210 protein-coding genes and 1 tRNA gene (2 of these 211 cut by a window edge) are annotated in these 230,686 nt (G+C 56.9%); 106 read left to right on the top strand and 105 right to left on the bottom strand.

Translation table 11 applies throughout. From position 1 onward, the window contains the following. The 3 genes in view from M8010_RS02025 to M8010_RS02015 are tightly spaced (at most 22 nt apart) and all read right to left on the bottom strand, a layout consistent with a single transcriptional unit that may run on beyond the window. On the bottom strand, positions 1–1,296 hold the 5' portion of the coding sequence (locus M8010_RS02025; protein WP_250087440.1) for an efflux RND transporter permease subunit. It extends 1,854 nt beyond the left edge of the window; only the first 1,296 of its 3,150 coding nucleotides appear in the window; its start codon is at positions 1,294–1,296; its stop codon lies off the left edge, out of view. A 3-nt stretch (positions 1,297–1,299) separates the two neighbouring features. Then, entirely contained in the window at positions 1,300–2,394 is a 1,095-nt protein-coding gene (locus M8010_RS02020; protein ID WP_250087438.1) for an efflux RND transporter periplasmic adaptor subunit, read from the bottom strand. A gap of 22 nt (positions 2,395–2,416) precedes the next feature. Beyond that, a complete protein-coding gene (locus M8010_RS02015) occupies positions 2,417–2,977 on the bottom strand; it encodes a DUF3833 domain-containing protein (RefSeq protein ID WP_250087436.1) in 561 nt (186 codons plus the stop codon). 245 nt (positions 2,978–3,222) lie between these two features. Here M8010_RS02015 and M8010_RS02010 point away from each other — a divergent pair, with 245 nt between their 5' ends. Further along, a complete protein-coding gene (locus M8010_RS02010; RefSeq protein ID WP_250087434.1) occupies positions 3,223–5,043 on the top strand; it encodes an acyl-CoA dehydrogenase C-terminal domain-containing protein in 1,821 nt (606 codons plus the stop codon). Between the two features lie 72 nt (positions 5,044–5,115). Here the strand turns inward: M8010_RS02010 and M8010_RS02005 are convergent, their stop codons facing one another. From M8010_RS02005 to rpmH, 8 genes are all read right to left on the bottom strand, one after another. Continuing rightward, positions 5,116–6,171 (bottom strand): cytochrome-c peroxidase, encoded by a 1,056-nt coding sequence (locus tag M8010_RS02005; protein ID WP_284047932.1) that lies wholly within the window; start codon positions 6,169–6,171, stop codon positions 5,116–5,118. A gap of 149 nt (positions 6,172–6,320) precedes the next feature. After that, the gene (locus M8010_RS02000; RefSeq protein ID WP_250087426.1) at positions 6,321–8,669 is read right to left on the bottom strand and encodes a bifunctional diguanylate cyclase/phosphodiesterase; all 2,349 of its coding nucleotides are present in this window, start codon (positions 8,667–8,669) and stop codon (positions 6,321–6,323) included. A gap of 24 nt (positions 8,670–8,693) precedes the next feature. After that, positions 8,694–9,503: a tetratricopeptide repeat protein gene (locus tag M8010_RS01995; RefSeq protein WP_250090092.1), complete on the bottom strand. Its 810-nt coding sequence runs from the start codon at positions 9,501–9,503 to the stop codon at positions 8,694–8,696. A 111-nt stretch (positions 9,504–9,614) separates the two neighbouring features. Further along, positions 9,615–10,982 carry a tRNA uridine-5-carboxymethylaminomethyl(34) synthesis GTPase MnmE gene (mnmE, locus tag M8010_RS01990; RefSeq protein WP_250087424.1) on the bottom strand — a complete coding sequence of 456 codons (1,368 nt, stop codon included), beginning with the start codon at positions 10,980–10,982 and terminating at the stop codon, positions 9,615–9,617. Between the two features lie 75 nt (positions 10,983–11,057). After that, a complete protein-coding gene (yidC, locus tag M8010_RS01985; protein WP_250087422.1) occupies positions 11,058–12,770 on the bottom strand; it encodes a membrane protein insertase YidC in 1,713 nt (570 codons plus the stop codon). A gap of 4 nt (positions 12,771–12,774) precedes the next feature. Next, positions 12,775–13,071 (bottom strand): membrane protein insertion efficiency factor YidD, encoded by a 297-nt coding sequence (gene yidD, locus M8010_RS01980; RefSeq protein WP_250087420.1) that lies wholly within the window; start codon positions 13,069–13,071, stop codon positions 12,775–12,777. Beyond that, positions 13,071–13,478 (bottom strand): ribonuclease P protein component, encoded by a 408-nt coding sequence (rnpA, locus tag M8010_RS01975; RefSeq protein WP_250087418.1) that lies wholly within the window; start codon positions 13,476–13,478, stop codon positions 13,071–13,073. Before rnpA ends, yidD begins: the two co-directional genes overlap by 1 nt. Positions 13,479–13,493: 15 nt before the next feature. Next, positions 13,494–13,628 (bottom strand): 50S ribosomal protein L34, encoded by a 135-nt coding sequence (rpmH, locus tag M8010_RS01970; RefSeq protein WP_008172542.1) that lies wholly within the window; start codon positions 13,626–13,628, stop codon positions 13,494–13,496. 641 nt (positions 13,629–14,269) lie between these two features. Between rpmH and dnaA the strand changes: the two genes are divergently transcribed. From dnaA to gyrB, 5 genes are all read left to right on the top strand, one after another. Then, a complete protein-coding gene (gene dnaA / locus M8010_RS01965; protein ID WP_250087417.1) occupies positions 14,270–15,718 on the top strand; it encodes a chromosomal replication initiator protein DnaA in 1,449 nt (482 codons plus the stop codon). 57 nt (positions 15,719–15,775) lie between these two features. Further along, a complete protein-coding gene (gene dnaN, locus M8010_RS01960) occupies positions 15,776–16,879 on the top strand; it encodes a DNA polymerase III subunit beta (protein ID WP_250087415.1) in 1,104 nt (367 codons plus the stop codon). 32 nt (positions 16,880–16,911) lie between these two features. Then, positions 16,912–18,183: an ABC1 kinase family protein gene (locus tag M8010_RS01955; RefSeq protein WP_250087412.1), complete on the top strand. Its 1,272-nt coding sequence runs from the start codon at positions 16,912–16,914 to the stop codon at positions 18,181–18,183. 99 nt (positions 18,184–18,282) lie between these two features. Beyond that, the gene (gene recF, locus M8010_RS01950) at positions 18,283–19,410 is read left to right on the top strand and encodes a DNA replication/repair protein RecF (protein ID WP_250087402.1); all 1,128 of its coding nucleotides are present in this window, start codon (positions 18,283–18,285) and stop codon (positions 19,408–19,410) included. Between the two features lie 83 nt (positions 19,411–19,493). Beyond that, the gene (gyrB, locus tag M8010_RS01945; RefSeq protein WP_250087401.1) at positions 19,494–21,908 is read left to right on the top strand and encodes a DNA topoisomerase (ATP-hydrolyzing) subunit B; all 2,415 of its coding nucleotides are present in this window, start codon (positions 19,494–19,496) and stop codon (positions 21,906–21,908) included. A gap of 117 nt (positions 21,909–22,025) precedes the next feature. Here the strand turns inward: gyrB and M8010_RS01940 are convergent, their stop codons facing one another. Further along, entirely contained in the window at positions 22,026–22,796 is a 771-nt protein-coding gene (locus tag M8010_RS01940) for a VC0807 family protein (protein ID WP_250087393.1), read from the bottom strand. Between the two features lie 230 nt (positions 22,797–23,026). Between M8010_RS01940 and M8010_RS01935 the strand changes: the two genes are divergently transcribed. Beyond that, positions 23,027–23,767, top strand: a complete 741-nt coding sequence (locus tag M8010_RS01935) for a ParA family protein (RefSeq protein WP_250087391.1) — start codon at positions 23,027–23,029, stop codon at positions 23,765–23,767. A 109-nt stretch (positions 23,768–23,876) separates the two neighbouring features. Here M8010_RS01935 and gabT read toward each other — a convergent pair whose 3' ends face one another. Both gabT and M8010_RS01925 read right to left on the bottom strand, forming a co-directional pair. Beyond that, complete coding sequence (gene gabT / locus M8010_RS01930) at positions 23,877–25,151, bottom strand: 4-aminobutyrate--2-oxoglutarate transaminase (protein ID WP_250087383.1); 1,275 nt, start codon at positions 25,149–25,151, stop codon at positions 23,877–23,879. An 81-nt stretch (positions 25,152–25,232) separates the two neighbouring features. Beyond that, a complete protein-coding gene (locus M8010_RS01925; protein ID WP_250090091.1) occupies positions 25,233–26,978 on the bottom strand; it encodes an ABC transporter transmembrane domain-containing protein in 1,746 nt (581 codons plus the stop codon). 251 nt (positions 26,979–27,229) lie between these two features. On the opposite strand from M8010_RS01925, the gene M8010_RS01920 reads away from it, so the two are divergent. The 4 genes from M8010_RS01920 (at position 27,230) to M8010_RS20080 (ending at position 30,877) form a co-directional block, all read left to right on the top strand. Beyond that, positions 27,230–29,038, top strand: a complete 1,809-nt coding sequence (locus M8010_RS01920; protein WP_250087381.1) for an ABCB family ABC transporter ATP-binding protein/permease — start codon at positions 27,230–27,232, stop codon at positions 29,036–29,038. A 97-nt stretch (positions 29,039–29,135) separates the two neighbouring features. Beyond that, positions 29,136–29,921: an SDR family NAD(P)-dependent oxidoreductase gene (locus M8010_RS01915; RefSeq protein ID WP_250087379.1), complete on the top strand. Its 786-nt coding sequence runs from the start codon at positions 29,136–29,138 to the stop codon at positions 29,919–29,921. 63 nt (positions 29,922–29,984) lie between these two features. Further along, positions 29,985–30,425 carry a DUF4864 domain-containing protein gene (locus M8010_RS01910; protein WP_250087373.1) on the top strand — a complete coding sequence of 147 codons (441 nt, stop codon included), beginning with the start codon at positions 29,985–29,987 and terminating at the stop codon, positions 30,423–30,425. 20 nt (positions 30,426–30,445) lie between these two features. Then, on the top strand, positions 30,446–30,877 hold the full coding sequence (locus M8010_RS20080) for an FAD-binding protein (protein WP_502846198.1): 432 nt from the start codon (positions 30,446–30,448) through the stop codon (positions 30,875–30,877). A gap of 15 nt (positions 30,878–30,892) precedes the next feature. Here the strand turns inward: M8010_RS20080 and M8010_RS01905 are convergent. The 7 genes from M8010_RS01905 to def form a co-directional block, all read right to left on the bottom strand. Continuing rightward, positions 30,893–30,969 (bottom strand) — tRNA-Pro (locus M8010_RS01905). Positions 30,970–31,031: 62 nt separating this feature from the next. Continuing rightward, the gene (glyS, locus tag M8010_RS01900) at positions 31,032–33,113 is read right to left on the bottom strand and encodes a glycine--tRNA ligase subunit beta (RefSeq protein ID WP_250087371.1); all 2,082 of its coding nucleotides are present in this window, start codon (positions 33,111–33,113) and stop codon (positions 31,032–31,034) included. 2 nt (positions 33,114–33,115) lie between these two features. After that, a complete protein-coding gene (glyQ, locus tag M8010_RS01895; protein ID WP_250090089.1) occupies positions 33,116–34,108 on the bottom strand; it encodes a glycine--tRNA ligase subunit alpha in 993 nt (330 codons plus the stop codon). Between the two features lie 154 nt (positions 34,109–34,262). Beyond that, entirely contained in the window at positions 34,263–35,666 is a 1,404-nt protein-coding gene (gene trkA / locus M8010_RS01890) for a Trk system potassium transporter TrkA (protein WP_250087369.1), read from the bottom strand. Then, on the bottom strand, positions 35,663–36,964 hold the full coding sequence (gene rsmB / locus M8010_RS01885; protein ID WP_250087367.1) for a 16S rRNA (cytosine(967)-C(5))-methyltransferase RsmB: 1,302 nt from the start codon (positions 36,962–36,964) through the stop codon (positions 35,663–35,665). The genes trkA and rsmB overlap by 4 nt, the downstream gene beginning before the upstream one ends. Further along, the gene (gene fmt / locus M8010_RS01880; protein ID WP_250087365.1) at positions 36,965–37,900 is read right to left on the bottom strand and encodes a methionyl-tRNA formyltransferase; all 936 of its coding nucleotides are present in this window, start codon (positions 37,898–37,900) and stop codon (positions 36,965–36,967) included. It lies immediately after the preceding gene. A 78-nt stretch (positions 37,901–37,978) separates the two neighbouring features. Continuing rightward, the gene (gene def / locus M8010_RS01875) at positions 37,979–38,482 is read right to left on the bottom strand and encodes a peptide deformylase (RefSeq protein WP_250087363.1); all 504 of its coding nucleotides are present in this window, start codon (positions 38,480–38,482) and stop codon (positions 37,979–37,981) included. Between the two features lie 374 nt (positions 38,483–38,856). Here def and M8010_RS01870 point away from each other — a divergent pair, with 374 nt between their 5' ends. From M8010_RS01870 to M8010_RS01835, 8 genes are all read left to right on the top strand, one after another. Continuing rightward, on the top strand, positions 38,857–39,873 hold the full coding sequence (locus M8010_RS01870) for a LysM peptidoglycan-binding domain-containing protein (protein ID WP_250087361.1): 1,017 nt from the start codon (positions 38,857–38,859) through the stop codon (positions 39,871–39,873). A gap of 148 nt (positions 39,874–40,021) precedes the next feature. Beyond that, the gene (gene dprA, locus M8010_RS01865) at positions 40,022–41,197 is read left to right on the top strand and encodes a DNA-processing protein DprA (protein ID WP_250087359.1); all 1,176 of its coding nucleotides are present in this window, start codon (positions 40,022–40,024) and stop codon (positions 41,195–41,197) included. A 25-nt stretch (positions 41,198–41,222) separates the two neighbouring features. Continuing rightward, positions 41,223–41,798, top strand: a complete 576-nt coding sequence (gene tsaC / locus M8010_RS01860) for an L-threonylcarbamoyladenylate synthase type 1 TsaC (protein WP_250090088.1) — start codon at positions 41,223–41,225, stop codon at positions 41,796–41,798. Between the two features lie 8 nt (positions 41,799–41,806). Next, positions 41,807–42,733 carry an oxygen-dependent coproporphyrinogen oxidase gene (gene hemF, locus M8010_RS01855; protein WP_250087357.1) on the top strand — a complete coding sequence of 309 codons (927 nt, stop codon included), beginning with the start codon at positions 41,807–41,809 and terminating at the stop codon, positions 42,731–42,733. Beyond that, on the top strand, positions 42,726–43,553 hold the full coding sequence (gene aroE / locus M8010_RS01850; RefSeq protein WP_250087356.1) for a shikimate dehydrogenase: 828 nt from the start codon (positions 42,726–42,728) through the stop codon (positions 43,551–43,553). Before hemF ends, aroE begins: the two co-directional genes overlap by 8 nt. A gap of 73 nt (positions 43,554–43,626) precedes the next feature. Then, complete coding sequence (locus M8010_RS01845; RefSeq protein ID WP_250087353.1) at positions 43,627–44,400, top strand: motility protein A; 774 nt, start codon at positions 43,627–43,629, stop codon at positions 44,398–44,400. 3 nt (positions 44,401–44,403) lie between these two features. Next, positions 44,404–45,237 carry a flagellar motor protein MotB gene (locus M8010_RS01840; protein ID WP_250087344.1) on the top strand — a complete coding sequence of 278 codons (834 nt, stop codon included), beginning with the start codon at positions 44,404–44,406 and terminating at the stop codon, positions 45,235–45,237. 136 nt (positions 45,238–45,373) lie between these two features. Continuing rightward, entirely contained in the window at positions 45,374–45,691 is a 318-nt protein-coding gene (locus M8010_RS01835) for a PA4642 family protein (RefSeq protein ID WP_250087342.1), read from the top strand. Between the two features lie 31 nt (positions 45,692–45,722). Here the strand turns inward: M8010_RS01835 and M8010_RS01830 are convergent, their stop codons facing one another. From M8010_RS01830 to M8010_RS01810, 5 genes are all read right to left on the bottom strand, one after another. Beyond that, the gene (locus M8010_RS01830; RefSeq protein WP_250087336.1) at positions 45,723–46,178 is read right to left on the bottom strand and encodes an Hsp20/alpha crystallin family protein; all 456 of its coding nucleotides are present in this window, start codon (positions 46,176–46,178) and stop codon (positions 45,723–45,725) included. A gap of 131 nt (positions 46,179–46,309) precedes the next feature. After that, positions 46,310–47,917, bottom strand: coding sequence for an alkaline phosphatase family protein (locus M8010_RS01825; RefSeq protein WP_250087333.1), 1,608 nt, complete (start codon positions 47,915–47,917; stop codon positions 46,310–46,312). After that, positions 47,823–50,027 (bottom strand): glucans biosynthesis glucosyltransferase MdoH, encoded by a 2,205-nt coding sequence (gene mdoH / locus M8010_RS01820; protein WP_250087331.1) that lies wholly within the window; start codon positions 50,025–50,027, stop codon positions 47,823–47,825. Before mdoH ends, M8010_RS01825 begins: the two co-directional genes overlap by 95 nt. After that, positions 50,017–50,274, bottom strand: a complete 258-nt coding sequence (locus tag M8010_RS01815) for a hypothetical protein (protein WP_250087329.1) — start codon at positions 50,272–50,274, stop codon at positions 50,017–50,019. Before M8010_RS01815 ends, mdoH begins: the two co-directional genes overlap by 11 nt. Positions 50,275–50,350: 76 nt before the next feature. Beyond that, positions 50,351–50,887: a gamma carbonic anhydrase family protein gene (locus M8010_RS01810; RefSeq protein ID WP_250087319.1), complete on the bottom strand. Its 537-nt coding sequence runs from the start codon at positions 50,885–50,887 to the stop codon at positions 50,351–50,353. 207 nt (positions 50,888–51,094) lie between these two features. Between M8010_RS01810 and prlC the strand changes: the two genes are divergently transcribed. Next, positions 51,095–53,140, top strand: a complete 2,046-nt coding sequence (prlC, locus tag M8010_RS01805) for an oligopeptidase A (RefSeq protein ID WP_250087309.1) — start codon at positions 51,095–51,097, stop codon at positions 53,138–53,140. 76 nt (positions 53,141–53,216) lie between these two features. Next, positions 53,217–53,471, top strand: coding sequence for a YheV family putative zinc ribbon protein (locus tag M8010_RS01800; protein WP_027830297.1), 255 nt, complete (start codon positions 53,217–53,219; stop codon positions 53,469–53,471). 356 nt (positions 53,472–53,827) lie between these two features. Here the strand turns inward: M8010_RS01800 and M8010_RS01795 are convergent, their stop codons facing one another. From M8010_RS01795 to M8010_RS01755, 9 genes are all read right to left on the bottom strand, one after another. Beyond that, complete coding sequence (locus M8010_RS01795; protein WP_250087307.1) at positions 53,828–55,150, bottom strand: Na+/H+ antiporter family protein; 1,323 nt, start codon at positions 55,148–55,150, stop codon at positions 53,828–53,830. Positions 55,151–55,261: 111 nt separating this feature from the next. Next, a complete protein-coding gene (locus M8010_RS01790; RefSeq protein ID WP_250087301.1) occupies positions 55,262–55,492 on the bottom strand; it encodes a DUF1653 domain-containing protein in 231 nt (76 codons plus the stop codon). 70 nt (positions 55,493–55,562) lie between these two features. Beyond that, positions 55,563–55,949, bottom strand: a complete 387-nt coding sequence (locus M8010_RS01785) for a DoxX family protein (protein WP_250087299.1) — start codon at positions 55,947–55,949, stop codon at positions 55,563–55,565. A 66-nt stretch (positions 55,950–56,015) separates the two neighbouring features. Further along, positions 56,016–56,453, bottom strand: coding sequence for a group I truncated hemoglobin (locus M8010_RS01780; RefSeq protein WP_250087297.1), 438 nt, complete (start codon positions 56,451–56,453; stop codon positions 56,016–56,018). Between the two features lie 16 nt (positions 56,454–56,469). Next, positions 56,470–57,351 carry a DUF3034 family protein gene (locus M8010_RS01775; protein ID WP_250087289.1) on the bottom strand — a complete coding sequence of 294 codons (882 nt, stop codon included), beginning with the start codon at positions 57,349–57,351 and terminating at the stop codon, positions 56,470–56,472. Continuing rightward, a complete protein-coding gene (locus M8010_RS01770; RefSeq protein ID WP_250087287.1) occupies positions 57,348–59,723 on the bottom strand; it encodes a putative bifunctional diguanylate cyclase/phosphodiesterase in 2,376 nt (791 codons plus the stop codon). The genes M8010_RS01775 and M8010_RS01770 overlap by 4 nt, the downstream gene beginning before the upstream one ends. After that, the gene (locus tag M8010_RS01765; protein WP_250087284.1) at positions 59,723–60,370 is read right to left on the bottom strand and encodes a methylamine utilization protein; all 648 of its coding nucleotides are present in this window, start codon (positions 60,368–60,370) and stop codon (positions 59,723–59,725) included. Before M8010_RS01765 ends, M8010_RS01770 begins: the two co-directional genes overlap by 1 nt. 31 nt (positions 60,371–60,401) lie before the next feature. Continuing rightward, the gene (locus M8010_RS01760) at positions 60,402–61,049 is read right to left on the bottom strand and encodes a hypothetical protein (RefSeq protein ID WP_250087283.1); all 648 of its coding nucleotides are present in this window, start codon (positions 61,047–61,049) and stop codon (positions 60,402–60,404) included. A gap of 202 nt (positions 61,050–61,251) precedes the next feature. After that, positions 61,252–62,523, bottom strand: coding sequence for an MATE family efflux transporter (locus M8010_RS01755; protein ID WP_250087282.1), 1,272 nt, complete (start codon positions 62,521–62,523; stop codon positions 61,252–61,254). Positions 62,524–62,786: 263 nt separating this feature from the next. On the opposite strand from M8010_RS01755, the gene coxB reads away from it, so the two are divergent. The 3 genes from coxB to M8010_RS01740 all read left to right on the top strand — a co-directional run bounded on the left by coxB (position 62,787) and on the right by M8010_RS01740 (position 66,538). After that, complete coding sequence (gene coxB, locus M8010_RS01750) at positions 62,787–63,911, top strand: cytochrome c oxidase subunit II (protein ID WP_250087280.1); 1,125 nt, start codon at positions 62,787–62,789, stop codon at positions 63,909–63,911. Between the two features lie 103 nt (positions 63,912–64,014). After that, positions 64,015–65,601: a cytochrome c oxidase subunit I gene (gene ctaD, locus M8010_RS01745; protein WP_250087261.1), complete on the top strand. Its 1,587-nt coding sequence runs from the start codon at positions 64,015–64,017 to the stop codon at positions 65,599–65,601. A 49-nt stretch (positions 65,602–65,650) separates the two neighbouring features. Further along, entirely contained in the window at positions 65,651–66,538 is an 888-nt protein-coding gene (locus M8010_RS01740) for a cytochrome c oxidase subunit 3 (protein ID WP_250087260.1), read from the top strand. Positions 66,539–66,557: 19 nt separating this feature from the next. On the opposite strand, the gene M8010_RS01735 is transcribed toward M8010_RS01740, so the two are convergent. Then, complete coding sequence (locus M8010_RS01735; protein WP_137436566.1) at positions 66,558–66,761, bottom strand: twin transmembrane helix small protein; 204 nt, start codon at positions 66,759–66,761, stop codon at positions 66,558–66,560. 50 nt (positions 66,762–66,811) lie between these two features. Here M8010_RS01735 and M8010_RS01730 point away from each other — a divergent pair, with 50 nt between their 5' ends. The 6 genes from M8010_RS01730 to hrpB all read left to right on the top strand — a co-directional run bounded on the left by M8010_RS01730 (position 66,812) and on the right by hrpB (position 73,749). After that, a complete protein-coding gene (locus M8010_RS01730; protein WP_250087257.1) occupies positions 66,812–67,552 on the top strand; it encodes an SURF1 family protein in 741 nt (246 codons plus the stop codon). Next, the gene (locus M8010_RS01725; RefSeq protein ID WP_250087256.1) at positions 67,539–68,183 is read left to right on the top strand and encodes a redox-active disulfide-containing membrane protein; all 645 of its coding nucleotides are present in this window, start codon (positions 67,539–67,541) and stop codon (positions 68,181–68,183) included. Before M8010_RS01730 ends, M8010_RS01725 begins: the two co-directional genes overlap by 14 nt. Before the next feature lie 63 nt (positions 68,184–68,246). Next, the gene (locus M8010_RS01720) at positions 68,247–69,311 is read left to right on the top strand and encodes a COX15/CtaA family protein (protein WP_250090086.1); all 1,065 of its coding nucleotides are present in this window, start codon (positions 68,247–68,249) and stop codon (positions 69,309–69,311) included. Beyond that, on the top strand, positions 69,308–70,231 hold the full coding sequence (gene cyoE, locus M8010_RS01715; RefSeq protein ID WP_250087254.1) for a heme o synthase: 924 nt from the start codon (positions 69,308–69,310) through the stop codon (positions 70,229–70,231). The genes M8010_RS01720 and cyoE overlap by 4 nt, the downstream gene beginning before the upstream one ends. A 22-nt stretch (positions 70,232–70,253) precedes the next feature. After that, positions 70,254–70,922, top strand: coding sequence for an SCO family protein (locus tag M8010_RS01710; protein WP_250087245.1), 669 nt, complete (start codon positions 70,254–70,256; stop codon positions 70,920–70,922). Positions 70,923–71,271: 349 nt separating this feature from the next. Continuing rightward, positions 71,272–73,749: an ATP-dependent helicase HrpB gene (gene hrpB / locus M8010_RS01705; RefSeq protein WP_250087242.1), complete on the top strand. Its 2,478-nt coding sequence runs from the start codon at positions 71,272–71,274 to the stop codon at positions 73,747–73,749. Here hrpB and M8010_RS01700 read toward each other — a convergent pair. After that, positions 73,703–74,554: an eIF2B alpha/beta/delta subunit family protein gene (locus M8010_RS01700; RefSeq protein ID WP_250087240.1), complete on the bottom strand. Its 852-nt coding sequence runs from the start codon at positions 74,552–74,554 to the stop codon at positions 73,703–73,705. The genes hrpB and M8010_RS01700 overlap by 47 nt on opposite strands. A 64-nt stretch (positions 74,555–74,618) precedes the next feature. Next, positions 74,619–74,987, bottom strand: coding sequence for a DUF6746 family protein (locus tag M8010_RS01695; protein ID WP_250087238.1), 369 nt, complete (start codon positions 74,985–74,987; stop codon positions 74,619–74,621). 578 nt (positions 74,988–75,565) lie between these two features. Between M8010_RS01695 and M8010_RS01690 the strand changes: the two genes are divergently transcribed. Continuing rightward, entirely contained in the window at positions 75,566–76,384 is an 819-nt protein-coding gene (locus M8010_RS01690; protein ID WP_250087229.1) for an ATP-grasp domain-containing protein, read from the top strand. A 165-nt stretch (positions 76,385–76,549) separates the two neighbouring features. Next, on the top strand, positions 76,550–77,725 hold the full coding sequence (locus tag M8010_RS01685; RefSeq protein WP_250087227.1) for a type III PLP-dependent enzyme: 1,176 nt from the start codon (positions 76,550–76,552) through the stop codon (positions 77,723–77,725). 134 nt (positions 77,726–77,859) lie between these two features. On the opposite strand, the gene M8010_RS01680 is transcribed toward M8010_RS01685, so the two are convergent. From M8010_RS01680 to M8010_RS01665, 4 genes are read right to left on the bottom strand one after another with little or no spacing between them, the layout of a single operon-like run. Then, on the bottom strand, positions 77,860–79,062 hold the full coding sequence (locus M8010_RS01680) for an MFS transporter (protein WP_250087224.1): 1,203 nt from the start codon (positions 79,060–79,062) through the stop codon (positions 77,860–77,862). An 11-nt stretch (positions 79,063–79,073) separates the two neighbouring features. Next, complete coding sequence (locus M8010_RS01675; protein WP_036207743.1) at positions 79,074–79,469, bottom strand: ectoine synthase; 396 nt, start codon at positions 79,467–79,469, stop codon at positions 79,074–79,076. Between the two features lie 50 nt (positions 79,470–79,519). Beyond that, complete coding sequence (locus M8010_RS01670) at positions 79,520–80,947, bottom strand: GTPase/DUF3482 domain-containing protein (RefSeq protein ID WP_250087223.1); 1,428 nt, start codon at positions 80,945–80,947, stop codon at positions 79,520–79,522. After that, positions 80,944–82,353 (bottom strand): DUF2868 domain-containing protein, encoded by a 1,410-nt coding sequence (locus tag M8010_RS01665; protein ID WP_250087213.1) that lies wholly within the window; start codon positions 82,351–82,353, stop codon positions 80,944–80,946. The genes M8010_RS01670 and M8010_RS01665 overlap by 4 nt, the downstream gene beginning before the upstream one ends. An 83-nt stretch (positions 82,354–82,436) precedes the next feature. On the opposite strand from M8010_RS01665, the gene M8010_RS01660 reads away from it, so the two are divergent. Continuing rightward, complete coding sequence (locus tag M8010_RS01660) at positions 82,437–82,796, top strand: DUF6164 family protein (protein ID WP_250087211.1); 360 nt, start codon at positions 82,437–82,439, stop codon at positions 82,794–82,796. On the opposite strand, the gene M8010_RS01655 is transcribed toward M8010_RS01660, so the two are convergent. Next, entirely contained in the window at positions 82,793–83,710 is a 918-nt protein-coding gene (locus M8010_RS01655; RefSeq protein WP_250087208.1) for an alpha/beta hydrolase, read from the bottom strand. The genes M8010_RS01660 and M8010_RS01655 overlap by 4 nt on opposite strands. 344 nt (positions 83,711–84,054) lie before the next feature. On the opposite strand from M8010_RS01655, the gene M8010_RS01650 reads away from it, so the two are divergent. The 8 genes from M8010_RS01650 (at position 84,055) to M8010_RS01615 (ending at position 96,715) form a co-directional block, all read left to right on the top strand. Continuing rightward, a complete protein-coding gene (locus tag M8010_RS01650; protein ID WP_250087206.1) occupies positions 84,055–86,163 on the top strand; it encodes a 3-hydroxybutyrate oligomer hydrolase family protein in 2,109 nt (702 codons plus the stop codon). Positions 86,164–86,310: 147 nt separating this feature from the next. Beyond that, positions 86,311–87,723 (top strand): sigma 54-interacting transcriptional regulator, encoded by a 1,413-nt coding sequence (locus M8010_RS01645; protein ID WP_250090084.1) that lies wholly within the window; start codon positions 86,311–86,313, stop codon positions 87,721–87,723. A 328-nt stretch (positions 87,724–88,051) separates the two neighbouring features. Beyond that, positions 88,052–89,104, top strand: coding sequence for a TRAP transporter substrate-binding protein (locus M8010_RS01640; protein ID WP_250087197.1), 1,053 nt, complete (start codon positions 88,052–88,054; stop codon positions 89,102–89,104). A 117-nt stretch (positions 89,105–89,221) separates the two neighbouring features. After that, positions 89,222–89,860, top strand: coding sequence for a TRAP transporter small permease subunit (locus M8010_RS01635; protein WP_250087189.1), 639 nt, complete (start codon positions 89,222–89,224; stop codon positions 89,858–89,860). Next, positions 89,860–91,224, top strand: a complete 1,365-nt coding sequence (locus M8010_RS01630; protein WP_250087181.1) for a TRAP transporter large permease — start codon at positions 89,860–89,862, stop codon at positions 91,222–91,224. Before M8010_RS01635 ends, M8010_RS01630 begins: the two co-directional genes overlap by 1 nt. Positions 91,225–91,237: 13 nt before the next feature. Beyond that, positions 91,238–92,017 (top strand): 3-hydroxybutyrate dehydrogenase, encoded by a 780-nt coding sequence (locus M8010_RS01625; RefSeq protein WP_250087173.1) that lies wholly within the window; start codon positions 91,238–91,240, stop codon positions 92,015–92,017. A gap of 16 nt (positions 92,018–92,033) precedes the next feature. Continuing rightward, entirely contained in the window at positions 92,034–94,025 is a 1,992-nt protein-coding gene (locus tag M8010_RS01620) for an acetoacetate--CoA ligase (protein WP_250087171.1), read from the top strand. 446 nt (positions 94,026–94,471) lie between these two features. Next, a complete protein-coding gene (locus M8010_RS01615; protein WP_250087169.1) occupies positions 94,472–96,715 on the top strand; it encodes an NADP-dependent isocitrate dehydrogenase in 2,244 nt (747 codons plus the stop codon). 100 nt (positions 96,716–96,815) lie between these two features. Here the strand turns inward: M8010_RS01615 and M8010_RS20010 are convergent, their stop codons facing one another. Further along, the gene (locus tag M8010_RS20010) at positions 96,816–98,882 is read right to left on the bottom strand and encodes a putative bifunctional diguanylate cyclase/phosphodiesterase (RefSeq protein ID WP_250087166.1); all 2,067 of its coding nucleotides are present in this window, start codon (positions 98,880–98,882) and stop codon (positions 96,816–96,818) included. Between the two features lie 246 nt (positions 98,883–99,128). Between M8010_RS20010 and M8010_RS01605 the strand changes: the two genes are divergently transcribed. Together M8010_RS01605 and M8010_RS01600 are read left to right on the top strand one after the other, a co-directional pair. Next, complete coding sequence (locus tag M8010_RS01605; protein WP_250087164.1) at positions 99,129–100,703, top strand: sensor domain-containing diguanylate cyclase; 1,575 nt, start codon at positions 99,129–99,131, stop codon at positions 100,701–100,703. A gap of 27 nt (positions 100,704–100,730) precedes the next feature. Beyond that, a complete protein-coding gene (locus tag M8010_RS01600) occupies positions 100,731–102,017 on the top strand; it encodes a serine hydrolase domain-containing protein (RefSeq protein ID WP_250087162.1) in 1,287 nt (428 codons plus the stop codon). 21 nt (positions 102,018–102,038) lie between these two features. Here M8010_RS01600 and M8010_RS01595 read toward each other — a convergent pair whose 3' ends face one another. Next, positions 102,039–102,383: a hypothetical protein gene (locus M8010_RS01595; RefSeq protein WP_250087161.1), complete on the bottom strand. Its 345-nt coding sequence runs from the start codon at positions 102,381–102,383 to the stop codon at positions 102,039–102,041. Between the two features lie 229 nt (positions 102,384–102,612). On the opposite strand from M8010_RS01595, the gene M8010_RS01590 reads away from it, so the two are divergent. Further along, a complete protein-coding gene (locus tag M8010_RS01590) occupies positions 102,613–102,867 on the top strand; it encodes a hypothetical protein (RefSeq protein ID WP_250087159.1) in 255 nt (84 codons plus the stop codon). On the opposite strand, the gene M8010_RS01585 is transcribed toward M8010_RS01590, so the two are convergent. Further along, entirely contained in the window at positions 102,861–103,871 is a 1,011-nt protein-coding gene (locus M8010_RS01585; protein ID WP_250087157.1) for an LPS-assembly lipoprotein LptE, read from the bottom strand. The two genes, M8010_RS01590 and M8010_RS01585, sit on opposite strands and share 7 nt — an antisense overlap. A gap of 180 nt (positions 103,872–104,051) precedes the next feature. Here M8010_RS01585 and M8010_RS01580 point away from each other — a divergent pair, with 180 nt between their 5' ends. The 3 genes from M8010_RS01580 to M8010_RS01570 are packed head-to-tail and all read left to right on the top strand — an operon-like array spanning position 104,052 to position 108,583. Continuing rightward, positions 104,052–107,531 (top strand): response regulator, encoded by a 3,480-nt coding sequence (locus M8010_RS01580; RefSeq protein WP_250087155.1) that lies wholly within the window; start codon positions 104,052–104,054, stop codon positions 107,529–107,531. A 40-nt stretch (positions 107,532–107,571) separates the two neighbouring features. Continuing rightward, positions 107,572–108,123 (top strand): hypothetical protein, encoded by a 552-nt coding sequence (locus M8010_RS01575; RefSeq protein WP_250087154.1) that lies wholly within the window; start codon positions 107,572–107,574, stop codon positions 108,121–108,123. Positions 108,124–108,169: 46 nt separating this feature from the next. Next, positions 108,170–108,583, top strand: coding sequence for a response regulator (locus M8010_RS01570; RefSeq protein WP_250087152.1), 414 nt, complete (start codon positions 108,170–108,172; stop codon positions 108,581–108,583). A gap of 23 nt (positions 108,584–108,606) precedes the next feature. Here M8010_RS01570 and M8010_RS01565 read toward each other — a convergent pair whose 3' ends face one another. Continuing rightward, a complete protein-coding gene (locus M8010_RS01565; RefSeq protein WP_250087150.1) occupies positions 108,607–108,876 on the bottom strand; it encodes a hypothetical protein in 270 nt (89 codons plus the stop codon). A 121-nt stretch (positions 108,877–108,997) separates the two neighbouring features. Then, positions 108,998–109,234, bottom strand: a complete 237-nt coding sequence (locus M8010_RS01560) for a hypothetical protein (protein WP_250087148.1) — start codon at positions 109,232–109,234, stop codon at positions 108,998–109,000. Positions 109,235–109,510: 276 nt separating this feature from the next. Here M8010_RS01560 and M8010_RS01555 point away from each other — a divergent pair, with 276 nt between their 5' ends. Beyond that, positions 109,511–109,750, top strand: a complete 240-nt coding sequence (locus tag M8010_RS01555) for a hypothetical protein (protein ID WP_250087146.1) — start codon at positions 109,511–109,513, stop codon at positions 109,748–109,750. Here M8010_RS01555 and M8010_RS01550 read toward each other — a convergent pair. Continuing rightward, the gene (locus tag M8010_RS01550) at positions 109,739–110,251 is read right to left on the bottom strand and encodes a 3'-5' exonuclease (protein WP_250090082.1); all 513 of its coding nucleotides are present in this window, start codon (positions 110,249–110,251) and stop codon (positions 109,739–109,741) included. The genes M8010_RS01555 and M8010_RS01550 overlap by 12 nt on opposite strands. Positions 110,252–110,423: 172 nt before the next feature. On the opposite strand from M8010_RS01550, the gene queC reads away from it, so the two are divergent. Both queC and queE read left to right on the top strand, forming a co-directional pair. Then, entirely contained in the window at positions 110,424–111,089 is a 666-nt protein-coding gene (gene queC / locus M8010_RS01545) for a 7-cyano-7-deazaguanine synthase QueC (RefSeq protein WP_250087144.1), read from the top strand. Then, complete coding sequence (gene queE, locus M8010_RS01540; RefSeq protein WP_250087140.1) at positions 111,089–111,745, top strand: 7-carboxy-7-deazaguanine synthase; 657 nt, start codon at positions 111,089–111,091, stop codon at positions 111,743–111,745. The genes queC and queE overlap by 1 nt, the downstream gene beginning before the upstream one ends. Positions 111,746–111,749: 4 nt before the next feature. Here queE and M8010_RS01535 read toward each other — a convergent pair whose 3' ends face one another. The 3 genes from M8010_RS01535 to M8010_RS01525 form a co-directional block, all read right to left on the bottom strand. Beyond that, positions 111,750–112,814: an AraC family transcriptional regulator gene (locus tag M8010_RS01535; protein WP_250087138.1), complete on the bottom strand. Its 1,065-nt coding sequence runs from the start codon at positions 112,812–112,814 to the stop codon at positions 111,750–111,752. Between the two features lie 179 nt (positions 112,815–112,993). Beyond that, the gene (locus M8010_RS01530; RefSeq protein ID WP_250087135.1) at positions 112,994–114,760 is read right to left on the bottom strand and encodes an ExeM/NucH family extracellular endonuclease; all 1,767 of its coding nucleotides are present in this window, start codon (positions 114,758–114,760) and stop codon (positions 112,994–112,996) included. Positions 114,761–114,772: 12 nt separating this feature from the next. After that, positions 114,773–115,678, bottom strand: a complete 906-nt coding sequence (locus M8010_RS01525; protein ID WP_250087134.1) for a helix-turn-helix transcriptional regulator — start codon at positions 115,676–115,678, stop codon at positions 114,773–114,775. Between the two features lie 305 nt (positions 115,679–115,983). Here M8010_RS01525 and M8010_RS01520 point away from each other — a divergent pair, with 305 nt between their 5' ends. The 7 genes from M8010_RS01520 (at position 115,984) to M8010_RS01490 (ending at position 123,622) form a co-directional block, all read left to right on the top strand. Then, positions 115,984–117,270, top strand: a complete 1,287-nt coding sequence (locus tag M8010_RS01520; RefSeq protein ID WP_250087133.1) for an MFS transporter — start codon at positions 115,984–115,986, stop codon at positions 117,268–117,270. Positions 117,271–117,434: 164 nt separating this feature from the next. Next, the gene (slyA, locus tag M8010_RS01515; protein ID WP_250087131.1) at positions 117,435–117,860 is read left to right on the top strand and encodes a transcriptional regulator SlyA; all 426 of its coding nucleotides are present in this window, start codon (positions 117,435–117,437) and stop codon (positions 117,858–117,860) included. A 30-nt stretch (positions 117,861–117,890) separates the two neighbouring features. Further along, the gene (locus tag M8010_RS01510) at positions 117,891–119,282 is read left to right on the top strand and encodes an MDR family MFS transporter (RefSeq protein WP_250090080.1); all 1,392 of its coding nucleotides are present in this window, start codon (positions 117,891–117,893) and stop codon (positions 119,280–119,282) included. A gap of 230 nt (positions 119,283–119,512) precedes the next feature. Beyond that, positions 119,513–120,082: a TMEM165/GDT1 family protein gene (locus M8010_RS01505; protein ID WP_250087129.1), complete on the top strand. Its 570-nt coding sequence runs from the start codon at positions 119,513–119,515 to the stop codon at positions 120,080–120,082. Positions 120,083–120,129: 47 nt separating this feature from the next. Then, a complete protein-coding gene (locus tag M8010_RS01500) occupies positions 120,130–121,197 on the top strand; it encodes a L,D-transpeptidase family protein (RefSeq protein ID WP_250090078.1) in 1,068 nt (355 codons plus the stop codon). 137 nt (positions 121,198–121,334) lie between these two features. Beyond that, positions 121,335–122,816, top strand: coding sequence for an NfeD family protein (locus tag M8010_RS01495; protein WP_250087127.1), 1,482 nt, complete (start codon positions 121,335–121,337; stop codon positions 122,814–122,816). After that, on the top strand, positions 122,813–123,622 hold the full coding sequence (locus M8010_RS01490) for a slipin family protein (protein ID WP_250087125.1): 810 nt from the start codon (positions 122,813–122,815) through the stop codon (positions 123,620–123,622). Before M8010_RS01495 ends, M8010_RS01490 begins: the two co-directional genes overlap by 4 nt. A gap of 63 nt (positions 123,623–123,685) precedes the next feature. On the opposite strand, the gene M8010_RS01485 is transcribed toward M8010_RS01490, so the two are convergent. The 5 genes from M8010_RS01485 to M8010_RS01465 all read right to left on the bottom strand — a co-directional run bounded on the left by M8010_RS01485 (position 123,686) and on the right by M8010_RS01465 (position 128,573). Then, complete coding sequence (locus M8010_RS01485) at positions 123,686–123,967, bottom strand: Lpp/OprI family alanine-zipper lipoprotein (protein ID WP_250087123.1); 282 nt, start codon at positions 123,965–123,967, stop codon at positions 123,686–123,688. A 229-nt stretch (positions 123,968–124,196) separates the two neighbouring features. Continuing rightward, positions 124,197–124,703, bottom strand: coding sequence for a L,D-transpeptidase family protein (locus M8010_RS01480; RefSeq protein ID WP_502846197.1), 507 nt, complete (start codon positions 124,701–124,703; stop codon positions 124,197–124,199). A 155-nt stretch (positions 124,704–124,858) separates the two neighbouring features. After that, the gene (locus M8010_RS01475; RefSeq protein WP_250087119.1) at positions 124,859–126,574 is read right to left on the bottom strand and encodes a potassium/proton antiporter; all 1,716 of its coding nucleotides are present in this window, start codon (positions 126,572–126,574) and stop codon (positions 124,859–124,861) included. A 51-nt stretch (positions 126,575–126,625) separates the two neighbouring features. After that, positions 126,626–127,936 carry an NAD(P)/FAD-dependent oxidoreductase gene (locus M8010_RS01470; protein ID WP_250087117.1) on the bottom strand — a complete coding sequence of 437 codons (1,311 nt, stop codon included), beginning with the start codon at positions 127,934–127,936 and terminating at the stop codon, positions 126,626–126,628. Between the two features lie 31 nt (positions 127,937–127,967). Continuing rightward, positions 127,968–128,573, bottom strand: coding sequence for a TetR/AcrR family transcriptional regulator (locus tag M8010_RS01465; RefSeq protein ID WP_250087116.1), 606 nt, complete (start codon positions 128,571–128,573; stop codon positions 127,968–127,970). Positions 128,574–128,697: 124 nt separating this feature from the next. On the opposite strand from M8010_RS01465, the gene M8010_RS01460 reads away from it, so the two are divergent. Next, a complete protein-coding gene (locus M8010_RS01460) occupies positions 128,698–129,252 on the top strand; it encodes a carboxymuconolactone decarboxylase family protein (protein WP_250087113.1) in 555 nt (184 codons plus the stop codon). Between the two features lie 32 nt (positions 129,253–129,284). Here M8010_RS01460 and M8010_RS01455 read toward each other — a convergent pair whose 3' ends face one another. Both M8010_RS01455 and M8010_RS01450 read right to left on the bottom strand, forming a co-directional pair. Continuing rightward, on the bottom strand, positions 129,285–131,387 hold the full coding sequence (locus M8010_RS01455; protein ID WP_250087111.1) for a NosR/NirI family protein: 2,103 nt from the start codon (positions 131,385–131,387) through the stop codon (positions 129,285–129,287). A 138-nt stretch (positions 131,388–131,525) separates the two neighbouring features. After that, positions 131,526–132,263, bottom strand: a complete 738-nt coding sequence (locus tag M8010_RS01450; protein ID WP_250087110.1) for a spermidine synthase — start codon at positions 132,261–132,263, stop codon at positions 131,526–131,528. A gap of 92 nt (positions 132,264–132,355) precedes the next feature. Here M8010_RS01450 and M8010_RS01445 point away from each other — a divergent pair, with 92 nt between their 5' ends. Then, a complete protein-coding gene (locus M8010_RS01445) occupies positions 132,356–133,204 on the top strand; it encodes a putative RNA methyltransferase (RefSeq protein WP_250087107.1) in 849 nt (282 codons plus the stop codon). On the opposite strand, the gene M8010_RS01440 is transcribed toward M8010_RS01445, so the two are convergent. Further along, the gene (locus M8010_RS01440) at positions 133,201–133,635 is read right to left on the bottom strand and encodes an ankyrin repeat domain-containing protein (protein ID WP_250087104.1); all 435 of its coding nucleotides are present in this window, start codon (positions 133,633–133,635) and stop codon (positions 133,201–133,203) included. The genes M8010_RS01445 and M8010_RS01440 overlap by 4 nt on opposite strands. Before the next feature lie 112 nt (positions 133,636–133,747). On the opposite strand from M8010_RS01440, the gene M8010_RS01435 reads away from it, so the two are divergent. Beyond that, entirely contained in the window at positions 133,748–134,371 is a 624-nt protein-coding gene (locus M8010_RS01435) for a YbhB/YbcL family Raf kinase inhibitor-like protein (protein WP_250087101.1), read from the top strand. A 49-nt stretch (positions 134,372–134,420) separates the two neighbouring features. Then, the gene (locus M8010_RS01430) at positions 134,421–135,080 is read left to right on the top strand and encodes a TVP38/TMEM64 family protein (protein WP_250090077.1); all 660 of its coding nucleotides are present in this window, start codon (positions 134,421–134,423) and stop codon (positions 135,078–135,080) included. Here M8010_RS01430 and M8010_RS20075 read toward each other — a convergent pair. Further along, positions 135,039–135,290: a TonB-dependent receptor plug domain-containing protein gene (locus M8010_RS20075; RefSeq protein ID WP_502846187.1), complete on the bottom strand. Its 252-nt coding sequence runs from the start codon at positions 135,288–135,290 to the stop codon at positions 135,039–135,041. The two genes, M8010_RS01430 and M8010_RS20075, sit on opposite strands and share 42 nt — an antisense overlap. 497 nt (positions 135,291–135,787) lie before the next feature. Here M8010_RS20075 and M8010_RS01420 point away from each other — a divergent pair, with 497 nt between their 5' ends. Continuing rightward, a complete protein-coding gene (locus M8010_RS01420) occupies positions 135,788–136,615 on the top strand; it encodes a DUF547 domain-containing protein (RefSeq protein WP_250087100.1) in 828 nt (275 codons plus the stop codon). Between the two features lie 69 nt (positions 136,616–136,684). Here M8010_RS01420 and M8010_RS01415 read toward each other — a convergent pair whose 3' ends face one another. Further along, complete coding sequence (locus M8010_RS01415; RefSeq protein WP_250087098.1) at positions 136,685–136,843, bottom strand: hypothetical protein; 159 nt, start codon at positions 136,841–136,843, stop codon at positions 136,685–136,687. 230 nt (positions 136,844–137,073) lie between these two features. Between M8010_RS01415 and M8010_RS01410 the strand changes: the two genes are divergently transcribed. Genes M8010_RS01410 through M8010_RS01395 form a run of 4 tightly spaced genes read left to right on the top strand, consistent with a single transcriptional unit; the run spans position 137,074 to position 140,217 of the window. Next, complete coding sequence (locus tag M8010_RS01410) at positions 137,074–138,030, top strand: sulfurtransferase (RefSeq protein WP_250087096.1); 957 nt, start codon at positions 137,074–137,076, stop codon at positions 138,028–138,030. A gap of 17 nt (positions 138,031–138,047) precedes the next feature. Next, on the top strand, positions 138,048–139,262 hold the full coding sequence (locus M8010_RS01405) for a YeeE/YedE family protein (protein ID WP_250087094.1): 1,215 nt from the start codon (positions 138,048–138,050) through the stop codon (positions 139,260–139,262). A 14-nt stretch (positions 139,263–139,276) separates the two neighbouring features. Then, positions 139,277–139,471 carry a hypothetical protein gene (locus M8010_RS01400; RefSeq protein WP_250087092.1) on the top strand — a complete coding sequence of 65 codons (195 nt, stop codon included), beginning with the start codon at positions 139,277–139,279 and terminating at the stop codon, positions 139,469–139,471. Positions 139,472–139,518: 47 nt separating this feature from the next. After that, positions 139,519–140,217 carry an SDR family NAD(P)-dependent oxidoreductase gene (locus tag M8010_RS01395; RefSeq protein ID WP_250087090.1) on the top strand — a complete coding sequence of 233 codons (699 nt, stop codon included), beginning with the start codon at positions 139,519–139,521 and terminating at the stop codon, positions 140,215–140,217. 119 nt (positions 140,218–140,336) lie between these two features. On the opposite strand, the gene M8010_RS01390 is transcribed toward M8010_RS01395, so the two are convergent. Then, positions 140,337–141,560 (bottom strand): ADP-ribosylglycohydrolase family protein, encoded by a 1,224-nt coding sequence (locus tag M8010_RS01390; RefSeq protein WP_250087088.1) that lies wholly within the window; start codon positions 141,558–141,560, stop codon positions 140,337–140,339. 51 nt (positions 141,561–141,611) lie between these two features. Then, a complete protein-coding gene (locus M8010_RS01385; protein ID WP_250087086.1) occupies positions 141,612–143,198 on the bottom strand; it encodes an FMN-binding glutamate synthase family protein in 1,587 nt (528 codons plus the stop codon). 199 nt (positions 143,199–143,397) lie between these two features. Between M8010_RS01385 and M8010_RS01380 the strand changes: the two genes are divergently transcribed. Together M8010_RS01380 and M8010_RS01375 are read left to right on the top strand one after the other, a co-directional pair. Beyond that, positions 143,398–143,580 (top strand): hypothetical protein, encoded by a 183-nt coding sequence (locus tag M8010_RS01380; RefSeq protein ID WP_250087084.1) that lies wholly within the window; start codon positions 143,398–143,400, stop codon positions 143,578–143,580. Beyond that, positions 143,567–143,908 (top strand): hypothetical protein, encoded by a 342-nt coding sequence (locus tag M8010_RS01375; RefSeq protein WP_250087082.1) that lies wholly within the window; start codon positions 143,567–143,569, stop codon positions 143,906–143,908. The genes M8010_RS01380 and M8010_RS01375 overlap by 14 nt, the downstream gene beginning before the upstream one ends. A gap of 195 nt (positions 143,909–144,103) precedes the next feature. Here M8010_RS01375 and M8010_RS01370 read toward each other — a convergent pair whose 3' ends face one another. Beyond that, positions 144,104–144,241: a hypothetical protein gene (locus M8010_RS01370; protein ID WP_250087080.1), complete on the bottom strand. Its 138-nt coding sequence runs from the start codon at positions 144,239–144,241 to the stop codon at positions 144,104–144,106. Positions 144,242–144,339: 98 nt separating this feature from the next. Here M8010_RS01370 and M8010_RS01365 point away from each other — a divergent pair, with 98 nt between their 5' ends. The 6 genes from M8010_RS01365 to M8010_RS01340 all read left to right on the top strand — a co-directional run bounded on the left by M8010_RS01365 (position 144,340) and on the right by M8010_RS01340 (position 153,158). Further along, positions 144,340–146,358 (top strand): oleate hydratase, encoded by a 2,019-nt coding sequence (locus M8010_RS01365; protein WP_250087079.1) that lies wholly within the window; start codon positions 144,340–144,342, stop codon positions 146,356–146,358. Between the two features lie 243 nt (positions 146,359–146,601). Beyond that, on the top strand, positions 146,602–149,028 hold the full coding sequence (locus M8010_RS01360) for an amylase (protein ID WP_250087077.1): 2,427 nt from the start codon (positions 146,602–146,604) through the stop codon (positions 149,026–149,028). 61 nt (positions 149,029–149,089) lie between these two features. Further along, the gene (locus M8010_RS01355) at positions 149,090–149,374 is read left to right on the top strand and encodes a hypothetical protein (protein ID WP_250087076.1); all 285 of its coding nucleotides are present in this window, start codon (positions 149,090–149,092) and stop codon (positions 149,372–149,374) included. Between the two features lie 144 nt (positions 149,375–149,518). After that, on the top strand, positions 149,519–150,082 hold the full coding sequence (locus M8010_RS01350; protein ID WP_250087074.1) for a DinB family protein: 564 nt from the start codon (positions 149,519–149,521) through the stop codon (positions 150,080–150,082). A 52-nt stretch (positions 150,083–150,134) separates the two neighbouring features. After that, positions 150,135–150,779, top strand: a complete 645-nt coding sequence (locus tag M8010_RS01345) for a c-type cytochrome (RefSeq protein ID WP_250087072.1) — start codon at positions 150,135–150,137, stop codon at positions 150,777–150,779. Positions 150,780–151,010: 231 nt separating this feature from the next. Then, complete coding sequence (locus M8010_RS01340; protein ID WP_250087070.1) at positions 151,011–153,158, top strand: putative bifunctional diguanylate cyclase/phosphodiesterase; 2,148 nt, start codon at positions 151,011–151,013, stop codon at positions 153,156–153,158. Here the strand turns inward: M8010_RS01340 and M8010_RS01335 are convergent. Then, the gene (locus tag M8010_RS01335) at positions 153,128–153,883 is read right to left on the bottom strand and encodes a YiiX/YebB-like N1pC/P60 family cysteine hydrolase (protein WP_250087068.1); all 756 of its coding nucleotides are present in this window, start codon (positions 153,881–153,883) and stop codon (positions 153,128–153,130) included. The two genes, M8010_RS01340 and M8010_RS01335, sit on opposite strands and share 31 nt — an antisense overlap. A gap of 163 nt (positions 153,884–154,046) precedes the next feature. Between M8010_RS01335 and M8010_RS01330 the strand changes: the two genes are divergently transcribed. Next, positions 154,047–154,991 carry a DUF3179 domain-containing protein gene (locus tag M8010_RS01330; protein WP_250087066.1) on the top strand — a complete coding sequence of 315 codons (945 nt, stop codon included), beginning with the start codon at positions 154,047–154,049 and terminating at the stop codon, positions 154,989–154,991. A gap of 26 nt (positions 154,992–155,017) precedes the next feature. Here M8010_RS01330 and M8010_RS01325 read toward each other — a convergent pair whose 3' ends face one another. Together M8010_RS01325 and M8010_RS01320 are read right to left on the bottom strand one after the other, a co-directional pair. After that, positions 155,018–155,278 carry a zf-HC2 domain-containing protein gene (locus tag M8010_RS01325; RefSeq protein WP_250087064.1) on the bottom strand — a complete coding sequence of 87 codons (261 nt, stop codon included), beginning with the start codon at positions 155,276–155,278 and terminating at the stop codon, positions 155,018–155,020. Continuing rightward, positions 155,272–155,892 (bottom strand): RNA polymerase sigma factor, encoded by a 621-nt coding sequence (locus tag M8010_RS01320; RefSeq protein ID WP_250087062.1) that lies wholly within the window; start codon positions 155,890–155,892, stop codon positions 155,272–155,274. Before M8010_RS01320 ends, M8010_RS01325 begins: the two co-directional genes overlap by 7 nt. 221 nt (positions 155,893–156,113) lie before the next feature. Between M8010_RS01320 and M8010_RS01315 the strand changes: the two genes are divergently transcribed. The 8 genes from M8010_RS01315 (at position 156,114) to M8010_RS01280 (ending at position 166,759) form a co-directional block, all read left to right on the top strand. After that, positions 156,114–158,303, top strand: a complete 2,190-nt coding sequence (locus M8010_RS01315) for a dihydrolipoyl dehydrogenase family protein (RefSeq protein ID WP_250087061.1) — start codon at positions 156,114–156,116, stop codon at positions 158,301–158,303. A gap of 86 nt (positions 158,304–158,389) precedes the next feature. Then, on the top strand, positions 158,390–159,352 hold the full coding sequence (locus M8010_RS01310; protein ID WP_250087058.1) for a radical SAM protein: 963 nt from the start codon (positions 158,390–158,392) through the stop codon (positions 159,350–159,352). A 419-nt stretch (positions 159,353–159,771) separates the two neighbouring features. Continuing rightward, positions 159,772–161,175 (top strand): sodium:solute symporter family transporter, encoded by a 1,404-nt coding sequence (locus tag M8010_RS01305; RefSeq protein WP_250087056.1) that lies wholly within the window; start codon positions 159,772–159,774, stop codon positions 161,173–161,175. Between the two features lie 8 nt (positions 161,176–161,183). Continuing rightward, the gene (locus tag M8010_RS01300) at positions 161,184–162,134 is read left to right on the top strand and encodes a metallophosphoesterase family protein (protein WP_250087055.1); all 951 of its coding nucleotides are present in this window, start codon (positions 161,184–161,186) and stop codon (positions 162,132–162,134) included. 149 nt (positions 162,135–162,283) lie between these two features. Then, on the top strand, positions 162,284–162,799 hold the full coding sequence (gene ectA, locus M8010_RS01295) for a diaminobutyrate acetyltransferase (RefSeq protein WP_250087052.1): 516 nt from the start codon (positions 162,284–162,286) through the stop codon (positions 162,797–162,799). A 131-nt stretch (positions 162,800–162,930) separates the two neighbouring features. After that, positions 162,931–164,199, top strand: coding sequence for a diaminobutyrate--2-oxoglutarate transaminase (gene ectB, locus M8010_RS01290; RefSeq protein WP_250087050.1), 1,269 nt, complete (start codon positions 162,931–162,933; stop codon positions 164,197–164,199). A 51-nt stretch (positions 164,200–164,250) separates the two neighbouring features. Further along, positions 164,251–165,693, top strand: coding sequence for an aspartate kinase (locus tag M8010_RS01285; RefSeq protein WP_250087048.1), 1,443 nt, complete (start codon positions 164,251–164,253; stop codon positions 165,691–165,693). Between the two features lie 67 nt (positions 165,694–165,760). Then, the gene (locus M8010_RS01280; protein ID WP_250087047.1) at positions 165,761–166,759 is read left to right on the top strand and encodes a sigma-70 family RNA polymerase sigma factor; all 999 of its coding nucleotides are present in this window, start codon (positions 165,761–165,763) and stop codon (positions 166,757–166,759) included. Positions 166,760–166,810: 51 nt separating this feature from the next. Here M8010_RS01280 and M8010_RS01275 read toward each other — a convergent pair whose 3' ends face one another. The 5 genes from M8010_RS01275 to pdxH all read right to left on the bottom strand — a co-directional run bounded on the left by M8010_RS01275 (position 166,811) and on the right by pdxH (position 169,631). After that, positions 166,811–167,263 (bottom strand): DUF3429 domain-containing protein, encoded by a 453-nt coding sequence (locus M8010_RS01275; RefSeq protein WP_250087043.1) that lies wholly within the window; start codon positions 167,261–167,263, stop codon positions 166,811–166,813. After that, positions 167,260–167,565, bottom strand: coding sequence for a DUF6482 family protein (locus tag M8010_RS01270; RefSeq protein WP_250087041.1), 306 nt, complete (start codon positions 167,563–167,565; stop codon positions 167,260–167,262). The genes M8010_RS01275 and M8010_RS01270 overlap by 4 nt, the downstream gene beginning before the upstream one ends. Positions 167,566–167,675: 110 nt before the next feature. Then, positions 167,676–168,263 (bottom strand): DNA-3-methyladenine glycosylase I, encoded by a 588-nt coding sequence (locus M8010_RS01265; RefSeq protein WP_250087039.1) that lies wholly within the window; start codon positions 168,261–168,263, stop codon positions 167,676–167,678. Between the two features lie 2 nt (positions 168,264–168,265). Continuing rightward, positions 168,266–169,015 carry a 4'-phosphopantetheinyl transferase family protein gene (locus tag M8010_RS01260; RefSeq protein ID WP_250087038.1) on the bottom strand — a complete coding sequence of 250 codons (750 nt, stop codon included), beginning with the start codon at positions 169,013–169,015 and terminating at the stop codon, positions 168,266–168,268. Then, positions 168,996–169,631: a pyridoxamine 5'-phosphate oxidase gene (pdxH, locus tag M8010_RS01255; protein WP_250087036.1), complete on the bottom strand. Its 636-nt coding sequence runs from the start codon at positions 169,629–169,631 to the stop codon at positions 168,996–168,998. The genes M8010_RS01260 and pdxH overlap by 20 nt, the downstream gene beginning before the upstream one ends. Before the next feature lie 203 nt (positions 169,632–169,834). Here pdxH and M8010_RS01250 point away from each other — a divergent pair, with 203 nt between their 5' ends. Then, positions 169,835–172,738 carry a DUF748 domain-containing protein gene (locus M8010_RS01250; RefSeq protein ID WP_250087034.1) on the top strand — a complete coding sequence of 968 codons (2,904 nt, stop codon included), beginning with the start codon at positions 169,835–169,837 and terminating at the stop codon, positions 172,736–172,738. A gap of 11 nt (positions 172,739–172,749) precedes the next feature. Here M8010_RS01250 and M8010_RS01245 read toward each other — a convergent pair whose 3' ends face one another. Beyond that, positions 172,750–173,544, bottom strand: coding sequence for a substrate-binding periplasmic protein (locus M8010_RS01245; RefSeq protein WP_250087032.1), 795 nt, complete (start codon positions 173,542–173,544; stop codon positions 172,750–172,752). 124 nt (positions 173,545–173,668) lie between these two features. Between M8010_RS01245 and yfbR the strand changes: the two genes are divergently transcribed. Continuing rightward, complete coding sequence (yfbR, locus tag M8010_RS01240) at positions 173,669–174,268, top strand: 5'-deoxynucleotidase (RefSeq protein ID WP_250087031.1); 600 nt, start codon at positions 173,669–173,671, stop codon at positions 174,266–174,268. A gap of 28 nt (positions 174,269–174,296) precedes the next feature. On the opposite strand, the gene M8010_RS01235 is transcribed toward yfbR, so the two are convergent. Continuing rightward, complete coding sequence (locus M8010_RS01235) at positions 174,297–175,331, bottom strand: SPFH domain-containing protein (RefSeq protein WP_250087029.1); 1,035 nt, start codon at positions 175,329–175,331, stop codon at positions 174,297–174,299. A gap of 2 nt (positions 175,332–175,333) precedes the next feature. Continuing rightward, on the bottom strand, positions 175,334–175,792 hold the full coding sequence (locus tag M8010_RS01230) for an NfeD family protein (RefSeq protein ID WP_250087026.1): 459 nt from the start codon (positions 175,790–175,792) through the stop codon (positions 175,334–175,336). Positions 175,793–175,970: 178 nt separating this feature from the next. Here M8010_RS01230 and M8010_RS01225 point away from each other — a divergent pair, with 178 nt between their 5' ends. Both M8010_RS01225 and M8010_RS01220 read left to right on the top strand, forming a co-directional pair. Continuing rightward, the gene (locus M8010_RS01225) at positions 175,971–176,786 is read left to right on the top strand and encodes an SDR family NAD(P)-dependent oxidoreductase (RefSeq protein WP_250087024.1); all 816 of its coding nucleotides are present in this window, start codon (positions 175,971–175,973) and stop codon (positions 176,784–176,786) included. 134 nt (positions 176,787–176,920) lie between these two features. Beyond that, a complete protein-coding gene (locus M8010_RS01220; protein ID WP_250087022.1) occupies positions 176,921–178,021 on the top strand; it encodes a GGDEF domain-containing protein in 1,101 nt (366 codons plus the stop codon). A 71-nt stretch (positions 178,022–178,092) separates the two neighbouring features. Here M8010_RS01220 and M8010_RS01215 read toward each other — a convergent pair whose 3' ends face one another. Further along, a complete protein-coding gene (locus M8010_RS01215) occupies positions 178,093–178,983 on the bottom strand; it encodes a metal-dependent hydrolase (RefSeq protein ID WP_250087020.1) in 891 nt (296 codons plus the stop codon). A gap of 229 nt (positions 178,984–179,212) precedes the next feature. On the opposite strand from M8010_RS01215, the gene M8010_RS01210 reads away from it, so the two are divergent. Both M8010_RS01210 and M8010_RS01205 read left to right on the top strand, forming a co-directional pair. Next, positions 179,213–180,319, top strand: a complete 1,107-nt coding sequence (locus M8010_RS01210) for a helix-turn-helix transcriptional regulator (RefSeq protein ID WP_250087018.1) — start codon at positions 179,213–179,215, stop codon at positions 180,317–180,319. A 380-nt stretch (positions 180,320–180,699) separates the two neighbouring features. Further along, on the top strand, positions 180,700–181,107 hold the full coding sequence (locus M8010_RS01205) for an NINE protein (protein ID WP_250087016.1): 408 nt from the start codon (positions 180,700–180,702) through the stop codon (positions 181,105–181,107). A 3-nt stretch (positions 181,108–181,110) separates the two neighbouring features. Here the strand turns inward: M8010_RS01205 and M8010_RS01200 are convergent, their stop codons facing one another. Next, entirely contained in the window at positions 181,111–182,478 is a 1,368-nt protein-coding gene (locus tag M8010_RS01200) for a WS/DGAT/MGAT family O-acyltransferase (RefSeq protein ID WP_250087014.1), read from the bottom strand. A gap of 208 nt (positions 182,479–182,686) precedes the next feature. On the opposite strand from M8010_RS01200, the gene M8010_RS01195 reads away from it, so the two are divergent. Both M8010_RS01195 and M8010_RS01190 read left to right on the top strand, forming a co-directional pair. After that, entirely contained in the window at positions 182,687–183,769 is a 1,083-nt protein-coding gene (locus tag M8010_RS01195) for an efflux RND transporter periplasmic adaptor subunit (RefSeq protein WP_250087012.1), read from the top strand. Further along, positions 183,769–186,924: an efflux RND transporter permease subunit gene (locus M8010_RS01190; RefSeq protein WP_250087009.1), complete on the top strand. Its 3,156-nt coding sequence runs from the start codon at positions 183,769–183,771 to the stop codon at positions 186,922–186,924. Before M8010_RS01195 ends, M8010_RS01190 begins: the two co-directional genes overlap by 1 nt. 156 nt (positions 186,925–187,080) lie before the next feature. Here the strand turns inward: M8010_RS01190 and nirD are convergent, their stop codons facing one another. The 9 genes from nirD to M8010_RS01145 all read right to left on the bottom strand — a co-directional run bounded on the left by nirD (position 187,081) and on the right by M8010_RS01145 (position 197,642). Next, the gene (gene nirD, locus M8010_RS01185; RefSeq protein ID WP_250087008.1) at positions 187,081–187,449 is read right to left on the bottom strand and encodes a nitrite reductase small subunit NirD; all 369 of its coding nucleotides are present in this window, start codon (positions 187,447–187,449) and stop codon (positions 187,081–187,083) included. A gap of 198 nt (positions 187,450–187,647) precedes the next feature. Next, a complete protein-coding gene (gene nirB, locus M8010_RS01180; protein ID WP_250087006.1) occupies positions 187,648–190,161 on the bottom strand; it encodes a nitrite reductase large subunit NirB in 2,514 nt (837 codons plus the stop codon). A 29-nt stretch (positions 190,162–190,190) separates the two neighbouring features. After that, positions 190,191–191,420 carry an NAD(P)/FAD-dependent oxidoreductase gene (locus tag M8010_RS01175; protein WP_250087005.1) on the bottom strand — a complete coding sequence of 410 codons (1,230 nt, stop codon included), beginning with the start codon at positions 191,418–191,420 and terminating at the stop codon, positions 190,191–190,193. A 305-nt stretch (positions 191,421–191,725) separates the two neighbouring features. Further along, the gene (locus M8010_RS01170; protein ID WP_250090076.1) at positions 191,726–192,595 is read right to left on the bottom strand and encodes an ABC transporter ATP-binding protein; all 870 of its coding nucleotides are present in this window, start codon (positions 192,593–192,595) and stop codon (positions 191,726–191,728) included. 180 nt (positions 192,596–192,775) lie between these two features. Next, complete coding sequence (locus M8010_RS01165) at positions 192,776–193,771, bottom strand: ABC transporter permease (RefSeq protein WP_250087003.1); 996 nt, start codon at positions 193,769–193,771, stop codon at positions 192,776–192,778. A 24-nt stretch (positions 193,772–193,795) separates the two neighbouring features. After that, positions 193,796–195,151 carry a CmpA/NrtA family ABC transporter substrate-binding protein gene (locus M8010_RS01160; protein WP_250087001.1) on the bottom strand — a complete coding sequence of 452 codons (1,356 nt, stop codon included), beginning with the start codon at positions 195,149–195,151 and terminating at the stop codon, positions 193,796–193,798. 203 nt (positions 195,152–195,354) lie between these two features. Next, positions 195,355–196,611 (bottom strand): CmpA/NrtA family ABC transporter substrate-binding protein, encoded by a 1,257-nt coding sequence (locus M8010_RS01155; RefSeq protein WP_250086999.1) that lies wholly within the window; start codon positions 196,609–196,611, stop codon positions 195,355–195,357. Between the two features lie 2 nt (positions 196,612–196,613). Then, positions 196,614–197,240, bottom strand: coding sequence for an ANTAR domain-containing response regulator (locus M8010_RS01150; protein WP_250086997.1), 627 nt, complete (start codon positions 197,238–197,240; stop codon positions 196,614–196,616). 39 nt (positions 197,241–197,279) lie between these two features. Beyond that, on the bottom strand, positions 197,280–197,642 hold the full coding sequence (locus tag M8010_RS01145) for a hypothetical protein (RefSeq protein ID WP_250090159.1): 363 nt from the start codon (positions 197,640–197,642) through the stop codon (positions 197,280–197,282). Between the two features lie 22 nt (positions 197,643–197,664). Between M8010_RS01145 and M8010_RS01140 the strand changes: the two genes are divergently transcribed. Next, a complete protein-coding gene (locus M8010_RS01140; protein ID WP_250090074.1) occupies positions 197,665–200,343 on the top strand; it encodes a nitrate reductase in 2,679 nt (892 codons plus the stop codon). Here M8010_RS01140 and M8010_RS01135 read toward each other — a convergent pair. Next, positions 200,323–201,024 carry a hypothetical protein gene (locus M8010_RS01135; RefSeq protein ID WP_250086995.1) on the bottom strand — a complete coding sequence of 234 codons (702 nt, stop codon included), beginning with the start codon at positions 201,022–201,024 and terminating at the stop codon, positions 200,323–200,325. The two genes, M8010_RS01140 and M8010_RS01135, sit on opposite strands and share 21 nt — an antisense overlap. Before the next feature lie 413 nt (positions 201,025–201,437). On the opposite strand from M8010_RS01135, the gene M8010_RS01130 reads away from it, so the two are divergent. From M8010_RS01130 to M8010_RS01120, 3 genes are all read left to right on the top strand, one after another. Further along, positions 201,438–202,058, top strand: coding sequence for a type IV toxin-antitoxin system AbiEi family antitoxin domain-containing protein (locus M8010_RS01130; RefSeq protein WP_250086992.1), 621 nt, complete (start codon positions 201,438–201,440; stop codon positions 202,056–202,058). Between the two features lie 194 nt (positions 202,059–202,252). Next, on the top strand, positions 202,253–202,801 hold the full coding sequence (locus M8010_RS01125; RefSeq protein ID WP_250086990.1) for a nucleotidyl transferase AbiEii/AbiGii toxin family protein: 549 nt from the start codon (positions 202,253–202,255) through the stop codon (positions 202,799–202,801). A 69-nt stretch (positions 202,802–202,870) separates the two neighbouring features. Next, entirely contained in the window at positions 202,871–203,140 is a 270-nt protein-coding gene (locus M8010_RS01120) for a hypothetical protein (protein WP_250086989.1), read from the top strand. A gap of 21 nt (positions 203,141–203,161) precedes the next feature. On the opposite strand, the gene M8010_RS01115 is transcribed toward M8010_RS01120, so the two are convergent. From M8010_RS01115 to M8010_RS01090, 6 genes are all read right to left on the bottom strand, one after another. Beyond that, positions 203,162–203,599, bottom strand: a complete 438-nt coding sequence (locus M8010_RS01115) for a hypothetical protein (protein ID WP_250086988.1) — start codon at positions 203,597–203,599, stop codon at positions 203,162–203,164. 300 nt (positions 203,600–203,899) lie between these two features. Beyond that, on the bottom strand, positions 203,900–204,418 hold the full coding sequence (locus M8010_RS01110; RefSeq protein WP_250086986.1) for an Hcp family type VI secretion system effector: 519 nt from the start codon (positions 204,416–204,418) through the stop codon (positions 203,900–203,902). 198 nt (positions 204,419–204,616) lie between these two features. Further along, a complete protein-coding gene (locus tag M8010_RS01105; protein ID WP_250086984.1) occupies positions 204,617–205,390 on the bottom strand; it encodes an energy transducer TonB in 774 nt (257 codons plus the stop codon). Further along, positions 205,390–205,800: an ExbD/TolR family protein gene (locus M8010_RS01100; RefSeq protein WP_250086982.1), complete on the bottom strand. Its 411-nt coding sequence runs from the start codon at positions 205,798–205,800 to the stop codon at positions 205,390–205,392. Before M8010_RS01100 ends, M8010_RS01105 begins: the two co-directional genes overlap by 1 nt. After that, positions 205,797–206,198: an ExbD/TolR family protein gene (locus tag M8010_RS01095; protein ID WP_250086980.1), complete on the bottom strand. Its 402-nt coding sequence runs from the start codon at positions 206,196–206,198 to the stop codon at positions 205,797–205,799. The genes M8010_RS01100 and M8010_RS01095 overlap by 4 nt, the downstream gene beginning before the upstream one ends. Beyond that, complete coding sequence (locus M8010_RS01090) at positions 206,185–206,982, bottom strand: MotA/TolQ/ExbB proton channel family protein (RefSeq protein ID WP_250086977.1); 798 nt, start codon at positions 206,980–206,982, stop codon at positions 206,185–206,187. Before M8010_RS01090 ends, M8010_RS01095 begins: the two co-directional genes overlap by 14 nt. Positions 206,983–207,209: 227 nt before the next feature. On the opposite strand from M8010_RS01090, the gene M8010_RS01085 reads away from it, so the two are divergent. Then, entirely contained in the window at positions 207,210–209,552 is a 2,343-nt protein-coding gene (locus M8010_RS01085) for a sensor domain-containing diguanylate cyclase (protein WP_349666079.1), read from the top strand. Positions 209,553–209,558: 6 nt separating this feature from the next. Here M8010_RS01085 and M8010_RS01080 read toward each other — a convergent pair whose 3' ends face one another. Further along, on the bottom strand, positions 209,559–210,323 hold the full coding sequence (locus M8010_RS01080) for a sulfite exporter TauE/SafE family protein (protein ID WP_250086974.1): 765 nt from the start codon (positions 210,321–210,323) through the stop codon (positions 209,559–209,561). A gap of 15 nt (positions 210,324–210,338) precedes the next feature. Further along, positions 210,339–211,457, bottom strand: a complete 1,119-nt coding sequence (locus M8010_RS01075) for a lysozyme family protein (RefSeq protein ID WP_250086972.1) — start codon at positions 211,455–211,457, stop codon at positions 210,339–210,341. A 52-nt stretch (positions 211,458–211,509) separates the two neighbouring features. Between M8010_RS01075 and M8010_RS01070 the strand changes: the two genes are divergently transcribed. Both M8010_RS01070 and M8010_RS01065 read left to right on the top strand, forming a co-directional pair. After that, positions 211,510–212,997 carry an amidase gene (locus M8010_RS01070; protein WP_250086971.1) on the top strand — a complete coding sequence of 496 codons (1,488 nt, stop codon included), beginning with the start codon at positions 211,510–211,512 and terminating at the stop codon, positions 212,995–212,997. A 147-nt stretch (positions 212,998–213,144) separates the two neighbouring features. Continuing rightward, positions 213,145–213,777, top strand: a complete 633-nt coding sequence (locus M8010_RS01065; protein WP_250086970.1) for a hypothetical protein — start codon at positions 213,145–213,147, stop codon at positions 213,775–213,777. A 59-nt stretch (positions 213,778–213,836) separates the two neighbouring features. On the opposite strand, the gene M8010_RS01060 is transcribed toward M8010_RS01065, so the two are convergent. The 4 genes from M8010_RS01060 to M8010_RS01045 form a co-directional block, all read right to left on the bottom strand. After that, on the bottom strand, positions 213,837–214,961 hold the full coding sequence (locus M8010_RS01060) for a HupE/UreJ family protein (RefSeq protein WP_250086968.1): 1,125 nt from the start codon (positions 214,959–214,961) through the stop codon (positions 213,837–213,839). Beyond that, the gene (locus M8010_RS01055; RefSeq protein ID WP_250086966.1) at positions 214,958–216,052 is read right to left on the bottom strand and encodes a tetratricopeptide repeat protein; all 1,095 of its coding nucleotides are present in this window, start codon (positions 216,050–216,052) and stop codon (positions 214,958–214,960) included. Before M8010_RS01055 ends, M8010_RS01060 begins: the two co-directional genes overlap by 4 nt. 94 nt (positions 216,053–216,146) lie before the next feature. Then, the gene (locus M8010_RS01050) at positions 216,147–216,389 is read right to left on the bottom strand and encodes a hypothetical protein (protein WP_250086964.1); all 243 of its coding nucleotides are present in this window, start codon (positions 216,387–216,389) and stop codon (positions 216,147–216,149) included. Positions 216,390–216,401: 12 nt separating this feature from the next. Further along, entirely contained in the window at positions 216,402–217,871 is a 1,470-nt protein-coding gene (locus tag M8010_RS01045) for a DUF4331 domain-containing protein (RefSeq protein ID WP_250086962.1), read from the bottom strand. 171 nt (positions 217,872–218,042) lie between these two features. Between M8010_RS01045 and M8010_RS01040 the strand changes: the two genes are divergently transcribed. Next, a complete protein-coding gene (locus M8010_RS01040) occupies positions 218,043–218,600 on the top strand; it encodes a sigma-70 family RNA polymerase sigma factor (RefSeq protein ID WP_250086959.1) in 558 nt (185 codons plus the stop codon). Beyond that, positions 218,597–219,304, top strand: coding sequence for an anti-sigma factor (locus M8010_RS01035; RefSeq protein ID WP_250086957.1), 708 nt, complete (start codon positions 218,597–218,599; stop codon positions 219,302–219,304). Before M8010_RS01040 ends, M8010_RS01035 begins: the two co-directional genes overlap by 4 nt. A 15-nt stretch (positions 219,305–219,319) precedes the next feature. Here M8010_RS01035 and M8010_RS01030 read toward each other — a convergent pair whose 3' ends face one another. After that, a complete protein-coding gene (locus M8010_RS01030; protein WP_250086955.1) occupies positions 219,320–220,741 on the bottom strand; it encodes an HDOD domain-containing protein in 1,422 nt (473 codons plus the stop codon). A gap of 202 nt (positions 220,742–220,943) precedes the next feature. On the opposite strand from M8010_RS01030, the gene M8010_RS01025 reads away from it, so the two are divergent. The 3 genes from M8010_RS01025 (at position 220,944) to M8010_RS01015 (ending at position 223,589) form a co-directional block, all read left to right on the top strand. After that, a complete protein-coding gene (locus tag M8010_RS01025; protein ID WP_250086954.1) occupies positions 220,944–221,951 on the top strand; it encodes a methionine ABC transporter ATP-binding protein in 1,008 nt (335 codons plus the stop codon). Further along, positions 221,951–222,628, top strand: coding sequence for a methionine ABC transporter permease (locus M8010_RS01020; RefSeq protein ID WP_250086953.1), 678 nt, complete (start codon positions 221,951–221,953; stop codon positions 222,626–222,628). Before M8010_RS01025 ends, M8010_RS01020 begins: the two co-directional genes overlap by 1 nt. Positions 222,629–222,806: 178 nt before the next feature. Next, the gene (locus M8010_RS01015; RefSeq protein ID WP_250086951.1) at positions 222,807–223,589 is read left to right on the top strand and encodes a MetQ/NlpA family ABC transporter substrate-binding protein; all 783 of its coding nucleotides are present in this window, start codon (positions 222,807–222,809) and stop codon (positions 223,587–223,589) included. A gap of 102 nt (positions 223,590–223,691) precedes the next feature. On the opposite strand, the gene M8010_RS01010 is transcribed toward M8010_RS01015, so the two are convergent. Both M8010_RS01010 and M8010_RS01005 read right to left on the bottom strand, forming a co-directional pair. Then, entirely contained in the window at positions 223,692–224,345 is a 654-nt protein-coding gene (locus M8010_RS01010) for a peroxiredoxin (RefSeq protein ID WP_250086949.1), read from the bottom strand. Between the two features lie 137 nt (positions 224,346–224,482). Next, positions 224,483–225,844: an alanine/glycine:cation symporter family protein gene (locus M8010_RS01005; protein ID WP_250086947.1), complete on the bottom strand. Its 1,362-nt coding sequence runs from the start codon at positions 225,842–225,844 to the stop codon at positions 224,483–224,485. Between the two features lie 231 nt (positions 225,845–226,075). On the opposite strand from M8010_RS01005, the gene M8010_RS01000 reads away from it, so the two are divergent. The 3 genes from M8010_RS01000 (at position 226,076) to fghA (ending at position 228,400) form a co-directional block, all read left to right on the top strand. Next, positions 226,076–226,987: an alpha/beta fold hydrolase gene (locus M8010_RS01000; protein WP_250086945.1), complete on the top strand. Its 912-nt coding sequence runs from the start codon at positions 226,076–226,078 to the stop codon at positions 226,985–226,987. Positions 226,988–227,107: 120 nt separating this feature from the next. After that, on the top strand, positions 227,108–227,530 hold the full coding sequence (locus M8010_RS00995; protein WP_250086943.1) for a CBS domain-containing protein: 423 nt from the start codon (positions 227,108–227,110) through the stop codon (positions 227,528–227,530). A 24-nt stretch (positions 227,531–227,554) separates the two neighbouring features. Further along, positions 227,555–228,400: an S-formylglutathione hydrolase gene (gene fghA / locus M8010_RS00990; RefSeq protein ID WP_250086941.1), complete on the top strand. Its 846-nt coding sequence runs from the start codon at positions 227,555–227,557 to the stop codon at positions 228,398–228,400. Positions 228,401–228,410: 10 nt separating this feature from the next. Here fghA and M8010_RS00985 read toward each other — a convergent pair whose 3' ends face one another. Together M8010_RS00985 and M8010_RS00980 are read right to left on the bottom strand one after the other, a co-directional pair. Further along, entirely contained in the window at positions 228,411–229,532 is a 1,122-nt protein-coding gene (locus M8010_RS00985) for an HD-GYP domain-containing protein (RefSeq protein ID WP_250086939.1), read from the bottom strand. Between the two features lie 97 nt (positions 229,533–229,629). Further along, positions 229,630–230,686: the final stretch of an EAL domain-containing protein gene (locus M8010_RS00980; RefSeq protein ID WP_250086938.1), read on the bottom strand. It continues 1,817 nt past the right edge of the window; only the last 1,057 of its 2,874 coding nucleotides appear in the window; the start codon falls outside the window, past its right edge; the stop codon is at positions 229,630–229,632.

The raw sequence follows: 230,686 nt of genomic DNA, 5'->3' as shown, positions 1-230,686 counted from the left end.
AAACGCCACCTGCCGCGCACCACGATAGGCCGCCAGCAGGGGCGGTTCACCGTCGTCAATACGTCGCTGGATGTTCTCCAGCATTACGATGGCATCATCCACCACCAGGCCGATGGCAAGAATCACCGCCAACAGGGTCAACACGTTAATGGAAAAGCCAAGCGCACCAAGGCCTATAAACGCACCAATCACGGCTACTGGTATGGTCACCGCCGGAATCAGCGTCGCCCGCCACGAACGCAGGAACATGAAGATAACAAGAATAACCAGTGACACCGCAATAGCCAGGGTGACAATCACTTCCTTGATCGAGGCGCGGATAAAGATGGACTCGTCGTAGCTTTCAGCGATGCTGATTTCCGGGGGAAGAGTGTCGCGAATCTTGTCCAGTTCTGCCCGCACCAGGTCGGACACTGCCACCGTATTGGATTTCGACTGGCGAATGACGCCCATACCGATCGCGGTCTGGCCGTTGGCCCGCAGGCGACTGGTGTCGGACTCCACCCCCATCTGCACATTGGCAACCTCCCCCAGGCGCAGCAGGTCATTTCCATCGCGGCGAATGACCAGATTGCGGAATTCCTCCACTTCCGACAAGCGTCCCTGGGCCCGCACGGTAAAGTCCCGCGTCGAGGATTCCACCGAACCGGCCGGCAACTCCACGTTGTTCGATCGCAGCGCCTGCTCCACCTCGGCAACGGTAATGTCACGTGCAGCCAGCCGCTCCCGGTCCAGCCACACCCTGATAGCGTAGCGACGCTCACCGCCAATACGTACATCGGCCACACCATCAAGCACTGAAAGCCGGTCTGCCAGTACCCGGTCTGCAAAATCACTGAGTTCAGCGCTATCCCAGACGTCACTGCGCAGGGTAATCCACATCATCGGGCGGGCATCGGAATCAGCCTTACGAACCACAGACGGGTCCGCTTCTTCGGGCAAATCATTAGCCACCCGGGCAACGGCATCCCGGACATCGTTGGCGGCGATATCAACATTGCGTGACGTGTTGAATTCGATAGAGGTGCGGGATTCTCCCTGCTCCGTACTCGACTCGATGGAGCGGATACCTTCTATGCCGCTGATGGCCCCCTCGATCACCTGGGTAATCTGGGTGTCGACCACTTCCGCTGCCGCGCCGGTATAATCGGTGGAAATAGAGACCACCGGCGGGTCGATATCCGGGTACTCGCGCACTGGCAGGCCGCGCAGCGCCGCCAGACCAAAAACCAGAATCAGCAGGCTTATTACGGTGGCAAAAACCGGCCGTTTGATGGAGATGTCCGAGAGGATCATGGATCAGGACTCCCGGGAACTGACAAAGCGGTTTTCAGGAATCGCTTTGTCGTCATCCACCACATCAATGCGGTCGCCACTGCTGAGCCGATCCTGACCGGTAACAATCACCCGGTCTTCCTGCGATAGTCCTTCAGAGACTTCTACCCAGCCCGGGGATCTGGAGCCCAGAGCAATGGAGATCCGACGGGCGATACCGTCCTCGGCAACGAAGACGTATTTGTCAGCACCCCGAATCATGACCGCTTGCTCAGGAATGACCAGTGCTTCGCGCTCCCGCAGTGTCAGGTTGGCAGACATGAACTGCCCGGGACGCAATTTGCCGTCAGGGTTGTCGATGACCGCTCGCACAGGAAGTGTCCGGCTGAGTTCGTTGATCCGCGTTCCCAGCTCCACCAATTCACCCTGGAAACCTTCATCAGGATAGGCGGGCGAAAAACCACGAACCATCTGCCCTATCTGTATCTGGCCAAGAAAGCGCTCCGGTATGGAAAAGCCCAGCTCCATGCGATCCGTTGAATCGAGGGACGTTACCGAGGTTCCGGAGCTGAGGTAGGTGCCGAGGCTGATATCGCTGAGACCAATCACACCTTCGAAAGGTGCTTCAATACGGTGGTTGTCGAGCCGGGTCCGGGCAGACTCTCGCTGGGCCTCGGCCACATTCATGGCCGTACGAAGCTCATCCACCTGGGACTGGGAAATGCTGTTGTTGGTCTGCAGGCGCTGTGCCCGTTCATATTGACGGCGGGCATCCGCCAGAGTGGCTTCTGCAACCTGAAGATCAGCCCTGGCCTGGCGATCATCGAGGCGCAACAACAACTGGCCCCGACTGACCCGCTTGCCGCTATCGAGGTTCATTTCCACCACACGGCCGCTGACTTCCGTGGTCAATTCAACCTGCTCAAGGGCCCGCAGGTTCCCCACGGCGTTGACAGAATCCCGCACCGTCTCCATACCCGGGCTGACCGCATTGACCTTACTGGCCGGTCTTTCCGACTGTGCACTCTCGGTTTCCTTCCCGGCGAGGTACTGCCAGGAGAAAGCACCTCCGACTGCAAGCGCTACAAGTACCAGGGCGATCAGCCATTGCTTAACCATATTTGTCTCGTTCAGTGTGTTGTTACTTCTTGCTGATCACCAGCACAATTTCGCCCACTTCGATTCCCCATTTACTCATGGTGGTCTGGTTAATCAGAGTGTCGGGTGTGATCAGATACATCCAGTCATCCATGCGGACATCTATAGTGCCATCATCGTATGGCACCCGCAGGACATAATTCATATTTATGGCGTTACCCTGCCATCGCATGGTGCCTGGCTCCACGACGTCTCCGGCGTCGGCATGCAAGGCACCATTGTCCGGTGTCAGCGTCCACACCCGGGTCTGCACCTCGCCGTCATCAAACCGGAAGACTTCGTCCAGCGTTCCAACACCATTACCGTCCCAACTCGCGGAGATATCCGCATCAAAGGTACGAATTACTTCGCCAGAGAAATTCTTGACCACACCCCGGGCGGAAAGTTCGCCAGTGAAGAATTCCTGGGGCGTCAGTACCGGCTCACGATCCTGATAGTCTTCCAATGCTGGCCCGGCGCAGCCAACAAGAAAGGATATGGATAACAATAACCACAGATAACGGGGCAGACCAGTGATGGCCTTCAATCCGGCGGAACTTTGCATGACTTTTACACTCTCGGGACATTTCGGAATCAATAGACAGCACCTGAAATACGCCGGAATCACTGTTATCGATCATTGCCGAAACCATCCATGGCCGGTTTAGTCATTTCAGCCAATTGTCCTTTCTGACACCAGCAGTAGAGATTATCGTCAATGGCAGATTCCGGGCAATGCCGTAAAACATTACCTAAAGAAAGGCTGCCGGCCTTAACCAACACTGTAAAAAGAACCACAGAGGTATTGTCATGCCGGTTTACAAGGCGCCTCTGCGCGACATGAAATTCCTGCTCAACGAGGTTTTTGATTACCCCGGGCACTATACCCGGCTCAACAGTGGCGAAAATGCCACCCCCGATATCGTCGACGCCATACTCAACGAGTGCGGCCGGTTCTGTGAGGAGGTGCTGAGTCCGCTTTACCAGAGCGGTGACGAGGAAGGCTGTAAACTGGAGAACGGAGAGGTAACAACCCCAAAAGGTTATCCCGAGGCCTACCGGCAATACGCCCAGGGCGGGTGGCAGGGGCTCTCCGCTCCGGAGGAATACGGGGGTCAGGGTCTGCCTGCCTCCATGGGTCTTTTGAAACAGGAAATGATGGGCACAGCTAACTGGCCTTTCTCCATGTATCCCGGCCTCTCCATAGGCGCCATGAATACCATCTTTCTGCATGGCAGCGAGGACCAGAAACAAATCTATCTGTTACCGCTGACCGAGGGCCGCTGGGGTGGCACCATGTGCCTGACCGAACCCCAGTGTGGTACTGATCTGGGGCAGGTAAAGACCAAAGCGGAACCTCAGACCGATGGCAGCTATAAGCTGTCTGGCACCAAGATTTTCATTTCTTCCGGTGATCACGACCTGACCGAAAATATTGTTCATATCGTGCTGGGCCGTTTGCCCGACGCCCCCAAGGGTACGCGGGGTATCAGCCTGTTTATCGTGCCCAAATTCCTGCCGGACGAACATGGCGGCGTTGGCCAGCGCAACGGCGTTACCTGCGGCAGCCTGGAAAAGAAAATGGGTATCAAGGCCTCTGCTACCTGTGTATTGAATTTCGACGATGCCACAGGCTTTCTGATCGGCCCGGAAAATGAAGGGCTGAACTGCATGTTTACCTTTATGAATACCGCCCGTATTGGTACTGCGATTCAGGGTGTCGGGCCTGCGGAACTGTCTTACCAGTGGGCACTGGACTACGCTAAAGAGCGGCGATCCATGCGGGCATTGTCTGGTAAAAAGGAACCGGAACAGGTAGCGGACGCCCTGATTCACCACGCCGATGTACGACGTATGCTGCTGACCCAGAAAGCCATTGCCGAAGGTGGCCGCGCGATGCTGTATTACGCCGCTCGCCTGGCGGATCATATGGTCGAAGGCCATACTACCGGCGATGACAAGAAAGCCGACCGCTACGATGACAGGCTGGGCTTTCTCACGCCGATACTGAAAGGGTTTCTGACCGAATTGGGTAACGAGGCTGCCAACCTGGGCGTACAGGTATTCGGCGGCCATGGTTACATCCGCGAACACGGCATGGAGCAGATCGTCAGGGATACCCGCATTGCTACACTTTACGAGGGCACAACCGGTATCCAGGCACTGGACCTGCTGGGCCGCAAGGTATTGATCATGACCCGGGGCGGAGCTGTAAGAGAGTTCACTCTGAGGATTGCCAACTTTGCCCGCAAACAACTGGCCAACAAAACTGTACGGCCATTCGCGGTAGAGCTGCTTAAACTCACGGCCCAATGGAACCTGCTCACCGTTCGTCTGATGCTGGCAGCCCGTACGGATCGCGATATGGTCAGCTCCGCCGCCAATGATTTCCTGATGTACAGTGGCTACGTCACCATGGCTTACATGTGGGCACGGATGGCCGCCGTTGCCTCCGACAAACTGGACCACGGCGGAGCCGATTCCGCCGACTTCTACCGCGCCAAGCTGGCCACCGCAGAATTCTACTACGAGCGATTGTTGCCGCGAGCCCTAGCCCATGCCACCAGCATGCTCAGCCCGAGCAAGAACCTGATGCAGCTGGATGCAAAGGATATGAACTTTATTGGCTGACTTTGTTTCAATACCCGCAACAACAAAAAGGGGAGCCAAGACTGGCTCCCCTTTTTGTAATGACCGGATAACTTACTTGAGCGAAGTCATAGGGTCCGGTTTTGGTGTGGAGTCAGTGCTTGGTGGCAATTCCGGATAACGAATTTCCGGAACCTGACCGGTAAGCGTTTTCAGGAAAGCCACAATTGAGTCCACATCGGCCTCATTCAGTTCGGCACCCAGCTGAGAAGTACCCATTACAGCCACCGCTTCTTCAAGGCTCCAGACGGCGCCGGAATGGAAATATGGTGCTGTCAGTTCAATATTTCTCAATGGTGCGGCACGGAATACGTATTCATCTGACGCTGTGTTAGTGACAGCAAAGCGGCCCTTGTCACCGGTGGGCAGAATTTCACCGCCAGGCCTGGCGACCAGACCAAACGGATAGTATTCCTGACCACCAAAGTTCACCCCGCCATGACATGAAGCGCAACCCTTGTCCATAAACAGGGCCAGGCCTTCTTTTTCTTTATCATTCAGGGCCGAATTATTACCCCTGAGGAAGTCGTCAAAGGGGGCATGCGGAGTAATAAGGGTTGCTTCAAAGGCTTCGATGGCTACAGCCATATTGTCAAAGCTTACCGGTTCATCCTCGCCGGGGAATGCATCCTCAAACGCTGCCACATACTCGGGCATACTGCTGAGCGTATCGACAACCCGCTCGGGTGTGCTGCTCATTTCCACGCCAGCCTGAACCGGACCCTTTGCCTGCTCGGCCAGGTCTGCCGCACGGCCATCCCAGAACTGGGCAGCGTTAAAAACTGCATTAAAGACCGTTGGCGAGTTCCTTGGCCCTTTTTGCCAGCCATGGCCAATGGAGGTAGGCAGGTAGTCATGGCCGCCCATTCCAACGTTATGACAGGTGTTACAGCTGATGAGGTGACTCGAGGACAAGCGCGGTTCAAAGAACAGCATTTTTCCCAACTCGATTTTTGACTGCGTCATTTCATTGCCGTCAATTTCCGGCGGATACTGAGGAACTGTACCGAACATGTCATTTGCCCGTTCCCTCAGCTCGCTTGCTACTGTGATACCTGATACAAGCCCGAGGCTTGTAGCCAGTACCAAGCCGGTTATTACTCTCACCATTGTGTTTCTCCCTGCATTACGCCGATATACCCGGGGTTTGTGTTAACTAAACGTAACATAGGGTTCAGGGGAAAAAAGCTCGAAATCAGGAAACCGGATTCTAATTTGATGTCCATCAAATTTGGTCTCAGACAGGCTGCAATCAGCCGTTATAACAGCGCTTCTGGCATGCCGAAGTAGTCACCTTGAGAAAAGTCGATGCCCAGTTCGCGAACCCGCTCCTGAACAGCATCATTGTGAACGAATTCTGCGACCGTCCGAATGTTCAGGCTGCGGGCAAACTGGACAATGCCACTGGTCACAAGAAACGCGGTGTAGTCTTCATGCAGATTGCAGATCAGGCTGCCGTCGATTTTTATGTAATCAACATTCAGGCTCAACAGGTGAGCAAAATTGGAGTAGCCGGTACCAAAATCATCAATGGCAATGTGACAGCCGAAAGGCTTTACCTGCTCGATAAAATGGTGGATTTCATCGTAGTTGGTAATACCGTCCGACTCCAGAATCTCGAATATCACCCGGTTACCAATGCCGTAATGGTCCAGTGCCTCCAGTATTTTGCTCACTGTTTCCGGATCAGCAATATCGCCATATGAGAGGTTGATGGAAAACTCCTCGTTCCGGTCAGAAAAACGGGCGAAACACTTTTCAATCATCAACACTGTGATTCTGCGGTTCAGTCGCAACCGGTCGGCAATTTTCACAAACTGGCCGGCACCGACCAAACGACCATCCAGCTCGACCATCCGCACCAGACACTCATACTTGGTCACACGCTGTTGTTCATTGTCGTAAATTGGCTGGAACCAGGGCACCAGACGGTCGTCGTCAATAGCCGCTTTCAAACGGTTAGCCCAGTAAAGATTGGCCTCGTAATTCTCTTCAACTCCGACAGCGGGATCGTAAAGCAGGTGATGACGGTTCTGTTCTCGGGCCTGCAGCACGGCTACCTTGGCCTGGCTGACCAGTTGGTCGGCGGAATCTCCACTCTTCCGGTCTCGTCGCACGGCCATTCCGATAGTGACGTCCAGCGTCAACGGCTGCTGCTGCCAGTATATCCGCTCTCCGTTAACCAGCTGGCGTAGTTGAGCGGCCAACTCGTGGATGGGTTGCGCCTCCAGACACGGGGCGAGGATCGCAAATTCGTCGCCCGGTAGCCGGTAAACCCTGAGCTGATCCCGATCCTTCTCATTATTGAAATCAGTCAGACGCGTTGCAATTGATAACAATACCTGGTCGCCACAGTCATTACCGAACAGGCTGTTAATCTCGTTAAAACGGTCCAGATTGATTATCAACAGCGAAATATCATCACGGGTCTGCAGATCCCGTAACAGGCGGACCCGATTGGGCAATCCGGTGAGCTCATCGGTATAGGAGGCCTGCAGCTCCCGGATTAGCTGGATAATCCGGTACAACAGGTACAGGCTCAGAAGCAGCATGGCTGAAACCGTACCCACCAGAATGCGCTGGTTGGTCTGCTCCATGGGCCTCAGGACTGCGTTGATTTCATCCACTGGTACTCCGGCGCCGTACACCATGCCGCCGGCGGTAGCTGCGTAATAAAGTTCGTAGTCATCTTCTCCCACCGTTAGCTTGCGGGTAGCAAGGGCCTTGGGTCCGAAACGTGCTCCGGTATCACCAGCCAGTTCGAGTGCCAGAATGGCATCAATCAGTGCCTGTTCTTCGCGGGTATCCTCACCCTTGCTGAGGCTTGAGAGATTGCGGTTATTGCGGTCGTTGAGGAACGTAAAGCTGTGCTCTGTGACGGTGATTCGGCTGACAACATCAATGATCTGATCTGCTGTCCAGGCGGTCGTTGCCATACCCAGCAGATTATTCTGCCGGTCATACATCGGGCTTGCGAGAGTCAGTACCGCCCGTTCCGTGTTGAGATCGTAGTATATCGGTGACCAGTAGACCTCACCCGCGTTATCCGGAGACGGTGTCCACTTCGGCCCGAGGGTGCGACTGAACCAGAGGGCATTGCGAAAATTCCTGAGACGGCCTTCAACATCGAGCCGCTCCAGCCCCGGCTCACCCGAATTCAGAATGAAGTAGGGCATATAACCGGTATCCGGCTCTGACATAACACCGGGTTCGAACCATAAGCCGCCTCCGGCAGCTCCCTCGAAATCCCGCAGATGATCTTTCAGAGAGTTTTCGAGCCGGTTCCGTAGCGCAGACTCGTTGATCTCCGGATTACCGCCCTGTGCTATCGAATGAAAGCTTTCTCCAACATTTGCCAGAGTCTTGGTATAGCTCGCCAATGCCGACTGACGCGCATTGATACGCATCAAGCCCGCACTGACGACTTCATGAATCTGCTGACGCCGGAGCTCGGAAAGGGCATCCCGGGAATAATTGAGATTCAGGCGGGACAGCAGCAACATACCGGCCACAAACACCAGTATCAGTAGGCCCAGCAACCACATGACGGACTGCCGGGAGGAGGGGTTCTTCCAGTATGTCGGGCGGCGGGGATATTGTCCCGGCATGAATGGATATCCTTCGGCGGAGAATCAGATACCGTCGGCGGGTGTTTGTTCCCGGTAACGCTTTAGAGCCATGCGGGCTTCCTCATGCCCCAGGCTGGCGGCCTTGTCATACCAGTATACGGCCTGCTCCGGATTTTGCCCGACTCCGCGGCCAGACGCATACATCTGGCCCAGAAGGTAGGATGCCTTGCCCGACACGGGGGCCGCTTTCTGCGCCCATTTGAAGGCACTGGCGTAGTCTTCAAAGGCGTGGGCAATCAATGCCATATTAGCCTGGGATCGCGGATCACCATTCTCGGCAAATTCACGACAGGCCTCCCTGGCCGCACTGTAATTGCGGATGCTGGTTAACAGGTAACAGTCACTGGCGTCCTGTTCGTGCTCTTTTTCTGGCTCTTCGGCGGATTTACTACTGTCCGAGCCAACGACCGTCGATGGAGCTTCCTTCTGCTGTTCCCTTTCCACCCGCTCGGAAAAGGCTTTCACCTCGGCTGGGCAAGAGTAGGAATATCCGGCTCGATAACGGATAAGTTTCTCTTCTGTTGCTGGCTCTTCGGCATAATTCTCAGCAATAACCTGACAGCGGCGATCTCGTTCATCCGCTATTTGCCGGAGTAATGTTTCACGGTCAGTGTCGTCACCATGCGCTTTCAGGTAATCGGTGAGCGGGTCAATGTAGGGCTGATCAAAAAGAGCCTGACGCTGTCTCTCGTAGGGTTCTTCGTCAGGCCCGGTGATGATCGCCTTCACCGCATTCCCTGTCCGGGACACAACTTCCGACGATGCTTTCGACAAACGCTCACCGTCGATGCCTGCGCACCCCGACAGCAACATGATGGTCAAAACAGAAAAGTACCAACGATACATCGAAACCTTGTGGCCGTTTTCGGCACCGGATCGTCCAGTTTCAAATGGAACAGCACTACATCAAAGGTTTCCCTGTGCTTATTTACCAATACAAAAGCTGCTGAAGATCTTACCAAGCAACTCATCTGGTGTCATTGCACCGGTAATTTCTCCAAGGGCGTCCTGGGCTGTCCGCAGATCCTCTGCGAGCAACTCGCCCGCGCCAAAGCCCTGTAGCTGTTCTTCACCCTGCCGCAGCAATGCCTGCGCCCGTTCCAGGGCATCCAGATGACGCCGTCGGGCAATAAAGCCACCCTCCGTAGTACTGGCAAATCCCATACACTGTTTCAGGTGACTCCGCAGAACCTCCAGTCCCTCGGAGGATCTGGCAGCAATACGAATGACCGGTGCCGATTCCCCACCCGTTTGTTCGATACCCACGGGTTCTCCAGTCAGGTCCACCTTGTTACGGATCACGGTGAGGGGAGCACCTTGCGGTAGCTGATCAATAAAATCCGGCCATAATCGGTGGGGCTCGGTATCCGGCGTGGTGGTGGCATCTACCATCAGTAGAATACGGTCGGCCTGACGGATTTCCTCCCATGCCCTGGCAATGCCGATCTGTTCCACTTCATCAGGACTGTCACGCAGGCCAGCGGTGTCGATAATGTGAAGAGGCATGCCATCGATATGAATGTGTTCCCGAAGAACATCACGGGTTGTGCCCTCTACGGCCGTTACAATAGCGGCTTCTCGCCCTGCCAGCGCATTCAGCAGGCTGGATTTTCCGGCATTGGGGCGTCCGGCAATAACCACTTTCATACCATCCCTGAGTATCGTTCCTTGCTGGGCTTCCGCCAGGATAATGCCAAGATCCCGAATGATGTCCTGAAGATCGTTGGCGACCTTGCCATCGGCGAGGAAATCTATTTCTTCCTCAGGAAAGTCAATCGCCGCTTCAACGTAAATACGCAGGTGGGTAACGGCCTCTACCAGAGCATCTATCCGGCGGGAAAACACGCCCTGTAACGACCGGACTGCGCAGCGCGCAGCCTGTTCAGAACTGCTCTCGATCAGATCAGCAATAGCTTCGGCCTGGGTCAGGTCGAGCTTGTCATTAAGAAAAGCCCGTTCGGAGAACTCTCCTGGTCGTGCCAGGCGAGCCCCCAGTTCACAGACGGTTCGCAATAACAGGTCCAGGATAACGGTACCGCCGTGCCCCTGAAGCTCAAATACATCTTCGCCGGTAAACGAGTGGGGATTGGGGAAAAACAGACCGATGCCTTCGTCGATCAATTCGCCGTTGGTGTCCCGAAACGGGCCATAGTGGGCATACCGTGGCCTGGGTTCAAAGCCCAGCATTCGGCGGGCAATTGTGCCTGCGTCCGGGCCGGACACGCGCACGATACCGACGCCGGACTGGCCCGGTGCTGTGGCAATGGCGGCAATGGTATCGGTGGTAAACATCTTGACAGTTTCCTGAAACAGCAGAGGCTCCCGGAAGGAGCCTCTGTGATTACTGGTTCCGGTTATTGCATCCGGTCAGCTTTTCTTGGCAGCCATCTCCGCTTCAATCTTGCGGGTAATATACCATTGCTGACTGATGGACAGGATGTTGTTGACCAACCAGTACAGTACCAGACCTGCCGGGAACCACAGGAAGAATACCGTGAAGATAAGTGGCATCATCTTCATGATTTTGGCTTGCATGGGGTCCGGTGGTGTCGGGTTCAGGCTCATCTGCAACATCATACTGGCACCCATCAGGATCGGCAGAATGAAATACGGATCCATCACTGACAGGTCGTGAATCCAGAGCATAAAGGGCGCATGACGCAACTGCACACTTTCGAACAGAACCCAGTACAGGGAAATGAACACTGGCATCTGTACCAGTATCGGCAGGCAGCCACCCAGGGGGTTTATCTTTTCCCGTTTGTACAACGCCATCATTTCCTGGGACATGCGCTGACGATCATCGCCATAGAGTTCTTTCAGCCTCGTGAGCTGCGGGGCAACCGCGCGCATTCTAGCCATGGAGCGGTAGCTGGTGGCCGAGAGCTTGAAGAACACAGCCTTGACCAGAACCGTCAACAGAATGATGGCAACACCCCAGTTGCCTACCAGGCCATGGAACCAGTCCAGGATGAGAAACAGCGGTAGCGCGATAAAGAACAGGAATCCGAAATCAACGGTGCGGTCGAGATTGGGAGCTACGTTTTCCAAACGCTCAATGATCTTGGGGCCGACGTAGGCACGGGCAGAGACTTCAGCCGTTTGTCCTGGTTCCACTTTGGTAGCCGGGTAGACAAACCCCATGACATGAAGCGGCCCCCGCTGTGTGGACTGGAACTGTGCGGGTTGATCCCGTTCAGGTACCCAGGCGGCCAGAAAGTAATGCTGGAGGAATGCCAGCCAGCCATTAGTGACTGACTGGTTAACAGGTTCTTCAGTCAGGTCATCAAAATCGTATTTCTCGTAAGGGTCTTCCGGGGTGCTGACAACCATGCCCAGAAACGCCCTGATGCCCAGGCTGTTCTGCGCTGTTGGATCCGGAGCCTGATCCCTGACGATCTTACCTGTCATGTTGGCCTGCCAGACATCTTCGGATTGGTTATCGATCAGATAACGTACATCGATCTCGTAGCTGCCGCGACTGAATTGGTACTGTTTGGTGACTTCCACATTGTTATTGGTGGAATAGGTCAGGTTGACGGTCAGCGACTCTTCGCCTTCCTGCAGCTCGTATTGGTTTGCTGAGACGTCGTATACCGGAGCGCTGCCGTTACGCTTGCTATCGATACCATCGCGGCCAATCAGACCACTTTCCATGATGTAAGTGCGTTTGTTGGTATTCGTCAGGATCTTCAAAGACTCTTTGCTGTCCAGGGAACGGTCATACTGGAGCAGGGAACTTTCTATCAGGTTGCCGCCTACCCGATCTATTTTCAGCTCGTAAACATCAGTACGGATAGTAATGAGTTGGTTACTGACATCGACGGAACCATTTTCGGAGGCACCAATTGCCTGACTGTCACCTTCTGGTGTGGTGAACTCTTCAGCCGAAGCTTCAGTCCCGCTAGCTGATTCATCCGGAAGAGTCATGTTATCGCTGTCACCCGATGACGCAGCGGAACTGGTCTGTTCGGCAACCTGTTGTGTCTGCGGCTGGTGATAGTCTTCGTTCCAGGCAAGAACCATCATGTAACTGACAATGGCCAGGCCGGCAAATAATGCAATGCGTTGAATATCCATAAACTTACTGTTTGGTCTGGTTAGTGTTATGGGTTTGGCTGGCCGGCCCGCAACAAGTGGTGGAGGAGTTTACCTCGCTGCAGACTTCAGTGCCCGGAACGGGATCATACCCGCCTTTTGCCCACGGATGACACCTCAGAAGACGTTTCATCGCAAGAAAAAGGCCTTTTATTGCGCCATGGGCGGTGATGGCTTCGATCGCATACTGGGAACAAGTTGGGTAGTGACGGCAGTGGCTGGCCATCAGGGGGCTGATTGCGTACTGGTAGACTCGGATGGGCAGGAGCAACAATTTGCGCATTAACCCGTTCCTTTGCCGGTACCGGATTGTTCCGATGTTGAGGGTATCTGGAGCTGGCGGTTTTTCTTTCTGAGACGTGACCAGAGCTCCATCACGGTAACATTAAGCGTCGCATTATCAAGGTCAGCCAACCCACGCCGCCCGAGAACGACAATGTCCAGAGCAGGGAAGTCTGGTTGGTGCCTGAAGGTTTCTCGAATCCTGCGTTTGACACGATTGCGCTGTACCGCGAGCTTCAGATTCTTCTTCGAAAATACTAAACCGATCCTGGCGTGTCCCAGTGTATTGGGTGTCGCCAGGATCAGAAAATTCCGGTGCGGAACCCTGATTTGAACGTCATCGAAGACTTTGCCGTAATCACTTGGCTTCAGGAGCCGCGACGATTTTGGAAAGGTCAAAGCCTTCATCCGGCGATCAATATCTTACGCAGACAGACGGGCACGGCCCTTGGCACGACGACGGGAGATAACCTTGCGGCCGTTAGCAGTTGCCATGCGGGCACGGAAACCGTGAACGCGCTTACGCTTCAGTACGCTGGGTTGAAACGTTCTTTTCATGGTGTCGATCTCACATTACGGGTATTGGAAATTCAATGATTGACTGGAAAATGATCAGCCAAAACAGGAGCGGCATTCTATGCAATGTGGCAGCGGAATTCAATGCTTATCAGCTTTATGATGCACTTATCCGGATTCAGGTTCCGCCAGGTTGTCGTGTAATAAATTCAGTAGGTCTTTTTTAATCTCTTTAAGGATTATTATTACTGTTATTAGGCAGGCCATTTTCTGTGGATAACGGCAGAAATAGCTTTGTAAATAGCTAATTGAGGCATTTACAAGGCGGTTGACAAGTGCCATTGAGGTCTGTGGATAAGCAAAGCAGGAAATGTGGGTAAGATGATGGGTCGGGATTCAGGCGATTTATCCACTGTTGGTTTGTGGTTTTTGCACAGGGTTCGGGGCCAGTTGCAAACATCAGGCTGTGGGTAACTTCAAAGCTTTAATTTTCTGTACACAAGGCTGTAGGTAAGTCTGTAAAAAACTGAAAAATAACGATTTAAATTTCCACAGGCTGTTTATTAAATGCGTTTGACCCTTTCACTTGTGGGGTGCGCAGGTTAGAATCCTTGGTCATCTCTTTCGTCGGGTCATGGAGATCCGTTACGAGTAATTTCTGAGGCATCGGAGGCAAGACTGTCGTGCCGAACAATATCTGGCATCAGTGTCTGGAAGTACTCCGGGACGAGTTTCCCGCTCAGCAATTCAACACCTGGCTCAGGCCCTTGCAGTCTGATCACCGCGAGGGTCAGTTGATGCTGTTTGCGCCAAACCGGTTCGTGATGGACTGGGTTAACGAAAAATACCTCAGACGAATCGAAGAAGTATTGAAAGACCTTCACGGGGGCCAGGCTCCGCTGGTGAACATGAAGGTGGGCTCGGCGCCCAGAGCGGCGGAACTGGTAGTTCGCTCCGAGGCTGCAGTGAACGGGGTGGCGTCTGAACAGGAAGGCTCCAGTACGGTAACAGAGGAAGAAAAGGGAATTGCTGCGACGGCAAACCCCCGATCGGCGAAAGCAAGAGGTGGGGACAGTCGCCGTTCCGTGCAGGTGGAAGGGGATATAAAGCACCAGAGCTTTCTCAATGAGGGCTTTACGTTCGATACCTTTGTGGAGGGCAAATCAAACCAGCTGGCCAGGGCTGCGTCCATGCAGGTTGCGGAAAATCCCGGTGGTGCCTATAACCCTCTGTTTCTTTATGGTGGGGTTGGTCTTGGTAAAACCCACCTTATGCACGCTATTGGTAATGACATCGTGCGTCGTAATCCCAGGGCAAAGGTCGCTTACCTGCGCTCGGAGCGTTTTGTGGCAGATATGGTCAAGGCGCTTCAGCTTAACGCGATTAATGAATTCAAGCGATATTACCGTTCTGTGGATGCCCTGCTGATTGATGATATCCAGTTTTTTGCCCGCAAAGAACGATCCCAGGAAGAATTTTTCCATACTTTCAACGCGTTACTTGAGGGTGGGCAGCAAGTCATTGTTACCTGTGATCGCTTCCCGAAAGAAATTGTGGATATGGAGGAGCGGCTGAAGTCACGATTCGGCTGGGGCCTCACGGTGATGGTCGAGCCCCCGGAACTGGAAACCCGGGTAGCGATCCTGATGAAAAAGGCCGAGCAGGTAAACGTAAAACTCAGTAGCGAAGCGGCTTTTTTTATTGCCCAGAAAATACGTTCGAATGTTCGAGAGCTTGAAGGGGCGCTTCGTTTGGTGATAGCGAATGCTCACTTCACTGGTTCGGAAATCACTCCGCCGTTTATTCGCGAAAGCCTCAAGGACTTGCTGGCGCTGCATGAAAAGCAGGTCAGTATCGACAACATTCAGCGCACGGTGGCGGAATACTACAAGATCAAGGTATCCGATCTGTTGTCGAAACGACGCACCCGTACGATCACCCGGCCACGGCAGGTCGCTATGTCACTTTCAAAAGAATTGACCAATCACAGCCTGCCGGAGATTGGTGATGCGTTTGGTGGCCGTGATCACACAACGGTACTCCATGCCTGTAAAAAGATTGTGGAACTCCAGGAGACAGATCCGGGTATCCGCGAAGATTATCAGAACTTTATGCGGTTGCTTACTACCTGATCGGTACTGAGAACAACCAATAAACATTCACCTTCCAATAAAAGAATGCTGAGTGCCATGAAACTGACGATCAGCCGAGAATCCCTGCTCATCCCGCTGCAATCCATTGCCGGGGTAGTGGAACGAAAACAGACGATGCCGGTGCTTTCCAATGTTTTATTGGTGGCGGAAGAGAATTCCCTGACTCTTACCGGCACCAACATGGAAGTAGAACTTGTGGGCCGGGTTTCGCCGGTGCATGTGGACCAGCCTGGGCGCATTACGGTTCCGGCGCGGAAGCTGTCCGACATCTGCCGTGCGCTGGGTGAGGAATCCCCCATTGAGCTGGGACTGGAAGGCGATCGGCTTCATTTGCGGTGTGGCGCCAGCCATTTCACCCTGTCGACGTTACCTGCGGAGCATTTCCCCAATGTAGAGGACGAGGCGGAAAGCTTCCGGCTTGAGCTACCACAGAAAGAACTCAGCCGGATGTTCGATGCAACGGCCTTTGCCATGGCGCAACAGGATGTCCGTTACTATCTCAATGGCCTGTTACTGGAAGTGGATAAGGATCACGTTCGTACAGTCGCGACGGATGGTCACCGCCTTGCCATGGCGCATTTCGATCTGCCAACAGGCTGTCCTGAACCACGTCAGGTGATTGTGCCCCGTAAGGGTGTACTTGAGCTGTCGCGGCTGCTGGATGATGTTGATACGCCGGTGACCCTGGTGATAGGCGATAACCATCTGCGCGCCACCGTGGGAGCCTATACGTTTACGTCCAAGCTGATCGAAGGCAAGTTTCCCGACTACAACCGGGTTATTCCCCGCGGTGGAGACAAGGTGGTATTGGCGGACCGCGCTACGCTCAAAAACACCCTTCAGCGTGCCGGTATCCTCTCTCATGAAAACATTCGGGGTGTGCGGTTGAATCTTGCTCCCAATGAGTTGCAGGTGTTTGCCAACAACCCGGACCAGGAACAGGCGGAAGACGCATTGCCTGTGGAGTATCAGGGTGAATCACTACAGATCGGTTTTAATGTAGGCTACCTGGTCGATGTGATGAACGCGCTGGAGGAAGACCAGGTAAAAATTACTCTGGCCAACCCCAATAGTAGCGCATTGATAGAAGCTCAGAATGACAACCGTTGCCTGTATGTTGTCATGCCCATGCGGCTGTAACAGGCAATGTTTTCGGGATAAGGATGAGAATCATGGGAAAGGTGACGAACGGCGTTAAGGGAGCATTCCGGATTGGCCAGACAATGTCTGTACTCGGGCGCGCTGGCGTGAGCTGGGTTCGTGGCGATCGTCCGCCTGCACCGCGACTGCTCAGGCAAACGTTTGAGTCGCTTGGAGCGACCTACATCAAGTTGGGTCAGTTTATTGCCAGCTCGCCCACGTTCTTTCCAAAAGAATACGTGGAGGAGTTCCAATACTGCCTGGACCGTACCCCAAACTTGCCCTTCAGCGTGATCAGAAAGATCATCAGGGATGAGCTGGGGCGACCCATCGAAGAGGTGTATTCCGATATTGATCCGGTGGCACTGGCATCTGCATCCATAGCGCAGGTTCACGCTGCGAAGCTGGTTACCGGGGAAGATGTGGTGATCAAGGTGCAGAAGCCGGGGGTGGAAAACATCCTGCTTACGGATCTGAACTTTCTGTACGTATCTGCCAGGATACTTGAAACGCTGGCTCCAAAGCTTTCCTGGACGTCGTTGTCCGGCATCGTTGAGGAAATTCAACGCACCATGATGGAGGAGTGTGACTTCATCAAGGAAGCAAATAACCTGAAGGTTTTCCGGGAGTTTCTGCTGAATACACATAACGATGACGCGACTGTTCCGGCTGTGTATGAAAGCTGCAGTACCCGCCGGATTCTTACTATGGAGCGGTTTCACGGGGTTCCGCTGACAGACCTGGAAAGCATTCGGGGTTACGCGCGGGATCCTGAACGGACGCTGATTACAGCCATGAACACCTGGTTTTCGAGCCTCACCCAGTGTGAATTTTTCCACGCGGATGTTCATGCGGGTAATCTGATGGTGCTCAAGGACGGGCGCGTTGGCTTTATCGATTTCGGTATTGTGGGCCGGATTCGGCCGGACACATGGCAGGCGGTCAGCGACTTTATTTCCTCGGTCATGGTTGGAAACTTTGATGGTATGGCGGATGCGATGATCCGTATTGGTATTACCCATCAAAAGGTTCAGGCCAGCGAACTGGCAAACGACCTTCGTCGTTTGTACCAGCAGATGGATAAGATGGTTCCAGACGAGAGCCCCTATCAGCCGGATCAGGCTGAAGACGACGTAAACAATATTCTGATGGATATGGTTCGTATTGGCGAAGGCCACGGACTTCATTTTCCACGGGAGTTTGCGTTGTTGCTGAAGCAGTTCCTCTACTTCGACCGTTACGTTCACATACTGGCGCCAGAGATGGATGTGTTTATGGACGAGCGGCTGACCATGCTGCATTGATCGCCTTCATCCCTAAGGTTTTGTACACTGGGGCAGCGTTGCCGATAGGCACGCTGCCCTTTTTTGTTCCGTCTTCAGGCTGATTACTTATTGTGACTTATGGCGCTCGTTAAACTGCAAACGGAATACTTCCGTAATCTCGCATCAGCGCCGATCAGCTTCTCTCCCTCGATTAATCTTATATTCGGCGAAAATGGCAGTGGCAAAAGCAGTGTGCTGGAGGCCATTGGTTACCTGGGGCTTGGACGATCATTCCGCGTTAGTCGACATCAGGCAGTCGTCAGCCATGGTCAGCAGAAGCTGACAGTATTTGGTGGCCTTGATACAGGAATGTCCGAAAAGCGAGTGGCATCACCTGAGGGTGAGCTTAGCCATCGTGTTGGGATTTCGCGGGACGTTTTGGCGAAAGAGACGACACTACGTGTTGATGGAGAGGCAGTGCGGAATTTGTCGTCGTTGGCGTTGCATCTACCGGTGTCGGTTATCGACCCGGGGGTGTTTGATATAGTAGCCGGCGGCCCCGGTAAGCGGCGGCAATTTCTGGACTGGGCAGTGTTCCACGTGGAACCATCATTTGCTTCAATCTGGCAACAGTGCCAAAGAGTCACATCGCAGCGGAATCAAATCCTCAGAACTGGTAGAATAGACGATGCCCTGATGAAAGTCTGGGACTCCCAGTATACGGAGTTGTCAGAGCGTCTGACTGAAGCACGTAAAGAAACCTTCGATCTGTTTACCAGGGCCTTTAATAGCTTGCTTGGAGAGATTGAAGCGCCTTGGGTATACGGGCTCAAGCTTGATTTCTATGCTGGCTGGGACTCATCTCGATCCCTGGTTGATGTGTTGAAATCCCATCGGGAACAGGAACGCAAAATGGGACATACGTTGTATGGACCCAACCGCGCCGACATACGGTTGCGTTTTCAGGGCCGACCGGTGTCAGAAACCTTTTCCAGGGGGCAACAAAAAACGCTGGTTATTCTAATGAAGATTGCTCAGGGCATGGTACTGAGCAATCTGGGGAAACAGGTTACCTTTCTGCTGGATGATATCAATGCAGAACTGGATGTGGGGCATCGGGCGATGCTTGCTCAGAAGCTCTACGAATTACGATGCCAGGTTTTTCTGACATCGATAGAGCCACCTCAACCCGAAGAGCTTTGGCAGAACACCATGCCGGAATACAGATTGTTCCACGTGGAACATGGAAAATTGACGGAAGAATAGAACAAGGCCCGGATGACCCATCTTCATTCCTCTGTGTAGAGGCAATGGGTTCAGGCCGGGAAATCACCTTCAGGAGTGCCCTAATGAGCGAATCGAACTACAATTCCTCCAGTATCAAGGTATTGAAAGGACTGGACGCGGTGCGGAAACGGCCCGGTATGTATATTGGCGATACCGATGACGGTACCGGCCTGCACCACATGGTTTTCGAGTTGGTGGATAACTCCATTGATGAAGCGCTCGCAGGGCACTGCTCTGAAATCGGAGTGATCATTCATCCAGACGAATCAGTTACCGTCAAAGATAATGGCCGGGGTATTCCTGTTGATCTTCACGAGGGGGAAGGTGTATCCGCCGCTGAAGTCATCATGACCGTTCTCCATGCCGGGGGTAAGTTCGACGACAACAGCTATAAGGTTTCTGGTGGTCTGCACGGTGTTGGCGTCTCTGTTGTAAACGCCCTGTCCTCTTCGCTTACGCTGACCATCCGTCGTGACGGCAAGGTATATGAGCAGGTCTACAATGGCGGCGTGCCGAAGGCGCCCCTTGGTGTCGTGGGTGATACCGATGCCAGTGGTACCAAGGTTCACTTCATTCCTTCTCCTGACACCTTCACCAGTATCGAATTCCATTGGGATATCCTGGCAAAACGACTGCGGGAACTGGCTTTTCTGAATAGCGGCGTGCGTATCCGCCTGCAGGACGAACGTTCCGGAAAAGAAGAAGTTTTTGAATATGAAGGTGGTTTACGGGCATTTGTTGAGCACCTGAACGCTAACAAGACGCCAATCAACCGGGTATTCCACTTCATCAAGCAGCGCGAAGACGGCATTGCGGTAGAAGTTGCCATGCAGTGGAACGATGCCTTCCAGGAGAACATCTACACGTTCACCAACAATATCCCTCAGCGTGATGGCGGTACTCACCTGGCAGGCTTCCGCGCTGCCCTGACCCGCTCACTGAACAACTATATTGAACATGAGGGGTTGGGCAAGAAGGCAAAGGTCAGTACGTCTGGCGATGACGCCCGGGAAGGCCTGACCGCCATTATCAGTGTGAAAGTTCCGGACCCCAAGTTCTCCTCGCAGACCAAGGACAAACTGGTCTCGTCCGAGGTAAAAACTGCGGTGGAGCAGGAGTTGTACCAGTCATTTGCAGATTTCCTGCAAGAGCAGCCTAATGAAGCGAAGCTGATCGTCAACAAGATGATTGAAGCTGCCCGAGCTCGCGAAGCTGCCCGCAAGGCCAGGGACATGACCCGTCGCAAGGGCGCTCTGGACATCGCCGGTTTGCCAGGAAAACTGGCGGATTGTCAGGAAAAAGACCCGGCGTTGTCCGAACTGTTTATTGTGGAGGGTGATTCTGCGGGCGGCAGCGCCAAACAGGGTCGTGATCGCAAAACCCAGGCTATTCTGCCGCTTAAAGGCAAGATCCTGAACGTGGAGAAAGCACGGTTCGACAAGATGCTGTCTTCCGCCGAGGTAGGCACACTGATCACCGCACTAGGTTGTGGTATCGGCCGCGAAGAATTCAATCCTGAGAAGCTTCGCTACCATTCCCTGATCATCATGACCGATGCCGATGTGGATGGCTCCCACATTCGCACTCTGCTGCTCACCTTCCTGTTCCGGCAAATGCGGGAAATTATCGAGCGTGGTCATGTGTTCATTGCGATGCCTCCGCTTTACAAGGTAAAGCGGGGTAAGCAGGAGCAGTACCTGAAGGATGAGAAAGCCAAGGAAGCCTATCTGACCCAGACGGCGCTGGAAGGTGCCCAGCTTTATGTCAATCCGGACGCGCCGGCCATCAAGGATTCTGCGCTGGAAACAATGGTCAAGGACTACCAGGCGGTGATGGCGATGATTGATCGTCTGTCCCGGGCCTATCCTGCGAAAGTACTTCAACAGATGCTGGATAACATAACCCTGAAGCCGGAAGATCTGAAGGAAGAAGAATCGGTAGCCCGTTGGGTTGCGCGCCTGGGTGATGGCCTGCAACTGGATACCCGCACAGGCACCAAATACACCTTCTCCGTGGAAAAGGATACCGAGCGCAATCTCTACCTGCCGAAGGTAGTGATTTATGTACATGGTATTCCCCATAACCACGTTTTCAGCCACGACTTCTTCGAGTCGTCCTCTTATGGCGCTATCGCGCGGATGGGCGAAACTCTGGACGGCCTGGTGGAAGAGGGAGCCTATATTCAGCGTGGTGAGCGCAAGCAGACGGTGTTGTCCTTCGCAGGCGCTTTGGAGTGGTTGATGAAGGAGGCCCAGCGCGGGCTGAACATCCAGCGCTACAAGGGCCTGGGTGAGATGAACCCGGAACAGCTTTGGGAAACCACCATGGACCCCGAAACGCGTCGAATGATGAAAGTGACCATTGAGGACGCCATCGCAGCGGACCAGATCTTCACGACACTGATGGGTGATGATGTGGAGCCGCGCCGGTTGTTTATCCAGAACAATGCTCTGGAAGTGACCAATCTGGATATCTGACACTATGGTGTGACGGTATCAGGACAGCTCCTAGAGAGTGCCAGGGGCACAAAAAAGGCGACCATTTGGTCGCCTTTTTTATTTAAAATCAATAACCTGATGACAAAATTCTGTTTGTTATGGGTCTTGCCGACTGGACCCCGAATCCGATGATTCACTATTCTCATGCTTTGCCGCCAGGTGGGGCGCCATGACCTCCTCCAGAGTGTAACCAGTGAGCCGGCGAATGGAGCGCCACAGATAATAGAAAATGGCGATCATCATGATCATCGATGGAATGGCAATCATCGGGTAACTGACCAGTGTCATTCGTCCCAGCTCTTCGTTGAAGGCTTGCGTGCCGGAAGCACTGGTGACAATCCATTTGGCCAGAACGAAGTTCATAATCGATGAGAACAGGAAGGTCAGACTGAAGAAGTAGCTTGCCTTCAGCAGCCGGGATTCGAACTCTGCCTCGCTCCCCCTTTCCTTCAGAACCGCCTGGATTTTTTCCACATCCAGTACCGTCGGGTTGTACAGCAGGGTTTTAACCAGCGGGTACCTGGTACGGGTCGAGATCAGTACCGCGATACCAATCACTGCGGGAACGGCGGCTTCTTTGATTGCCAACCAGCCGGCATCCAGCTCCATCAGGCCGATACCACCGGTAAGGCCGACACTGATGACGCCCAGCACGGCGATAAAATTGTATTTACGGTACCGTACCAGCTCGAACAGGCCCCAGCCCAGAGGGAAAGCGAGACCGATTACCAGGGCCATCACACTGCCCAGGTACTCATCACCGCTCAGTTTCATAAGAATAACTGAGGGAATGATGATGCTGACAAGAAGGTCTACCCAGGGCCTGGGTTTATGGGACGGTCTTGGTCGGATTTCCTGGGGGGTCATAAATCAGCCTGATGGTTCGGGAAAGTGATGCTGTCAGAAACCCAGCATACCGAAAAAATCTCCACGCAGTATACGATGAAACCACCGTTTATCGTAGGCAGAACGCAATGGTCGGGGAGTGAAATCCGGTATATGGTAGTTCGTGTGTCGGTGTCATGTAATTGCAACACTCGCATAAGTGGAATCGGTTAAGCTACAAGCCATTTTTCCGCCAGGCTTCAGGAGGGAGCATGAAGATTATTGCGTTCTACAGTCTCAAAGGCGGTGTGGGTAAAACCGCAGCGGCTGTGAACATCGCCTATCTGGCCAGTCAGGCCGGTATCTCCACACTGTTATGGGACCTGGACCCCCAGGGGGCAGCAAGCTGGTATCTGGCCGGTACCGACGAGATCAAAGGCCGGAAACTGGCCGCGCTGATGGACGGCAAAACTCCGATAGGCAAGTTTATTCGCGACAGTGCCTACCCCAACCTGGACTTCGTTCCTGCCCACAATAGCTTTCGCAACCTTGATGTGCGACTGGATAAGGACGACAGCAACAATACGCTCAAGAACTGGCTGGCGCCGCTTTCAGAGGAAACCAGCCTGGTGGTGCTGGACTGTCCACCGTCAATGTCGCGCTTATCGGAGCAGGTGCTGAAAACGGCAGACGGCGTATTTGTGCCGGTGGTACCCACCTGGCTTGCACTTAACAGCTGGCACCAGCTTCAGGACTTCGCCAGGGACAAGAAGCTCAAACCCGGCCGCCTGCATCCGTTCTTCTCGATGGTGGACCGGCGCAAAAACCTCCATCGGGAGATGGTAATCAACCGGAAAGAGCATCTTGAAGGGGGGCTGAATGCCATCATCCCCAATGCCAGTGTTGTGGAGAAAATGGGCGAAAGTGGCCAGCCTGTCGAGTTGATGGATCGGTCGTCCGCCGCTGCGGATGCCTATCGCCGGTTATGGAAGGAAATCCGCAAGCTGCTCTAGCGAGTGGCAAGGAGTTTTTCTAACCCAAAAAAAACGCTGGTCAGCAAGGAACTGACCAGCGCTTAGGAAGGCAGTAGCAGGACGATCAAACGCCCTGCGTGTAGGTCATTCAGCCAACCTCTTTCAGGGCCTGTTCCACAATACCCAGACCTTCCTCGAGAACGTCGTCCTCAATGGTGACCGGCATCAGGAAGCGGATAGTATTGCCATACATGCCACAACTGAGCAGGATCAAGCCGTTTTCCTTGGCTTTTTTGGTCACGGCCGCGGCAAAGTCTGCCCTTGGCTCCTTGCTGGTCTTGTCTGTGACCAGCTCAATAGCGGCCATGGGCCCCAGGTTACGCACGTTATCCACATGGGGGAACTGCTCCTGCCACTGGTCAAAACGCTTGCGCAGCTTGTCACCCAGGCGCTGGCTCTTGCCCAGAATGTCCTCTTCCTTGAACACATCAAATACTGCCAGTGCTGCTGCACAGGCGGTGGGGCTACCGGTATAGGTGCCACCCAGGGAATTCGGGCCGGAAGAGTCCATCACCTTGTCGGTGCCAACAATGGCGGAAATGGGCATACCATCAGCCATGCTTTTGGCCATGGTCATGATATCCGGCTCAACGCCACTGTGTTCAATGGCAAACATCTTGCCTGTCCGCCCGAAGCCGCTCTGGACTTCGTCCGCAATCATCAGGATGCCATTTTCATCGCAGATCTTGCGAATCTCTTTCAGGAAGCTGGCTGGTGCCGCGTAAAAACCGCCCTCACCCAGTACCGGCTCGATCACAATAGCGGCGGTATCCTGAGCCGGAGAGTCTGCTTTCATGGCCATCTTCAGACCACGAAGCGCTTCATCTTCACTGACACCGTGATAAGGTACGGGATAGGGTGCGCGGAATACGGTGCCCGGCATGGGCCCGAAATCGGTCTGGTAGGGTGCAGCCTTACCGTTCATGGCCATGGTGTAGAATGTACGGCCGTGATAACCGCCGTCAAAGCAGATAACGTTGGTTTTGCCGGTTGCCGCCCGGGCAATCTTCATGGCATTTTCCAGTGCCTCTGCGCCGGAGTTGGCAAGCATGACCTTGGCGTTGCCCTTGACGGGAACGACCTCACTAAGCTTCTGTGCCAGCTTCACATAGCCCTCATAGGGCATGACGGTCTGGCAGGTGTGCATCAGCTTATCCAGCTGCGCTTTCACTGCCTCGACCACTTTAGGGTGACGATGGCCGATATTCAATACACCAATGCCGCCGGCGAAGTCGATCATACGCTTGCCATCCGCATCCCAGAGTTCGGCATTGGTCGCATGGTCGGCAAACTGCTCGTTGGGGCTGGCAGCACCGGCCGCGACATAACGTTCTTTGAGTGCCTGCAATTCTTTGTTCGTCACTTTGCCTCTCCTCGAATTCGGTTTAGACCTGTCAGCATACACGAAATGACCGTGAGGTTTGAGAACCCGGCATTGATGTTTCTACGTATCACGCCCCGGATTGTCTTCGCGGAACTGTAGTTCTGCCAGTCGACGGTACAACGCATTGCGTTCGACAAGCTCGTCGTGTTTACCGATATCCTGAACAATCCCCGCCTCCAGCACAATAATACGATCGGCGTGCCTCACGGTGGCCAGACGGTGCGCAATCACCAGTGTTGTGCGGTTTGACATCAAGCCCGGCATTGCCTGTTGAATCAGGTGTTCACTCTCCGCATCCAGAGCACTGGTTGCCTCATCCAGTAACAGTATAGGTGCATCCGCGAGCAATGCCCTTGCAATCGCCAGCCGTTGTTTCTGGCCGCCGGATAGCCCCAGGCCGGTATCTCCCAGGGGTGTTTCATAACCTTGGGGCAGTTTACGAATGAATTCATCAGCATGGGCAATGCGTGCGGCCTGAACCATGGCCTCATCACTGGCATCCGGGCGAGCGTAGCGAATATTATCGGCGATGGTGCCGTGAAACAGTGCCGGATTCTGGGGCACCAGCGCAAAGCATCGTCGCAGCTCATCGAGCGCTACCTGGCGGCTGTCGGTATCATCGATAAGAATCTGCCCCGTATCCGGGTCATAAAACCGCAGCAGCAGGTCGAACAGCGTGGACTTGCCTGCTCCGGAAGGACCGACCAGAGCCACTGTTTCGCCGGCATGAATTCTCAGTGAAAGGTCCTTCAAAACCTGGATATCGGGACGGGAGGGGTAGGAAAAGCTCAGGTTGTTGATCTCGATATCCCCGGCAATCGTTTCCGGCATTACTTCAGCAGCGTTTGTCTCCATGTGAATGTCACTTGGCGTCTGCAACAACTCGAAGATCCGCGCCGCCGCCCCGGCGGCTCGTTGCAACTCACCAATCACCTCGCTGATGGCGCCTGCCGCCAGTCCCACCAGCAGGCTGTAGAACACGAACGCCGCCAGTTCCCCCGGGCTGGTACGCCCGGAAATAACATCCAGCCCGCCAATCCATATCACCACACCGATGGCACCCATCACCAAGGTAATCGCGATGGTGGTCAACCAGGCCCGTTGCCGAATCCTCACCCGCGCAATATCGAAGGCATTCTCAGCAACACGGGCGAAGAACCGGCGGTCATGGGGCTGGTGATTGAATGCCTGCACGGTCTTGATCTGGGTAAGGTTTTCCCCCACATAACTGCCCACTTCTGCTACCCGGTCCTGGCTGAGCCTCGAGAGGTTTCTCACCCGGCGCCCATAAACCAGAATAGGAACAATCACCAACGGAAAGCCGAGAATAATAATGCTGGCGAGTTTGGCATTGGTGACGAACAGCAGTATCAGCCCGCCGATCAGCATCAGCGTATTGCGCAGGGCAATGGATACGGTGGAACCAATCACGGACTGCAGCACAGTGGTGTCCGCTGTAAACCGAGACTGAATCTCCAGGCTCCGGTTTTTCTCGTAAAAGCCGGGGTGAAGGTCAATCAGGTGGTTGAACACCTGCTTGCGAATATCTGCGACTACCCGTTCCCCGATCCAGGACACCAGATAAAAACGGGCAAAGGAGCCAATGGCGAGCCCGATCACCAATACGAAAAACAGCCCCACGGCTTTGGATAACATGGCCGGCGATTGGGTTGCCAGCCCCTGGTCGACCAGAATCCGTAACCCCTGACCAAGTCCAAGTGTGATGCCAGCCGTAAATACCAGAGCGACAAGGGCACCGGCAACGGCTCTTTTGTAAGGGCTGATGAAATCGACGGCCAGTTTCAGTGCCTTGCGGTGACGGGTGTTAATGATATGCCTCCTGCATGCGGGGTACTGTAGACTTTGACATCTTACGATTTTTACTCGTAACAAGACCTATCATACATTGGGGCAGAGCACACCTGGGTGGTAGGGTCTTCCGGGACCGTCAAAAGCCATGGATGGCTTTTGTCGAGCGTACAGGGACGTATTTACAGCGTGTCCCGGAAGACCCTACCACCCACGCGCGCTCCCCAACCTTGGAGTTATTCTCGACAGTGAGAGCCTACGCCGATAACGACTACCCTGCGGACCATAAACCGGACTGGAAAGTTATCTCCGGTCTCTGGCCATATCTGGCGGAATTCCGTGGTCGCGTTGCTCTGGCGCTGGGGTTTCTGGTGATTTCCAAGCTGGCGACGGTCGCCACACCGGTCGCCCTGAAGTATATCGTTGACTACCTGGACGAGAACCGTGGCGGCGAGGCGCTGTTATGGATTCCGGTGCTTCTGGTCGTCGCCTATGGCCTGCTTCGTTTTGGCAGCACCCTGTTCAGTGAGTTGCGGGATGCGGTATTTGCCCGGGTAGCCGAACGGGCCATGCGGCGGGTGTCGCTGCGGGTTTTTGAGCATCTGCATAACCGGGAACTGGCGTTCCACCTGGACCGTAAAACCGGTGGCCTGGCCCGGGATATCGAACGGGGCACCAATGGCATCAGTTTTCTCCTGCGTTTTACCCTGTTCAACATCGTGCCCACGCTGCTGGAGATTCTGTTGGTGGCCGGCATCCTGTTCGTGGTGTTCAACGTGGGCTACGTATTGGCCATTCTTGTGGCGGTGATTGTCTACGTGGTGTTTTCAATAAAAGTCACCGAATGGCGTACCAGGTTCGTGCGGGAGGCCAATGCTCGGGATAACCAGTCCAATTCACGGGCGGTGGACAGCCTGCTGAACTACGAGACGGTCAAGTATTTCAATAATGAGCGTTTCGAGGCGAAGCTCTATGACAAGGACCTGGATGACTGGGAGAAAGCCCGCCTGAAAAACCGTCTGTCACTCGCAGCATTAAACTCCGGACAGGCCTTTATCATTGGCCTGGCGATGATTGCCATTATGGTTATGGCGGTGCGGGAAGTGGCCAGTGGTGAAATCACCCTGGGTGATTTCACCATGATCAACGCCTATCTGTTGCAGCTGTTTATTCCCCTGAACGCCCTGGGCTTTGTCTATCGGGAAATTCGCCAGGCACTGGTCAATGTGGAGCGGCTATTCGGACTACTCGGTGACGAACCAGCCATAGAGGATGCTCCCGATGCCAAAGCTCTGGTTGTGGATAAAGGCGAGGTCCGTTTCGACCATGTCCACTTCGCCTATCGCCAGGATCGCCGGATTCTGAGGGACGTCAGTTTTTCCATACCGGCCGGACACACTGTCGCCGTGGTGGGTGCCAGCGGCGCCGGCAAGTCTACCCTCGCCCGCCTGCTGTTCCGGTTTTACGATGTGGACCAGGGCAGTATTGCCATTGACGGCCAGGATGTTCGCACCGTCACCCAGGACAGCCTGCGCGCAGCGATCGGTGTGGTGCCCCAGGACACAGTGCTATTTAACGATACGCTCTACCGCAATCTCGCCTATGGCAGGCCGGAGGCCACCGAAGAGGAAGTCTATCGGGCAGCTCGCATGGCCCACCTGGACGCCTTTATCCAGAGCCTGCCGGATGGATACGATACCCAGGTCGGCGAGCGCGGCCTGAAGCTCTCTGGCGGCGAGAAACAACGGGTAGCCATTGCCCGGGTGATCCTCAAGAATCCTCCGGTGCTCATTCTGGACGAAGCCACGTCCTCGCTGGACTCCTTGTCTGAACAGGCAATTCTGGGGGCGCTGAAGGAAGTCAGCCGCCAGCGCACGTCGCTGGTTATCGCCCACCGCCTGTCCACGATCCGGGATGCGGATACCATCCTGGTGATGGACGAAGGCCATATTATCGAGAGCGGCAACCACGCCACGTTGCTGTCCCTGGGTGGCCATTACGCCCATCTCTGGGCGCAGCAACATCGAAGCGGAGACGGTCAAGACAGGGAAGACTGACCCGTTGATTCAATCCTGATGCTTCGTGACGACGTATCTGACCTGTGTAGACCTATAGAAAACGCCTGGCCACCTCAGACCGAACGGGAGCATTAATATGTGGATACTGATCACCGGAGCTGGCTCTGGCATTGGCAGGGCACTCGCCCTGGAACTATCGAAACAGGGCAATAACCTGATCCTTGCCGGCCGTACCGGTTCAAAACTCGAACATGTCGCCGGGGAAATTCGCAGCGATTCGCCGACATCTCGGGTTGTGACTCTGACCGTGGATTTTGCCGACCCGGCCAGCACCCGTAGTCTGGCTGACAGAGTGTGTGAGACAGTCGACCATCTGTCGGCGTTTATCTACTGTGCGGGTGCTGGTGAGCCGGCCGCGGACTTTGCCAGCCTGGACCTGATCGATTTCCAGGAAGCCCTGGCCGTAAACGTGTCGGCGCCCATGTTGCTGACCCAGTCCCTGCTACCTGTTCTGAACGGTCGGGATCCGGCATCAAGGGTTGTCATGATCGGTGCCGGTATGGACAAACACGCACAACCGGGTACCGGCAGTTACGGTGTCAGCAAGATGGCGTTGAGAAGGCTGGTGCAACAGCTCGCTGTAGAATTCGGGACAATGCGGCATGGGCCGGTGATCAGCCTGTTCCAGCCAGGGCTGGTCGATACCCCCGGCATCAGGGACCATATCGATAAGGCCGCAGAACTGAATCTTCCCCATGCCCAGTGGCTGGGTGAAAGGCTAGCCGAAGGCGAGTGCCTGACTGCCGAGCAGGCGGCCAGCGCCCTGGCGTTTGTTCTCGTTCAGACTGCCGAGAGCGACTTTAACGGCGCCGTGTTCAGCGGCCCGGAGCTGGTGGATTCGCTTTCCTTTGCAGGCAGTTAATGAATCCGCGCTGTGTTGACATTCGTATTGATTAAAATATGATCAATATAGGGGGATGTTGTCATGGGCCACACGCGCACGAGTGTCGGTAGAAAAAGCGTGGTGATCCTGCTGGCTATTCTGGCAGTGGTACTACTCTGGTCATCCCACCCCCTGGCCGGCGACAAGGACGAAGAGATCCAGGACACCATACTTCGCCAGATCGAAGCTTTCGCCAATGATGACGAGGAACAGGCCTGGGCTTACGCATCTGAAGGCATCAAGCGCAGATTCGGATCGTCCGGGGTTTTCTTTGATATGGTCCGTCAGGCTTACCCCGCGGTTCACAGCGCGACCGCCATTGAGTTCCTTGAGCGCGTACCCCACAGCGATTTCGACATCCAGGTAGTGAAACTCCAGGGCCCGGACGGCAAACGGTGGGATGCCTATTATCGAATGGTGCAGATGGACGGCAACTGGAAAATTGCCGGTGTCCGACTGCAAGAGGCTGATATTGGCATCTAGAGCTATTCCTCTGAACTAGACTGTATCGACGAACTGGACTACGCCAGTCGCAGTGGCGCAGCGGTGATTCCCTACGGCGGCGGCTCCAGTCCCGTGCGGCTCACATTGAGGGTGGCGTTTATGGTCCGGCCCTTGAGGACGGGCTGAGGCCCCACGGTTATACTCTGCGGCATTTTCCCCAGTCTTTCGAGTTCTCGACCCTGGGAGGCTGGATTGCCACCCGCTCCGGCGGTTCGGTTCAGGCTGTCAGGGAGCAAAAGCCGGATCAGGGCCAGGCCGGCGACTGGCGCCAGCAGTTTATCCGCGCTCCATATATGCGGGATGCCCTGATTCGGCCAGGCTATGACCGCCAGAGGCCGGATTTGTTTGCGGACGTATTGAGGTCTGCCAAGAAAACACTGGATTCCGGGGGTGTTGATATAAGGGTTATTGAAACAACAGCAGGTTATTAACAGGCGGGAAAGGAATGGTCGGCGTGGCAGGATTCGAACCTGCGACCCCTTCGTCCCGAACGAAGTGCGCTACCAAGCTGCGCCACACGCCGATCAACGGCCGGTATTATACGGATTGGCTGGTTTTTTACCAGCCCCCGTACAAATTTCACTGTCAGCCAGCGGTGGGCAGGACCGAGATGTCGGCTACCCGCAGGAACAGGTTCCTTAGCTGGTTGAGCATGGCCAGGCGGTTGTTGCGCACGGCCTCGTCGTCGGCCATGACCATAACTTCGTCGAAGAAGTTATCCACCGGCTCGCGCAGGCTGGCCAGGGAGCTCAGTGCTGTGGCGTAATCGCCCTTCTCGAATAGTGGCAGTACTTTGTCGGCCTGCTGGCGGATCTTTTCCGCCAGGGCTTTTTCGGCGCTGTCCTGCAGCAGATCGCTGTCGATGCTTTCACCAATGCTGTCACCGCCCTGCTTGGTGAGGATGTTGGACACCCGCTTGTTGGCACCGGCCAGGGCCAGGGCCTCCGGCAGCTGACGGAAGGCTTCCACGGCTTTTACCCGGCGGTCGAAATCCAGCGGGCGCGTGGGACGACGGGCGTGCACGGCCAGGTAGACTTCGGGGCTGATGCCCTGCTCTTCGTAGTGGGCGCGGAAGCGCTCCAGCATGTAATCCACCACCGTGTCGGCGACATTGGGTTCGGTGATACTGCTGTGTTCTTCTTCTGCCCACTCGCAGAGCGTCTGCAGATCCAGCGGCAGCTCCCGCTCGATAATAATGCGCAGTACGCCCAGGGACGCCCGGCGCAGGCCGAAGGGATCGCGGGTGCCGGACGGTGGCTGGTTGATGCCGAACAGCCCCACCAGGGAATCGATGCGGTCGGCAATCGCCACCGCGCAGCCAGTAAGGGTCGCAGGCAGGTCGTCGCCGGCGAAACGTGGCATGTACTGTTCGTTCAGGGCGCTGGCCACGTCTTCGTTTTCACCGTCATTGGCAGCATAGTACCGGCCCATAATGCCTTGCAGGTCGGTAAACTCCAGCACCATTTCGGTGACCAGATCGGTCTTGGCCAGCATGGCGGCGCGCTCGGCCAGCAGCGGATCGGTGCCGATGGCGTCGGCGATTTTCTTTGCCAGCGAGGCAACCCGCACGGACTTGTCGTAGATGCTACCCAGCTTGTCCTGGAAAACGATCGGTTTGAGCTGGTCGATTCGGTCTTCCAGCCTGGTCTTGCGGTCCGTGTCGTAGAAAAAAGCGGCGTCGGACAGGCGCGGGCGGATCACCTTCTCGTTACCGGAGATCACCTGTTGCGGATCCTTGCTTTCCAGATTGGCAACGGTGATGAACAGTGGCAGCATCTTGCCGTCGGCGGAGACCACGTGGAAATACTTCTGGTGTTCCTTCATGGAGGAAATCAGTGCTTCGGCGGGGACGTCCAGGAAGCGGTCCTCGAAGCGCCCCATCAGCGGCACCGGCCATTCGTTCAGGGCGGTAACTTCGTCCAGCAGGTCTTCATCAATCACCGCCTGGCCGCCGGCTTCGTTTCTGGCAATCGCCACGACGCCGTCGCGGATCTGCTCGCGGCGCTCTGCAAAGTCGGCGATGACATAACCTTCCTGACGCAACACCACTTCGTAGTCGCAGGGTTTGGGAACAATCAGCGACTTGGGGCAGTGGAAACGGTGGCCACGGGTCTTGTTGCCCGGTGTCAGCCCCATGATCGGGGTTTCAATCACCTTGCTGCCGAACAGCATGATGGCCCAGTGTACTGGCCTCACGAATTCGGTACGGTGCGCGCCCCAGCGCATACGCTTGGGGATGGGCAGCGCTGCCAGGGACTGGTCCACCAGTTCCGGCATCAGTTCCACGGTGGGCCGGCCTTTTTCGATGGTGCGATAGACAACCCAGGCGCCCTTGTCAGTTTCCAGGGTGTCGAGCTGGTCCGGGGTGACGCCCAGGGAAGTGGCAAAACCGGTCAGCGCGCGGGTGGGGTTACCGGAATCGTCAAAGGCGGCTTTCACCGCCGGGCCGCGTTTTTCCACCGGCTTGTCCGGCTGAGCATCTTCCAGGCCACGTACTCGCACGGCAAGCCGGCGTGGCGCTGCAAAGGCTTCTACCTTGCCGAAGTTGATACCGGCCTCTTCCAGGCCTCTGGTAATACCGCGGGAAAAAGCGTCAGACAGCGGCTTGAGGGCCTTTGGGGGCAGTTCTTCGGTGCCCAGTTCGACCAGAAAATCCTGTGTTGCCATGATTATGCGTTCCCCTGTTCCTGCTGAGCTTTTTTCGCTTTCTTACCCTTCTTGCCTTTTGCATCGGCGGCCTCGACTTGTGCCAGGACTTCCTTGCGCAGCGCGTCGGGCGCCAGCGGGAAGCCGAGCTTGCGGCGGCTGTCGAAGTAGGCCTGGGCAACAGACCGGGCGAGGGTGCGAACCCGCAGGATGAACCGCTGGCGCTCGGTTACCGAAATGGCATGCCGCGCGTCCAGCAGGTTGAAAGTGTGGGAGGCCTTGAGAACCTGCTCGTAGGCAGGCAGGGCCAGGCCGGCTTTGATCAGGCGCGCGCTCTCACGTTCGTGAACATCGAAGCTATGAAACAGAAATTCGGTGTCTGCATGTTCGAAGTTGTAGGTGGACATCTCCACCTCCTGCTGGTGGAACACGTCGCCGTAGGTCACCACGCCGTCCGGGCCTTCGGTCCACACCAGGTCGTAGACACTGTCCACGCCCTGCAGGTACATGGCGATGCGCTCCAGCCCGTAGGTAAGTTCACCGGTCACCGGGTAGCATTCCAGGCCGCCCACCTGCTGGAAGTAGGTAAACTGGGTCACTTCCATGCCGTTAAGCCAGATTTCCCAGCCCAGGCCCCAGGCGCCCAGGGTGGGTGATTCCCAGTTGTCTTCCACAAAGCGGATATCGTGTACCAGCGGGTCCAGACCCAGTGCCTTCAGCGAGTCAAGATACAGTTCCTGGATGTTGTCCGGGGATGGTTTCAGCACCACCTGGAACTGGTAATAGTGCTGCAGCCGGTTGGGGTTTTCCCCGTAACGGCCGTCAGTGGGGCGTCGGCTGGGCTGAACATAGGCAGCGTTCCAGGTTTCCGGGCCAATGGAGCGCAGGAAGGTGGCAGGGTGGAAAGTGCCGGCCCCTACTTCCATGTCCAGTGGCTGAAGTACTACGCAGCCGTGCCGCGCCCAGAAATTCTGCAGGGCGAGGATCAGGCCCTGGAAAGTTTTGATATCCGGCATATTTTCGGAAGTTGCCTTGTCTGTCACGACGTTTGCCTGCTGGTCAGTCTGTGTGTGGCGCCCGGGCATTTGGCCGGAGCACTCTTGAAAAAAGGGGCATTATACGCCTGCCAATCGCGTATTTCTAAGTCAGCTTCACTGGTCTGATTTTGCGCTAGAAGAAGGTCAGCCCCACCTGGAAGAGTTTCTCAACATCCCTCACCCGGGTTTTGTCCACCAGGAACAGCACCACGTGGTCGTCCGGCTGCACCCGCAGGTGGTCGTGGGCAATGAGCACTTCGTTGTGGCGAACAATAGCGCCGATGGTGGTACCTTCCGGCAGGTTGATCTCATCAAGCCGTTTCCCCACTACCTTGGAGGAACGATGGTCGCCATGGGCAATAGCCTCGATGGCCTCGGCAGCGCCTCTGCGCAGTGAGTGAACGTTTACTACGTCACCGCGGCGCACATGCGTGAGCAGGCTGCCGATAGTGGTTTGTTGGGGCGAAATGGCCACATCGATATCGCCGCCCTGGATCAGGTCCACGTAATCGGGGTTGTTGATCAGGGTCAGTACCTTGCGCGCGCCCAGGCGTTTGGCCAGTAGCGAGGCCATGATGTTGGCTTCGTCATCGTTGGTGACGGCGCAGAACACATCGGTATTCTCGATGTTTTCTTCCAGCAGAATGTCTTTGTTGGCGGCATCCCCCTCCAGCACCACAGTCTTTCGAAGACTTTCCGACAGCATCACGCAGCGTTCATGGTCCCGTTCCAGCAACTTCACCTGGTAGCGTGATTCCAGGGTGTGGGCCAGGCGCTGGCCAATGTTGCCACCCCCACAGATGAAAATGCGTTTGTAAGCCTTTTCCAATGGCTGCAGCTCGCTCATTACCGAGCGGATGTGGTCGGAGGCGGCGATAAAGAACACCTCGTCGCCGTCCTCAATCACCGTGTCGCCCTTGGGCATGATAGCCCGGTCTTTCCTGAATATGGCAGCTACCCGGGTTTCAATCTTGGGCATGTGGGCGCGCAGATACGACAACTCGTGCCCCACCAGCGGCCCGCCTTGCGTGGCGCGAATGGCGACCAGCTGGATCAGGCCTTTGGAGAACTCCAGTACCTGCAGGGCGCCCGGGTATTCGATCAGCCGCGTGATGTGTTTGGTGACCAGGTGTTCCGGGCTAATCAGAACATCGATGGGAAAGCCACGCAGGCTGTCCAGGTCTTTTTTCTGCTCGCGCTGATAAAACAGCTCTGGTTTCGCCAGGTAGGCATTGGCCCTGACACGGCAGATGGTTGTCGGTGTCTTATACATCAGCTTCGCCACCTGACAGGCCACCATGTTGACCTCGTCGCTGTTGGTGACGGCTATCAGCATGTCGCCATCTTCTGCGCCGGCTTGTCTCAGCACCGTCGGGAACGATGCCTTGCCCTGAACCGTACGAATATCGAGGCGATCCTGAAGCTCCCGCAGGCGCGCACCGTTGCTGTCGATCACAGTGATGTCATTGGCTTCGTTGGCAAGATTTTCTGCCAGGGTTCCACCCACCTGGCCGGCGCCGAGAATCAGGATTTTCATGGTTCAGGTTTCTCCAGCACGGCGTAAAAGAATCCATCGTGGCTTTCGGCAGCAGGCAGAAGCTGGCGACCGGTTTCCATGTCACGGCCCCATAACACGTCCGGCTCTATCAGAACGGCATCATTTTGCTGCTTCAGGAACCGACGGATTATACGGTGATTTTCCTGCGGGAACACGGAACAGGTCGCATACACCAGGCGACCTCCCGGAGCGAGCACCTGCCACATGGCCTCCAGAAGGCCCAGTTGGATGCTGGCCAGGGGCACAATGTCTGATTCCCTGCGCAGTAATTTGATGTCCGGATGCCGGCGAATCACCCCGGTGGCGCTGCAGGGGACATCCAGGAGAATGCGGTCAAACGGCCGCTGATCCCACCATTGGTCAATATCTGCTGCATCCGCCTGCTTCAGGGTGGCGATGAGGTCCAGCCGGTCCAGATTTTCCTGCACACGGGGTAATCGATCGGTGGACTCGTCAATGGCGACCACTTCGTCCAGCGCTGCGCAACTTTCCAGAATAGCGCAGGTTTTGCCTCCCGGTGCCGCGCAGGCATCCAGCACCCGTTGGCCAGGGGCCAGATCCATCAGGGTGGTGCACAGCTGGGCCGCCTCATCCTGAACACTGACAGCGCCGTCGGCAAACCAGGGCAGGCGGTCCACCGGCACGGGCGCGACAAGCTGAATACCATAAGGTGCGAACAGGGTGGCGGCGGCTTCGATACCGGCGTCTGCCAGGTGCTGAAGGTAGCCGTTACGGCTGAACCGGCGGGCATTTACCCGCAGGGTCATGGGCGCTTGGGCGTTGTTTGCGTCCAGTATGGCCTGCCAATCGTGGGGCCAGTTATGGCGAAGCTTTTCCAGCATCCAGTGGGGGTGGCTGAAGCGTGCGACGTCGTCAGGCCAGGCAGGTTCCCCTTCCCGTTCCGCTGCTCGCAGTACGCCATTCGTGAGCCCGGTCAGGTGGGGTTTGTTCAGGGCGCGGCAGGCTTCCACGGTTTCGTTCAGTACTGCGTAGGGGGCCTGCTGGCTGAAGCGAAGCTGGAACAGAGCCACCAGCAACAGGTGGTGCACAATCCGGTCCGGCTTACGCAGTGGTTTTTTCAGGCGGGCCTGCAATTCGGCATCAAGGCGGTGAAACCAACGGCAGCTGCCATAACACAGGGCCTGGAGTTGCGGGCGCTCGTTATCCGCAACTTCATTCAGGGCCCGGGGCAGGCACTGGGTCAGTGATTGGCCATTTTCCACCGCTTGCAGAACCCCGGCGGCCACGGACCGCACTGGCTGGCCCCGATCATTCATTCAATGCAGCTCCTGCCCGGGCATCAGTATTTCCTTGCCGCCATTGATCAGGTCGTCGGCTGACTGCGGGCGCGAGCCAGCCAGTTGCAACCGGGTGATCCTCAGGGACTCCAAGCCACAGGCAACATCGATGCCCTTCCGGCTGCGGCGGATCACCGTACCGGGGTGTTTGTCACTGGTATCGTCAAGTATTTCGGCCTGATGAATGCGGATGCGCAGGTCGTCCAGATCGGTGAAGGTGCCTGGCCATGGGTTGAAGGCACGAATCATGCGGCCAATGGCGGGGGCGTCCAGGGTCCAGTCTATATGGCCTTCTTCCTTGCTGAGCTTGCTGGCGTAACAGGCTCTGGCTTCGTCCTGTGCTTCGCCGCGGAGCTCGCCCTTTTCCAGGTGTTCCAGTGCCTTGACGATGGCTTCGCCGCCCATATCGGCCAGACGGTCATGAAGGCTGCCGCCGGTATCCTCTTCGGTGATCGGTGTAATGGCTTTCAGCAACATCTCGCCGGTGTCGAGGCCCGCGTTCATCTGCATGATGGTGATGCCAGTCTCACGGTCTCCGGCGGCAATGGCTCGCTGAATCGGTGCGGCACCGCGCCAGCGGGGTAACAGAGAGGCATGGATGTTCAGGCAGCCGTGGCGGGGGAGGTCCAGCACTTCCCGAGGCAGGATCAATCCGTAGGCCGCCACAATCATTACATCTGCATCCAGCGCCCGCAGCTCTTCTCGGGCCTCGGTTGTTTTCAGGGATTCGGGCTGGAACACGTCAATATTGGCATTCAGGGCCACCTGTTTGACCGGGCTGGGTGTCAGCTTGCGACCGCGGCCGGCGGGCCGGTCGGGCTGGGAATAGACACCAACCACCTGGTGGCGGGTTTCCAGCAATGCCTTGAGTGCGGTTGCTGCAAAATCGGGGGTGCCGGCAAAAACAATTCGCACGGGCTATTGTTCCCTGGTCCGTTGAATACGAAAAGACCGGGTTTGCACCCGGTCCCGGTTCATTCTGCTTGAGCTGTCTCAGGCACTTTTCTTGTGGAGCTTTTCCAGTTTCTTGCGAATCCGGGTGCGTTTGAGCGAGCTCAGGTAGTCCACAAACAGCTTGCCATTGAGATGATCCATCTCATGCTGGATACATACCGCAAGCAGGCCGCGAGCTTCGATTTCAAACGGGTTACCGTTCCGGTCGGTTGCCCGGATCATGCAGTGCTCAATTCGCGAAACGTCTTCATAAAAGCCTGGCACGGAGAGGCAGCCTTCCTGCATGTCTTCCAGCTCGCCTTCCAGTACGTCCACTTCCGGGTTGATGAAAACCCGTGGTTCGCTTTTGTCTTCGGACAGATCCATCACAATGATCTGTTTATGTACGTTCACCTGGGTGGCCGCAAGGCCAATGCCGGGCGCATCGTACATGGTCTCGAACATGTCGTCGATCAGCTTGCGGGTCTCGTCAGTTACCTTGTCCACGGGTTTGGCGATGGTGCGCAAGCGGGGGTCCGGGTATTCGAGAATATCTAGTATCATAGCGCTCGTACTTTTGGTTTCTGAATCTGGTTTCTACCGTTATGTTTTGTAACGGTGTGAATACTGTCTCCGAAATGCGACAGCGTACTGCGCATTTTACTATCCCGTGGCTATTATGATCGGGATGAAAGAGCCGGTTTCAACGGGTTGTCGCCATTTATAGCGCTATTATCCCTCAACTCGCTCATTGAGTACAAACTGATCAGCTGATAGTTAAAAGCTTTCGACCGTTACGTAGAATTTACTGGAAGAACAAAAGATAACATCACAATTTGCGAGACATCTTCTATAGTAGTGGTATAAAAGGCAGAGTACCGGCTGTATACCAAGAACAGAATCTAGCGATTCAAGGCACGCGATCAAGGACATAAACAATGAGGAAACTGCTGTACGCTCTGGCAGCAAGCATGTTGCTGCTAACTTCCTGGGCCCAGGCGGCCCCGGATCTGAGGTCCGACCATCCCGAGCGTTACACGGTCGTGAAGGGTGACACCCTGTGGGATATTTCCGCACGCTTTCTGAACAATCCCTGGTATTGGCCGGAAATCTGGCATGTCAATCCACAGGTTCAGAACCCGCACCTGATTTACCCCGGCGACGAACTGGCATTGGTCTACATCGACGGTGAGCCGCGTGTAACCAAGGTATCCAATGATCGCGTGGTGAAGTTGTCACCGAAGGTGCGCTCCGAAGCAATCGACACGCCGATTCCGGCGATACCGCTTGACGCAATCAGCAGTTTCCTTACCGATACCCGCATTGTGAATGTTGACGAGCTTAGTGGCGCGCCTTACGTGCTGGAAGGCGAAGACGGCCGCATTATCACTGGTGCTGGTGACCGCATCTATGCCCGTGGTGAAAAGCCGGCGGATAATCTGGGCGTTTTTCGCCGCAGCAAGGAGTTCCGCGATCCGGAAACCGGTGAATTCCTTGGCCTTGAAGCCCGCAGTATCGCCCGTGGTGAAGTTATCGCGGAAAACAGTGACGTTCTTACCCTTCGTCTGAAACAGTCCAGCGAGGAGGTTCGCATTGGTGACCGTCTGCTGGTGAGCGAGGAACGTCGCATCACCACCAGCTTCGTGCCCAGTTCACCGGACAGTGATATTGAGGCGGAGATGATTTCTGTCGACGGTGGTGTCAACCAGATTGGCCAGTTCGACGTGGTTGCGATTAATCGCGGCGAGCGTGAGGGTCTGAAGCCGGGTAATGTTATGGCGGTCCTGAAGAGTGGCAATCTTGTGCGGGACCCGGTCACCAATGAAACCATCGAGCTCCCCTCCGAGCGTGCAGGGCTGATGATGGTGTTCCAGACTTACGAGAAAATGAGCTACGGCCTTATTCTGCAGGCCACACGCCCATTGTCGGTTGGTGACAAGGTGACAAACCCCTGACAGGCTCAATATCGATGCCTGAACGGGTGTGAAAGCGAGTATAAACAAGGAGTCGCATCGTCGGCTCCTTTTTTATGGCATACTCAGATATCGGTGCCGCCAGGAAGGCGAGTCCCGTCATCAGTATCGATCCAGGGAAGGATGTGTAATGCCCTCAACGAACCGTTCTCCGTCTACTCTGGACCTGTTGCAGTCGCCAACCGGGTTCTGGTTGTTGCTTTCCTGCCTCCCCAAATTCGGTGCCCGCCGTCAGCAGGCCATACTCGAACACTATCCCGATTTCCAGGGACTGTTGACCACTAATGCCGCCACACTGAAAGCACTCGGGTTGGCCGCAGAGACCGTCGAGGCTCTGGAAGCATGGCGTCGCCGGGATACTGCCCACCCCGTCGTTGCCAGTACCGTCGCTATCCACAGGGATTGCCTCAGAACCGGCACCGATATATTGACCATGGCAGACGCGGACTACCCCGAACCACTGAGGCACATCCAGGACCCGCCACTGGTACTTTATCTGCGTGGCAACCGCACTCTTCTTGGGCGGGAACAGATAGGTATCGTTGGTAGCCGCAACGCCACCCGCGCGGGGCTCGAACACGCGCGCTCATTCGCCGCAGCGCTGGGCCGAAAAGGTCTGCTGGTGACCAGTGGGATGGCCCTCGGTGTGGATGGCGCCGCCCACGCAGGGGCGCTGGATGCCGGCTTTCCGACGGTGGCAGTGATTGGCAATGGCGTAGACCAGCCCTACCCTTATCGTCACCGCACGCTGAGCGAACGCATTGCCACTGAAGGTGTCATGGTGTCTGAATACCCACCGGGCACCTCTGCCAAAGCAGGTCATTTTCCCAGGCGAAACCGGATTATCAGTGGTCTCAGCCGGGGTATCCTGGTGGTGGAAGCGGGGCTGAAAAGCGGCTCCCTGATCACCGCTCGCCTGGCGCTGGAACAGGGGCGCGAGGTCTTTGCCATTCCCGGTTCCGTGCATAATCCCCTGGCCCGCGGGTGCCATGACCTGATTCGGCAGGGCGCCAAGTTGGTGGAAACCGTGGATGATATCTGTGAGGAACTGGGCGCCTGGTGGAGCAATCAGGATCAGGACGGGGCATCCAGCGAACAGGAAAAGACACCGGGCGAGCAGGCAATGGCAGGGCTGGACTCCCGGGAAATCGCGGTTCTGGAGGCTTTAGGGTATGATCCGCAATCAACCGATGATTTATGTTCAGTGACAGGCCTTCCCGCTGACCAGTTGATGCAGTCGCTGTTGCTTCTGGAGCTCCAGGGGCTGGTGGATTCTGCTCCCGGAGGTTTCCAGCGGATTGCCTGAACTGCTCCAGTGGCCTGACGATTCCATGAAAAAACCACAGCAACCTTTGTCTGACTGGCACCTTCATTGTGCCCGCCGCACCTTATTCGATGGTGGCGTCATTGCCTATCCTACCGAAGCTGTCTGGGGCCTGGGCTGCGACCCCTGGGACCCGGACGCGGTAGAGCGAATTCTTGAACTGAAGCAGCGCCCGGTCGAGAAAGGCGTGATTCTTGTGGCCGCCTCCGTGGATCAGATAAGGTTCCTGCTGGATCCGTTGCCACAAGAGCTGCAGGAAAAAGCCATGGCCAACTGGCCAGGCCCGGTGACCTGCCTGTTACCGGATGTCGACAAGCAGATTCCGGATCAGGTGAGGGGGCGCCACAGCTCCATCGCCGTGCGTGTCAGTGATCACCCCATCGTGCGCGCATTGTGCGAGACTGCGGGTTTTCCCCTGGTCTCCACGTCCTGCAACCCCGCGGGGCGTCCGCCGGCGAGAACGTCCTGGCAGGTGCGCCGATACTTTGAGGGGCAACTGGACTGGCTGGTGCCGGGAAAGCTGGGTAATAATCGCCAACCCAGCCGTATTATCGATATCGTCAGTGGAAAACAACTGCGCTAGGAGCTCTCATGGCAAAGCAACCTGACAGCAATGCCGTCAAACAGTACCTTCTGGGACTGCAGGAGCAGATTTGCCAACGGCTGGCCGCAGTTGACGGCAAGGGTAAATTCGAAACCGATGCCTGGGACCGGCCGGAAGGTGGAGGCGGTATCAGCCGGGTGATCACGGACGGAGCCGTGTTTGAAAAGGGCGGGGTTAATTTCTCCCATGTGATGGGTGAAACCATGCCTGCCTCAGCCACCGCGCACCGCCCCCACCTGGCAGGCGCCCCCTGGCAGGCCATGGGAGTATCACTGGTGTTGCATCCCCACAACCCCTACGTGCCCACCTCTCACGCCAATGTGCGGTTTTTCATGGCGACACCGGAAAATGCCGAGCCGGTGTACTGGTTCGGTGGTGGTTATGACCTTACTCCCTACTATGGTTTCGATGATGACTGCGTGCACTGGCACCGGGTGGCGAAGGCGGCCTGTGATCCCTTCGGTGGGCAGATGTACCATCAATACAAGCACTGGTGTGACGACTACTTCTACCTCAAACACCGGGATGAACCCCGTGGAATTGGTGGACTGTTTTTTGACGATCACAATACCGGTGACTTCGACCGTGACTTTGCCCTGATGCAATCCGTAGGCGACAGTTTCATCGAGGCCTATGAACCTATTGTCCAGCGCCGCAAGGGCATGCCCTGGGGTGATCGTGAGCGGGAGTTCCAGCTCTATCGCCGTGGGCGCTACGTAGAGTTCAACCTGGTGTACGATCGCGGCACATTGTTTGGTCTGCAGTCCGGCGGGCGTACCGAATCCATCTTGATGTCCTTACCCCCGCTGGTACGTTGGGAGTACAGTTATACGCCGGAGCCGGGTTCGGAAGAGGCACGGCTGACCGAGCATTTTCTCACCGGGCTGGACTGGCTGGAGACTGCCAATGAATAACGATCTGTATGCCGTGGTGGGCAACCCCATCAGCCATAGCAAATCCCCCCGTATCCACAGTCTGTTTGCCAGCCAGACGGGCGAAAAACTGGAATACACCGCCATCCAGGCCCCGGAAGACGATTTTGCCGGTACCGTAACAGGCTTCTTTCAGCGCGGTGGCCAGGGATTGAATGTCACCGTACCGTTCAAGGAGCAGGCCTGGAAGCTGGCGGATCGTCGCACAGAACGCGCGGAACTGGCGGGGGCGTCCAACACCCTGTATCAGGACAGTAAAGGCCTACTGACCGCCGATAACACGGATGGCAAGGGGCTGGTGACAGACCTGACGGTTAATCATGGCATCAGCCTGACGGGCAAGCGTATTCTGGTTCTTGGCGCGGGTGGCGCCGTTCGTGGCGTATTGGGGCCGATATTGGCGGAACATCCGGACGCGCTGACAATCGCCAATCGCACCGTTGCGAAAGCCGAGGGTCTGGTCAAGTTGTTCAAGCCCGTTTCCGGACAGACCCGGTTTGATGCGTGCGGGTTCGAGCAGCCAGCAGAGCCCTTCGATCTCATCATAAATGGCACCAGCGCCAGCCTGCAGGGCGACCTGCCACCGGTTTCTGCAGATGTGATCGGTGTCGAGACCGTAATTTACGACATGATGTATTCTCTGCAGACCACTACGTTCAATCAGTGGGCGCTGGACCAGGGAGCCACGCGGGTGTTTGATGGCCTGGGCATGCTGGTGGAGCAGGCAGCGGAGTCGTTCCGGATATGGCGAGGGTTCAGCCCGAAAACACAGCCGGTGATCGACGAGCTGCGAAACGACTGAGCCCAGGTATGACGCATGGACTATGCTCAGCAGGTGTACAAGATTCCCAAAGGTCGCTGACAAAAGGTCTCTGATGGATATTCTAACCCTTGTGGGTCTGGTGGCAGGCGTTCTGATCGTTGTTTTCGCCATGCTGGCCAATGCGTCGATTCTTACCTTTTTAAACCTTCCCGGACTGGCAATCGTGCTGGGTGGCACTTTTGCCGTTACCCTGATCAAGTTTCGCCTTCCCTCGGTCATGGGTGCATTCCGGTTGGCGTTTGCCGCCGCCTTTACCGAGCGAGTGGAACGCCCTGCAGATCTGATCCGGGAGGTAGGCACGCTGGCACTGGTGGTGCGCAAGGAAGGTATCCTGGGCCTGGAGAACCATGACACCGGTAACGAGTTCCTTCGCAAGGCCATCAACCTTTGTGTGGACGGGCACCCGCCGGAGTTGGTCGAGGAGGCGTTGGCCCAGGAAACCCAACAGTCAGCAGAGCGCTATGATGTCGCCGAGCGGGTGTTTCGTGGTATCGGTGAATCGGCACCTGCCATCGGTATGCTGGGTACCCTGGTGGGCCTGGTACAGATGCTCAATACCCTGGATGATCCCTCCTCCATTGGCCCGGCCATGGCCATTGCTCTGCTGACGACGCTTTACGGTGCCTTTATCGCCCAACTGATCGCCCTTCCCCTGGCGGACAAGCTCCAACTCAAGGCAGAGGACGAGGCCCGCAATCAGGTGCTGATTACCACCTCGATGCGCAACATCATGCGTGGAGAAAACCCGCGGGTAATGACTGAGTTGCTGTCTTCCTTCGTGACTCCGGATCAGCGCACCAACCTGGCGCCGGAGCGGGAGGCCTAGGTTTTGCTTGTTCGCCAGCCAGTAAAAAGGAAAAAACACGGCCGCGGCTCTCCGGCCTGGATAGTGACCTTTGCGGATCTGGCCACACTGCTGCTGACGTTTTTTATCCTATTGTTATCCTTTGCGGAAATGGATGTTGAAAAGTATCGCGCCATGGCCAATTCCATGGCCGTGGCCTTCGGAAGTAACCAGGTGCTCGCGGATGACGTGGGCGGGTCTCCCCTGACCCTGATTGAGTCGGATACCGTATCCCTGCCGGAACCAACCGACACCACCGCCAGTGAACCGGAATTTATTGATGAGCGTGCTGAGAGAGACGCGCCCACGAAGATTTCTGCCGGGATCATTGAGCTGGCCAGCCGCATGATTGAGGAATTGGAGGCGGAGGTGGCGTCAGAAGCATTGAATGTTACTTATGACGAAAACCAGGTGGTCATCCGTTTTTCCGAAGAGGCGACTTTCCGTTCCGGTGAAGCAGCCATCAAGCCGGAAATGATACCCATCATTGAACGGGTGGTGGATGTTCTGTCGGGTTGCACCGGCGACGTACTGGTAGCCGGCTATACCGATGATCGCCCCATATCCAGCAGCCGCTATCGCTCCAACTGGGACCTGTCTGCAGCGCGGGCGGTTTCGGTGGTTCATGAGCTGGTGCTGAACCGGAAGGTACCGGCAGAACGGGTCGTGGCTGCTGGCCGGGCGGAAACCAATCCCCTGGCACCAAACGACAGTGAGGAAAACCGGGCAAAAAACCGGCGTGTGGAAATTGCTATCCGGAACCCGGAATGCAATGACAGCATTGATACTAATCAGTTGCCGGTAGAAATCATGCCGTAACAGCGCCTTATGCCTGCTGGGCAGCCTCTCATAGTCAATTCAACTAACTCCTCAGCGTTCAGATCTTTATACTGTGCAGCCCCGAATGAACACATTTGCTGATTCAATCTGTTGATACAAAAGGGCCAGAGAAATTATGAGCGGACCAGACAAGCCAAAAGTCATTGGTGAGGAATGGAGCGATGAGCGAGTAAAGAGTTTTCTGGCGATTGCTCCCTACGACAGCAATATCAATGCTGACTTCAATGCCCTGATCAAGGCATACCAGGCCATGATTGCTGAAGATTTCGAGCGCTTTGTCGGGTTCTTTGTGGAAGCTGGGAGGGATATTAACGCTTTGGATGAGAACGGTGAGACATTCCTCGACCTGGTATCACGGCACCGTCGCAGCATTGCTTACGCAGAAATACTCAAAAAAGCCGGAGCGAAAACAACGGCAGAGGCCGGGAACTAAGCCCCGGCCCTGCTACAGGCTGTTCTGTCGGTTACTGGACATCCACCTCAATGGCCTTGGGTTCGGCCGGCTCGGCTTTTGTCAGGGTCAGTGACAGAATCCCGTCCTTGAAGCTGGCCCTGATGCTGTTTTCGTCCACATTTTCGGGCAGAGTGAACCGACGCAGGAAGCTGCCGTAGACCCGCTCGATGCGGTGGTGCTTTTTGTCGTTGGTTTCTTCCTCGTGTTTGCGCTCACCCTGAATGGTCAGCACACCGTCATGCACCGTGACTTTCACATCGTCCTTCGACATGCCAGGCAGTTCAGCTTCGATGTTGAAAGCTTCCGGGGTTTCCTTGATATCCACAGCCGGGGCCCAGTCGCTGCGGCTGAACAGGTCTTTACCTTCTCTTTCACCGTTATTGCGGGTCAGGCCAAACAGTCGGTTGTAACGGTTCATCAGGTCATCGAATTCATTGACCGGATTCCAGCGGGTTATGTTAGCCATACGAAACTCCTCCTACGAGATTGAAATAACACGTTGATGTCAGATTCAATCGCGGAACAGCTCCATACCGGTGGCGCCAGCCGGATGGTTTTCCGTGAACGTCTGCTATTTCTGAATGTAGGATCGCCTTTTCATTTTTCAATACCCCCGGTATCAGATATTTCAATGGCATCGAGGGGCGCACCAAAATGTTGTTGCAGGAAAGGCCGGAATTGGGCCATGGAAGGTCCTTTCTGGTTTTTCCAGGGTTGTGCACCCCAACTGAACCCGGACAGTCGATCATTGGCGACAAAGGGTGTAAGCAGCTCCGGATCGGCACTGATGATATGTACAATCACATCGCGGCTGGAATCCTCACCAGTGATCAGTGGCGCTGCCTGATGGTCGCCCAGCAGTATCAGCAGAGTCTGGTTGTCGACATGACGGGTTGCGTATTCAGCGGCGACGTTCAGGGCGTAGTCAAGAGCAAGGGCGTAATGCTCCCGCACCCGTTCCGGATCTCGCCACAGGCTCGCCGGCGTTTCGCCGCTATTTTTCCATTGGTTGAACGTCTCACCGTCGCCAATGCTGTCCCAGTCCTCCAGCACCGGCAGTACAGGCACCCAGGGAGCATGGCTGCTTATCAGCGCAAGTTCGGCAAACAGCGGTGTCGTGGCCCGGTCCCGGATCTGGCGCTGAAACCAGGACCAGGTGTACTGGTCCGGCATGGTCACCCAGTTAAGAGCGGGGCCACGGTAATCCATGGTGGAGGACTCGTAGATCCGGTTGTAACCAAAAGCCTGGCCTTCAGGCCAGGCTTCGGTAATGGCTGGCATGACCGCTACCGTGTCGTGGCCGGTGGTGTCCAGGTCGTCAATCAGTGTAGGGAAGTCGCTGGCCAGGAAAATCTCATAGTCCAGTTGGGTGTTTATCCATTGGCCGCTGAGGAGTGTGGTGTGTGCCAGCCAGGACTGGCCGCCCTGAACCGGTGAACGCAGTCGACCCGTCACGATGTGCAGGCCGGCCTCATTCAGTTTTTGTCCCATCTGGTCCAGGCGAGCACCAATGACTGGCTGGTAACGGGGATCCGTCACTGCTGAAATGCCATAGGATTCGATAAAACCCAGAATGACATCGGTTTTGGCCAGTCCGGACAGGGGTGTGATCTGAGCGGCACCGGGGTTGTCTTCAAGACGTTGCCGGAACGCCAATGTTGACTGGTGGGTATCTGCCGCCAGCTGAATCTGTGTTGCTGCGAGCCGGGAGGCGCTCAATCCGGCTATAGACTGAGGTAGCCAGGATGCGGCCACGGTAATCGTTCCGACTACTGCCAGCAACCCGCCCGCTTTGCCCGACATCCCCGCGCCAAGCCGTGACAACAGCCTGGCAACATAGCTACCCAGGCCGACAAAAAAGACGGTCAGCATCAGGACGACCAGAAGCGAAAGGCCAAGTCCGAGGTTGCTCTCCATCAGGTCGAACACCGAACCGGCAACGCCCAGCTCCAGATAGAGATTGAATGGCCGCCCGATGCTCTGCCGGACCAGCACATCGCTGAGGGCAAAGAAGGCCAGTATCGCGTAAAGGGCACCGATGGCCCCGGCCAGTATCTGCTTGCTTCTCCCGCCCGGCCATACTGCAAACAGGCCAGTCAGCAGCAGCGCATCAGCCGCAATCCACGGTATCCAGGGATAACGGGGAAGCAGCAGCGCCACGAACAGGGCGTTGAGCAGCAGTGTGGTGGCAATCAGTCGTTTCACATCCTTCTCCGATGGATAACCGGGTGTAAGTGCCCAATGAGGTAATTCTGCGTCCCCAATAGGTATCGCGACCAGCCTGCCAGGCAGCGTTATGAAGACTCACGAGTGCATTGCGGTCCCTGCACAGCAGGCTGACTTGCCGGTGTTCCAGTTGTTCAGGACCATGCTCGATGCAATGCCGGAGAAGCTCTGTCGTTCCCTTGTTTTCGGGCCGGACTCTGGCCAGCTGTCTGTGTAGCGAGTTCATGGCGGGCGACAGAATAGCCTGCTGGACGTTTGACAGGCCAAGGCCCTCCGGTAACAGCGGTGCACCGATGCTGGCTTCGTGAATCATTTGCGGGGGCTTGCGGCTCTCCGGAGTTATCAACAAATCCGCATCATCAAAGGCAAGCCCTGAGGACTGCCTGCCGAGCATGACCGACGTTGGCACAGCCAACAGCAACGGCAGCACCACAGGAAGTGACCACAGTAGCAGCGTCAGTGAGCCGGTCCAGACAGCGATGCCGCACAAGCACAGCGCCAGTGCAATACCGGTCCGGTGCTCATTGAGCGCTCGTCTCCATCCGGTCTCTCCCTGGCGATTCTGCCCCGCCCATTGCACGGGTAGATTGATCAGGGCACAGAATACCGAACGGCTATGGGCAAGCATTTTCACCGGCGCCAGCAGCAAGGAAATGATGGTTTCCAGCAGTACACTGACGGTAAGCCTTGGATTGCCGCCAAACAGTTTGCCTTGTCGAGTGGCCAGAATGTCGGCAACTGCAAGAATTCGCGGCAGAAACAGCAGACTCAGAGTACTCAGACCAAGTCCGAGAGCCAGTTGTGGGGCCCCTCCCAATGCCGGCGGTGTCATGGTCTGAGATTGTCCTGTCTGGCTGGCTGTCACCATGGTCAATAACACGAATAGCAGCCAAAACGGCGATGCCAGGTAGGACATGATGCCGTTTACGAAGGCCATGCGATGGGCAAAGCGAAGATCAGGCGTGGTCATCAGTATCCACAGATGCTGCAGGTTGCCCCTTGCCCAGCGGTGGTCACGGATCAGCTCATCCTCCAGGGTCGGGGGCGACTCCTCGTGACTCTGCTGTAGTGAAGGCTCCAGCCATACTTCGTAGCCCGCCCTGCCCATGAAGGCAGCCTCTACAAAATCATGGCTGATGACAGGACCCCGGAAAACACCGGGCCCGGTGAGCTTACGCAGTCCGCAGTGAGTCATGAATGCGTCTACGCGAATAATAGCGTTGTGACCCCAATAGGCGGCATCGCCCATCTGGATCGCCGCCAGGCCGGTAGCGAACAGAGGCGAATAAACGCGACTGGCAAACTGTCGCAGACGGGCAAACGGGGTTTGCGCACGAATCACGGTAGGGCTGGTCTGGATGATGCCTACGCCGGGCTCAAGTTCCATCAGCCGGACCAGCCTGCTCAGGGTTTCACCCCCCAGCAGGCTATCGGCATCCAACACAACCATATAGCGATATCGACGGCCCCATCGGCGCAGGAAGTCTGCAATATTGCCGCTTTTATAGTTCAGATTGACGGTGCGCCGGCGGTAGAAAAGCCGTTCGCCCGCTTTCATCTCCCGAGCCAGGGCCTGCCATGCTGCCTGCTCCGCCAGCCAGATCTCCGGGTCCCGGGTATCGGACAGAATATAGAAATCAAAGTGCTGCAATCGCCCCTGACGTTCAAGCTCCCGGTAAACAGCCCGCAGCCCTGACAGTGTCCGCTCCACCGGCTCGTTGCAAATGGGAATGACGACGGCGGTAGGCGCAAGAGCAGTTTCTGTGAGGGATATCTCCGTGTGGCGTCTAGCGAGGCTGTACTTGTCCCCTCCCATTCGCCGGATCACAAAACCGAAAATAGCGGTCCAACAACCGATGGCGATCCAGCCATGAAGAATGGCAAAAAGGCTTATCAGCAAAGTGTTGAAAAAGGATCCGCTTTCATTCGGCACGAGCCATGTCAGGGCAACAACAGCTGCCGCCGTCTGGCCGAGAACCAGAACTGCCAACAGTGAGCGTCGACACCAAGCTGCCGGCCGCCAAGCGATAACTTCTGAATCCCGTCCGGCGGCCGGATCCTTGTCTTTGCTGCGCTGGTTATCGGGCATTTGGCCAGTAGCCAATGCTGCCCCGCTCAACCCTGGGTGCTGAGCGGGGAACATCGGAGGACGGGATATCCACGTAGGCTGGCGCCAGTTCCAGGGCGCGTCCAACGTCATTCCCTCTGCCCTCTGACGCTACAGCCGAAACCAGCGCCCTGGCCTGCCTGCGAAGCTCTGGTGAAGGTGCGATGCCGCAGGCCACCAAATACGCGCTGACTCGTTCAAACAGTGGTTGATGCAGTGGTGCTTTCATAACGATGCCTCTGATCATAAGTTGAACAACAGAAGCAAATACGCTGGCACTGGCTGTTTCAGATTAGCGAGCCGGATTAAACCTCGTTCAGGTATCCATCCTTGAGCTTCACGTAGTTACTGGCGGTGTAGCGAAAAAAGGTTTTCTCTTCGTCCGTCAGCGCCCGTGCCTGACGGCAGGGCGACCCCACGTAAAGATAGCCGGATTCCAGCGTTTTGCCCGGCGGTACCAGACAACCGGCCGCCACAATCACCTCGTCTTCCACCACGGCGCCATCCATAATGATGCAGCCCATGCCTACAAGAACCCGGTTGCCCACGGTGCAACCATGCAGTAGTGCTTTATGGCCAATGGTGACATCATCGCCAATCGTAAGCGGATAACCGCCCGGGTTGAAATCACTGGCATGAGTGATGTGCAGAACGGATCCGTCCTGAACGCTACAACGGTCACCAATACGGATTTTGTGCATGTCACCGCGCACCACGGTCATCGGCCAGATCGACACGTCATCACCTGTGACGACATCTCCGATTACCACGGCACTGGGATCAACCCAGGCGCGTTCTCCAAATTGTGGCGTGTTACCCTTGTGTGTTCGTACATTCGACATTACATATACTCATTGAGTGGATTGAAGCTTGTGGAGAAGGAGTCTCTGGGGGAGGCCTTTCCAAAACACGCTCAAGCACATCCCTGTGACGCTTGAGCTCCGCCATCCATGGCTCCGCACAGTTTTGGAAAGGCCTCCCCCAGAGACTCCCCGAGCACCGGAGTTATCTCAAATTACTTTAGACACCCGAAGCTGAGAAGGCGACTTATGAATAATCCGTTACTGACCGACGACCTGTTGCCAAGGTTCGACCATGTTCGCACTGAACACATGGAACCGGCAATTGACCAGATTCTCAGTGAAAACCGCATGAAAATCTCCCAGCTGGCACAGCAGGACGAGCCCACCTGGGAAACCCTGGCGCAGCCGATGCAGGCGACCGAGGACCGTTTGGAACGGGCATGGTCGGTGATTTCTCATCTCAACGGTGTGATGAACAACGATGATCTGCGTAAGGTTTATAAAAACTGCCTGGAAAAGCTTACCGAGTACAGCACTGAACTGAGCCAGAACGCTGAGCTATGCAACGCCTACAAGAAACTGGCAGCAAGCGACGAGTTCAAGGAACTGAGTGAAGCCCAGCGCAAGTCGGTGGAAAATACCCTGAGAGACTTCCATCTCGGTGGTGTCGATTTGCCGCCAGAGAAGAAAAAGCAGTACGCGGACCTGTCCATGGAGCTGTCGGAGCTGACAAACCGCTTCAGCGACAATGTTCTGGATGCTACCCAGCACTGGTTCAAGCACATCACCGACGTGGAAGATCTGGCGGGTGTCCCGGAATCCGCGCTGGATGGCGCAAAACAGGCAGCGCAACAGAAGGACCTGGACGGCTATGTTATTACGCTGGATTTCCCCAGTTTCTATCCGGTATTGACGTACTGTGACAATCGCGACCTGCGCCGTGAAGTCTACGAAGCGTTCGTGACCCGGGCGTCAGATATGGGCCCGGATGCAGGTACCTGGGACAACACACCAGTGATGGCGGAAATACTCAAGCGCCGTCACGCCATGGCAAAACTGCTAGGCTTCAACAATTACGCCGAGCGCTCCCTGGCCACCAAAATGGCGCGGAGCACCGACGAGGTGCTGGACTTCCTGAATCAGCTCGCGGCGAAGTCCAAGCCCATGGCCGAGCGGGAATTTGCCGATCTGAAGGCGTTTGCCAAAGACACCCATGGCGTCGACGACCTGCAGGCCTGGGATATTGGTTACTACAGCGAAAAGCTTCGCCACGACCGCTACGATATCTCCCCGGAAACCCTCCGCCCCTGGTTCCCGGTAGACAAAGTAGTGCCCGGACTGTTTGCGGTTGCCGAGAAACTCTTCGATGTGCAGATTGAGGCCAAACCCGAGGTGGAAACCTGGCACGCGGACGCCACTGCCTACTGCATCAGCCGTAATGGTGAGCCGCTGGCCTGGTTCTACCTCGACCTGTTTGCCCGCCAGGGCAAACGCGGCGGGGCATGGATGGCCGACTGCCGGGTACGCTGGCGCAACCTGCGCGGCCAGCTGCAGCTACCCGTGGCTTTCCTGACCTGTAACTTCACACCGCCGGTCAACGGCAAGCCGTCGTTGCTGACCCACGACGAAGTGACCACCCTGTTCCACGAATTCGGCCATGGCCTGCACCATATGCTGACGCAAGTGGACGTGCTGGACGTATCCGGCATCAACGGCGTGGCCTGGGACGCTGTGGAGCTGCCAAGCCAGTTCCTGGAAAACTGGTGCTGGAACCCGGACTCCCTGGCCCTGATTGCCGCGCACCATGAAACGGGCGAGCCGTTGCCGGAGGATCTGTTGCAAAAAATGCTGGCGGCCAAGAACTTCCAGTCCGGTATGGCCATGGTGCGACAGCTGGAATTCTCCCTGTTCGACTTCCGCCTGCACGCGGAATTTACGGATAGTGCACCTACGAACCCGTTGGATATGCACCGCAAAGTACGAAGCGAAATTGCCGTGGTGGAAGCACCAGCGTTCAACCGTTTCCCCAACAGTTTCTCCCACATCTTTTCAGGCGGATACGCCGCTGGCTATTACAGCTACAAATGGGCCGAAGTGCTGGCGGCGGATGCGTTTTCACTGTTTGAAGAGCGTGGCATTTTCGACCCGGAAACCGGCAAGGCGTTCCTGCAGAACATCCTTGAAAAAGGCGGTTCCCAGGAGCCGATGGAGTTATTCAAGGCCTTCCGCGGCCGCGAGCCGGAGGTGGATGCGCTGTTGAAACAAAGCGGTATAACGGAAGATGCTGCGTGATGTAACGTGAAACCTGCTTGTCGGATTAAGCTTCAGGGCGTAATCCGACAGCTCACTTTTCAGGTGGAGTATTACCATGCCAACCCCCAAACGCTTCATCGCCGGCGCCGTCTGCCCCCGCTGCGCGGAGATGGACAAAATCATGATGTACACCACCGACGACGATGACCAGGTCCGCGAATGCGTGGCTTGCGGCTTCACCGATGCGGTGTCCGATACCCCGGAGCCCCCTGCCAACCCTGAGCTTCAAACCCGGGTGAATAAACGTAGCAATAAGGACGACCATACGGTCAAACAGGTGGTATTCTTCAAGTCTGGCGAGGACGAGTGAGGCTTAGGCTTTTGGAGTTTGTCTTCCTTTTGTAGCCTGCTGATTTGTGGGGGCCTGGAGGGCGTCGTGGTGCTTTCTTCTGGGAAAAAGATCTCGCTGCGCTCAGACACCTTTTTCCCGGCAGAAAGCACCCCAACACCCTCCGGTTTGAACCACAAAGGTATCGCTTTCAGGGACAAATATCGGCTATGTGCCCTTGGCGCTATCATTGGAGTTGGTTCGTGAGGGGGCCGGGGGATTTTTACTCGCCAGAAATGGGTGTCTGAGCGCAGCGAGTTCCATTTCAAGAGCAAAAACTCCCCCGGCCCCCTCGCAGCCCCAATCCAGGCAGGCTACAAGAAGGCCAACACCGAAGCTTAAAGAACCATAGCCGCCAACCACCCAAAGCCCAACAATGGCAGGTTGTAGTGCAGGAACGTTGGCACCACCGTATCCCATATGTGGTTGTGCTGGCCGTCGACGTTGAGGCCGGCGGTGGGTCCGAGGGTGGAGTCGGAGGCCGGGGAGCCGGCATCGCCCAGGGCGCCGGCGGTGCCTACCAGGGCTACGATAGCCAGCGGGGTGAAGCCCAGTTCCAGGGCCAGGGGCACGTACAGGGCGGCGATGATGGGAATGGTGGAGAAGGACGAGCCGATACCCATGGTGATCAGCAGGCCGACTACCAGCATCAGCAGCGCTGCGAGGGCCTTGTTGTCGCCGATGGCGGATACGGACCCCTCTACCAGGGTGGTAATCTCGCCGGTTTCTCGCATGACTTCCGCAAAGCCCGAGGCGGCGATCATGATGAAGCCGATCATGGCCAGCATTTTCATACCTTCGGTGAACAGGTCATCGGCCTCTTTCCATTTCACCACACCGGAAAGATTGAACAATACGAAGCCCGCCAGTGCACCCAGTATCATTGAGCCCAGCCACAGCTGTACCACGAATGCCGCCACAATAGCGACCAGTGCCATGAACAGGGTGCCGTTGTTGTATTTTACATCCACCCGCTCGGTGCGGGCGATGGCATCCAGGTTGTAGTGGCGCTCGCCGCGATAGCTGAAGAAAACCGCTACCAGCAAGCCGCAGAGCATGCCCAGGGCTGGAAGAGCCATGGCGGACATGACGTTGAGGCCGGTCGCATCGATGCCGTTGTCGGCCACGTTTGCCAGCAGGATTTCGTTCAGATAGATACCGCCAAAGCCCACGGGCAGAAACATGTACGGCGTAATCAGGCCGAAGGTCAGTACACAGGCGACCAGTCGCCGGTCCATGTTCAGTTTTGCCATCACGTAGAGCAGCGGCGGCACCACCAGCGGAATGAAGGCGATGTGGATAGGCAGGATGTTCTGGGACGACATGGCGATTGCCAGCAGCAGGCCAATAATCAACAGGCGGATACCACCGGCGGCCTTGCCGTCGCCCTGCCGGCCGACCAGGGCCAGGGCTTTGTCAGCCAGGGCATGGGCGAGGCCGGATTTGCCGATCGCAACGGCGAATGCGCCAAGGGTCGCGTAGGACAGCGCAACGGTAGCCCCGCCGCCCAGGCCCTCGTTAAACGCGGCAATGGTGGCGTCCAGTGACAGGCCGCTGATCAGACCGCCGGCAACGGCACCAATGATGAGGGCAACAACAACGTGTATGCGGCATAAACTCAGGACGAGCATGATGGCTACCGCGGCAACAACGGCATTCATGGGTAACTCCGGATTTCGGAAGTGGCTTTCAGCGCCCTGAAGCAGGGGGCCGTTCAGGAAAGCGCGCTAATGTGCCGGAAACGGATGCTGCAGTCAAAACCGTGATTTCCGTTATTTGTCGTCCACGAAGGCAAACCGTGGTACCTGCTCGCCGGCCATTTCCACGGTTTCCCGGAACATCGCCAGGGGCCTGACCCACAGGCTGTGATCGCCATACAGGCAGCGGTAGACCACCATCTGCTCCTCGGTTTCGCTGTGCCGGGCCACGCCGATGACGTCGTAATCCATGCCTTTGTAATGGCGATAGCGGCCCGGGCGGAGGTCCGGTTTTTTGTCGGTCATTGGTTTTTTCTCCACGCGTAGCGATAGGCTTCGTCAGTTTAGTTGAGTTTTCTGTATGCGGGTAACAGGTTTAATTCTTCAACTTATACCGACCCGGCCCGAGGAAAATTATGGCAACAGCAATAAACAGGAAGAAGCCCTGCAACTCCAGTGCCCAGCCGCCGTTTTTGCCCAGTGCCATTAATTCGTGGCTGTGCACCAGGGCTATTGCGACCAGCATGTTGAATACGATCAGTAGTGCGCCAATGCGAGTCTGGTAGCCCAGAATGACCATCAGCGGCGCGAGCAGCTCTCCGATAAACACGCCCCAGGCAAAAAATGCCGGAATGCCATGGCTCGCCAGCTGGCCCTCAATGAAACCCACGCCATGGAACAGTTTTGCGATGCCATGAAACAACAGCAGGCCACCCAGGGTGAGACGAACGATCAGTTTTCCCAGATCAGCATTTTCCAGCAATGACTATCTCCTTTCAGGTAAGTATTTCGGAATCCGCGCGCAAGCTTAACCGGTTTGCAGACGAGCTCAAAGATTACGGATTTGCGGATACAGTGGCACCAGTTTTTCAATCAACCGGTTCTGGGCACCGGTGGGAATATTGTTGTCTTCCATGGCGAGGATCAGGTTTTCAGCCAGGGCATTGAACTGGGTGTCCGTCACGTTCATGTCAGCATGGCTTTCCCGCATTTCCCGGCCGGAATAGCTGCAAGGGCCACCGCTGAGCTCACACAGCTGGTCGGTCAGGTTGGTGTGAAACTGCCGCACGTCAATGCCCGCGAACTGCTCGTTGATGCGGTCGTCCTCGACAATCAGGTACAGCAGGTCTTCTACGATGGTGGCGATACCGGACCGTTCGCCGAGCTGCTCGTAAAGTGAGGGTGACGAAGTTTTATCGTCCATGGACTGACACGCACTAAGGACCAGCAGGGATATCAGTAACAAGGCCTGGAACATGTGTTTCATAGGATTCTCCGGGTTGTCAGAAACTGGCCTGCAGCGATAGGTAAGCTCCGCGCTGGTCTTCCATGGTGGCGACATCGCCCAGATTGACCAGGGCAGCAGTGACCGACAGCCGCCGGTCTGGCACCCAGGCGACGAAAAGGTCCCACCAGTCGTCTTCAGAGGCGAAACCGAGATTGTCCGGTTTCTGGCGGTACTCGCTACCTACAAGCCACTGTCGCGTCACGAAGAGCCCGACGCTGCCCTCAAACATGGCCTCGTAGCTGTCATTGCGGTCGCCACCAAAGCCCAGCAGGCCACCCTGATTGGCTTTGGTACCGCGAACAGTGGCATTCACCAGCAGGTTGCGGTCCATCACTGCGGCGAAGAAGAGTTTGCTGCCGCCGATGTAGAAATCGGTACCGCTGTCGTCTTCCGCACCAATGGCATCGGGCACAGTGAATTCCCGGTTGCGCTTGTGTAGCAGGCCGGCTGACCACTGCCCCCAGGGGCTGTAAAGCGCATCGCCAACAAGCCGGACCTTGAGCCCGAACACGTCCTGTACCAGTTCATCTTCTTCAAGCCCGAAGCCGTCTTTAAGGGTGAAAACCAGGCTGTCCAGGTCCAGCGTCTGGCGTGCCAGCGTCAGCTCAATGCGATTTCGCCAGGTAACGCCGGCTCCGACAACGGACAGGGTGTAATCGTCGGTTTCAGCGCGGGACATGGTGAGAGTGCCGCCCCACTCCTCGTCGCTGGCGTAGCTGCCGAGCAGGGCCCAGGGCGAAAGCCCACCGCCGGCGCTGCCCTCGATGGACGTAACCCCGCCGGTTGCCCAGAGCCGGCTTCCGGTATTCGCCGACAGGTCCGCCGATACCGGCAATACCAGTAACCCTGCGCATAATGCCCGGGCGATGCGTCTCATGAGGTGGCTTCTCCTGTGTATCTGAGTTCCCGTCGGCGATCTGTCAGCGATTGCTCCGTTGCTCTGAGTTCTGCAGCAGCGACCGGGCGGCTGAGGAAGAACCCCTGGCCGATTTCACAACCCCAGCCCCGCAACAGTTTCCAGCTTTCGGCATTCTCGATACCTTCGGCCACAACCCGCAATCCGAGGCCATGAGCCATATCAATGGTGGACCGCACGATCAGCTGGTCCTGTGGTTCATCGCTCAGCCTTAGCACGAAGGATTTGTCGATTTTCAGTTCCTGAACCGGCAGTTTGCGTAACTGTGACAGCGAGGAATAGCCGGTACCAAAATCATCCACTGACAATGTCACTCCCAGTTGTCGCAAACGTTGCAGGGTTTCCAGGGCGGTGTCCGGATCTTCCATCACCGCACTTTCGGTGACTTCCAGGGTGATCCTGGACATTGGCAGCTGCCATTGGGAAAAGGCCTCGGCAACATCGTCTGCCAGTTCCGGGCGCGTCAGGTCCAGGGCCGAGAGATTAATGGCAACACCAATGTTCATCCCCTCCGCATGCCATTGGCCGGCATCGTGGGCCACACGCTGCAGAATATGGCGGGTGAGTTCATGGATCTGACCAGACTGCTCCGCCAGGAAAATAAACTCCTCCGGCGATATAAAGCCCAGCTCAGGATGGACCCACCTGACCAGGGCCTCCGCCTGATGGAAGCTGGCGCAGGCCATCTCAAGCTTGGGCTGATAGTTCATGTGCAGGCCATTGTGGATGATCGCCGAATGCAGGTCGGAGATCAGCTGAAGCTCACGAAGGTGGTTTTCATCGCGGCCTGGCTGGTAGTGAGTGATTGGCAACCGACTTCTCTGGGCCTGTTCAAAAGTGAGGTTCAACCTTCTGCGCACCTGGTCGGTATCAATGGCATCGTCGGGAAGCTGAAGGGTGACCATGGTGCAGCGGAGGGAGAACGGTGTGCTATCAATCATCAGCGGCGATTCCACGGCATGGCGCAGCGCCGTTGCCAATTCAACGAGCTGATGTTCGGGCTGTGCCCCGGTCATCATCAGGAATTCGCCACCCCCGGTTCGTGCCAGTGAAGCGTTGGCGGGTAGGCGTTGTTCCAGCCTTGAGGCAACCGCCCGGAGAACCTTGTCTCCGAATTCCAGGCCGAGAGTGTCGTTGATATCCGACAGATCATTGATGCGCACTCCCATCAGTGTGCATGGCTGAGCACTGACAAACTGATCCCGCAGGTCGGACAGGAACGCATTTCGATTGGGCAGGCCCGTGATCTCATCATGACTGGCGGCGTAGCGTATCTGGTCTTCCCGATCACGAAGCTTGGTCAGCATCTCACCCAGGGCCCGGCGCAACTGGGCCAGCTCGCCGCCGGCCCGGATCGGCGGAGGCGACGGGCTGCGGCCATCACCGATGGCTTTGGCGTAGTCTGCCAGCTGCAATACCGGACGGCCCATGTTGCGGGCGATGATGAGTGCAATCAGGCCGGCAAGCACCAGCACGGCACTGATCAGCAACAGGATTTCCAGTGCGCGCCGGTAATAGTTGCTCAGGCTTGCATCCCTGTTGATCAGCAGCATTAATTGCAGCTTGGCGTCTTCGTCGTCGTTGAGCCCGATAATCCGGGTGAAGTAGTGGGAGCTCTCCACTAAACGGTTGTTGACTAAGGTGTCGGTTGCGGCGCGGGTAAGTTCCTCAAGCCGCGATGATTCAATGGCTTCGGAGCCGGCAAGAAACCGGAATCCCTCCTCAGGCCCGGGTCGGGCGCGGAACAGCACTTCCGTGCCACTAAGTTGGCTGATAATGTCGCCAAGTTCATCACCGATACTGAAACCTGCGATGAGCCAGGCTCTTAATCCTGGCGCTTCCACGGGAATAGCCAGTATTTCGAAGCCCTGATCGTCTACTATGCTCACGTGACGGGCAAAGCCGGATCTTCGAGCGATGGATACCAGCTCTGTCTTCAGTGGGCTGTCCGTCAACGGGGCCGGCGGCGATCCCGTTTCCGCCAGAATGTTGCCTTCATTGCCAATAAGTAACGCGAAGTCCGCGCCTACCCGCCCTGTCTGATTGGTCAGCGCGCTATCAGCAGTGGGACGATCGCCACTGGCAATGGCAGAGCGGAAGCCAAAGTCACGAACCACAACATCCAGGCGGGAGAGGATAAGGCTGGTTCGCCGCTGCAGCACCTCTGTTGTTACCCGTTCCCCGAGTTTCAGTTGTTCCAGAGCGCGGGCCTTTTCGTCTTCAAACAGGTACAGCATCAGCAGGGCACCGATGCTCAAACTGACGAAAGCGACCAGGGCAACCATGACGATTACCAGGCGCCCGCGAAAACCGATGCGATTGGCGACAGCCATCAAAGCTCCCGGAAACGTTTTTGCAGACTGTCGAGCCGGTCATCGGTGGCCGGTTCCGGCGATAGCTCAAGAGAAAGATCGAGAGTGTCGGGATAAGGCGACTGTATGCTGAACTGCGCCACCCGGGTGTTGTCTGACAACCGCGGGTGCCAGATCAGCAACCCGGCATCCTCCGCGTCCACACGTTGCGGTAACTCGATGATCAGGCGCCCCTGTTCGTCGGTTCGGCCCGCCGGTGCGGAGTCAGTTACCAGGATAAAGGCCTGCATATGATCGTGGATGTTGCAGCCGATTTCGACCACGCCGGTCTGGTCAAATATTATCGGTTCCTCCGGCTTTCCTGCGTAGAGTTCGATGTTAAAAATCCTGGCCGGAGAGAACGAGTAGACATGATGCTGGGTATTATCCCGGTTCGGGAAGTGCACAATTGAACCTTCGGGAATAACCAGCGTGCGGGGTTGGAATTCGCGGTTTTTCTGGACAATTTCGGCTGTAATTGCTGCTTGTTCGGGCCCGTTTTCCAGAATGACGATGGCATCTGCCACTGGCTGGCCGGTGGTGGTGTCGGTCAGTTCAAGGGTAGTTTCAGTCCCGTGGCCAGGGGCGCTGGCCAGGATAAAAGCCAGGGCAACAGTCAGTCTGTACATCGGTTTGAGCCATCCGCGTCTGTATTACAACCTACAGGCCCGCCCCAAGGGACAGTCGAATGTGGTTACGTACCAGCAGGTTTTCCCAGTAATGTTTCATCCAGTCCCATGCAGCATTCCTTGTCTGTTCTACGAACGGGTCCAGGTTCAGTTCGTAATAGTCCGGCGAGCCTGCAATCTGTAGCAGGGTGACGGTGATCGACTGGTCGAGCTCATTGGCAAAGGGTTCTCCGATCAACTGATGTGCCAACAGATTGGCCCGCGTTGCTTCCACGTCTACCAGTTCGCTGGCTCGCGTGGACCGATTGTTTTCACACATTTCTTCCATCAGGCGATGACAGAGGTAGGCCCGTATCAGTAGCCCGTCCAGCCCGTCATAACGTACCAGAAGAACGGAGGGTTGGGTAAAATATCCGGTGGCTGCCTTCACGAACGGCGCAAACAGCCCGGCCTCATTGGCCTCTCTGGCACAGGCTTCCACGCATTCGATCAGTCTGGGCGCCATTTCAATGTATTCGATGGCAAACTGAAACAGGCAGGTGGCGGGCTGATAGCCGTCGATAGTAATGGTGGCAGGCAATGACGCCGACCTCTCCCGCATCTGCTCTAGGAAGGTGCCGGAGCGGGCTTCCTGCCTGCGTGCCTGATCAATGATGTCGAGAACAACCTTTGGTGTCATTTCAGGAGATGCCGGTCTCTGAATGGAATGGGGTCGCAAGGCGCCTCCCTGCATACGAATGGAGTGTCAGGGGCACGGGGAAGCGGCTGGCCACCGCAACATGCCTGCGTTTTCTCACAAGTGTAGACGAGATTTGGCGGGCTGCTCTGGGCACTACATTAAAACCGGAACAGGATGTCGGTTGAGCTGCGCTGCCGGTGAATTACTGTTCTGAAAACCAGCGATCATGTCGCGAATGGCTCAGAAAAAGCGATCCCATGGTGACGGCACGTGCCAGCATAAGACAAATCAATGAAAACCAGAGGCCATGATTACCCCAGCCGGTGGTCAGCCACCATACTGGCAGAAACACCACCACTGCCGAAAACAGCATGGTGTTCTGCATATCCCGGGTGCGGGTGGCGCCGATAAAAACGCCGTCCAGCAGGAAGCCCCACACGGAAGCCAGGGGCAGCAGCCATAGCCAGGGTAAGTAGAGCCATGCGGCAGTGCGCACTTCCTCAATGCCGGTCAAAAGGCTGATCAGGAAGCGCCCGCCGAGTACAAATGCCACAGTAAACAGGATCGAACCCCAGAGGGCCCAGCGGAAAGCGACCTTGAACACCTGACGGAATTGCTCGCGGCTGTTCTTGCCCACGGCCTCTCCGATCAGTGCCTCGGCGGCATTGGCGAAACCGTCCAGACCGTTGGAAATCAACAACAGAAACGTGATCAGTACCGCATTGGCGGCCAGTATGGTGTCTCCCTGCCTTGCTCCCTGGGCGGTAAAAAATGCCAGTACCAGAAGCAGGGCGATGGTACGAACCATGATGTACCGGTTGACTCGCAGTATTTTGAGATAATCGTTCAATTGGCCGAACAGTGCGCGGCTGAAACCCTGGTTGGCAGGCATCCGCGACAGCACCATGCGAAAGCCGATCGCTGCCGCGGAGTATTCCGCCAGCACGGTGGCAATGGCAACGCCGCGACTGTTCCAGCCGAAGCCGGTCACGAACAGTACATCCAGAATGATATTGAGCCCGTTCGCCACAATCAGCATGATCATTGGCCCCTTGGGCAGCTGAGTGCCAATCAACCAACCTACCAGGGTGTATTGGCAGAGTACCGCCGGGGCGCCCCAGATCCTGATGCCGGCATATTCCGCGGCAAGCTCTGCAACACGCTCGCTGGGGTTCATCAACTCAAGGCCGACGCGGATCAGGGGCTGGTGAAACAGAATCAGCAACAGGCCAATTCCGGTGGCCAGAAGTACTGAGCGTAACAACAGCGCGATCTGGGCGAATTCGTCCTGTTTTCCCCAGGCCTGGGCTGCAAGGCCCGTTGTGCCCATTCGCATAAAGCCGAAGGTCCAGAACAGAATGCTGAACAGGTTCGCGCCCACGGCAACGGCACCCAGGTATTCCGAGCTGTCGAGGTGACCGAGCACGGCGGTGTCCACCAGCCCCAGAAGTGGCACAGTGAGGTTTGTGAGCATCAGCGGCCATGCCAACGCCCATAGCCTGCGATCAGTGGTAGTGAGCTTCGGAGGCGACTTTACAGAAATGAAAAAAGTTCCTTCTTTAGTCGATTAATGGCTATTGGGACTTTCGCATTTTTTTGATCTGTGTCTATACTTGCGTGTGAATTATCCATAGCCGACTTCCACTCTGACTCGAATAGTGTGTGCGAGCACTGTCCGGAACAGAGGGATTAGACGCAAAATCCGACAAGAATAACACTCTGTGGAGACACAGTCTTATGCGCGTGCACGCTAAGCGGGCAGGTGTCCTTCTGGGCGGACTTATGACGCCAGCGTTGTCCATGGCGGACTGGACGCTGAACATGAGTCCCGGGGTCACCGGTACCAGTAACGAAATATTCAGCCTTCACATGACCATCCTGTGGATCTGCGTCGTCATTGGCGTGGTGGTCTTTGGTGTCATGTTCTGGTCCATATTTGCCCACCGCAAATCGTCGGGCCGAAAACCGGCCAACTTCCACGAAAACACGCTGGTTGAAATTCTCTGGACCATCATACCTCTGGTTATCCTTGTGGTAATGGCTATCCCGGCCACCGCGACACTGGTCGATATGTATGACACTAGCGAGGCCGATGTCGATATCAAGGTCACCGGCTACCAGTGGCGCTGGAAGTATGATTACATCGATGATGATTTTGGGTATTTCTCCAACATCTCCACCAGCGATGACGAGATCTACAACCGTACTGCCAAATCCGAAAACTACTTGCTGGATGTAGACAACCCGATGGTGGTTCCCGTGGGCGCGAAGATTCGCCTTTTGCTCACAGCCAATGATGTTATCCATAGTTGGTGGGTACCCGAGTTCGGCGTGAAAAAAGATGCTATCCCCGGTTTTGTTAACGAGGCCTGGACCAGAGTTGATGAACCGGGCATTTACCGTGGCCAGTGCACCGAGTTATGCGGGGTAAAACATGGCTTTATGCCAGTCGTGGTAAAAGCAGTGCCACAGGACGAATACGACACCTGGGTGGCTGAGCAGAAGGAGGCCGCGCAGCGTGAACGCGAACTCACCGAGAAGGACTGGACTCTCGAAGAGCTGATGGTTCGTGGTGAAAAAGCCTATGCAAGTGCCTGCGCCTCCTGTCACCAGGCTGATGGCAGCGGTGCGCCTCCAGCGTTCCCGGCACTCAAGGGCAGCCAGATTGCTCTGGAAGATATGGATGCACACCTGGACGTGGTTGTGAACGGTGTATCCGGAACTGCGATGCAGGCCTTTGGCGACCAGCTCAGTGAGGTTGATCTCGCGGCTGTGATTACCTATGAGCGGAATGCCTGGGGTAATGACACCGGTGAGATGATTACGCCGAAGGAAGTATTCGAGTACAAGAACCAGGAATGATTAGCCGGGCGGCCATCGACGTTGTCGTCAGACCGCCCCGTCTAATTTCGCCAGATTAATGACATCGCCAGCCAGAACAACAAGGCGGTAACGGGGGTTTTTCATGAGTGCGGTTGCAGATACCCACGCCCAGGACGATCATCACCACGGCCCGGCCAAGGGCATTACACGGTGGTTGTTGACGACCAATCACAAGGATATCGGGTCCATGTACCTGATATTCAGTTTCACCATGTTCCTGCTTGGCGGGGCCATGGCCATGGTCATCAGGGCCGAGCTGTTCCAGCCGGGCCTGCAGATAGTGGAACCGGAATTTTTTAACCAGATGACGACCATGCATGGTCTGATCATGGTTTTCGGTGCGGTCATGCCGGCGTTTGTTGGTCTTGCCAACTGGATGATCCCGCTGATGGTAGGCGCCCCGGACATGGCGCTGCCGCGGATGAACAACTGGAGTTTCTGGTTGCTGCCCTGCGCCTTCCTGATCCTGGTGTCTACCCTGTTTATGCAGGGCGGGGCTCCGAACTTTGGCTGGACCTTCTACGCACCGTTGTCGACAACTTACGGTCCGCCAAGCACTACCTTCTTCATCTTCGCCGTTCACATCATGGGTGTGTCGTCGATCATGGGTGCCATCAACGTCATTGCTACCATCCTCAACATGCGGGCACCGGGCATGACCCTTATGAAAATGCCCCTGTTCGTGTGGACCTGGCTGATCACCGCTTTCCTGCTGATCGCCGTTATGCCGGTTCTGGCTGGCGTGGTCACCATGATGCTGATGGATATCAACTTCGGTACCAGCTTCTTTGATGCCTCCGGTGGCGGCGACCCGGTACTGTTCCAGCATGTGTTCTGGTTCTTCGGGCACCCCGAGGTTTACATAATGATCCTGCCGGCATTCGGCGCGGTATCCCATATTATACCGGCGTTCTCTCGTAAACCTCTGTTTGGCTATGCCTCGATGGTCTATGCCGTGGGTGCGATCGCCCTGCTGTCATTCGTGGTCTGGGCGCACCACATGTTTACCGTGGGTATTCCCATCGCCGGCCAGCTGTTCTTCATGTATGCAACCATGCTGATTGCGGTGCCGACCGGGGTTAAGGTGTTCAACTGGGTGGCCACCATGTTCCGCGGCTCGTTGACCTTCGAGGCGCCGATGCTGTTTGCGGTGGCCTTTGTCATCCTGTTTACCATCGGCGGCTTCTCCGGACTGATGCTGGCCATCGCACCGGCTGACTTCCAGTACCATGACACCTACTTCGTGGTTGCCCACTTCCACTATGTTCTGGTACCGGGTGCCATCTTCGGCATCTTTGCCTCGGCTTATTTCTGGCTACCCAAGTGGACCGGGCACATGTACGACGAAACCCTGGCCAAGACCCATTTCTGGCTGTCCTTCGTTGGCATGAACCTGGCCTTCTTCCCCATGCACTTCCTTGGGCTGGCGGGCATGCCACGCCGGATTCCGGACTACGCGCTGCAGTTTGCCGACTTCAACATGGTGTCCAGTATTGGAGCCTTCATGTTCGGTGCCACCCAGATCCTGTTCCTGGTGATCGTGGTCAAATGTGTGAGGGGTGGCGAGAAGGCTGCTGCCAATCCCTGGGATGGAGCGGAAGGCCTTGAGTGGACTGTTCCCTCACCGGCGCCTTACCACACATTCTCCACCCCGCCGGAAGTGAAGTGAGCGGCCGGGAAAATAACAATCGATAACGGATAAGCCATCGGAGATTGTCATGGCGGAAAACCAGACGTATTACGTTCCAGAACAGAGTAAGTGGCCGATCGTGGCCACTGTCGGCCTGGGGGTCACTCTCTACGGCGTTGCCTCTATAATGGTGAACGGTAACCAGGGTGAAAGTACCACCGGCTCCTGGTGGATGTTCTTTGTTGGCGCCGCCATTATGACCTACATGCTGTTCGGGTGGTTCGGCGCTGTTATCAAGGAGAGCCGGTCTGGATTGTACAGCCCGCAAATGGATCGCTCTTTCCGTTGGGGAATGAGCTGGTTTATTTTTTCGGAAGTGATGTTCTTTGCGGCCTTTTTCGGTGCCCTGTTCTATACCCGGGTTTTTGCCTTGCCCTGGCTCGGTGGGGAGGGCGATCGTGGCTCCTCCAACATGCTTTGGGAAGGGTTTCAGGCCACTTGGCCGTTGATCAACACCCCCAATCCCGAGGCCTATCCGCCGCCGGAAGGTGTTATAGGGCCCTGGGGACTACCGCTTATCAACACCATTCTGCTGGTCACCTCTTCCTTTACCGTCACGGTTGCCCACCACGCGTTGAAAGAAGACAACCGCAAGAAGGTCAAAACCTGGCTTGCCGCCACAATTGCGCTTGCACTGGTGTTCGTCTGTGTCCAGGGTTATGAATATGTTCACGCATATCAGGACCTGAATCTGACACTCCAGTCAGGTATCTATGGCAGTACTTTCTTCATGCTGACAGGCTTCCACGGTGCCCACGTGATACTGGGTACCCTGATGCTGGTGATCATGCTGGTGCGCATACAGAAGGGGCACTTCACAGGTGATAACCACTTCGGGTTTGAAGCGACGTCCTGGTACTGGCACTTTGTAGACGTGGTGTGGCTCGGACTTTTCGTGTTTGTCTACGTAATCTGAATGTAGTGGTCAGCAGTGATCAGGGGGTCGGATTAAGGGTCAGTCCCCCTTGCCACAGTGAAATCAGGATAACAGCCAATAGCATCACGCTCAGTGCGACCCGCAATGCCAGGGAATTCAGGACACGGTTCGTTTTCCCGCCATCCTTGATCAGGAAAAACAGCCCGCTGAACAGGCTCACCAGAACCGCCAGCATAAGTACGACAATGAGAAACTTCAGCATGAAAAATCCTGTTTACGGGAAACTTGGTCAAGAAACCACTATAGCAGAGCATGTCTGATTCGGCTGATCAATCCCGCCGGCAGTGGCAATTTGATTGGCGGCTCATGCTGTTTTCCGGATTGTTCCTGCCTCTGCTGGTTGGCCTTGGCACCTGGCAGTTAGATCGGGCGCAGGAGAAAAAGGCGCAACTGGCACAGTGGCAGCAGGAAGCTGGCAGCCTGAACTGGGTCGAGCTCCAGGGTGCGGGCCTGGAGACAGGTCAGCCGGCTCATATATCCGGTCGCTATGGCGACTTCTCCTGGCTGCTGGATAACCGTACCCGGGACGGTGTTCCCGGCTATGAGGTGCTGACGCTGTTCTTTCCCGTACAAGGCCGGCCGGTGGTGGTGAACCGCGGTTGGTTGCAGGCTCCAAGAAGACGGGACGAGTTGCCTGAACTTGACGTGCCTGGCGGTGAGGTGCGTCTGCAGGGACGGTTGAGTGATTTTCCGGAGCCACCGGTACTCAAGGATGTTTCACCCGGCAATAGCGATTGGCCCAGACGTGTGCAATCCCTGTCCTATCAGCAAGCGCAGGAAGTTCAGGCAGACGTGACCGGATTTGTGTTCAGGCTTTCTGATTCCGAACAGCCTGGTGCCTACCGCGCAGACTGGGCTCCGGACATGATGGGGCCGCAGACTCATTACGGATACGCATTGCAATGGTTTTCACTGGCCGCGGCACTGGTTATATTGACGGTGGTAGCGAGTTATCGCAAAACAGGAGCCAACGACGACAATGACAACGGCTGAGACAATGAACCAGAATGACCAGGAAGAGGCGGTTTCCCCTGAAAAGGTCCGCCGCGGCAGGCGAACAGCGCTGTTGCTCTTTGCCATCGGCTTTGGCCCGATGGTGTTTGCAACCATCATGTACTATACCGGCTGGCTGAACCCGACCGGCCACAGCAATAATGGCGAACTGATACAACCGCCTGCCCCCCTGAGCCAGATACAGCTGGAGGGGGCCAACGGCAAGCCTCTCGCAGATCGTTTCGGCCCCGAGGCGTCCGACCCCGAATGGATGATGGTGGTGGTGTCCGGCAACTGCGCGGCGGATTGCGAAGAGCTCCTTTATCGCGCCCGTCAGGTCAATATTGCCCTGGGGAAAAATGCCAATCGTGTCAATCGCTCTGCCTGGCTGGGTTCTGTTTCAGACGATCTGACTGCTCGTTGGGATGCCGAGTATCGTTCCATGGAACGCCTGAGCATTTCTGGTGAGGGCACAGCCCAATGGCCTGCGGGTATCAGCCCGGAGCAGGAACCACGCATTTTGCTGGTAGATCCCTTCGGAAATGTCATCATGCACTATGGTAATGAACACACCGGCAAGGACATGCTGAAAGACCTCAAGCATCTGCTGAAACTGTCGCAGATTGGTTAATAGTTATTGCCGGGAGATCCACCGTTGAACGAAATCCGGAACAACACATCCCGCCAGGTGCGCATGTTGGCACGCTGGTCATTGCTGGCGAGTTTGCTGGCGGTGGTGGTCATCATGCTGGGCGCCTGGACCCGGCTGGTAGATGCCGGCCTTGGCTGCCCAGACTGGCCCGGTTGTTATGGGTTTCTGACCGTACCTCAGGACGAGGCCCGGATGGCCATTGCCAATGCGAGGTTTCCGGACACTCCGGTAGACGTTGAGAAAGGCTGGCCAGAGATGATTCACCGTTACGCGGCCGGCATCCTGGGGCTGGTCGTCTTTGGTATGGCAGCCTTTGCTTTTCGTCATCGCCGGGAGGGGCTGCCGTTTCGGCTTCCCCTGTTCATAGCCTGCTTCATTGTACTTCAGGGCGCGTTCGGAATGTGGACGGTTACCCTGAAGTTGTGGCCCCAGGTGGTTGCCCTTCACCTGCTGGGTGGCTTTACCACACTGAGCATGCTTGCACTTCTTACCTTACGTTTACGCGGGAAGCAGCAATTGGATGCCGGGCTTGCAGCACCAAAGCCCTCGGAACGGAACCGCTTCCGACCCTGGCTATATGGCGGTCTCATGCTGGTAATCATGCAGATAGCGCTGGGCGCCTGGACGGCTGCAAATTATGCGGCGGTGGCCTGTACGGATCTGCCCACCTGCCAGGGGGAATGGTGGCCTGCCGACATGGACTTCGTGCATGGATTTGATGTCACCCAGCACGTCGGCCCGAATTATCTGGGTGGCCAACTGACCGCGGATGGTCGGGTTGCCATTCACGTCACCCACCGAGTCGGGGCGGTGATTGTACTTGCGTACTTCACGGTATTTCTGGCATTACTGTGGCGCAGAACGAAACAGACTCCGATGGCGAGGCATGTGCAGCTTGTGGCCGTGGTATTGGCAGCGCAGATAGTACTGGGCCTGGCGAACATCGTGTTTCATATTCCCCTATCGGTGGCAGTGGCGCACAATGCAATGGGTGCGGGATTACTGCTGGCAGTGATCAACCTGCTCTGGCGTTTTCACCAGCAGGGCCTGCCGCAGCCATCGGACGCAACACATACAACAACAATTGAACGAGAGGTGACGGCATGAGCGAGCGTGTTGAGGCACTGCCGGCGCAGGGCACGACCAGCGGATCAGACTCCGTAAGTATTTCATGGCGTGACTTTCTGGAGCTGACCAAGCCCAGAGTAGTGGCGATGATGATTCTTACCTCGGTCATTGGCATGTTGCTGGCGACCCCGGGGGTGCCGGGCTGGGAGGTTCTGATCTATGGCAACCTTGGCATTGCCCTGCTTGCGGGCGCCGCTGCCGTGGTAAACCATGTGGTTGACCAGAAGATTGATACTGTAATGGCCCGGACCCGCAAGCGGCCCGTTGCCACAGGAAAAATCTCGCCGGTTGACGCATTGATGTTTGCAACTGTGCTGGCGGTTTCGGGCATGGTGGTTCTGGTGTGGCAGGTAAACGCTCTGACCGCCTGGCTAACCCTGGCCTCACTGGTTGGGTATGCGGGCGTTTATACCCTGTTTCTCAAGCGCATGACGCCCCAGAACATCGTGATTGGCGGCCTGGCCGGCGCCATGCCTCCTTTGCTGGGCTGGACAGCGGTAACCGGACAGATTGAAGGTCACGGGCTTTTGCTGGTGCTGATCATTTTCGCATGGACCCCGCCGCATTTCTGGGCCTTGGCGATCCATCGCAAGGAAGAATATGCCAAAGCGGGCATCCCAATGCTGCCGGTTACCCATGGCAACAAATACACCGAGCTGCATATTCTGCTGTATACCCTGATGCTGCTTGCTGTCAGCCTGCTACCGTTTGTTACCGGCATGTCCGGAATGATCTATCTGGTAGGGGCACTGGCCCTTGGCCTGCGTTTCCTGCAATACGCCGTGCGCTTGCTCAGAGGCGATGATCGTCGGGTGGCACTGAACACGTTCAAATATTCCATCACCTACCTGATGGCACTTTTCGTCGTGTTGCTTGTCGATCACTTTATATTTTTCTGATCGCTGATTTACCGGAGATTTCATGGACCGTTCGATTCGCCTGACGCTGATCATTCTGCTGTTGGTCATCGTGCTGATTTTCGGGCTGGTGGTCGGGCGCCAGGTGCTGATGGTCGGGCAAGACGAACCTTCCCCCGCACCAGAACTCAGTGAGATCAATACCTACGTTTACGACCAGGGCCGTAAGCTTGCCGACTTTGAACTGGTTAATGAACTGGGCGAAACCGTTACCCGGGAAAGCCTGCGGGGACAATGGACCTTCGCCTTTGTGGGTTATACCAACTGCCCTGACATCTGCCCTGCCGCCATGGCCAACCTGCGCAGAACCGACAACCTGTTGCCAGATGAATTGCCTCAGCCCGAGTTCCTGCTGATTACGGCTGACCCGGAACACGACACGCCGGAAAGACTGCGGGAGTATGTGCAATTCTTCGGCGATGACTTCCATGGCCTGACCGGTGATCTGGAAACCCTGAGGGAACTGGCCAGGAGCCTCAATGCCGCCTTTAGCCATCGAGACGTGGACGGGGAACTGCTTGTCGATCACAGCGGCCACTTTGCGCTGATCAACCCAGAGGGCGAAATGACGGCGGTGCTGCAACCGCCGCACAATCCCGAAGACCTGGTGAAGGCCTATCGGGAGATCTACGAGTGGACCAGGGCCAACCACGCGCGAGCGTCTCGGTCCTGATCAGGACTGATGTTTCGCAGGCAGGAGCGGGGTGGTGGGGTATTTTTCCTTGGGAATGGAACTCGCTTCGCTCAGACACCCATTCCTGGCGGAAAACTACCCCACCACCCCACTCTCAGGTAACTGGCAGTTATCGCTGTCAAAACGATACGAAAATTACCAGCCCGTGCAATACAGAGTTCGACCGTAGTACGCTTTCCCGAAACCTTCGAGTTACCTGAGGGTGTGGGGGTGATTATTTTTCAAACAGAAAATGGTGTCTGAGCGAAGCGAGTTCATTTTCCACTTGAAAAATAATCACCCCCGCGCCCTTCCTCCAACACAGGCAGTCTTAAAAAAAACCATACGAATGCTTCCAATAGACCAAATCATACCGGACCTCCTGAACACCCTGGAGTCCGAGGCAACCATCATGCTACAGGCTCCCCCAGGCGCCGGCAAAACCACCCGGGTACCGCTGGCGCTGCTGGATGCCCCATGGCGGGATGGCCGGAAGATATTGATGCTGGAACCGAGGCGGCTGGCCGCCCGATCGGCGGCGCGGTATATGGCCGGGCAGGTGGGGGAGAAGCCAGGGCAGACCATTGGTTACCGGACGCGGCTGGATACAAAGGTGACTTCCGCAACCGTGGTTGAAGTGGTGACGGAAGGCATTCTCACGCGGTTGATTCAGAGTGACCCTGCGCTGGAAGACTATGCAGTGGTCATTTTCGACGAGTTTCATGAGCGATCATTGCAAGCCGATCTTGGCCTTGCACTGGTGCGGGAATCCCGGCAGGCGTTGCGGGAGGATCTGCGGGTGATCGTGATGTCTGCAACTCTGGACACTGCACCTATAGCGCGCATGCTAGGCGACGTACCGGTGCTGACCAGTGAAGGGCGGGCGTACCCGGTTGAGGTGGGTTACCGGCCGATTCCCCGCAATGGTCGGGTGGTGGAGCAGGTGGTGTCGGTGATCCAGGAAGCGCTGGCACAACAGACCGGCTCGATGCTGGTATTTCTGCCCGGCGCGGGAGAAATCAGGCGGGCAGAGCGACAGCTTTATAAACAGCTGGCCAATGATGTCATTGTTGCGCCTTTGTACGGCAACCTGAACAACGACGAACAGGATAGGGCGATAGCGCCAGCGCCGGAGGGATACCGCAAGGTGGTTCTGGCTACGGCCATTGCGGAATCCAGCCTGACCATCGAGGGTATACGGGTGGTTATCGACAGCGGGCAGCAGCGCCGGGCGGTGTTTGATGCCAACGGCGGTATGACCAGACTGGTGACCGGATGGGTCTCCAAAGCCTCGGCAGAGCAGCGCAAGGGTCGTGCTGGCCGCGTTGAGCCCGGTGTCTGCTACCGCCTGTGGAGTGAGTCCGCCCAGTTCAGCCTGGCTGAATTCACCCCACCGGAAATACAGGAAGCGGATCTGGCGCCGCTGGTTCTGGAACTGGCGCAGTGGGGCGCGCGATCACCGGAACAGCTGGACTGGATTGATCCGCCACCTCCGGCCCACTGGCAGCAGGCCATGGAATTGTTGCAATGGCTCGACATGCTGGATGACGACGGTGCCATTACCGACCATGGCAAGGCCTGCCGCAGCACGGGTGTGCATCCGCGGCTGGCGCACATGATTATCCGGGGCCGCGAAATCGGTCAGGGTTACCTTGCGGCAGAATTGGCGGCCTTGCTGGAGGAGCGGGACCTTGTCGGAAGGTCGGCGGGGGCAGACATGCAGGAGCGCGTCCGCATACTGCGCGGCCAGGTACCCCGTCACGGTGTTGATATCGCCAGAGTGAAAGCGATCGGCAAATCAGTCTCGCGGCTGACCGGTAATCTCGACTGCCCACGCGATCTGCCTACCGGTGAGGAGGTGGGCCGTCTGCTTGCCCTGGCCTATCCCGATCGTGTGGCTCGCAAGCGTCGTGGTGATCTACCCCGTTACCAGCTCAGCAACGGGCGCGGTGCAGCCCTCCGAGACGACGATCCGCTGGCCCGACACCCTTGGCTGGCCACGGCCGAGCTTGATGGCAAGGCCAGGGAAGCGACAATCTATCTTGCGGCACCGGTTAACCCTGTGCTTCTGGAGCAGGACCTTGCGCGTCATATCCACGAACGGGAAGAAGCCATCTGGGACGACACCGGTGGCACGGTGGTGGCCCGTCGTGTCAGAAAACTGGGGCAACTGGTGCTGGAAGAGGTGGCCTTGCCTGCCCCGTCTGCCGAACTGATACAACAGGGCCTGCTGACGGCAGTGCGTAAAAAAGGCCTCAGAAGTCTGCCCTGGACACCTGCGGCTGAACAGTGGATCGCCCGGGTGCGCTTGCTGGCCCGTTGTTTGCCGTGCGACTGGCCGGATGTCAGCAACAGCTGGCTGAGCGATAACCTGGAAGCCTGGCTGGGGCCATTTCTGGCCGGGATGAGCCGTTGGCGTGAGTTGGAGAAGCTCAATCTCAGTCAGGCTCTTGGCAGCCTGCTGGATTATCGGCAACAAAAGACACTGGATGAGCTTGCGCCAACCCGCCTGGTCATCCCTACCGGCCAGTCGGTCACCCTGGACTACACGGCTGAAAACGGACCGGTGCTGGCGGCCAAGCTCCAGGCCCTGTTTGGCTGGACCGAGACCCCGACCGTTGCAGGTGGCCGGGTACTGGTTGTTATCCACCTGCTCTCCCCGGCAAAACGCCCTCTGGCGGTGACAGCGGATCTGGCAAGCTTCTGGCGTAATGCCTATCCGGAGGTGCGGAAGGACATGCGCGGGCGCTACCCGAAGCATCCCTGGCCGGAAGACCCGCTCACGGCTGAGGCGAGCCAGGGCACGAAAAAACGCCCTGCTCGTTGATTCTGCCGGTAATCAGCGATTCCGGAATGGTCTCGAAATAAATGTTCCGGGGTGTAATCCACTCACCCGTAGGTGCGTGCAATTCTTCGGCCGGCATTTCTTCCAGGCTGACGTCATTGCTGGTCTGATCGCTGTGCCTGAAGCTGTCGCCCAGGACCCAGAATGGTTTGTTGTGGGCGTGGGCAGCCAGGGCGAGCAGCCGGGTTCCGCTTTTATTGATGAAATGCCCGTCTGCCAGCCAGGTATCGCATCCGGTGACCACCACATCCGCCCGGGGGACGAACAAGCCCATCTGGGCATCGGTGATCAGGGTAACCGGCACCCCCAGATCGTTCAGGGCTGTTGCCAGCTGGTGCCCCTCCATGCCGGGACTGCTTTGGGTACAGATGACGGAAAATTGATGCTGTTTGTGGACGAGCAAACGAAACAGTCCCAGCACAACCGAGCTGGCACTGTGAGTCATAATCACTGCGTTGGATGGAATCTGCCGGCGGGCGTGTCGCACTATGGTCGAACTGGCATTTTCCAGCTCGCTGGCAACCTGATTGGCCGCAGCCAGCGGCGAAATGCCGTCGGCGATACACGACTTAAATTTCCCAATGGCATTGCCAATGACCGGCATGCTGGGACGAGCTTCAAGTAGCCTGTCGAGCAGAGGCTCGAGGTCGGAAGGAGTTGGTTGGGCGGCCTTCACATAGGCGACCAGGTCACTAAGCGTTTTCAATGCCAGCTTGGTGGCCCCGGACTCGTAGTCCTTCTGGAGCCGGTCAAGCAATTGCTGTGCTCTGTCATCTAAACCGGGCATCGCTGCCATCCTTTGTCATACCAGACAAAAGATTAGCAGCGAGAGGGGCCTTTGTCCGGGAAGTTTATTCAATCACCGTGCGGCTGGTTTCCAGGTAGGCTTTGCCATTACTGGCTACACCTTCGGTATCGGCGCTCTCCGAAGCAAGGTGGATTTCCTCCAGAGTCACCGCCAGGCCATCAAACTCCTCGTTGATTTTGCCGAGAGCGTTTTCCAGGGTATAGGTCAGCTGATGAATCTCGTCCATGGCTTCCGCATCCAGCTCCCCGGAGAGAACCTCTTCCAGCTTTTTGTTGTACTCAGAGAAATTCGCTACGGCCTCTTTCAGGGTCGCGGATTCCTTGCCTTCGTAGTGTTCAACCTCTTCAGCGAATGAAGATACGGGTAGTGTCAGGGCAGCACAGGTCAGCAGCGCCAGGGTTTGTTTTCTCATGTCATAATCTCCCTTTTTGATATCAAAAATGATAATAGTTCGCGTTCAAGGTTAGGGTAAGTTTGTTCGTCTGGCAATGATTTCTGTCAGTTTTTGGGTTTGGGTTTGGGTTTGGCTTTGGTAGGACTGATGATTTTGGTGGGGATCGGGGTGGTGGGGGTATTTTTCCTTGGGAATGGAACTCGCTTCGCTCAGACACCCATTCCTGGCGTAAAAATACCCCCACCACCCCGCTCTGCCGGGAAATGGTGATGTCGCTAGGGAAAGCTTCGGTTTGGCTGAGGTTTGATTTCAGGTCTTTTCGGGCGGACATCGTTTCAGGAATACCAGAGTTGCAGGCTAACCCACGCAAAACCCTGGTAGACCGCCGCGACAACTGGCGTTACCTAAGGGTATGGGGGTATTTTATTTTTCAATAAAGAAAATGGTGTCTGAGCGAAGCGAGTTCATTTTCATTTGAAAAATAAAATACCCCCGTACCCCTTCCCCAACCCATCCAGTCTTACCAAAGGAATAAATATTGCACCCAACCAAAAGCTGTATAGAATGCGACCAACTCAACCACGCACCGAACCCAAATGAAACTGGTTTCCTTCGACATATTCCGCACCCTGGGCTTCCCGGACACCAAGGTACTCAAGCCCGAACAGTTCCTGGCCCACAAGGAACTGCTTAAAGACGCAGACTGGGTTCTGTTCCCGGAATACTGGCAATTGAACGCCCTCGTTCACGGTTTGAAGTGCCGGGTATTCCCCAGCGTTGCGAGTTACCGCATCGGCCACGACAAGATAGAAATGACCCGTGCCTTTCAGGCGGTCGCGCCAGAGCACACGCCCTGGACCCTGATCGAGGCCAATGGTCCGCAGGAACAGCAGGCTGTATGGGACGCCATGGCACTGCCGTTCGTGGCCAAGCTGCCTAAGGCCAGTATGGGTGAAGGGGTGTGGCTGATTGAGAACCGTGCAGATTGGCAGCGATATTGTGAGCAGACCAGTGTGTTATATGCCCAGGAATACCTGCCGATTGATCGGGACGCGAGGGTGGTGATCGTTGGGGATAAGGTGGTGTCCGCTTACTGGCGAACCCAGGCTGATCAGGGATTCTACAATAACGTATCGCGCGGCGGGCGCATTGATAAGGGCCCGGTTCCATCCGTGGTGACGGATCTTGCGTTACGACTGGCGCGGGAGCTTGAGGTGGATCATGCAGGATTCGACATTGCCCTGGTCGAAGGGTACCCCTACGTGCTTGAGTTCAACCGGCTGTTCGGCAACCAGGGGCTGGCCGGGGGCAGCCATCTCAAAGTGGCAATTCTGGAATACCTGCAGCGCCATGCCGAGCCCGATGACCCTGACGGGCCCACAGTGCCGCCGCCACTGTGGCCGGTTGCAGTCTGAATCCAGACGGGGCTTTTGCATTGATCGGGCCGCCGAGGAGCATGGGTAAATATGCTCATATCCGGGGGCAGGGAAAAGCCCGATGATCGCCACAATAACGGGTGCTGCAGCATTGCTGTAGCACCTATTTTTTTGCCTGTTTGCCCCTGGAGGGAAACACCATCCATGACCGAGTCTGCCAACGCCATCATCGCTGATTATTATGAGGCCGAAACCTTCGCCCGTATCAAGGCCTTTGCCGATACCCGGGAAACGCCGTTTGTTGTCATTGATACCGCTACCATCAACCGCCAGTACGATGACCTGGTGGAAGGCTTCCCGTATGCCAGCGTCTACTATGCAGTAAAAGCCAACCCGGCTCCGCAGGTGCTGACCATGCTGCGGGACAAGGGCGCCAGCTTTGACATTGCGTCGGTGTATGAGCTCGAAAAGGTCATGGGTTTGGGTGTGACTGGCGATCGGATCAGTTACGGCAACACTATCAAGAAAGCGAGAGATATTCGCACTTTCTATGAGAAAGGGGTGCGCCTGTACGCCACTGATTCCGAAGCAGATTTGCGAAACATTGCCAAGGCAGCCCCGGGCTCAAAGATTTACGTGCGTATCCTCACTGAAGGTACCCTGACTGCCGACTGGCCACTGTCCCGCAAGTTCGGCTGCCAGACCGACATGGCCATGGACCTGCTGATCCTGGCCCGCGACCTGGGCCTGGTGCCTTACGGCGTCTCCTTCCATGTGGGTTCCCAGCAACGGGAAATCGGCGCCTGGGATGCGGCTTTGGGTAAGGTAAAGGTCATTTTCGAGCGTCTGAAAGAAGAAGATGGCATCGAACTGAAGATGATCAACATGGGCGGCGGCTTCCCGGCCAACTACATCACCCGCACTAACGACCTGAAAACCTATGCCGAGGAAATCAAACGCTTCCTGGATGAGGATTTCGGCGATGAGCTGCCTGAGATCATCATCGAGCCTGGCCGTTCGTTGATTTCGAACGCTGGCGTGCTGGTCAGTGAAGTGGTGCTGATTTCAAGGAAGTCCCGCACGGCCCTGCATCGCTGGGTTTTCACCGATGTCGGCAAGTTCGGCGGCCTGATTGAAACCCTGGACGAGTCCATCAAGTTCCCGATCTACACCGAGAAATCCGGCGAGGGCGAAGACTGTGTGATCGCCGGCCCGACCTGCGACAGCGCGGACATCATGTATGAGCACCACAAGTACTCGTTGCCGCTGAATCTGGCCATTGGTGATCGTATGTATTGGCTTTCTACCGGCGCCTACACGACGACATATAGCGCCATAGAGTTTAACGGTTTTCCTCCGCTTAAGGACTATTACATCTGACACTGGGGGTGGCCGCGGGGTGGGGGTAATTTTTCCTTGGAAATGGAACTCGCTTCGCTCAGACACCCATTTCTGGCGGAAAATTTACCCCCACCCCACGGCTATCAAGTTGTAAGTGGGCTTCCTTTTGAGGGTCAGCTTTGTGGTTGGCCCTTTTGTCGTTTCAGGTCCAGGGTAAAGGTCAGTGGGAGGACCAGAACGCAATAGGCGATAATGAAACCCACTGCATATCGGGCGTCATTGCCCCAGTCAGCCAGCAAACCGCCGATCATGGGGATTGAAAACGCCATCGTGTAGCCGACCAGGAAGTTGCCTGCGGAAAGTCGACCTGTTTCTCGGGATTCAACCAATACCGGCGGTAACGCCACCAGAAGAATGAGCAGAATCCCTGCGGTCAAGCTCATAAAGGTCGCGCTGGCAATGGCCCACCAGCCGGTCAATAACAGCGTGCCGACCGTACCGATAATGCTACCGGTGGCGGCTACAATGATCGGAAGCTTCCGGCCTACCCAGTATCTCGCCATTTTTAGCATTATTAGCGATGCCACTACCTGGGCGAAGTTGTACCAGAAGAGCGCATCCGCCAGCATTTCAAAGTTGCCCTGTTGTTCCAGAAGGCTAGCCATATAGGCGTTGAGGCCGAAGAACAGGGATCCGGACAGGCCCAGTAGCAGGCCGATTCTCAGGGTGAGAGGGTTTTTCCAGTCCGGTAGCCAGGAGGGTTTTCGTACCGGACGGGCCATGTCTCTGCGTGGCAGGAACAGGGCGGAGGCTACCAGTAAGCCGGGCAATGACCAGGCCAGAAGGGTGGCCCGCCAGCTGTCGTCCATCAGTGGCATCAGCACAGGCAATGTTATACCAGCGCCGATAAACTCACCCATGAGCATGCCGTTCATGTAGATGGCAGAGCCAATGGCCAGGTGTTTTGGTTCGAGCCAGCGAGGTAACAGAGCCGGCAGTGAGGGTTGCATCATGGCGATGCCAAAGCCCATGACGGCGCTGGCCAGCATCAGTGTGATGGTATCCGGCGCAAGGCCGCGGCCTGCGGAGCCTATAACCATGATCACCATGGCAAGCGCGAGTGTGTTCCTGGGGCCCAGCCGGGCTATGGCTAGGGAGCCGGGCATGGAGCCGACCGCCAGCATCAGAATGGGAAGCGTTGTAAGGGCGCCGGTCAGGGCCTGGGACAGGCCGAGTTCGTCGCTGATGAAAGGTGCCAGCGGCGGCGCCACCAGCACCGGTATGCGCAGATAAACACCGGCCAGCCAAAGCAACACCGCCACCGGGAGCAGCTTTGCTGCCGGTGGCGGTGTTGTGGTCTCTGAAACGTCAGCCACTGGGGCCGGGCTTAGTTGTCGCCGGTATCCGGGAGATAAGCGCCGTCTTCGTCGTGAACTTCACGGCCGGTAACGGGCGGGTTGAATGCGCAGATCAGGCGCATGTCCTCGGTACCGCCACGAAGGGTGTGAGGGTCGTTCTTGTCCAGGGCGTAGAGGGTTCCGTCGCTGATCTCGTGTGTTTCGCCAGTGGCCTTGTCATAGATGCTGCCGTTGCCGGCCACGCAATAGACGGCTTCGAGGTGATGCTTGTACCAGAGGTTCAGCTCTGCACCGGCAGGGATAATGGTTTCGTGAAACGAAAATCCCATGCCATCCTTTTTCAGCAGCATACGGCGACTGGTCCAGCCCGGCCCGGAAACTTCGCGCTCGGTGCCGATGATGTCCTGAACTCGTACAATTTTCATACTTATTCCTCGTTATGTGATGGAACAGCCCAATAGTATAAACATCCCTGTCAGGCTCGGTTCAACCGCCAATCGTCGTAGGCGCCCATGGCCTGCTCGATGGCGTCGGCCAATGCCATCCGGGTTTTGTCGTCCAGGGCCCGCTGTTTATGGCAGCGTTCAAGGGCCCGGTGAATAACCCGACGGTTGGTCCGATCCAGGTGTTCCAGCCAGTGGTTGTCCGCCGGTGCCAGGTCCAGCAGTTCGCGACCGGCGTGATTGCGGTGGCTGATGTGCCACCAGTGGTTGACTGCCCTTCCTAATACAACATAGCCGAACTGGCTGTCCTGTACAGGACCAAATGTAGCGGTTCTGAGCCCATTGGTCAGTACGCCGGTATTCAGCACTGGCAGAGTCAGGCGGTCGCCGTAAAAATAACTGCCCGCAGCGCCAATCAATCCCCCGACCAGGGCACCGGCGCCCAGTGAGTGGCCCAGAGTCAGTGCATCCACGCCGGCCCCACCGACAGCACCGGCTCCGAACCCGGCTGTCGCAAGGTAACGGCGGTTGACCCCCCAGGCCTTGCGGCTGTCCTCGCTGAACAGGTCATGTTCACTGTGCCACTCAAGCTCGGCTTCCTGGCGCTCTACACGGTGATGCTCATAGAGTCGTTCGATGGCGATTCGCAGATGCTGCTCCCGTTTTCGCTGATTATCATACCAACTGGCCCGCAGCTGCCTGGCAAGTTCGTCATCAGACATTTCGCTGGTCTGGAGTGTGGTTAGCGTGCGCTTCTCACGAAACGACATCATATCTTCCAGGGTACGGGCAATCAGTGCCGCCGCTTCAGTTCGGCGTTGGCGTCGTTGGGCGAGCAAAAATTCAGTCGCCTGTTCCAGAGGCTGCTCCCAGTCCGGTTCCAGCTGGCCGAATGCCCGCAAAAGGCTGATATGTTGCTCAAACGGAGCGGTAACCGCATCGAACTTGCGAACTACCTGGAAGAACTGGCCAAGCGCGCGCATCCAGGTGTCGCTGTAATCGTCCTCGCCGATACTGTTGATCAGCGCCAGGCTCGGTTGTCCAGTCCAGCGCAGGATGGTCATTTCCGCTTCATGCTGGGCGCTGTAGGGCACAGAGCCATCAACCACATAAATAATGCCTGCACCTTCGGTCAACGGGGCCAGCAACTCACATTCATCGGTAAATCCGCCATCGTCACGGTGCTGGACAATAAAGGCCTTCACGGTTTCCGCACGGTCGGAGGCCGAAACGCTGTGGGCCTCCAGCCATTCCAGGACTCGCCGCGGGCGCTGGAAACCCGGAGTATCCACCAGGGTGTACAGGGTTTTTCCATCCACGGTCAGCGGGTACTCCTGGCGCTGACGAGTAGTTCCGGGTTCCAGGGCGATGGCGATGGCATCGTTCTGGGATAAGGTGGCCACGATGCTGGATTTTCCCTTGTTGGGGTGTCCAACCACAGCGAATACGGGGGCAATCATTCTCTGTACTCATTCTGCAATGCACGGTGTATGCGGGTTTCCGGTGAGGTCATGTCCGGCGAGCTGACTACGATCCGGCTATCTCCGCATCTTTCTGCAAACCGCAGCCATTGGCTTACCTGATGAACAGGTGGCGATTGGTCCGTTTCCGCTGCCATGGGTACAAGGGCAATGAGAGTGGTTGCCGGCCAGGACTTGCGGGCTTCACGCAGAAAGTCCGCCAATTCACCGGTAGGTGGTTCCCAGCTGCGGGTAACCACCACCGCTGCAGGGTTGGAACTGGCAGCAAGAAGCTTTCCAGCGGTGTGGATGACGCTGTTGTCATGCTGAAGCGGCGCATTGCCACCTGCGGAATGAATGTCGCGATAACCAGCCGCCAGAGCGTCAGGGAGTTCCGGCTCACCGGCACCTGCCCAGCGGATAAGTACCTGTCCGCCGGGCAGCGGATGCAGTTGCCCGGATGTGCTCGTGTCTGGCTGGTCTGCAGCATCGTTGTGACGGTTGCCGGTGTCCAGAGCGGGGGTTTCCATCCGGTACTGCAGGGCGATCCTGCCGGGGTGTCTGGCCAGTTCCCTGCGGGCACGCATGCCCGGATGGACTGCTGCCAGTGCCAGTAGCACGAGCCGGGGCAAAATGACATAAGTGGCCCATACCATGGCAACAAAAGGCCACCAGCGCCCCCAGAGCGCAGGATCAGCAGTACCACCGTTATCGCTGCGGAAAAACCGGGTGGCATCCACTAGCTCCCTGTCGGGTACTGCTGCGGGCCAAAGGTTCTGCCATGGCGCGGCCAGCGTAACCAACAGATTGTAATAAGTGTCGGAACCCGTTTTCAGGGTCGTGCTCCAGCCAAAGGCAAGATCCTGAATCACCACCAGCACCAAAAGGGTGAACAATCCGGCGATTCCGAACATCAGTCCGCCGGTGTGGGCCGCGCGAGCCATCAGCATGGGCTGCAACGGCCGTAGTGCACCGGTCGGATTCGCCCCGGCAAACTTCCGTAACAGCCAGCCCCAGGGCTGCCAGCCAGCAAATGCCTGGATGGTCGTAATCGCGGCAAGCAGGCATTGGAGCAGTACAAAGGCCAGGATAACCGTGAGGTTGATTCGCTGGCCGCCCTCGTAGAACAGCAGCCCCAGCATCGCCAATACGCCGGTGATCAGTCCGACAAGTGCAAAGCCTGTGGTCAGGTGTCGCCACGGGCGCATGGGATCGTCGGTGGATAACGGCGCCCGCAGTCTGCGAACGTGCTGAAGCCACAACTCCGGGTCGGGCGACAGACCCTTGTCGCGGCAATCCAGGGCGAACCGGCGGTCGCGCCGGTGCAGGAAAGCCGCGCTCTGGTCGCTGTCTCGCTGAACCTGCTCGTCAAACTCCAGTAATCGTCGAATAGCGCTGTCTGGCATTGATTATCCTGGTGAACTGGGCGGTGAGAACCTTCCCGGAATGCTAGGATAAGGGTATCTCATAATTCGGTGCCAGACATACCATGACCAACCACCTCATGAACCTGCGTCACGTTCCCGATGACGAAGCGGATGAAATCCGCGAGTTGTTCGAGGCCCATGAAGTGCCCTATTACGAAACCCCACCGAGCCGCTGGGGCATCAGCATGGGCGGTTTCTGGGTTCATGATAACGATGAGGCCAGGCGTGCCAGGGAGCTGCTGGATGACTATCAGCGGGAACGTCTGCAACGTCAACGTGTCGCGTACGAGAGAGATCTCGAGGAAGGGCGGACCGGAGGATTCTGGTTTCGGTTGCGCCATAGGCCGGTAACCACCATCGCGGCGTGCCTCGCTATCCTGGTTATCCTGGGGCTCACCGTGGCGCCGTTTATTACGATTTAGTTGCCCCTCTGATCTTTTGCTTTGCTGACCTGATTGCTGTTCTCAGAGTGTCGGGCCAGAAAGTCCGTGGCTTTTTCAACGGCATCGCCGGCGGTCAGGAAGCTGGTTATATGGCCCCGCAGATGCATCAGGTACAACTCGCTCTCAACGCCATGATCTGTCAGGCGAGCCCGGAACTCCTTCGCCTGGCTGGCGGGTACCAGCATGTCCTGAGCACCATGGAACAGAAAGAAAGGCGGTGCCCCAGTGGTGATATGGGTGATCGGAGAGGCTGCCTGGTAGACACCGGGAATGTCCTCCTGTTCGCCATCGAGAAACTGACGGATCAGTTTTCCGGAGCCGAAGGCCCGGAGATCGCCCGGCAGGCCACCGGCAACAACGGCCACTGGTTTGGCGTGCTCCCCGCCGTGGGGCTGATTTAGCGGATGTCCGGACTCTGCGACCAGGGCCATCAGGCTGACCAGGTGGGCACCGGATGAAAACCCGAATGCACTGATCGCGTTCCGGTCCAGGTGGTGGGTATCTGCCTGGCTGTGGAGCCAGCTCATGGCCACCTGCAGGTCATACAGCTGGGCCGGGAAGGTGTACTCTGGTGCAAACCGGTAGTCGATGTTCATCACCGCAAAACCCCGGCTGGCAAGGTGTTCGGCAATCCAGTTCATGTCTTCTCGTGAGCGCCGCTCCCAGCCGCCACCATGAACCAGCAGCGCTGCTGGCATCGGTTTTTCCCCTCGCGGCAGGTAAAGATCCGCCTGCAGGGACTGGGGCCAGCCGTCCGGTGAGAACGTAATATTTGACTGTGTCTCAAAACCGGTTTCCGGCTTTGGAACGGATTGTTCCGGTGCGTTCTCATGGGAAGCGCAGGCGGTCAATGCCGCACCGGCAACAATGGCCAGCAGGCGTAAGGTATTCATCGTGGCTCCATCAGTGGGACTGGCTACAGAAACCAATACGAGAGGACCCTGTTTGTGGATGCTTTTCACCAATCAGTGTCGAGTGTCCGGATATTAATACAGTGTCCTTTTTTCCGGACATCGCTATAGAGCCGCCTTTGGTGGGCTTCAGAGCCTGTTTTTTACAATGTCACTGTCCGGCCATCCGGAAACCGATGTCGTAGCCCGTCAGTAATTTCCTAAAATACATTTCATATCAACAGCTTGCTTTTTTGGCACAGGATACGCATGGGCCCAACAGTGGTGCCTGGTGTGTTTTTTGTGCGCCGGGTTCCCGTGTCTAACAAAAACAACAGGGAAAAATCATGAAAACACTACTGCAATGCACGTTGATTGGGGCGGTCACGTTAACCGTGTCTGCCTGTAAAGATGGCAATTCTCCTTTCAATCAGCTCCCGGATTTCATTCAGGGAGATATTCAGTCCAGCCATTACGATGGCATGACCAATGACCTGCTGACCGGTGGGCTTGGTGCCAGTGGCCTTGCCAGTACACCCGCACCGGCATTCGATGATCCCCTCAATCCCACGCCGGAGGAACTGCGGACGCTAGCAATTTACAACAACTATCGCGCCCTGGTGGATACCGTTCCCGGCGGTGGGTATGGCGAGTTTTTCGGGCCCCAGGTAGGCAACGGCGGTGACGGGCTGGTTTCTGGAGAAGAGCACCTGGCCTATATGTCCGTCGAGGGCAGTGATGTACCCGTTACCGTTATGGTCCAGGTACCGGACAGTTTCGATCCCAAGCAGGCCTGCATGATTACAGCGCCTTCGTCGGGCTCCCGTGGTATTTACGGTGCCATTGGCACCGCCGGGGAATGGGGGCTGAAGAAAGGCTGTGCGGTGGTCTACACCGACAAGGGCACCGGTACCGGCTCTCACAACCTGGCCACCAATGCGGCTCAGCGTATCGATGGCACCCTGACCCAGGACGATGAGCCGGTGCAGTTCCGTGCCGACCTGGACGATCAGGAAAGAGCAGACTTTAACGCCAAGTGGCCAGACCGCCTCGCTTATAAGCATGCTCATTCAAAAGCCAACCCGGAAGCGGATTGGGGCCGGCATGTGCTTCAGTCCATTGAATTTGGCTTTTACATTCTGAATGAGAAGTTCGGACAGGAAACCGGTAACGGTCGCAAGGTTATCAAAGTGAAGCCGAAGAACACCCTGGTGATCGCCTCCAGCGTATCCAACGGTGGCGGTGCCTCTGTCCGCGCGGCGGAACTGGACGACAGCGGTTTGATTGACGGTGTTGCGGTCTCGGAACCCAACGTCAATCCGCAGGTGGATACCAGCTTCACCATACGTCAGGGCAACGGTCCGGCGCTTGCCGAGCACAGCCGTAGCCTGCTGGATTACACCACTGCGCTGGCGGTGTACCAGGGCTGTGCGAATATCGCACTGGAAGTCCGCGATGTCGCCCCCCTGAATGCCACGTTCAACAACTTCACCGTGGCGGAGAATATCTGTAACTCGCTGGCCAACAAGAATTTGGTAAGCGGTGCTGACACCAAAGAGCGTGCCTCCGATGCGCTGCGTATTCTGAACGAGGAAGTGGGCATCCAGCCGGAGCAGAACCTGCTGGCACCCATCCATTTCGGTTTGGCGGTGGCCCAGAGTATTTCCATGACCTACGCCAACGCCTATGGCGAGGCCGGGGTGGAAGACCGGCTGTGTGATATCAGCCTGGCGGCCACGGGAGCTGACGGAGCGGTTACGCCGATCAGTGGCGCTCAGGAAGCTGCGCTATTTTCCGCAAGTAATGGTATTCCACCCAGTGCCGGGGTGAACCTGGTTTACGACAAAGCGGAAGGCCAGCCCACCAACCTTGCGGCCAGTGCCTCGCCCAGTACCAGCCAGCAGGATTATGGCCTGGATGCGCTGCTATGCCTGAGGAGCCTTGCGGTGGGTAGGGACATCGTTGCCGATGAGCCGCTGACAGGCGACGCGGCTGATATGTCGGAGCGCATTGCCGATGGCATCGAGCAGGTGAGAGCCACCGGTGACCTGCAGGGTAAGCCCACGGTTTTTGTGACCGGACGCGCTGATGCCATCCTGCCGATCAACCACACATCCCGGCCCTATTTTGGCCTCAATCAACGGGTTGAAGGTAGTGACAGCAAGCTGCGGTACTATGAAATTCTCAATGCCCACCATCTGGATGTTCTGAACGGATTTCCGGGCATCGCGGACCGGTACGTGCCCCTGCACCACTACTTCTTCCAGGCGCTTGATCTGGTTTGGGCGAACCTTGCCGACAAGCAGGCGTTACCCCCGAGCCAGGTGGTCAGAACCGTGCCACGAGGCAACACCTCAACACCCCTGTCCGCTGACAACCTGACCCCGATCGCGGCAAGTCCGGATGCCGGCGACCTTATCCTGTTCAGTGATGACCAGGTACAGATCCCGGACTGAAGCGCCTGTTAGCCGGCCCGTTCAGGTTAACGGCCGGCTTTGTTTGCCCCCGTTCCGGGGGCGCCATATACTTCCGTCACTGCACCCGGTTCGCCGGGTGCCATGGGTATTGCCATGAATATTATCCAACCCGGTGGTACAGGGTACATGACAGAGCTGTTTACAGATAAAAACAAGAGTGGCCTGACCAGGGACCTGATCGAAGCCCTGTTCCCGATGTTTGAAGAAGCCAGTGCAGGGGCCATTGCCGTTGACCACGAAACCCGTATTACCTGGATCAACAGCAGTTATTCGCACCTGCTGGGGCTGGGCGATCCCCAGTCCGTCATTGGCAAGCTGGTCCGTCAGGTGATTCCGCACACACGGATGCCGGAGGTGGTCGAAACGGGGAAACCGCTGCTGCTTGATATCATGGAACATAACCAGCAACAGCTGGTGGTTACCCGTTTGCCTTTTTACGATGACGACGGACAGATCATGGGGGCGGTAGCGTTTGTGCTGTATGACGATCTGCAACCGCTGACGCCGCTGGTGGCCAAGTATCGTCGCCTGCATCAGGATCTCGCGGCTGCCCGCAAGGCGCTGGCCAAAAAGGCCCGTGGAACCCGCTATAACCTCGCCGACTTTGTTGGTGCCAGCCCGGCAGCCCTGGAGGTCAAACGCCGGGCCCGGCTCGCAGCTGGCCGTGATATGCCCGTGTTGCTTCTGGGTGAGACCGGCACCGGCAAGGAGGTCCTGGCCCAGGCGATTCATTCCGTCTCCGTACGTTCTGAAAAGCCGTTTGTGGGGGTAAACGTTGCCGCCATTCCAGACAATCTCCTGGAAGCCGAGTTTTTTGGCGTTGCGCCAGGTGCCTACACGGGCGCCGATCGTCGTACCCGCGAAGGTAAATTCCAGCTGGCTAACGGTGGCACGCTGTTCCTGGACGAAGTCGGCGACATGCCGCTACCGCTGCAGGCCAAGTTGCTGAGAGCGTTGCAGGAAGGTGAAATCGAGCCGTTGGGCTCAAACAAGGTGGCATCGGTGGATGTGCGTGTCATTGCCGCGACCAGCCGGAACCTGGAAGCAATGATCGCCGAGGGAGAATTCCGTTCGGACCTGTATTACCGTTTGAATGTGCTGGAAATACCCATACCCCCGCTTCGTGATCGGCTGGCGGATCTGGGGGTTTTGTGTGAGGCGTTGTTGGGAGAGATTTGCGACGGCCTGGAAATGAGAGGGGAGATCACCGATGCCGGTGTCGCCGCCCTGGGTGGATATGACTGGCCAGGCAATATACGTGAACTGCGTAATGTCCTCGAGCGGGCCCTGACCATGGGTGAGGATGGTGGTTTACTGGATGCAGACGCCATCTTCAAGGTGTTACCCCGCAGCGGCAACCGGCCAGCCTCTTCGTTAATGCCGCAGCCGGTGCGCCCACTTGCTAAAACCCTGGCCGATGCAGAGTCGCAGGCTATTGAAGAGGCACTGGTGGCAAGCCGCGGAAACCGGACCCGCGCGGCCAAGCTGCTGGGAATTTCACGGTCAGTGCTTTATGAGAAGCTGGCCAAACTGTCCTGAAACCAGGACAGCTGTCCCGCGATCCGTACAAACCCCTACGACTGAAGGCTAACTCTGTCCGGGATTCCGGACTATTTGCAATTTCCTCTTTCACTTAATATTTCTATCTGTTTGATAAATAGATTAAAAGTTTGATTGGCACAGTGTCTGCTATATCCCGGGCGCAGGACGTCAGAACAACGCAGAAAACAAGACTGGCGCTTTCGTTGGACCCGAAAATAATTTACTTGTCCGTCCCGTTTCCTGCGATGTCTGACTACACTTGGATCAGGCCTGCTGGAATATTCCTGTTTGGCCGAATACAACAACAATGCTAGGAGACTTACCAATGAAACTCTTCAAGGCCCTTACCGGTATTGCCGGTGCGATCGCTCTGACCACAGGATCGGCTTTCGCGGATGACTTGCGCTGGAAAATGCCGGTCGCGTTCGCCACCAATTTGCCCGGCCTGGGCTCGCCCGGCGCCTGGGTTGCCGAAAACCTCACCACCGCTTCCGATGGCAGCATTCAGGTTCGTGTCTATGAACCCGGCAAGCTGGTTCCACCTTTCGATATCCTGCAGTCGGTTTCCGATGGCAAAGTTGAAGCAGGCTATACCTGGATCGGATATGACCAGGGCAAGGTTCCTGCGATTCCCCTGTTTGCGGCTGTTCCCTTTGGCATGAAGCCCTGGGCCTACACGGCCTGGTATTACTATGGTGGCGGCCATGAAATGCTGCAGGAAGTCTATGCCAACAAGGGCTTCGATGTGCACGCCCAGCTGTGCGGTATTATCGGGCCTGAAACAGCAGGCTGGTATTCCGAACCCATCGAAACACTGGAAGACTACAAGGGTCTGAAGATTCGCTTTGCAGGCCTGGGTGGCAAGATTCTGGAAGAACTGGGAGCTTCTGTCACCATGATGCCCGGTGGTGAGCTTTACCAGGCGCTGGAAAAAGGCACCATCGACGCGACTGAGTTTTCCATGCCCGCTATTGACCAGCTTCTTGGCTTCGACCAGGTGGTCAAGTACAACCTGTTCCCTGGTTGGCACCAGCAGTTTACCGCCCAGTACATGCTGATCAACAAGGACGAGTGGAACAAAACCACGGACGCACAGAAAGCGCTGGTTGACGCTTCCTGTACTGCTGCAACCACCCTTGGCCTGGCCGAAGGTGAGTACAAGAACGGTGCGGTTCTGGCCGGCTTCCAGGAAAAAGGCGTCCAGGCTGACCAGATCCCCCGCGAAGTTCTGAAAGAGCTGAAAGCGGTTACTGATAAAGTGATGGAGCAGGAATCGGCTAAAGATGCGGACTTCAAACGTGTCTACGAAAGCCAGAATGAGTTCCTTGAAACCTACAAGGTCTGGGACGAGCGTGCCTATGTTCCCTCCGATCTCTAGGGTTCGAGGCTGGTCCTGAGACATCGGGTCGAGCTCCGGTGTTCTCCAACCAAGTCAGGATGGCCCTTCGGGGCCATCCTTGTTTCGCAATCGGCATTCTGAGCGAGGAACTGCTGTATGACGGTGTCTGGTAAAGGCTCACCGCAGAGTGGGCGGGCATCGGTGTCCGACACCGACGAAATTCTTCATCATCACACTGAGTTACCCACAACCTGGATCAGCCAGGGTGTGGACCGTGCGCTTTCCGCGATCGGCAAGACTGCATCCTGGCTCTGGGTTGTGATAACCGGGGTTATCATCTATGCCGTCGTTGGCCGCTATGCCTTTGACGTCGGCTCTGTGACATTGGAAGAAGTTCAGTGGCATCTGGCTGGCGCAGGTTGGTTGTTGGGGCTGGCCTACACCCTGGTGGTTGATGGCCACGTGAGAGTGGATGTAATTCATGAGCGCCTTTCGCTTCGGGGCCAGGGCTGGATTGAACTGTTTGGTCTGCTCTTCCTGTTGCTACCGTTTCTGGCGCTGGCGGTCTACGAAATGTTCCCCTATGCGTACAGTTCATGGCAGCAGGGTGAAACCAGTCAGGCACCGGCCGGTCTTCCACATCGGTGGGTTCTGAAGTTCGTTCTGGCAATTTCGTTTGTCCTGCTCACTCTGGCTGCGCTATCCCGTTTGCTGAAAGTAACCGCACTGCTTTTTGGCTTTCCGAAGCCCATCCGGATCAAGACCGGAAGTAACAAGAAAGAGGATGCATCCTGATGGAGCTTGAAACGCTTTTTGTAATCGGCATGTTTCTTACATTCGGCGTGCTGCTGATGACCGGCTTTCCGGTCGCATGGGTGCTCGGTGGTACCGCTGTGATCTGGACCCTGATTGGTGTAGTTGCCGTTGAGGACTTCGGCGCTGACCTATGGTTCGATTATCAATCTTCCATGGGTCTTGTCCCCGAGCGAATATGGGACATCGTTAACAGCGAAACCCTTGTCGCTCTGCCCATGTTTATCTTTATGGGCATAATGCTCGATCAGTCCGGCGTTGCCGAAAAACTGATGAACAGCATGGTGAAACTCTTTGGCGCAGTCCGTGGTGGATATGCCGTAACCGTGGTTGTTATTGGTGTACTGCTGGCAGCCACCACCGGTATTATCGGGGCGTCCGTGGTACTGCTTGGCATGCTCTCTTTACCGGTAATGATGGAGCACAAGTACGACAAGGGCTTTGCCGTGGGTACGGCCTGCGCCACTGGTACCCTGGGAATCCTGATTCCGCCGTCGATCATGCTGGTCCTCATGGCAGACCGGCTTGCGGTTCCAGAGGCATCTGTGGGAGACCTTTTCATGGGCGCGTTCCTCCCTGGGCTGCTTCTGGGGTCCATGTACGTCGCCTATGTGATGCTCCGTCCGCTGTTTCAGCCACACATTGCGCCGGTGCCCGAGGGGACGGTGAAACCAACCTGGAGCATCGTCTGGGAGGTGGCAAAGGCAGTGGTGCCCACGGCGGCGCTGATTCTTGGGGTGCTGGGTTCTATTTTTGCCGGTATCGCCACACCCACGGAAGCTTCCGGTGTGGGTGCGCTCGGCGCTCTGTTGCTGGCGCTGATGTCGGGGCGTCTGAACGTGAAAGTGCTGAATTCTTCGGTGCAGCAGACAACGCGTACGGCGGCGTTTATTTTCGCTATTTTCCTGGGGGCAACAGCGTTCTCTGTAGTGCTTCGGGGGCTTGGTGGCGACCAGGTCATTGAAGACGCCTTGCTGGGGCTGCCCTTCGGACCCTACGGCGTGGTGTTGACCATCCTGTTTGCGGTGTTCCTGTTGGGGTTCTTCCTGGACTGGGTCGAGATCACGCTGATCATCCTGCCGCTGGTGGCACCGGTAGTCCAAACCCTCGGGTTCGACCTGGTGTGGTTCACCATTCTCTTTGCCATGTGCCTGCAAACGTCGTTCCTGACGCCGCCAGTAGGCTTTGCACTGTTCTACATCAAGGGTGTTGCACCACCGGAAATCGATGTGATGGATATCTACAAGGGCGTCATACCCTTCATTATTATCCAGCTGATTGCCTTGGTGATCGTATTCCTGGTGCCTGCAATCGCGACCTGGCTGCCCAGCATCGCTTACGTCTAAGGAGACAATACTAATGCGTCTAGAAAATCGGATAGCCCTGATCACCGGGGCGGGGCGGGGCATCGGCCGTGCCATTGCAGAACATTATGGCCGTGAAGGAGCCCGGGTGGCGGTGGCTGACCTCACCATTGAGAGTGCCCAGGAAGCGGTCGACGCCATCGAACAGGCCGGCGGAACCGCCATGCCTCTGGCCATGGATGTCACCGACGAGCACGCCGTTGACCGAGGTGTGGCCGCCATCGTGGAAAAATGGGGTGGGCTTGATATTGCCGTGGCCAATGCCGGTATCCAGCACATCGACCCGTTACACAAGCTCTCTTTTGACAACTGGCGCAAGGTTATGAGCGTGCACCTGGACGGCGCCTTCCTGGTCACCCGTGCCGCGCTCAACCAGATGTATGCCAGCGGTGGTGGCTCGATAATTTACATGGGCTCGGTGCATTCCCTGGAAGCATCCCCGCTGAAGGCACCTTACGTGGCTGCCAAACACGCCATGCTGGGCTTGTGCCGGGCTGTGGCCAAGGAGGGGGCGGAGCATGGGGTTCGAAGTAACATCATCTGCCCGGGTTTTGTCCGCACCCCGCTGGTGGATAAACAGATTCCTGAACAGGCGAAAGAGCTGGGCATTTCCGAGGAGGAAGTGATTAGCAAGGTCATGCTGAAAAATACAGTGGATGGGCAGTTTACCACTCTGGAAGATGTCTCAGAGCTGGCGGTGCATCTGGCCGCTTTTCCCTCGGCAGCCATGACCGGCCAGTCCATTGTGGTCAGCCACGGCTGGCATATGCAGTAAGTAACAGGAGAGACGGATGAGCAACACAGAACAATCACCGGTAGTCTGGTCTCCCTCGGAAGACACGCTTAAAAATTGCCGCATGGGCCGGTTCCAGGATTGGCTGGAGCAACAGGGCTTCGGCCCGTTTGCCGACTACCACGCCCTGCACCAGTGGTCGATTGATGAGCTGGAGACCTTCTGGCAGAAAGTCTGGGATTATTGCGGGCTGGTCTGCGAGACCCCGGCGGACAAGGTGTTGGGTAAGCGGGAAATGCCGGGTGCACAATGGTTCCCCGGGATGAAGCTTAATTTCGCCGCCAACCTGCTGCGGCTGGCGGATGGCGAACATGCCGATCGCGAAGCGGTGGTGGCCTACTGCGAAACCCGCCCTGTCCTGCGCAGGACATACGCCCAGTTGAAAGCCGATACCGGTGCGCTCGAGGCTTTTCTGCGAAACAACGGCATTCAGAAGGGTGACCGGGTTGCCGGTGTGGTAACCAATGGTTATGAAGCCCTGGTGGGCATGCTCGCCACCACCAGCCTTGGTGCCATCTGGAGCTCTGCATCACCGGATTTTGGTGTCGGTGCAATTCTTGACCGCTTCGGCCAGATCGAGCCGGCGGCGTTGGTTGTGGTCAATGGTTATGGCTACGGCGGGAAGGTCTTTAATCGCCAGGACGATTTCGCCGGCCTGATTGACGGCCTGCCAACCTTGCGTTGCGTGGTCAGCATCGAACAACTGCCGGGCGAGCCAGCCATAGCCGGTGACAAGGTTACCCACTGGGACGACGCCCTTGCCGAAGGCCAGGGCCAGGCGCCCTCCTTTACACCGCTGCCGCCGGATCACCCGGTGTATATCCTCTATTCCTCAGGTACCACCGGCAAGCCCAAGTGCATTGTCCACGGCAATGCCGGCCTGCTGGTCAACCATGCCAAGGAACTGATGCTTCACGGTGATGTAGGCCCGGAGGACCGGTTCCTCTACTTCACCACCTGTGGCTGGATGATGTGGAACTGGCAGGCCTCGGCGCTGCTGACTGGCGCCGCTGTGATAACCGTCGACGGTTCCCCGGGCTACCCGGATCTGAACTTTCTCTGGCAGTTGGTGGCTGACGAGAAAGTCACCCATTACGGTACCAGCGCCCGTTTCATTGCCGGCTGCCGCAAGGCGGAACTGAAACCGGTGAACACCCTGGACTTAAGCGCTCTGCGCGTTGTCTTCTCCACCGGTTCACCACTGTTGCCGGAAGACTATGACTGGGTCTACAGCGACGGCGCGCCTGACGTCCTGCTCGGCTCCATTGCCGGTGGCACCGACATTTGTGGCTGCTTCGTGGGTTCCACCCCGATGCTGCCGGTGCGTAGGGGTGAAATCCAGTGCCGTTTCCTGGGTGTTGATGCCGTGGCCTATGGCGACGACGGCAAGCCCGTCAGTCATGGCCGTGGGGAACTCGTCTGCCGCCAGCCGCTGCCCTCCATGCCCGTGTATTTCTGGGATGATCCGGATAACGAGCGCTACCAAGACGCCTATTTCAACACCTTCCCGGGCGTCTGGGCCCACGGCGACTTCATCGAATTCACCGAACACGGCGGCGCCGTCATCTACGGCCGCTCCGACGCTACGTTGAACCCCGGCGGTGTAAGAATTGGCACCGCCGAAATCTACCGCCAAGTAGAAACCGTGGCCGAAGTCAAAGACAGCCTCGTCGTCGGTCGCCAGATCGAGGGTGATGTGGAAGTAGTCCTGCTGGTGGTCCCCGCCGAAGGCCAAGCCCTTACCGACGACCTCCGGAAAACCCTCAAAACCCGCATCCGCCAGGGCGCCAGCCCCCGCCATGTGCCCAGGCACATCATCGAGGTACCGGACATTCCGTACACCCGCAGCGGGAAAAAAGTAGAACTGGCTGTCGCCCGCCTGATCAACGGCTCGAAAAAAGCGGATAACCGGGATGCTCTGGGTAACCCGGAGGCGTTGGACCAGATTCGTGACTGCCTTGAGGAGGCTGGGTTGTTGCCGAAGGGGTGAGGTTGCCTGTCGGATTACGCCTGCGGCTAATCCGACCCACGGCTACGTTGTTCCACGTATGGCGGGCATGCACGGGGCTTGTCGAGCGCCGGAGGCAGAGGCAACCAAAACTGTGCGGAGCCAAGGATGGCGGAGCTCAAGCGTCACAGGGATGTGCTCGAGGGTGTTTTGGTTGCCTCTGCCTCCGGCGCGACACTCCCAATCACGACCAAACCCAAAATGTCCGAAAGTTTCGTAAATTCCTGCCTTTTCATCGTCCTGTAACGGGTTTTAACGCATTTTTAGTCGGTTCTTATACTAAGATCGTAACCAGAATTGCCAAAAAAATGCTATCTTAGTAGGTCTATCAAAAGTTCCCGAATCAGTCATTGCTCAGGTTGGGCGTTCACAAGACACCTGACCCTGCCATGACCGTCCTGAACTCACACACTAGCCTGAGGACGAAAATGACGTCATCCAAAGCCAAGATCATCTACACACTGACCGACGAGGCACCTGCTCTCGCCACCCGGTCACTTCTTCCCATCCTGGAAACCTACGCCAGGCCCGCAGGCATCGAATTCGGCACCAGCGATATCTCCCTCGCCGCCCGCATCCTGGCGCTGTTCCCCGACTATCTGGAAGAAAACCAGCGCGTACCCGACGACCTGAAAGCGCTGGGCGACTACACCAAGGACCCGGAAGCGAACATCATCAAGCTTCCCAACATCAGCGCTTCCATCCCCCAGTTGCGGGCCGCCATCAACGAGCTTAACGACCAGGGTTACAAGCTTCCCGAGTACAAGGAGAATCCGGAGACCGACGAAGAAAAGGAAATTCACGCCCGCTATTCCAAAGTACTGGGTAGCGCGGTTAACCCGGTACTGCGTGAAGGCAACTCCGATCGTCGCGCGCCGACCGCAGTCAAAGCTTTTGCTCGTAAGTATCCCCATACCATGGGTGAGTGGAGCCCGGCGTCACGCACCCACGTGGCCCACATGCGCGGTGGTGACTTCTATTCCAACGAACAGTCACTGACCCTGGACAAGGCCACCAACGCCCGCATCGTCTTCGAAAATGCCAAAGGCGAGCAGACTGTGCTGAAAAGCGAGTTGCCGCTTCAGGAAGGCGAAGTGCTGGACGGCATGTTCATGAGCTGCAAGGCCCTGCAAAAGTTCTTCGAGGATTGCATCGAAGACTGCGAGAAAACCGGCGTGATGTTTTCCCTGCACGTCAAGGCCACCATGATGAAGATCTCCCACCCGATCGTGTTCGGTCATGCGGTGAAGATTTACTTCAAAGAACTGTTCGACAAGTATGGCGAGCTGTTTGACGAGCTGGGTGTGAACCCCAACAACGGCCTGTCCAGTGTGACCGAGAAGATCAAGGAACTGCCGGAATCCAAACAGGAACAGATCCTCGAAGACCTGCACGCCTGCTACGAGCACCGCCCGGAAATTGCCATGGTGGATTCGGTGAAAGGCATCACCAACCTGCACGTGCCCAGTGACGTGATTGTGGACGCTTCCATGCCGGCGATGATCCGTAACTCAGGCAAGATGTGGGCGCGGGACAACAAGCTCAAGGACACCAAGGCGGTGATGCCGGAGAGCACCTACGCCACTATCTACCAGGAAGTGATCAACTTCTGTAAGACCCACGGTGCATTTGATCCTACCACCATGGGTACCGTACCTAACGTTGGCCTGATGGCCCAGAAGGCCGAGGAATACGGCTCCCACGACAAGACCTTTGAAATCAAGGAAGACGGCATTGTTCGTGTGATTGCCGAAGACGGCACTGTGTTGACCAATCACAAAGTCGAAAAGGGTGACATCTGGCGCGCCTGCCAGACCAAGGACCTGCCGATTCGCGACTGGGTCAAACTGGCGGTTAACCGTGCCCGTGCTACCGGTATGCCGGCACTGTTCTGGCTCGACGACGAGCGGCCGCACGATGCCCAACTGATCAAGAAAGTCGAGATGTACCTGAAGGAACACGATACCGAAGGCCTGGATATCCTCATCAAGTCACCGGTCCGTGCCATCCGCTGGACCATGGAGCGACTGATTCGCGGTCTCGACACCATCTCCGTAACCGGCAACGTGCTGCGTGACTATCTCACCGACCTGTTCCCGATCCTGGAGCTGGGCACCAGCGCCAAGATGCTCTCCATCGTCCCGCTGCTCAACGGCGGTGGCCTGTATGAGACCGGCGCCGGCGGTTCCGCACCCAAGCATGTTCAGCAGTTGTTGCAGGAAAATCACTTGCGCTGGGACTCACTGGGTGAATTTCTGGCGATCGCGGTTTCCCTCGAAGAATTGGGTGAAAAGCAAAGCAACGAGCGTGCTCGCCTGCTGGGTCTGACCCTGGACAAGGCCACAGAGCGTCTGCTGGAAAACAACCAGTCGCCGTCGCGCAATACGGGTGAGCTCGACAACCGAGGCAGCCACTTCCATCTGGCCCGTTACTGGGCGGAAGAACTGTCGAAGCAGGACGACGACAAGGATCTGAAAACCTTCTTCGAAAAGCTGTCCAAGCAGCTCGAAGACAACAAGGACAAGATCCTGGAGGAAATGAGCGTGATCCAGGGCCAGCCCGCGGACATCGGTGGTTACTACCACCCGCCCGCAGAAAAGGTTTGCAAGATCATGCAGCCGAGCGATACCTTCAACAAGATCCTGGCCGACGCCCGGGCATCCGTGAAGTAATCCAGTGTCGGGCAATCCGGGCGTTTCGCCTGGTTGCCTGAACAAAAAAGCCGGACAGCCTGCGAGGGCTCTCCGGTTTTTTTTGGTTCTGGATACAGCGCTATTCTGCCGGGGCTGGATCGAGAGCTCTGGAAAAGGTTCGAAGGTCTGCCAGTGGCAGAGCCCGTGAATACCAGAAGCCCTGGTAAGCCGTGCATCCGAATTGCTGCAATAATCTGAACTGTTCCTCGGTTTCCACCCCCTCGGCTACCACACTCATTCCCAACTCCGTAGCCATTGACAGGGTTCCACGGGTGATGGCGGCATCACGATCATTGGAAGTAATGCCATTAACAAACGTACGGTCGATCTTGATTTTGTTAACCGGCATGTCACGCATGTAACTGAGGCTTGAGAATCCGGTGCCGAAGTCGTCGATGGCGACTTCAATACCCAGGCTCCGGATTTCCCGCAATTGCCGGATAACATCCTTCGGGTCGTTCAGAAAAACGTTCTCGGTAATTTCAACGCAGAGCTGGCCTGGCGCCAGCCGGTATTGATCATTAAGACGAGCCAGTCGTTCAATCAGATTGTGGCGATGGAACTGCAGTGGCGAGAGGTTTATGGAGATGCTTGTCACACCAATTTCAGCCAGTTCCGCTGCCCTGGAAAAGGCCTCCTGCATGACCCATTCACTGATGGGAAGAATCTGCCCTGTGCGCTCCGCCAGAGGTATATATTCGGCAGGCGAGATATAGCCGCGGTCGGGGTGATTCCAGCGAATCAATGCTTCAACCCCGGCGATGGCCAGGTCGTTATTGAACAGAGGCTGGTAGAACAGTTCGAACTGGTTGGTGGCCAGTGCTTGCTGAAGTTGCTGGCGTAATGCGACTTCGTGCTGCACGCGGCGGTCGAGGGTCTGGTTGAACCATTGCCAGTTGTTGCCACCGAGCTTTTTGGCCTCGTACATCGCCATGTCGGATTGCTGGATCAACAGCATGGAGTTATCCAGTGCGTCGCTGGCCGTTGCGATGCCAATCGCCGCAGACAGGGTGATCTCCACGTCCTCGTTCAGAAACGGCTGGGAGAACTGTTCGAGGATCAGATCGGCAATCCGGTTAATGGACTGGCGTTCAGCGGGGGCGGGCAAAATCGCGACAAATTCATCACCACCGAACCGTACCAGGGTGGAATCAGCGGGAAGGACGGCATCCAGGCGCCGGGCTGTCTGGGCCAGGATTTCATCGCCAAAGGCATGGCCCAGGCTGTCGTTGATGGGCTTGAAACCGTCCAGGTCAATGAACAGGGCATGGATGGCCAGTTGCCGGGCGCGGGCCAGATGACAAATTCCCTGCAGATGGGATTCCAGGTAAATGCGGTTGGGGAGCCCGGTCAGGGAATCGTGGCTGGCCTGAAAGGTGAGAACTTCTTGCTGTCGTATACGGTCAGTGATGTCGGTCTGGATACCAATAAAGTGTGTGACTTCGTCGCTGGCATCTCGAACCGGCGCAATGTAGAGGTCGTTCCAGAAGCTGCTGCCATCTTTACGATAATTCAGCAGTGATGTGTGAACCTCGCGCATGTCTGCAAGGCCTGCGCGAATGCTGGCAATGGCTGCGGGGCTGGTGTCGGGCCCTTGGAGGACACGGCAGTTCCAGCCAATCATGTCTTCGGTCTTGTAGCCGGTCATCCGTTCAAATGCCGGATTCACATAAACAAGCGGAAAACCGGACTTCCCGGCGTCGGCAATGGTTATCCCGCTTGACGACGCTTCCACGCTGCGCTCCAGTATGCGCAGGCGGGCTTCTGTCTGGCGTTCTCGGGTCCGGTCCCTGGCCTGCCCGTGCACACCGGTAATCTGACCGTTCACGATGATGGGAATATTGAGAATATCCAGTTGCAGGATCTCTCCGCGCATATTTTCTATCCGGATTTCGTAGCGCTGATGCTTTCCGGTCAGTGTCGCCTCGAAATAGCGACGGGTTCGTTCCAGATCCTCTGTCACGACTAGCATTTCATAATGCTGGCCCAGGATCTCTTCTTCCTTTGCCTGAATAAGGTCACAGCCTGCCTGATTGATTTGCACGAATTCGCCTGCGGGCGTCAGGGTAAACACCGCGTCGGGGTTGTGGGTGAACAATGAACGGTAATGCTGTTCGTTGTATTCGTGCGAATTCGAGTCCGGCACGTTTTGCCTCTCCGGGAACTGTCGGCTGAAACTGACGGGATGTCATGCTTCCCCTACACTAGGCCAGAAAGCGAAAAATAGCATCTCCGGTGTGTTCCGCTTCGTTAGCGGAACGTAATCAATTGCAAACTGCACTCGACGCCCAGGCTCCCAGTGACTAACTTCAGGGTATACCGTAATATTTTCTTTGTTCCCCCGGTGTGTGCACGATCGGGGACACTGCCGGCATCCGGGGATAGTATTTGAATGGAAAAGCTTAAAGGCCGCCGTGCGCCGCTGCGACGATCCTTGTGGGTTGTGGGCGTCTACCTGCTGGCGGGATGGTTATGGATAACATTTTCGGATTATCTGGCGGGGCAATGGTTTCCCGATCCGGAAACACTGCGCCGGGTACAGACCTACAAGGGCATTCTGTTTGTCCTGGTGACGGCTCTGGTGCTGTTTCTGGCACTGATGCGGCAACTCAGCAGCGACCGGACCATGTTGTCATTGCATCACCATCAACGGGAAGAAATACGGCAGCTGAACCAGTTTCGTGAAAGTGTGATTGAACGGGCAAATGTATGGATCAACGTGCTTGATCCCATGGGACGGGTCGTTCTCTGGAACAAGGCCGCAGAGGAAATCAGCGGCTACCATCGCGACGAGGTTCTGAACTCTGACCAGATCTGGCAGTGGCTGTATCCGAACGAGGATCATCGGGCAAAAATCCGTGGCTGTGCCGAGGATATTCTTCGGGATGATGGTGAAGTAGTCGGTTATGAAACCCGGATTACCACCAAGGGGGGCCGTAAGCGGCTGCTGTCCTGGAATTCCCGCAGCCTCCGGAATGATGAGGGTGAAATTGTCGGCTCCATAGCCATTGGCCAGGACATTACCGACATTCGTGAGGCGGAGACCACCATTCGTAAGCGTGAACGCCAGTTGTCCACGCTTATGGACAACCTGCCCGGCATGGCCTACCGCTGTTGCTATGATGAGCACTGGACCATGCTGTTTGTATCCAGCGGATGCCGCGATCTGACCGGGTACGAACCAGACGAGGTTGTGAACAACGAACGCGTCAGTTTTGCTGAACTGATTGCCGATGACAGCAAGGATACTATTTTGAGGGCGGTTGAGTCCGCTATTGGTAACGCCGAACCGTTTTCTATCGAATACACCATTATTCGCAAGGATGGCCGGCGTATCTGGGTCTGGGAGCGGGGGAGAGCGGTCGAGGATAATGGCGACCTGGTGCTGGAAGGGATCATCCTCGACATCTCTGATCGCAAGGCGCTTGAAGACGAATTGTCGGAGCTGGCAATACGGGATCCACTGACGGGTTTGTTTAACCGCCGTGAAATGACACGGTTACTGGATGAAGAGATTGCCCGGGCCGAACGCTATGGCCGCGCCCTGTCACTGCTATGGATCGACTTTGACCATTTCAAGAATATCAACGACGACCATGGCCATGCGGCTGGCGATTCGGTATTGAAAGCGACCAGTGCCCTGTTGGCGGACAGCGTTCGCAGTGTCGATGTGATTGGTCGTTTCGGGGGAGAGGAGTTTGTTATTCTGCTGCCGGAAATGGACCGCTTGGAAGCAAGTGAAACCGCCGAACGTCTGCGCAGGCTGATCAGTGAAACACCACAACCGCTGGGCAATGGCAATACAGTGCGGCTGACTATCAGTATTGGCATTTCAGTGTTTCCGGACAATGGCACTGATTCCCGCGCCCTCTGTGCTGCGGCCGACACCGCCATGTACCAGGCCAAATCGAGTGGTCGCAATCGGGTGGTTCTGGCGCGCTTGGCTCAAGAAGCCCATAATCCGTAGATAAATACCATAATCAAAGGTTAAGCGATGAATCGACTTGCCCGCCGTGCCCTTCATACCTGTGCCGTTCCCGATGATCTGGCTTCCGTGATTTACCGAGATGCGGAAGGAGAGATGCCGGAGCGGGCGGGCGTGAACCCGGAGGTAGTCGAGGACATCTGGCGCAGTGTGGAAAAGCTCTACCGTACCGGCGTGCATCCCGGGCTGCAGCTGTCCGTCAGACACCGGGGCGAACAGATTCTGCACCGGGCCATCGGCCATGCCACAGGTAACGGCCCTGGCGATAGGCCTGGAGCCATAAAAGTACCGATGACCACGGATACCCCCATTTGCTACTTTTCCGCCTCCAAAGCCGTTACCGCACTGTTGATGCATCTCCTGGTTGAGCAGGGGCTGGTCAACCTGATGGATCCTGTGTCCTATTACTGCCCGGAGTTTGCAGGCGGAGGTAAACGCACGATTACCGTCCATCAGATTCTTTCCCACCGTGGTGGTATACCGGCAATTCCGCGGGAAACGCCTATCGACGTTCTATGGGACAGGGATGAAATCTGGCGGTTGCTTTGTGAGGCAAAACCGGTGGAAGTGGATGGTGCCAAGGTGGCTTACCATGCCATCACTGGTGGCTTTGTGTTGCAGCGGGTGCTCGAAAAAGTCACTGGCGACAGCATTGAAGCCTTTATTGACCGCTACATCCGCAAGCCGATGGGCATGCGATGGTTTACCTACGGCATTGCTTCGGAGCATGTCTCGGAACTGGCGACCAACTACGCCACCGGGCCAACTCCGCGCTTCCCGGTATCGTGGATTGTCAATCGTGCCCTGGGCGGTGATATCCGCACCGTGGAAAGGGTGGTGAATGACCCGCGCTTCCAGGAAGCGGTGATTCCGGCCGGTAACCTGTGTGGAACAGCGGAAGAAATGGGCCGGTTTTTCCAGATGATGCTTAACGGCGGAGTCTGGAATGGCAAGCGGATCTGTAGCGAAATGACCGTCAGGCGGGCGATTCAACAATTCGGATCATTGCAGATCGACCGCACAATGATGATCCCTATGCGCTTCAGCGCCGGCATGATGCTTGGTGGCAATCCCATGGGGTTATGGGGCCAGAACAGCCGTTATGCCTTTGGGCATGTGGGCCTGATCAACAAGTTGTGCTGGGCGGATGCGGCGCGGGATATTTCCGTCAGCCTGCTCAATACCGGTGTACCGATTGTTGGCCACCACATACCTGCGCTTGCGCGTTTCATCTACACGGTCTGTGATCGGTTTCCATTGATTCCTGAAGCCCAGCGGCCGTTGGTAGCGGCCTGAACGTCCCCATGTCTGGCGGTCTCACATGGTGGCCAATTGGGCCTCAAGAATGCCCAGCACAGACGACAGGATGTCGCGGAAATCTGTCAGTGTCTGGGTTCTCTGAATGACATCTTCCCGGTTTTCATCCAACCGCTCCAGCTTGGGCACTACCCGCCTTATACCCTCGGTGATCACTTCGTACGGATAGTGGTGGTCCATAATGCTGAGCTTGTTCAATTCCGCCACTTCCTGGCTGAAGATGCTGATAATGTCGTACAGCATATCCTTGTGATGAATGGAGCTGGCTTCCCAGTAGGCATCATCTAGCAGTTCCAGTAGGGAGAGATATTCCCGCAGTGTGTCGGCGACCGATGTCTGGCTCATAATTAATTGTCCTGATTCCTGAATGGATGCACTGAATGGAACTATAGCAGGGGTTTTTGCGTGTGCTTCCAGAGGTGGGCTGACCCCACAGTCAAAATATATGAAACTCTATTCATTTTTATTGAAGTTTGTCTGACAGTTGTGCAGTATTATGTAGAACCTCGCGATAACGCATGGAACCAGAGGTCTCGGCGTATTGATCATTAATACTCAATGGAAGAGGACGATCATGGACAAAAGCCCGCATATACAGCCCTGGCCGGAGCAGCTTCGCCCGGTTAAGCTCGACCATCACGACAGTGTTCGCTCCCACATTTGCCAGCAGATCAGTACGGAAGTAGAGCGTCTGGAACGCCGCATCGAAACCCTGCGACTGATCAAAGCCCCCCATGCAGCCATCATGATCTCCACCTATGAGCGGATGATCGACCGCAAAAAGGGCTTTCTCAGGAACTGGAACATGCAGGAAAGTGCCGGTTACTGACGCTGTTCGATGCCTTCAGAGTGATAGAGAATGGCTTCGCTGCCAATCTGCTGGTTGCCGCAGTGCTCCGGATTCGGGGAAGACGTTTCTGTTTCCTCGTCCACGTTGTTGGGTTCCTCGCCCTTTGAGGTGAAAATCCGCACCTCTGAATCCAGGTAATCCACCACGACCCGGATGCAATCCGGTTCTTCGTTCTGGACTGTAATACCGGAGGTTTTCGTCAGTGACAGAGTGTCTTTCTGATCGCCTACGAATTCCTTTCTCAGTTCTGCATTACCCAGTTCCCTTCCCGTCAGGCTGGTTGCTGAAAACTCCGGCTGGTTGTAGCCACTGACGGAGAAATCCGGGCCATGAAAACGGCCGCTCCAAAGCGCACTTCTGACTTCCGGAGGATTGCTGTCGCCGTCTTCCGGTTCCCTGGCAATAAACTGGGTAGCACGGAAGATCTTGTTCATCCGTGGGTTGCTGGTCCAGTCCAGAAGGGTATAGACCCAATGCTCATCCGGACCGGGTTCTCCGCCATTATTGTTCCCGGTTTCAGTGAAGCGGATCAGCGCATTCGTGTCAGGGGTGTTATACCGTGCCCCTTCACCTTCAGTGATGCTGTCCTGCATCAGCCGACGGCCCTGATTGAAGTTGTCGACCTGATTGGAGGCAATCACATGGTGCAGCAAATCCAGTGGATTGCGGGCGCTGGAGTAACTGGTGCCATCGTCAGTGGCGGTGAGGCCCATCAACAAGTCCAGACGTTCACGGAGTTGGGCGGCAACACCCTCGTCATCTTCGCCATCAGCGGGCTCAAGTCCGCGGTAGAAGTCGAAGAAAATGGTTCGTGGCAGGATCTCGGGCAACCCTTCCTGGTTCCTGAGCTGGAAGCTCTTGAAAGATAGAGAAACACTCTCGGCCGGGTTGCGAAAATTGCTCCCTGAAGACGATTCCGGCCCACAACCGGCCAGAAACAGCGCCATTAGCGGTATGGTGGCTAAAATGCAGGAATGTCTCATTTCATGTGACCCCGAGGTGCGTATTCGTCAGTAAAACGCTAAAGTGTTTGGCGGTGTTGCCGCTAAAACCTCCGGCCACCCGCATGACAGCTGACAATAAATCAAATAACAGGCATCTGCCCTCGCGGAGATCACATTTTGCAGCAATGGAAATGTCACGTCCGGTGGCTCAGGAGTCTGATGCTTGTGCTACTGGCTGTTGTCATCCCCGCTTCGGTTATGGCGCAGGAGCGCTGTCAGGACGGCGAAATCCGGCTGAACGACGCTACCGCCAGTGTGCGCGACCTCGGTAGTTGTATCTGGTATCTGGAAGACCCCGAGCATAATCTGAGTTTCAATGACATCGTGGGTGATACCGCCGCAACCTTTACCCGCCACGAGGGCGGAGTGCTGAATTTCGGCTATACAGAGTCTGCCTTCTGGGCCCGGTTTGACCTGCAGGTAGGTGCCGGTGCCGCCCTGACTGACTGGATCCTTGAGCTGGCACTGCCTCTGGTGGATGAAGTGGTGCTTTACGTGGTCCAGAACGGTGAACTGGTGGCGCAGCGCCGCGCCGGCTACCAGGGTGACTGGTCCGGGCGTGACCTGGCGGTGCCCAATCCCACGTTCAGGTTGTCCCTGGAGCCGGGTACCTCAACACGCATCTATCTTCGAATCACCAATACCAACACTTTTCGGCTGCCGATCACACTCTGGCATCCGGATGCCTATATCGAAAAAGTGTCGGTGGACGAAGCCGTGCGCGGCATCCTGCTGGGCAGCATTCTGGCTATTCTGGCCTATAACCTGTTTGTTGCAGTCGCCGTGCGGGAGCGCAGCAATATCTACTATGTGCTCTACCTGGTATCTGCCACGGTGTTCATTGCCACTGAACAGGTGCATGGCATTCAGCTCCTGGAAGAGCGTCCTGCTCTCCTGAACAAGGAATATCTGCACTACCAGATCATCATGACCTGGTTCTGGGGCCTGCTGATGGCCCGCTCACTGCTGGAAACCCGGGAGCGATCGGCAGATCTGGACAAGGTTATCCAGCTTTGCCTGTACTCCATTATCGCGACTTTTGTGCTGTCCCTGTTTCTGCCGTATCACACGGCGATGGAGTGGATTGTACTGGCTTCGATTCTGCTCAGTATGATCCTGATTGTGGTCAGCTACCTGTCCTGGCGTTACTACAACCCGGCGGCACGATCCTACTTCTTTGCCTGGACGCTGGCGCTGGTGGGCTTCGGCATATACGGCCTCACCGTCATGGGCTATCTGCCGCTGAACATGTTCACCACCTATGCCCCGCAGTTCGGGCTGACAGCCCAGATTATCCTTTTCTCATTTGCTTTGGCTGATCGCATCAAGCAGGTCCAGGGTGAGGCGCTGGGATGGAGTCAGCGGGCTCTGGCCAACCTGCGCCGATACCAATCGTTGTTCGATAACGCCATCGAGGGTGTTTTCCAGATGTCCCTGGACCGGCGTTTTGTCACCGCCAATCCCGCAATGGCGAAACTGATGGGATACGGCAGCAGCCGTGAGCTGCTCGACCGGAATCCGGATGCGTTGGAGACCTGTTTTGCGGATGAGCGCGTGCGCCGCTGGGTGATCGGACAGTTGGAATCCCGGGGTACCGTCAAGGGTATTGAAGCGCGTTACTATACCCGTTCCGGTGAGGAGCGATGGGCGACTATTTCCCTTCACACGGTGTATGACAACGACGGCGAACCCGCCCATCTAGAGGGTACCTGTATTGATGCCACTGAACGGCACCAGCGCCAACGCATTGAACGTGAACGGGAGCAGGAACGCCTGGAGAAGGAACTGGCCCGTAACTCGGCGGAGGCCAAAAGCCAGTTCCTGGCCAACATGAGCCATGAAATCAGAACGCCGCTGGCGGCTATCATCGGTTACGGTGAAACCCTCCTTGACCCGGACCTCACAGAGCGGGAAAAACACAGCAGTGCGGAAACGGTAGTCCGCAGTGGACGGCATCTGCTGGACCTGATCAACGATATCCTCGACCACTCCAAAATTGACGCCAACAAGCTGGATGTGGATGTGGTTTCGGTCGACCTGCCGGAACTGCTGGACGAAATCCGCGCCTTTTTCGCCCCCAGGGCACGGGAAAAAGGGCTGGAGTTCCATGTTATCTGCGAATTCCCGTTGCCCGAGCAGATCGCTACCGACCCAACCCGTTTCCGGCAAATTATTATCAATCTGTGTGGAAATGCGCTTAAATTTACGGAAAAAGGGTCTATCTCCCTTAATGTCCGCTGCGATCGCAAACACTATAAGTTGGTCGCCAGAGTGGTCGACACAGGGATAGGAATGAAGCCGGAGCAGTTGGGCCGGTTGTTTGATCCCTTTGCCCAGGGCAGCGCGGCCATTGCACGGCAATACGGTGGCACCGGCCTGGGTCTGAGTATTTCCCGCCGACTTGCGGAATTGCTGGGTGGCGACATCTCGGTGGCCAGCACCTACGGTGAAGGTAGCGAATTTGAGCTATCCATTGATACCGGACCGTTGGAAGGTGTTCATTTTCTGCGCGATGCGTCGGAACTGTCACAGCGCCGGCGTGACATTCCCATGGTGGTGGCGCCCCGGTTATCCGGGCGTATTCTGTTGGCGGAAGACAACGATGTGAACCGTCGCCTGGTGTCCCTGTTGGTAAGCCGGACCGGCGCGGAACTGGTGAACGTCAATAACGGTGCCGAAGCGCTGGATCTTGCATTGCGGGAGTCGTTCGATCTTATTCTGATGGATATCCAGATGCCGGTCATGAACGGTCGAGATGCAACAGCAGCCCTTCGCGAGGCGGGTCTCAATACCCCGGTTATCGCTCTCACCGCCAATGTGATGACGGAGGACATTGCCGATTATCGGCTGGCGGGCTGCAATGATCATCTGGCCAAGCCCATCGACAAACAGCGATTTTACGAAGCGCTGGCACGTTATATGGTGGTAAGGCCGGAGACTGAGCAGGGTGGTGCCCGCCGATACTCCGGCACAGTGCTGGTGGCCGAGGACAACGAAGACAATTGCCGGCTGGTGGAGCGAATGCTGCGGGCTCAGGGTCTGGAGGTCATTACCGTGGCCAGCGGTGATCAGGCGGTACGCAGTGCGCTGTCGGACTCCGTGCAACTGGTACTGATGGACCGTCACATGCCAGAAATGGATGGGATGGAAGCTACCCGATTATTGCGCCAGGCAGGCTTTCGCCGCCCGATCATCGCTTTTACCGCTGGAGATCAGTCCGAGAATGACGCCCTCCTGGCTGCTGGGTGCGATGGGGTGTTGAACAAGCCCATCGACCAAGACCATCTGTTGATGGTCTTGAATCGTTATCTTGTGGATGTGGATAAAGAAGATAACGCTGCCGCCAGTGATGCGGATATTGCTTATCTGGCCGAGCGCTTTCTGGACGGGCTGGGGAACCGACAAGAGTTGATGTGCAAGGCGGCCAGTGCTCTTCACCGAGAGCATCTGCAAACCGAGGCCCACCAGATCAAGGGCACAGCAGGTGCCATGGGCTACCCGGAGATGACACGACAGGCAGGTATACTGGAAGCCTGTACCAGGGCTGAACGGCCAGACTGGGACCGGGTTCACAGTGAACTGCAAACCCTGAATGACATGATCGAACTGGCGTTACAGGCCCGGGAGACACAATCATGAAGATGGGTGCCGCCACCGCCAACAACAGGAAATCCTAGTAATGAGCGAAAACCAGCCGCCTAGTGCACAGCATTCGTTGAGCATGATGTACGGTACCTATGCCGACATCCTGTTTGTTCTCTTCCCGTTTCTTGTGATCAGTATGCAACGGTTGTGGGATGGCCAGCTCTACGAAACGTTACTGCGACCGGACCTGAGCATTGCCGCATCGATACTGGCGGGTCTGGCTATCGGCAAATTCGTACTGGGCCTGGTGAGCAACCGTGATCTTGGCCGCTACAAGGAGCGCATCGTTTTCTTTATTGCCCTGACGCTGTTTCTGGTTCTCGGGCCAGCCATCATCCTGATGCTCAGTATAACCGGCAACCGTGAAGTGCCCGGCTTTGTCGCTTTTGTACAGCCCATTCTGCTGATCATTGCCATTTCCCTCTACACGACCGCGGTGAGTATCAGTAATATTCTTACCCGATCCGTGCCGGATTCTGCCGGTCATGGCGGCATGCACCCGGATAGTGGTGATAAATGGGAGCCTGAAACCGTGAAGCATGAGCCGCTGGCGATCCCAAGACGAACCGGTGATGATCCCCTCTGAGGCACAGGGTAGTGCCCGGGTATCAAACAGAATCAGGAGGCAGGGTATGAACGATCTCAGAATACTGGTGGTGGAAGATGAACCGGTCATGAGGGAGAGGCTGGTGGGTATGTTATACAACGCCGGTGCGACCACGGTGGTTGAGCGGGAAGACATTGCCGGTGCCCGTGCGGCTTTTGGTGAGGCTGAGTTTCAGATCATCCTGCTGGACCTGGGGCTTCCGGATGGCAACGGTCATGAACTGATGAAAGAGTTCAAGGCCGCAGAAAGAAACCAGCATATCGTGCTGGTGACCGCGGACGATTCCATTGACAGTATCCAGAAAGCCATCAGTGCCGGAGCTAACGGTTACGTGGTAAAGCCTTACTCCCAGGAGAAGATTTACGACGTGGTCAATAACTATGCGATGGTGCACAGCGGGGACTCCGCCATGCTCGAGGGCCTGAACCGTCAGCACTGACGGCCCGGCCCGGAAGTACTTCGTTACGCGACCTGCCGCGCGATCCAGGAATTGTAGCGGTTAGCAAGCGCCCTCAGGTACCGGGCTTCAGCATCGTTGGTGTTGCCCAGCACACCTTTGAAGATCCAGCCCCTTTCGTACAAGCCGAGTACCCGCTGTTCGTCATCCAGGTTGACTCGCTGATTCAGTTTTTTGCAGATTGCATCCAGCAGCGGCAGCTTTTCGGGGCGCCTGATGGGCCCAATGCGGCTGCTTGCCGGCTGAGTTGCTGCTTTTGTTGGATGTCTCTTCATGATCTTCTCCTTGTGGTTTTGCTGCTGCAAAAACAAAACCCCGGTGCCTTGGGCAACCGGGGTTTTTGCGGAGAGGCTCGCCCGGTCGCTCCAATGGCTCCCGGGACTGGACCGAAAGCCGTCAGATAGTCTTCACCATGATGTGTGTGCACTTCCCGTTGTTCCGGTGTGCGGTGGTTTCAAGCACTGCGATCACTGAATGCTCCTGATTTCTGGACATATCTTCGGGCTCTTTGCCGGTGGATTCACCGGTTACTCTCGCTTCGGTACTGCTACCAGTGTATCGCTTGCCAAAGGCTTTGCAATAGGCAAAGTGCTTCGGCAAACCCCTACAGACGCCGCCGGAAAACCTGATCATAATTCGTTCCGTCACGTGTTTTACGTTGTGCAATCCTCTGGTGCTCACCATTTATCAGTGACGCACTGAATGGATCTCTCCTTTATACGCAGCCCAACGGGCTGCGTTTTTTTTTCGACTCCGTAAATTTTTCTGATGCAGTCGGCCGCGTGCAACGGCCCATTGTGGAAACCCCGTAGCCACTAGTTCGTACAGACGTCCCGGTATTTTTTGGTGATAATTCGTACACTAACTAACTTTCAATATTGCCAGATTCAGAGGTTGAAACCGAAGCAAATGTCCGATGAAAACGGATCAGCACAAGCCAGACTCCAGATACATGCCATAGTTGAAGTTGTTTTGCTGCTGGTGTTGGTTGGCTATATGGTCCTTGCCCAGAGCAAGATTGTAGGAGATGATTTTTCGTTCACCGTTGTCGGAGCCGCGCTGATGGCGCTGGTTACCTACTGGACGCTGAATACGTTGCGGGACGGACTGGAAGTGATTGCGGCCAGAACCGGTCGCTCAAAGCACTGAGCCAGAAGCGAGCAGTTGAATATCTTCCCAGGTTTTATGCAGTATCAGGGCGTCGTTGGCGGCACGGTGTACGGGTAGTCCGAGCTGGTTGATCACCTGCTGGCGAGAGGACGCCCATCGCCTTACCTGGTCGGCATCCAACAGCATGGAAACGGACTCAAGCTGAAATTTCGCCCGCATGTTGGCCGCGCGGAACAGGCGATGGAGCCAGAAACTGTCGAAAGTCCAGGCATCACAGAACACCTGGCCGGAAAGCAGATCATTCAGGCTGGCCGCCACCTCGGAAACTGACAGGCCTTCCTGTTCCAGGGTCTGCCGGGTAATACCATGAATCTTTTCCGCACTTTCCGACCAGTCCTGCCAAAGGACATGGGGTTGAATGAGCCAGCTGTGCAGCGTGCCATCCGGTAAGCAGATACCGACCTCAATGGGGTAACTTGAGATCAGATCAAGGCTCGAAGCCTCGAAATCAATAAACGCTGGACTGGATTCAGGTGTCATTCCGTCAGATGTTTCGTTGATGAACTGTTTGATGAGTTTACCCGCCCACTCCCGCAGACGCGAACCCATGATGGCTTTGCACTGTTACAATATGTCCACGGATGTTAGTCCACTCATGTTTCAGATCCCTTAAAGGCCCTGTTGGCCGTGGGAACAGAACCGGAATTCCCTGATGACCGATACCGTTGTTGTAATCTACTCTGGGGGCATGGACTCGTTTACCCTGCTCCATCTCGCCCGTGCCCGCGGATACAACGTTCACGCCCTGTCGTTCGATTATGGCCAGCGTCATGTCCGTGAACTGGAATGTGCGCGGCGTGAATGCTCCGGGCTGGCGATTCCCCACAAGGTAATCGATATTCGCGCCCTTGCCGGGGTTATGGCCGGGTCTGCGTTGACCGACAATCTCGCTGTGCCTGAAGGGCACTACGCAGAAGAGAGCATGAAAGCCACCGTGGTGCCCAATCGCAACATGATCCTGCTGTCGCTGGCCACCGGTTATGCGGTCACCGCCGGAGCGGTGGCTGTCTGGTATGGCGCTCATGGGGGAGATCACGCCATTTATCCTGATTGCCGGCCGGAGTTCGTGGAAAAAATGGACGCTGTTTGCCGGGTGGCCAATTATGAGCCGGTTGGTATTGATGCGCCATTTATGGGGTCTGACAAGGGAGCCATCCTGGCGGAAGGTGTGAAAATGGGGCTCGATTACAGTAATACATGGACGTGCTACAACGGCCGTGAAAAAGCCTGTGGCCGATGTGGCTCCTGTGTGGAGCGCCTGGAGGCTTTTGCCAACAACGGCCTGTCAGACCCGTTGCCTTACGAGGAAGCCAGCTGATGTATCGGGTGAAGGAGGCGTTCTACACGCTGCAGGGGGAAGGTGCACAAGCTGGCAGGGCTGCGGTATTCTGCCGCTTCAGTAAATGTAACCTGTGGACTGGCCGGGAAAAAGACCGGGCCAGCGCGGTGTGCAATTTCTGCGATACGGATTTTGTCGGAACCGATGGTCAGAATGGTGGCCGGTTCGAGACCGCAGATGCGTTGGCTGCCCATGTACGTAGTCTTTGGCCGGACGCGCCGGGGCAACCCTATGTGGTGTGTACCGGCGGCGAGCCCCTGCTGCAACTGGATGAGGAACTGGTCGATGCTTTCCACCGGGCCGGCTTCGAAGTGGGTGTGGAGACCAACGGCACTTTACCAGCGCCTGCTGGTATCGACTGGCTGTGTGTCAGCCCCAAGGCCGATGCACCGGTGGTGCTGCGCCAGTGTGATGAACTGAAAGTGATCTATCCCCAGCCGTTGGCCATGCCCGAGCGTTTTACGGATATTCAGGCCCGTCACTACTTTCTTTCTCCTATGGCGTCGCCAACACTTCCGGAAGGCGAGTCAGATCCCGTCAAACAGAGCAATACCCGCAAGGCGACCGATTACTGCCTGGCCCATCCGCAGTGGCGACTGACCCTGCAAATGCACAAGATTATCGGCATCGACTGACCGATCAGGCCATCGCCCGGATGGAGCCTGTGGCTGCAGGTGCTGCCCGTTCCCGGTGACGGTACTGGCTGGGGCTCTGGCTAGTCCAGCGTTTGAAGGCGCGGGTGAAATTGGCGGCGTCGGCGTAACCGAGCGCATCGGCAATCTGGCTCAGATTCATGGTGGTTTTTTCCAGCAGTTCACCGGCCCGCTCCAGCCGTACCTGGTCTACCAGATGCTGGAAGCTTGCCTCTTCCGCCTGCAACCGGCGCTTGAGAGTTCGCTCGGAGACAAACAGTGTGGCGGAAACTCGCGCCAGTTTTGGTGGAAAAGGATGGCTGGTTTCAATCACCCGTCGTACCCGGCAGGCGAAGCCTGCATCCTCGGTAAGCAGTCGCAATGCTTCTTCACATTGTGCTCTTGATGAGGCTGCCAGATGGTCGTCGGTAAAACGAATTGGCAATGCCAATTGTTGGCGCGGAATTACTATGGCGTCTTCGGTGGCGCCATAGACCACCGGCACTGGAATCTGCCGGCGGAAGCGATAGAAATAAGCGGGTTCCGGACCACGACGGTGGATGGAGGACCCGGCCACTGGCGCTCCCGTGAGCTGGGCACCCATCGACGCGCAACCAAACAGCATGGCGTCCATGATAAAACCCTGGAGTGGTCCCAGATCGATGTCGCAGGCAATGGCAAAAACCGCCTGGTCTCCCTGCTGGCGACCGCTGACCTGAAGATGTGGGGCCCTCAGGGTCAGGTAGCGGGTCATCAGCTCAAGGGCCTCTTCCAGAGTGCGGCTGCTCATTACAGCCGTTCCCAGGGCTCCGTGCAGCGGTAGCTTCAGTTCCCGTGCCAGCATGATGCCGAGCCCTGGTTCGCCACTTTCGATGATGGCACGGGTAACGAACTCACTGGCCTGGGACTGGCTTACCCGCAGATTCGTGGATTGCAACCGCACCGGGTCAAAGCCGACACGCCTCAGCAGCGCCTTCTCGTCAACTCCGATGGTGCGTAACAGCTCCGCCAGCAAATGCAGATAAATGGCCGGCATGCCCAGATCCTGAGTGGTTGATACTGAGGCGCGCATGGAATTTCCTCACGGTTCCTGTTGTTGTTATCTCTGGGATGAAACGTCTTGCATGATTATGACCTGTACCGCCTCGGCACCCCATGACTTCGCTGACGGGGCAATGGGATATGTAGGCCAATTAACGGCTCGTGCAGGGCTGTCTGCCCAGGAGCAGTGGCCGCGGAGCACGGTTGCAGTCAGAGGGCGAAGTCGGTTATGACGGGATTATGGTCCGAAGAGCGCCAGGGTTGGTCTGCGGCAACCGGAACGGGGCCCTTGTAACCCAGCGCCCGGGGTTCGTCGGCATTGATTGACCAGGCTGTGGCGCCGACAAGCCGTCTGGCGAGTCCCTCCGATATCAGGCTGTAATCAAGGGTGCCGCTGCGTCCCCGGTAGCGATAACTGGTCTGGTTGCAGGCAGTTTGGTCGCAGTTTTGAAACTGTCGAACGGCATTGATGTAGCCCGCTTCCGCCATCAACCGCAGCGGCGTTTCCCTCGCGTAGCTGTTCATATCGCCGGTGATCAGGGTGCCGGCCAGGTTGCCGTATTGTGGCAGTGACTCGATCCAGTGGAGGATGGCCCGGGTGGCCTCTTCACGGCTGTGACTGTAGCAGCCCTGACCGTCGTTCTGGTCTCGGTCGGGGCCTTTGGCGCCACGACAGGCTTTGGATTTCAGATGGGGCACGATAATGCGTAAGGCGCGGTCTTCGTTCGCCAGCCGGAATACCTGGGCAACCGGGGGCCTGCCGCGGTGACTGAAAGGTGCTGAGCTCAGGCGGTGGGCCCCACCCTGGGGCGTTACCCGGTCACTGCGATAAAGCAGGTCGGTGCGAATCGCATCACTTCCGGCTTTGTTGTCTGCTTCCACGTAACGCCAGTGCTCTCCCAGGGCATTGGTCAGATCGACTATTGCACTGTGGCGGCCATAGCCGTCATTTTCCAGTTCTGTCACCGCAATGATGTCAGGATCCGGAGCTTTCATCGCAGTTACCAGCCTGCTCAACTGCTGTTCGAATTGCCTGGCGGATTTTGCTCCGCGTGGGGCGGGAAATCCTCCGCCCCGGCCATCGCCGTTAAAAAGATTTCCCAGGTTCAGGGTGACTATTCTAAGCATTGCAGATTCTGGCCGAGGCGGCGCGTCAGGGCGGGGATTCGCGATCTGGAACACAGGTGGTGACAGTGGTTGTATTCGCCAGGCATCGAATCGGAAATCCAGGATTCCTGAAAGCTGGTTTACGCGGTCACCGGCGCGAATCGTGTTGTCTGCGGAGAGTGTCCCCGCTGGCCAGGGCACTGGCCGGGGATCCCTTTCGCCTTTGCCATCGTCAAGTAGCACCCGGTTTCGTTGCTGAGAGTGGAAAAGTGCTTGGGCAGGGGGCCCGGGATCCATGATTTCCGTGGGGATGATCTGGTCAGTGGCCGCAAGCGTGAGTTCGCCGTAGCGGGCAAGGTTATAGTGATCAATCACGGTCAGATTACCCGAGATGGTAACCAGCATGTTTTCAAAATGTTCCGGGCTCTGGCCATCCGGCCAGGGCAGCCTGACGGAAACGGGTTCTGGCATATGGCCGGGGCCGCACACCAGCAGGGTGTCTACGTCAGTGAGTTCGGTAAGGCCATGAAATTCCTTTACCCGCCCGGATACCCGCACCCTTTGGCCCTGGCTGCCCGCAGAGCGGCCAGTGTAGACGAAAAGCGCTTCGGAGGTTTTCGGGTTGTTGTCGGTTTCGTCGTCGGCCTGCTGCAGGTAAAAACCACGGAATCCGTCCTTGTGGCGGGCATCCATGGTGATCACTCCCTCCACGGTGACGCTCTGGCCGGCGAGTGGTGAATGGGCACCTTCTCCCTGAACTCCAGAGACCGCTGTAGCGGAGGCCCCGCAACCCTCTGCCGCGGCAATAACCGGCAGCCAAAGCGAGAAGGCAGCGGCAAATAGCTTTTGAATGGAAGCGCGGAGTGTCATCACCCGCGCAGTCTAGCAGAGCCCCGCCACCGCTTTAATAGCTCTCTCTCGGGCGGACTCGGCGATGCCAAGCTGCTCCTCGTTGGCCAGTTCCAGCTGTTGTACCATCGGGTCCGGATGCCGACTGTCGCTGTCCAGCCCGAGACGTGAAAGCACATAAGGCGCCAGGGCTGCCCGGGTGGTGAGCTCCAGGTAGCTGTCACGCATGCCATAATCGGCAGCAATGATCTCCTGTTGTGTCTTATTCAGCCGGCTGTCAGGCACCATCACCAGAGAAACCTGGCGGTTCCAGTCATCGTCGTGTTGGCTGGTATGGCGGCTACGTTGGCGAATGGTTTCCGGCTTGCCACGGAAGCGGCTGAGGGCAAAATCCCGGAACTCACGGTTGGAGTCACACCAGGCGCGCAAGTGCCAGCTCTGCCCGACGCAGACCAGGGTGTGGGGCTCAAGTGTTCGCTGCGTGACTCCTGCCGGGCTGAGAGATGCGTATTCTGCTTTCATCACTCTGCCGTGACGGGTAGCGGAAACAGCCGCCCTCATGACTTCCGGTTTTACGATGCGCTGCGGGCCGCGAACAATGGTGCTGTCCGGAAAGCTGAGGTTCAGCGATTCGAAGGTGTCACTGAGGCTGTCCTGTCGTGCCAGCAGATCCTGATACTCGCTGGCATGGCCGGTAGTGACCACTGGGCTGAAATTCGACGAAGGTATGTAACCTTTCAAATGACGGTCGTAAACCAGATTATCTGGCGCCAGTTCCCGCAGGTAGGTGTTAATATCCTTGGAAGCCTGCTGTCGCCCTATGCCAAAACTGTGGCATATGTGGTTGGTAGTGAGCCGTCCTTCCCAGAGGGCGATAATTTCAATCAGCCGGTAGCGAAGCAACAGATCCCACCGAATGGGCCAGTCCGTTTTTTTCATAACCAGGCGCTCATGGTTAGTGTGGATTGCATGAGTTGAGAGACTCGTGGTTTAAAATGGCCAGTATTAATAGCTGCCTCATGTTAACCCCTCGGGCCGTCTGCGTGTGTTACGTCACCTTAATGTAAAATAATGTTAAATCCGATGGCTGCAGCGCTACAAGTCGTTTCAAAACTTCGGCAAATGCGTAGTGGTGCAGTTCGCAAGGCCCTGCTTTAATTCGTTTTCGGCAATGTTCCGGTATTGCTGCTATTTTTTCACACACTGCTTTTCCATCTTTTTGCCAATACGCCGGAGCCAGTCTGATGACCCGCATGGTCACCTCACTTTCAGCCCTTATTCTCAGTATAGTCCTGCTGGTCAGTGGTAATGCCTTTTTGATGACTCTATTGGGTGTCCGTCTGAGTATCGAGGCGGTATCGCCGGATATCATTGGTTGGATTCTGGTGTGTTATTCCATTGGTTTTGTGCTGGGCACGTTGTACGTGCACCACATCATTGGCCGTGTCGGACATATTCGTGCGTTCGCAGTGTTTGCCGCCATGGCCGCGGTGTGCGCATTGCTATATCCCATGGCGGTGTCGGAACTGTTCTGGGCCCTGTTGCGTGCGCTTTCCGGTTTCAGTGTGGCCGGTGTTCTGGTGGTCATCGAAAGCTGGTTCAGCAGCCGTGCAACCAATGCCAACCGTGGTGCGTTGTTCGCGATCTATCAGATTGTTTTCTATCTTTCCGCGGCCGGTGGCCAGTTGCTGATCAATGTGGGTGAGCCTGCCTCGTTCATTCCGTTTTCGCTGGCAGCGGTGCTATTGACGCTGGCGCTGGTGCCGTTGTCCCTGACACGGATGGATGCTCCGGTAATAGAGCAGCATAAACGCCTGTCATTTTTTACGCTCGCCCGGGAGTCCTTTACAGGTGTGTCCGGAGCGCTGATCTGTGGTGTGATGATCGGCTCCTTTTATGCGTTGGGTCCGGTTTACGCCACCCTTGTCGGCCTGGAGGTCAGCCGGGTCTCGACCTTTATGGCCAGCGCGATCGTTGCAGCCATGATTCTGGCATGGCCCCTGGGCCTCGTCTGTGACCGTTTTGATCGCCGCCGTGTGATGTTCTGGGTGGCAGTGATGGCAGGCCTTTCAGCGGTAACCGTGGGTGTTTACGGTGCTGAACACATGTGGTTGTTGACCCTGATGGTGGGCCTGTTTACCGGACTGTCCGCCACGCTCTATCCGATCGCAGTGGCCATTACCAACGACCGGATGGAAAGCAGCCGTATTGTCTCCGCCAGCGCAACGCTGCTGCTGAGCTATGGCGTGGGCAGCGTTATTGGTCCTGTTGTAATGGCAGAACTGGTAGCCGTGCTTGGCCCCAAAGGCCTGTTCTTCGGTAATGCCGGATTCCTGGCGTTGCTGGCAGTGCTTACCAGTTATCGCATTAGCCATACCGAAGACGTGCTGGTGGCCGATCAGGAGCACTTTATCCCTGCCATGCCCGAGACCTCTGCGGTACTGACGGAAATGGATCCGCGCAACGAGGAGTTTCAGGAGTCACCGGAAGTGGTGGAGATGAAGGAAGAAGAGCTGCGCCAAACCGGCTGATCATTTCAATCTCTCGGTTTTCCCCGATTCTGTTTTGCCTTGCATATCTGTTTTTATGTCAATGGTTAGCTTACTATTGGTGACGCTATTCATTACTGCAACGTTCAGCAGTTGCATTCGTTATAATTGTAAGTTGTTGATATCCTTTACCGGAGTTTCGGACCATGAGAGATCAGTTTCCCTTTGCCGTCGCCAGAGTAACCCGGCGCTGGCGCAAGTTGCTGGACGAGCGCCTTAAAGACCTGGGTGTGACCCAGGCTCGCTGGACCACGATGGTCTACCTGCAAAAAGGCGGGGAAGGCTTGACCCAGCGCGAACTCGCTCGCCTGATGGCTATAGAGAACCCGACTCTGGTGCGGTTGCTGGACAGCCTTGAACAGCAGGGTCTGATTGAGCGCCGGCCCTGCCCGAATGACCGTCGTGCCCGCCGCCTCCACCTGACACCCGACGGCACAGAGTTCATGAATGTGCTGACGGAACGAGCCGCGAAGCTGCGTGATGAAATGCTGGAAGGCATCAGTGACGAGGACATCGAGAGTGCGGTGGCAGTCTTCCACAAGATCATGGATAACGCCGAGCGCCAGAAATAACCGTGTCTGTCCGGTTGGAGGTTTGTCGATCTGAGTGATAACACGGTTGAGGGCCTGAAAGCCCGATACGGTGAACGCTGGCGCTGGCTTGCCGTGGCCACGGTGATGTTGGGCACCATGGCAACCGTGCTGAGTGCGACCGTGGTAAACGTTGCCCTTCACGACATCATGCTGGAATTCGGTATTCGCCAGGGTCAGGTTCACTGGCTGGCCACCGGATTTATCGCAGCCATGACGACCACCATGCTGGCGTCGTCATGGCTGCTCGACCATTTTGGCGTTCGCAAGACCCTGGCTACGGCCATGCTCCTGTTTACGCTGATATCCCTGCTGGGCGGTTTTGCATCTTCACCGGAACAACTGATCGCGGCCCGTATCGGACAGGGCGCCATGGCAGGGCTGATGCAGCCCATGGGCATGTATCTGGTGTTCCGGATCTTCCCGCGCAACCGGCGCGGCCAGGCTATGGGCATCTATGGCATGGGCGTCATTCTGGCCCCTGCCTTGGGGCCGGTATTGGGCGGCTTTCTGGTGGACCAGCTGGATTGGCGCTTCGTTATGTTTGCGCCAGTACCAGTTACCCTGGCCGGCGTGTTCATGGCCTGGCGTTTTCTTCCGGTTCCGGTTTCCCGCCCGCTACCTTACCGGTTTGACCTGCCCGGGCTGGCGTTGCTGGGCGCCACTATCGGGTTGTCCCTGGATGCCCTGAACCGGCTGCAACAGTTCAGCGGACAGGAAGGACGGATTCTGGTTGAAGGTGTCATGGCGCTCTTCCTCCTGTTCCTGTTCGTGGTCCGTGAACGCAAAGCCCGATATCCATTGGTCAATATTGGCCTTTTGCGAAGTCCCAGTTTTGTATATGCCAATCTGGGGGCCATGGCTCTGGGGCTTGCGCTGTTTGGCTCCACTTATCTTGTACCGCTGTTTGTCCAGACGTCCCTCGGCTTTTCCGCAACCCAGGCTGGCCTGCTGATGCTGCCCGCGGGCATTGTACTGGGTATGACCTTTCCCCTGGCCGGTCGACTGGCGGATCGTTTGAGTGCCCGTAAACTGGTTATTTTCGGAATTATCCTGTTTGCCGCCTCCGCCATTCTGTTCGCGCTTTCGGATCTGCAGCTGGCCTTTGGTTGGCTGGCCCTGTGGACAGTGCTGGGACGTATCGGTATCGGCTTTATGCTGCCGGCTCTATCCACGGGTGCCCTGAACCCCTTGGCACCGGAACAGCTGGGCGCCGGTTCCAGCACGATCAACTTCACGCGCCAGCTCGGTGGCGCCTTTGGCGTGAACATTGTGGCGCTGACCATTGAGTTTGGCGATCATAGTGGCGGCATACCTACTATCGACGCCTTTCATTCCGCCTGGTGGCTGGTGGCAGTTTTCGTGGCGGTGGCCGCGATTCCAGTATGGAAAATGCGCGTATAGTTGTCATTCCCGAAGCAATTGATTAAGATTTCCGCACTCTTCAGGGGAGTAGCCTCCGTGCCGGTCGGTTTTGATGGCGCGGATGGTAGTCAACACACTTGGAGCTCAATCTCCGTGGCTATCATGTTTCACCCGGACAGCGGTGGAACTGGCAAGACCTGAGGCAGTTTCACCTCCATTGGGCGGACGGTGAGCTGCCTCATGTCTGAATGTCCGCCCCGGAGTTTTTCATGGACGCTTTTCTTGCCTCAACCGTGGCGGTTGCCATTGCAGAAATCGGCGACAAGACCCAGTTACTCTCGTTATTCCTGGTCGCCCGCTACGCCAGACGCCTGCCCATCATCCTGGGCATCTTTGTTGCCACCATACTCAATCATGCCCTGTCGGCTTTTTTGGGCGCCTGGATAGCACAGTGGATACCGAAAACCTGGTTACCCTGGATCCTGGCTGTCAGCTTTGTGGCTATTGCCCTGTGGTTACTGATTCCGGACAAGGATGGCAGCGAAGACTCCGCCTTTCTCGGCATGGGTGCTTTCATGGCGACGACCATCATGTTTTTCCTGGCGGAAATTGGTGACAAAACCCAGATAGCGACTGTGGTTCTGGCGGCCCGGTATACCGAGACCTTCTGGGTTATTCTGGGAACCACAGTTGGTATGCTTTTAGCCAATATACCGGTTATCATGGCTGGTAAATGGCTTATGGATCGGCTGCCACTGGCGACGGCCCGGATCGGGGCAAGCATTCTGTTCCTGATTCTGGCAATTGTTACTTTGTGGACAGCCCTGATGTCGGTTTGACCCGGCGTGTCAGCAACCTGAAATGCCGGATACCGGATTTGAAACTTATGGTTTGTAAACAGTTCACTGGCTTCATCGTCTTCTGGCTCGCACTGGTGCTGGCCCCCTCACTACAGGCGGAATCCGAGCGACAGGCTGCGGGTGAAGAGCTCAGTGGCGAAAACTCCGAGGATGAGATCTCCAATAAGCCCCGCGTACCGACATTCGATATCGAGGGTGATCTGGCCGGGCAGCTGTCGGTAATCTCGACCCGCTATGAAGATACGTTCGCTGCGATCGGTAATCGCGATAGCCTGGGCTATCTTGAGCTGGTGAAAGCCAATCCGGGGGTGGACCCCTGGCTTCCTGGTGAAGGTACCCGCATTACCGTACCCCGTCACTATGTGTTACCCGACGTGGAGCGAGAAGGTATTGTCATCAATCTGGCCGAGTATCGTTTGTACTACTTTACCGAGAACGGTGTTCAGGTGTACCCGGTAGGTGTTGGCACAGAGGATAATCCTTCGCCGCTCACTGATGCCAAAGTGACTATGCCTCTGGAGTCGCCTGCCTGGTATCCGCCTGCGAGTATCCGCGCTGAGTACGAGGCGTCAGGAGATTATCTGCCAAGAATGATTCCCCCGGGGCCAAACAATCCCCTCGGAACCCATGCGCTGATGCTGAGCGAAAAAGGTTACCTGATTCACGGTACCAACAAGCTGTTCGGAGTTGGAATGCAGGTCAGCCACGGATGTTTCCGCATGTATAACGAGGATATATCCCGGTTTGTGTATCAAGTCAGCAAGGGTACGCCAGTGCGGGTCATCAGGGAGCCGGTAAAGATTGGTATGAAAGGTAATGAAGTGTGGTTGGAAGTACACCGGCCAAAAGAGGACTACAGCGAGCAGGACCGTGAGAAGCTTTGGCGCGAAGTTTCAAACGCTGTTGAAGGTTTCCGCAGCAAAATGCCCGGCGTGGAAGTTAAGCGTATGGCCATTGAGCTTGCCGTGGACCAGGCTGACGGACTACCACGGATGATTGGTGAGCAGGTTACCCGGGTAGCCAATGAAGGTACCGAGCCGCTGCGAAACACCCCTGACGAAAACAACGGCAGAGAACAGCGTCTATGGTTCTGATCACTGCCGCCGATACGTGTGTGTGACCCTTATCCCGACTATATTCGTACTAGAGTAAGTGAAAAAGTGAATCGTGCGCCTTTTATCGTGGCCCTGGCCCGCCTGTTCTGATCCGTTGAGCGGATTCGGGAGGAGTGATGAACGCAAACCGAGCCACCCGATCAATTCCGTCCAGCCGCTTGCAATGGTGGCTGGCTACCTTCCTCCTCGGCCTTGTTCTTTCCCTGGGTTCGCTGACCCATACCGTCTTCGCACAACAGGAAGATGACTCCCCCATCGGTCTTGTCCTCACTGTCGACGGTGCCATAGGCCCTGCCACCATGGATTATGTGGTGCGGGGTATTCGCCGTGCCGAATCTGAAGGGGCTGAATTGGTGATTATCCAGATGGACACTCCCGGTGGCCTGATGGATTCCATGCGCGGCATTATCAAGGAAATCCTCTCGTCGCGGGTCCCGGTGGTCACCTGGGTTTCGCCTGCCGGTGCGCGTGCAGCCAGTGCGGGCACTTACATACTGTATGGCAGCCATGTGGCCGCCATGGCGCCGGCTACCCACCTGGGTTCCGCCACTCCGGTACAGATGGGTGGCCTGCCAGGCTCTGAAGAGTCTCCGCAGCAAGAAGAGGATACCGGGTCGGACAGTAGCGAGGGGCAGGAGAGCGAAGACGCGTCGCCCGGTAGCGAGTCTGATTCCGAAAAACGTCGGGGCGGCTCGGCGATGGAGCGCAAAGTTCTTGAGGATGCGGTCAGCTATATCCGCGGACTTGCAGAGCGCCACGGTCGTAACGCCGACTGGGCCGAAGAGGCGGTAAGAGAGGCGGTTAATCTGGGAGCTACGGAGGCTCTGGAAAAGAAGGTAGTGGATGTGGTTGCCGACAACATGACCAGTTTGCTGGAGCAGCTCGACGGTCATACCGTAAAAATGGCCGACGGTGAAAAAACACTCACCACAGCTAATATGCAGCTGACCAGGGCTGATCCGGACTGGCGTACCCGTTTGCTGTCGGTGATCACTGACCCGAACGTAGCGTATTTTCTGATGATCATCGGCTTCTACGGCATAATCTTCGAGCTGTCCAATCCGGGCGCTGTCTTCCCGGGTGTGATTGGCGCCATCTGCCTTATTCTCGCGCTGTTTGCCTTCCAGGTTCTCTCCGTCAACTACGCAGGCCTGGCGCTGATCCTGTTGGGGCTTGCCTTTATTGTCGGAGAAGCGTTCATGCCAAGCTTCGGAATATTAGGGGTAGGAGGTATTGTTGCTTTCGTGACCGGTTCCATCATTCTGATGGATGGTAGCCACCAGGATATTTCCCTGCCCACGATCGGCGGCACTGCGTTGGTCGTTGCTGGATTCACGCTCTGGACCGTCGTTCGTTTTATTGGCTTACGCCGGAAACATCCGGTCAGTGGCAGTGAACAGATCGTTCATGAGCAAGTGACAGCGCTTGATGGGTTCCGGGAGCAGGAGGGGCACTACAGAGGGCATGTCCGCCTGAGCGGTGAACGCTGGAATGCCGTGAGCCAGGCGCCTGTCAATGCGGGAGACCGACTGCATGTATCGAGCATTGAGGGGTTGACGGTCCATGTTGAACCCGAGCCAACGAAGGAGACGTTATGAATATTACCGACCTGATTCCCTATATCGCACCCACGGTGGTGCTACTGCTTATTCTGGGGGCAGCAATCAAGATCCTGCCGGAATACGAGCGTGGTGTGGTGTTTTTTCTGGGCCGTTTCCAGGGAGTCAAAGGCCCGGGCCTGATCATCGTTATCCCCGGCATACAACAGATCGTGCGGGTGGATCTGCGGGTTATCGTTCTGGATGTGCCCAGCCAGGACGTGATCTCCAAGGACAACGTCACGGTGCATGTCAACGCAGTGCTGTATTTCCGGGTGGTCGATCCCGAGCGTGCTATCATCCGGGTAGAGGATTTCGGCTCGGCAACCAGCCAGCTGGCGCAGACCACGCTGCGTTCGGTACTGGGTAAACACGATCTGGACGAGATGCTGTCCGAGCGCGACAAGCTCAATTCCGACATCCAGGAGATTATTGACTCCCAGACCGAAGAGTGGGGTATCAAGGTTGCCAATGTCGAGATCAAGCATGTTGACCTGAATGAGTCGATGATTCGTGCCATTGCACGGCAGGCAGAAGCGGAACGGGAGCGGCGCGCCAAAGTTATTCATGCCGAGGGCGAATTGCAGGCGTCGAAGAAACTGGTTGAGGCCGCGGAAGTCATGTCCAGGAATTCTGGCGCCATGCAGTTGCGCTACATGCAGACTCTGGCGGATATGAGCAACACCAACAGCTCGACGATTGTGTTTCCACTGCCGTTGGAAATGATGTCGACGTTTATGGGCAAGTCCTCTACCAAGACCTCCCCAGAGCCAGAGGCTCCAAAGAACGATAACGACGATTCATGACGGAGTGGAGTTTCAGGCACAAAAAAGGCCGGGATTTCCCGGCCTTCTCATGACGCAACAGCCTTACTTCTGGCTGGCACGCTCGAGCATGCGCTTGGCGCGCTCGTTGGCTTCGTCAGCAGCTTTCTGGGCAGCTTTGGCTGCGGCCAGAGCTTCGTCAGCTGTGCGCTGAGCGGAGCGTGCTGCGCTGGAAGCGCTGTTAGCGGTGTTCAGTGCATTGTCAGCAGTTTGCTCGGCGGAAGAAGCGTTTGCATTTGCTTCATCGATAGCGCCCTGGTCGTTAGTCGCACAACCTGCTGTCAGTGCGGTGGCCAGTGCAAACCCTGCGATCGTCAGTTTACGCATTGTAAATCCCCTTATTGGTCGTTTTATTTCCTGCGTTCCAGAAGTCGTTGTTGCAGACTTTCTGTCAAATCGGGGCCGATAGCGATAGCTGCTAACGGCGTCGTTAAACAGTGTAAAACACTCTGCACGAAAATGTTAACTAAGGATACGTAAAAGTTCCCAGGTTATGACAACAACTTAATTCTGCCGTAACGGTTTACGATGCAGGAATGGCGAAGGACCAGTGGTGTCAGGGAAGGATTCTGATGGGGGTTCCGTCGGCGACCAGTTGCCAGATTTCGTCCATTTCTTCATTACTGACGGCAATACAACCATCCGTCCAGTCCAGGCCCAGAAAAGCAAATGCCATGTCTCCCGCTTCGTTTGGCAGGCCGTGAATCATGATGCTGCCCCCGGGATCCAGGCCCCAGGATGAAGCCAGTTCGCGATCCTGTTTGTTCGGATAGGAAATATGGATGGACTTGTAGAAGTCGCTGTCAGGATTGCGCCAGTCCAGCACGTATTCCCCCTCGGGGGTGCGCTTGTCCCCCTCGAAAAGCTTGTGGCCGGACGGATTGTCACCGAGCCCGATGCGATAGCTGCGGACTACCTGCTCACCAGACAGCAGGTAAAGCCGGCGCTCCTCTTTGCGAACCAGCACCTCGCTGACCTCCGGTGCTTCAGCCATGGCGCCCATCGGCAATTCCGATGCGGTTGCCGGGCTGCCCGCAAAGGTGACCAGAAGGGCCAGGGCCATGATGCAGGTGGCTTTCAGATTGGTGATCACCGAGCCGGTAATTGGTAAAACGTTCTTCAATAGCATGCCGAATCATTCATTACTGTTTGTACACGTTATAGCACAGGAATTTTGTTAATCGAACCAATGTTTTGACGTGATTTTGTTAAAGAACTTTATTCATTGTCCATTTTCAGACCTACTTTTGTCACCCGGTCGGCCTCAGTTGCCCTGGCAACCAGCGTAACCGGCCCCAGTATTACCTTGTCACCCACGACAGGGTGTCCCTTGGTGCGGCGGGCAAAGCATTCGGCGAGTGACAGTTCTGGTGGCAATTCGTCGAACTCGATACCGTAGACCTGTTCCACATCACCTAGCAGGGCATCGCCATTGAGTACGAAATCACCGAAGAACGCTCGCTCTGCAAGATAACGCGGTGCATGCCGCCCGCTAAGGGCCTTGCCCAGTTCTGGTAGCACGGCTGGTGTGGCAAACATGGCCAGAACGTCGCCGGTGGATACTTCCAGATCCGGTGTGGGTTGATGGCAAGTGCGCTTGCGGAAGACGCCGGCAATGGCAGTATTGTCGGGAAGGCGCAGCTGTCCAAGTGGCTTTGGTGTTTCCCAGGCGGAACCTTTGAGTGGGAAAAGCATCAATTCGTGATCACCGGCAGCCGGAACGTCCAGAGGCAGGCGTCGATAGGGGTCTTCTCCAGTTGGAACCTCAAGCCGAAGTTTTCTTGCCAGTGGTGCCATGGTGGTGCCCTGTACCAACAGCGATACCAGCACGATGAAAAAGGCCACATGGAATATCAGCTGGGCCTGGGGAATGTCCGCAATGATCGGGAAAAGCGCCAGTACAATTGGTACTGCACCTCTCAAACCGACCCAACTGATAAAGCCCAGTTCACGACGGTTGAAGCCAAATGGCCAGAGTGTGGCCATTATTGTGATCGGCCGTATCAGGAAAATCAGCGCAAATGCGAGAACGAGCCCGCCGCCAGCCAGTGGTAACAGCTCAGAAGGTGTTACCAGCAAACCGAGCATCAGGAACAGGCAAAGCTGGGCCAGCCAGGCCAGGCCGTCATGAACCTGGAGTATCATCGGCATCATGCGCACGGGCCGGTTACCAATTACCACGCCGGTCAGATAGATTGCCAGGAAGCCGCTGCCACCCAGGGCATTGGTACCTGAAAATACCATGATGCCGGCGGCCACGACCAGGAGTGGGTAGAGTGACGGCGTGAGCCTGATGCGGTTGGCCATTTCTACCACAATGAACCCGCCGGCCACGCCCACGGCTCCGCCAATGCCGAACTGTTTTACCAGCATCACCAGGGCCATCCAGCCTTCGGAGGCGCCACCGGCCTCAATCATGGTAACCAGCATCAGGGTGAGGAAGATCGCCATCGGATCGTTACTGCCCGATTCGATTTCCAGGGTAGCGCTGACGCGCTCATTGAGATGAAGGCCGCGGCCCTGAAGCAGGGAAAATACGGCTGCAGCGTCTGTGGAGGAGATAATGGCGCCAATGAGCAGTGCGTTGAGCCAATGCAGATCAAACACCCACCAGGCCACCAGCCCTGCTCCGGCAGCGGTCAGAAACACGCCGAAACTTGCGAGGACCAGAGCCGGGCGTAATCCCACCCGGAAGGTTTCGGCCCGGGTGCGCATACCGCCATCCAGCAGAATGACACCAAGGGCCAGGTTGGCGATCAGGAATGCCAGCTCAAAGTCGTCAAACAGCAGGCCGCCGGGGCCGTCCTCCCCCATCATCATGCCGACAACAAGAAAGATCAGCAGTACCGGCATTCCCAGTCTGCTGGACAGCGGGCTGAGCATGATACTGATCACCAGCATCAGCGCGCCGATCAGGGTAAGAATCGGATCCATTCATGCTCCGGTTCGGGAGTAAACTTCGATAATAACAGTTTGGGCTTCGTGTCAGTGCAGTTTCAGGCGCGGATGCATGGCGCGGGTAATCCGGTCCATAAGCCAGATAATGCTGGTGCGAAGGAAACCGTGCAGAGCCACCTGATGCATACGGTACAGGGAGACGTAGAACAGGCGCGCTACTTTGCCTTCAATGTACATGCTGCGGCCCGAAAGGTTTCCCATCAGGTTACCGACAGTGGTGTAGCGGCTGAAGTTGATCAGCGAGCCATGATCGTTGTAGACGAAAGGCACCGCGTCCCCGCCTTCCAGGCGATTGCGCAGAGTCTTGAACAGCACATCTGCCTGTTGATGTGCTGCTTGTGCGCGAGGTGGTACCGGGCGATCCGAGTCTGGCTGTGGGCATTCCGCACAGTCACCGAAGGCAAAGATATCCGCATCGGTGGTGGATTCGAGCGTTTGTCTGACCTTTATCTGGTTGCCACGATTGGTCTCCAGTCCTTCCAGCTCTGACAGGAACTCAGGAGCCTTGATGCCCGCCGCCCATATGGTCATCTCGGAGGCAAGCTCGGTGCCATCCTTCATGACCAGAGTGCCCTCATGGATCTCACTGACGGGCTGGCCGGTCATCACACGGACATTCTGATGTTCCAGTTCACGGGTTGCAGCGGCAGACAGCCGCGCCGGTAGCGCGGGCAGTATTCGTTCAGCCGCCTCAATAACAGTGATAGAGACATCTTCAGGCCGCAGCTTGTTCATGCCGTAAACCGGCAGTTCCCGAGAAGCCAGGCGCAGTTCGGCGGCCAGTTCCACGCCGGTAGCGCCGGCACCGATGATGGTGATGGGCAGTTCATGGCCGTTGCCGGAATTGGCTTCGTGGTTTTTGCGCAGAAAAGCGTTGAGCATCAGGTTATGGAAACGCCGCGCCTGCTTGAGGCTATCCAGGAAAAGGCAGTGTTCCTTTGCGCCTGGGGTTCCGAAATCGTTGGCATTGCTTCCAACTGCAATTACCAGCGTGTCATAGCCAATGCGGCGCTCGGGTACTACTTCCTGCTCATCGCCATCGAGAAAGGGAGCAATCACCACTTCTTTTGCATCACGATCAAGCCCGTTCATCCGGCCCAACTGGAATTCGTAGTGATGCTTGCGTGCATGAGCGCGATAGTTGATCTCGTTGGCATTGGCATCCAGGGAGCCGGATGCTACTTCATGGAGTAACGGTTTCCAGACATGGGTCAGACCGGCATCCACAAGTGTTATTCGTGCCTTGTGTTTCTTTCCAAGCTTGTTGCCAAGGCGGGTGACCAGTTCAAGGCCGCCAGCGCCGCCACCTACGACAACGATATGGTGCAGGTTATCCATAACAGAGTGTTCCTGAAGTTAAAAAAAAGGCTCAGTGGCGGGCGCGATAGTAGTCCAGTATCGCTGCCATATCGTCCGCAAGTTCACGGACCTTTTCAGCGCTGATGTCCCGCTGGGCGAACGAGCGAAGACCAATAAGCTGCGCCTGAAGTAAACGCGCCAGCCTCGCGCAATTGGTGTCAGGCATCAGTTCGCCCCGGGTTTTTGCCTGCTCCAGCAGATCTGTCAGGGACTGTTCAATGACGCCCAGAATAGCGTTCGCCTGATCTGCGATGGCTGTGTTGGTATTGCTTGCCTCCAGCAGTGTTTTCACAATCATGCAGGCCCGGGATGGCGACACCTCTTCCGGGCTCGATCGGCGGGCAACATGGCGAAGGTAACTCTGCAGCCCATCCAGCACTGACGCAAACCCGGCCAGGTGTTCCTGAAGATCAACACCTCCCTGCTGTGCATAGGCAGCCAGGGCTTCTCCGAAAAGCCCATCCTTGTTCCCAAACGTGGCGTAAATACTTCCCGGGCGCATGTCCAGCGCCTGTTCGATCTGCTTCATGGAGGCGCCGTTGTATCCCCGCTCCCAAAACAGGTTCATTGCCTTTTCAAGGGCGACTTGTCGATCATACCGAGCATTTCTGGCCATTGCGTCTACCAACATCTGACGATTGTCATCTTTACTAATGATAACTTGAGTGAACGTTCAATAACAGTTACGGTAGAGGTGTAATTGAGTAATCATTCAAAAAAAGATTTCAGAGGAAAACGTTATGTCAGATTTCCCGATTCACGATGTGGAATCCGCACCGGAAAAATCCAGACCGCTTCTGGAGAATTCCCTCAAGGGCTTCGGCATGATTCCCGGGCTACATGGTGTGATGGCAGAAGCGCCAGGTGCGCTGGAGGCCTATCAGACACTCCATCAGCTAGTGCTGGACAGCAGCTTTGACAACGACGAGAAAACCGTAGTCTGGCAGACCATCAACGTTGAGAACGCCTGCCACTACTGTGTGCCCGCACACACCGGCATTGCCAAGATGATGGAAGTATCAGACGCCATCATCGAACCATTGCGCAATGAAACGCCTCTTCCGAGCGATAAGCTGGAAGCCCTGAGAACCTTCACCCTTGCGGTGATGAACAAGAGGGGTAATGTCAGCAAGGAAGACCTGGACGCGTTTTACAAAGCCGGCTATAAGCATCGCCAGGTTCTGGAAGTCATCCTGGTGCTCTCCCAGAAGACGCTGAGCAACTACATCAACCACATCGCGGAGACGCCGGTTGATGAACCGTTCCAGAAGTTTGCCTGGGAAAAGAAAAAGTAACCTGCTTGATGCTTTAAATCCACGGGTGCGGCTCAGCCCGCATCCGTCGCCAATATGTTTGCTTGGCGTTGGCGCTTTCTCTCCAGGCGCTTGTCCACGCACTGATCCCCATCTTTAAGAATGACCACGCACTCGAGACACTGAATACACTCGTCGTAGTCAATGCGGCCGTCTTTGCGGATGGCATCGATACCACAGCTGTTCTTGCAATGCTGACAGGGCTTTCCGCAAAGCTCTACCCGGTCCAGCCAGCTGAACAGGCGAAGTTTGCCAAGAACCGCTAACCCTGCCCCCAGTGGGCACAAATACCTGCAATAGAATTTGTGGATAAACATGCCGATCACCAACAGGCCTACGGCATAGAGCACAAAGGGCCAGGAGCGCACAAAGAAGAGTGTGATGCTGGTTTTGAAGGGTTCCACCTCCACCAGCTTTTCCGCCAGTTCCAGTGAATAAAAGGCAGTACCAACCAGTACCAGCAGAATCGGATATTTCAGCAGGATCAGCCTGCGGTGCCATTTCTCCGGCACCTTTACCTGCCGGAACTTCAGTTTCTCCCCCAGCCATGCGGCCATTTCCTGAAGTGCACCAAACGGGCACAGCCAACCACAGAACAGACCTCTGCCCCAGATGAAAAGACTGATGAACGTATAGATCCAGAGAATGAACAACACCGGGTCCATCAGGAACACGTTCAGGGAGAAGCCGTCCCAGATAGCCATGAACAGAGTGTAGATATTCACCACCGAAAGCTGTCCCTGGATGTAGAAGCCAATATAGAACAGCGTGAAGAACAGGAATCCCCAACGGAAGCGGTGGACCAGTTTTGGATAACGGCTCAGGGTGCGCTGGCGGGCAAAAAAGACCGTCAGAATAGTCAGGCTGGCGAGCAGTATTGCAATTGTCAGCCAGCGCTCTTTCCACAGCCCGATCCATACCGGTTGACGAGTGTCTTCCGGTCTGGGAGCAACCGCGACGGTTTCGAACAGCTCATCGGCGAAGGCGACCGGGATATCGAGTTGGGCGCTGTCGGCCACCAGGTGGTTTTTGCGCAGGGTAACGTTCATTTTTAGGGTGGATTCAGCACCCGGATTGAATCCGGCGTTGCCACCAACCCGGAACAACGAGGCCATTGCCACATCGGGCATGCCATCGATACCGAGACGGATGCGTTGATCAAACACGTTGATGTCGCGAATCTCGACGGCAAGGTTGTTCTGTTGTAACCCGAGCCGGTTTGGTGAGCTGCCAGGCGTGAAGTCGTCGGACAGGTGGGGATACAGGCCCCGGGACATAACCATCATAATTTGGGCATCCGGGCCGATTCGTTCTTTCAGTTGCGAAAAGCCCTCATCTCCCAGCAGGTTACGGCCCACCATGGGGGAGTTCACATAACCGAAAAACAATTCCGTGAAGGGTTCGCCGGGCTCTGGTTGCGGAGTTTCAGGATAGTCGGAAAGGGCGAATCCGGTTGCTGTCTCGAACCCGTCCGGGCTGAGACGGAAGTGGCCGATGTAACCGCGGTCAACCAGTTCCGACCAGGACAGCGGTTGGTAAAAGTCTGCCCGGGCTCGGGTTGGCGCCTCCTGACTGAATCCGTCCAGTTTTTCCCGCGCCACCTTGAGGGCTGACGACAGGATGGTATCGTTGATGATCAGAACTGATACCGTAGCCTTGCTCACGCCGTCAAAGCGCACTACATTGCCATCCGCATCCTTACCGGAGCGGTTGCCGCCGGTACTGACCACGATCTGTTCTGTCAGTGAGCGGCCCTCGTACTGATCAATGAACTCGAACAGAGGCTCTTCTCCAAGACCGTGGAGGAAGACCGGTTCATGATGATTGAGAATGCGGACGCCGGTAAACCGCCCGCGGGTGTCCAGCCCGATCAGCATGCTGATCGGTTTGCCGGCAAACCCCTGAAGGCGGCTCAGATCGAGGGACTCGTAGGCGTAACCCAGCAACTCCTGTAGCTGATACACGGGGTAAACCGGATAATCCGGCAGTTGCTCACGGATTTCAGTAGCCTTGGGGAACAGGTCCTGAATCATTGCCTGCTTGTCGTCGTCCAGCGCACTCTGCGCCGCCGGAGCAAAGCAGACAAGAACCAACAGCAGCAACAGCCGCCCGGGCATGGCATCTCTCCAGAGTTTTCTTTTTGTTTGTCAGTCCAATGCTAGAGGTTTGCCGGGCGGGCACAATGCTACCTGCGGGCTGTCGACGTGCTACTTTGTGAGGAGAAACGGAGTCCGATGGCCGGGCTTTGTGGCCGCTCAGGTAAGACGGATAACCCTCGCCATAAGCCGGCGCCAGTCAATGGGCAGGCTTTTTTCCAGACCCGCCAGTGCCGGGTCCTTTGAATGCAGTAGTTCAAAGGGGCGCTTGCTGGCGAAGATCACCGTGTTGTTGGTTTTGCTCTTGAACAGCAACAGAACGGCAAACTCACCGCGAAGCTGGCGGAAAAACGGGCCGTTAATGTCCGGTGTGCGGTGATAGTTGATGGCGAGCCAGCCATTGTCGCTGAGTGCCCGGCTGCATTGTCTGATAAACTCACGCTGCGCCTGTGTCGGGCTCATACGTTCGGAGCTGTAAAGGTCCGCGAGGATAAAGTCGGTGCTGCTGTTTGGTGCGTTGCCGAGGGCATCCCGGGCGTCGCCAATGGTGAGGCTCAGGTTTGCGGAGTCTGGCAGGCTGAAATACTCACGGGCTACTTGCAGCACGCTGGGGCGCAATTCCACCGCGTGAACCCGGCAGTCGGGCAAGAGGTGAAGCAGCGCGCTGGCCATCACCCCGCCACCCAGGCCCAGAATGGTTACGTGGGAAGGCCTTACGAAGGCTACCGGCAGCAGCATCGCGCGGCTGTATTCATGGACGGGAAGATGAGGTCTGCGGCGGTCGATTTTGCTCTGTTCAAACACCGAATCAAAGGTCATTACCCGATGTTTGCGATAGTCGATCACCAGAATGCCACCGAGAGCGTCCCGCGTATAATGGATAATCTCGCCCTTCACGGTGGTTTTCCTCGTCTGATCACTGCGACGCTATTCTGGGCATTTGCCCGGCGGTTCTCAAGCCAATTGGCCGAGCCGGAGTCTTCCATCCGATGATTGTGGCACCTTTCAACGGCCTTGCCTGTCCTCTTGATGGCGATCCCCTTGAGCCGGTGCAATCATCGTGGTGCTGCCCCACGGGCCATAATTTCGATCTGGCGCGCCAGGGATATTTGCATCTTTTGCCGGTACAGAAAAAGCGCTCCCGCGATCCCGGCGACAGCAAGGAGATGGTTGCGGCCCGCCGTCGCTTTCTGAATGCCGGTCACTACCAGCCTATTGCGGACGCGGTGAACCGCCTGATTCTGTCTGATGCTCCGGACCACGGCACGGCCCTGAATTGTCTCGATGCCGGTTGCGGAGAAGGCTACTATCTGCGGGCGCTGGCAAAGGCCGCGGAGGATAGCACCGCGCTGTCGCTGATGGGGTTGGATATCTCCAAGTGGGCCACCCTGGCGGCTGCGAAGCAGGACAAACGCCCTCGCTGGGTTGTCGGCAGTAATGCCAACCTGCCGGTGTTGCCCGGCAGCCTTGACCGGGTACTCTGCCTGTTCGGTTTTCCGGTGTACCCGGAGTTTGCCCGCGTGCTGAGGCCCGGTGGTGTGCTGTTGCAGGTGGATGCGGGGCCGGATCATTTGCGGGAGCTGCGGGAAATTGTCTATGAGTCGGTAAAGCCCGAAACTGCTACTCACAAATCAGTGCCTGAAGGTTTTGTGGAGGCGGATACGGAGGTGATCCGATATCAACTGGCTCTTGAAGAAAAAGAATCGATCAGTGATCTGCTGGCGATGACCCCCCATTTTTATAGAGCGACAGCCGAGCGACGCAGCAACGCAGAAGCGCTGACGGAGTTGTCGGTCACCATTGAGGTACGCCTGACCTGTTTCGTCCGTGAGGCTTAAGCGTTCTGCAAACGCTCAACCGCCGCCTCGGCTCCTGAGCTTTCTGCCAGGTCCAATGCCGTATGGCCGTTCGTATCAACGGATTGCTTGTCGGCTCCTGCTTCCAGCAAGCGCTCAATCAAATCAACACGATTGGACATGGCCGCGACCATCAGCGGTGATTGTAACTGGTTATCGCAAAGGTCGGGGTTGGCGCCCCTCTCCAACAACAGGCTGGCGGTTTCCAGGTGGCCGTTCCGACAGGCAAGCATCAGCAGGCTGTCGCCAGAACTGGTGCGGATGTCGATAGGTACGCCGGCTTCCAGCATGACATTCAGCGGGCCGGTTCCGCCATTTCTGGCCAGCTCGAACAGCCCCTGGGCGAAAGCGATAGCGTCCCGATCCTGCTGATTATCGGGGGTGGTGGGGCTGGCTGGTTTTTTATTGCTCACAGGCTCATCCTTACGTTAGCTGGAGATATGGATCTGGACAGAGCTACGATACCACTGTTAAAACCATGGTATCAGGCAAACAAAACACTTGAGAGTAAAGGAGACCAGAACGGTGAAAATCAAGGTTCGAGGTATTGAGGAAGGCCAGCCGGTGCCGGAGAAATTTGCGTTCGGTGTCTACAACGAACAGGACCATATGAGCTTTGGCCCTAACCGTAATCCGGAGGTGGTCTGGGAAGATGCGCCAGAGGGCACCAAAAGCTTTGTGGTGATGATGTTTGACCCGGACGTACCCAGTATTGCTGATGACGCCAACCAGGAAGGCAAAACTGTGTCGAAAGACATTCCCCGGGTGGATTTCTTCCACTGGCTGCTGGTGGATGTCCCTGCCACCACATCCCGCATTCCCGAAGGCGAAGACAGCGATGGTGTGATCCCCAAGGGCAAGGAACCCGGCCCGGGACCGTTTGGCATTCGCGGCGTGAATAATTTCACCCAGTTCCTGGCAAGCAATCCGGATATGGCTGGCACCTACGGTGGCTACGACGGCCCGTGTCCACCCTGGAACGATGAAATCATCCACCACTACCACTACGAAGTGCATGCTCTGGACGTGGAAAGTTTGGGGTTGGATGGGGAGTTTGACGGCGCGGCTGTGCGGGAAGCCATGGCGGGCCATGTACTGGCCAGTGCCCGGGTAACCGGTACCTATACGCTTAACCCGGACTTGCGCTAATGCAGGTAGCCCGGTGACGCTGCCTTCCGGCTGGCCGTTCAGGATCGGCATGGTTGCCGCAGTTGCTTTGCTGATGGCAGTACTGTGGCTGGTTCTGAGGCAGTTGGGCATGCCGGCGAGCCTGTCGCCGGATGCCCTGTCAGCCTGGATGAACGGGCAGGGTGCCTGGGGGCCGATGTTTCTGTTCCTGATGATGGTGCTGGCAGTGGTTGTAGGGCCTATACCCACCCTGCCTGTCAGTGCCGCATCCGGCCTTGCCTTCGGCATCTTTGCGGGTACAGCACTGGCTGCGATGGGCGCTCTGGCGGGTGCCATGATTGCATTCTTCATCGCCCGGATACTCGGCCGCGAAGCCCTGAAGCAGAAACTTTCCACAAACCCGGTTTTTGCCTCCGACGGCTCTCAGCGGCTGTTGTTCTGGATGGTTTTCCTGACCCGCCTGATTCCCCTGTTTTCCTTTGCCCTGATCAGTTACGCCGCTGGCGTGACCGCCATTCATGGCTGGCGGTTTGCGGTGGCATCCCTGTTGGGCATGTTGCCGATGACGTTTGTCTTTGCCGGGCTCGGAAACACCTTTGAGCTGAATCCGGCATTGACTGTTTCTGCAGCAGTAGTGGTATTGGTGATGATGAGTATTCTTCCCTGGTATCTGAGCCGAAAACCGCACTCACGGCTGGCCCGTTGGATGAACCTCTATAGGCAATCCTGAGGATTTTGGACAGGCCTGAACCTCAAGTATTCGTTGGTTCAGTTCGGTACGGAACAGTGGCGCGCCTTTTTCGTTCTTGCGGGTGATGATGTTGATAATGCCGCCGGTACCGCCGAAACCATAAACACCGTTTGAGCCCCGGATAACTTCGATACGTTCGATGGATGACGGATCAATGGAGTTCAGCGAATGCAGCCCGTCCCGGCGCATTGCTAAGCTACCGGCCAGTACTGGATATCGTACCGGCCGGGTTTGTGGAGCAGGTTAACCGGTTAGCCAGTTGACCCTCTGTTGCCTTTCTCCAGGCTGTGGACACAACTCGGATTATTTCCGCATTTTATGTCTTCAGCGCTCACGCCCTCGGCGTGTGCGGTTACACCAATGGTGAAGGCGAACAGGGCACCTACTAAGGCCAGAATTTTCATGGTTGTATCCTCCGTTTTTGCTGAGTTCCATCCACTGACTTCGCCGTTCGGCATAAACTCACAGGATGGTGTTCACAACATGGACACCCAAATCCGGAAAGCGTTACAGGAGGGCTGTAGGATATGATCAGGCTCGCTTTTCCCTGCTTATCCTTTTCTTCCTGGAAATGCTGCAATGAATTTTTCCTGTAACAGAACCCTTTTGAGTTGGTCTGAAGAGCCGATCACTAAACCCTTATCAAATCGACCGACTGGAGAGGAATGATGCGAGGTTATACATTTTTGTCCTTGATTGTGTTGCTGGCACTGCTTCCGGGCAGGGCTCTCTCTGATGCCAATAGCGATAATTTCCAGCACTTCCAGAAACTTCTTGATCAGCACCTGATTGAAAAATCACTGCCGGGAAACGCGCTGCTTTCCGCCTTTGACTATCGCTCTGCGCTGGCCGGAGATAGCCTGGATCAGACTCTGAAAGAGCAGCGAGAAACTCTGAAGGCGTTTGACCCCTCGAATCTGCAAGGACAGGCGGAATCCGTTGCCTTCTGGATCAACGCCTACAACTTCTTCATGCTCGACCAGATTCTGACTGAACGACCAGGTGGCGAACTGGTGTCATCCGTATGGGATTACGGTGGCCGTATCAATCCGTTCGTTGACAGCGTTTTTGAACGGAAGAAATTCGATATCGGCGGGCAGGACTACAGCCTCAGTCAGATGGAAAAGGAAATCCTGCTGGGCAGTGATTACGCGGATAAAGGCTGGAAAGACGCCCGGATTCACTTTGCTGTGAATTGTGCATCGGTTGGCTGTCCACCGCTGCGGGATGTTGTCTATGACGCTGATAACCTTGAAGACTTGCTGGCCGAGAATACACGACGGGCCTTCAACACAGATCGCCACCTGAAGGTGGAAGGCGATACGCTCTACGTGACCGAATTGTTCAAATGGTATGAAGAGGATTTCGAAGAGGCCGCCGGTTCGGGAAAGGCATTCATCAAGAAATGGGCGGATTCGTCCATAGCAGGGCGAGTTGCTGATACCTCGACGATGAAGTTCATTGATTACGACTGGGACCTGAACAGGCCGGCTAATTTTTCAGAATTCCGTTAACCCCTACCCATTAATATTACCCACAAAAAAGCCGCTATTCTCCGGAACAGCGGCTTCTTAGTGTTCTGATCATTTCGCAGGTGCTTTTACCTCCGTAACCTTCTCCACGGTTTTATCCGGATAGCTTCGCGCTTCGTTGATACGGTCGGCCTGGCCATTCATGGCCAGTGCGGTGCTGGCGGAGAATGACAGTGCCATGGCAGCGAATATCAGGGTCAGCTTTTTCATAGTATTTACCTCGTTTTCATGGGGACATGCGGGGCATTCCGGGAATCGGTTATGCCGCGCTTACGAGTTATAGACACCCGATTGACGCCCGCCGTTACAGGGTTTCATCGGGATTTGTAGGAAAAATCAGAGATTTATATATAAGAAAACAGCATAAAAACACGGCTATGCATTCTGTTCTATTGGTTTCATAATGATCGTTCAAAAATGAATTGCACAGGAGAAGTGTCATGAGTCGTTTACTGGCCATTGTTCTGGTCTTTGCCAGTTCGCTGGCATTGGCTGAAGGTGACACAACACCGCCTCTAGTGGATGCCGGTTGGTTGAATGCCAATCTTGGCCGGGATGATCTGGTGGTACTGGATGTACGTTCCGCTATCGATAATGGCGGTGATCGCAGCAGTTTCCAGGAAGCCCATATCCCCGGGGCCATATACAGTAGCTACACTGGGGATGGCTGGCGCGAGACCCGCGACGGTGTCGCCGGGCTTCTGCCGCCAGTAGCCAGCCTGGAGCGCCTGATTGGCGGGCTGGGGATCGGCAATGACGATACCGTGGTCGTCGTACCGGCGGGTACCGGCGCTACGGATTTTGGCAGCGCGGCCAGGGTTTACTGGACCTTTCGCGTACTTGGCCATGATGACGTCACCATTCTCAATGGCGGCTTTGCCGGCTGGACGGCCGGTGGGCATGAGATTTCCAGTGGTGAAGACGATCAGCGTGCTGTTACCGAATTCGAGGGCAGTCTTCAGCAGCACCTGATCGCTTCCCTGGAGGAAGTCGAAGCGGCACGTGGCACCCAGGCCCAGTTGGTGGATGCACGCCCATCGGATTATTTCCGGGGTGAAAATCAGTCTCCCGCAGCCAGGGCGCCGGGCACGATTCCGGATGCGCGAAGCCTGCCTCATCTGGATTTTCTGGGTGAACGTGACCAGGCCTGGTATCTCAATCAGGACAGCATCACCGCGCGGGTAAACCAGGCCGAACTGAACCCCGGAACCCGCACGATCGCCTTCTGCAATACCGGCCACTGGGCGGCTACAGACTGGTTTGTATTGAGCGAGCTGGCCGGGTTTGAAGAAGTTGCGCTTTACGATGGTTCCATGGCGGAGTGGTCCCAGGACAGCGACCGCCCCCTGCAGGTCGCGAAGAAAGGCCTTGCCAAACTTCTGGACCTGTTTAACTGATAGCGAGTGAGCACGTGATGGCTGATTCCGCAGTCTTTCGGCCCGGGCTCCAGCAGCCCGGCTGGCAAGTGGATCGATTTATTGTATCAACCGCCCTGGTGGGCCTTGCCCTCCTGGGCGGGCTTATCTGGCTGGAAACCGCCCCTTTCATGGTGGCGCTGTTTGTGATCGGCACTGTACTTGGCATGGCGCTGTATCACGGTGCGTTCGGTTTTACCGCTGGCTGGCGGAATCTGGTTGTTAAAAAGAGGGGTGCCGGTATGCGTGCCCAGTTACTGCTGTTCGGGGTAACGTCGCTGATCATGGTGCCAATGCTCCACAGCGGCCAGGCCGGCCTGGTGGGAGCGGTTGCACCGGTGGGGACATCCCTGGTCGTGGGCTCGTTCCTCTTTGGACTGGGCATGCAACTGGGTGGCGGATGTGGCTCCGGCACCCTGTTTACCCTGGGCGCCGGCAATATCCGTATGGCGGTGACGCTGGTGTTTTTCATTGCCGGCGCGGTGCTTGGATCCATCCATTTGCCCTGGTGGCTGGATCAGCCGGGGTTTGATCCGGTGCCGCTGGTGAACACCTTCGGCGTCAGCGGGGCCATTCTGGTTCAGTTTGTCGGCCTGGGGCTGATTGCCTGGTGGGTCAACCGCATTGAGCGAAATGCCCATGGCAATGTTGAAAAGGGCGAACTGCTCTGGAAAGGTCAGGCGCATGGTGTTTTCAGGACGCTGCTGAGTGGCCGCTGGCCCTTCACCTGGGCCATCCTGATTCTGGCCGCCGGTAACGCCCTTACCCTGGCCATCGGCGGCGCGCCATGGAGCATTACTTTTGCGTTTAATGTCTGGGGTGCCAAAGCGCTGGAAGTGGTGGGCGTGAACATGTCCCAGTTTGAATTCTGGACCTGGGACTACCCGGCCATGGCTCTGAAGGATTCAGTGCTCACCAACATCCCCTCGGTAATGAACTTCGGGCTTCTGCTCGGTGCCATGCTAGCGGCAGGGCTGGCCAACCGTTTCAACGAAGCCAGCCGCAATCGGCCGGAGGGCCGTCAGTTCCTGGCTGCCGTAGTCGGTGGCCTGCTGCTGGGATACGGTGCAAGGCTGGGCTTTGGTTGCAACATCGGAGCGCTGTTTTCCGGCATTGCTTCTGCCAGCCTGCACGCCTGGGTATGGTTCGCCTGCGCCTTCGTGGGTTCACTGATCGGCATCCGCTTGCGGCCCTGGTTTCGGCTGCCAAACTGATGGGGAAGGATTCAATGGAGCGAGCCTACAGCCGCACCCGTATTCTGGTGATATTGGGGATTATTCTCGTGCTGATTATGGCGGACCACCTGCGCAGTCCCACCTTTGCGTTCAATTCCGGGCACGGTAACGTGGAGACCGCATTGAATCAGCGGGATGAAACGACCTGTGCGCCCTGTGGGGCACCTTGTCCGTCGACACGGGACTGATCAGATTCCGACAAACTGGCCGGTGCGACCGGCGGGAGAGACTTTTTATGAACAAGGTATGCGTTGTTATGGGTGTGGGGCCAGGCAATGGCGAGGCCTTCGTACGACGATTCTGCGACGAGGGCTTTCAGGTGGCCATGCTGGCTCGCAGCGAAGATTACCTGAACCAGCTGGAGCAATCGGTTGCCGGTGCCCATGCCTTTGCCTGTGACATGATGGAGCCAGAACAGATCACTGCGGTGCTGTCGTCAATCGAGAGCAAGCTTGGACCGGTATCGGTGATGCTCTATAACGCCGGCGGTGGTGTCTTCAAGAACGTGGAAGACGCCAGCCTGGAGGACTTTGAGGCCAACTGGCGCATCAATGTGCAGGGATTGGTGGCGGCCACCAAAGCGGCGCTGCCACAACTGCGACAGCATGACACCGCCCGCATCGTGGTGACCAGCGCATCCGCCGCCACCCGGGGGCGAGCCAACACTGCGCCCTTCGCTTCCGCAAAAGCCGCCCAGCGCAGTCTCGCCCAGTCTCTGGCGCGTCAGCTTGGCCCGGAAAAAATCCATGTCGCCAATGTTGTCATCGATGGCGTGGTGGACCTACCCCGCACCCGCGAGTGGCTGGCGGACAAACCCGACGATTTCTTCGTGAAACCGGCCGCTGTGGCAGATGCGGTCTGGAACCTCTGCCAGCAGGACCCGTCCGCCTGGACATTCGAGTTGGATATACGTCCGTTCGGGGAAAACTGGTAACGGCGCTGGCGTTCGGCACCGTTTACTGGCGCAATGCCTTGGCTGTATCGCTCGAACCAGCGGCGCAGATACTTTTCAGTGTAAAAAACCGTACCAGACCCGCGCCCCAAAGGCCATTTTCAATGTGCCGGGCAACCGGATTGTTCACGGTTCTGCTCCTTCGGTGCCCATGTGCGATTCACCAGTGATTCAATATCCGCGAGGATAGCGGGCGCACCCGTAACCCGGGCCAGCCAGCTCAGGGGGATGCCGTACTCCCCGCCAACGCCGTAAACAGCCGCCATGGCTGGGCCGATGATCCAGGCACGGCCACAGGAATCGCCCCCGCACCGTATATTGGCGCGAACGGCTTCGGTAAAGCTTCTGGCATGGCTCAGGATATGAAAAATCACTGGCATGGCCTCGTGGAGGTAGCAGGTACGGCCAAAGGTGTCGCCAGCGCCTGGCGCATCCAGACCGGCACCGAGCCGGGCTTTGTTGAGATTTCTCGAATCGGGTGCTTCGGGGATGGCAGCGTCCAGGGCTGCTGACATGGGCTCGCCCCGGAACAGGTGATCCAGAAGCCGGGCAGCACAGCGGGCCCATGCCACGGCTTCATCATTGTGATTAGTCACCCGGACAGCCGCTTCCGTGACTTCCATCAGGGTTTCGCTACCACAGTAGGCGGCCACCAGCGGCGGCAGTTTAGAGACTGCCGGGAGCTGCATGTCATCGGCGCCACTTTCCAGTAGTAACTGACGATCAATGGTTTCTGCCAGGTGAACGCCTGCTCGCTGTATCTCCGGCTCTTGATAGGTAAGGCTGATGGCCCGGGTGACCGGTTCGGCCAGTTGGTCGCCACTCAGACGCCGGGTATAAGGCAGAACTTTCTGGACCAGGATGCGTTTCTGCTTATCGGTCAGTTCGGTTGTAGTGGTCGTTTGAGCCTCTTCAATCGCGTTCTGCTCAATACTGTGCAGATTGGCAAGAGTGAGACGGGTCGGGTTATCAATGTAACCCTGCCATTGACCACCTGGGCCAAAGAAAGCGCGAAAACACCGCTGATAATCGCGGATATCCAGGGTGCCTTCACAGGCCAGCAGACTGTCGGCCAGTACGCCAGTAGCTGCGCCATAGTGGCTGATATCACCAGACTGTTTGCCTTCGTGCGCAAAGTACCCGAATCCACCTTTGTAATACTCGACTTTCGGAATCAGGAACTCCGGTGACTGGCCGCCTACTTCCAGAATGCGCGGGCTGTCATAGAGCCAGTGCAGGCCCAGGCTTGCAGCGTCGGCGACCCAACCGCCGGCAAGGGCGGCGATCATTGCGGGTTTCCGGTCGTTGGGTACAATGCTCGTCATTGGAAATCCTTGTTGGTCAGCCTCAGAATTCGAAATTGGTAAACCACGTTTTTAGCGCCAACTGTACGCGGTTGCCTGGTGCCAGTCACTGGCCCAGGAGTCTGGGGCGCAGTCCGTATGCAAAAGACACCCCTCATCGATACAGGAATAAAGCTGGGCATAGTTCAGGACACTGCCCTGACTGACTCGCCGCTGAATATCCGCAGGTTCCAGATCCTCCAATCGATCCTTACCCAGAATGCTGAGCAGTTCCGCCAGGGATTCCATAGAGGAATGATGATAGTTCGCAACCCGCACGCCCTTGTCGGTAACATCCAGCTGTTTGTAGCGGGCGGGGTTCTGGGTGGTGATGCCGGTGGGGCACTTGTCTGTGTTGCAGCTGCGGGACTGGATGCAGCCCAGCGCCAGCATCATGCCGCGGGCTGAGTTCACGGTATCCGCCCCCAGAACCATCATTCGGAGCATGTGAAATGCCGAAAAGGCCTTGCCGGAGGCAATTATTCTGACCCTGTCGCGAACGCCGATGCCCCGCAGCGCATTGTGTACAAAATGCAGGCCGTCCCGCAGCGGCATGCCCACCGAGTTGGTCAGTTCTACCGGCGCGGCCCCGGTGCCGCCTTCACCACCATCCACGGTAATGAAATCCGGCAGTAGGCCGGTTTCCACCATGGCCTTGCAGACACCCAGGAATTCCCGTCGGTTGCCGGGGCACAACTTGAATCCCACCGGTTTGCCCCCCGACAGTGTTCGAAGTTCGGCGACAAATTGCAGCAGCCCAGCGGGGCTCGAGAAGGCCGAGTGCCCGGGTGGTGATAAAACGTCCTCCCCCATGGGTACCATGCGGATTCGGGCAATTTCTTCGGTAAGCTTGGCGGCTGGCAGCATGCCGCCATGCCCGGGCTTGGCACCCTGGGACAGTTTGATTTCGATCATCTTGACCACATCCCGGCCAGCCTGCTCTGCAAACAGACCCGGGTCGAAAACGCCCTCCGGCGTGCGGCAACCGAAATAGCCGGTTCCGATTTGCCAGATCAGGTCACCACCGTATTCAAGGTGCCACTCGCTGATCCCACCTTCGCCGGTGTTATGGGCAAAATTTCCGAGTTTTGCGCCGCGGTTAAGGGCCATCACGGCATTGCGGTTCAGGGCGCCGTAACTCATGGCGGAGATATTCAGCGGGGAGGCCTCGTAGGGTCTGGTACATCCCGGCCCACCAAAGGTGACCCGCAAATCAACCGGACGGCACGCCCTGGGAGCCATGGAGTGGTTCACCCATTCATAACCGTCGCGGTAGACATCGAAGATGGTGCCAAAGGCGCGGGTATCGTTATCTTTTTTGGCTCGTTGATAGACAAGACTGCGGAACTCCCGGTTGACCGGAGCACCATCGAGATCGGATTCCACGAAGTATTGTTGCAGCTCCCGCCGAACCGATTCGAACAGGTAACGGAAATGACCAATGATCGGATAGATCTTGAGTAATGTGTGCTTGTTCTGGATAAGATCATGAACCCCAAGGATAATCAAGGGCCCGACGATCAACCAGATCCAGTTAGAACCGGGCCAGATGATACCGGCGATAATCAGTACGGCGCTCAACGCCAGACTCGATAATATGAAAGTTTGACGGAAGACCATGGGGCGAATCCTGTTTTCCAGCGCTGATCGTTTGTTGTCTGTGTGGACAAAGGGACACACTTGGGAGGCCTTTGTTACAGAGCGCTATAGCGCGATGGCATTTGTACAGGAAAATCCGGTTGTAACGGATTGGTCGTGTGGGTGTTTATAGCGATGTAAATTCAAAAAGTTCAGATCACTTATTTAACAGGGAAATGCCATGACAAGATCCAGAGTCGAGTTTGCAAACATCCAGGGCCATAATCTTGCCGGCTTGCTGGAGTTGCCACGCGAAGGCAAGCCTCGTGCCATGGCTCTGTTGGCCCATTGTTTTACCTGTGGCAAGGACATTGCCGCCGCGTCCCGCATCGCGCGGGCTCTCGTCAAGCATGGCATCGGTTGAAGCGGTTGCCACCATTGGCGCACCGGCCACGGCCCAGCACGTGCGGCACCTGTTTGATGACAAGGCCGACGAGATCCAGGATGCGGGCGAAGCCGAGGTAACCCTTGCCGGGCGGAAGTTCCGCGTAAAGCAGCAGATGCTGGCGGATCTGGAGCAATGGAATACCCCGGATCATATCGGCAACCTGCGCAAGGCACTGGTCATTTTCCATTCCCCGGTGGATCAGATCGTGGATATAAGTGAAGCGGCCACCATCTTTCAGGCTGCCAGGCACCCGAAATTTTTATCTCCCTGGATAACGCCGATCACCTGCTTTCCAAGTCAATAGATGCTGAATATGTGGCGGAAATGCTGGTGGCTTGGTCGAGCCGGTATTTGTGAGTTTGTTCTGCTACCCGGGAATCTGGGCCGCCAGGGTCCGGGCGAGGAAGCAACCGTAGCCCACCCCCCATAATGACTCCCATGCCGCGCTTCGGCGATCCTGCCCCGCACATCGGTCAGTTTGTGCTCGGCCACGTCGTTGTCATCGTAGCGCCGGATACCGCCCAAAGGTTTCTGCGGAAGCGGTAGCAGTCGCCGCCGCTGGTAATAGCGGATGGGTGGCGGCTTCTTTTGCCAAGGCACCGATCGCAATCAGGGCCTCCATAGAAGTATCGAGCATGATTTCCAGCAGGCCAGATTGATGTGTGTCACGCGTAACCCGAGCTCATGAGGCCATACTAGGACGAATATTCGTCTCTCAGGAAAGGAGATCCTGGAATGGCCAGTTCAGATATCCCCAAAATACCATCTTCAAAACTACAAGCCCATGTCGACGCACTAGAGGCGCAGGGCGTCGGTGTAACTCCGGATGCCTCCTCACAGCATCTGCACAACGGGACCGATACGCCGCTTCCACCAGCGGATCTGCACGGTGCTTATGTCAATAATCGCCCGCTTCCCACCGAAGGCGTCGCTGACCGGCGTGCCTGGATTGTGGGAAGCGGTATCGCCGGTCTGTCCGCCGCTTTCTTTCTGATCCGCGACGGGCACATGCCAGCGGGCAATATCACCTTCCTGGAAGAGCAGGAAATCGAAGGTGGCTCCCTTGATGGTGCCGGCAACGCCGAAGATGGTTATATCGTGCGCGGTGGTCGGGAAATGGAGATGACCTATCAGAATTTCTGGGATGTGTTCTCGGAGATACCGGCCCTGGAGCTGCCAGAGCCCTTCACCGTGCTGGATGAATACCGGATCGTAAACGATGCCGACAAGAACTGGTCCAAGGCACGTCTGCTCGAGAAGCAGGGCCAGATCAAGGACTTTTCGACCATGGGGCTGACCAAACGGCAGCAACTGGAAGTGGTCAGGCTTTTGCTCGCACGCAAAGAGGACTTGGACGACATCACGGTAGAAGAGTGGTTCAGCGAAGGGTTTCTGACCAGCAACTTCTACACCTTCTGGCGCACTATGTTCGCCTTCCAGAACTGGCATTCCGTGCTTGAAATGAAACTCTATATGCATCGTTTCCTGCACCTGATGGACGGACTTAACGACATGACGTCGCTCGTTTTCCCCAAATACAATCAATACGACGCCTTTGTGCGTCCATTGATGGACTGGTTGAAGGATCAGGGCGTTAACATTCAGTACGATACCACTGTCGAGAACCTGGAGATGGGGACCTCTGATACCGCCAGAACTGTCACGGCGATCCAGTGCGATAGCAGCAGGGGTGACAAAACCATTAACATCGGCGGGCGCGATCTGGTGTTTGTCACCACCGGCTCGATGACCGAAGACACTGCCTACGGCGATGACGATACGGCGCCGAAACTGAAAGAAAACGAAGAGGCAGGCCCCGGTTCAGGCTGGCAGCTTTGGAAAAACCTGTCGCAGCAATCGGAAGTGTTTGGCCGGCCCGAGAAGTTCTGCGGCAACATAGCCGGGTCAACCTGGGAGTCCGTCACTCTGACCTGTAAGCCCTCCCCCCTGATGGACAAACTTAAAGAGCTGTCGGTCAACGACCCCTATTCCGGTTTCACGGCAACCGGTGGGATTATCACCTTTACCGATTCAGCCTGGCTGATGAGCTTCACCTGCAACCGCCAGCCCCACTTCCCCAACCAGCCTGATGACGTGCTTGTGCTCTGGACCTACGCGTTGTTGATGGACAAGCCCGGTGACTACGTGAAAAAAACCATGCCCGAATGCACCGGCAGGGAGGTGCTGACGGAAATGTGTTTTCACCTGGGTCTGATTGATCAGGTCGATGAGGTGATTGCCGCCACCAAAACCCGAGTTGCATTGATGCCCTACATCACGGCGCAATTCATGCCCCGCGCCAAAGGAGACCGGCCGTGGGTAGTGCCTGAAGGTTGTACCAACCTGGCGTTAATGGGGCAATTTGTGGAAACCCACAACGATGTGGTGTTCACCCTGGAAAGCTCGGTGCGCACAGCCCGGGTCGGGGTCTACAGCCTGCTTGGCATCAACAAGCAGGTGCCCGACATTTACCCGGGCCAGTACGATATCCGCCGACTGCTGAGGGCAACCCGCACCCTGAACAGCGACGAAGCGTTTCTGGGCGAAGGTTTTCTGCGTCGCGTTCTCGGTGGCACCTATTTCGAGCATATCCTGCCGCTGGGCCCCGATGAAAACGCTGAGGAGCTGAGCCGGCCAGGACTGTTCGAGCAGCAGGTTCAAGCTCTTCGTGGGCTTGTCGAAGACAATCACACGCTGGATGAAGCCAGGGACTGGGTTCAGGGTGTGTTGAGCAAGCTGCGCGGGCGTCGCTGACGCCAGGTGCTCGAAGCCGCCAGCCAGGCCCCTGAGCTGGCGGATCCATTACCTCATCAGAACCACCCCATTATAATTACTCCGCCATATCTCCCATTTGTAACAACTCCGGGTTCCGTGTGTCTTGCCTGTTAGTGGTAACTAATTGCCTTAGTTCTGTAACACCCGCTGATCTGGTGTGTCCATGCGGATGTGCAACAGAGAATAAAGACAGGTTCAGGGCGCAAGGGAGAACAGTTCGACATGACTCGACACTACTGGGTGGGCGGCAACCGCAGCTACGAGCAAGACCGCTTTTTCGAAGAATCACTGGATAAAGACCGTTGGCAGAAGGGCGACAGCCCGGACGCGTGGGATGCGTGCTGGTATACGGGTATGCCTGATCCGGAATTTTTCAGGCACATCGGGCCCGATCGCAGGATAAACCATATTCCGGGCAATAATGCCCTGACGGTCAAAAGCCGGCTCTACCAGAGCCTTTTGACGCTTCGTGATCGGGTGAGTCTTCAGGATAACGGATACACTGGTCTCGGTGACCGCCTGAAATTCTTCCCGCGAGTTTACTCCATGCCCGGGGACTATCATGCCTTCCAGCAGGAAGCACTGGATGAACCTTCCAAACGCTGGATCCTGAAGCCCAAGAATGCAGCCCGTGGCAAGGGCATCCAGTTGGTGAAAGACCCTGCCAATGTGCCGATGGATTCGTCCTGGATGGTGCAGGAGTACATTGAGAACCCTCATACCATGCACGGGCGCAAGTACGTTCTGCGGTTGTACGTGGCGGTCACATCGGTCGAACCTCTGCGGGTGTATCTGTATCGCCAGGGCTTTGCCAAGCTCGCCTCTGCCCCTTACGACGAAGAAAATGCAGACAACCCCTACAGTTACCTCACCAACCCGGATGTGAACGCGCTGAATCTCGATGCCGATGTACCTGTGGAGTTTGTGGATCTGGACCGCTACCGGGCCTGGCTGAGGGAACAGGGGCACGATGATGGCGCTCTGTTCGACAGGGTTGAGGATATAGTTGCCCTGACCTGCCTGTCTGCAGTTGAATCCATGCGGGAGCGCGCCAGAGCCATAGGGGCTGACACTCGCGGTTGTTATGAGCTGCTAGGGATCGACTGCCTGGTCGACGACAAGCTCAAACCCTGGGTTCTGGAATGCAATCTGAGCCCGTCCCTGGACGTCTGTGCCGGCCCGGAAAGCGGCGGTGATATCGAAGAGGGTGTCAAGGGCACGCTGGTGGCGGACCTGGTGAGCCTGGTGGGGCTCAATGGCAAGCCTGAACCCGTCCCTGGTGCATCTCCGGAGCAGCAGTTAATCCTGGAAACGGAGAACGAGCTGGCCCGGGCGGGTAACTTCAAACGGCTGTTGCCCTCGGAAAACCCCGCTGCCTATCTTCCCTTTTATACGCTGCCCCGCCTGGAAGACTGGGTTGTAGCCAAGGCCCTTGCAGGCGACGATTTATCCCAGCCAACCCTGCAGCGCCGGTGTGCCGAGGATATGATCAGTGATGATCGGGTGTATGTCTATGATACCCGGCTGGGCCATCTCAGCGTTCTGAACGAAATCGCCTCTCTGATCTGGCTGATGGCCACGGACGGCATTGCGCCGGACGACATCGCCGATGCCCTGACACAGTCAGCCAGGCAGAACGCTTCTGCAGAGCCCGACACCTGGACCATTCGTCGTGATGTCTGGAATTCGCTGGCGGAGTGGGCCAACAACGGTTTTCTGGTCCAGGCGAGCGCCGGTGACACCCCTGCCACGGAGCGTTCCTCTACACGGAATATTCCGCTCCCGCAGGTATCCGAGCCCTATTCATGCGTTCTCGAATGCGGCGGGTTCCATGTAGAGCTGTTTACCGACAGCCCGGCGGTAGTGAGCCGGATTGGAGCGTTATTACTTCCCCTTGAGTCGAAAAGCCGGCCAGGTACTCGTTCAAGGCTTGAGATCGTACGTGACATCCCAGGCTACACCCTGATCCTGGACGGCAAGGTAGTGCAATCACGGCTCGCCCTTTCCCGGCTGGCACCGGCGGTTGTGGGTTGCCTGACCGGCCACGCGGCAGACGAAGGCGACATCATCATTGACGCCGGTCTTGTTGCCCGGTCGGACGATCCGGAGAGCGCCGTGCTGGTAGCCAACAGCGATCCCGGACTTGGTGATGCGCCGGCGCTGGCGTTGGCCAGTCACATGGGCGCGAATTTTGGCCGGGCTCTGAGGATTCCGGCGGAGCCGGACACAGCCCTGTTTTCACTTGGCCTGCCTGCGCAGGTGCCCCACGCCAGGGCCGTCAATCTTGCACCCCCGGGCAGTTTTCCCGTGCATTCCGCCAAGGATGGTCATGAGGTCATGCTGCACCCTGCATCCCAGGGAATGGTCGGGCAGGCGTACCGGGTCAATACCGTGCTTATACCCGGCCAGTTATCTGCGCAACAGAAGGCGCCTCTTTGTGCTGTGTCGGTGAGTGAAGCCATGCGCTATCTCATCCCCGGCTGCTGTGGCCCTGACGGGCGCCCTTTGGATACAGCCGGATTTTCGCGGCTTGCCGAATGGCTTGAGACAGCAGATCGATACCTGGTCGACGCAGATAACCTTGATGGCGTTGTGGCGCAGTTGTCAGGTGTGGGCCGGCCAGAGGCAGACAGAGCATTCGGGCAGTAGCCTGAAGGTCCGGGCATGCATGCCCGGAGTTAACCAGAGAAATGGATAGGAGAGGAAAATCATGTCCAGAGATACTCAGAAAAGACAGTTGCTGAGAAAGCTCGCCAGGGGCATCACCTACACCGGGCCGATGCTGGCCATTGTAGTGGGTGCTTCAGCGTTCGGTACGGCCAGTGCGGCAGAGGTAACCGCAGAAAGCGAGTACATGATGCTTGCAGCTGGTGAGGCAGAAGCGGAAGCAGAAGGCGAGGCTAAAGGAGAAGCCGAGGGAGAGGCCAAGGGCGAAGCCGAGGGTGAAGGAGAAGGCGAAGGTGAGGGTGAAGCAGAGGGTGAGGCCGAAGGCTGAGCCGGAATCTGCGGCACCTGAAAAAGGTAGTGGCCCGGGCAGGGATGAACCGGATTTATCCGTAACCCTGGCGCCGGGCTCGACCTGCCGCTCCCTTGCTGCTTTCAGCGAACGAATCAACCCAGACGATACGGGTGAAGAAAAATGCCAAATTCAAGTTCCGGGTCTGTTAATTGTGAAGAGCTTATTGCCGAAAATGCCCACGCCATCAACCAGCTTGCAGAGCTGCTTGTAGTGATGCCGGGACTGCTGTATCGGCAAACGTTCGGAGCGAAAAAGCAGCACGTCATCGGCAAACATGTGCGCCATATCATCGACCACTATATGGCTCTTCTGAAGGCTGTTAACGGGCGATCCGCCGGGCCGCTCGACTATGAGAAGAGGCAGCGCGAAGAAAGCCTTGAGCAGGATAACCACGCTGCCTGTAACAGGCTTCTTGCCATCAACAATTCGCTGGCTCGTCTTGCTGATGTGCCTCAGAACACATCACTGACGATGGAGCATCTCAGTGATGACCAGCGGCGCACTGTCGCCACCAGCATCGACCGGGAACTGGTGTTCCTGGCCAGCCACACCGTTCACCACATGGCGATTATCGCGATGTTGGCGGAACAGGGCGGAGTTGAAGTCAGTGATGGGTTTGGCGTTCACCCTTCAACTTTGCGTCACCAGCAGAAGTTGCAAATGCAGATGGCAAGGACCGCGTGAGCCCGGGGTTCATGCAAGAAATCCAATAACCAATGATGATCGGAGAGATCAAATGGATACTGAAAGTCATCGTAAAGAACTCCTCCGCAAGCTTTCCCGAAATCTTATGGTGTCGGTGCCCGTGATGACGGTAGTGGCTATGGCGGGTATGTCAGCCGTATCGGAAAACGGGCTTGGGCTGATTCCTTCAGCGGAAGCTGCGCAGGGTGAAGCCGAAGGCGAAGCGAAGGGAGAAGCGGAAGGCGAAGCAAAAGGAGAAGCAGAAGGGGAAGCTGAGGGAGAAGGTGAGGCTGAGGGAGAAGGCGAGGCAGAAGGGGAAGCTGAAGGCACTTCCGAAGCCATGAAAGAGGCCGTTCGGCGCCCTGCAGGGTATGAACCCTATGACGGCGATGCCGAATCCCTGGCAAAGAAAGGGGAAGCCCTGTTCAGCGATACGTCACTGTCTGCCAATGGCCTGTCCTGTGCCATGTGCCACACTGGCGGTAACCTGTATAAAGACACCTTCGCCAATGAATACCCACATTTCGTAGCCATGGGTAAGAGCGATTTCGGTATGGACAAGGTCCATCTGGATGAGATGGTCCAGATCTGCATGGTGGCTCCCATGGCAGCAGAACCGCTGGACTGGGATTCTGAAGAACTGGCGGCCCTGACCGAGTACATGCGGATTGAACAGGACACGTTCCAGAAGCGCTGAGGCCGGATTTCCGGGCCAGACGAATTATTGCGCCGGATCTGCGTGACGCTTTGCATCGTCGGTTGTCACGACGTTTTGGGTGGAGCTTGTCTCCACCCTTTTTTGTTTCAACTCTGGGACTGTCCCCACTGCCTGGCAATCAGAGATCCACGCCTGCCATGTAACAACCAGCCTTCCGGGGTGTCGATAATACGTCGAATCCTTATTCACACTAAACAGGAGCGATGGCTCATGAAGTCGCCGGCAGGGATTGATACAGATCTTGGAGGTGATGAGCGGCGCGCCCGTCGCAACCCGGATTACTGGCAGTCGGTTTCTCAATGGTGGCGGCAGCTGATCTCGTGCCGTCTGTGCAGAAATCTGAGCATGGCCGCGTTTATTGCCATTCTGCTCATTGAGTTTGTCATTCTTATCCCTTCCTACCGTAATTACGCAGAGGATCTGTTAGGCCAGCACGCCGCTGTGGCGCGGCAGGCCATCTCAACCTATCTGGCGACAAAATCTGACAATGTAACCGCTGATTCGCTTCAGAAGGTGCTGGATAGCTCACGGATAACGGGCCTTGAATTGATGGTGAATGATCGCTGGTTAAGGGTCGGGGAGCCAGTCACCGATGCCGGGGATGCTTCAGGGCGATTGCGGGATCTGCCCAACCCGGAGAAGCAACGGCTGGACCTGGTCTGGAATTCCGGGCAGTGGCTTGGTGACTACCCGGTAAGGGCCCGTGTTGATATCACTGGCGTTTCCGGGGAACTGGCCGCCTTTGTCGTGCGAATCCTGGGCCTTTCGCTACTGATTGCCGTGTTTGTCACCGTGGTTGCCATGGCGGTTGTGGACCGCATGATGTTGTCTCCGCTGCTGCGTCTGCGCACACGTATTGTACAGGCGGGCGCGGATTCGGAGCATCCGCTGATTTATGTCCGCGAGCCGGAGCGCTGTGATGAATTCGGCGAAGTGGAGGGTGCCTTCAACCGCATGCTGGAACAGAACGCCACCTATCTTAGTCGGTTACAGTCCCTGAATAAGCGGCTTGACCAACTGCTGATGGAAAGAACCCGCTCACTGAAGCAGACGGAGCAGGAGCTCCAGTTACGGAGTCTCTATGATCAATTGACGGGGCTGGCCAACCGGAATCTGTTTGAAGAGCGGTTGACACGATTTTTGACAGAATCGAAAAGCGCGGATAGCGCGCCATCCGCACTTGTGGTGCTCGGCCTCAATGATTTCCAGGCCCTGAACGGCCTGGCTGGCCATGAAATCGGGGATCGGGTCTTACAGGAAGTTGCCCGCAGGCTGGCGGCGTTCAGTCGTGAGCCCGGTTACGTTGCGCGCTTGGGAGGCGATGTATTCGGGCTGTTGCTGACGCCTAACCAGGGCCTTAAAGACGATCATCTTGAAGCAGAAATTGCCGCCATTATTGGTGCCTGTACAAAACCAGTCCTGGTTGCTGGCAAACAGTACCAGTGCGATGTCAGTGCGGGTGTTGCATTGACACCAGTGGATGGCGTTGAGGCTGGCGTACTGCTCGGCCACGCCGAAATTGCCATGCACCGGGCCAAGAAATCCGCAGACCTCAAAGTACAGTTCTTCGCCTCGGATCTTGGTGAACAGATCCAGCGCCGCCAGGATATGGTCAAGGATCTCCGCAATGCCATCGAGAAACAGCAGTTTGAGCTTCATTACCAGCCCCAGTTTGACCGGTTACGGCGTTGTGTGGGCTTTGAGGCACTGCTGCGCTGGCGCCACCCTGAGCTAGGCATGGTGTCGCCCGCCGAATTCATACCCGTTGCTGAAGAGCCGGGGCTGATCGCCCCTATAGGGCTGTGGGTCATTGAACAGGCGGTTACGACCATGAAGCGGTGGGTGGATCAAGGCTTTTCAGGCCGCATGGCGATCAATATTTCTGCACGGCAACTGGCGGACCCCTCGCTGGTGGAACACATACGTGGTGTCCTGGGCAGTCATGACCTCGCGCCCGGCTGCCTGGAGCTGGAAATCACCGAAACTGCCTTGATGGAAGACGTCGCAACGGCACTGGAGATCCTTGAGGGCTTCCGTTCACTGGGGGTGCTGCTGGCAGTGGATGACTTCGGTACCGGTTATTCTTCGCTGGCCTACCTCAAGGCGTTGCCGGTCAAGCGCATCAAGATTGATCGTGCCTTTGTCACCGGTCTGCCGGATAACGAACAGGACGAGGTGTTGTGTCGCACTATGATCTCCATGGCTCATAGCCTTGGTTGTGAGGTCATTGCAGAGGGTGTGGAAACGGAGGCGCAAGCCAGCTGGCTGGCGACATCCGGTTGTGACGAGCTACAGGGGTTCCTGTTGGGGCGACCGGAGCCGGAGAATTACTGGTCGTCCCAGTCGATGGCTCTGTAATCAAAGTGGTTCTCCAGGGTCGGCTTGATAATCCGGAAGTAAGGCGAGGCGTCAAAGTCTCTTGGTGTGAACAAGGAGTGGTGCCGAACCCGGAACCGCTCGTACACACAGTCCTCACAGTCCGGATCATCACTGGGCAGCGTTTTGACAACTGGGAGAATCGGATAACGCAATTGCTGGAAAGCTTCGGCAATAAACGTTGAACAGATCGCCCGTGTCGGATCGCCACTTCCGAACGCCAACAACTTGTGCCGGTACCGCGTGGGAATCGGGGGGGTCGGAAACAGGTAGCGCGCCAGATCGAACACATTCTTCATGTCATACTGGTGCCCCAGCCGGCTTGTCGAATAGTTGGCAAGCCGGTGGATATCCTCTTCACTAAGCCCGACCGGACGACAGACCCGGCTATGGGCGTGCCGGTAAAATGACAGTGGCAGCGGGCGAATACCCTCCTCAAGGTCTGCCTCGACCAGCACATGGGGTTCACCATTTGCATTGGTGCCCAGGCCCGCTTCCGGTCCCAGGTACAACGCGGCATGGGACCAGGTGGACTGGGTCAGGAACTTGATGGCCGCACTGATCCTGGTATTCCCTTCCACCAGCAGGACGTCTCCGGGCTGAAGCGATTTTTCCAGGGCTTCCCAGGTGGAGGTGCGCACCGAATGCCGGGTGACCTGTTTCGAGAGATAGGCGGCGAGCCGCCGTGATAGCCAGTTAAGGAACATCGTTCATCCCGTTTGTTGTTGGAGTTCATGTTGATAACAGAGACAAACTCTCGAAGACACTGTTACAACGGTCGACAGGGCGTTTTTGTTGTAACACTCGGGTTGTTCAGGTGTCAGTGAGTCAGAGCTTAACTGTTAAAATACGGCTCTGTTGGGGGAACTGATGAGACTGCAAACTCGAATTTTTGTTGCGCTGTGTGTGTTACTTTTGTTGGTGGCTCGACCGGGGCTGGCTCAGGAGAAGAATGGGTTTGATCTGAGCAATGCGCTGATCCCTGTGGATGAGATTCTCAGTGGCGGGCCACCTCGCGATGGCATTCCCTCCATCAATGAGCCCAAATTTCAACCTGCGGGGGATTCGCTGCCCTGGCGGGAGGGCGACCTGGTGATGACCTATGACCTGGGGCAGGCACGTTATGCTTTCCCGATAGGCATCCTGAATTGGCACGAGATCGTCAATCACGAATCAGACGGTCAGCCTGTACTCATTACTTTTTGCCCGCTATGCGGAACCGGCATGGCATTTGATCCCGTGGTTGATGGCCGCCATCTGACGTTTGGTGTTTCGGGCCTGCTCTATAACAGCGATTTGTTGATGTACGATCACCAGACGGAATCCCTGTGGTCACAGATCGAAGGGCGAGCCATATCCGGCCCCCTCGCGGGCACGGAACTGGAACCTGTCGCCATTCGCCACGAGCTGTGGCAGAAATGGCGGGCCCGGGTCGGTGACAGCGGGCGTGTGCTTTCCACCGATACCGGCCATCGCAGGAATTACCGTCAGTCACCCTACGGTGATTACGATCATTCCGAACGGCTTTACTTTCCTGTATCCAGCACCAGTCGGAAATACCACCCGAAAACCTGGGTCCTGGGCTGGACCCATAATGGTGAGAGCAAGGCCTGGCCTTTTCCGGAGCTGGCGGATCATGGTGATCAGGTACTTGAGGACAGCATAGGCGGGAAGGTGGTCAGCGTTCACTACGATGCTGACGTCCCCACCGCCGAGCTGCGCGACGATTCAGGCGAATTGATTCCCACTACCCGGGCTTTCTGGTTTGCCTGGTATACCTTTCATCCGCAGACGCAGATTTTCGAGGCAGAATAATGGCTGAGGCCAAGCCAGGGAGGGGTTTAATAAGATTTCCCGTTGTCAGAGTTACGTGCGTTCAAGGATTCAGTAACGCGCTCATCTATCCGGCGGACAAGTTCTTCATCCACATGCTGGCTCGAATGCGCCTTCATCAAATCGACGCTGTGGCGCAGGTTGCCAATAAACGTGCGGCAATGCCCACACATCAGCAGGTGCATCTTTACAGACACCGTGTCCATGGGGCCCAGTTCGCCATCAATGTAGTCACTGGCGATGCGGGCCAGGTCCCTGCACATCAGCATTCGCCCGTCTCCTGAAATTTTTCCACCATAATAAATATTTTTTGTCTCGCACGGTGTAAAAGTACACGAAGATTAGAGGCACTGACATCCAGAATGTTACACACGTCATTGGATTTGTGCTGATGGGCTTCATAAAGCATCAGCGCGGAACGCTGTGTTTCCGGTAGTGTGGCCAGATGCTGGTCCAGGCAGTCGCTCAGGGCGCCATTTTCCATAAGCGACTCGGCATCCTCGTCGAACCTCAGGCTCGGTGGCGTTGCCCAGCGACCATTGGGGCGAAAGCGGTTTGCGAGCTCCGGGTCCAGTGTCTCTGAAAAGTCCGCGCTGACTTCGCGTTTTGCTTTCCTGAGATGATTCTTTGAGCGGTTAGCCACAATCCGGTGTAGCCAGGTTTTCAGGCCTGACCGACCTTCGAAATTCTGGATGGCATCAATGACGGTTACCCAACAGTCCTGCACGGCTTCTTCGGCAGTGGAATTATCAAGGTAGTACCTGGCAACTGCCATCATGCCGGGCGTATAAACCCGGACAGCCTTTCGAAAATCGGCTTCGTTGCCGGATTTCAGGCCCTGAATCAGCAGTTCTTCGTCAGACTGATGCGTTGCGGTTTCCATTCCGTATACCCCCCGGGACACCTGCGTTAGAGCGTTGTTATAAAGATGTGATTGGACATCCGGAACCCTCTGGACAATGGTATGTCCATGTTGACTGTGAATAGTTCCGGCGTAAATGAGCGATCGTTCAAAAAATTTTAGACGCAACCCGGTGTAACATCCAGCGTTTGGCCGTGTCTTTGAGGGCAACCCGTTATATTTCTTAACCAATGGATTCTGACATGAACTCGAAAAAGCTCATTCTGCTTGTTGCTATCGGTGCGGTGGTTGCACTGTTTATCGGCTTCGGCGGCCCGGAGATACTGACCCTGGAAAATCTGCAAAGGCACCAGACGTCCATCGAGCAGTGGATCAGCCAGAACCTGCTGGTGGCCGTTCTCGGCTTTGCCGCCATCTATGTGGTTGTCACTGCGCTGTCACTCCCCGGGGCGGCTATTATGACCCTGGCTGGCGGGGCTTTTTTTGGCAATATTTATGGCTTGATTGCGGTTTCAATCGCATCGACCATCGGGGCTTCATTGGCCTTCCTGGTAGCCCGGTTTCTTCTGCGGGACACTTTGCGGGAAAAATACGCCGACACGGTTGCCAAAATGGATCGGGGCATCAACAAGGACGGCGCGTTCTACCTGGCGACATTGCGGCTGGTGCCAGTGTTTCCCTTTTTCCTGATCAACCTGGCTATGGGTCTGACGGCCATGAAGCTGAAGACCTACGCGCTGGTCAGTTGGATCGCCATGCTGCCCGGCACGTTTGTTTACGTTAATGCGGGAACCCAACTTGCCCAGATCGAGTCCACCGGCGATATCCTGTCTGCTGATTTGTTGCTGTCTTTCGCACTTCTCGGTCTGTTCCCGCTGATTGCCAAGTTTGTGGTCGGCTTTATCCGCAAAAAGCGCGTATACAATGGCTGGCAAAAGCCGGAGTCGTTTGATTATAACCTGCTGGTGATCGGTGGCGGTTCCGCGGGATTGGTGTCTGCCTATATAGCGGCGGCGGTAAAGGCCAAGGTGGCACTGATCGAAAAGGATAAAATGGGTGGCGACTGCCTGAATACCGGCTGCGTGCCCTCCAAGGCCCTGATTCGCAGCGCCAAGGCCGCCGATACTATGCGCCATGCCAATCGCTACGGCCTGGAATCCGTGCCGGTGAAAGGCTCGTTCAAAAACATCATGAATCGGGTTCAGGACGTCATAGCCAAGGTGGAGCCCCACGACTCCCCCGAGCGCTATCGCAAGCTGGGCGTGGACTGCATCTCCGGCACCGCCAGTTTCGTATCCCCCTGGGAACTGGAAGTGGTTCATAACGACGGCCGCACCGAGCGCCTGACCGCACGCAGTATCGTGGTTGCCACCGGCGGCAAACCGGCCATGCCACCGATTCCTGGGCTGGCGGATATGGAGCCGCTGAATTCCGATAACCTCTGGTCCCTGGAGACTCAACCGGAGCGCCTGCTGGTACTCGGTGGCGGCCCGATTGGCTCTGAACTGGCCCATGCCTTTGCGCGGCTGGGCAGCAAGGTAACCCAGGTGGAAATGGGAGACCGCCTGCTGGCCAAGGAAGACAGCGACGTTTCCGATGTGGTCCGCAAGCAGTTTGAACAGGACGGTATTGATCTTAGGCTGGGCCACGCCGCGAAAGAGTTCGCCGTCGAAGACGGGGAAAAAGTGGCTTACTGTGAGCACAATGGCGAGCGCGTCCGGATTCCGTTCGACCAGGTTCTGGTGGCTGTTGGCCGAGCCGCGAACACCAAGGGGTTGGGGTTGGATAAGATCGGCGTGGAAACGCTGCCCAATGGCACTGTACCGGTGGAGGAAGATATGAGCATGCGCTTCCCCAACGTATTTGCCTGTGGCGATGTCGCTGGCCCCTACCAGTTCACCCATGCAGCCGCCCATCAGGCCTGGTTTGCAGCGGTGAACGGTTTGTTTGGCCAGTTCAAACGCTTCAAAGTGGATTACCGGGTGCTGCCCTGGGTGACTTTTACCTCGCCGGAAGTGGCCCGTGTGGGTTTGAGCGAGGCGGAAGCAAGGGAGAAAGGCATTGCCTACGAAGTCACCCGCTACGGACTGGATGATCTTGACCGCGCCATCACCGAGAGCGAGGACTATGGCTTTATCAAAGTGCTCACCCCCCCGGGTAAGGACAAGATACTGGGCGCCGTTGTTGTCGGCATGCACGCCGGTGAAATCCTGGCTGAGTTCACCCTGGCGATGAAGCACGGCCTGGGCCTGAACAAGATTCTGGGAACGATTCACCCCTACCCGACCTGGAACGAATCCGCCAAGTACGCCGCCGGCGAGTGGAAGCGCGAACACGCGCCCCAGGGCATTCTCAAACTGCTTGAGAAGCTTCATGGCTGGCGCCGTGGCAAGCAGCCCGGCAACAAGGCCGGACGGCAAGTGACAACGTAAAAACAAGGTGGGCGGGCGCTTGTGGTGTAACACTTGCGCCCCCGGCTTGTCAGTTATCAAAGATTCATCATGAACACGGAGCAGCTATGCCCCTGACCCAAACCGCCGAAAGACGTATCCCCGTTGTGGAAGTACTGGAACCCCGGGCCCGCGACAGCTGGACCCATACCCGCAACGGCGACCCGCGCGGCTATATTGATTCCGACAAACTCAAGGAACTGTGGATTCACACCGGCACCGCCTGCAACCTGGCCTGCCCGTTCTGCCTTGAGGGTTCACATCCCGGCGACGGTCGCATTCCCGGCATGAAGCTGAGCGACGTGAAACCGTTTATCCACGAAGCCCTGGACATGGGTGTGGAACAGTTTTCCTTTACCGGCGGCGAGCCGTTTGTGATCCGTGATTTCGTGAACATCCTCGATTACGCCAGCCACCACCGGCCCTGCTTCGTGCTCACCAACGCCACGGACCCACTCCTCAAGCGTCGCCACCAGGTGATGCCGCTGCTGAACAACCCTTACCCGATCCACTTCCGTGTCAGTCTGGACTTCCCTGACCGGGCCCGCCACGACGTGGACAGGGGCGACGGTAGCTTCGATAAGGCACTGGAAGGCATCCGCTGGCTGGTGGACCAGGGCTTCGAGGTGTCTATCGCTCGGCAGACCGATCCGGACGAGAGTGTTGCCAACGTAGAAGATGCATTTCGTAGCATCTTCCGAGAGTGGCGCATCCCTGAAACCCTGGCCTTCACCGCCTTCCCGGACCTGGGCACACCCGGCTCGGAAGACGGCAGCCCGGAAATCACCGAAAACTGCATGGAAAAGTACCCTACCAGGGAGGCCAGGTCCCACTTCATGTGTACCTATACCCGCATGCTGGTGAAGCGCGACGATCAGGTTCGGGTTTATGCCTGCACGCTGGTGGACGACGATCCGCAGTATGACCTGGGTGGCACCCTGGCCGAGAGCATGGACGAGCGCATCATGTTGCGGCATCACCGGTGTTTTGCCTGTTACCGGTTTGGGGCCAGTTGTTCGGCGCCCGGCTGAGTCTGGGCTGGGAGTTAGGCTGTTTAGGACTGGTTGCTGGGAGTTGGCGGCCTGGGGGTGGTGTTTTATTTCCTTGGGAAAAAGAACTCGCTTCGCTCAGACACCTTTTTCCTGGCGGAAATAAAACACCACCCCCAGACCGCGGTTAGTCACTGCAATTCGTTGGGTAAAACAACGCTTTTTATTGAGCATGGTTGCTGCGCCCGGGAAATCGGGGACGGCATGCTGCAGATGATGATAGAGGCAGTGGTGGAGGGGGTTCAAAAAATGTGGAGCGCCATGGACGGCGCGACCAAGCCCCCCATGGATGGGTTCACGGGCGTTTTTTCGAACCCCCTCCACCACTGACTCAAGCTTCCATTCTCGAGGAAACCGGAAAAGTCCCGGGTAACCGATAAAGAACGAGGATAAGACAGACGATGAACTCTACGGAAGCCTCCCTGTTTTGGGGATTCTTGGTGGTTTATGGGGTGGTGATGTATGTGCTGTCGCCGAAGAGTAAAAACGCCAATTCTTTTTATAAAGGCGCGGACGACCAGGGTAATCCGGTGGGGCAGTGGTCGCTGACGGCGAGTATTTTTATCAGCTGGATTTTTGCCAAGTCGGTGACCAATGCGGCCAACCTAGGGGCGGCCTACGGGGTAACAGGGGGGCTGGCGTATGCCAGTTACTGGCTGTCGATTCCGGTGGCCGGTTATATCATCTATCTGATTCGTACCCAGACCGGGGCTTGTAGCCTGCAGGATTTTCTGACGTCGCGGTTTGGGCGGCTAGCCAGTCTGGCGTTTGCGGCGGCGATTCTGATTCGGTTGTATAACGAGGTGTGGAGCAACACCGCCGTGGTGGGTGGCTATTTCGGGCTGCCGGGGCAGTGGGAATATTACACGGCAGCGATGCTGTTTACGGCTTTCACCCTGGCCTACAGCCTGAAAGGCGGTTTGCGGTCGTCGATTTTTACCGATGTGATTCAGGCGTTTGTGTTTGTGTTCTTCCTCGGAGCCGTTCTGTTCCTGATTGTGCCTGCCAACGACACCAGCGCCTTGCTGACCAACGGTGAGTTCAAGCTGAATGCCGGTTTTGACCTGTTGTTGGTGGCGCTGTTGCAGATGTTCAGCTACCCCTTCCACGATCCGGTTCTGACTGACCGGGGCTTTGTGAACAAAGAGAAAACCATGCTCAAGAGCTTTGTGGTCGCCGGCCTGCTGGGTTTTGTGGCGGTGTTTATCTTCAGCCTGGTGGGCGTGCACGCCCGCCTGAACGGTATCGAGGCCATGGGTAACGCGCCGGCGGCTGTAGGGCAATCGCTGGGGCTGGCGGCGTTGTTCTTTATGAGTGTGGTGATGATGACCTCCGCCGGTTCCACGCTGGATTCCACCTTCAGCTCACTGGCCAAATCCCTGGCGGTGGACCTGCCGCGGCTGGCGAAGCGGGCGACGGACCGGCTGCCCAGCGTGCGGGTTGGGGCGATTATCATGATCGTGTTTGCGCTGCTGGGTAACCTGCCAATGTTTGCCGGTACCGATATTCTCAAGGCCACTACCATCTCCGGCACCATGGTGATGGGGCTGGCGCCGGTGTTTCTGTTTTACGGGTTCACACGCTGGTCGCCCTGGAGTTTTCACCTGAGTTTCTGGACCGGGCTGGGGCTGGGTGTGTTGCTGGCAGTGGGGCTTATCCCGTCGAGCTGGGCCATCGGTGAAGGAGCTTACGCCATGCTGCTTGGCGTCAACGCCTATGGTTTCCTGATCTGCTCAGTTGGCTTCTTCCTGCCCCTGGTGGCCCGCAGGCTGGCGGGGCGCGCACTTGCAACCGGCGAGGCGTAGGTTCCGCCATGAACGAAGGCCGAAGTTGTCCCCTTGCCTATCGATATAAGCCTTCGGACCTGTGCCGGACGCCCGACAAGGTCACTGAAGATGTGCTCTACGTCATCGGTGGGCTCTATGGAAATCCTTACGCGCTTGATGAAATCGAACGGATGGCGCTGGCCGAGCAGCAGCAGGGGCACAGGGTCAGGCTGGTGTTCAATGGGGACTTCAACTGGTTTAACGCCAGCGACAGCCTGTTCCGGGAAATCAACAGTCGTGTGCTGGGTCATACCGCCAGCCTTGGCAACGTCGATTATGAACTGGCCAACCCCAATGACGGGGCGGGATGCGGGTGTGCCTATCCGGATTTTGTAGATCAGGGCGTGGTCGAGCGCTCCAATAGCATGATGGAGCGGCTGCAGGGCGTGGCCGGGGATCACCCCGACATCCAGGAGCGACTTCGCCTGTTACCCCGCTATCGATGCCTGTTGTTTGGAGGCCTAAAGGTTTTGGTGGTGCATGGTGATCCCGAGTCCCTGGCTGGCTGGGGGCTGGCCCATGAATCCTTTGTTGCCGGCAACGAATTGAAGCTCGCGGAATGGTTCGGTGACTCCGGTGCTGATGTGATTGTTTCCACCCACACCTGCCTGCCGGTACTCTGGTCGGGAACCATTGAAGGGCGAAGCCGCGTCGTGGTGAACAACGGCTCGGCGGGTATGGGGAATCTGAAGCATGACCCGCGGGGGCTGATTACGCGCATTGGACTGACAAGTCCGGCGTCTGAGCCTGTTTCCGGTTTTGAGTGGCGAGGGCTGAACGTGTCCCTTATGCCCGTAGCCTACGATCTGGATGCCTGGTTGCCCCGATTCGACCGGTTGTGGCCTGGTGATTCGGCCGCTGCCGTATCTTACCGTAGCCGTATAGTGGCGGGGACATCCCTGGCTACAGACGATGTTGTTTTTCCTTTCGTTGTTTAACGAATTTGTCACTGGCGCCCGCCAGAATCGGGTCTATTCTTAAAGAGCAGGCCGGCATTTCTGGGTGCGCATCCTGTAAGCCTGACTTGAAATATATTTTGTGGTCTATATAATTCTACGCTAACTTTTTGAGGCGAATCGATCACGTTATGACATCAGAAGGCTCGAATACCACCGCCATCAACCTCCGCACACCGGTCAAGGATGATGGCTACAGACTTCACCAGCTGGTAGCAGAATGCCCGCCGCTGGACCCCAACTCGATCTACTGCAACCTCCTGCAGTGCAGCCACTTTGCCGAAACTGGCGTGGCGGCGGAGATAGACGACGATCTGGTCGGCTTTATTTCCGGATATATTCCCCCGCAGCAGCCTGAAACCGTATTTGTCTGGCAGGTCGCCGTTCACGAGAAAGGTCGTGGGCAGGGTCTGGCCAAGCGAATGCTGAAGGCGATTGTTTCCCGGGATGCGTGTAAAGATGTGACCCATATGGAAACCACCATCACCGAAGACAATGAGGCTTCTTGGGCGCTGTTCCGGTCTTTCGCACGCGATATGGGTGCCGAGCTCACCTATCAAGAGCACTTTGAGAAAGACACCCACTTCGGTGGCAAGCACGACTCTGAGTTTCTGCTTCGCATAGGGCCTTTCACGAAACCGGCATAGCAACCTTCCCGAACGATCGATATCCCTGTTTGGACTGGCCGGCAGATTGCTGAGGTGAATCTGTCACCACGGCCTCAACCAACGTGCCCCCGCACAACTACCTCGAACCTGACATGCTAAGAGGCAAGATCATGGAACTTTTCAAGTCGACTGAATCCGAAGTACGTGTTTATTCCCGTGCCTTTCCGGTGATTTTCAATCGCGCCAAGAACGCGCACCTTTACACCGAGGACGGTAAGGAATATCTGGATTTTCTGGCCGGCGCCGGGTCACTGAACTATGGCCACAACAACGACATTCTCAAAAAAGCGTTGCTGGAGTACATTGAAAACGATGGTGTCAGCCAGGGCCTGGATATGTTCACCACTGCCAAGCATGATTTTATTGCGTCTTATAAGAAGCACATCCTGGATCCTCGTGGCCTGAACTACAAAATGCAGTTCACTGGCCCTACCGGTACCAACTGTGTAGAAGCGGCCCTTAAACTGGCCCGCAAGGTGAAGGGCCGTAACGGTATTATCTCCTTCACCAATGGTTTCCACGGTGTGACCATGGGTGCGGTTGCCGCCACGGGTAACAAGCACCACCGAGGCGGCGCTGGTACCCCGCTCGGTAATGTAGATTTCATGTTCTATGACGGCTATCTGGGTGAAAACGTGGACACCCTGGAAATCATGGATAAAGTGCTGTCCGACGGATCTTCCGGCTTTGAGCTTCCGGCTGCGGTTATTGTCGAGGCGGTTCAGGGTGAAGGCGGGTTGAATGCCGCCCGTGCCGAGTGGCTTCAGGGCCTTGAGAAGCTGTGCAAGAAGCACGATATCCTGTTGATCCTGGACGATATCCAGGCCGGAAACGGACGTACCGGAGAGTTCTTCAGCTTTGAGTTTGCCGGCATCAAGCCAGATATTGTCACCGTTTCCAAGTCACTGAGTGGTTATGGCCTGCCCATGGCGCTGGTGTTGTTCAAGCCGGAGCTTGATATCTGGAGTTCGGGTGAGCACAACGGCACCTTCCGTGGCAACAACATGGCTTTCGTGACGGCCCGTGCTGCCGTTGAGACCTACTGGAAAGACGATGCCTTTACCAATGAAGTGAAGGTTAAAACGAAGGTGCTTGGTGACGGCCTGCAGGCCATCTGCGACAAGTACCCTGGCGAATTTCGCATTAAGGGACGTGGCCTGATGCGCGGCATTGAAGCTACCCATGCCGAGCTGACGGACAAGATCACCAGCCGTGCCTTTGAAAAGGGGCTGATTATCGAAACCAGTGGTCCCAATGACGAAGTGATCAAATGCTTGATGCCGCTGACGACCAGCGAGGATGATCTGCGCAAAGGTGCTAAACTGCTAGCTCAAAGCGTGGATGAAATCATGCAGGAAGGAATGAGCAAGGCGTCCTGAGGCGCCTGCCATCCCCAAAAATTCATTCTGCACGATAACGACGGTAACACTATGACTAGCGAACTACACACCGTAGAGAAGATTGGCGGCACCTCGATGAGCAACTATGAGGCTGTACGCGACAACATCATTTTCGGCGGCCGCGAAAAAGACGACCTCTACCAGCGCATTTTCGTGGTCTCCGCCTACGGCGGTGTCACCGACGAACTGTTGGAACACAAGAAAACCGGTGAGCCGGGCGTTTATGCCCTGTTTGCTGATGCGGAATCGGACTGGGCCTGGGGTGACGATCTTACCAAGCTGATCAAATTCCTCACCGACATCAACGGCGAGCTGTTCCATGATCCCATGCTCAAGCAGCAGGCGGACCAGTTCATTACTGACCGGATCGAGGGCGTTCGTGGTTGCCTGATTGATCTGCAGCGCCTTTGCTCCTATGGCCAGTTCCAGCTGGAAGAGCACCTGCTGACGGTTCGGGAAATGCTTGCGGGTATTGGTGAAGCGCACAGCGCATTCAACACTGCTCTGAAACTCCAGCAGGAAGGTATAAACGCACGGTTTGTGGACCTGACAGGCTGGCGCGACAACGAGCTTCTGCCGTTGGATGAAAAGCTCAAACAGGCGTTCGATGCGGTAGACCTGACTCGCGAACTGCCCATCGTCACCGGTTACGCCCAGTGCAGTGAAGGCTTGATGCGTACCTTTGACCGGGGCTACAGCGAGATGACCTTCAGCCGTGTGGCAGTTATCACCAATGCCCGTGAGGCCATCATTCACAAGGAATACCACCTCAGCTCCGCCGACCCCAATATCGTGGGTGCGGACAAAGTAGTGCCCCTTGGCCGCACCAACTACGACGTTGCCGACCAGCTGGCGAACCTGGGTATGGAAGCCATCCACCCCCGCGCCGGCAAGGGCATGCGCCAGAACGAGATCCCGCTGCGGGTGATGAATACCTTTGAGCCGGAGCACACCGGCACCCTGATCACCGGTGATTACGTCAGCGAGAAGCCGCAGGTGGAGATCATTGCCGGCAACAAGGGTGTGTTTGCCATTGAAGTATTCGATCAGGACATGCAGGGCGAGCCCGGCTCTGACCGTCGTATCCTCGAGGTGCTTGGCCGCTTCAAGGTGCGCTTCGTGTCGAAGGATACCAATGCCAACACTATCACCCACTACGTTGACAGCACTCTCAAGCACGTCAAGCGGGTGGTGCGTGCGTTGAAAGACGAGTTCCCCAATGCCGAAATCAATACCCGCAAGGTAGCGATTGTTTCTGCCATTGGCAGTGATATCAAAATACCGGGTATCCTGGCGCGGTCGGTCAAGGCCCTGGCGGACGAGGAAATCAGTGTTCTGGCCTTGCACCAGTGTATGCGCCAGGTGGACATCCAGTTTGTGGTGGATGAAGACGCCTACAAGAAGACGATCGTGGCCCTCCATGCGGTGCTGATCGAGCCTTATAACCATGAGTACGCCATCGTCGCGGCGTAACTCAGCCGGGGATCCATGGCACCGTTCCGCTCGTATTTCTTATAAATTTACGATCGGAACCTGTGCCATGACTGAACTTCAGAGCCCGGGACCGTCTCCGACCATAGCCCACTCCGGCGAAACGGAATCCCTTGTGGGGCTGTACTTCAGGGATGCGTCCCGTTACGAGTTATTGACCAACGAAGGCGAGCGCCGTCTTTCACGCAGATTGTCCTTCTGCTACCGGATTATCTCGGCAGAGATCGGTTTGCCGGAAGATACACCCCAAACCTTCCGCGAGGTGATTGGTAGCCTGGGGGATGCCTGCGCATTGTCGACCCGGTGTCGTCGCGCCTATCATCTTGCCACTGACAGCCGTCAGCGGCTCATCCGCAGCAACCTGCGGCTTGCGGTGCACATCGCAAGGCGCTATGCCAACCGCGGAATTCCCATGTCGGATGTAATCCAGGATGCAAACGTTGGCCTTATCAAAGCCGTTGAGCGGTTCGACCCCACCAAAGGGTTTCGTTTTTCCACCTACGCTTACTGGTGGATCAGCGAAGAGGTCAAGCGGTGCATGAAGCGGGGTACCCGCCTGGTGCATACGCCTGAGAATGTGGTCGACGAAATCCGCCTGCTGCAGAAAAAATCGTTGCTGCTTCATCAGACCCTGGGCCGCACCCCATCACAAAGCGAGTTGGCGCAGGAAATCGAAGTATCCCCGTCACGTATTGGTGAACTGCGTGCTTTGGCGAGCATGGAAGTGTCTGTGGATATGCCCGTCACCACCGAAGGTAGTATCACTCTGGGTGACAGCCTCAGCGCAGGTGAGCAGTCCGCGCCGGATCACGACATGGTCCATCGGGACCGTAAGCGAACACTGGCAACGCTGCTGGCCGATCTCAGCTCGCGGGAAAAAGACGTTCTTGCCCGTCGTTTTGGGCTTGGCCTGCCAGAGCCAGAGACCCTGCAGGTGATTTCTGATCACCTGGGTATTAGCCGCGAGCGGGTAAGGCAGATCGAAAAGGGTGCTCTCAAGAAACTGAGAACTCTGGTTGAAAGCCCTGATCAGATGCTCCGGAGTTAGGTGCCGGAGCATCTCTTGCTACATGGAATGGGGGCTTGAATCATTGCAGACTCAGCCATGTGCCATAAAAAACCAGGTGCCGGCCGCTACCTGGCACAACAATACGACACCGGTCAGTGCCAGCCGAAGTTTCAGATACCAATCCGGCCAGTATCCTTTCATCCAGCGGGCATCAACCACGTATAGTCCCATATATGCGACGGTGTACAGCACAATCTGTACGGGAACCGGAAGTAACAATCCTATGCCGGCTGAGACGAAAAAAACCTGGCTGAGCAGCATGGTGACAAGTGGTGAAATCGGGTAGCACCGGTTTTCCAGTTGCATGGCCAGAGGCCAGTAAATACCTGCCATAAAAGCCAGGATGCCGGCACTATACAGATAGAAGTAGCTGATGATGACCACGCTTTTGGCGGGCATCATGAACAGGCCGAGTACCGCTGCGAGAAATGGCAGTAACCCTGCGATGCCAACGACAATCGCCAGCCTGGCGACCGCAATCACGAGTCGCGCCCCTGCACCCGTATTCTCATGGGTTCGAGATCCGCCGGCTGCATGCCGATCATTTCATGATAGGCAGACGGGTGAACGACTTCTGTAGATACAACATTGAATGCTGCCAGGGTATCCTGGATTTCCCAGCTGCTGCGGAATAACTGCGTCTTACCCTTGGCATCGGACAGTAGATGGTATTTGTTGTTGATTACCATCCTGGCCATGTATTGCTGGCCCTCCAGCGAGATTATTTCCAGCAGGCCGATGGTCAGGTCAGGCATTTGCCTGAGTTCTTCCAGGGTTAGTCTCACCGTTTCGCTCTCTTAGTCGTGCGCAGGTATGAAGTTTTACCCTCGAACTTACGAGCGATGGATCATTTGGGATCAACAGGAGGCCTGGAGCGGGCAGGAAAAACAAGGGTTCATACCTTGTCGGCCAGTTCCCGGCATACGGAGTGCTGGGGGCAGTTCGTCAGGTGGTCATTCACCATTCCTACCGCCTGCATGAACGCATAAACGATGGTGGGACCCACGAAATTGAATCCCCTCTGTTTCAGCGCCTTTGACATGGCTTCCGCTTCCGGGGTGTAGACTGGGACCTGCTCTATGCGCTGCCATTGATTCTGCACCGGCTTACCGTCTACAAAAGACCACAGGAAACTGCTGAACGAGTGGCCCTGCGCCTGGAGGTCCAGATACCCGCGGGCGTTACGGATAATGGATTCCACTTTCAGGCGGTTGCGGACAATACCCCGGTCTTTTAGCAGCGAATCAATTTTGCTGTCGTCGTAACGAACGATGCGCTCCGGGTCGAAGTGGTCGTAGGCTGTCCGGTAATTTTCCTGTTTTTTCAGAATGGTAAGCCAGCTAAGCCCGGCCTGCTGGCCGTCCAGGCAAAGCTTTTCGAACAGTGCCAGGTCGTCATATTCCGGCCTGCCCCAGACATTATCGTGGTAATGCGTATAGAGGGGATCGGTGCCACACCAGGGGCAGCGTTGCTGATCTTCCATTATCACTCCTGCTTGCGGATGATCACGGGATTGTGAAGCAGCCAGTTCACCTGGGCAATGGGCCCGGCACGCTGGCCTGCCTCTAAAGGTTCGTCAGGTGTCTGGAGCAGATAGCCGACGGGCAGCGACGGCCCGTGCTGATGGTAGACTAGCGCCACCAGGAAATCGCCGACCTGGCCTGCCGACGCCATCCAGCTTTCGTCATTTCGGTCACCGAATAACCGGAAATCAGGGGTCACTTCGAGAGTCTGCAAATTTCCTGCGATACCGCGACCGGTTGCCTTAAGCCAGGCTTCCTTCAGGGTCCAGACCTTGAGGAAGTTTTCGCAGCGGTTGGCGTTGAGCAGCCAGTCTTGTTCACTGGGGGTGAACCATCGCCGAACCACTTTCTGCCAGTGTGGGTGGCGGCTACAGGGCTCGATGTCCAGACCCAGGCCTGGCTTAGCCGACACCGCACACGCTGACAGCCCGTGGCTGTGGCTCAGGGACAGGTGCCACCCCGGTGGATGTTCAGAGCAAACCGGCCGCCCGTCGATGGGGCGACATTCACTTGCGGCGGTGCCGGATGTACCTGCCAGTGCCTGGCGAATCAGCCAGCGGCTGCACAGATATTCCCTGCGCCGCAGGCCTTCGAAACCGGCAACGGAGGTCTGCTCGAAGGCAGTCAGCCAGCCAGGTACCTGTTGCTCCAGTGAAGCCGGTTCCCGGCACAGCCAGACGATGGGGGCCGAGTCAGGGCTGGAGCCGGTCAATGATCCACCCGTTGTCCTTTTGGACGTACTCAAACCGGTCATGCAGCCGGCTTGGCCTGCCTTGCCAGAACTCGATCCGTTCCGGCACCACGCGGTAACCACCCCAGAAATCCGGTAGCGGGATCTCGCCCTCGCTGAACCGGCGCTTCATCTCTGCAACCTTCTGTTCCAGCAGCCCCCTGGAGGTGATTGCCTTGCTCTGTTCCGACACCCAGGCACCGATCTGGCTACCCCGTGGGCGGGAGGCAAAGTAACGCAGTGATTCGGTTTTGCTCACTTTTTCAACCGTGCCCTGTATACGCACCTGGCGGTTAAGGCCTATCCAGGGAAACAGCAGGGCCGCTTTCGGGTTCTCGGCCAGCTCCCTGGCCTTACGGCTGCCATAATTGGTGTAGAACACGAAACCGGTTTCATCGAAATATTTCAGCAGTACGGTCCGTATGTCTGGCATACCGTCATTGCCGCTAGTGGCCAGTGACATAGCATTGGGTTCAAGAATGCCTGCCTCACGGGCATCGCCGAACCAGGTCTGGAACTGCCTGATCGGGTTGTTATCGAGAGCGTCGCGATCGAGGCCTTCGCTCTCGAAGTCGCGGCGCATATCGCCAATGTCCATTGGAGTTACCTGTTTAGGGAATTCGTTGTTTGATACGATCGGGACAGAATATCGGGTTCACTGCGCCTTGTCAGTCTACCGGGGCATCTGGCTGACAAAACCGTTACTTGCGGACTATCCTTGTTAAACTGATGTGAGCTGGGCCGTGCCCGTCACTGATAACCAACAAGGAGAACAGGGTGGTTGCAAATCGGACTCGACGATTGTCTGCCAGAAATATCTCGGTCGTTGTACTGGCCCTGGTCGTGATTTATGCCCTGGTCGGGTTCGTGGGGCTGCCATGGTGGCTGGAACGGACACTGCCGAAAAGGCTGGAGCAGCGCATGGGGTGGCAGGCGGAGGTGGAAAACATCCGCGTGAATCCCTTCACCATGAGCGTTGCCGTTGTGAATCTGACGGCAAACGACAGTGACGGTGAGCGTGTTGTCGCCTTCGATCGCCTGTACACGAATCTTGGGGTCTGGCGGCTGGTAACCGGCGTTGTTGCGTTACAGAACATTGAACTGGAAGAACCCTATATCCGTCTGGACCTGCTGGAAGACTACAGCGTGAATTTTGCCATCGACTGGCAGGCAAACAATCCGCCGGCGGAAGAAACGACCACTGACGAGAGTGCGTCCGGGGAGCCGCTTCGCCTGCACTTTCACCGGGTAAGAGTCGCCGGGGGTGAGCTGCTGTTCCGGGATTTCAGTCGGCAGGGTCAGGAGGAGTTCCGGGTGACACCTCTGGATCTTGCACTCAATGATCTGGCCACCTGGCCCCGGGACGATGCCGATAGCGATTACTACCTGTTGGCAGCGGTCGACAGCCAGACCATCGAATGGGAAGGGGATCTGAGCATTTCTCCCCTTTATTCCAAGGGGTTTATCAAGCTGGGTGGTGTGACCCACGCCACGCTTCAGCATTTCCTCAAACCCTATCTTCCTTACCGGCTTCGCGATGGCAGTCTGACTGTAAGCTCCGAATATGAGCTGCAGTCCGCCGACGAGCTTTTCCTGAGCACCTCCAATGGCCAGCTGAGCATTGAAAATCTGGACCTTGGCCTGGCTGATAGCGATGACGAATTGCTCACCACGCAGAGCATCCGTATCGGCGATATACAGTTCGGCCTGAACAGCCGTGAAGCCGCCACTGGAACCGTCAACATTGATGGTCTGAACCTGTCACTGCATCGCGATAAGGCAGGGTCGATCAACCTGCTTGAGCCGTTTCAGCAAGGTGATGAAGCTGAGACGGCGGATGATTCGGCAGGCAATGACATGGCTTTCCGCTGGTCGGTGGCTGGCGTGGAGCTGGGCAAGGGCTCTATAAACTGGCGCGATGAACAGTTGCAGACCGCGGCGGATCTGTCGTTAGAGGATCTGAATGTCAGTGTTGACGAGCTCTCCCATCAACTGGAAGACCCGGTTAACTATAAGGCTGACGCTACCCTGGGAGATGGTGGCCGTCTCGTGTTCAACGGCCAGACCACCCTGGCGCCGTTTACACTGGAAGCTGGAATCGCCGGTTCCGACATCGTTCTTGCCCAGTTTGGTGCCTATATCAGCGAAATGGCGAATCTGGATGTCAGAGATGGCCGTCTGAATGTGGATGGAAACCTGGATCTGGACCAACAGCAGGATCCGTTGACTGGCACCTTCAGCGGCACCGGTGAAGTAACATCGCTGGATGCCCGGCTGGGGAATAGCGATGAGAGGCTGATTGGCTGGCAGACTCTGCGCCTGGAACCGGTGGAGTACAATGTGGCGCCGGCACGGCTGGAGATCGGAACCATTACCCTGGCGGGTCCGGCATTCAATGTGGTTCGTGAGGGCGATGGTGTACACAACCTTCAGCGCATCACACAGTCATCATCTTCGGAAGATTCGGGGGGAGAGGCGCCAGCGGAGGATGAAAAGTCCTCTGTGGAGGACAGCGAGTCTCAGTTTATTTTCCGAATCGGGCAGTTAATGCTGGAAGAAGGTGCCATTTCCTACACGGATAGAACCATTGAACCAACCTTTACCACCCGCCTGGATCAGCTGCGTGGCTCCGTAACCGGCTTGAGCAATATCTCACCGCAGCAGGGAAAGGTATCAATCCAGGGCCGCGTTGGAGAGGTGGCCAGCATGACACTTGATGGTTCCCTGGGGACTCTGGGAACCGACGAAACCAGTGAGCTCAAGCTGACTATGGAAAATCTTTCCCTGCCCACCTTATCGCCTTACTTTGGCCGCTACCTTGGCTATGGGGTCGACAGCGGAAAACTGAACCTTGACCTCGATTACGAATTTACCGGTACCACCATTGATGCCGGCAACAGTGTGGTACTGGACCGTCTCGAGCTTGGCGAAGCAGTAGCCAGCGATGACGCGGTCAGCGCGCCAGTCAAGCTCGGACTGGCACTGCTGAGAGACAGGAAGGGGGTTATCGATATCGATCTTCCGGTTAGTGGTGACCTCGACAGCCCGGATTTCAGTGTTGGTCAGGTGGTCATGAAAGCCTTCGTCGACCTGGTTGCAAAAGCCGCGACATCACCGTTCAGCATGCTGGGTTCGATAGCGGATCTGGCTGGACTTTCGGGAGAAGACCTGGGCAGTATCAGCTTCGAGCCCGGTCAGGTCGCATTGGCCGAAGGCGAAAACGTTAAATTGGAGGCCTTAGGGTCAGCGCTCAATGACCGCCCGGCGTTGGTGCTGAAGGTGCGTGGTGCGGTTTCACCAGAAGCCGATGCCATTGGACTGAGACAACAGCAACTGTTCGATCAGCTGGGTATCGCTGAAGCTACTTCGGCGTCTGAGCGTATCCCGCGCCTGGAGCAGGCTTACGCCAGCTCTGACTATGTTGCTCCGCTGGCGGCTTTCCGGAATGACACTGCCGGGGAGAACGGCGAGATCAGCCAGGAAGAATGGGAACGGGCGTTGGTGGAAAGGCTGGTTACAGATATTGATCTGTCCCCCGAAGCACTTGACAACCTGGCCGCTGCACGAGGGGTTTGGCTACGCCGGCAAATGCTGGAAAGCTACGAAGTGCCCGAGAGCCAGCTGTTCCTGCTGGACCCCGTGCGTGATGCAAGTGCCAATGAGGACGGCAAGGTTACGATTGGCTTTGAGCTGGACGCCCGTTGACGCTCCCGGTGTCAATATCCGGGCAGCTCAGGCGGTATCTGAAGCCCGTGGCGCTCAACCATCTGCTGGTAACGCCCATCCTGAATTATTGGTGACAGCAGTTGTTCAAGTGTTTCGGCAGATACCGGGCCATCTTCCCGGGTCAGGATGCGGAGCAAATACATCTGGTCGGCCATATCGGACACCAGGAACCGGTCCTTGTCCTCCGGGTTTCGCTCCAGATGCACACGAAGATAGGCGTGGCTGATAACGGCTACTTCCGCCACTGATGGACGGTCGGCTTTAATCAGCTTCAGGTTGCGTTCGTGGCTTTGAGAGAACTCGACCTGGAAGCGCTTTTCCAGTTCCGCATCGTTTGTAGACAGACCGGCGAAGCCATAGTGGTATCCTGAAATGGCCGCAATCCTCCGGTCGGTTATATTGTCGAAAAACCTCTGGTCCCGGCCGGGCTTTTTCAGGGCTACATAAACGTCCTCGTCACTCAACACCGGGTGCGTGGCCTCAATGGGTCGGGATTCCCAGCCCCAATCCAGGCTCTCGAAGAAAATGACGTCGTACAACCCGGCTTCAAAATCCAGGTGCCTGCGTTTGGGAGAGGTGTGTACGATACGAAACGAGATGTCCTGGTGAGTGGATTCCATCTCGGCAAGAAGATCGCCCAGCAATCCGTTTAACCTGCTGTTGTCACGTATAGCGGCTACGGGTGGGAAATCATATACGCCGACGGTAATCTCTGTCTCCGATGAGGCACTGACTGATAACCCCAGGGTTACCGGAAGGGAGAGAAGCAGAAGAGCGGTTTTCAACAGGCCTCTGAGGTTCAAGATTGTGATTCCACTCTGGTAAAAGGTGAACGTATATTCAGATTAGCATTGATGCCTCAGTGCCAGTAGAGGCCAATTATAAACTCATGCAAAACGGGAAGCCTCTATGAGCCGCCCTCTAAGCCATTTTTTTGCCTATGTCTCCCGACTTCGCTGGATCAAACGCTGGGGATTGATGCGTAACGCCATTGAAGAGAACGTTGCCACCCATTCCTGGGAAGTAGCAACCCTTGCCCACGCTCTCGCCATCATTCGCAACAGGCACTTTGGTGGCAAGGTCAATGTTGACCGGATTGCCGCCGCAGCGCTTTATCACGATGCCACAGAGGTCATCACAGGGGATATGCCGACACCGGTCAAATACCACTCCACAGTGATGCGCGAAGCGTTCGGAGATATAGAACACAAGGCAGAAGCGGAGCTGCTGGCCCTGCTACCTGAGGATCTTCGTGACGAATTTGCTCCCTATATTCGTGAGTCCCGTTGGACAGCCGAAGAACAGGAGCTGATCAAGGCAGCTGACCGGCTATCGGCATTGCTGAAATGCGAGGCGGAGATGCAGGCGGGTAACAAGGAGTTCGAGCCAGCTGCAGGCCACATCCTCAAAAAGCTGGAGGAAGATGCCCTGCCGGAAGTGATGTACTTTCTGGAGGTGTTTGCGCCGGGTTACCAGCAGCCACTCGACAACCTGCTTGGTCAAGGCTGACAGTGGTCGAGACTGCCTTTGAAGGGCATCAGCTGTTGCCAGCTGATGCCACCATGCCACCGCGCAGGCCGTCCTGCTTCACGCTCTGGCGTACGATGTCTTCAGGGCTGCCGGCCAGTTCCCGGAACATGCCCATGGAGCCCAGCAGGGCGGAGGATTCGTAAGGCACGAAAACGCGCTCGCCGTCCTTCGCCATATTCGGCAACACCTTGATATAGCTCTGGCCCAGCAGGTAACCGATAACCGTCTGCTTGTTCTCCTCGGTATCACCCATGGCACTCAACACCAGGCGGATCGACTCCTGCTCACCCTGGGCGCGCAGGATGGCGGACTCCTTGTCACCCTCGGCATTGAGGATGGCCGATTCGCGCTGGCCCTGGGCCATGGCGATGGCTGCGGACTTTTCACCTTCCGCCTCGGTTACCGTGGCGCGACGCTTGCGCTCGGCGGCCATCTGCAGACGCATAGCCTCTTCAACTTCCTCTGGCATGCTGATGTCCTGGACTTCAACGCGAGTGAGCTTGACCCCCCATTTGGAGGCGGCTTCTTCCATTTCCGCCTGGATTGCGTTGTTTACTTCGCTGCGGGATTCAAACAACTTGTCCAGTTCCATCTTGCCCACCACCGAGCGCAGGGTGGTTTTCGCCAACACTTCCACAGCCTGGCTCATGTTGGCCACCTCATACACCGCACGACGCGGGTCGATAATCTGATAATAGAGCGCGCCATTGATGTTCACGGTGACGTTATCCGTGGTTACCACTGGTTGGCCGGGAAAGTCCATCACCGTCTCGCGGCGGTCGATGCGGGTTTCGAAGCTGCTGCTGGGGTGATATTCGTCACCCATGCGTACATAGCGGGTCATGATAATGGCGCGTGGGCGCTCAATGAACGGAATGATGATGTTCACGCCGCTTTCCAGTACGCGATTGAACGAACCCAATCGTTCGATAACCATTACCTCGGACTGGCGCACGATAACCAGGCCCTTGGCAATAATGAAAACACCAATGATCACTAATACGAGGCTGATCACCAGCCCGGGGGAAATAACCGATTCCATGTTTACTGCTCCTTGTGATTGATCGTGTGGACAACGGCAGTGGTGCCGTCAAAACGTTCGAAAATGACCTCTGTACCTTCCGGCAATTCGATCATGCCGGTATCGCTGGTGCGCAGGCGATAGAAATCGCCGTTGACCTTGATGCCGCTGGCGCTGTCAAAATCCCGTTTCAGCGTCCGGTAGTGCTTGCCCTGCTCCACCCCTGTGCCGGTGGTTCCGTAAGCCACGCCTTTGGGGGAAAACCGTGGCTTGATCCAGCGAATGGCAACTGGCACCAGAATGCCCGAGAACACGCCCATACCTACCAGCTGCCACTCGAAAGGTGCACCCAGAAACGTCAGCAGTGCCGTCAGCGCAGCCGCAATGCCCAGTGCCAGTAAGACCAAAACACCGGACGTCAGCTCCGCGAGGCTCAGCACGAGGGCGAGAATCAGCCAGAAATGTGTGAGACTCCATTCCATACAGAAACACCCGTTAGTGACAGATAAATGATCAAAGCGGGCAATTGTACCCTTTCATCGACGCACGGGTCACAGAAACTGGCTCTGCTGCCCCGGTCAGGCCTGCATTATTGCCATATCCCCTGGCCCGACACCTGTTAAAGTGAGCAACCCATCGCATAATAAGAGGCCATCGACGATGAAGGATCTGAACAACAGGGTAGCAGTGGTTACTGGCGCGGGTTCCGGTATTGGCCGGGCTGTGGCCTTGGCTTTGGCGACAAAGGGTTGCCGGCTGGCGCTGTCGGACGTTAACGAAGTAGGCCTTGCCGAAACTGCGGAGCAATGCAGCATCGCCGAAGTCAGAACCTACCGTCTGGATGTGTCCGACCGCGACGCGATCTATGCTCACGCCGAGCAGGTGGCAAGTGATTTCGGGCAAGTGAATCTGGTTATCAACAATGCCGGTGTGGCCTTGTCATGCAGTGTCCGGGAAATGACCGATGAAGACTTCAAATGGATCATGGACATCGACTTCTGGGGCGTGGCTCACGGCACACGCGCGTTCCTGCCGCATTTGATTGCGTCCGGGGATGGCCATGTGGTGAACATCTCCAGCGTGTTCGGATTGATCGGGGTGCCCAAGCAGAGCGCCTACAACGCGGCCAAGTTTGCGGTTCGCGGTTTTACCGAATCGTTACGCCAGGAAATGAAACTGGAAAAGCAGCCGGTGGCCGTAAGCTGCGTGCACCCTGGCGGTATCCGAACCAATATTGCCAATTCGGCCCGCATTGGAAAATCCGAGAATGCCGATGCCCAGCGCAAGGGTTTCGACAAAATCGCCATGACAACACCCGACAAAGCCGCCAACATTATTATCAGGGGCATCCTGAAGAATGAATCCCGCATTCTCGTGGGGCCGGATGCCTGGGGCATAGATGCCCTTAACCGGGTGCTGGGGTCTGCCTATCAGCCTTTGGTGGAACGTTTCTCCCGCAAAAATCTGTACATTTGATCCGTTTTTACCGCCTGCCGTAACTAATCGGTCGGGGCAGGTCGCCAGGACGATTGAAGCCGGGTAGCTGCACCTGTATATTTTACGTACAGCCATTGAACTTGAAGTGGCTGTATTTCAGGGAATGAGGCAGCATGAAAATACCCCAGCACCCGGATCTTGGTGCATCCTTAGAACAAAGCCGCTCAGGGCTGCGGGATATCCATCGCCGCTCAATGATGCGGACCCTGTTTCTGGTTACCGGTTCCGCGCTGGTTGTTTTCGGTTGTCTGCAGATTTTGAATGGCTATCTCTGGCTTGCAGCCGGGGAGTTTGTTGCCAGCCTGGTTTTGTTCCTCGGCGTTACCCGAATCAACCGAACGCCGCACCTGCAGATCTGGATATACAGTTATCTGGTGGCCGGGTTTTCGTTTGCTCTGCTGATCATGCTGGTACCTGACGCATCCGTTGCGGCGTTCGTATGGGTGCTGATGATGCCAGTCCTGGCCTATCTTCTGCTTGGCAAAAAGGAGGGTTTCCTGCTTAGCGCCCCTTTCATGCTAGCGGGATGTGTGACCTACTACTTTCACCTGGAATTCGTCGCTGACGCACGAAGCATGATCGACCTGCTGAACATGGTGCTATGCGCTGTGCTGATGCTGGGATTCATCCATCTTTACGAAACCCGGCGCGAAGAAGCCGAGCAGAAGCTGTTCACCCTGGCGCAGACCGATGCCCTCACCGGCCTGTCCAATCGCGCCAGTTTCCAGAGTACCCTCAACCGAACCCTCGCGGAGTGCAATCGCAGTGGTTCAGGATTTGCCCTGGTGATCATGGATATCGACTACTTCAAGGTAGTCAATGACACCATGGGCCACGATGCCGGTGACGAGGTGCTTCGTGATATCAGCCACCGTTTGACTGAACGGCTGCGGGCTACCGACTCCGTTGGACGATTGGGCGGAGAGGAATTTGGTCTTATCCTTCGTGACGTGAAACCAGACGATTCTTTCGAGCTGATGGACGAACTGCGCCAGCGCATCGCTGACAGCGAACTATGCTACGGTGAGGCTATTATCCGGGTAACGGCCTCTTTCGGCATTGCCCATTACCCCGACCACGGCACCGAAACCGAGACACTCTTCCGGACCGCTGACCGGTGCCTGTTCAGCAGCAAACGCGCGGGTCGTAATACGGTAGCCAGAGCCGGTGTGTCACCACTGGACGGGCAGCGTCTTGCGGGTGGGCCTATTTAGCCTGTTAACCCGTACTCTGGCTCAGGCCGCAGGCAGAGCACGCCCCGCCTGCGACCACGCGGAGTTAACTGTTACTGAATCGTCCGGCGATTCCCCTCCCGATATTCTGGCGCTATATACTCACTGACCTGCTCTTTGAACCGGGCAATCAGCTCACTGTTGTCGTGGTCCCAGGGGTGAAAGCCGGGCTTGAAATATTCCAGCCAGTTGGGGATCAGGCTCGAGAATGTTCCGTTTTTGCCCCACATAGCCCAAAGGCCACGGGCGCTATCCTTCAATGAGAAGTTTTTACGGTCGTTCAGCATCATCCGCGTGGTAAAGTAACTGGCCATCACGCCCAGTGCGGCAGTACTGAAGGCGAGGTAGAACGTGCGCTCAGCGTAGGTGCCCCCGGCCTGATTGAACACATCGTAGGCCACCGCCTTGTGCTCGGTCTCCTCGATGGCATGCCACACCCAGAGCGGGCGCATGGTCTCGTGCATGTCTTCGCGAACGTCATCCCGCGCCAACAGCATGTCTGCCATCATCGCCGTCATGTGCTCCAGGGCGCAGGTGATGGCCAACTGGTGGCGTTTGGGCAGTTTCTTTGCGATGCCCAGCACCACTTCCAGATGCTCTTCCAGCTCTTCCACCGGCATGCCCTGATCGCGCACATGCTGATTCATGGCCTTATGCTCCAGGGAATGCATGGCTTCCTGGCCAATAAAACCCCGAACCTCTTTCTTCAGTTTCGGATCCTGGATCGCTTTCTGATAATAGCGCACCGAATCCACGAAAAACTGCTCGCCCTGCGGAAACAGCACAGACAGCGCGTTCATGGTGTGGCTCAGGGTGTAGCTGTCATTCAGCCAGTAGTGGGGGACCTTTTCCCCGAACTCGAATCCCATACGTTGTGGTTTGATGGCGATATTGTCTGGGGTGCGGGCAACCGGTCCGGGCTCAGTGGTTTTGGTTCTCAGCATGTCATTACTCCTGCGCATGGCGCTATGGCTGATGTGATGAATTCAGTGTGGGGGAGTGAATGCAGCCTTTGAATGCGAAAAGGGGACGGCCATCGTGGAGTAGGGGCCAGAGCTGGCCCTGATTGACTGTGCTGACGTGAGTGCGGGTGCCTCCAGCCACAGTGCCGCTGTGCCGGGCTTCTGATAGCATCGGACTCCTTGAGTGCTTCGATAACAACAAGGAACCTGCATGACGAATCCGGGCCCGGAAAAAGAACGGCAGATGCTGGGACTGTTCCTGGTTCCCGGTGTCTATCTCCGGGTGCTGGCGGATGTGGTGCGGCAACTGGGCTACAACGACCGCACTTTGTACGAAGGTATGGCATTCGCGCCCCAGGACCTGAAATCCAACGACAGCAGGGTGTTTGTTACTGACGCCATCGTAATGGTGGAAAGAGCGCTGGATCTGGCGGGCAAGGAAGGCCTGAGCTTCATGCTGGCGCGGGAATTGCGGGTTACCATCCACGGCACACTGGGGTTCGCGGCCCTCACCAGCCCTACCCTGGCGGGCGCCCTGGATTCAGTGCGGCGCTACCTGCAGTTGCGAGTCCCCTTCCTGACCATGGCCCTGACCGACATCGGCGACCACGTGCTGGTAAGATTGCAGACTGAATTCGGCGTGCCCACCCAGTATCGCTTTCTGGCGGAAACAGTGAGCGCCACCCTGATGCTGCTGGCTGAACAGCTGATTGATCGCGAAGATGCGGAAACACAGGGTTTCCGACTGGAGGATGGCAAACTCCCCGGCGTGAAAGTGCAACTGACCTCACCGGAGCCCGCTTATTACAGCAAGTTTGCTCCCCAGTTGCCGGTACCCTTCGAATACGGCCAGCCGGAAGAAACCATGGTGTTCCCCAAGAACCTGCTGGCTACCCGCATGCGGCTGGCGGACGCAGAGGCATCGCGTATGGCTCGCGACCAGTGCGAATTCGAACTCCAGAAAGCTCTCAAAGACCAGGGCGACATCACCTACGCCATCCGCAATATGCTCCACATGATGCCAGGACCATTGCCATCACTGGAGTCCATGGCCGAACGTTTCTGCGTGTCGTCCCGAACCCTGAAACGCCGCCTCGCGGAGAAAGACACCACCTACCGGGAAATTGTCGAAGCGGTCCTGAAAGACCGCGCCATCCAGCTTTTGAGGTACACCAATCAATCGGTCAGCGAGATTGCCTACGAATTGGGATACGCCGATCTGTCCAACTTCAGCCGTGCCTTCCGCAAATGGACCGGCAAGTCGGCCAGCGAATTCCGTTTGGGTGGCGCGGATCCTGCTCCGGAGGTTGGGCCTTGAGATTGGTGCCTGGCCTCTCGGGCCTCTGGCTTGGGAGCGTGGTTGCGGGGTGGTGGTATTTATTTTTTCGAAAAATGAACTCGCTGCGCTCAGACACCATTTTTTACGAGAAAAATAAATACCACCACCCCACACCCATTTTCCATGGAGAAGGCTGTCTGAGGGTTTATTCACTTTTTTCAGTTTGTATTTCTCGACTATGCCCTAATAGTGTGACGGACGGGGGGATGGGATATTTGTCCGCCAGGAAAAAGGTGCCTGAGCGAAGCGAGTTCTTTTTCCCAAGGAAAAATATCCCATCCCCCCCGGCCAGCCAGCCAAACCACAAGGCTGGGTCGACAGATGCAGGCCACCACCAAACTAAAAGGAAACCGAAGCAAATGACACCCAACCAGGATACCCACAGCAAACTCATAGGCTACCTGCTATGGATCTTCGGATTCCTGGGTTCCCACCGGTTTTATTACGGTAAACCGATAACCGGCACCATCTGGTTCTTTACCCTGGGGTTGCTGTTTATCGGCTGGTTTATCGACCTGTTTCTGATACCGGCCATGGACCGGGAGGCGGACCGGCGGTTCCGGGATGGTGAGGTCAGTTACAACATCGGCTGGATACTGCTGACGTTCCTCGGCGTGTTTGGTATCCACCGGATGTATATGGGTAAATGGATTACCGGGATCATCTACTTGTTCACCGGTGGTTTGTTCCTGATCGGTGTGCTGTATGACTTCTGGACACTGAACAGCCAGATCTCCGAGCGCAACCAGGAAATGAAGTTTGGTTAGGCCTCAAAGCCCGGCTGCGCTTTCTAGTTCGGCCAGGCCATCCTCCAGGTAATCAAGCATTCGCTGCATGCTGGGCAGGGTGCGGCGGCAGCCTATCAGGCCGAATTCTATCTGGTCGCAATAGCTTGTCAGTGTCATGTTCAGGGCGATACGGTCCATGGCAATCGACACCGGATACATCCCTTCCAGCTTCGCGCCATTCCAGTAACTGGGCTGCTTTGGCCCGGGCACGTTGGAAATCACCACATTGAAAGTCTGCCACTTTGGCGCCAGGCCCGTCAGCAGGTTAAAGCCTGCCGGCGCCAGCAGTAACGCCGTGTAGTTCAGGATTTCCTCCGGCGACATGCTGGCGTAGCGCTCTTTGGAGGCCTTTACGTCTTCATGGATGTACCGTAAGCGGTCGGCAGCATCGTTCAGGTGGGTGCCCAGGGAGGCCAGGATAATGCCCACCTGGTTGCCACCGGAGCTGTCGTCCTTGCGCAGGGAAACAGGCACCATCGCTACCAGGGGCTTCTCTGGCAGGGCGTCCTGGTTCATCAGGTAGGTGCGCAGCGCCGTGGCACACATGGCCATGACGACGTCGTTGACCGTGGTTTCGTAAGCCTTGCACACGGCCTTGATACGTTTCAGGCAATAGGACTGGGCGGCGAAGCGGCGAGAGCCGGTGATCTTGCCGTTGAGGACACATTGGGGAGCGTGGAAGATGGAGTCGTAGGCCGGGTCTTTTCGCGCCCGGTTGACTGTGCTCAACAACGCTCTGGTCACCGCGGGCACTGTGCCCAGCTGTTTTCCGGATTCCCCCAGCAAATGGGCGACGTTGCGCCACATGGATGGGCCACTATCATCGACGTTGCCGCGGTTGCGGGGTGGCAATGACCAGATAGGTGGCATGTTCCTCTGCTCCGGGTCCTCCGAGAGCATACGCTGAAACAGGCGCATGGCAGAGACACCGTCAACCAGGGAGTGGTGTATTTTGGTGTAGACGGCGAACTGCCGATCCTGCAGGCCTTCGATGAGGTGAAACTCCCACATGGGGCGTTCCCGGTCCATGAGGTGGCTGTGTTCCGCAGAAACGAATGACAGCAGTTCACGGATGCGGCCCGGCGTGGGCAGGGCTTCAAACCGGAAATGGTGTTCCAGGTCGAAATGCTTGTCTTCCACCCAGGCGGGCTGGCCGAAGCGGCTGGTCAGATGCTGGTCAAACGGTGGTGTGACAAGCTTCTGTTCCCGCAGTTGGTCTGCCAATTGCGCAACATAGTTGTCCGGCGCACCATCAGGGAATGAGAACAGCTGCAGGCCGCCAACGTGCATGGGTTGCTGGCGTTTTTCCAGCCACAGAAACACCTGGTCTAACGGGCTCAGTGGTTTCACGCTATGAATCTCGCATTGTTGTTGTGGTTGTTGTCTGTCCGCCAGTGTTACAGCATTTCAGGTTCGGTGGAAGTACCGGTTGCTGGCTGAGCAGGCCTGAAACTGCTATTTCGACAGGTCTGCAGGGAAATTCGGGACGTAGTTTAAAAGCAACTTAAGGAGACAGGATTTAACACGTAAACCAGCGCAAGGACTAAGGGGTAATTCCGTGAGACCAACTATCGGGCGACTGGGGGTTCTGGTCGGATTAGGGTGCTTTGTGCTATCGCACGCCCAGGCTCAGGATCGCCCTGGCGTGGAGCTGGAGCGGGTTGACACATCCGACATCATCAGTGAAGTCAGCCTGAACGGTACCGTCAACGCCCTGCGCACTTCCAGGCTGTCTACGGCGGTAGCGGGGCTTGTTGAGGATGTTCGCGTTGAAACCGGCGACAGGGTAACCGGAGGCGATTTGCTGATGGGGCTGGACGACGAGCAGGCGGAGTTCGAGCTGGAAAGTGTCCGTGCTGAAGTCTCCGAGGCCCGTGCCCGGCTGGAAGAGGCGCAGCGTCGGCTGGCGGAAGCCCGGTCTGTTGGCGCTGGTCGTAATATTGCCGCCACCGAGGTCAGCGCCCGTGAGAGCGAAGTCGCCACCACGGAAGCCGCCCTTGCCCGGTTGCGTGCCGAAGAGAAACGACACCAGGTTGTGCTTGCCCGGCACCGGATCGAGGCACCGTTCGATGGCGTGGTCAGCAACCGCACCAGTGACCTGGGAGAGTGGGTTACGCCTGGCGACGAGCTGCTGACTCTGGTAGACACCACCAACCTACGGCTGGATTTCCGGGTACCCCAGGATTATTACCAGCGCATCACAGACGATTCCGAGCTGCTTGTTCAGGCCAGAGGCATGAACCAGAAACCGGTGCCGGTCACCATTGAGTCCCTGGTGCCGGTCAGCGACACCCAGGCCAGAACCTTCCTGTTGCGGGCTACCGGGCCTGAGGACCTGGATGTACTGCCTGGCATGGCGGTGCGGGCGGTACTTCGGGTCTCCACGGGCGAGCAGGGCCTGACTGTATCCCGGGACGCTATCAACCGATATCCCGATGGCCGTATTACAGTGTGGATAGCCGAAACATCCGATGAAGACCTGTATGAGGTGCGGGAAAAGCGGGTAGAAGTGGGCTCCAGCTTTGATAATCGCATGGAGATACTCTCTGGCCTGGAAGGTGACGAACAGGTTGTGATCCGCGGCAACGAATCCCTTGAGGACGGAGCCAGAGTACGGCTGGCCGAGCGGGGATCGCGCTGATGTTTGCCGGAGTGATTCGTCACGGCACCCTGGTAACCGTAGTCGCACTGATTATTGCGGTTATCGGTGCTGCCGCGGCGTTGCGCATTCCGGTACAGATGATCCCGGACCTGGAAACCCGCACCATTACCGTGGAAACGCAATGGCCGGGTGCGACGCCACAGGACATTGAAAAGGAAATCCTGATCGAGCAGGAGCGCTATCTCCGCAATGTGCCGAATCTCAGCGAAATGGCGTCCTCCGCTTCCAGCGGCTCTGCTGAAATCGAGCTGGAATTTCCCTTCGGTGTTGATATAACCGAGACGCTGATTCAGGTGAACAACGCCCTCAGCCAGGTCTCCGACTATCCACGCAATGTCGACGAACCCCGGATCGTGGCGGCGTCCTTTTCCTCCAACGCTTTCATGTATTTCCGGGTTTCCACCTTGCCGGATAATCCCAGGGAACTGGACATTGATCTGATGCGGGATTTTGTCGAGGACCGGGTCCGCCCTCGTATGGAGAGCGTGCCCGGGGTATCGGAAGTCTCCGTGGGTGGTGGCGCTGACCGTCAGGTGCAGATCACCGTTGATGAGGCAAAGCTGGCACAGCGTGGCCTGAGCCTGCTGGACCTGCGCGATGCCATCACCAGCCGCAATCAGGATGTGTCCGGAGGCGAAGTGGATGCTGGTAAACGCCGCTATCTGCTGCGCACCGTCGGGCGATTCCGCGATATTGATGAACTGCGCGAGCTGGTTGTCTCCCGCACCGGTGATAGCGTGGTGCGGCTGTCAGACGTGGCGACTGTCCGTCAGGACCATTCCCGTATCCGCGAACTGTCTTTCATCAACGGCCAGCGGGTTCTGGGCCTGCAGGTTCGGCGGGAGAGTGGCTCCAACGTCATCGACATCAAGTGGGCGATGATGGAGGAGGTGGAGAACATCAATCGGGAAGTGCTGGAGCCGGAAGGAATGCGGCTGGCCCTGACTGCAGATGATGCCCGCTATGTCGAGGCCTCGGTTGCCAATGTCTGGACCAATCTGGGCATTGGTGCGGTGTTTGCCACCCTGGTGATGTTCCTGTTCCTGCGGTCATCGCGGGCAACCTTTGTTGGCGTTGTGGGCATTCCTCTGTGTGCCATCGCGGCTTTCCTCGGGCTGATGATTACCGGCCGTACCATCAACGTGATTTCCCTGGCCGGTGTTGCCTTTGCCATCGGCATGACGGTTGATAACAGCATCGTGGTGCTGGAGAACATTGAACGGCACCGGCGCCTGGGGCTGGACAAGTTCGAGTCTGCGCTCAAGGGCGTGCAGGAAGTGTGGCCTGCGGTACTCGCGTCCACCATGACCACCATTCTGGTGTTCCTGCCGATCCTGTTTATCGAGGAGGAAGCCGGACAGCTGTATTCCGACGTGGCGATTGCCATTTCGGCGGCCATTTTTGCCTCCATGCTGGTGGCGGTGACGCTGATTCCCATGCTGAGTGCGCGGCTGGATTTTGGTGTCCGCGAGACCGATACCGACCAGTTCGGCAACACCGTGTCCGGGGGCTGGGCCGGCGCCATCGTGGGTGCCGTGAGGCGGATGATCAGCGGGCCGTTCAGGCGAGCTGTCGTCATCCTGGGCACTATTGCGCTGAGTTTCTGGATTATCGTGTTCCTCACTCCGCCGGCGGAATATCTGCCCGAAGGCGAAGAGCCAAAAACCTTCGCGTCAATGAACGCCCCGCCAGGCTACAACCTGGCCGAGATGGAGAGTATAGCCAGGCAAGTGGAGGATCACTTCCTGCCACATGTGCAGGCGGACCCACAGGCCTATGAAACCGGCGAAACCCCGATACCGCCCCTGGCTTACCTGAACATGCAGGTCAGCCCCACCAACGTGCGGATCATCGCGGAAACGGTCAATGCCCGGCACATCGAAGTGCTGATGGAACAGATTACCGGCTTCTACGAGCAGTTCCCGGGCATGCGGGCGTTTGCGGCCAAAGGCTCCATTATCTCCAGCAATGACGGCGGCACCCGTAGTATCAACCTGGATATCTCCGGACCCGACCTGGTGTCCATCTATGATGTTGCCAACATCGCCTATGACCGGGCGCGGGAGATTTTCGACAACCCGCGCATCCAGACCCGCCCCGCCACACTCTCCCTGGCTCAGCCGTTGATCCAGGTTCAGCCGGACTGGGATCGTGCGGCCGAGCTTGGCCTTGGCACCGAGGCAATCGGTTTCACCGTGGCCTCGCTGACTGAAGGCTCTTATGTGGACGACTTCTTCCTGGATGACGACAAGATCGACATCTACCTCTACGGCAGCGAGGGCCGCAACCCGGGCCTGGATACATTGCCGGATGTGATGGTCCATACCCCTCAGGGAGCTACTCTGCCCCTGTCGAGCCTGGCGACCATCGAGGAAACCGTGGACACCAGCACCGTGCGCCGGCTGGATGGACGGCGTACGGTGACACTCAACGTGATTCCTCCGGACGACGTTCCGCTGGAAGCCGGTGTGGAGCGGGTGCGGACGGAATTGTTGGGCGCCATGCGCGACAGCGGTGAAATACCCTCGGGCGTGGCGATCAACATCTCCGGCGCCAGCGACCAGCTTAATGCCACGCGGGATGCTCTGAGCGGCAATTTCATGATTGCAGTGGTGATTGTTTACCTGCTGCTGGTGGCCATTTTCGCCCACTGGGGCTTCCCACTGTTGATCCTGACGGCCATTCCCCTGGGTATTGCTGGCGGCATCGTGGGCCTGGCGTTGATGAACCTGGTAGGTGGCCTGCTGCCGAAAATCGGCCTGCTACCGCTCAGCCAGCCCTTTGATATGATCACCATGCTGGGCTTCCTGATTCTGATGGGTACGGTGGTGAACAACCCGATTCTGGTGGTGGAACAGGCAAGGCAGAACCTTCGGCACAAAGATGTGTCGGTGGTGGACGCGGTCATCGGCGCGGTGGAAACCCGCCTGCGCCCCATTGCCATGACCACCCTGACCACCATCTGCGGCCTGTCGCCCCTGGTATTCCTGCCGGGCGAAGGCACCGAGCTCTACCGCGGCGTCGGCGCCATCGTTCTGTTTGGTCTGGCTGGTGCGGCTACGGTGACCGTTACCTTCTTGCCGGCGCTTACGGTGTTTGTCCTCGGGTGGCGTGCCAAGCGGCCCGTTCGGTAAAGGGGAGTCGCCGCTTCGGGGGTGGGGGTATTTTTCTTTGGGGAAAAGAACTCGCTGCGCTCAGACACCTTTTCCCTGGCAGAAAAAATACCCCCACCCCCAAATCGGCTTTTCAGGCTTTGTGCCGGGCCGCTTTCAGGGCTCGGTGATGACCGGTTATGCCGCTACTGATTCTTTGTTCGCTGCCGGGATCTCTACCCTGACGTTGTTGCCATCCAGGAGGACCGGGTAGGTTTTAACGGCTACCGCTTCATCTTCGAGGCATTGGCCGGTCTGCAGATTGAAATGCTGCTTATACAACGGTGAAGCAACCACCGGCTGCCCTTTCAAATCACCGGTAATACCTCGTGCCAACACGTTCTTACCGGTAAACGGATCGGTATGGCTGACAGCAAACAAGGCCGGCAACCGGTGCGGCAAATAAAACACCGCAACCGGCCCGTCCTCGGTCCACACCGCGACACCGGATTCCGGTACCAGGTCATCAACGGTACAAACGATTTCCCAGTTAGTCCGTGCTCTCATAACGTCCTCCAATTTCAGTAAGGTCCAATCAAAGCATTAACTCGAACGAGTACGTGCCTGTAACAGCGACAACTGGTGACCCGATGAGCGTGGGGGTGCGAAATTTTTTCCGCCAGGAAAAGGTGTCTGAGCGAAGCGAGTTCTTTTCCCAAGGAAAAATATTTCGCACCCCCGCGCTCCGCCCTCGAGCCATCAGTCCTAAGCAGGCTCCCCCTCAAGCAAAGGCCGACGCTGATCCCGCTCGGTAGTCCACTGCTGAACAGGATCTTTCTTGGAGGGCGCGTTAACAAACTCCCGGAACCGCTTCCGCTTTTCAGGATCTTCAACCGCCGTCTTCCACTCGCACTGGTAGGTGCCCACCAGATCCGCCATGTGCTGCTCCAGCTCCTCACAAATACCCAGGCTGTCTTCCAGAACCACCTGTTTCAGATAGTCCAGGCCACCCTCCAGGTTCTCCATCCACACACTGGTGCGCTGCAGTCGATCCGCCGTGCGCACATAGAACATCACCACCCGGTCGATGGTGCGGATCAGCTCCTCATCGGACAGGTCGGTGGCGAACAGGTCACCGTGGCGTGGACGCATGCCGCCATTGCCGCAAACGTAGAGGTTCCAGCCATTTTCCGTGGCGATAACGCCGAAGTCCTTGCTCTGGGCTTCCGCGCATTCTCGGGTACAGCCAGAGACTGCCATTTTCACCTTGTGGGGCGCGCGCAGGCCCTTGTAGCGGTTCTCCAGGGTGATCGCCATGCCCACGCTGTCCTGCACGCCGTAGCGGCACCAGGTGTTGCCGACGCAGGATTTCACCGTGCGCAGGGACTTGCCGTAGGCGTGGCCGGTCTCGAAGCCGGCGGCGATGAGTTTTTCCCAGATCTCCGGCAACTCGCTCAGGGTGGCACCAAACAGGTCCACCCGTTGGCCGCCGGTGATCTTGGTGTAAAGGTTGTATTCCTTGGCCACCTCACCCAGCACAATCAGCTTGTCCGGGGTGATTTCGCCGCCGGGAATGCGCGGCACAATGGAATAGGTGCCGTTTTTCTGCATGTTGGCCATGAAGGTGTCGTTGGTGTCCTGCAGTGGCACGTGGTCAGTGGCCAGAATGTGCTCGTTCCAGCAGGTGGCCAGAATCGACCCCACCGCCGGCTTGCAGATGTCGCAGCCATGGCCCTTGCCGTGATCGCGGATCAGCGTGCGGAAGGTGCGGATGCCGTTGACCTTGACGATGTTGAACAGATCCTGGCGGCTGTACGGAAAGTGCTCGCAGATATCCTTGCTGACTTCCACGCCGCGTTTTTCCAGTTCGCTGTCCACCACGTTCTTCAGCAGCGCTGCGCAACCACCACAGCCAGTGCTGGCTTTGGTTTCGGATTTGACGGAACCCAGATCGGAGCAACCGGCGTCGATCACACCGCAGATGTCGCCCTTGGACACGTTGTGGCAGGAACAGATGGAAGCGGTTTCCGGCAGGGCGTCGGGGCCCAGCGTCGGGGCGCCGCCCTGGCTTTCCGGCAGGATCAGGGTTTCCGGCTGTTGCGGCAGCTTGATTTCGTTCAGGGCGTATTGCAGCAGAGTGTCGTAGTGGCTGTTGTCGCCCACCAGAATGGCACCAAGGAGCTTCTTGCCGTCTTCGCTGATCACCATGCGGCGGTAATGGCCGGCCTGTTCGTCGTTGAAGCGGATGCTGCGGGCACCCTCGGTCTGGCCATGGGCGTCGCCGATGGAGCCCACATCCACACCCAGCAGTTTGAGCTTGGTGCTCATGTCGGCGCCGGTGAAGGCGGCTTCCTGATCGCCATTGAGCACTGACGCCAGGGTGCGGGCCATGGTGTAACCCGGGGCCACCAGCCCGAAAATCCTCTCGCTCCACAGGGCGCACTCGCCGATGGCGTGAATGTGCGGGTCCGAGGTGGTGCACTGGTCGTTAATGATGATGCCGCCGCGCTCACCCATGGCCAGATCGCTGGCGCGGGCCAAAGCGTCCTGGGGGCGGATGCCGGCGGAGAACACGATCAGGTCGGTCTCCAGGTGGGTCTCATCGCTGAAGTTCATCCGCAGGCGGGCGTCGGCGCCCTCGATGATTTCGGTGGTCGCTTTTTCGGTATGAACCTGCACACCCAGCTCTTCGATCTTGCGCTTGAGCAGTTCGCCGCCGTCGGTGTCCAGCTGAACCGGCATCAGGCGCGGGGCAAATTCCACGACATGGGCGTCCAGGCCCAGACTCTTGAGAGCATTGGCCGCTTCCAGACCCAGCAGGCCGCCACCTACCACAACACCGGTTTTGGCGCCCTCTGAGCTGGCACGGATGCTCTCCAGGTCTTCCAGGGTGCGATACACCAGGCAATGGGGGTGCTCGTTACCCTTGATGGGCGGTACAAACGGATAGGAGCCGGTGGCCAACACCAGTTCGTCGTAGCTGTAATACGCCGTCGGCGTAGTGATGGTCTGCTTGTCACGGTCGATTCCTGTCACCTGTTCGCCGAGGTGCAGATCGATGTCGTTCTCTGCATACCAGTCAGCCGTTTCCATGGCCAGGTCGGCGTGAGTGGAGCCGCTGAAATACTCGGACAGGTGAACCCGATCGTAAGCCAGCAGCTTCTCTTCACCGAAGACCTTGATGTCGAAGTCCGCCGCTGCCGGTGTAGTCACCAACTGCTCCAGGAAATGATGGCCGACCATGCCGTTGCCGATTACGATCAGGGTTTTCTTGCTCATGGTAATTCCTCTCTCTGTTCCCGGCCGCTTTACGCGGCTTCGCAGTAGTGCTTGCCAAAGGCCAGATGGGCCCGGTAAGGGCTGATGTCGTCGGCCTGTTGAATGCGCTCGCTATACCAGGGGCCGTCGCTGGTCTCGCCGAACAGCACGGCACCGGTCAGGCGCTGGTTATGGATCAGCAGCCGGCAGTAGCGATTGGTTTCGTAGTCCTGCCAGACCACAGATTCGGTGTCTTCATTCGCCTCGGTCTGGCCGCAGGAAAAAATGGGGATGCCGCTGATCTTCAGTCGCGTAGGGATAATGGATGGCTTGAAGGCGGCATCGGTGGTGGGATCGCACAAAACCCGGGCCAACACATCCGCTTGCTGATAGCCGGGCTCCACCAGCCCGAAGGTCTGGCCGTCGACCTGGCAACATTCCCCCAGCGCGTGAACGTGCGGGTCACAGGTTCTCAGTTGACGGTCGACGCAGATGGCGCTGTCACAATCCAGCCCGGCATCACGGGCCAGTTCGGTGTTGGGGGTAATCCCGGCAGCGATCACCACCAGGTCGGTGCTGATCAGTGTTTCGTCATCCAGCTGTACCGCACGCACAAGGTTGCGGCCCAACAGGGCCACTGGTGAGGTGCGCGTATGAATCGTCAGCCCACGTTCGCTGAGGGCATCCTCCAGCAGGGCGCCACCGGACGGATCAAGCTGGCGGTTGAGAAGGTGGCCGCTGCGATGAAGAACGGTCACCGCCATCCCCCGGTTGCGCAGCCCCTCCGCTGCCTCCAGGCCCAGAAAGCCGCCGCCGATGACCACCGCCCGGCGGTGGCGCTGGCTGACCTCAATAAGTTTGCGGGTGTCCTGAAGGTCGCGAAATTTCATAACACCTGCCAGATCCTCGCCCTCCAGGCCGAGACGGGCTGAGCGGGAGCCGGTGGCGATGACCAGGTGGGTATAGGGCTGTGCGCGACCGCTGGCGGTATAAATGGTTCGGTTCGCCCGATTGATCTCAGTGACCGGGTCGCCCTGATACACAGTGATATTGTGCTGTTGGTACCAGTCGGGCTCCTGCAACTGCAGGCTGTCTTCGCTGGCATCGCCAGCCAGCACTGCGGAAAGCTGGATCCGGTTATAGGCTGGTGTGGACTCACCGTTGAACACGACAATCCGGGAGAAAGGCTGCTGTCGCTGCCCGACCAGCTTCTCGAGCAGACGCTGGGCCACCATACCGTGCCCGCAGATAACGAGCGTTTGTTCTGCCCCGGTACTCATGATCGCTATCTCCTCTCCTGCCCGAACAAAAAAAGCCGGAGTATCTGATTCCCGAAAGAATCGATGGTCCGGCGCCAATGCCAACAACAATGATCTGATGGTCCGGCCGATCCGTGGCCGGGACGTTCTTCCCTGTAAGTGACAAAGCGAACGCCGTGCCAATATTTTTAGTCATTTATTTACAGCAAGTTAGTGGCAAGCTGACAAACAGAGGAGAGGAATCCGTGCGCCCCGACAGGGCGGAGTGCACCGGATAGGTGCCTGATGACGGAACCCGCCCTGCCCGATGCTGAATCGATGGTCTGTCAGGCGATGCGACGAACGGGACTTTCTGCGTCATCGCTCTCCGGCACTGATGTGTCATCGTCCTGCTGTGGCGCTTCGGCCTCCACGGCTGGCTTGTCTTTTCCCTTCTCACCTTTTCCGGGAAACCGTTGTTTCTCATACAGGAACGACAGCACCGCCTGGCGGTAACGCACGTACTCGGGGTGATCGGCAAGAGTCACCCGGTTACGCGGCCGTGGTAGCTCAATGTGCAGTTCTTCCCCTATGGTGGCGGCCGGCCCGTTGGTCATCATCACAATGCGATCCGACAGCAAAACGGCCTCGTCCACATCATGGGTAATCATGATCACCGTACTGTTCAGATCCTGCTGGATCTCCATCAGCGAATCCTGAAGATGCGCCCGAGTCAGCGCATCCAGCGCGCCAAACGGCTCGTCCATCAGCAGCACACTGGGCTTCATTGCCAGCGCCCGGGCAATACCCACCCGCTGCGCCATGCCGCCAGAAATCTCGCCGGGGCGTTTGTCCAAAGCGTGGTCCATATTGACCAGTTTGAGGTTGTGCAGAATCCAGTCCCGTCGCTCGGACTTGCTCATGGTTTTACGGAATACCTGCTGCACGGCTAGCTCAACGTTTTCGTAAACTGTCAGCCAGGGCATCAGAGAGTGATTCTGGAATACTACGGCGCGCTCTGGCCCCGGTGTATTCACTTCATGACCGTCCAGCACGCAGCCACCACGAGTGGCTTGCAACAGACCGGCGACTATGTTGAGAACGGTCGATTTACCGCAACCGGAATGACCGATTAGCGATACGAATTCGCCTTTGCGGATCTTCAGGTCAACGTTTTCCAAGGCGACAAACGGCCCTTCCTTGGTATCAAAGGCCATCTGTACATTGGTCAACTCAAGATGCGACTTACTCATGATCCTTCTCCTCTAGACTTGGAGTACGAGCTGGCAGGCAGCGTGGTCCGGGGCACGCTGTGAATACGTCCCTGTACGCTCGACAAAAACATCCCTGTTTTTGACGTCCCCGGACCACCCTGCCTGCCAGCTCTATGCCTATTTCTATTCGTTCCACGCCACTTTCTTTTGAATAAGCAGCATGATTCGGTCGAGCAGAAAGCCGATAAAACCGATCGCCAATACGGCGACCATGATGCGGCTTAGGGATTCGCTGCTGCCGTTCTGAAATTCGTCCCAGACGAACTTGCCGAGGCCGGGGCTCTGGGCGAGCATTTCGGCTGCAATTAACACCATCCAGGCGATACCCAAGGAAACTCTCAGGCCGGTAAAGATCATGGGTACAGATGATGGAAGCACCACCTTGCGAACGTGGGTCCAGAAAGACAGTTGCAGCACTTTTGAAACGTTCAACAGATCGGGGTTAACCGCCGAAACACCCACACTGGTATTAATCAGAGTCGGCCAGAGACTGCACAGGGTGACGGTGATCATCGAGGTCAGGAATGACTTCTCGAACATCGGATCGTCGCTGACATAAGTGGCGGACACCACCATGGTCACCAGCGGTAGCCAGGCCAGTGGTGATACCGGCTTGAAAATCTGGATCAATGGATTGACCGCCGCTGAGAAGTGACGATTCAGGCCGATGACGATGCCCAGTGGTACCGCAATGATCGTCGCTAGAACAAAACCGGCCAGCACGGTGCCCAGGCTGGTAAAGATCTGGTCGATGAACGTAGGCGCCCCCGGGTAGCTGCGTATCTTCACCTCCGCATCCGGATTTTCTGCCAAAATGCGCTCGTTGCGTTCTTCCTGCATGGTCACGAACTGTGCCGCCCGGTCCCGCTGGTTGCTGTGCTCCTGCCACAGTTGGCCGGACTGTTCCCAGACATCCGTCGGGCCCGGAAAGGCACCCAGGGACGTCTGCACCTGGGGGGCGGCCAGATGCCAGAACCCGAGGAACAGAACGATGCCGATAGCCGGTAACAGGAGTTGTCGACCGGTTTCGGCCATGTCCATTCCTGTCAGTGTTTCAGTCAGTGCACGGAGCCATCGTTGGCCCTGTGATAACGAGTCGGTCTGGCTGAGTGTGGTCATATGATGTCTCCTGACACTCGATGCTTAAGGGGTTTGCGAGCCTTTCAGGCCAATATCGAAACTGTCGATGTAGGTATTTGGCTCTCTTGGCGTGAAGGCCACGCCGTCAATCAGCTCGCCCTGGTGCGGGCGCACAAAGTTCTCTGCGTCCAGGTCCGGGAAGTCTTCCGCGTCAAGAGTGCCGTCTTCGATCAGTGTGCGGGCAGCCTCTTTGTAGATGTCGGCGCGGTAGACCCTGGCTGCGGTCTCCATGTACCAGTCATCGGATTTTGGCTCCGGGATCTGGCCCCAGCGGCGCATCTGGCTCAGGTACCAGATGGCATCGGAGGGATAGGGGTAGGTGGCGTAATAGCGGAAGAACACATTGAAGTCCGGTACTTCGCGCACATCGCCTTTTTCATACTCGAAGGTGCCGGTCATGGAGTTGGCGATCACTTCCTCGTCGGCCCCCACGTAGCTGGAGCGCGATAGGATCTTCACCGCCTCTTCACGGTTGGCGTTGTCGTTTTCATCCAGCCAATGGGCTGCACGGATCAGCGCGCGGAGCAGGCGAAGATGAGTGTTGGGATACTTTTCGGCCCAGGCCTCGGTGACCCCGAACACCTTCTCAGGGTTATTGGGCCAGATCTCGTAATCAGTGATAACCGGCACGCCGATACCCTTGAAGACCGCCTGCTGGTTCCAGGGCTCGCCTACGCAATAGCCCTGGATGGTGCCGGCTTCCATGGTAGACGGCATTTGCGGCGGAGGTGTGACGGACAGGTGCACATCGGCGTCGATGTTGCCACTGGTGTCGCCTCGTTGTGGGGCGTAGTAGCCAGGGTTGAGGCCACCGGCCGCCAGCCAGTAACGGAGCTCGTAATTATGGGTGGATACCGGAAACACCATTCCCATGCGAAAGCGCTCGCCCTCGTCACGGTATTGTTCGATTACCGGTTTCAGGGCAGTCGCGCTGATGGGGTGGGCGGGGTTGCCGTCCTCGTTTTTGCCAATATGCGGGCTCATCTGTTCCCAGACATCGTTGGAAACGGTGATGCCGTTGCCGTTCAGGTCCATGCTGAATGCGGTGATAATGTCTGCCTGGGTGCCGTAGCCGATGGTGGCTCCAAGGGGCTGGCCCGCGAGCATATGGGCACCGTCGAGAGTGCCGGTCACGACCCCGTCCAGCAGCACTTTCCAGTTGGCCTGGGCTTCGAGTTCCACGAACAGGCCTTCATCCATGAAAAAGCCCTGTTCCCAGGCAATGGCCAGCGGTGCCATATCGGTCAGTTTGATGAAACCGAGCCGCAGGTCCGGCTTTTCCGCCGGGCCAATCTCAGCTTGCGCTGTTCCGGTTCCGGCCAATATCAGTATCGTGGCTGCCAGTGTTTTCAGTTGCATGGTGCTCTCCCGGAGTTTTTTTCAGACAAAAAAAAGCCTGCCTCCCGTTTTCGGGACGCAGGCGTCAATGCCTGATGTTTTCAAGTTTCCATTACTGCCGATAAAACGTGCAGTGAATGCAAGATCGTCTGTTATATCATAAGCAGATGGCGTGCCAGTTCTTCAGTACCATGAAAATAAGGGATGAATGCACAAATCCGGTTTTAGTTTCCTTGCTCCGACCCGTTTCCGGTGGCCGTTTTAGTGCGCGACGCTTCATTGTTGGGCGAACCGGAGTAGTCGTGGTTGTCTGCCATCCAGTCGTGCAGGTGTTCACCCAGCAGTCTGTCGCTGGCTACGTCAACGGGGCCGTAATGACCGGAAAGCGTAAACGGACACTGGTGCTGCCCCTCTGTCTTGCTATCGACAACCGGTGTATCTATGCCCATGGAAGCGGCTGCATCCCGGAACAGATCGGGCCGGACTACCTGACGCAACATTTCACCGGAAACAGGACCCAGTTGTCCGCGGAGAGTCAGACGTGAGGCAAGCCAGTGGGCCTGCGATAACCAGGGAAAATTGGCGGAATGACGGAAGAAGTGCTGTTCCAGCCGCGGATGGAACAGGCTGTAGGGGTGGTTGTCCAGTACGTTGATCTGCTCACCGAGGTATTCCGGTTTTGCCAGGATTTTCCGTAGCAGGCGGTGGTTGTGGGGGTTATCCAGCCACTGACAGGCAGCCAGCAGAGCGCGCAGCAGGTGTCGGTACATTACGCCGTGTTGCGACATCCAGTCAGCTCGCATACCCAGGACCTTTTCCGGGGCGTTCTGCCATATCTGGTGGCCTGAATGAAGGATATGCCCCAGGTCTTCGTACTCCAGCAGGCTGTTCCAGGGTTCTCCCACGCAACAGCCCTCGATGGCATTCGAGCGGAACGCATCGACCATCTGGATCGGTGACACCGGGATAATCTGGATATGGTGTTCCGCATCGGGGCCGGCAGAAGCAAGCCAGTCGCGGAGCTGGAGGTCGTGACTGGACCAGGGTGCGACAGAGGCCAGGCGTATGGGCTTACCTCGGTGTTTTGCCAGGCCGATCAGTTCGCGGGCGGTTGCAATGGGATTGTCCAGATTCGTTGCGGCATGGAGCAGATCACCAAACAGTCTGTTGCCAAGGGTGATGCCATTGCCATTACGGCTCAGCACCATGCCCACCACGACAGGCACTTTCGGCCGGTCACTGGCCAGCGACATACTCAGTGGCATGGGTGCCAGCATATGGCCGCCGTCGATCAGACCGAACGTAACTTTGTCCCTCAGAGACGCCCAGGAACCCTCGCGAACCAGTTCGACATCAAGCCCCTCGGCATCGAACAATCCCAGTTCACGGGCCACAATCAGTGGCGCACTGTCCAGCAGTGGCACGAAGCCGAGACGAACATGAAATCCGGGATGTCTGTGGAGCGGCGTTGGATGAACCATGGTTACGAGGCTTTCCGGACTGACCGGCCGGGGCCCGGGCTGCGGCTTTCAAGCAAAGTAATAACGCGGTCCGCCATGACCGCCAGGCGTTCGCTGTGCTCCATGGCAGAGCTTCGCAGCATGCGATAGGCGGTTTCTTCGTCACAGCCTTCATGCCGCATGATCAGGCCTTTGGCCTTCTCGATGATCTTGCGGTCCTCCAGCGCCGAGCGGGTCTCCTCTAATTCGGCCCGCAGCGCCTGAAAGGATTCGAACTGTGCCACCGCCGAATCGATAATCGACCGCACACGCTCCGGCTGTATGCCGTCAACCACATAGGCGCTAACACCGGCTTTCACTGCGGCATGAATGGTGGCGCGGTCGCCGGGCTGGTCGGCAAAGAAGACAATGGGTCGCGGGGCATGGGCATTGAGGGTGCTCATGTTTTCCAGGGTATCCCGATCCGGCGAGTCCATATCAATGATCACCATGTCCGGTTGGTCGCGGGCCACGGCTGCCGTCAGGCCGGTGGCATCCGGGCGCTGGCGAATCACTTCGTGGCCCTCGTGCCTGAGTGCGGCACAAACCTGGCTTGCCCGTTCGGGGTCCTTGTCGATCAGAAGGATACGAAGGGGGGCTGGCGAATTCATGATGGATTCCTCAACTGAACAGTCGTTGACTGGGAATGGCTATTCATTCAACAAGGCGTCTTGTGCCTTGTCTTGTGTAGAGGGGTAAGCAAAGAATCTGCCAGTGTATTGCAACCTGGCCAATGCAGGGTCCCGGCAGGAATTGTCAGTTTTTTTGCCTGAAAATCCTGCGCGGTCGTTGGGCGTTTCCCGAGGTTTTGCACTGTTTTGTGTCTGAATGACACCGCCATCCGCCTTGTCCTTGATGGTCGGAGTAAGGCCGGCGATAGGTTTCGGCAATAATGGCCCTGGATTTGCAGGCCAGCGGTGATACTGCGTGAAAATACCGGGCAGACCCAGCCCGGACAATAATTTTGGCAAAGAAGCCCGCATGTCCTGTCTGTTCAATATCAGATCGGGCATCGCGGGCTTTTTTGTGTTTGTGATGCCAGGAGATGCCGTGGATTCGCAAAAAGCTGGTAACCCATCTGTCCACACTACATGCCCCTATTGCGGGGTGGGGTGCGGCGTTTTGGCAAACCCCGACACCCGCAAGCCCGTAGCCGGAGATACCGCCCACCCTGCCAACCACGGGCGGTTGTGCGTCAAGGGTGCCAGTTTGCACGAGACCACCGGGCAGGCCGGTCGGTTGCTGTATCCGCTTGTCAGAGGGCGGCAGTCCGCGTGGAACCATGCGCTTGATGAAGTGGCGGGCGCCATTCGCGACAGCATTGACACATACGGGCCTAACTCCGTCGCTTTCTATTTATCCGGCCAGTTGCTGACCGAAGACTATTACGTGGCCAACAAACTGGCCAAGGGCTTTCTGCGCACGGCCAACGTGGACACCAACTCCCGGCTTTGCATGTCGTCGGCGGTTGCGGCTCACAAACGGGCTTTTGGTGCCGATGTGGCGCCCGGCTGTTATGAGGATCTGGAACTGGCGGACCTGTTGGTTCTCACCGGCAGCAACGCGGCCTGGGCACATCCAGTGCTTTACCAGCGCATGAAAGCCGCTGCCAGGGAGGGGCGCCGGGTTGTGGTGATCGATCCGCGACGCACCGCGACCAGCGAGCTGGCGGACCTGCACCTGGCGTTGCGCCCGGGCACCGATACCGTGCTGTTTAATGGCTTGCTGCGGTGGCTGGCGGATGAGGGCGGTATGGACCGGACCTACATTGATGCCCATTGCCAGGGTTTTGAGGAAGCCTTGGCCAGCTCACGCTCTGCTGCCCCCGATGTCGTGTCGGTGGCCAGGCAGTGTGACTTGTCGCCGAACGATGTGGAGACCTTCTATCGCTGGTTCGCATCGACACCGCGCACGGTCACTGCCTTCTCCCAGGGAGTTAATCAGTCCGTGGCCGGCACCGACAAGGGTAATTCCATCATAAACTGCCACCTGGCTACCGGCCGAATTGGCAAGCCGGGTGCAGGGCCGTTTTCCCTGACCGGACAGCCCAACGCCATGGGTGGCCGGGAAGTGGGTGGTCTGGCCAACACACTGGCCGCTCACATGGACTATGACAGCCGTGGTGCCAGGGCACGGGTGGCTGGGTTCTGGGGAACCAGCGAGGTGGCCGACGGGCCCGGACTGAAGGCAGTGGACATGTTTGAAGCCGTTCACCGGGGCGAAATCCGGGTGATCTGGATTATGGGCACCAATCCGGCGGTCAGCCTGCCGGATTCGGCGCGGGTGCGGGAAGCGCTGGCACGTTGTCCAACGGTGATTGTGTCTGATTGCGTCGCCCATACCGACACCACGGCTCTCGCTGACATACTGCTGCCTGCCGCGGGCTGGGGTGAAAAGGATGGCACGGTGACCAACTCTGAACGACTTATTTCGCGTCAGCGACGCTTTCTGCCCCTGCCGGCCGAGGCAAAACCGGACTGGTGGATAATGAGTTCGGTGGCGGAAAAACTGGGCTTCGGAGGCGCCTTTGATTATCGGCAGCCAGCAGACATATTTCGCGAGCACGCCGCCTTGTCGGCCCATGAAAACGACGGTGAGCGGCTCTTCAATCTCTCCGGCCTGGCCAACCTCAGCAACGCGGGTTACGAAACCCTGGAGCCGGTGCAGTGGCCTGTGCTGCCGGCCTCCAGGTCAACCGACTCGACCAGACTGTTTGCCGACGGTCGTTTCATGACCGACAACCATCGCGCCCGCTTTGTCGCTATCAACACGGTGCTGCCCGAACAGCAACCCTGCGATGAATTTCCCATGATAGTGAACACTGGTCGTGTAAGGGACCAGTGGCACACCATGACCCGGACAGCCAACACACCTCGCCTGCTGGCTCACCGTTCAGAGCCGTTTGTGGAGGTACATCCCCACGACATCGAGAGGCTGAATCTGGTGGAAGGACATCTCGCCAGGCTGACCCTTAAAAAGGGCGAGTTTGTGGGACGGGTGCGGCGGAATGGCAATCAGCGGCCAGGGGAGGTTTTCATTCCCATTCACTGGAACCGCCAGTTTGCCTCCAGTGGCGTGGCGACAGTATTGACTGAATCGGTAACGGATCCCGTTTCCGGGCAGCCTGAAGCAAAACACGGTGTTGCAGCCATCACACCCTTCCGTACCAGTTGGCACGGGCGGCTGCTGGTGCGCCACGATCGGCCCCGGCGCTGGCAATCCGACTACTGGTGCCGTGTGCCGCTGCAGAACTGTGATAGCTGGTGGCTGGCCGGGCGGCAACCGGTGGACTGGCCGACAGCCGCCAGGGAGTGGCTGGGAGGGGCGCCCCAGCTGATCATGGCCGATGCTGCCAGGGGGCGGTTCAGGGCGGCCCGGGTTGTCAACGGACAACTGGAAGCTGTTCTCATGGTGGATAGCGATCCCGGTTTGATCCCCGAAGTGGGCTGGCTGGATGGCTGCTTTGCCGAACTCGAACTCTCCGCCGTCAGCCGTCGTGCACTTCTGGCAGCCCGTGATGTGGATGTGGAAGATCCGGGTGCGATTATCTGCAGTTGCTTTCAGGTGGGCGAGAAACAGATCGGAGCCGCAATCGAAGATGGTGCGCTGTCGGTAGAGACGCTTGGGGACAGGCTCCGGTGCGGAACCAACTGCGGCTCCTGCATTCCGGAACTGCGTAACCTCATTGCGGTATCAGTCAGCGAGAGCGCTTAGCAAAACCACCGGCACCCGGTATCTCAGCCCCCGGCAAGGTCCGGTACCTTCAACCGTGCAGGTTTTACGGTTCACCCGGATAATCCTGCCTTCCAGCTGCCGCTTGCCGGCACCAAACGCCACGACGTCCCCCACTGCCCAGTTTGCCATCAACTGGCGGGTGTCCGGGGGCTGCATTTGCTCGTCGGGTAGTGAAACGCCTGCCATCTCTGCCTCTCTGGCCAGATGGCGTCGAGTGGCCTCTGCACCACCGCTGGCATGGAGCTCATCCAGTATTTTGTAGAAATGCCGGTTGTGAACCGAGCCTCGGTAACGCTGACCGGATACGTGCTGGAGTAAATGGGCAAATTCGTGGCAACAGGTATGGGCCAGCAGGTTGAGCGTTGTAACCTCACCGCCAAAGTAACCGTGCTGGCGGATTTCCCTGCCCGAAAGCCAGCTAATCGCAGCATCCGGCTGATACTTGGCCATGATCATGCGTTTGCCGTAGGTAATCTGGTGCTGCTTCTCACGGGGTTCAAAGCGGTGGTAGGTGGCCTGGCCCGAGCCGACACGACAAAGCAGACTTGCAGCCGGTGACTGTTCCCGTACCCATTTTTTTGCGGGTAACCAGAGTGTTCTGTCGGTAACTGAACACATTAGCCCGCCAATGGTCACGGCTTCATAAGGGGAAATGGACATTAAAGGCAAACCTGACTGTGAACTTTCTGTCGCGTATCGCTGGCAAGAAACCAAGGGTACCTTTCGATTCGACAGTTTGCTATGGCCTCTGCTCCCAATGTTGTTTAGAGTCTCCTCCACATTTTGTGTAGTGGGCGTTTTGGGAGACGCCTTTCCACCATGAATGCCGAACAGCTCAAACAGCTTGAAGACGACCTCTGGTCCGCCGCCGATAACCTTCGAGCCAACTCCGACCTCAAGTCCAGTGAATACGCCACGCCGGTACTCGGGCTGATCTTCCCGTGGAAAACCTGGATATCCAGTTCCCGCCCTCCATGCAGAGTGATCCGTCGGACAGCGGCAACGAAGCCGCCGCTTGAACCCTCAACGGAAATCAGACAAAATGTCACCAGATATTAATAAGTGGTGACGACTTGTCTGATTCCAGTTCTGCCCGATCTTCCCGGGCACAACTCCAAACCCTGTTCCGCCAGCACGGCGGCCAGCTGCGTCTGAGCGAGGCCCTGGCCCGGGGCTTTATTCGGTACCAGTTCTATCAGCTGCGCGATGAGGGACTGATCGAGCCGGTCAGCCGTGGTCTATATCGTCTCGCGGATCTTCCGCCGATAGAAAACCCGGATCTGGTAGCCGCGGCCACCCGTTTCCCCCATGCGGTGCTCTGCCTGATTTCCGCACTGGACTGGCACGGTATCACCACGCAGATTCCCCATCAGGTGCATCTGGCGGTGGAGCGGGAAGCTCGCCTGCCGGTTCTGGATTATCCGCCGGTGGCCGGTTACCGGTTTTCCGGGCGTTCGTTCAGTGAGGGTATTGAGCGGGTGGATACGGATGGCGTCGTTCTGCAGGTCTACAACCCGGAGAAAACCCTGGCGGACTGCTTCAAGTTCCGCAATCGCATCGGCATGGATGTGGTGCTTGAGGCGCTGGAGCTTTATCGGACCCGTAAAACCTTTCTGCCTGGCAAGCTGATGGAATACGCCCGAGTCTGCCGAGTTGCCAATGTGATGGCGCCCTACGTGGAAGCCAGGCTGTGAATGGAATCACTCAATCAACGGAATAACCAAGGTGAAAGGAGATCACGATGGCCAGAAATACCACCGCGTCTGTTCGACAGAAGCTGCTGAATAAATCCCGGGAAGAAAACGCCCCTTCCAGGAACTGTTGCAGTATTACGCCATGGAACGGTTTCTGTATCGGCTGAGCCAGTCGCCCGACCCGCGATATCGATATGCTGGGCCAGACCAGCAATGAACCGGAAGCGATCAGGGCCCAAGTGCGTGACATTATTGCGGCTGAGGTGACAGATGACGGTTTGCGTTTTGATCCGGAAACCCTGAAAGCAGAGGCCATTACCGAAGACGCGGACTACCAGGGGCTGCGGGTGACCTTCACCGGTTTTCTCGACAAGGCCAGAATTCCGATGCAACTGGACATGGGCTTCGGTGATTCCATATTTCCGTTTCCATCCTGGCTGGAGCTCCCGACTTTACTGGATTTTCCCGCTGCACGAATCAAGTGCTATACGCCGGAATCGTCAATCGCCGAGAAGTTTCAGGCCATGGTAAACCTGGGCGAACTGAACAGCCGGATGAAGGATTTCTACGATATCTGGTTGCTCTCGCGTCAGCACGAATTCCGGTTGGAAAACCTGAAGGGTGCGGTTGAGCGCACTTTCCAGAAACGGGGAACAAAAATTCCTGAAACAAATCCCTTTTCTGCCGCTTTTGTGGACAGCAAGCAGTCACAGTGGCAGTGGTTGAATTCCTCGGTCCCGTGATGACGGGTGGTGCTGCGGACATCTCTGGAGAAATCTGGCACCCAATCGGTCCATGGAGTCGGCAGGCCGATGGCTAGTTTTATTTCGGAAGATAACATTGAGCAGGCGCTGTTGCAGCGCCTCCAGCATATTCATGGTTTCAACGTGCTGGATTGCTATACCCCAAAGCCGGAAGACCTGAACGATGGCTCTCACCGTGCTGTAAAAGCTGCCATTGAAGAAGTCTTGGATAAGGATTTGCCGGACAGCTACGACAGGGTGGCTTTCAAGGAAAAGTGCGACAATGTGTTTGAGCTCATTGTGGAGTTCGCTGCCAATGGCCGGAAATGGGTTGCATAAATTTGATGCCTCGGAAACGTCTCAGATACCAGACGAAATTGTCTTCGCCACGTCTTCAAACGTGCCCTCTGGAAAGCTGAATATAAGAATGGAACTTGGGTTTTCTTCATTTATGAGGTAGCCCGTTTGATAGTTACGAACCGCTGCTGAAAACCCTGTAAAACCGGGATATAGCTCAAGCGTTTGAGTTTCGACGGATTCAGACTCTGAGGCCGATTTGAGGGTGTTAATGAACTCAGATGTCGACGGGGCGTCGGAGGGAATGGGTTCCACGCGAATGAACCCGAGTGCTTTTCCGTTATTGAATAGCGTTATGTCATTGTTGTCGATGCGGACGGCATCGAATAAGTTTGACCGGACCGATATAGCGTAATCCTGGCTCGGTGAGAACTGGACTGACGATGTAGAGGCGCATCCTGCCAGGATCAGAGAAAAAATGATTGATACGGCGATTTTCATTGTTCTGAGACGTCCATGTTTATCGTAAAGATGCTTCCAGCAGGTTTCTGAACTGTAGTCCGCGAGTAACCTTGCAGGTGTAATTAACTTCGATGTTACCACGTACAAAAGGCTCGCCGGCAGCCCTGATTACTCGAATTGCCCACTTACGGATGCCGTTTGTTGGTGTCAGAAGGTCTTTGGGGTTTGGAACAGCATCAATCCATTTACTGCAAACGTCAGTTTCGGTAATAACAGGCTCCTTTTGATAGTTTGGAAAGGGAGGTAGTTGCCGCTCCCTTTCCAATATCGAGGCTGGTCTTAACCCTCGATCGGTGAACGCCAGTCATCTGCACCGGAAGTGCCGGCAACAGCGTGCTCCCAGGTTACCTTGCGGTAAGACAGCGAAGCCGTTACCAGCTGGGTGAAGTCAGCGCTGGCGGCATCCTGGCAGTGGGGCATATTGCAGTTGATGTCGATGATAGTGGCATCTTCCAGGATGGTGGAGAAGAAGTGTTCCTGTTTGCCCTCAACAGAGGTGCGGTACCACTTCAGCTCAACTTTCGGCAGCATTTCGCCGGAGGCCAGGGCGTTGTACATAAGCGGCGTGGCTTTGTTCAGCGCAGAGGTAAACTTGAACGGCTTGTGAACGCGCTGGCCTGAAGGCTGGCCGGACTGGGGGTCAGTCGGAACGGTTACAACGTGGCTGAATTCCTGAACCAGTACTTCGTCTTCGTGGCCTTCAACGTAGATGTTGCCGACGGAATCGGAAGTGAAGGCGCCGGCGGTGATGTTGCCCTGAGTCTGGCCTTCGATGCTGATATAACAAGGAGTTGGCATAGTCTGCTCCATGACGTGTGAATGAGTATGTGTCCCTGGGTTTTCCCTGGACGCTTACTCATAAACAAAGGCCGTGCCAGAATAATAAAAGCGTTTAATTACAGTAATTAACGGGTTATTGGTAGATGATGGAGGGGCGGTCCGGGCAATCCCTTGCTGGCTGCGGAGCGAGATCTTGCTGGCCAGGCAATAACTTGCTCAGCGCAGGCTGAAACGAACGGGCAAGGCGTAGGTAAAGGTTTTGCCTTTCATGGATTCCGGTACTTCCGGTAACGGTTCGGCATCCTTGAGCATTTCCAGGGCTGCGTCGTCCAGCAGTGAATGGTCCGAGGATCTGCGCAAGGAATGCTGAACCAGTTTTCCATCACGACTGAACTCGAACACCACCACGGGTGAGCCCTCCTGGCCCAGACGGCGAGCACGGCGCGGGTATTCGTAAAAACGGCTCAGGTGGCGGCTCAGTTCGGTGAGGTAGCTGTCCACGTCGGAAGAGTCGCCGGCGGTGAGTTCCACCTGTTGATTGGGATTCTCTTCGTCAGCGGTGTTTTCCGTAGGCTCTTCGGAACTGGTTTCGGTGTCCGTTGTGTTGGCCTCAACAACCTGCTCCACTACTTCAGGCTCAGGCTCAGGCTCAGGCTCAGGCTCAGGCTCAGGCTCAGGCTCAGGCTCAGGCTCAGGCTCAGGCTCAGGCTCAGGCTCAGGCTCAGGCTCAGGCTCAGGTTCGGGCTTGGGCTCTGGTTTGGGTTCGGGCTTGGGTTCTGGCTTGGGCTTTGGTTCCGGTGGTTGTTCCTGTACTTCTGGCTTTCGGGCGCCAGCCAGGGATATCCGCACGGCCGGCGCGGAATTGACAGTTGTGTCCCCAAGCGGTTTTAGTTCAGGCACTCGCTCCGGCGCAGCAATCATCAGGGCCAGGGCGGTGATGGCGACAGACATGATCAGCAACAGGCTGCGAACAGTTTTACTGGCACCCATCAGCTGGCGGGCTCCGTGAGCAGGATAACTTCGCTGTAACCGTTGTCTTCAAGCGCCCGAAGCAGGGTCTCGAGGTCACTCATGACAATGTTCTGCCCGGCGGCGATTTTAAGGGGGGACTCCTCGTCCGGAGCTGGCAGAACCTTGGCAAGGCTTTCGGGGCGGACGCTCTGCCCGTCTACCTGCCAGTCACCGGCGGCGGTCACGATCAGGTCTGCATAGGGCTGCTCGTTGCCCCCCTGATCATTCATGCCAGGAAGATCTGGCAACGGCGTATCCGATAACTGGCCCGCTACGATAAAAAACATCAGTAGCAGGAACACCAGGTTGATGAGCGGCAGCAGGGCATCTTCCAGGCGCTCCATGAGGGACTTCCCGGAAGTAACCGGTGGTGGTACCAGATCGCTCATGGTTGCTCCGCAGGCTGCGGCGAACGTTTCCAGTGGGTGGTGATGCCGCTGCCCGACAACTGGCTGTAGGCGGTGGTGAAATCCGTCAGACGGGTGGTGGGCGCAGTCGCGAGGTTGATTTCGTCGATGCCGCTAGCCTTCAGTTCGCTCACAAGTGCCCCGATATCGTAGGTTTCTCCCCGCCAGATCGCCTGGCCATCACGCTCAACCGTTACCTCTGGCACCGGCTCTCCAGTGACCGGGCTGGTATCGCCAGTGCTGTTGGTCAGCTCCATAAAGCTCACGGGCAGCAACCGGCTGGTGAGCATGAAGAACACCAGCAGGATAAATACCACATCAATCAGCGGGGTAATGCGGATGGGAATCGGCCGTGCCGGCCTTGGTTCAACCAGTTGCATTTGCCAGGCGGCCCTGCTGTCCGGAATCGGAGTAGTCGGAAAAACGACGGGCTGCTGTCGCGGTGTCTGTCTCAGTTTCCGCATTTTCTGTGTTTTCGAAACGCCCGGGCGATGCCACCGGCACGGCCAAGACCGTGACAAGTACACTGTTGATGGTTTTCTGGATCCTACGAAGGCGGAATTCGATCCAGGCTGCCAGGGCGGCAAACGGAATGGCAATCACCAGACCGGCGGCCGTGGTAGTCAGTGCTTCGTATATGCCGCCGCTCAACTGGGAGGCGTTGGCACGGCCTTCGGTAGCAGCCATGGCGCTGAAGGCTTCCATCATGCCCATTACCGTACCCAGCAAGCCCAACAGCGGTGCCAGTGCAGCAATCACCTCGATGATTTTCAGCGGCGCTTCGAAAGGCTCCAGGGCTTCGTGGGCGTCCCTCGCAACAGACTCCCGTATCTGTTGCGGATCCGTGCCTTCCAGGCGTGCATTCATGGTGTTGATAACCAGATGATGCAATGGATTCAGACGGCTGTAACGGCCGGCGTTCTGTTTTAACTGGCCGGGTACGTCACGACCGGGCTTCTGTTGCCAAACCGTAATGCCCTTTTTAAGCTTCGCAGTGAACTTGGGAGCAAAAAAAGTCCCGAATAACATGAGGTAAACGAAGGTCACGACACCCGCCAATGCGATTGCCAGCAGCACCATCATTACAGGGCCACCCATTTCCATCAGCTGACTGACCGGGCCGGTACTGACTCCGGTAGCGTCGGTGAGCAGGGGGTCTGACATCAGGAAAACCTCAATTATTAAATAGATCTAAATAGTAACGATTATCATTGAATTTGCAAGCCCTGTAACCTTTCAGATGCTGTCTGTCTGTTAAACTGACCATCTAGGATCAGTCGCAACCGATTACAACAAATGGTGTTTTGCTCTGTGAGCCAGATTTCTGGTACTCCCTGTAAAAAATTATTGTGCTCCGCGGAGTATTCCCGGTACTCGGGAGCCTGCTCGCTGTGTTGATCAAGCGTTGGTTTGCCAGTCTCGTCAACCGGGCGGTTGCCTTTGTGGTGCTCACTATTGTGCTGTCAGCCGCTGCCGTGGCGGTGATCAGCTCGCTGGTCAGCCGTGCTGAGCTTGAGACTCAGGCCAGCGAACAGGTGGAAACCATCGCCAACCTGGTCGCCAGCAATCTGGATCAACGCCTCGCACAACGAAGGGACACCCTTGTCCATGTCGCAGAGGGGTTTGCCATGGAGCAGAGCGTACTGACTGCGCGGGCCCGTGTGCTCATCAGGCGTGAGATAGCGCTCCAGCACCTCTTCGATGGCGTCTACCTGTTTGATACCGATGGCAATGTTATCGCTGAATATCCGGAGCAATACCAACAGATCGGGCTTAATATCAGTGAACGTCAGTATTTTCAGCAAACGTCCGATCAGTTGACTCCGATTATCAGCCAACCCTTCGTATTGAACTACGAGGATCGGCCAGCAATCATGATGACTGCTCCCGTTTTTGACCATCGCCAACGGTTTATCGGAGTTCTGGGAGGCGCGGTGTTTCTTGCCGGCGATAACTTCATGGAGGAGATAAGCCGGGTTCACATTGGCAGGACAGGCTATGTTGGCATCGCCACACGCAGCGGTTTAACCCTTGCCCACGGCCGTACCGGTGAGACCATGACGCCACTGAGGCTGGAAAACCCGGTGCTGCGTGACGCCATGTCGGGCTTTGAGGGTACTGCCCGAACCGATAACCAGGAAGGTACCGAGACGATCATGTCAGTGCGGCAGATGTCCCAGGTGCCATGGTTTGTGGCCGCGGTATGGCCGGCGGACGAAGCCTATGCCCCGGTTAGTCGGCTGGCGGACACCTTTGCACAAGTATTGTTGATCGTCATTCTGGTGGTCGCTCCATTGGCGTTGATCGTGTTCCGGCGTTTGATGGGCCCTTTACGCAATCTTGGATTTCAGATCAGCGAACGTCATCTTGGCATCCGTACCGAGCCTGTGGACGTTGCCGGTGGTTCGGAAATCCGCCAGGTTGCGGAGACCTTTAATACCGTCATGGAGGAACGGGACGAAGTGCTGGCGTCGCTTGCCGAACGCGAAGCTTTCTTCCGTTCTCTTACCCAGAGTGCCCCGATCGGCATTATCCAGACCGATGTGCTGGGCCGGATTGAATTCGTCAACCCCGCTTTCGAGCGAATTGTCGGAATAGATTCCAATGATCTTCTTCATACTCCACTGATTGCAGGCGTATTTGAGGAGGACCGTGCCAGTGCAGTGGAAGACTGGAGGGATGCGCTGCGAAACAACGCAGTTTTCACGGGCCGTTTCCGCCTGAAGACCCGGAGGGATCAGCAATTGGTCTGGGCGGATGTGATGACCGCAATCATCGGTACTGAAGAGCGAACGCTTGGTACCATCACTGTGGTCCGGGACATCACCCATGAACTGGAAATCGAAGCGGAACTGGCTGAAGAACAGGAGCGGGCCGACAGCATTCTGGGCGTCCTCCAGGAAGGTGTGCTGATGCTGGACGTCAATGGGGTTGTCCGTTACGCCAACGAGGCTGCCTGTGGCTTCCTGGGTCTGCCCGAGGGTTGTGAGCAGGCCAATTTCTTTGAGCGCGTTGCGATAGAAAACGACAACCGCCGCTGGGAGGCAGATGATTTCCTTCGCGGTGCGGATGTGGACAACCTGTATGCAACGATGAGGAACAACCGCGGCCGCACCTTTGACGTGGATCTTGCCATACTGCATCTGCACAGGGGTAGTGACCATCATCAACTGATACTGGTGATTCGGGATGACAGCGAACGGCGCCGTGAAGAGGAGCGTCTGTCCTGGGAGGCAACCCACGACAGCCTCACGGGGCTGCTCAATCGGCGTGCGTTTAACTCGTCGCTGGTGAAATGTCTGGGCGATACCAACAAAAAGACCGTTGCCAGTGTGCTCATGTTGATTGATCTGGACTATTTCAAGCCGGTCAATGACGAAGGTGGACACCTGATGGGGGATGACCTGCTCGGGCGTCTTGCCGATCTTCTACGGGCATCCGTGCGGCAATCCGACACCGTGGCACGTCTTGGCGGTGATGAATTCGGCATTATTCTGCCCGCCTGTGGCCTGGAGCGCGCCGTGGAACTGGCGGAAACCATTCGCCGGGGGATTGAGTCCATTCGCATCGAGCGGGACGGTAAATTCTTTGGCGTCACGGCGAGTATTGGCCTGACTGAAATGTCCGAAGGTGACTCCGGCCCTCGTGAAGTGATTGCGAGAGCTGATGAGGGTAGCTATGCCGCCAAGGCTCGCGGTCGCAACCAGGTGGTGACCGTGCCCCTGTCTCATTAGGCCATTCTACCACCAGCCTGCGGAGCTCCCTGCCTGCCAGAGCAGCCGCAACGCCAGTAGCGTGAGCAAAAGATTGAACGCGCGGCTGAAGTAGCGGTTGCTCATGGACCGGAGCACATGAAGTCCCAGCCAGGTGCCGGCAAAGCCGAAGGCAATCATTGCCAGGATAAACAAAACCCAGTCTCGGAACATGAAACCGGCAAGCCCGAAAACCAGGGCTTTCGGGGCATGCTGAAGGGTCATGGCCGTGGCAAATGTGGCCACGGTGGTGAAGCGGTCAACATGCATCTGTTTGATGAAGGATGCCACCAGCGGTCCAGTGGCACCCACAAACAGGCTGATGAAACTGGTAAGGCCGGAGGCCAGAAAAACCCCGGTACTGCCAAACGCTCCTTTCGGTAGTGCCGGCCCCCAGCACAGGTACAGCACAAACAGCCCAATCGTCAGCTGCCAGAGATAGCTTGGCAGGTCTACCAGCACCCAGGCACCCAAAGCAGCGCCCACCAGCACGCCGGGCGCGAAGGCTGCGATGGCTTTCCAGTCGGTATGGCGCCAGGTCAGAGTAGCCCGGCCCGCATTTGAACCGAGCTGGATCATGCCATGTACCGGAATGATCGCCGCAGGCGGAATCCAGAAGGCCATCAGCACCAGTAACAGAACGCCACCACCGGCACCCAGGCTGGCAGTGATCATGGAGGTTACGACCGAACTCATCAGCAGAAAACCTGCGGTTGCGGCGGTCAGGCCCTCCGGAATCAGTGTCAGTTCCAAACCGGGCTCCCGGAGTTATTCACAGAAAGGGGTATTGCCAAGCCGCGACGTTTTGCACAGTGCCTCTGTGGCCAGTTTGACGTCGGCCACATAGTACAAAGACGCCAGGCCGAAACGGTCACGCCCGAGGTTGTGAAACACCATGCCAAAAGCGATATCACCGGCACTGAAACTCTCGTGTTCGCGGGCAAAGTAGGCGGCAGGCCTGGAGAGGGTGTCATCATCCAGCAGGGCTTTTATGCGGCCCGCGCCACCGTGGTAGGCCTGAACCAGCAGCAGGGTAAAGAGCTCGTCACGTTTGCCGCCGGGCAAATCGCCAAAGCGCTGGTTGAACGGTTCCTGCAGGTTGCGCGCATTCTGATTCATTAATCTGAGGGCGCAATCAATCTGTGCCAGTCTGTGCCAGTGATTGGCAGGCTTGATCCGGCAGTCGCTCAGTGCCGAAGGTGACAGCTGCAGTATGCCCTTGGCATCGGCTGTGGAGTGGGCCTTTTGCTGGCCGCTGCTCTCGATCAGCACCTGACCGGCAAGGTATTTGGGCAATGTGGCCGGCAAGTTGTTTCTTTGCTGCTGCGTGCGCGTTTCATAGACGTAAATCAGGGCATCGTGAAGGGGTTCGGGTTTGTTCTGAGTGGCGAAGGAGAGGTCATCCCAGGCGCCCCAGATCAGTTCGGTGGGCAGGGTGCCCAGATAACGTGCGACGGCTTCATCCAGATTGACGTGGGGCTGGTCGCAGGCAAGCGCAAAAGGATAGCCGGTTTTGTCAGGGCCACCGACCGCCCAGCTTTCTGCACGCCCGCTGGCGGCCAGTGAGCGCCTGGTGTCGTTCAGGCGCTTCTGGGTAGCCTCGCGGCTGCTCTCATCGTCGATATAGCCAAGGAACTGGCCACGCATATCGAAAAGAATGTGTCGGTCTGTGTCAGAGCAGTATCCGGACTCTTTCAACACCCAGCGCCGGATAGTGGTGATGTTGTGGTAAACGCCCTGGCTTACCCAATAGGGAGAGCTGCGGACAATGCTGGTCCAGTTTTCCGCTGGCTCTGGCGGTTGTTCGCTGGCGCACAGGAATGGTGCAATAATGGACGTGACCATGAAAGCGACAGCAAGTGAGCGGCGCCTGGGACTCTTGTTCATAGACGGTAGTTCCCTCAATCTCCAGAGTTCAGAATAACAAATGGAATCGATCATGAAGCAATCCGAATACCTCCGGTACGACGCGGTAGCGCTTGCCGACCTGATTCGCCGAAATGAAGTATCAGCCCGGGAAGTCTCTGAGGCAGCTATCGAGCGGGCAGCGGCTGTGAACAGCAAGCTGAACGCCATTTGCTACCCCCAGTTCTCCGATGCGCTGGGCCAGGCCTACCAGCCTGATGGTACCTTTTCAGGCGTTCCCATGCTGCTTAAAGATCTGTCCCAGGAGCAACAGGGGCATCCATGTACGTTCGGCAGTCGTGGGCTGAAAAACAATATTGCACTGCAGGACTCGGAATATGTGCGCCGGGCCCGTGCGGGCGGGCTGGTGTTTCTTGGCCGTACCGCAACCCCGGAGTTTGGTCTCAAGGCGGTGACAGAGTCAAAACTCTGGGGGCCTTCCCGTAATCCCTGGAATACCGATCTCACTCCCGGAGGCTCCAGCGGAGGATCCGGTGCGGCGGTGGCTGCCGGAATTGTACCCATTGCCGGCGCCAATGATGGTGGCGGATCCATACGTATTCCGGCGGCCTATAATGGACTGTTCGGGCTCAAGCCTTCCCGTGGCCGTATTTCCTCGGGGCCTTTCGTCGGAGAAGCCTGGACGGGTGCCTCTACCGATCACGTGGTAACACGTACCGTAAGGGACAGCGCCGCCATGCTCGACGTGCTGTCCGGTCCTGCAGTAGGGGATCCGTTCGTCATTGCGCCGCCGCCAGCACCCTATGCAGAGCTGATGCACCAGGCACCGCGCCGCCTCAGAATCGGCGTATTTACATCCTCTCCCTATGAAACCGATGTGGCGCCGGAGTGTGTGGATGCGGTTGAAGACACTGCCCGCGTACTCGAAGCTCTGGGGCACCAGGTGGAGTATGCGCGCCCGGAGTTTGATGGAATGGCGCTGGCCCGCTGTTATCTCGGCCTTTATTTCGGTGAAGTATCGACCCTGATGGACAAGGCAAAGGTCGATTTGGGCGCCAGGGATGAGGATTTTGAGCTGGATACCCGGCTGCTTGCCATGTTGGGCCGGTCCATGCCGTTGCCGGATTATGTCCGAAGGCGCCAGCAGTGGAATGATTTTGCCCGGGCGCTGGGAGCATTTTTTCAGGGTTACGACATGTATCTCTGCCCGACAGCGGGACAATTGCCGGCAAAAATTGGCGAGCTTGATACGCCCGGCCACCTGCAACTGGCCGCACGCCTGATGCTGATGCTCAAGGCTGGTAAACTGGTCCATCGTAGTGGTCAGGTGGATCAGATGGCCCTCGAGAGCCTGGCCCGCACACCCTTTACCCAGTTGGCCAACCTGACCGGAACACCGGCAATGTCGGTGCCGATGTACTGGACAGCTTCAGGACTGCCTGTCGGGGTGCAGTTCGGTGCGCCCCATGGTGACGAAACCACACTGCTACAGCTGGCGGCGCAGTTGGAAGAAGCCAGACCCTGGTTTGGTCGTTACGAGTGGCTGGAGGCGATGGTGTAACTACGCTCTGAAACAATAAATGACGTATTGTGATCCGTGATCACCGCATCCACGTTTATCTTTATGGCAGTTACACGCTATGCTGTGAGTCAGGGAGAACCCTTTCTCCCTGAAAGACCCTGATGGCATCGAGGAGGCGAGCGTATTATGAACCAACCGATGGCAATCGACGAACTGGTGTCTGTAGCACAGGCCGAGGCCATGGGGGAGCTTGATGCCCCGATGATGGCCATTGTTCTGTCCAGCGAACAAAGCTACGACTTGCCCATTAACTCTCTTGAAACCGATGCCGACAAGGCCCGCTGGGGACTGATCCTCCGCGCCGCCCGTGAGCATGTGGAAGCCGATGCGGTGGCCGTGCTCTATCCGGCGTGGACCACCATCCGCAACAAAAAGCCGGCGAAGGCCGACACAGTGTCTGAAGAAATACGGGCAGCGGACGACATTGACGATGAACCTGTGCGCGGCGAAGACCCTGCAGAGCCCATCGACACACTGTTTGTCCAGTTGCATACCCGCGACCGGATCTACTGGCGTGGCTTTGAGCAGATCCGTGATCCGAAACACCAGCGGATCATTGGTTTCCGGCGCATCAAGGCGTTGTCCACGGAATACGGTCGCGATGAGGCACCGTCCGTGACATCGTGGCTCAACACCCTGTTCGAGCCACTGCCCGACGAGGGTCAGGAAACCGAGGTAGACATGGAACTGGCGGATCTGCTTGACGAGCCGGAAGTCAGCGCAGCGCTCTATCCGCGCCAACTCCGCGCACTGCACTGATCGCAAACCGCACTAACCAAAGACGAGAACCCCGGCCATAGCGCCGGGGCCTGGCGCCGTTAAAGCGCCATGGCTCTCTCGGCAACCCAGTACAGGCTGATCGAGCCCACGGCGACCAGTATCACCGGTACTACGGCCTTGCCGTAAACGTGGGCCTTTCCCCACAAGTAGAGCAGTGGAAATACCAGTATCAACAGCGCAAGCTGCGCCAGCTCGACACCGATATTAAATCCTGCCAGCGCCAGCGCCAACTGTGAAACGCCACTGGTCAGATCCCCGAGAACACTGGCGAACCCGAATCCGTGGATGAGTCCGAATCCAAACGCCAGCTTCCAGGTCTTCCGGCCCAGTATCGGCCAGATCACGTTGAGGGCGGCGATGGCAATGGAAAGTGCAATCACCGTCTCGACCCAGGCAATGGGTAGGCGCACTACGTTCAGAGCGGCCAAAGCCAAGGTAATCGAGTGGGCAACGGTGAAGGCCGTGATTATGCCAGCAAGCTCCAGTAGCCGGCTCTTCATTAACTTTGGTGGATGGCTGTCTGTATGCTTCCGGAGCGTGGCCGGCAGCATCAGTACCAGCAGGAAGAGAATATGATCCAGGCCAATCAACAGGTGGATCACGCCTTCGTACAGGAAGGTTGTAAACAGCTGCAGACCGCCGGAATTTGCTGAAGGTGCCAGTGACAATGTTCTGCTATCGGGGCCCAGAACGCCGAGAGTGCTGGTCTCGCCGGTTTCCAGGCTCACCAGCCCGCGGTGCAGCGGGTCCTGCTCAAACAGCAGGTTGTATTCCAGAGTTTCCGGGGGACCGCCGTCCGGGCAAATGATGGTGTAGCGGCCGGCGGCGTATGGGCCGTCACTGTGGCCGGACAACCCCCATTGTTTGCCTGTCAGGGTGCAGTTACCGCTATGGTTGGCAAGGGTGACGCCCTGTTCGACCCAGCGGGTAATGCTTTCCCGCGCTGCCCGAATTTCCGCACCGTTGAGTTGCCGGTCGCTGTTGCGGTCGAGTGGCAGCACCAATGCAAGATCCCGCAGTGCGACATCAATGCGGATATCCGCGTTGTTCAGGTCTGCATAGATAAAGCTGTCGCTGGCCTTGTGGGCAAGCGCGTTCTGGCAGAACAGCGTGACAAACGCCACCAGGAGCGTGGCCAACGGGCTTTGAAATAATGTCTTCATGAACCTGCCTCCGGATAACGGGCGTCTGTCTGTCTCTGCTGTTCAAGCCACTCCCGGATCTCCTGCTGTTGTTGCTGGTCGCCGGCAGCGCTGGATGCACGGAGAACAAGGCGGGTATCCAGTGGCTCGCGCTGATCGCTCCAGTTATTGACAGCGTTTTCCAGAGCATCGGCGGGATTTTCCTCGATATCGAGCTGAAAGCGGGCAACATCACGTTGATGCAGCAGGGTACCCCGCCAGCGGGCCTCGGCGAATCGCTCCCTCAGATCGCTGATAAGGGTATCCGCTTGGGGGGCTCCAGACCGTTTCAATGCTATCGCCCGGATAACCGCGAGAGAATCGACGCTCTCGTAGCCTTCGGTCAGTTCCAGAACCCTGGCCTTGTTGCCGTGTTCCAGATGCCAGTCGGCGAGCTGACTGCGGGTGTAAAGGTCATCGGGGGTGACGCCTAGAACGGCAACCCAGTGATCGGTAGTTTCGTCTTTGCCCAGTTGGGCAGCGATATCCCCGAGCGTACCTTCGGCCCACAGTCTGCCGGTGACATCTCTTGTGTTGGCCGATCGGACCTGCTCTCTCAGGGTGTTGTAGGCATCAGGGGCATTGCCTGTGCGGGCCTTGACCTGCGCGACACAGCTGGCGGAAACCAGCCCCGGGTAGGTTTCCTGCAGGCGGGTGCAATGTTCCCTTGCTTGCTTGTAGTTGCCCTGAACCAGTTCCAGATTGGCCAGCAGAAGCCTTGCCTGGTTCCGTTGTTGCGGGTCGTCAGAGTCGGCAATCACGGTGTCCAGATCCTGCCGCGCGGCATCGAACTGGTGAAGGCTCTGCTTCATTGTTGCCCGAAGTACCTGGAGCCGGGCGGTCATTTCTCCTGGCCATTGTTGAAAAAGTCCTTCGGCATAGCCCAGAAAACGGGGGTCGCCAGTGTTTCTGGATTGCACAATCTGGCTCTGGATTATGTCTGCCAGTTTTTCCGGTGAATCGGGAAGCGCTGGGGCCGACAGAGCCGGTTCCGGCAGCTCAATGAAAATGCGGTTATCGTCGAAGTCTGTCTCAATAGGTTTCAGTGCGGCGGTTGCGCTGGTGGAAAGCATCAGCAAAACCGATATCCCGGCGCAAAAAGCCCCGCCCCGAAGGGCAGGGAAAGCGCTTGCCGGCTTCAGAACTGCTGTCAGCCGGCGGCGGGTCCTATTGCATGAACAGATCATCGAACGCCTGTTCGTTGTCCTGGTCATTGAAGCTGAACTCCTGTTTGTTGATCTGGACCGCTTCACGGGTGTCGTTTGTGTTGTCGATCTGTGTTTTCACGAAAGTCGTGAAGTCCACATCCGGATCCGGCCTTGGTGCCCGGTCGCTGCTGGAGCCGTTAAAACAGCCAGTCAGCGCTGCAGTCACCACAACCAGGCATGACATTTTCAGAAATAATTCCATCTTGGCCTCCTGTTAGCTGTTGGGTGAGCCGGCAATCGGGGTAGCCAGGTATGGGAAGGTTTCCCGAAGTTCGGTCGGGTCGAGCTGGACACCATCGGTGTAGTCAAGATCACCATTCGGTGCATCGGCAGGATCCGCCAACACGCCCATGGCAACTCGTAGCGAGATATCTACGGTGTCATCCACCGGGCGGCGGCCATTGGGGAAGCCGGCGTTGTCAGTACCAAGCACACCCAGGTCGTTCTGGCTGCCCGCCGGGGTGGTCGCGATGGCGGGGTTCAGACGCAACATTTCCGAAGCAGTGACGCCGTCCGGCTGGTTCAGGTCCGGTACGCCGGTCAGGAACGCGGTGACCAGGTCGTTGCGCGGGAAGTTGTTGGGTGCCTCCACCGGGAACAGTATTTCCAGCAGTTCCGGCAGCGTCGGGTGGGTGACATAGTCGATGAACTGGCCATCGTCTTTGGGTTCGCTCGCATTGAAGCCGTCCTTGTCCTTCAGGCCGATGACGACTTCGTTGACCAGCGGCATGCCAAGGCGGGATACCTGGGTCCAGGCGCCGCCCTCCACGGATGCCCCCTTGCCATTGGTGGTCGGTGCCGGATTAATAACCCGTGCCTGGCGGACACTGGCGGTAGTCCAGCCGCCGATCACCGGATCGCCGGAGGCCGTGGCTGCAGTGCCGGTCAGGCACTCGGTGGGCACTTCCAGGGCAAACGAGGTCACGTTTTTATCGGCCAGGTCGCCAGGACCTTCGCCGTTGCGTGGGCCAAGAGGGTTGGTGTTGACCAGGTCAAAAATCTCGCCAAGGTTAACGGCGAAGGCTTCCTTGCGCTGCCCCACGAACACTTGCCCGTTGGGGCTGCAACCTGGAATGGCGATATCGAAGATATGCCCATTGGCATAGCCTTCGTAATCCGCGAACGACTTGCCGCCGATATTGTCCAGCGGCTTGGCAAACGTTTCTGTGCCGGTGCTGGCATTGGTGGCTGTCTGTACCGTGCCGGTGCGGCGGTCACCACGGATAACCGATACCGTGTACTCCTGGCTGAACTGCACATTGTCGCCATCGCTGGCGTCGCCAATGTTTTTGAGCGGCACGGACACCATTTTCTGCTCGCCATCAGGCCCCACCGCCAACTGGATGTCGTTCAGCATGTCGGAGAACTGGAAGCGGAATGTCAGGTCTTCCTGGGCGTTGCCACTGTTATCGATATGAATTTCGTAAACGGCGTCTTCGTCCAGGTCGAAATAGTTGGGGCCGCCGTAGGCATCCTGCAGCGGCAGGTAGTTGGCAATCAGGGTGACGAAGTCTTCGCGACCGGCTTCATAACTGCGGAACATGTAAAAGTCGGTACCATCTACTTTGGGGATTTCCGTGATGAACGGGGCTTCCCGGTGACTGGAGGCGTGTCCCAGGCCGGTTGTCAGACAGAGTCCGGCTACCGCGAGTGCGAGGCCGGAGCGTTTTAACAGTGTATTCATTCCGTTTTCCTCTTCTGTTGTTAGTTTTACAGAAGAGGGAACGGCGCCGTTGCAGAGAAAGATGCACTTTTTCACAAAAATTTTGCGGTTTGGTATTCAGGGTGCATCGTTAAGGCATTATGGCGCGTAAGGTAGGCATAAACCCCTGAAACAGAACATCGGAAACCGGATATGACGGCCATCGATACCGAACAGGACGAACTTATGGGGCTGCTGATCGCAGTTGCCCGCGAAGACCGCGCAGCATTTCAGCGGCTGTATGAGAAAGTCTCTGGCAAGATGTTCGGGCTATGCCTGAAACTGGCCAGCCAGCAGGACCTGGCGGAAGAGGCGGTGCAGGATGCTTTCGTGCAGATCTGGCACCACGCTGGCGAGTATCATAACGACCGTGGCGCTCCCCTGAGCTGGATGTTGACGATTGCCCGCTATCGTACACTGGACCTGATGAGGGCCAGAAAGGCAAAGCCAACCGCTGGTGATAGCCACTTGGCACATATGGAAGACGGACGGGAAGGCCCGCTGGACGTTTCTCTTCGCAGTGCCGGTGCCGAAGAACTTAACGGGTGCCTTGAGGAACTGTCCGAAGAACAGCGGGATAGTATTCTGCTGTCGTATTACCGGGGCTTCACCCACGATGAGCTGTCCGAGACGTTGAGCTCTCCCATTGGCACCGTCAAAAGCTGGATCAGGCGCGGTTTGATGGCCCTGAAGAGGTGCCTGGAGCAATGAAAAAGACACCGGAAAGAGTTGAAGCACTGGCTGCTGAGTATGTTCTGGGTTCCCTCCGCGGGCGGGCCCGCCGAAGGTTTGAGCGCTGGATGATGGAATCCGTCCGGGTTCGCCAGGAGGTCTGGTTCTGGGAGGAAAAACTGGGGCACCTGGGAGCGCGGGTAGAGGAGGAAACACCACCGGTCTCGGTATGGTCGGGGATTGAGCGTCGGTTATGGCCCCAGAACCGAAAACCAGTGACAGCAACGGCGGCCAATGATGGCGCCGGTCGCTGGTTGTGGCCGGGTTGGAGCCTGGTGGCGACGGCCGCTGCACTGGTGCTGGCGGTTATCCTGTTGCAGCAGCCAGAGCCCCGTGATGACGACCGTCTGTCTGGGGCTATTGTGCAGGCGGATCTGACTGACCCATTGTGGCTGGTGAGCGAATCAGCTTTCGAACGTCAGTTGAAATTGCGACCCGTTGCCGCCACAGCGGCCGAGCAGGGCAAGGACTACGAACTGTGGATAGTCCCCGCAGACGGCCAGCCGGTATCTCTGGGGGTAGTGCCGGTGGGTGAGACCTATCAGATTACCCTCGACGACGAGACCCGGGAACTGCTCAGCAGCAGCCGGACCCTGGCCATCAGCCTGGAGCCACTGGGAGGGTCGCCGACCGGCACACCTACCGGGCCAATCCTGCATGTGGCCAAACTGTACGAGCTTTGATCTGCCAATATTGGATCAGCTGTTCGACAGCAGCGTGATGCACAGCTGGGCATTCTGGACGAAGTGGCCGAATGCCATCAGCTGGTCATCAGACGGCACGTAGTCAGCGGCTGCATTGTCGGCATAAAACAGCCCCACAAGCCGCCCCTTGGCTTTCAGCGGCCCGACCAGTGCCGGTACATTGCCGAGCCAGCGATCATAGGGGACGGTTTCCGTCCCTGATCTGGGCCGGTAAACATAACAGCTGGCATGAGGCAGCAGTGTCCCCAGCGGACCGGTGCCGTCCTTGTGGATGGTAAAATTGTCTTTCCAGCTTTCGGTCCCCCTGCCTCCAAGTTTGCGGGGAATCAACTCCAACCCGCCTCGGTCGCCCATCAATAACACAACACGTTGCATCCCCACTGCCCGGTGTATGCCTTCGATGACCAGCTGACAGACTTCGTTAATATCCGGTTTATCGGTCAGGCTGTGGGTCAGGTCCCTGAGAATCTGCAGCTGCAGAGCAGGGTCCACCTCTGGCGTATGCGTTGTCTCATTCCTGGTGTCCGACTGGCTGCCGGGCATCAGTGCGGTTACCTGGGGTATGCCCAGTGATACCGCCACCCGGGCCGCTTCCCCGGCATTGATCTTGAGCTGATCCCGGACCACGGCGGGGTTTTCTCCGATGTCCTTGCCCAGCGCTTCCATAACTGATTCCATTTCCGAACCACGCCAGCCGTTTTCGGACAGTTTTGCCATCTCGACAGAATGGCGGACCAGGCTTGCCGCTTTGGAATTGGCCTGCCCCGGTGCCACGACTTCTTTGATGAACGGACCCAGCGACCAGGCTTCCACCAGCCCGCGGGTTATCTCGGCAAACGTTGTATGAAGCACGTCTTTCTGCGCCTCTACGGGTGGCTCGCCAGCGCGAAGCTTCGTTTCCAGATCATTGGCCTGGTCAGTCTCACAGGACCAGAAAGCCAGCTCGCCGATATTCATCAGTAACGCGCCGATGAAAACCTCCTCCAGCGCATGCTCGTTGCGCTTTGGCAGCAGGCAACGGGCCTGGACGGCGGCATGAATGGCCCGAGCCAGGCAACGAAGCAAATGGGGCCGGTCATTGCGTTTAAGCAGGGAATCGACAATCAGTGAAGAAATCGCCATGGACTTCACCGCATCAAAACCGATCAGGGTAATAGCGCGGCTTACAGTGCTGACCTGAGTGCGGGTCTGGTTATAGAACACTGTGTTGGAGAGCCGCAGAACCTGGGACGTGAGTTGTGCGTCATTGAGGATCACGTTGGCCAGTTCGTTGACGGTGCTGTTGCTGCTGTCAGTGAGTTCGTCGATCCTGCGCAGCGTGTTCGCCAGTACAGGCAGTTCAACTTTGCTCAGGTAGGTCACCCATGCCTGGGTAGAGTTCATCCTTGAGGGCGGAGTCTCGGTTTTTGTACTCAAAATATCGTGCGCCTCGGAAGGGGTTTCAAAAGGTTCCTTTCAGGGATAAGTTTAGCTGAGTAGGGCGGTGCATGTCAGGTGGCGCAGGGTGTAAGGGCATATACCAAGGCTGCGGATTCGGGTTTGACGGCGGATTGGTTTATAATCGCCGGTTTTACGCTGCACCCACCAGGTGCTGACAAGGCGCTCACAAGGCAAAGCTGTGATTGTATTTGACCAGGTACAGAAGTCCTACCAGGTAGGCGGGCGGGCGATCCCCGCGTTGCACCCTACCAGTATGACCATCGAAACCGGCGAGGTGTTCGGCATCGTCGGCCATTCCGGCGCGGGTAAATCCACCCTCGTGCGCCTGATCAACCTGCTGGAACCTCCCACCGGCGGCCGCATACTGATCGACGATGAAAATATCACCGGCTACAACGCTAGTGAGCTACGGGCCTTCCGCCGCAAGGTGGGCATGATCTTCCAGCATTTCAATCTGCTGTCCTCGAAAACCGTGGCCGATAACATCGCCTTCCCCATGAAACTGGCCGGTATATACTCCCGCACCGAAATTCATGAGCGGGTGGATGAGCTGCTGAAGCGGGTCAGCCTGGTGGACCAGGCTGACAAGTATCCGTCTCAGCTCTCTGGTGGCCAGAAACAGCGTGTCGGTATTGCCCGTGCCCTTGCCTGCCGCCCGACAATACTGCTGTGCGACGAAGCCACCAGCGCCCTAGACCCGCAAACCACCCAGTCGGTACTGAAGCTGCTGGCGGACATCAACCGCGAGCTGGGCCTGACCATTGTGCTGATCACCCACGAAATGGATGTGGTACGCCGTGTCTGCGACCGGGTAGCGGTGATGGACGCCGGCGAAGTAGTGGAAATGGGCGCCGTAAGCGACGTATTCCTGCACCCGAAACACCCCACCACCCGGGATTTCGTCTTCGAGAGCGAAAACATCGATCGGGACGAAATGCAGCAGGACCTGCAACATGCACAGGGCCGCATCCTGCGACTGACCTTCCGTGGCGAGTCCACCTATACACCGCTGCTGGGAAGTGTGGCCCGGGAGTCCGGCGTGGACTTCAGCATCCTGTCCGGCCGCATTGATCACATCAAGGACACCCCCTACGGCCAGCTGACCCTGTCCCTGGTGGGCGGCGACCTCGATATCGCCATGAACGCATTTGAAGCGGCGGATGTTCATGTGGAGGTACTGCGCTGATGGAAGCCCTGATGGAGAATTTGCTCAGTAACGTTGACTGGACCGAAATCGGCTGGGCCAGCTGGGACACCCTGGTAATGGTGGGTATGTCGCTGCTGTTCAGCGTGCTCATCGGCCTGCCGCTGGGTGTGCTGCTGTTTCTGTTTGGCAAGCGACAACTGCTTGAGCAGCCTGTGGCCTATGCGGTGCTGTCGTTCGTGGTAAACGTATTACGTTCAGTGCCATTTATCATACTGCTGATCGTCATGATCCCGTTCACCGTAATGCTGATCGGAACGTCGCTGGGCGTTGCCGGTGCCATTCCGCCGCTGGTTGCCGGCGGTGCGCCGTTCTTTGCCCGGCTAGTGGAAACCTCCCTTCGGGAAGTGGATCGCGGCATCATCGAAGCCACACAGGCCATGGGCGCGACGGTGAAACAGGTTGTTTTCGGTGCCCTTCTGCCGGAAGCGTTGCCAGGAATCATTGCGGGCATTACCGTTACAGCCATCACGCTGGTGTCCTACGCGGCCATGTCAGGCGTTGTCGGTGGTGGTGGCCTGGGCGACCTGGCCATCCGCTTCGGCTATCAACGATTCCAGACGGACGTAATGGTCATTACCGTCGCTCTTCTGGTGATTTTCGTACAGTTATTGCAAATGGCGGGCGACCGCCTTGTTTTATATTTCAGCCGAAAGTAAGAAATTAACGAGAGCCCGGTATAGGCCTGGGGTTGGAGGCACCTTGCGAAAACGTGGAGCGCCAGGGATGGCGCGACCGAGCCCTACACGGACGTATTCACGGGCGTTTTTCGGAAGGTGCCTCCAACCTCGGGCCGTACTCCCAGGCCAGACTTATTTTTAACAGGAGAACGTGTATATGAATCTCAAGAAAACAATAGTAGGACTGGCTGCCGCAGCCACTTTCTCTGGCGCAGTAGCCGCAGAAGAGCTGTCTGTTGCCGCCACTCCGGTACCCCACGCGGAAATTCTGGAATTCGTGAAGCCCAAGCTGGCGGAGCAAGGCGTAGAGCTGGATGTGAAGGTGTTCACCGATTACGTCCAGCCCAACGTGCAGGTAGACCAGAAGCGGATGGATGCGAATTTTTTCCAGCATCAGCCATACCTGGACGAGTTCAACGATGGCCGTGGTACCAACCTGGTTAGTGTTGTAGGTGTGCATGTTGAGCCGTTCGGCGCCTATTCCGGCCGGATCGATTCTCTTGACGAGCTGAAGGATGGCGACACAGTTGCAATACCTAATGACCCCACCAACGGTGGTCGTGCGCTGTTGCTGCTGCAAAAAGCCGGTGTTATCACGTTGAAGGATGACAGCAAGATCACCGCTACACCTCGCGACATTGCCGATAACCCGAAGAACCTGGAGTTCAAGGAACTGGAAGCCGCAACCCTGCCGCGCATCCTGAACCAGGTGGACCTGGCATTGATTAACACCAACTACGCGTTGGAAGCGGGCCTGAATCCGACTGAGGATGCATTGGTCATTGAAGGTGCTGAGTCGCCTTACGTGAACATCCTGGTGGCCCATGAAGACCGCGCTGACGAAGAGGCAATTCAAAAGCTGGCCGAGGCGCTGACGTCTGAGGACGTAAGGGCGTTTATCGAGGAGAATTACGAAGGCGCCGTGGTTCCGGCATTCTGACTCGAGTGAGTCAGCAAAACGAAAGAAGCCGGGCAGTTGCCCGGCTTCTGCGTTTCAGCGGATGGCTTTTCTCCGCTTTTACCGAATCCAGAGCCTAAGTGATTATTCACCGCTCCAGTTGGCGCGCGGGTCCGGCGTCATCCGCAAGTAGGATTTGACCGCCTTGTAGCCTTTCGGGAAGCGCTCCTTGATTTCATCTTCATCCTGCAGCGACGGTACGATGACCACATCACCGCCAGCTTCCCAGTTACCCGGAGTGGCTACCTTGTGCTCGTCGGTCATCTGCAGGGAGTCAATCACCCTGAGCACTTCGTTGAAATTACGGCCGGTGCTGGCCGGATAGGTGATGGTCAGGCGAACCTTCTTGTTCGGGTCTATGACAAACAGTGACCGCACGGTCAGTGTCGCATCTGCATTGGGATGGATCATGTCATACAGTTCGGACACTTTGCGGTCCTGATCGGCAATGATCGGGAAGTTCACCGCGCAACCCTGGGTTTCATTAATGTCCTTGATCCATTCCTTGTGAGAGTCCACCGGGTCGACACTCAGGGCGATGGCCTTGACGTTACGCTTGGCGAACTTGTCCTTCAGCTTTGCGGTCAGCCCCAGTTCGGTGGTGCACACCGGGGTGAAGTCTGCCGGGTGCGAAAACAGAATGCCCCAGCTATCCCCAAGCCACTCGTGGAACCGGATCGGCCCCTCACTGGAGTCTTGCTCAAAATCAGGTGCGGTATCTCCCAGACGTAAACTCATGGTGTTTCCTCCATTGGTGATACAAAAGCCCGGCCTGATACAACGCCGGCAGAGTGATTCAGTCTATACGATAAACAGTGGTGACGGATGAGAGAAAAACCAAGGGCGGTTGATCTGGCTCATCTGTCACCATCGGTTTACTGATTCACGCCCAGCGAGCGCTCTTTTGCGAAATGCTCCCGGGTCAGTCGGAACACCACCGGGCTGAGCAACAGCAGGGCAACAAGGTTTGGCAGGGCCATCATGGCGTTGAGCGTGTCCGCGATCAGCCAGATCAGGCCCAGGTTGATGGTGGCGCCGACAGGGATAGCGAGGATCCAGACAACGCGGTAGGGCACGATGGCCTTTACACCGAACAGGAACTCGATACACCGCTCACCATAGAACGACCAGCCGATAATGGTGGTAAAGGCGAAAATCGCCAGCGAGATCGCGACGACGTAGTTGCCGAATCCTGGCAGGCCGGTCTCGAAGGCCAGAGAGGTCAGCGCGGCACCGGTTTCGCCAGACGTCCAGGCCCCGGAACTGATGATGACAAGGCCGGTGATGCTGCACACGATAATGGTGTCAATAAAGGTGCCCAGCATAGCGACCATGCCCTGGTTGATCGGATTTTTGGTCTGGGCTGCGGCGTGAGCGATAGGGGCAGAGCCCAGGCCCGCCTCGTTGGAGAAAATACCCCGGGCCACACCGAAGCGAATGGCAGCCCATACCGCGGCGCCTGCGAAGCCACCCTCGGCCGCCACCGGGCTGAAGGCGTGGGTGAACACCATGGCGATGGCGTTTGGAAGCTGGTTGGCGTTAATGGCCAGTACCACCAGGCCCACCAGAACATAAGCGATGGCCATAAACGGTACCAGGGCACTTGCCACCTGCCCGATGCGCTTGATGCCACCAATCAATACCAGGCCCACAAGGGTCATAAGAATGAGCCCGGTGACCCAGTGCGGCAGTGCAAAGTTGGTCTGAAGAACATCGGCCACGGAATTGGCCTGCACGGTGTTGCCTATGCCGAAGGCTGCCACCGCAGCAAATATCGCAAAGAGCACGCCCAGCCAGGCCCACTTTTTACCAAGCCCGTTACGGATGTAATACATCGGGCCACCCACGTGGGCGCCGCGCTCGTCCACTTCACGGAAACGGACTGCCAGTACCGCCTCCGAGTATTTTGTGGCCATCCCCACCAGAGCTGTCAGCCACATCCAGAACAGGGCTCCCGGCCCGCCCAGAAACACCGCGGTCGCGACGCCGGCAATATTGCCGGTACCGACCGTGGCAGACAGTGCCGTCATCAATGCCTGAAACGGTGGTATTTCACCGTCTGATTCAGCACCGGTACGGCCTTTCCACATCAGCCGGAAACCGGCGCCGAGTTTCAGCACAGGCATCAGTTTGAGGCCGATGCTCAGGAACAGTCCGACACCGAGAATCATCACCAGCATGGGTGGGCCCCATACCAGTGCGTTAATGCTGCTAAAAAAAGACTCTAAGGCTTCCATGGGGATCTCCCTGTGTTTCTGCCATGGTTTGAAGGCGCCCGTCACGAAAACAGCCAGCACGGGTTCCGGCTTCGCGTAAGCGTATAACCGTTTGAGTTTATACACTTATTTTTGTCTGTAAATGTTCACCCCAGAGAATTTATGCTTCCGACACGTTTCAGGCCTGCAAAGTTATTGGATCCGTAGGTTCTCAGGTTAAGCTGAAGGCTGATTTCACCAGGAGTACCATCGATGCCGGAAAGCACGAGTGTTCAGGCCGGTAACCTGTCTTTCTGCGTAGAAACCCGTGGCGACCCTGCTGGTGAGCCAGTGATATTCGTCATGGGGCTCGGTGCGCAGATGACGCTCTGGCCGGAGGAGCTGCTGGATCTTTATGCCTGCGAAGGCTTTCGGGTCATACGGTTTGATAATCGTGATATTGGCCTGTCCTCTCATTTGGAAGACCGCCTTGAGGGGCACCCGGTAGCGGTGATGGCAAGGCACCGCATGGGGCTGCCCATCGCCGCGCCTTATACCCTCCACGACATGGCCGGCGACGTCTGCCAGGTGATGGACGCCCTGGGCCTGGCCAGCGCCCACCTGGTGGGTGTTTCCATGGGCGGTATGATCAGCCAGCTGGTGGCAGCAAACCATCCTGAGCGTGTGCGCTCCGCCACCCTGATAATGACATCCACCAACAGCCCACGCCTGCCGATGCCAAAATCAACGCTGATCTGGCGGCTGGCGGGGGTTGGTGCGAAAGGTCACGACGAAGCATCGGTTGTGGCCCGCTCCCTGGAATTCTGGAAGGCTATCCAGAGCCCCGGTTTCCCGCCCCGGGAGCAGGAGGTGCGGGACCGGATCGTGCGGGAATACCGGCGCAGCTATCACCCTGCCGGAATCCTGCGCCAGACCCGTGCCATTCTCGCCACAGGCAGCCTGTCGTCGTCGACACGGCGTATCCTGGTACCGGTCTCAGTGATCCATGGCAAGGCTGATCCGCTGGTACGGCCGGTGGCGGCGGAACAGCTGGGTTACCTGATGCCCCATGCCCGTATTGAAATGATCGAGGGTATGGGCCATGACCTTCCTGAACCGCTGCTGCCGCATTTTGCGGCCATTGGCTTTGAGACCATGGCGCAGTCGTTGTTCCACGGGAGTTGATCATCGTCGGTGAACGCGAAACCGATCGCAGCTGTGGGGTTTATACTTCCAGTTTTCGCCCCCATTGCCTATGTTTATAGAGGGAAGTATTCGGAATGTTACTGGTCAGGGAGCCTGCCAATGCAATCGTTGAGAGTATCCGATGTCATGTGGAACCACATCGAGCCCGTTCGTTGTGGTACGCCCTTAACCAAAGTGGTTAAAACGCTGCTCCATAACCATGTTACCGGCTTGCCGGTAGTGGATGACCACCGCAAGGTGATCGGTTTTATCTCGGAACAGGACTGTATCCACGCCCTGCTGGTGAGTAATTATCACCACGAGGGCGACCCGACGGTGGATGACGTGATGTTCCGCAATCCGGTGACCATATCACCGGAGATGTCCGTGGTAGATCTGGCCCAGAATCTGGGTGCCGGAAAACCCAAAGTCTATCCGGTGGTTGACCACAACCGCCTGATTGGCATCGTAACCAGAACGGCTATCCTTGCGGAGCTGGCAAAAGTCGGTTTCGGCATCGAGGTGCCTAAATACGCGACGTGAATTTTTACAGATCCAGAGGTGACCATGGAACTGCTTTCCACCAACGTCTGTTTTGACGGCGAACACCGTCGCTACCGACATCATTCGGCGGCCCTGGACTGCGACATGGAGTTTGCGGTGTTCCTGCCCCCTGCGGCCCTGGGCACTAATGCACGGCCAGTGCCGGCACTTTACTGGTTGTCAGGGCTCACATGCACCGACCAGAATTTCATGCAGAAAGCCGGCGCCCAGAAAAAAGCCGCCCGGCTGGGTATGGCCATCGTGTGCCCGGACACAAGTCCGAGGGGTCTGGACCTGCCAAGCGAACATGACAGCTATGATTTTGGCAGTGGTGCCGGATTTTATGTGAACGCCACCCGGCAACCCTGGGCGCCCCACTACCGCATGTACGATTACGTGGTCAAAGAACTGCCCCAGCTGGTTGAAAACCATCTGCCAGTGACGGAGGATCGCGGCATCAGCGGTCATTCAATGGGCGGGCACGGGGCTTTGATTGCGGCGTTAAAGAACCCGGGATGGTACAAATCAGTCTCTGCGTTTGCCCCTATCGCCAATCCCAGCGAGTGCCCCTGGGGGCAGAAAGCCTTCAGCGGTTATCTGGGCGATGACCCCAAAGCATGGGAAGAGTGGGATGCCACGATGTTAATCCCCACCGCCAGGGAGCGGTTACCGCTATTGGTAGACCAGGGCACCGCAGACGAGTTTCTCGACAGCCAGCTGAATCCGGATGCGCTGGCCGATGCCTGCGAAAAAATGCACCACCATATCAACTTGCGGATGCATCGGGGGTACGACCACAGTTACTTCTTCATTGCCTCGTTTATCGACGACCATCTGGAGCATCATGCCGAGGCTCTCGGGCTGAGATAGCGGCCCGGATCTAGCGAAATCCCCAAAGCAGCCCGAAGTCCATGGAAGGCATTACTTCGGGCTGTTCGACGCCCCTGATGTTGAATTCCAGCAGGCTGCAGTCCCGCTCGAATGAGCCACTGTAGCGATTGCCCCTGGCACCGATGATCGCCTTGGCAAACGGCCCGCGATGACGTTGGGGGCGCCTTACAACCACCGCTACCTCGTCGTTGGCCAGCCTTACCAGCGTGCCCGGTGGATAGTCTGTAAGCACGGCAAGCAGGGCACGGGGAATCGCCGGGCGGAACTTCCCGTCGGCCAGCGTGTTGATGAGCTTGCGGGCCTCAACAACGTTCATTCGGTTTCGGTAGGCGCGACGCGTAATCATCGCGACATAACGCTCCGCCAGCGCGAGGATTTCCGCCTCTCCACGGATTTCGGTGCCACTGAGCCCCTGAGGGTAGCCGGAACCGTCTGCCTGCTCGTGATGTTGGGCAATGATTTTCAGCAATAGCGGGCTGGTTAAATCGGCGTCTCTGAGTGCCTGAATACTTCGTTCCGGGTGTTTGCGTATGACGGCGCGCTGGTCATCGGTCAGTACCCGGTTGGAGGCATTCAGTTTATCGGCTACCGGTACCAGCGCCAGATTTGCCGTCAGCGCGGCGCTGACAAGCACTGCCGTACGCTTGTCATCGAGCCCGAACCTGCGGGCGGTGAACTGGCAGAGAATCGCATAGAACAGAATCTGTTCATGGATGGTTGGCTCAATGGAATACAGGTGCACCAGTGCCAGGCTTGCTTCCGGCGACTCCTGGCACATCTGGTCAATGATCCGTGACAGCCCCAGCACTCGCTTCTGCGCACTTTCATCCCGTTTGGTGATGGCGTTTAGCGTGAACTCCAGTGTCTGCAGCAACATCGGGTATTCGGCAAATGGATTGCGTACCCGGGTGTCCTCAATCACTTCATCCTGCGGGCGCTCAATCTTGCGGGGTTTGAACCGGCCGCGTTCGAATAGTTGTTCCAGCTGGGTATCGTTGTGTATCACGTATCCCTGCCGTAACAGCACATTGCCATCGGCGTCATAGACCGTCCAGGGTAAGGGCTTGCCAATCGTCAATGCGCCGGGTGCGATACGGACAAGATTCGGCACTCTGTCGCTTCCTGATGCATGTTGTATTTAGGTTTAAGTCTAACCCTGAACCTGTGATTAACTCCAGAAAACCCTGGTTAATCAATGTTAAACCCGATCAGACCACCGAGGCGTTGTAATAAAGGAACGCCTGTTGGATATGGTTTCTGATCTGCTGGTCATCCCAGGGTTTGGTCAGAAATTTATAGATCGCTCCCTCATTGATAGCGTCCGTTACGGATTTGAGATCTGTGTATCCCGAAAGAACAATGCGAACCGTATCCGGGTGAATGTCTTTGACCTGACTGAGAAAATCGGTACCAGACATCTCGGGCATGCGCTGGTCTGAAACGATCACCTGAACATCGTTGACCGCCAGCAAGCTGAATGCCTCCTTCACGCTTGTGGTGGCGAGGATGCGATAACCATCTCGCCGCAGAACCCGCTTTAATGCGCGCAATATGTTCTCCTCATCATCCAACAGTAGTAGTGTGGGCTGTTGGTGGCCGGCGAGGTTTCCGTCGTCAGGCTGCTTTGCATCGGTCTCCTGCTTGTTCATGAAGGCAACCAGATCCTCGAACGGCATCGGGCGCGCAAAAGCAAAGCCTTGCAATAAATCGCACTGGTTCTTGCGCAGAAAAGCGGCATGAGCTTCAGTTTCCACGCCTTCTGCAACTACCTCGAGACCCAGGTGATGAGCCATGGAGATGACGCCCTGAGTGATGGCGGCGTCACTCCGGTTTTCGATGACATCCTTGATGAATGAGCGATCAATTTTGATTTTGTTGGAAGGCAACAGCTTGATGTAGCTAAGGCTTGAAAAGCCGGTGCCAAAGTCATCAATGGCGATACTGACACCCAGCTCTCGGACGGCATGGAGAGTGCTGATAACCACATCGGTATCGTGAAGCACCACGGATTCCACCACTTCAAGCTCGAGGTGCTCCGGTGGCAGTCCCGACGCTGCCAGCGCGTCCTTGACCATATCAATAAAACCAGCCTTACGAAGCTGGATCGGGGATACGTTGACGGATATCGAGCAATTCCGGAAACCTTTCGCGTGAAGGTGCACCATGTCGCGACAGGCCTGTCGAAGAATCCACTCGCCCAGCGCTATAATTTGGCCGGTTTCTTCTGCCAGTGGAATGAAATCCCCCGGGGAAATCAGCCCCCGG

This window comes from Marinobacter sp. ATCH36, from assembly GCF_023555055.1.
Lineage (GTDB): Bacteria > Pseudomonadota > Gammaproteobacteria > Pseudomonadales > Oleiphilaceae > Marinobacter.
The sequence above is the reverse complement of the archived record's forward strand: the minus strand, read 5'-3'. Positions and strand labels throughout refer to the sequence as shown.

Coding starts and splice junctions, on each gene's coding strand:
- M8010_RS02020 (WP_250087438.1), bottom strand. CDS start 2,394: ATGGTTAAGCAATGGCTGATCGCCCTGGTACTTGTAGCGCTTGCAGTC.
- M8010_RS02015 (WP_250087436.1), bottom strand. CDS start 2,977: ATGCAAAGTTCCGCCGGATTGAAGGCCATCACTGGTCTGCCCCGTTAT.
- M8010_RS02010 (WP_250087434.1), top strand. CDS start 3,223: ATGCCGGTTTACAAGGCGCCTCTGCGCGACATGAAATTCCTGCTCAAC.
- M8010_RS02005 (WP_284047932.1), bottom strand. CDS start 6,171: ATGGTGAGAGTAATAACCGGCTTGGTACTGGCTACAAGCCTCGGGCTT.
- M8010_RS02000 (WP_250087426.1), bottom strand. CDS start 8,669: ATGCCGGGACAATATCCCCGCCGCCCGACATACTGGAAGAACCCCTCC.
- M8010_RS01995 (WP_250090092.1), bottom strand. CDS start 9,503: ATGTTGCTGTCGGGGTGCGCAGGCATCGACGGTGAGCGTTTGTCGAAA.
- mnmE (WP_250087424.1), bottom strand. CDS start 10,982: ATGTTTACCACCGATACCATTGCCGCCATTGCCACAGCACCGGGCCAG.
- yidC (WP_250087422.1), bottom strand. CDS start 12,770: ATGGATATTCAACGCATTGCATTATTTGCCGGCCTGGCCATTGTCAGT.
- yidD (WP_250087420.1), bottom strand. CDS start 13,071: ATGCGCAAATTGTTGCTCCTGCCCATCCGAGTCTACCAGTACGCAATC.
- rnpA (WP_250087418.1), bottom strand. CDS start 13,478: ATGAAGGCTTTGACCTTTCCAAAATCGTCGCGGCTCCTGAAGCCAAGT.
- rpmH (WP_008172542.1), bottom strand. CDS start 13,628: ATGAAAAGAACGTTTCAACCCAGCGTACTGAAGCGTAAGCGCGTTCAC.
- dnaN (WP_250087415.1), top strand. CDS start 15,776: ATGAAACTGACGATCAGCCGAGAATCCCTGCTCATCCCGCTGCAATCC.
- M8010_RS01955 (WP_250087412.1), top strand. CDS start 16,912: ATGGGAAAGGTGACGAACGGCGTTAAGGGAGCATTCCGGATTGGCCAG.
- recF (WP_250087402.1), top strand. CDS start 18,283: ATGGCGCTCGTTAAACTGCAAACGGAATACTTCCGTAATCTCGCATCA.
- gyrB (WP_250087401.1), top strand. CDS start 19,494: ATGAGCGAATCGAACTACAATTCCTCCAGTATCAAGGTATTGAAAGGA.
- M8010_RS01940 (WP_250087393.1), bottom strand. CDS start 22,796: ATGACCCCCCAGGAAATCCGACCAAGACCGTCCCATAAACCCAGGCCC.
- M8010_RS01935 (WP_250087391.1), top strand. CDS start 23,027: ATGAAGATTATTGCGTTCTACAGTCTCAAAGGCGGTGTGGGTAAAACC.
- M8010_RS01915 (WP_250087379.1), top strand. CDS start 29,136: ATGTGGATACTGATCACCGGAGCTGGCTCTGGCATTGGCAGGGCACTC.
- M8010_RS01910 (WP_250087373.1), top strand. CDS start 29,985: ATGGGCCACACGCGCACGAGTGTCGGTAGAAAAAGCGTGGTGATCCTG.
- glyS (WP_250087371.1), bottom strand. CDS start 33,113: ATGGCAACACAGGATTTTCTGGTCGAACTGGGCACCGAAGAACTGCCC.
- glyQ (WP_250090089.1), bottom strand. CDS start 34,108: ATGCCGGATATCAAAACTTTCCAGGGCCTGATCCTCGCCCTGCAGAAT.
- trkA (WP_250087369.1), bottom strand. CDS start 35,666: ATGAAAATCCTGATTCTCGGCGCCGGCCAGGTGGGTGGAACCCTGGCA.
- rsmB (WP_250087367.1), bottom strand. CDS start 36,964: ATGAATGATCGGGGCCAGCCAGTGCGGTCCGTGGCCGCCGGGGTTCTG.
- def (WP_250087363.1), bottom strand. CDS start 38,482: ATGATACTAGATATTCTCGAATACCCGGACCCCCGCTTGCGCACCATC.
- M8010_RS01870 (WP_250087361.1), top strand. CDS start 38,857: ATGAGGAAACTGCTGTACGCTCTGGCAGCAAGCATGTTGCTGCTAACT.
- dprA (WP_250087359.1), top strand. CDS start 40,022: ATGCCCTCAACGAACCGTTCTCCGTCTACTCTGGACCTGTTGCAGTCG.
- tsaC (WP_250090088.1), top strand. CDS start 41,223: ATGAAAAAACCACAGCAACCTTTGTCTGACTGGCACCTTCATTGTGCC.
- hemF (WP_250087357.1), top strand. CDS start 41,807: ATGGCAAAGCAACCTGACAGCAATGCCGTCAAACAGTACCTTCTGGGA.
- aroE (WP_250087356.1), top strand. CDS start 42,726: ATGAATAACGATCTGTATGCCGTGGTGGGCAACCCCATCAGCCATAGC.
- M8010_RS01845 (WP_250087353.1), top strand. CDS start 43,627: ATGGATATTCTAACCCTTGTGGGTCTGGTGGCAGGCGTTCTGATCGTT.
- M8010_RS01835 (WP_250087342.1), top strand. CDS start 45,374: ATGAGCGGACCAGACAAGCCAAAAGTCATTGGTGAGGAATGGAGCGAT.
- M8010_RS01830 (WP_250087336.1), bottom strand. CDS start 46,178: ATGGCTAACATAACCCGCTGGAATCCGGTCAATGAATTCGATGACCTG.
- mdoH (WP_250087331.1), bottom strand. CDS start 50,027: ATGCCCGATAACCAGCGCAGCAAAGACAAGGATCCGGCCGCCGGACGG.
- M8010_RS01815 (WP_250087329.1), bottom strand. CDS start 50,274: ATGAAAGCACCACTGCATCAACCACTGTTTGAACGAGTCAGCGCGTAT.
- M8010_RS01810 (WP_250087319.1), bottom strand. CDS start 50,887: ATGTCGAATGTACGAACACACAAGGGTAACACGCCACAATTTGGAGAA.
- prlC (WP_250087309.1), top strand. CDS start 51,095: ATGAATAATCCGTTACTGACCGACGACCTGTTGCCAAGGTTCGACCAT.
- M8010_RS01800 (WP_027830297.1), top strand. CDS start 53,217: ATGCCAACCCCCAAACGCTTCATCGCCGGCGCCGTCTGCCCCCGCTGC.
- M8010_RS01795 (WP_250087307.1), bottom strand. CDS start 55,150: ATGAATGCCGTTGTTGCCGCGGTAGCCATCATGCTCGTCCTGAGTTTA.
- M8010_RS01790 (WP_250087301.1), bottom strand. CDS start 55,492: ATGACCGACAAAAAACCGGACCTCCGCCCGGGCCGCTATCGCCATTAC.
- M8010_RS01780 (WP_250087297.1), bottom strand. CDS start 56,453: ATGAAACACATGTTCCAGGCCTTGTTACTGATATCCCTGCTGGTCCTT.
- M8010_RS01775 (WP_250087289.1), bottom strand. CDS start 57,351: ATGAGACGCATCGCCCGGGCATTATGCGCAGGGTTACTGGTATTGCCG.
- M8010_RS01770 (WP_250087287.1), bottom strand. CDS start 59,723: ATGGCTGTCGCCAATCGCATCGGTTTTCGCGGGCGCCTGGTAATCGTC.
- M8010_RS01765 (WP_250087284.1), bottom strand. CDS start 60,370: ATGTACAGACTGACTGTTGCCCTGGCTTTTATCCTGGCCAGCGCCCCT.
- M8010_RS01760 (WP_250087283.1), bottom strand. CDS start 61,049: ATGACACCAAAGGTTGTTCTCGACATCATTGATCAGGCACGCAGGCAG.
- M8010_RS01755 (WP_250087282.1), bottom strand. CDS start 62,523: ATGCTCACAAACCTCACTGTGCCACTTCTGGGGCTGGTGGACACCGCC.
- coxB (WP_250087280.1), top strand. CDS start 62,787: ATGCGCGTGCACGCTAAGCGGGCAGGTGTCCTTCTGGGCGGACTTATG.
- ctaD (WP_250087261.1), top strand. CDS start 64,015: ATGAGTGCGGTTGCAGATACCCACGCCCAGGACGATCATCACCACGGC.
- M8010_RS01740 (WP_250087260.1), top strand. CDS start 65,651: ATGGCGGAAAACCAGACGTATTACGTTCCAGAACAGAGTAAGTGGCCG.
- M8010_RS01735 (WP_137436566.1), bottom strand. CDS start 66,761: ATGCTGAAGTTTCTCATTGTCGTACTTATGCTGGCGGTTCTGGTGAGC.
- M8010_RS01730 (WP_250087257.1), top strand. CDS start 66,812: ATGTCTGATTCGGCTGATCAATCCCGCCGGCAGTGGCAATTTGATTGG.
- M8010_RS01725 (WP_250087256.1), top strand. CDS start 67,539: ATGACAACGGCTGAGACAATGAACCAGAATGACCAGGAAGAGGCGGTT.
- M8010_RS01720 (WP_250090086.1), top strand. CDS start 68,247: ATGTTGGCACGCTGGTCATTGCTGGCGAGTTTGCTGGCGGTGGTGGTC.
- cyoE (WP_250087254.1), top strand. CDS start 69,308: ATGAGCGAGCGTGTTGAGGCACTGCCGGCGCAGGGCACGACCAGCGGA.
- M8010_RS01710 (WP_250087245.1), top strand. CDS start 70,254: ATGGACCGTTCGATTCGCCTGACGCTGATCATTCTGCTGTTGGTCATC.
- hrpB (WP_250087242.1), top strand. CDS start 71,272: ATGCTTCCAATAGACCAAATCATACCGGACCTCCTGAACACCCTGGAG.
- M8010_RS01700 (WP_250087240.1), bottom strand. CDS start 74,554: ATGCCCGGTTTAGATGACAGAGCACAGCAATTGCTTGACCGGCTCCAG.
- M8010_RS01695 (WP_250087238.1), bottom strand. CDS start 74,987: ATGAGAAAACAAACCCTGGCGCTGCTGACCTGTGCTGCCCTGACACTA.
- M8010_RS01690 (WP_250087229.1), top strand. CDS start 75,566: ATGAAACTGGTTTCCTTCGACATATTCCGCACCCTGGGCTTCCCGGAC.
- M8010_RS01685 (WP_250087227.1), top strand. CDS start 76,550: ATGACCGAGTCTGCCAACGCCATCATCGCTGATTATTATGAGGCCGAA.
- M8010_RS01675 (WP_036207743.1), bottom strand. CDS start 79,469: ATGAAAATTGTACGAGTTCAGGACATCATCGGCACCGAGCGCGAAGTT.
- M8010_RS01670 (WP_250087223.1), bottom strand. CDS start 80,947: ATGATTGCCCCCGTATTCGCTGTGGTTGGACACCCCAACAAGGGAAAA.
- M8010_RS01665 (WP_250087213.1), bottom strand. CDS start 82,353: ATGCCAGACAGCGCTATTCGACGATTACTGGAGTTTGACGAGCAGGTT.
- M8010_RS01660 (WP_250087211.1), top strand. CDS start 82,437: ATGACCAACCACCTCATGAACCTGCGTCACGTTCCCGATGACGAAGCG.
- M8010_RS01655 (WP_250087208.1), bottom strand. CDS start 83,710: ATGAATACCTTACGCCTGCTGGCCATTGTTGCCGGTGCGGCATTGACC.
- M8010_RS01650 (WP_250087206.1), top strand. CDS start 84,055: ATGAAAACACTACTGCAATGCACGTTGATTGGGGCGGTCACGTTAACC.
- M8010_RS01645 (WP_250090084.1), top strand. CDS start 86,311: ATGACAGAGCTGTTTACAGATAAAAACAAGAGTGGCCTGACCAGGGAC.
- M8010_RS01640 (WP_250087197.1), top strand. CDS start 88,052: ATGAAACTCTTCAAGGCCCTTACCGGTATTGCCGGTGCGATCGCTCTG.
- M8010_RS01635 (WP_250087189.1), top strand. CDS start 89,222: ATGACGGTGTCTGGTAAAGGCTCACCGCAGAGTGGGCGGGCATCGGTG.
- M8010_RS01630 (WP_250087181.1), top strand. CDS start 89,860: ATGGAGCTTGAAACGCTTTTTGTAATCGGCATGTTTCTTACATTCGGC.
- M8010_RS01625 (WP_250087173.1), top strand. CDS start 91,238: ATGCGTCTAGAAAATCGGATAGCCCTGATCACCGGGGCGGGGCGGGGC.
- M8010_RS01620 (WP_250087171.1), top strand. CDS start 92,034: ATGAGCAACACAGAACAATCACCGGTAGTCTGGTCTCCCTCGGAAGAC.
- M8010_RS01615 (WP_250087169.1), top strand. CDS start 94,472: ATGACGTCATCCAAAGCCAAGATCATCTACACACTGACCGACGAGGCA.
- M8010_RS01605 (WP_250087164.1), top strand. CDS start 99,129: ATGGAAAAGCTTAAAGGCCGCCGTGCGCCGCTGCGACGATCCTTGTGG.
- M8010_RS01600 (WP_250087162.1), top strand. CDS start 100,731: ATGAATCGACTTGCCCGCCGTGCCCTTCATACCTGTGCCGTTCCCGAT.
- M8010_RS01595 (WP_250087161.1), bottom strand. CDS start 102,383: ATGAGCCAGACATCGGTCGCCGACACACTGCGGGAATATCTCTCCCTA.
- M8010_RS01590 (WP_250087159.1), top strand. CDS start 102,613: ATGGACAAAAGCCCGCATATACAGCCCTGGCCGGAGCAGCTTCGCCCG.
- M8010_RS01585 (WP_250087157.1), bottom strand. CDS start 103,871: ATGAGACATTCCTGCATTTTAGCCACCATACCGCTAATGGCGCTGTTT.
- M8010_RS01580 (WP_250087155.1), top strand. CDS start 104,052: ATGCTTGTGCTACTGGCTGTTGTCATCCCCGCTTCGGTTATGGCGCAG.
- M8010_RS01575 (WP_250087154.1), top strand. CDS start 107,572: ATGAGCGAAAACCAGCCGCCTAGTGCACAGCATTCGTTGAGCATGATG.
- M8010_RS01570 (WP_250087152.1), top strand. CDS start 108,170: ATGAACGATCTCAGAATACTGGTGGTGGAAGATGAACCGGTCATGAGG.
- M8010_RS01565 (WP_250087150.1), bottom strand. CDS start 108,876: ATGAAGAGACATCCAACAAAAGCAGCAACTCAGCCGGCAAGCAGCCGC.
- M8010_RS01560 (WP_250087148.1), bottom strand. CDS start 109,234: ATGATCAGGTTTTCCGGCGGCGTCTGTAGGGGTTTGCCGAAGCACTTT.
- M8010_RS01555 (WP_250087146.1), top strand. CDS start 109,511: ATGTCCGATGAAAACGGATCAGCACAAGCCAGACTCCAGATACATGCC.
- M8010_RS01550 (WP_250090082.1), bottom strand. CDS start 110,251: ATGACACCTGAATCCAGTCCAGCGTTTATTGATTTCGAGGCTTCGAGC.
- queC (WP_250087144.1), top strand. CDS start 110,424: ATGACCGATACCGTTGTTGTAATCTACTCTGGGGGCATGGACTCGTTT.
- queE (WP_250087140.1), top strand. CDS start 111,089: ATGTATCGGGTGAAGGAGGCGTTCTACACGCTGCAGGGGGAAGGTGCA.
- M8010_RS01535 (WP_250087138.1), bottom strand. CDS start 112,814: ATGCGCGCCTCAGTATCAACCACTCAGGATCTGGGCATGCCGGCCATT.
- M8010_RS01530 (WP_250087135.1), bottom strand. CDS start 114,760: ATGACACTCCGCGCTTCCATTCAAAAGCTATTTGCCGCTGCCTTCTCG.
- M8010_RS01525 (WP_250087134.1), bottom strand. CDS start 115,678: ATGAAAAAAACGGACTGGCCCATTCGGTGGGATCTGTTGCTTCGCTAC.
- M8010_RS01520 (WP_250087133.1), top strand. CDS start 115,984: ATGACCCGCATGGTCACCTCACTTTCAGCCCTTATTCTCAGTATAGTC.
- slyA (WP_250087131.1), top strand. CDS start 117,435: ATGAGAGATCAGTTTCCCTTTGCCGTCGCCAGAGTAACCCGGCGCTGG.
- M8010_RS01505 (WP_250087129.1), top strand. CDS start 119,513: ATGGACGCTTTTCTTGCCTCAACCGTGGCGGTTGCCATTGCAGAAATC.
- M8010_RS01500 (WP_250090078.1), top strand. CDS start 120,130: ATGGTTTGTAAACAGTTCACTGGCTTCATCGTCTTCTGGCTCGCACTG.
- M8010_RS01495 (WP_250087127.1), top strand. CDS start 121,335: ATGAACGCAAACCGAGCCACCCGATCAATTCCGTCCAGCCGCTTGCAA.
- M8010_RS01490 (WP_250087125.1), top strand. CDS start 122,813: ATGAATATTACCGACCTGATTCCCTATATCGCACCCACGGTGGTGCTA.
- M8010_RS01485 (WP_250087123.1), bottom strand. CDS start 123,967: ATGCGTAAACTGACGATCGCAGGGTTTGCACTGGCCACCGCACTGACA.
- M8010_RS01480 (WP_502846197.1), bottom strand. CDS start 124,703: ATGGCCCTGGCCCTTCTGGTCACCTTTGCGGGCAGCCCGGCAACCGCA.
- M8010_RS01475 (WP_250087119.1), bottom strand. CDS start 126,574: ATGGATCCGATTCTTACCCTGATCGGCGCGCTGATGCTGGTGATCAGT.
- M8010_RS01470 (WP_250087117.1), bottom strand. CDS start 127,936: ATGGATAACCTGCACCATATCGTTGTCGTAGGTGGCGGCGCTGGCGGC.
- M8010_RS01465 (WP_250087116.1), bottom strand. CDS start 128,573: ATGGCCAGAAATGCTCGGTATGATCGACAAGTCGCCCTTGAAAAGGCA.
- M8010_RS01460 (WP_250087113.1), top strand. CDS start 128,698: ATGTCAGATTTCCCGATTCACGATGTGGAATCCGCACCGGAAAAATCC.
- M8010_RS01455 (WP_250087111.1), bottom strand. CDS start 131,387: ATGCCCGGGCGGCTGTTGCTGCTGTTGGTTCTTGTCTGCTTTGCTCCG.
- M8010_RS01445 (WP_250087107.1), top strand. CDS start 132,356: ATGATTGTGGCACCTTTCAACGGCCTTGCCTGTCCTCTTGATGGCGAT.
- M8010_RS01430 (WP_250090077.1), top strand. CDS start 134,421: ATGGTTGCCGCAGTTGCTTTGCTGATGGCAGTACTGTGGCTGGTTCTG.
- M8010_RS20075 (WP_502846187.1), bottom strand. CDS start 135,290: ATGCGCCGGGACGGGCTGCATTCGCTGAACTCCATTGATCCGTCATCC.
- M8010_RS01415 (WP_250087098.1), bottom strand. CDS start 136,843: ATGAAAAAGCTGACCCTGATATTCGCTGCCATGGCACTGTCATTCTCC.
- M8010_RS01410 (WP_250087096.1), top strand. CDS start 137,074: ATGAGTCGTTTACTGGCCATTGTTCTGGTCTTTGCCAGTTCGCTGGCA.
- M8010_RS01405 (WP_250087094.1), top strand. CDS start 138,048: ATGGCTGATTCCGCAGTCTTTCGGCCCGGGCTCCAGCAGCCCGGCTGG.
- M8010_RS01400 (WP_250087092.1), top strand. CDS start 139,277: ATGGAGCGAGCCTACAGCCGCACCCGTATTCTGGTGATATTGGGGATT.
- M8010_RS01395 (WP_250087090.1), top strand. CDS start 139,519: ATGAACAAGGTATGCGTTGTTATGGGTGTGGGGCCAGGCAATGGCGAG.
- M8010_RS01390 (WP_250087088.1), bottom strand. CDS start 141,560: ATGACGAGCATTGTACCCAACGACCGGAAACCCGCAATGATCGCCGCC.
- M8010_RS01385 (WP_250087086.1), bottom strand. CDS start 143,198: ATGGTCTTCCGTCAAACTTTCATATTATCGAGTCTGGCGTTGAGCGCC.
- M8010_RS01380 (WP_250087084.1), top strand. CDS start 143,398: ATGACAAGATCCAGAGTCGAGTTTGCAAACATCCAGGGCCATAATCTT.
- M8010_RS01375 (WP_250087082.1), top strand. CDS start 143,567: ATGGCATCGGTTGAAGCGGTTGCCACCATTGGCGCACCGGCCACGGCC.
- M8010_RS01370 (WP_250087080.1), bottom strand. CDS start 144,241: ATGCTCGATACTTCTATGGAGGCCCTGATTGCGATCGGTGCCTTGGCA.
- M8010_RS01365 (WP_250087079.1), top strand. CDS start 144,340: ATGGCCAGTTCAGATATCCCCAAAATACCATCTTCAAAACTACAAGCC.
- M8010_RS01360 (WP_250087077.1), top strand. CDS start 146,602: ATGACTCGACACTACTGGGTGGGCGGCAACCGCAGCTACGAGCAAGAC.
- M8010_RS01355 (WP_250087076.1), top strand. CDS start 149,090: ATGTCCAGAGATACTCAGAAAAGACAGTTGCTGAGAAAGCTCGCCAGG.
- M8010_RS01350 (WP_250087074.1), top strand. CDS start 149,519: ATGCCAAATTCAAGTTCCGGGTCTGTTAATTGTGAAGAGCTTATTGCC.
- M8010_RS01345 (WP_250087072.1), top strand. CDS start 150,135: ATGGATACTGAAAGTCATCGTAAAGAACTCCTCCGCAAGCTTTCCCGA.
- M8010_RS01340 (WP_250087070.1), top strand. CDS start 151,011: ATGAAGTCGCCGGCAGGGATTGATACAGATCTTGGAGGTGATGAGCGG.
- M8010_RS01335 (WP_250087068.1), bottom strand. CDS start 153,883: ATGTTCCTTAACTGGCTATCACGGCGGCTCGCCGCCTATCTCTCGAAA.
- M8010_RS01330 (WP_250087066.1), top strand. CDS start 154,047: ATGAGACTGCAAACTCGAATTTTTGTTGCGCTGTGTGTGTTACTTTTG.
- M8010_RS01325 (WP_250087064.1), bottom strand. CDS start 155,278: ATGCTGATGTGCAGGGACCTGGCCCGCATCGCCAGTGACTACATTGAT.
- M8010_RS01320 (WP_250087062.1), bottom strand. CDS start 155,892: ATGGAAACCGCAACGCATCAGTCTGACGAAGAACTGCTGATTCAGGGC.
- M8010_RS01315 (WP_250087061.1), top strand. CDS start 156,114: ATGAACTCGAAAAAGCTCATTCTGCTTGTTGCTATCGGTGCGGTGGTT.
- M8010_RS01310 (WP_250087058.1), top strand. CDS start 158,390: ATGCCCCTGACCCAAACCGCCGAAAGACGTATCCCCGTTGTGGAAGTA.
- M8010_RS01305 (WP_250087056.1), top strand. CDS start 159,772: ATGAACTCTACGGAAGCCTCCCTGTTTTGGGGATTCTTGGTGGTTTAT.
- M8010_RS01300 (WP_250087055.1), top strand. CDS start 161,184: ATGAACGAAGGCCGAAGTTGTCCCCTTGCCTATCGATATAAGCCTTCG.
- ectA (WP_250087052.1), top strand. CDS start 162,284: ATGACATCAGAAGGCTCGAATACCACCGCCATCAACCTCCGCACACCG.
- ectB (WP_250087050.1), top strand. CDS start 162,931: ATGGAACTTTTCAAGTCGACTGAATCCGAAGTACGTGTTTATTCCCGT.
- M8010_RS01285 (WP_250087048.1), top strand. CDS start 164,251: ATGACTAGCGAACTACACACCGTAGAGAAGATTGGCGGCACCTCGATG.
- M8010_RS01280 (WP_250087047.1), top strand. CDS start 165,761: ATGACTGAACTTCAGAGCCCGGGACCGTCTCCGACCATAGCCCACTCC.
- M8010_RS01265 (WP_250087039.1), bottom strand. CDS start 168,263: ATGGAAGATCAGCAACGCTGCCCCTGGTGTGGCACCGATCCCCTCTAT.
- pdxH (WP_250087036.1), bottom strand. CDS start 169,631: ATGGACATTGGCGATATGCGCCGCGACTTCGAGAGCGAAGGCCTCGAT.
- yfbR (WP_250087031.1), top strand. CDS start 173,669: ATGAGCCGCCCTCTAAGCCATTTTTTTGCCTATGTCTCCCGACTTCGC.
- M8010_RS01235 (WP_250087029.1), bottom strand. CDS start 175,331: ATGGAATCGGTTATTTCCCCCGGGCTGGTGATCAGCCTCGTATTAGTG.
- M8010_RS01230 (WP_250087026.1), bottom strand. CDS start 175,792: ATGGAATGGAGTCTCACACATTTCTGGCTGATTCTCGCCCTCGTGCTG.
- M8010_RS01225 (WP_250087024.1), top strand. CDS start 175,971: ATGAAGGATCTGAACAACAGGGTAGCAGTGGTTACTGGCGCGGGTTCC.
- M8010_RS01220 (WP_250087022.1), top strand. CDS start 176,921: ATGAAAATACCCCAGCACCCGGATCTTGGTGCATCCTTAGAACAAAGC.
- M8010_RS01215 (WP_250087020.1), bottom strand. CDS start 178,983: ATGCTGAGAACCAAAACCACTGAGCCCGGACCGGTTGCCCGCACCCCA.
- M8010_RS01210 (WP_250087018.1), top strand. CDS start 179,213: ATGACGAATCCGGGCCCGGAAAAAGAACGGCAGATGCTGGGACTGTTC.
- M8010_RS01205 (WP_250087016.1), top strand. CDS start 180,700: ATGACACCCAACCAGGATACCCACAGCAAACTCATAGGCTACCTGCTA.
- M8010_RS01190 (WP_250087009.1), top strand. CDS start 183,769: ATGTTTGCCGGAGTGATTCGTCACGGCACCCTGGTAACCGTAGTCGCA.
- nirD (WP_250087008.1), bottom strand. CDS start 187,449: ATGAGAGCACGGACTAACTGGGAAATCGTTTGTACCGTTGATGACCTG.
- nirB (WP_250087006.1), bottom strand. CDS start 190,161: ATGAGCAAGAAAACCCTGATCGTAATCGGCAACGGCATGGTCGGCCAT.
- M8010_RS01175 (WP_250087005.1), bottom strand. CDS start 191,420: ATGAGTACCGGGGCAGAACAAACGCTCGTTATCTGCGGGCACGGTATG.
- M8010_RS01170 (WP_250090076.1), bottom strand. CDS start 192,595: ATGGCCTTTGATACCAAGGAAGGGCCGTTTGTCGCCTTGGAAAACGTT.
- M8010_RS01165 (WP_250087003.1), bottom strand. CDS start 193,771: ATGACCACACTCAGCCAGACCGACTCGTTATCACAGGGCCAACGATGG.
- M8010_RS01160 (WP_250087001.1), bottom strand. CDS start 195,151: ATGCAACTGAAAACACTGGCAGCCACGATACTGATATTGGCCGGAACC.
- M8010_RS01155 (WP_250086999.1), bottom strand. CDS start 196,611: ATGGTTCATCCAACGCCGCTCCACAGACATCCCGGATTTCATGTTCGT.
- M8010_RS01150 (WP_250086997.1), bottom strand. CDS start 197,240: ATGAATTCGCCAGCCCCCCTTCGTATCCTTCTGATCGACAAGGACCCC.
- M8010_RS01145 (WP_250090159.1), bottom strand. CDS start 197,642: ATGCCCGATCTGATATTGAACAGACAGGACATGCGGGCTTCTTTGCCA.
- M8010_RS01140 (WP_250090074.1), top strand. CDS start 197,665: ATGCCAGGAGATGCCGTGGATTCGCAAAAAGCTGGTAACCCATCTGTC.
- M8010_RS01135 (WP_250086995.1), bottom strand. CDS start 201,024: ATGTCCATTTCCCCTTATGAAGCCGTGACCATTGGCGGGCTAATGTGT.
- M8010_RS01125 (WP_250086990.1), top strand. CDS start 202,253: ATGCTGGGCCAGACCAGCAATGAACCGGAAGCGATCAGGGCCCAAGTG.
- M8010_RS01120 (WP_250086989.1), top strand. CDS start 202,871: ATGGCTAGTTTTATTTCGGAAGATAACATTGAGCAGGCGCTGTTGCAG.
- M8010_RS01115 (WP_250086988.1), bottom strand. CDS start 203,599: ATGAAAATCGCCGTATCAATCATTTTTTCTCTGATCCTGGCAGGATGC.
- M8010_RS01110 (WP_250086986.1), bottom strand. CDS start 204,418: ATGCCAACTCCTTGTTATATCAGCATCGAAGGCCAGACTCAGGGCAAC.
- M8010_RS01105 (WP_250086984.1), bottom strand. CDS start 205,390: ATGGGTGCCAGTAAAACTGTTCGCAGCCTGTTGCTGATCATGTCTGTC.
- M8010_RS01100 (WP_250086982.1), bottom strand. CDS start 205,800: ATGAGCGATCTGGTACCACCACCGGTTACTTCCGGGAAGTCCCTCATG.
- M8010_RS01095 (WP_250086980.1), bottom strand. CDS start 206,198: ATGCAACTGGTTGAACCAAGGCCGGCACGGCCGATTCCCATCCGCATT.
- M8010_RS01090 (WP_250086977.1), bottom strand. CDS start 206,982: ATGTCAGACCCCCTGCTCACCGACGCTACCGGAGTCAGTACCGGCCCG.
- M8010_RS01075 (WP_250086972.1), bottom strand. CDS start 211,457: ATGAACAAGAGTCCCAGGCGCCGCTCACTTGCTGTCGCTTTCATGGTC.
- M8010_RS01070 (WP_250086971.1), top strand. CDS start 211,510: ATGAAGCAATCCGAATACCTCCGGTACGACGCGGTAGCGCTTGCCGAC.
- M8010_RS01065 (WP_250086970.1), top strand. CDS start 213,145: ATGAACCAACCGATGGCAATCGACGAACTGGTGTCTGTAGCACAGGCC.
- M8010_RS01060 (WP_250086968.1), bottom strand. CDS start 214,961: ATGAAGACATTATTTCAAAGCCCGTTGGCCACGCTCCTGGTGGCGTTT.
- M8010_RS01055 (WP_250086966.1), bottom strand. CDS start 216,052: ATGCTTTCCACCAGCGCAACCGCCGCACTGAAACCTATTGAGACAGAC.
- M8010_RS01050 (WP_250086964.1), bottom strand. CDS start 216,389: ATGGAATTATTTCTGAAAATGTCATGCCTGGTTGTGGTGACTGCAGCG.
- M8010_RS01045 (WP_250086962.1), bottom strand. CDS start 217,871: ATGAATACACTGTTAAAACGCTCCGGCCTCGCACTCGCGGTAGCCGGA.
- M8010_RS01040 (WP_250086959.1), top strand. CDS start 218,043: ATGACGGCCATCGATACCGAACAGGACGAACTTATGGGGCTGCTGATC.
- M8010_RS01035 (WP_250086957.1), top strand. CDS start 218,597: ATGAAAAAGACACCGGAAAGAGTTGAAGCACTGGCTGCTGAGTATGTT.
- M8010_RS01020 (WP_250086953.1), top strand. CDS start 221,951: ATGGAAGCCCTGATGGAGAATTTGCTCAGTAACGTTGACTGGACCGAA.
- M8010_RS01015 (WP_250086951.1), top strand. CDS start 222,807: ATGAATCTCAAGAAAACAATAGTAGGACTGGCTGCCGCAGCCACTTTC.
- M8010_RS01010 (WP_250086949.1), bottom strand. CDS start 224,345: ATGAGTTTACGTCTGGGAGATACCGCACCTGATTTTGAGCAAGACTCC.
- M8010_RS01005 (WP_250086947.1), bottom strand. CDS start 225,844: ATGGAAGCCTTAGAGTCTTTTTTTAGCAGCATTAACGCACTGGTATGG.
- M8010_RS01000 (WP_250086945.1), top strand. CDS start 226,076: ATGCCGGAAAGCACGAGTGTTCAGGCCGGTAACCTGTCTTTCTGCGTA.
- M8010_RS00995 (WP_250086943.1), top strand. CDS start 227,108: ATGCAATCGTTGAGAGTATCCGATGTCATGTGGAACCACATCGAGCCC.
- fghA (WP_250086941.1), top strand. CDS start 227,555: ATGGAACTGCTTTCCACCAACGTCTGTTTTGACGGCGAACACCGTCGC.